The sequence below is a fragment of the Symbiobacterium ostreiconchae genome, from assembly GCF_055396975.1.
The window spans coordinates 962,083-1,192,768 of sequence record NZ_AP042454.1 but is presented as its reverse complement, the minus strand read 5'-3'; the positions used below and the strand labels follow the sequence as shown (position 1 = coordinate 1,192,768).

Below are 230,686 nucleotides of genomic sequence, written 5' to 3'. Positions count from 1 at the left end.
CGGGCGAAGGCCGCGGCGGCCGAGTCGATGCGGGTCTGGTGCGCGACCAGACGGTTGACGTGCGGCCACCCGCCCTCCATCAGCTCTTCCCCCCTCGCCGTGGGGGCCACCAGCGCGAGCCCGCTCGCCTGCAGACCCTCCGCCAGCGCCAGGGTCGCCTCGCTGGTCAGGCTGCCCACCACGCCGATCACGTCCTGGTCATACGCCAGGCTCTGCGCGTGCTCGGCAGCCGTCTCCGGCCGTCCCTGATCGTCGTACCGGGCGAGGGTCACCTGGTAGCCGGCCTGCAGCAGGTCGGCCTCCATGTCCCGCAGCGCCAGCTCCACGCCGCTGGCCAGGTCGTGTCCCCATGCGCCGTGCGCCCCCGAAAGGGGCACCACCGCCGCCAGCACCAGCGGCGTCACGTCGCCTTCCGGCGCTGCGCCGCACCCTGCGGGCAGCGGGCGCTCGGCCCACTGGGCGATCAGCCCGGCGATCTCGCCGGCGACGGGAATGGCGTAACCGAGCCCGTTATCGGACCCGGCCGTCACGATCCCCACCACCTCGCCGGTCCCGGGGTCCAGCAGCGGGCCGCCGCTGGAGCCGTGGGTGACCTCGGCCCCGCTGAAGACCACCAGGTCGGGGTAATAGCGCCCTTCGATGCGCCTGGCCAGACCGGTCTCCACCACCTCTGCCGGCAGCACGGCCCTGGCCGCGGTGCCCTTCGGCGTCCCCCAGGCCCAGACCGGCTCCCCGACCGCCACGCGCCGCTCCGAGAGCGGGAGGACGTCGGGCCATTTGGCCAGGGTCGGCACAGCGATCAGCGCGACGTCGCGGTTGCGGTCCACCCCGACCACACCGCCCTGATGCGTGGCCCCGTTGTCGTCGATGACCGTCACGCACTCCCGGAAGCCGTCGACCACGTGGGCGTTGGTGACGATGTGGCCGCCGGTGTCGATGAGGAAGCCGGTACCCACCCGGCTGCCCTGTGCGCCCCGCACGTGGATGGTCACGGTGGCGCGCAGGACGCGCTCCGGCAGGGCCGCCCGCGGCTCGGCCTGCGGCTCACCCTGCGGCTCGCCCGGCCCGGTCGCGTCCGGCGTCCGGTCCGGGTCGCCGGGCTCACCGGCGACCTCCTGCGGGTTCCAGGGCCAGCGGCCCGCGTGCACGCGGAAGCCGCCCAGCACCCCGGTTCCGAAGAAGGCAACGAGCACCAGCGCGAAGACCCACACCGCCATCCGGCCGGCGGACCGGCCCCGCCGGCGCACCGGCGCGGCCGATGGCGCCGCCTTCAGCGGCGTGCCGCAGCTGTCGCAGTAGTTGGCGGACGGCGAGACGGCCGCTCCGCAGTACGGGCACCTGCTGGCGTGGTTCACCTGTCCTCTCTCCTGTCTGCCGCCTCACGCGGTTCGTCAGTCCCGGCTCAGTCGGTCCCCGCGGCGGCCTGCAGCGGCGACCCGGCCCGCTGCCTGGCCATGTGCCGCTTCAGGAAGATGCCGGTGTAGCTGTCGGGGTTCGCGCACACGTCCTCCGGCGTCCCCTCGGCCACCACCCGGCCGCCCCGGTCGCCTCCCTCCGGCCCGAGGTCGATGATCCAGTCCGCCTGCTTGATCACGTCGAGGTTGTGCTCGATCACCAGGACCGTGTTGCCGGCGTCCACCAGCCGCTGCAGCACATCCAGCAGCCGGTGCACGTCGGCGGTGTGCAGCCCGGTGGTCGGCTCGTCCAGGATGTAGATGGTGCGGCCGGTCGCGCGCCGGGAGAGCTCGGTGGCCAGCTTCACCCGCTGCGCCTCGCCGCCCGATAGCGTGGTGGCCGGCTGGCCCAGCCTGATGTAGCCCAGCCCCACGTCCTGCAGGGTCTGCATCTTGCGGTAGATGCGGGGCAGCGGCCTGAAGAACTCCACGGCCTCGTCGACCGTCATGTTGAGGATGTCGGCGATGGTCTTCCCCTTGTAGTGCACCTCCAGGGTCTCCCGGTTGTACCGGGCGCCCTTGCAGACCTCGCAGGGCACGTAGACGTCGGGCAGGAAGTGCATCTCGATCTTGATGATGCCGTCGCCCTTGCACGCCTCGCAGCGGCCGCCCCGCACGTTGAAGGAGAAGCGGCCCGCCTTGTAGCCCCGCATCTTGGCCTCGGGCGTCTGCGCCATCAGCTCGCGGATCAGGTCAAACACGCCGGTGTAGGTGGCCGGATTGGACCGCGGCGTGCGGCCGATCGGCGACTGGTCGATCTCGATCACCTTGTCCAGGTGCTCAAGCCCCTCGATGGACCGGTGCCGGCCGGGCTTGGTGCGGGCCCGGTTCAGGTCGGCGGCCAGCCGCTTGTACAGGATTTCGTTGACCAGGGTCGACTTTCCGGACCCCGAGACCCCGGTCACCACCGTGAAGGTGCCCAGGGGAATGCGCACGGTGATGTCCTTCAGGTTGTGCTCCGCGGCGCCGTGCACCACCAGCCACTTGCCGTTGGGCGCGCGCCGGCGCTCCGGAATCGGGATCTGCCGCCGGCCCGAAAGGTAGGCGCCGGTGAGCGACTCCGGGGCGTTCAGGATGCGCTCCACCGGGCCGGAGGCGACGATGCGGCCGCCGCCTTCCCCGGCGCCCGGGCCGATGTCGACCACCCAGTCGGCCGCCAGGATCGTGTCCTCGTCGTGCTCGACGACGATCAGCGTGTTGCCCAGGTCGCGCAGGTGCTTCAGGGTGTCGATCAGCCGGGCGTTGTCCCGCTGGTGCAGGCCGATGGAGGGCTCGTCCAGGATGTAGAGCACGCCCACCAGGTGCGAGCCGATCTGTGTGGCCAGCCGGATCCGCTGCGCCTCGCCGCCCGACAGGGTTCCGGCGGCCCGGTTGAGGGTCAGGTAGTCCAGGCCGACGTTGATCAGGAAGCCCAGCCGCGCGTCGATTTCCTTCAGGATCTGGGCGCCGATGGCCCGCTCCTTGTCGGTCAGGTCCAGGTTGCTGAGGAAGTCGCGCAGCTGGGCGACGTCCATGGCCGTCATCTCGGCGATGGACAGCCCGCCCACCTTCACGGCCAGCGACTCCGGCTTCAGCCGCGCGCCGCCGCAGGCCGGGCAGGGCCGGCTGGTCATGTACTGCGCCAGGTGCTCCCGGATGGCCTCGCTGGAGGTCTCGCGGTGCATCCGCTCCAGCTGCCGGATCGCGCCCTCGTACACCACCTCGTACGTCTTGCGCTGGCCGTACATGTTCTCGTACTCGAAGCGGACCTTCTGCTCCTGCCAGCCGTAGAGCAGGATCTCCTGGAAGCGGGGGTCCTGCTGGTTGAGCGGCACGTCCTTGCGGATGCCCAGCTGGCGGCAGAGCGCGTCGATCTGGTGCAGGAACCACTGCTGGCTGGATGTCGCCCACGGGATGAGGGCCCCCTCGTTCAGCGAAAGCGAGGGATCGAGGATGAGGTCCGGGTCGAACTCGGTCTGGAAGCCCAGGCCCGTGCAGACCGGGCAGGCGCCGAACGGCGAGTTGAAGGAGAAGCTGCGGGGCTGCGGCTCGTCGATGGAGACGCCGCAGTCGGGGCAGGCGAAGTTCTGGCTGAACAGCAGCTCCTCGCCGCCCACCACGTCGATGGTGACGAGCCCGCCGGTCAGGGTCGCGGCCGTCTCCAGAGAGTCGGCCAGCCGCCGCCGGATGTCCGGCCGGATCACCAGCCGGTCCACCACCACCTCGATGGTATGCTTGCGGTTCTTGTCGAGCTTCGGCGGGTCGTCGGCCACGTCCATCACCTGGCCGTCCACCCGCATGCGCACGTAGCCCCCGCGGCGGATCTGCTCGAAGACCTTCTGGTGCTCGCCCTTGCGGCCCCGCACCAGCGGCGCCAGGACCTGGATGCGGGTTCCCTCCGGCATCTGCAGCAGGACGTCGACCATCTGATCCACCGTCTGCTGGGCGATGGGCTGCCCGCACTTGGGGCAGTGGGGCCGCCCGATGCGGGCATAGAGCAGCCGCAGGTAGTCGTAGATCTCGGTCACCGTGCCCACGGTGGAGCGCGGGTTGCGCGACGTGGTCTTCTGGTCGATGGAGATGGCCGGCGACAGCCCCTCGATGGCGTCGACGTCGGGCTTGTCCATCTGGCCCAGGAACTGGCGCGCGTAGGCGGACAGCGACTCCACGTACCGCCGCTGCCCTTCCGCGTAGATCGTATCGAAAGCGAGGGACGACTTCCCCGACCCGGAGACGCCGGTGAACACGACCAGCTTGTCCCGGGGAATCTCCACGTCGATGTTCTTCAGGTTGTGCTGCCGCGCACCCCTGATCACGAGCCGGTCTTTGGACACAACGAAACGCCCCCCACCGCAGTCTCAACTCTAGATGTTACCACACCCGGCGCGCGTGTGGCGTCAGGCAAATCATACCGCTTCGAACGCCTGTTTGCAACCTGCCGTTTGTTCGGTTCTGTGTTATAATGGGACGGACCCTGTCCGGCCGCGGATTCGCCGCCCCGGGCACGGCCACACTAACGGAAAAGAGGGGCCGGACGAGACGTGCCCCATGGAGGTATGAACGCCACGGATTCCAATCTGGTTGAAGTCATCGACAGCCGGGGGCGCGTGCTGACCCCCTGCAGGCGGAAGGTAGCCGACCGTGAGGTCAGGCTGGGCCGGGCCAAGTGGATCGGCCGGAGCCGCATCCGGCTCCGTTTCGACCCCTTCGCCTACCGCTACATCCGGCTGAAAGTCCTGGCCCGCGACCGCTACACCTGCTACTGGTGCGGCCAGCCGGGCTTTACGATGGATCACGTCATCCCCTGGTCCAAGGGCGGGCGCACGACCCTGGCCAACTGCATCTGCGCGTGCGAGGCGTGCAACGGGCGGCGGGGCGACATGGACGCGGCGGAGTTCGCCCGCCTGATGGGCCGCCCGACGCCCCATCCGCACCTGATCCTCTCGGGCCGCCACCTGACTGCGGGTGCCCCCGCGCCCGCCGGGGAGCCGGGTCCGGCCGTGAAGCCGCGCGCGCTCGTGCCGCGGCCGGCCGGCAGGGCGCAGCGGTTCGCCCAGCTCGCGCGGCTGCTCGAAACGGCCCCCGTCGGCCGCCGGTCGCTCCGCTGACCGCACCGCCGCCCGGGAGCCCTGCTGACTGCACCGCCAGACCGCTGCTGCAGGGGCGCCGCGCAGGCGCCCCTGCACCGCATACAGGCCGGGCTGAACGCCCGGCCTGCGGTCATCCTCGGAGTTGATGCTCAGCCCCAGCTCTCCGCCCACTGCTGGATGGCGGCCAGGATGGGCTCCATCGCCCGCCCCTTCGCCGTGAGGGAATACACCACCCGAACAGGTACTTCGGGAAAGACCTCCCGGGTGACGAGCCCCTCCGACTCCAGCTCCTTCAGCCGTTCAGAGAGCAGCCGCCCGCTCACGGGGATGGCGGACTCAATCTCCGAGAACCGCTTCGGGCCGCTCATCAGCGTCCACAGGATCAGGCCCGTCCAGCGCTTCCCCAGGATGTGGATGGCATGCTCGAACTTCGGGCAGAGCTGGATATCAGCCACGGCTCATCACCTCCTCGTCCGTAATTATAACAGAAGGAGTTCGCTTGACAACACCAACTAGCCATCGTATACTTGGTTACGAATCGTAACCTATATGATTGGAAAGGGAGAGCTGCCCATGCAGCCTGCGATCTTCGCCGCACACGGCTCGCCGATGCTGGCCCTGGAGGACAACGAGTACACCCGCGCCCTCCGGGCCCTGGGCGAGCGTTACCGCCCCCGCGCCGTCGTGGTGTTCACCGCCCACTGGGAGAGCAGCACCCAGATGGTCAGCGACGTGGCGCGCTACGACACCATCCACGACTTCGGCGGCTTCCCGCCGGAGCTGTACCGCATGCAGTACCCGGCTCCCGGTGACGCCGCGACGGCGGCGCGCGTGGCCGAGCTGCTGCAAGGGGCCGGCGTGCCCTTCACCGTGGACCGGCGGCGGGGTCTCGACCACGGGGCCTGGGTTCCCCTGCGGCGGATCTACCCGGAGGCGGCGGTGCCGGTCGTGCAGATGTCGGTGAACCCGTGGGCGCCGCCGGAGGCGCACTACCACATCGGCCGGGCCCTGGCCCCGCTACGCCGTGAAGGGGTCATGATCCTCGCCAGCGGCGGGACCATCCACAACTTCGCCACGATCCGCTGGGACGATCCGCCGGAGGCCGACGCCTGGGCCGTCGCCTTCGACGACTGGCTGCTGGCGCGCATCACGGCCTGGGACCTGCCGGCGCTCTTCGATTATGAAAAGCAGGCCCCCGGCGCCCGTCTCGCGGTGCCGCCGGGGGGGCATGAACACTTCATCCCGCTCTTCTACGCGCTCGGGGCGGCGGATGACCGGCGCACCGTGCGGGAGCTGCATCGCAGCTACCGCTACGGCAACCTGAGCCACGCCCTCTGGGAGTTCGGGGTCTGATTCCCGCTAGGGCCCCAGCCGGATCCACGGCTTCCCCGGCGCCGGATCGACGGTGAACAGCCGGGGAGCCCGCGGCGTGCCGGCGTGGATGTACGGGATACCCTCCACCCGGGTCACGGCCGGCGCAGCCCCGCCTGCGCTCAGGTAGGCCGTCTGCTTGCCGGACGCTTCCTCGAAGGCCGTGAGCCGCTGCTGCAGGAGCTGCCCCTCGCGGCTGTCCGCGAAGCCCAGCGGGCTCTCCCCGCCCACCACGACCACTTGGCGGACCGCCCGGGCCTCGGCAGTCATGGCCAGCAGGGCATCCAGCTCCTCCCACTGGTGGAAGGCGGTGGACCGCAGGCCGCCCTGCCCCGTGCCCAACAGGATGAACCGCACCCCGCCGGCGTCGACATACCGCGCCGGCGGCTGCATTTCATACACCGGCAGGTCGGCCCGGCCCAGCCCGGCCAGGATCGCCCGCACCGGCGCGCGTAGCCCGGCGCCCACCAGGAAGAGCTTCGGATCGCCCTCCAGGGCCTCTGCGACGGCGGCCTCCGGCCGGTCCTGCGGCAGCGCCGCCAGCACCGCGAAGGACCAGCTCTCCTCGCTGGCCTGCGCGCCCGGTTCCAGGATCACGTCTCGCCCTGCAGGCGCCTCCGCCGGGACCTCCGGCATCGGCAGCGCCATCTTCACCGTCAGGTCTGCGAAGGCGAGCGTCCCGGCGTAGGACTTCGCCGTGTCGGTCTCGACCGGGTAGATCCGGTACAGACTCACCGGGTAGGCGGCTGCCGCGGGCACCGCCGCCTCCGCGTAGCGCCAGTCGGTCCAGTCCACCGCCGGGGCCAGGTCCACCGTGTGGGTGGTGCCCGCCGCATCCCGGAGCACCGCCCGCAGCCAGGCGCCCTGCCCGTCGCCCTTCACCCAGAGGCCGAACCGCACGGGCCGGCCGGGCAGCGCGACCGGCGAGATCGCCTGCAGGTAAGCGGCGCGGTTGGCTTCCGCAGGGCCGAACACATACTGCAGCGCCATCGCGGCGCCGCCGGCGGGGCCCGGGGCGAGCCCCACCGAGCCGGTCACCTGCTCGGGGTGCCTGTCGAACGTCCACAGCTCCGGCTGGCCCAGTACGGCCACGGGCGTGGTCTGCATGCCCGAGACGAAGGGGATGACGGCCTTGTGTCCCTGCACCGAAACGGTGATGAGCCCCGACCCCGTGGCCACCGGGAGGGCGCGCAGGGCGCTGCCCTCGGGCTCCACCCGCACCAGGTCCGCGTCGTACTCCAGCGTGAGGTCGGCGGGGTCGATCAGGGCCCTGTACCCGTCGGCATCGTACCCGGCCACGGTAAAGGTGCGGCCGCCCGCGTCCAGCAGGGCGAGGCCGCCCTCCACCTGCGGCTCGATGCGGGCCAGCGGCCCCAGCACCCGCAGCTCCAGATGGGCCGTGAGGCCCTCCGTCTCCGCGGTGACCGTCACCTTCGTGCCCGGCGCCACGGGCTGGGAGGAGGCGCTCACGGCCGTGTAGCGGCCGTCCGGCGCCATCGTTCCCGGGCCGCGCAGCCCCCACCGGGGCGGCTCCACCGGCGCAGAGCCGTACTGCTCATCGTACGCCTTTACGGAGAACGTGCGGGTGAGACCGGGGAAGACCCGGCCCTCCCCCTCGATCTGCAGATGACGCGCGCGGCCCGACCCCGGCGCCGCGAACAGGCCGATGCCGTTGGGGACCGGCCGCTGGGCCGAGGCGGCGAGGTTGAGCACCGTCAGCGGCTCGCCGGGCCGGCGGGCCACGATGGTGGAGGAGCCGCCGCCGTCCAGTTCCAGCGCCTGGGCGGCACCGAAGGCCTTCATGAACGCGGCCATCTCCGCCAGGGTGGCCCCGGCGCTCCGGGACGAATCGCCCTCGATCACCAGCAGGTACATGCGCCTGCCGTCAGCCGAGAAACCGACGGCCGACCGGGGACGGCGGGTGGCGCGGTCCAGGTTGGGATTGACTTCGCCGTCCACGACCAGCTTGTTCTGCCCGCCCAGGGCCCACTTCACCGCCGGGCTGGGCCGGTACGACACCTCCACCGGATCGCCGGGCTTCAGCGGGTCCAGGAACCGGGCCGCATCGCCGGTGCCGACGAGGATGAAGCCGTCCTCCGGCACGGCATCGCCGTTCACCCGGGTGTTGACCGCCACCACCCGGCCCGCGCGGACCAGGACCTCACGCCCTTCCCGGGCGTCGCCCATGGCCCAGGGCCGGTCCTTGGTCCAGAGCGGCGTGAAGATGCCCAGGCCGCCCTCCGGCACCACCGGCGTGTTCACGACGGTGAGAGGGTGCGTGCCATGGGGGGTCGTCACGGTGCCTTCCAGCGCCACCGTGGCCAGCCGGCCGATGCGGTCCGTCCCCACCAGGACGCCGTTGGGCCATTCGGGCTGCGGCGACTGCAGGTACGCGCCGCCCTTCACGACCGTGCCCAGGGCGATGCCGCTGCCGCCCAGGGCGAAGAAGTCCCCGTTGATCGCAGCCACCGCGCCCTCCCGGGCGGCCATGTCCAGCAGCGGCTCCCGCTCGGTCACGCCCGGGGCGGTGAGCACATCGGAGGTGAGGGTGGGCTCCGCCAGGTCGGCGGTGAGCAGCCAGCCGTTGACCCAGCCGTAGGGGTAGAGCCGCTCGAAGGCGGTCAGCGTCAGGCCCTGCGCGATGGGGGTGACCTCGTGCCGGGCGGTGACGTAGTGCAGGATATCGGACGGTGCGGCGGCAGGGGCCACCTGAGCCGCCAGGGCGGCGGGGGCCGCCGGGGCCGCCAGGGCCGCCGCCAGCACCGGGATCATCATCCAGGCCGTCCGCTTCATGTAGGTGGTTTCCTCCTGGACAGGTATTCTGTAACCTGTAACCTTTGACGGTGCCACCCGTGAAGCGGTTTCCGCAGAAGCTTGCAGAGTCCGGGCCAGGGGGAAACTCCCAGCCATGGCGCGCGCAGGACCAGGGCCGCGTGTGCCCTGGTCCTGTGTGCGTATCGGGCGGTGAGTAGTCAGTCCTCCGCTCCGGACTCCCCGGGCTCCCGGGCCTGTTCGCCGGACCCCTCCTCCGGCTGCCCTGCCGCAGGCGGCTCTGCATCCCCGGTCCCGGGCTCCTGCTGATGCCCCGGCTCCGGGTTCGAGTCCGGGTCCGACTCCTGCTCCGGCCCCTGCACCGGCTCCTGGTCCGGCGCCAGCGCCCGGATCCATTCGGCGATGGCCTCGACCACATACTCGGGCACGTTGGCCGGAACCATGTACTCGGCCAGCGTGCTGATCTCGCCCTCGCCCTCCGTGAACAGGTGGTTCAGCTTCGGGAAGAGCTGGAAGGTGACGTTGGCCCGCGCCGCGAGATCGGCCTGGAAGCTCTCGAACTCGGAGACGGGCACCTGGAAATCCCGGGCCCCCTGCAGGAAGAGCACGGGCTGCTCCTGCTCCTTCAGGAGTTCAGACGCCTTGGGCACCAGGTCGTGCCAGTAGTGGGGGGTGCCCAGCGCGAAGCCCTCGGGCGGATTCTCCGGGTCGAAGGCGGGGTCGCGGAGCATGGCCAGCTGCGGCTTGATGAACTCCAGCTGCAGGAGCGGCAGCTGACCGGTCTGCACCATGATCTCGTTCTGCGCCTCGAGCGCATCGAGGATGCTGTTGGCCGCGGCCATCGCGATGCCGCCCCGGATCAGGCCTTCCTCATCCTGCGCAAAGATGCGGGGCAGAACGAGTCCTCCAAGGGAGTGGCCCAGGACGTAGATCTGGCCGGCATCGATGCGCTCGTCGGCCGCCAGCAGCCGCACGGCCGCGAGGGCGTCCTCCACCGATTCCTGCTGCACCGTGAACTTCGGGTTGGCGCCGAACTTCTGGGAGTGCACGAAGGTGCGCTTGTCGAAGCGCAGGGTGGCGATGCCCCGGGCGGCCAGGCCGTGGGCCAGGTCGCGGAAGGGCTTCACCGCGTACGCCGTCTCATCCCGGTCGCTGGGGCCCGAGCCGTGAACCAGCACCACGGCGGGGAAGGGCCCCTCACCGGCGGGCAGCGTCAGGGTGCCGGGCAGGGCCCACGGAGCCTCGCCCACCACGACCTCCTCCTCCACGAAGGCCGCCGGATCGGCGTAGGCAGGCGCCCCGGCCGTCTCGACCGGCAGGTACGTGTTCAGGTGGAAGTCATCCACCAGCCCCTCCCCGTCGAACCGGATGATCGCCTTGTACGGTGCGACGGCGAAGGGCAGGAGCACATCCACGTTGTGGTGAACCGCCGTGGCGGAGGCGCCCATCACCTGCGGGCGGCCCAGCTCGCCCAGCGGCGCCAGCGAGAGGGCGATCTGCATCCAGGCCTCCATCGGAACGGCCTCCTGCAGGGCCGGGCTCAGCTGCGCATTGACAGCGCCGAAGTCACCGCTCTTCAGGGCGTTCACCAGGCGGAACGCCTTCAGCATGTAGGGGTCGACGACGGCCTCCCCGGCCTCGGGATCCCAGGCGACGGGCATGGCCAGGAGCAGGTCCATGAATGCCTGGGGCACGAAGGTCCGGTCGTTGATGATCACCGCCTCGGCGCCGATGGGAACGGGCTGCCCGTCCACCAGCGCCTCGGCCTCGCCGATCCTCAGCGTCGCGGTCACGCCGTCCTCCGTCACGACGGTGACGGTGCGGGTGTCGTTCTCCCACTCCACGGTGGCCCCCACGGCCTCGGCCAGGAACCGCAGGGGCACCAGCTCGGGCGCCGCGGCCTGCGCGGCCGCGGGGGTGAGGACCATGATCGCCAGCAGGGCGGAGGCCACGAAGCGTCGCAGCCAACGAGTCATGTGCACCGGAACTCCCCCTTCCACGCGGGAATGCATGGGGAGAGTTCGTGCCGCAGGCGGCCAATCCCTGCGTAAGAAGAGACTATCCCTCCCGGGCGATCCGCTTCAGCGCATCCCGCAGCGCCTCGTAGGGCTGCGCCCCGACGATCTTGTACCGGTTGTTGACGATAAAGGTGGGCACGCCGTGGATCCCGTACCGGGCCGCCAGGGCCAGGTGCTCGTCCACGCGCGCCGCATACTGCCCGGCGCGCACCGCGGCCAGGGCCGCTTCCGCGTCGAGCCCGGCCGCCTCCGCCGCCTGTCCCAGCACCGCTTCCTCGTGCAGGTTCCGCCCCTCTACGAAGTAGGCCTGAAACAGCGGCAGTACCAGCGCGTCCAGCCGATCCCGGTCGCGGGCGTACTCCGCGAGTTCATGCGCCCTCCGGGTGTTACAGATGAACGCCGGCGGGTCGATCGGCAGGCCCATCGCCTCGGCCCGGGCCCGCAGCTCCGCCTGCATCAGCTCCAGCCGGCCGGGCGGCATGCGGTCCCCGAAGTAGGCCGCCAGCGACATGCCCTCCGGCGGCGTGGCCGGGTTGAGCTGAAACGGCATCCAGGTGACCTCCAGCTGCAGGTCGGGCTCCTGCTTCAGCTTCTCGACGAGTCCCTCGCCGATGTAGCAGAAGGGTCACACGAAGTCTGAAAAGACGGTGAGCCGAATCATCACGAACAACGCCTCCCCTGGCCGGACCGGGCCTGTTCCCGGCCCGCGGCCGTACCCTTTCGACGCACAAGGGGGGCGCGCCGTGATGGGATTCGCTCGGCGCCGCCTACGGCAGATACTGCCGCACCAGGTCCTCCAGGCAGTCGATGAACAGCGGGTGGTCGTTGGCGGCCGGGAGGTAGTGGAGCTGCTCGCCGCCGGCCTTGGCGAACTCCTCCGCGTACTCGACTTCCAGCTCATGCAGGGTTTCGATGCAGTCGGCGGCAAAGCCCGGCGCCATGATCGCCACGTGCCGGTGGCCCGTGCGGGCCAGCTCCCGCAGCACGTCCTCGGTGGCTGGCTCCAGCCAGGGGTCGTTGCCGAACTTGGACTGGTACCCCAGGACGATCTTCAGGTCGGGGAAGCGGGCTCTGACCGCTTCGGTGGTCAGCTCGCACTGGGCCGGGTAATCATCGCCGGCATCTGCGTAGGCCTGCGGGATACCGTGGTAGGAGAGAACCAGCGCGTCGGGCCTGCCCTTCTCCGCGATGAACGCGCGGATGCGCTCGGTGAGGAACGCCAGGTACTTGGGGTGGGTGGGGAACGCCCGGATGAAGATCTGCTCGGGCAGGTCCCGCCAGCCGTCCAGCGCCTTCTGCACCCTGTTCCAGATCGGGGCCGTGGTGGTCGAGGAGTACTGCGGGAAGAGCGGCAGGACCAGCAGCCGTCGCACGCCCCACCGGTGCAGCTCCTCCAGGGCCGACTTCACCGAAGGCTCGCCATAGGTCATGCCCAGCGCCACGCGGATGCCCTCCGGTTCCAGCCGCGCCTGCAGCGCGGCCTGCTGCAGGCGCGAGTAGTGGAGAAGCGGAGAGCCTTCCGGCAGCCAGATCTCCCGGTAGATCCTGGCCACCTTCGGCGGGCGGGCGCGCAGCACGATCCCGTGCAGGATGGGCAGCCACTGCCACCTGGGCTTGTCGATTACCCACCAGTCGCCCAGGAACTCGGCCAGGTAGGTCCGTACCGCCGCGGGTTCGGGCGCGGCAGGGGTTCCGAGGTTGACAAGCAAGACCGCCGTCTTCTCCATGCGTGCCGTCCTCCAGACGAAACATTTGCGTTTATCTTTAGCCCTGTAAGGTTCGCGTCCCTGCCCATCCCCGCCGCATCGCCGCAGAATACTGTGCGCGGCCGATGAGGGCGGTCCGGCAGGCGGAGGAAGATCGGAGCCGCATCCGACCGGCGGTCTAGGCGGCAGATACCCCCTGCCGGCCGTACCGCCCCTAGTCCACGGGTTCCCCCTGCTGCGCCAGGTGGTTCCAGAACTGCGCCCGCAGCACCTTCTTGTCGAACTTGCCGACGCTCGTCTTCGGCACCTCGGGGATGAAGACCACGTCGTCCGGGATCCACCAGTCGGCGACCCGGCCCCTGAGGTGCTCCTGGATCTCCTGCGCGGTCAGCTCCGCGCCCGGCTTCGGCACCACGCAGGCCAGCGGCCGCTCCTGCCACTTGGGGTGGTAGACCGCCACCACCGCCGCCTCGGCCACCTTGGGGTGCGCCATGATCGCGTTCTCCAGGTCGACCGAGGAAATCCACTCGCCGCCGGACTTGACCAGGTCCTTCATCCGGTCGACGATCTGCATGTAGCCGTCCGGGTCCACGGTAACCACATCGCCCGTGTAGTACCACCCGTCCCGGAACGTCTCGGCCGTCCGGTCGTCCTCGTAGTACGCGGCGGCGATCCAGGGCCCGCGCAGGGCCATTTCGCCCATGGCCCGGCCGTCCCAGGGCACCTCCTTGCCCTCCGCGTCCACGACCTTCATGTCCAGCCCCGGCGCGAGCAGCCCCTGCTTCGCCTTTTTCGCGTACCGCTGGTCCGTCGGCGCGCCTTCGAGCGTCGACTTCAGCCGGCCCACGTGGGTCACCGGCGCCCCCTCGGTCATGCCATACGCGTGCAGGAACGGCACCCCCAGCTTCAGTTCGTACGCCTCGATCAACGCCCGGGGCGGGGCGGCGCCGCCGCAGGCGATCCGGGTGATGGAGGACAGGTCGTACCGCTCCTGCTCCACGGCCTGCAGCACGCCCATCCAGACCGTCGGCACGCCGGCGGCCAGGGTCACCTCCTCGTCCTGGATCAGCCGGCACAGGGTGTGCGGGTCGGGACGCGGGCCGGGCAGCACCTGCTTGGCGCCCATCCAGACGGCGGCGAAGGGCAGGCCCCAGGCGTTGACGTGGAACATCGGTACGACGGGCATGACCACGTCCCTCTCCCCGATCCCGACGGTGTCCGCCATGCAGACCATCATCGAGTGCAGGTAGATCGCCCGGTGGGCATAGCAGACCCCCTTCGGCATGCCGGTGGTGGCCGAGGAGAAGCACATCCCCGCCTCGGCCCACTCGTCGATGTCCTCGGGGAAGCGATAGTCGTCCGGGGCGGCGGCCAGCAGCTCCTCGTAGCTGTGGACCGGCGAGAGCCGGGTTTCCGGCAGGGGGCCGTCGGCCATGATCACGAAGTGCTCCACCGTCTTCAGTTCGGGTCGGACCGCCTCAACCAGCGGCACCAGGTCCGCGTCGATCAGCAGGACGCGGTCGCCGGCGTGGTTGATCACGTAAGCCAGGTGTTCCGGGGGCAGCCGCAGGTTGATGGTGTGCAGCGAGGCCCCCATGCAGGGCACGGCGAAATAGGCCTCCAGGTGTCTGTGGTGGTTCCAGGCGATGGTGCCGACCCGGTCCCCGCGCCTTATGCCCAGGCGGGTCAGGGCGGCCGCGAGCCGGCGCGTGCGGTCGTAGTAGTCGGCGTACGTGTACCGGTAGATGCCCGAACCGGTGCGGGAGACGATCTCCTTGTCCGGGAAGTACCGCCGTGCCCGCTCGAGCATGGTGTGCAGGGTCAGCTGATGCCGCATGGTCATGGGTCTCAACCCCTCCTCATCATCCCGTCGCCGGCCGGCGAGGCGGGAGTGCTTTTCTCAACTATTGGCTGTCGCCGGCAGGTTACCTTCTGTTTTTACACATCATTCTGATTACCGCCTCAGATCCGCCCGGCGGCAGGACGCGGACGATGGGAGCCAGCGGCGGATGCATCACCACCAGGAGGTCGCCGCCGTATCCAGCAGCAGGAAACCGGCGGGCATGACCGAATTGTCTTACCAGTTCACGAGTCTTCGGGAGGAATGCCAACATGTCCGGCGGCCGCGCGCGGGTCATGGTGCTGGGGACCTACCACATGGCCAACCCCAATCAGGACTACGTCATGACCGACTACAGGGACGTGCTGGACGAAGGGTATCAGCGGCAGATCGAGGACGTGGTGGCGCGGCTGCTGCGCTTCCGCCCCACCCAGGTGGCCGTGGAGGTTGAGCCCGGCCGCATCCAACCGTGGCAGGAGCGCTACGAGGCGTACCGGGCCGGCCGGCTGGAGCCGGGGCGGAACGAAATCGAGCAGCTGGGCTTCCGGCTCGCCGCCGGGATGGGGCACGCCTGCATCCACGGCATCGACTGCAGGATCGACCTGGACATCGGGGGGTCATCTCCGCGGCCGGCCGCCTGGGCATGACCGGTCTGCTGTCCGCGTTCGAGCGCATGACCCGGCAGGTGCAGGAGGCGCAGCGAAAGGCGGAAGCCGAAGGCGGCGTCCTGGGACTGCTCCGCTACCTCAACTCGGCCGAGCACGATGCCCTGCACGCCGTCTACATGCTGCTCGCCCCCGTGGGGGCCGGGGAATCGTACGCCGGCGCGAACCTGGTCGCGGACTGGTACCGGCGAAACCTGTTTATCTTCAGTCACATCGCCCGTCTCGCCCGGCAGGAGTCGGACCGGATCCTCGTCCTGATCGGCGCGGGCCACCGGCCCCTGCTCAGACAGTTCATCATGGACGCCCCCGGCCTGCTGTACGTCGATCCCCTCTCCTACCTGCAATAGGGGGCTGCGATCCACCGCCCGCGCGGCGGACCGCAGCCCGCTGGCTGTACACAGCGTTCAGGAAAGCACTTGGGTCTCGCGCTCACGAACCGCTCCGGTGAGCCGCACGGCCCGCCGCCATCAGGCGGAACCGCTGCAGGAGCGCCAGCGCCTGGCCGCCGATCACGGCCCCGGCGGCGCTGCTGGCTGCGAAGCTGGGGATGTAGAAGCCGATACCGCCCGCCGCCGCCTTGGCGTTGCCCAGGAGCAGCACCGCCACCGGATAGGCTGCCACGGCCCCGATCACGCCGGTGCCGATCACCTCGCCCACCATGGCCGCCAGCCGGGAGCCGGTGCGCTGGTACAGGAGACCCGCCAGCACCACGCCGAAGAGCGTCCCCGGAATCGCGAGCAGCGTGCCGCTTCCCAGCATGATGCGGATCAGCGCGATGGCGAGCCCCACGATCCCGCCGTAGACCGGGCCCAGCATGGCGCCCGCCACCACATTGATCGCGTGCTGGGCGGGGAAGAGCCTCGCCCCGAAGAGGGGGATGGCCGAGAAGTACGACGAGATGACGCCCAGCGCCACCAGGATCGCCATACGGGTCAGCAGTTCGACTCGGTTCATGCGGACACCCCCTGCTTTGCGCGTTCCACCTCGTCGAGAAGGGCCCGGGCCGCAGCCCCGGGATCGGGCGCCCCCACGACGGAGGAGATCACCGCCACCCCGACGCCGCCCGCCTCGATCACGGGCGCCGCGCCGCCGATGCCGATGCCGCCGATGCCCACCACCGGGAGGTGGGTCGCCTGGCTCACCCGCCGGACGACGGCCGGGCCGTAGGGCTCCCCGGCGTCTGCCTTGGACGGGGTCGCGTAGACCGGACCGGTGCCGATGTAGTCGGCCCCGGCCTCCTGGGCGATCCGGGCCTCTTCCGGGATCTCGCAGGTAGCCCCGATGACCGCGCCCGGTCCGAGAATCCGCCGGGCGACCGCCACCGGAAGGTCCTCCTGACCCAGGTGCACCCCGTCGGCCCCGACGGCCAGCGCCAGATCGACCCGGTCGTTGATGAGCAGCAGCGCGCCGTGGCGCCGGCAGGCCTCCCGCACCCGTCCCGCTGCCGCCACCTGGACGGGCAGCGGGAGATGCTTCTCCCGGAACTGGATCATGCGGCAGCCCGCCTGCAGGACCGCCTCCACCACCTCCGGCGGCGTGGCGCCGCTGACCAGCACGTACAGGCTGAGCCGTTCGGAGAGGGGCGGCGCGATCCGCCCTGCCGGCAGGGAACCGGCCCGGCCCAGACGGTCCAGATAGGCGAGGGCAAAACTGCCGGGCCCCGGCGCATCCGACGCCGCCTGCTCGCCCGCCCACCCGGCCCAGAGGAGCGACTCCGCCACCACGTCCACGGCCGGGGCGGTATCGCCCTGCGCAGGAGCGGCGCCGTCGCCCTGTGCGGCCGGGGATGCGGCCAGGGAGGCCGCGACCAGCCCGGTCGCCAGGCAGCCGGCCCCGGGGATCTGCGCCATGAGCGGGTGACCGGCGCGGACGGTGAGGGTGCGCCGCCCGTCGGTCACCAGGTCCACCGCTCCCGTGACGGCCACGATGCAGCCGAAGCGCCGGGCCGCCGCCCGGGCCGCCCGCTCCAGCCGCAGGCCGAGCGCCTCCTCCGGCCCGTCGACCCCGCGCACCAGCCCCCGCTCACCCGCCAAGGCCATGATCTCCCCGGCGTTGCCCCGGACGGCGGTCACCTTCACCCGCTCCAGCAGCTCCAGAGCCGCGCGGGTCCGGGTTTCGATCCCCCCTGCGCCCACCGGGTCCAGGACCACGGGAATCCCGCGCCGGGAGGCCACCTCGCCGGCCTCCAGCATCGCCTGCTGCAGCCCGGGGCTCCAGGTGCCCAGGTTGAGCACGAGGGCGTCGGCCGCCGCGGCGACCAGATGGGCCTCCGCCCCGTCCCGGGCCATCACCGGCCGGGCGCCGGCGGCCAGGAGCCCCCTGGCAACCCAGTCCATGGTCACGTAGTTGGTCATCGCGTGGACCAGGGGGCGCCGTTCCCGCACCCGCTGAGGCAGGGCCGTCATCACCGCGCCGCCCCCTCTCCGGACAGGCTGCGCCCTTCCTCCAGCCAGGCCAGGTGGTTGGTGGGTCCGTGCCCGGCGCCGATGCCCGGCGCCTTCCGGATCGCCAGGGTGATGAAGTCTTTCGCCAAGCGGACGGCCTCCGGCAGATCCAGGCCCCGGGCCAGCCCGGCGGCGATGGCGGCGCTGAAGGTGCAGCCCGTCCCGTGGGTGTGCCGGCTCTCCACCCGCTCCGCTTCCAGCCACTGCCGGCTGCCGTCGGCGGCGATGAGCAGGTCGGCAGCCGGCTCGCCGCCCAGGTGGCCGCCTTTCACCACGGCTGCCCGCGCCCCCATCTCGAGGAGGCGGCGACCGGCGGCCTCCATGTCCGCGCGGGAGCGGATGGCCATGCCGGTCAGGGCCTCGGCCTCGGGCAGGTTGGGCGTCACCACCCGCGCCAGGGGCAGCAGCAGCTCCCGCACGGCGGCCTGCGCCTCGGGCAGCAGCAGGGCATGTCCGCTCTTGGCGATCATCACCGGGTCGACGACCAGATTGCGGACGCCGTACCGCTTTACCCGGTCGGCCACCGCAGCGATGATGGCGGCGTCGTACAGCATGCCGGTCTTGGCTGCGTCCGTGCCGATGTCGGAGAGCACGGCGTCCATCTGGGCCGCCACCTGCTCGGGGGTGAGCGGGTAGACGCCCGTGACGCCCAGGGTGTTCTGCGCGGTGACGCAGGTGATCACCGAGGTACCGTAGGTCCTCAGGACGGTGAACGTCTTCAGGTCGGCCTGGATGCCGGCGCCGCCGCCCGAGTCGGAGCCGGCGATGGTCAGGGCGCGGGGTTGGGTCATGAGCGCTCACACCTTTCCATTTCTCACTTGCCACTTTACGCTGCGGCGGACGCGCCGGGCGGACTCGCCCTGGCGAGCCCGAGGCCGGGTCCCGGAACTCGAAAGGCCGCCTCCACGAAGGACGTGGAGGCGGCCGCACAGGCGCTGAACGGCCGGCCGTCCACTTCCCTCCGCTGGCATTACCCAGTTCAGGTGCTAAGGGTCCAGGTCTCGACGGACCTGTTCTCAGCCAAAAGGCTCCCCTAGTGGACCGAGCCCAGTATGTAACTTCGCGGACAGCGTACCACCGCCCGGGCGGCAGTGTCAAGTGATCTGGCCCGGCGGGTGACCCCGCGTCTATCCGCCGAGCGTGTCCAAACCATACGGGGGGTACATCTGTTGGGCAGCAAACCAGTCAGGAACAGCGTGGAGTGTTGGGTCGTCCTGCGCGGGCAGAACGCGGCGGATGCCGTGCTCCTCCTGCACGTGGCGCACAGCCCGGCGATTCCGACGGGATTCTGGCAGCCGATCACGGGTGGAATCGAGCCTGGCGAGACGGCCCGCGAGGCTTGCATCAGAGAGATCTATGAAGAGACGGGCCTGAGGGTACAGGCCGGGGACCTCCACCAGGTTGATGGCCGCTGGGAGTTTGACCTTCCGGAACAGGTCATCCGCAAGGAGCTGTACTGGGTGGAGGCTCCTCACGCCAGCGTTCGCATCGCCCCTGAGGAGCACGACGACTGGCGCTGGGTCCCCCTCTCCGCGGTGGAGCCAGCGCTGTACTGGGAATCCAATCGGCGCACGTGGGCCGCCGTGCGCGACGCTATCCGGCGGCCATGAACCCGAGGGATTCGCCCGGCCCGGGAGCCGTCTGCATGCGTTCGCGTCGGGGACGCGCCGGGAACCGGCCGGGCCTGACCGGCGCAGGCGGCTCACCACCTGTGGCGGCATTCAGGAGACGGCATGACGGGCCTCCGCCGAACGCCCCGGGGCGACGGACGGCTGCGGCGCCGTCAGCAGGCGGAGGTAGACATCTTCCAGGGTGGTGGACTGGACGGTAAACGATATGCCCTCATTCAGCAGCGCATCGACCAGGTGGCGGGTGGATGCAGGCGAGCCGGGGTAGACGACCACCTTGCCGCCGTAGGGCTCAACCGCGCCAAACTCGGCCAGTGACGCTGCCCGGGGGTCCTGCGGATCCATATCCACGTGCACCCGCTCCTGCGCGGGCAGGCGGTCCCGCAGTTGCCCGGGGGTTGCCACAGCGACCAGCTGGCCCTTGGCAAGAACCGCGACGCGATCGGCCAGCGCCTCGGCCTCTGCCATGTCATGGGTGGTGAGCAGAATCGAGCCGCGGCGCTTGGTTGCCAGGACATTCCACGTATGCCGCCGAATGGCGGGGTCCAGCGCCGTGGTCGGCTCATCCAGGATCAGCAGCCGCGGGGATGCTGCCAGGGCCATGGCCAGCAGCACCCGCCGCTGGTAGCCGCCGGACAGGGTGTGGGTCAGCCGGTGCCGCGAGTCCCACAGGTCCAGGTCCCGGAGAGCCTCCTCGGCCTGCTGGCGCGCCGCGGGGGACGGGACGCCGCGGGCAAGCAGGTAGTAGTACACGTGCTCCCAGGGCGTGGCCGATGGGTCTGGCCCCGCCTGCTGCGGAACGACGGCGATTTCCTGCCGCAGCGCGGGCGCAGAACGGTGCGGGTTGTGCCCCAGCACTTGTACGCGCCCCTCGTCGGGCAGCAGCAGCCCCGAGAGGATCCGCACCAGAGTCGTCTTGCCGGCGCCGTTGGGGCCGATCAGAACGAGGATCTCGCCGTCCTGAATCTCCAGCGAGACTTGGCTTAATGCAGTCCGTTCCCCATAGCGCTTCGTGACATGATCCAGTTCTGCCACGGCGTTCACTGCGCAACCCTCCGTCAGACCACAAGCTTACACGAACATGACGTCCACAGGCGTTCGCCGCCGTGGCCCCGGCACGATCCCGGGTTGAAGCCGGTGGCCGCCGAGTGCCCGGGCGAAGGAGAGCGTAAGCGAGACCAACCCGGCTCTGGCGGCGAAGAAATAGACCGCTGAGGTCAGCACAAGAGGCTCAGGCCATCTGAGGTTTCCGGCTCACAAACCATAGCGCCAGGGCTGCCACCAGCCCCAGAACCCCCACGTACACCGCCCCTTGCGCAGGATCGACCGAACTCAGCCCGGCAACCATCCGCATGAGCTGGGCGATGTTCGCGGTGGGGATGATCGTGACCAGCCACCGCAGGCTCGCCGGCAGCAGGTCAGCGGGGTAATACACCGGTGGCAACAGGATCATGAGCAGCCCGGCCATGTTGGCAGCACTGGATACGGTGACGGGGTTCTCCCACATGCTCGCGAGCACAAATCCGAGCAGGCTGCCGATGAACCAGCTGAGCAACATGAGGAGCATAATGACTAGCAACTGGTGCAGCGCCATGCCCCCGATCCAAGCCAGAACGAGGATTAGGGCGAGCAGACCGGGGGCCATGAAAAAGAGTCGGGACACAGCCACGCCCACCAGATAGATCAGCGGTGATACGGGACCGGCCAGCATCATCTCCTGCAGACGGCGAAAACGGTACATCAACACGATCTGCGGCAAGGAGACGACGCCCGCGTTGAAGCCAAACGCAACGGCTGCCCCCAGCAGGGCATGAAGGCCCAGCTTCACACCTTCCAGAAGGGTCATCAGTAAGAAATAGGACAGGGGTATGCTCACGATGGAGACATACACCAGAGGCTGCCGCAGGCTGCCGCGAGTGAGCAAGGCTGCCACAGCCAACATCTGCCGCACGCGTCGGATCAAGTGATGACCTCCCTTTCTGTCACCCATCTCCCTGCGTGGGCGTCCGTCTCTGCGTCGGGGCCGGGCGCAAGGCAAGGGTTGCCAGCGAACCCCCGTGCTCCGCAGACGGTGCGGCCACCCTGTGGGAATGCCGTGCCAGCCGCGATGTTCCCGGGTCAGGGTGCGGCGCAGGGGCCTCCGGCAGGGGATGGTTCAGGCCAGTCTCTTTGTCCCTAGCATACACTCGTTTTCCGAAACTTGCAATATCCCTGTATTATATAAGGATAGTGCGTTATCTTATAAAAATCGCCGCTCCGCAGGGGCCAGGACAAGCGGTAGGTACGTCTGTCCCGGGAGAAAGCACGCTGAGCAAGCCGTTGCGCACGAGGCCGCATTGCTCTCCCGCTTCCTGCCGCCACCTCCTGGGTGGTCCCGTGCGGATGGTCTCCCTTCTGCTCTTGCCATCAGGAACGATGGACCATCTAGGGTTCCGGCCCGGACGATCAAGGTTCGCTGCGTCACGCTGCAGGTGCAGCGCTAACCTGCACATGCGGCCGAAGGGCGGTCCGTCACGGCCAGCCCTTCGGATCCGTGGTCGACTACGTCATCGAACATGCCCCCGACTTGGCGCCGACAACCCAGCCATACAGACAAGGTCAAGCCCCGGCCCCGGGCAAGATGCCCGGAAGCCGGGGTTACAACTACATCATCATGACCGCCGCTTCTTCTCCAGCTCGAAAATGATATCCCGGATCTCCGCCGCCCGCTCGAAGTCCAGATCCTTCGCCGCCTGCATCATCTCCTTGCGCAGCTTCGCCACGACCTTCGGGATCTCGTGCGGCGGCGTGTCCAGCAGGTTGATCGGCGCGGCGTCCGCCACCGGCTTGACCGCCTGGATCACGTCGCGCACCGGCTTCACGATCGTCTTCGGCACGATGCCGTGCTTCCGGTTGTAGGCCTCTTGAATGGCCCGGCGCCGGTTGGTCTCGCTGATCGCCCTCTGCATGGACTGCGTCACCCGGTCCGCGTACATGATCACCTTGCCCTCGGCGTTCCGGGCTGCGCGGCCGATGGTCTGGATCAGGGACCGCTCCGCGCGCAGGAACCCCTCCTTGTCGGCGTCCAGGATCGCCACCAGCGAGACCTCGGGGATGTCCAGCCCCTCCCGCAGCAGGTTGATGCCGACCAGCACGTCGAAGACGCCGAGCCGCAGGTCGCGCACGATCTGCATGCGCTCGATCGTCTCCACGTCCGAGTGCATGTAGCGCACCTTCACGCCGAGCTCCTTCAGGTACTCCGTCAGGTCCTCGGCCATCCGCTTGGTCAGCGTGGTCACCAGCACCCGCTGGTTCTTCTTCACCCGGGCCCGGATCTCCGCGTAGAGGTCGTCGATCTGCCCCTTGATCGGCCGCACCTCCACCTCCGGATCCAGGAGGCCCGTCGGCCGGACGATCTGCTCCACCACCAGGGGCTTCGGCACCCGCTCCAGCTCGTACGGCCCCGGCGTCGCCGACACGTAGATGACCTGGTTGATGCGCTCCTCAAACTCCGCGAACTTCAGCGGCCGGTTGTCCGCCGCCGAAGGCAGGCGGAAGCCGTACTCAATCAAGGTCTCCTTGCGGGACCGGTCGCCGTTGTACATGGCGGCCACCTGCGGGATGGTGACGTGGCTCTCGTCGATCACCAGCAGCCAGTCGTCCGGGAAGAAGTCCAGCAAGGTGTAGGGCGGCTCCCCCGGCTTGCGCCCGGTCAGGTGCCGGCTGTAGTTCTCGATGCCGCTGCAGAAGCCGATCTCCCGGAGCATCTCCAGGTCGTTGCGGGTCCGCTGCTCGAGCCGCTGCGCCTCCAGCAGCTTCCCCTGCGCCCGCAGCTCCTTCAGGCGCGCCTCCAGCTCCTCCTCGATCGACTCCAGGGCCTGCTCCCTTTTCTCGTCCGCCACCACATAGTGGCTGGCCGGGTAGATGGCCACGTGGTTCATCGTGCCGGTGATCTCGCCGGTCAGCGGGTCGAACTCGCTGATGCGCTCGATCTCATCGCCCCACCACTCGCAGCGGATGGCCCGGTCGGTCGCGCCCGCGGGGAAGATCTCCACCACGTCGCCCCGGACCCGGAACTTGTTGCGGACGAAGTTGTGGTCGTTCCGCTCGTACTGGATGTCCACCAGGCGCCGCAGGATGTAGTCCCGGTCCACCTGGTTGCCCACCCGCAGGGAGACGGCCAGGTCCTTGTAGTCCTCCGGCGAGCCCAGGCCGTAGATGCAGGAGACCGAGGCGACGATGATGACGTCCCGCCGCTCAAACAGCGCCATCGTCGCCGAGTGGCGCAGCTTGTCGATCTCGTCGTTGATCAGCGCGTCCTTTTCGATATACGTATCGGTCGAGGGAATGTAGGCTTCCGGCTGGTAATAGTCGTAATAAGATACGAAGTACTCGACCGCGTTCTCCGGGAAGAACTGCTGGAACTCGGAGCAGAGCTGCGCGGCCAGGATCTTGTTGTGCGCCAGGACGAGCGTGGGCTTCTGGACCCGCTCGATGACCTTGGCGATGGTGAACGTCTTGCCGGTGCCGGTGGCGCCCAGCAGGATCTGCTCACGCGCGCCGCGCAGCACGCCCTCCGACAGCCGCTCGATGGCCTGAGGCTGGTCACCCGTGGGTTCGAACGGCGCAACGACCTTGAAGGGCTTCACCCGATCTCCCCCCTCGGCTTGAATCTTCTCCAGTATACTGCACAAACATACGTTTGCCAACCAGAAGGAGCGATGGACATGTCCACCTCGCCGGTGACCTGGCCGCCGGCCCCCAACTGGCGCGCCTGGCGGCACGTCACCAAGCTCGACCCCGACCGGCCGCTGTCTGCGGCGGCGCTGCAGGCGGTTTACGAAAGCGGCACCGACGCGATCGTGCTGGGCGGTTCCACCGGCATGACCCAGCAGGCGGTGCTCGACCTGCTGGGGAGGCTGGCCGACGCCCCCGTGCCTGTCGCCCTGGAAGTCTCCACGCTGGATTCGGCCGTGCCGGGGCCGGCCCTGTTCCTCATCCCCCTGGTGCTGAACGCGCCCGACAGCCGGTGGATGGGCGGCGCCCAGGCCGCCGCCATGGCCCGGCTCCTGCCCGTCGTCGGCGAGTATATCCCTTGGGACCTGCTGCTGCCCGAGGCGTACCTGGTCCTCAACCCCGATTGTACCGCGGCCAGGGTGACCGGGGCGAGGACGGACCTCACGCCCGCGGACGCGGCGGCGTGGGCAGCCTTCGCCGGCCGCGTGCTGCGCCTGCCCGTCCTCTACGTGGAGTACAGCGGGACCTTCGGCGACATGGCCCTGCTGAAGGCAGTCCGGGCGCACGCCGGCGGGGCGCACGTGATCTACGGCGGCGGCATCCGCTCCGCGGCCCAGGCCGGGCAGGCCGCCCGCCACGCCGACACCGTCGTCGTGGGGAACCTGGTCTACGAAACGCCCGAGCGGCTGCGGGAGACCGTCGAAGCCGTACGCCGGGCCGGCCACCCCGGCCGCCCGGCGCCCTGACCGCCCCCGCATATATGCGCCGCATCCCGGCGGCCGCTCCCAAAACAAACACCGCCCGATTCCCGGCCAGCACGCGCGGGGAATCCGGCGGTTGTTTTCGTTCGCAAAGTGACTCAGCGCTTCAGCTTCGGGTCCAGCGCATCGCGGACGCCGTCGCCGACGAAGTTGAACGCCAGCACGGTGATGAAGATCGCCAGGCCCGGCCAGAACATGAGCCACGGGCCCTGCTTCAGGAAGGAGCGCGACACCGACAGGATCTGCCCCCACGACACGGAGGGCGGCGGCGCGCCCAGCCCCAGGAAGGAGAGGCCGGCCTCCGAGAGGATGGCCCCGCCGATGCGCAGGGTGGCGGAGACGATGATCGGCGCGACCGCGTTGGGCAGGATATGGCGGAAGATCAGCCGGGAGTCCGTGGCGCCCATCGCGCGAGAGGCTTCGGTAAAGTCGCGCTGCCTCAGGCTGAGGAACTGACCGCGCACGATGTACGCCAGCCCCGGCCACGACGTGACGCCGATGACGACCATGATGTTATAGACACTCGGCTTCAGCACCGCGACCACCGTGACCAGCAGGAAGAAGACCGGGATCACGTCAATGGCCTCGGCGATGCGCATGAGCACGATGTCGATCCACGTGCCGCCGTAGTAACCCGCGATCGAGCCGACCAGGGTGCCCAGCACCACGGCGACGCCCATGGCCACGAAGCCGACCGAGAGCGAGATGCGGCTGCCCCAGATGATGCGGGAGAGCAGATCCCGCCCGAGGTTGTCCGTACCCAGCGGGTGCCCGGGCGACAGCGGCGGCAGGAAGCGCGCCGCGGGATTGACCGGGGCGTCCAGCGGTTCGCTGGCCAGGAACGGCGCGAAGATGGCGACCGTGTACAGAAGCACCAGAATGATGAGTCCTGCGACAGCCAGCTTGTTGCGGGCGAAGCGGCGGACGAACTGCCGGAACTGGCTTTCCTCGTGAGCCAGGCCCTGAAGCTGTTCCTGGGCTTCAACGTTGACATTCGGTGCAGCCACGGCAGTTCCCCCCTAGTCGTACTTGATGCGCGGGTCGACCCACACGTAGGCGATATCCACGAGCAGGTACCCGATGACCGTCAGCACGGCGCCCAGCAGCATGACTGACATCGACACGTTGTAGTCACGGTTGTTGACGGCCTGCCACGCCACGCGGCCGATGCCCGGCCATGAGAAGACGTTCTCGATGATGACCGAGCCGCCCACCATGCTGCTGAGGAGGCCGCCCGACACGGCCAGGATCGGCAGCACGGCGTTGCGCAGGGCGTGCTTGTAGATGACGACCTTCTCCGACAGGCCCTTGGCCCGTGCGGTGCGCACGTAGTCCTCCCGCAGCACCTCCAGCATGCTGGAGCGCATGTAGCGGGTGAGGCCGGTCAGGCCGCCGAAGACGATGACCGTCAGGGGCAGGAGCATGTACTTGAACCGGTCAGCGAGCACGCTGAGCCAGCCGTACGTTTCAAAGTTGATGCCGGGGGTGGAGATGCCGTTGGTGGGGATGAGACCGTTTGACTTCATCGCCACGCCCCAGATGAGCATGGTCGCGACCCAGAAGCTGGGGGCCGCCTGTCCGGCGAAGGCCGTGGCGGTCACGATCATGTCCGTCTTGGAGTACTGGCGCACGGCGGAGATGACGCCCAGGGGAATCGAGATCGCGTAGATGAAGAACAGCGCGATGACGTTGAGCCGGATCGTGTTGGGCAGGGCTGCGCCCAGCACGTCCTTGACCGGCAGCCGGTAGTAGTACGACTTGCCGAAGTCGCCCTTCAGCATGTTGCCCACCCAGCGAAAGTACTGAATGTGAATGGGGTCGTTCAGTCCCCACTTCTCGCGAAGGGCCTCTACCGCTGCCGGGTCGGACATGGCGTCCGCCTCGGCGGAGAGGATGACGTATTCGGGACCGCCCGGCGCCAGCTGCATGACCCCGAAGGAGATGATCGTTACGATGAAGAGGAGGGGAATCATGTTCAGCACTCGCTTAATCAGGTATCGAGTCAAACCGGTCACCACCTCACGGCTTCAGCTAGGTGGGCAGAAAGGGGGCGCCGTAGGGGCGCCCCCCACTCATGCCGTCGACTGCGTTCAGCTGATTACTCCTCGATGTACCACTGGTACAGGTAGTCGAGGGTCGCACCGCCGCCCGGGAAGTTCACGACGTTCTTCACCCGCGGGGTGTGGAAGTCGGTGTACAGGTTGGAGTACATCAGGATGACGGGTGCGTCGTTGACGATCAGCTGCTGCGCCTGACCGTAGATCTCCTTCCGCTTCTCCGGATCGGACTCCCGGCGGCCCTCTTCGAGCAGGGCGTTGACCTCGGGGTTGTCGTACCGCATCCGGTTGAAGCTGGTCACCAGGCCGGCCGCGTTGGGCTTGGCCAGGCTGCCGTGGAAGATGGCGTACAGGCTGTCGGGATCGAGGCCCAGGTTGAAGGCCTGGAAGGCGATGTCGTACTCGCCGGGCTGCAGGCGGGTCTCGTTCATGGCGTTGAAGTCCATGAGCTGGACGTTCACCTTGATGCCGACCTTCTCCCAATCCTGGCGGGCCATGGTGGCCAGGGCCTCGATCAGGCTGGAGCCGGCGGTGGCGTAGAAGTCGAGCTCAAGCTTCTCGCCGTTCTTCTCCCAGATGCCGTCGGCGCCCTTGGTCCAGCCGGCCTCCTGCAGCAGCTGCTCGGCGCGGGCCGGGTCGTAGTCCAGGGTCTTCAGGTCCTCCTTGTAGGCCCAGGAGACGGGCGGCAGCGGACCGGGCGGCACCACGGCCTCGCCGTCGAGGGCCACGTCCACGATCGCCTGACGGTTCAGGGCGTGGGTCAGGGCCTGGCGGACACGCACGTCATCCAGCGGAGCCCGCTGCGTGTTGAGCAGCATGTAGCCCCAGCCGTTCCGCTCGTACTGGACCGGGATCAGACGGCCCTCGTACTCGGTGAGCAGCCGCTTGACCTCGGAGGGCGGCGGGGTCTCGACGTCGAGCTCGCCGTTCTCCAGGGCAGCCAGGGCGGTCTGGTCGTCCGGGATGACCTTCATGCGGATGGTCTGGATGAAGGGAGCGCCGCCCTCCTCCTCGCTGCGGAACCAGTTGGGATTCCGCTCGAGCAGGGCGTACTGGCCGCGGACGTACTCCTTGAAGATGTACGGGCCGGTGCCGATCGGGTTCCAGGTCACCTCATGGTTCTCCATGTCGCCGATCTCGGTGCCCTCGAACAGCTTGGCCTGGAGGATACCGTAGTTGATGTTGGTGAAAATCGGCGCGAAGGGCTCGGTGAGCTTGAAGTCCACCGTGTACTTGTCGACGGCGACGATGTCCTCAACCGACGCCAGCGAAGCAGCACGCGGGCCGGTGTAGTCCGGGTGCTTGATCGCCTTCATCGTGAAGACGACGTCCTCGGAGGTGAGCTCCTCGCCGTTGTGGAACAGGACGCCCTCACGCAGCTTGACGCGGAAGGTCAGGCCCTCGTCCAGCGTCTCCCACCACTCGGCCAGGTCGCCCTTCGGGGACCAGTCGAGGTCGAAGTCGAACAGGCTCGAGTAGACCAGGCCGTAGATCATGGAACCGTAAGCCGACGACGACAGGATCGGGTTCAGGTTGTCGGGGTCCTGGGACAGGCGGAGATTCAGCTCGCCGCCAACCTTCGGACCGCTGGGGGCCGGGGTCTGAGTGGACGGGGTCTCGGTCTGGGTGCCGCCCTGCTGCTGCTGCTGCTCACCGCCAGAGCTGGACGGCGGGGCGGACTGCTTGGGGCCGCACGCAGCCAGGACCATGCTCAGCGCGAGCAGGACGGCCGCTGCGGCGAGGGACCTGCGGTTCTTTCTCATCGCTTCTCCCTTGACCTCCTCTGTGCGTTGCTATTGATCAGACTACAGCATTGATTCACCGGTTCACCCTAATTTCCTCTTTGAGACCTACTACCATATTTCTTTTTGCAGGGTAATTGTCGCAGACGAAAGTGTTTTTTCGGTCAGTTCGGCGCGCCGAACCGCCCCGGCCGGCTGGCCGGGGCTGTTTGCCCACAATACGCGCAGACGGCGCCGGTCTCCCGGCGCCGGTGCGTTCAGTCTCCTCCGCAGCCGCAGTCCCTGTCCCTCTCTCTCCGGCGGACAGGGAACCGCACGGGCGGGTCGCAGTCATCCACCTCGGGCGGGCAGCCCTGGACCGAGGCGGCCGACGGGCACCTGCGGGCCCGCACCGACCCGAATGCGGGCACCAGCAGCTTGACGTCGGCGGTCACGGTCAGCACGGTGCAGAGCTGAATCGTGCAGCAGACGTTGGGCTCCCCTTCTCCCGCGCCGGGCTGCACCGTGCAGATGCAGGTTCCCTCGACGTCGCAGGTCACGTCGGTGCCTTCCGGTGCGCACAGGACCACCCGTTTCGGGAACGTGACGGTCCGCTCCACCAGGACCGGCTGGGCGCCCATGGTCGGCTGCACCTGAAGCTGCAGCGTCAAGGTGATCTGGATGGAAACGATGGCGCGGCCTTCGTCGCCGTTGGTCACCGGTTGCCGGTCGGCGACCTCCTCGCACTGAATCTGGGTGATGCGACAGCTAAGTATGGACCCGTCAGCACCCAGATCGGGAAGGGTGAAGCACCGCTCCAAGAGGTCTTCCTGCGAACAGAAGTCAAACACCTTCCTGGCATCCACCAGGACGATCTCCCGCGGGGCCGGACAGTGGCCGCCCCGGATCGGCCCCGGTACGACTCTCATCTCCGTCCCGGCCGTCGCATCTGTGTGGCTCGCCATAGGTTCACCCCTGTCTGCAGGGTATGTGCAGACCCGCCCAAAGGTGAAGCGAAAGCCGCCCCGGCTCACGTCCCGGGGCGGCCGTTTTCGTCAGCGCTTCATCTCCCGGATGTGCCGGATGGCGGCCTCCAGCTGCGGGTCACCGGGCTCGCCGGGGAAAATGCGGTCGGGATTGGCCACCGGAATGTCCGGCTCCACGCCCTGGCCGTCGATCGAATGCCCGCCGGCCGTCAGGTATTTGGCCGTCGTCAGCTTGATGCCCGAGCCGTCCTGCAGCCGCCAGAAGGTCTGCACCGAACCCTTGCCAAAGGTCTTCTCGCCGATCAGCACCCCGACGCCTGCATCCTTCACCGCCCCGGCCAGGATCTCCGAGGCGCTCGCGCTGCCGCCGTCGATAAGCACCACCAGCGGCTGGTTCCACTTCTCCGCCTCGCGGGCGGTCAGGGTCCGCTGCTCCTTGCCCCGCTCCACGATGTGGACCACCGGCTCACCGGTGGGCAGGAAGAACGAGGCGATCTCCACGACCTCATCCAGCAGCCCGCCCGGGTTGTGCCGCACGTCGAAGATCAGCCGCGTCATGCCCTGGCGGCGCAGGTCCGCGATGGCTTCCTTCACCTGGTCAGCGGCGCCCTTCTTGCTGAACTCGAACAGCTGGATGTACCCGATGCCCGCCGCCTGGTCGATCATGCGGGAGTCAAGCACCGGCACGGTGATGGTGTCGCGCGTGATCACGAACTCCAGCGGCTCGGGTTCGCCCTCCCGCCGGACCAGCAGCCGCACCTGCGTCCCCTTCGGCCCCTTGATCAGCGCGACGGCCTCGTTCAGGCTCATCCCGGTGATGTCGCGGCCGTCCACCTGGATGATGGCATCGCCCGTGCGCAGCCCCGCCCGGGCGCCCGGACTCCCCTTGATGGGCGAGACCACGGTGAGCAGGCCGGTCTTCTGGGAGATCTCCACGGTCACGCCGATGCCGCTGAAGGTGGGTTCAAAGCCCTGGACGAACGTCCGGTACTCGTCAGGCGTGAAGTACGTCGAGTACCTGTCGCCCAGCGCCTCGACCATGCCCCGGAGCGCGCCGACGTTGAGGGTTTCGGCGTCGACCTCTTCCACGTACTGCCCCTGAATGGCCCGCATGACCTCTTCCAGCCGCTCCACCTGGAGCCCCGACTCCGTGGAGCCGGCCGCGGGAAGCCGGTCCCGCAGCTGCGACATCTGCTGGTGGACGGCCGGCGGCCAGCCCAACGCGCCCATCGCGTAGCTGACCACACCCGTCACCGCGGCCAGGAGCAGCGACAGCCCGAATCCCATGCGGCGCTCGTCCATCTTCAGCGTCATCCTCTCTCTGGCAAACAAGCCTCTCCCCCATGTGTATCAGGGGCTAACCAGGAGTATACTCCGCAGATTCCTTTGTGGTCAAACGACGCGTGCAAAACCCGAGGGGGCCCGGTCCGCTCGTGCGGTCCGGGCCCCCTTCCGCGGCGCGGCCTACCACTTGATGTAATCCAGCGGGTTCTTCTGCACCCCGTTGACGTGGATCTCCAGGTGCACGTGAGGCCCCGTCGACCAGCCCGTCGAACCCGCGAGCGCGATGGGATCGCCCTGGCTCACGGCCTGGCCGGGCGCGACCAGGATCTTGCTGTTGTGCGCGTACCACGAGGTAATGCCGCCGCCGTGGTCGATGATCACCAGGTTGCCGAAGACGTCGTCGTAGCTGGTCTGCAGCACCACCCCGGTCTCGATGGCGTAGACCGTCTGGCCCCAGTTGGCCGCGAAATCGGTGCCGTAGTGCATGCGCTGGGTGCCGAGGATCGGATGCCAGCGCATACCGAAATGGTCGGTGATGATGACCGGCGTCACCGGCGGGATGGGGGCGAAGATGCCGGCCTGCCGGTTCAGCTCCCGCACCAGGGCGGCCACCTGCTCGGCGAGCTGCTGGCTGTACCGCTCCATCTCGTCGAGCTGGGCCGCCAGCGCCTGCCGCCGGTCCTCCAGCGAGCGCGACACCTGCTCCCGCTCCATCCGCTTCGCCAGCACCGTGGCCTGGTACGCCTCGGCCTCCGCCTTCAGCGCGGCGAGCCGGGTCTTGCGCCCTTCCACCTGCCGCTCCTTCTCCTCCAGGGCGAGCTTCTCGGCCCTCACCAGCTCCACCAGCTCGCGGTCCTTCCGCGCGAGCATCGCGAGGATCTCCGCGCGGCTGATGAACTCCCGGAAGCTCGCGGCGCCGAAGAGCACGGAGAGCTTGTCCACCGGGCCGTACTCCCGCATGGCCCGGATCCGGTCGCCCAGGATTTCCCGCTTCTCCGCGTAGCGGGCCCGCGCGTCGGCCACCTCGGCCTGCACCTGCTCCAGCTCGGCCAGGACCTCTTCATATTCTGCGGTGACGATCGCCAGATTGGCGTTGGCCGACACCAGCTCCGCCTCCACCAGCCGCAGCTGCGCCTCCGCCTCCTGAGCCTGGAACGCGACGTCGGCCAGTTCGTTCTGCACTTCCTTCTGCCTCTGCCTGACGGCCTCCAGGTCGCGCTGCGCCTGCTCCAGCTGTGCCCGGATGTCGTTGGCCTGGGCGGAGAAAGGCTGAAGCGGCAGGGCCAGGTTCACGAGCAGTGCCGTCAGGGCGACCAGCGCCCAGCGTAGTCGTCTGTGCATCGCGACGGACACCCCCATTACACCTTCAGGAAGCGGTGCAGCGAGAAGTAGCTGGCCAGGGCCCCCAGCACCGCCCCCAGCCCCAGCAGGGCCAGGGTGAGGTCGGTCAGGATCGCCTCGGCGGGCACCAGGGGCAGGAACGGAATCGACTGCTGGATCGCGGGCGTCAGCCGGATGTAGCCCCAGGCCGTGACGCCGCTGGCGATCGCTGCGCCCACGGCCCCCAGCAGCATGCCTTCCAGCACGAACGGCCGCCGGATGTACCAGTCGGTGGCGCCCACCAGCTTCATGATGGCGATCTCCCGCCGCCGGGCGTAGACCGACAGGCGGATCGTGTTGGAGAGCGTGAGCACGGTGGCGAAGACCAGGAGCAGGACCAGAGCCAGGCCGCCGATGCGCACCGCGCGGGTGAAGGCCAGCAGGTCCGCCACGATCTCCTTGCCGTAGTCGACCTTGGCCACGCCGGGCATGGCCTGGATCTGCTCGGCCACCTCGGCCACCAGCTGTACGTCCGTCACCTTCACGTAGATCTCGTCGGAAAGGGGATTCTCGTCGCCCTCATAGCCGGCCAGCAGGTCTGCCTGTGCCGGATCCGCCTGCTTCATCTGCTCGAGGGCCTCGTGGCGGCTGAGGAAGGTGAGCTGCTCCACGTTGGGCAGGTTCCGGATGCGCTCCAGAAGGGCCTGGATCTCCGCCTCAGTGAGGTCCCGCTGACCGCATTTCACCTCTTCCCGCCGGGCCGTGCAGAGGTAGCCCTTGATCTCCACCTGGCTCTCGGCGGTAGCCGCCGTCTCCTCCAGGTTGACGGCCAGAAGCGCGACGACGGCCAGCACCAGAAGCGTCACCGCGACCGAGAGCATGGAGGCCAGCGACATCAGATTGCCGCGCGCGGTGTTGTGCAGGGCGTCGCGCAGCGCGGTGACCCATCCTCTAAGACTCATGGCCGTAGGTCCCCCTGTTCTCGTCGCGCACCACGCGACCCCGCTCCAGGGCAATGACGCGCTTCTTCATGCTGTCCACGATCTCCGCCGCATGGGTGGCCACCACCACCGTGGCGCCCATCTGGTTGATCTGGTTCAGGAGGTTCATGATCGCCCAGGTGTTCTCGGGGTCCAGGTTGCCGGTGGGCTCGTCGGCGATGACCAGCACCGGGTTCCGCACGATGGCCCGCGCCACGGCGACCCGCTGCTGCTCGCCGCCCGACAGCTCCGCCGCCAGCGCCCGGCTCTTGTGGCGCAGGCCGACCAGCTCGAGGGCAGCCGGCACCCGCCGCACCACCTCCCGCCGGGGCACGTCGGTGCACTCCAGGGCGAAAGCGACGTTCTCGAACACGGTGCGGTCCGGCAGCAGCTTGAAGTCCTGAAAGATGACCCCGAGGCTGCGCCGCAGGTAGGGCACCGCCCGCCGGGGCAGACGGGCCACATCCTTGCCGTCCAGGATCAGCTGGCCCGATGTCGGCAGCTCCTCCCGGTAGAGCAGCTTCAGAAGCGTGGACTTGCCGGCGCCGGACGGACCGACCAAAAAGACAAACTCCCCCCGCTCAACCCGCAGGTTGACGTTGTCGAGGGAAGGGGTTTTCATATGCGGATAGACCTTGGTCACGTTAATAAATTCGATCACGCGGGATCACCCCACCGGTTGTTTCCTAAATACGCTGCTGAGACGGTCGATCCTTCACAATTTCGAAGGTGTAACGTGAAACTTTACCAGGGACTTCGACGAGGATGCAGACCTTCCCTTCCTGGTCGTGATATTCTAGGTCATGCCAAATATGGCTGACCTTCCAGAAGGCGGCAGCACCAACCGACCCACCCGGTCCCCCGGGTGGGTCGACGCATCCACATGCGGTTGTCAGGCGCCGCGGCGGGCGCGGGCCCTGAGCACGGCCAGGGCGAAGCGCATGAGCGGCGGAAGGCTGCGGCGCAGCCTGCGGAGCCGCACGATGCGGTAGAGCCACTCCAGGTTGGCCCGGATCATCCACTGCGGCGCGCGGGGCACGGCGCCGGCCCACACGTCGATGGTGCCGCCCACCCCCATCCCCAGCGGAACGCCCAGCCCGGGCAGGTGGCGGTGCAGCCACCGCTCCTGCTTGGGGGAGCCCAGGGCGACGAAGAGCACGTCCGGGCGCGCGGTCCGGATCTGCGCCGACACCTCGTCCTCCTCCTCGGGCCGGAAGAAACCGTCGCGCCAGCCTGCCACCGTGATGCGGGGGTAGGCGGCCTGCAAGCGGCGGGCGGCCTCCCGCACCACCTCGGGCCGGGTGCCCAGCAGGAAAACCCGGCCACCGCCCCGGCGGTCCAGCGCCTTCAGCAGGTTGGTGGCCAGGTCGGCCCCTCCCACCTTCTCCCGGATCGGGGTGCCCAGCAGCCGCGCCGCGAGCACGATCCCGATGCCGTCCGGCACGACCAGGTCAGCCCCGTTGATGATGGCGGCGAGTTCCGGGTCCCGGCCGGCCCGGTCGGCGATCTCCGCGTTCGGGGTGACCACCAGGTGCGGACCGCCCGCGTCAATGAAGCCGAGGCACCGGTCCACGGCCTCGGCCATCGTCACGTCGTCCACACCAATGCTCAGAATCTGCACGCGCTTCATGTCATCCGCCACCGCTCTGCGCCGCGCCGCCCGATGTGCGGACTACGGCTCCAGGATGGTGATCCGGCCCTTCACCATCAGGACCAGGTCGGTCTCCGCGTAGAACCCCCGCCCGTCGTCCCGCGGCACCACGATCAGGTGGTTGGCCGGAATCCGGGCGCCGCCCCGGATGTCGGCGCCGGCGGTCGCGTCCAGCAGGCCGCCCAGCTCCGACACGACGGCCGTCGCGCGGCCCCCGCGCAGCACCAGCTCCGTGCCGGCCGCGCCGACCACGGTGTGACCCGCCGGAACCTCCTCGACCCGGTACAGCGCGACCATGTCCACGTAGGACTTGCTGACCAGCGGGTCGCCGCCGGAGCCCGGCTCGGCGGTCTGGGCCATCACCTGCCCCACCAGCAGGCCCGTAATCAGCGCGGCCGCCGCCAGCAGCGACGGCATCCTCCATCGGTGCGGCATCTGGAGTTCGCTCCCTTCCTCAACCTTCCGCTGTCGGTTTGACGATCGAAGCCAGGTGCGGGTTCCCGTCGGGCCGCGCCGGTCGGCCCTGGACGGGCAGGCCGGCAGGGCAACCCGGTCACGGCCGGGAAAGCTCGCCGCTTGCCCGCTTCTCCAGGTACCCGTAGATGAACGGATCCAGGTCCCCGTCGATCACCGCCTGGGCGTTGCCCACCTCCACCCCGCTGCGGTGGTCCTTGACCAGGGTGTAGGGCTGGAAGACGTAGCTGCGGATCTGGCTGCCCCAGGCGATCTCCATCTGCGGGCCCCGGATCTGGGCCATCTCCTTGTTCTGCTCTTCCAGCTTCAGCTCCACCAGCTTGGAGCGCAGCATCATCATCGCCACGGCCCGGTTCTGCATCTGCGAGCGCTCCTGCTGACACGACACCACGATCCCCGTGGGAATGTGGGTGATCCGCACGGCGGACTCGGTCTTGTTCACGTGCTGTCCGCCCGCGCCGCTGGCCCGGTACGTGTCAATGCGCAGATCCTCGGGCCGGATCTGGATGTCGTCCACGTCCTCTTCGATCTCGGGCATGACCTCCACCGCGGCGAAGGAGGTGTGCCGCCGGCCCGACGCGTCGAAGGGCGAGATGCGCACCAGGCGGTGCACGCCCATCTCCGGCCGCAGGAAGCCGTAGGCGTACGGCCCCCGCACCGCGATGGTGACCGACTTGATGCCCGCCTCGTCGCCGGCCAGCCGGTCCAGCTCCTCGACCTTGAAGCCGCGGTCCTCGGCCCAGCGCACGTACATGCGCAGCAGCATCTCCGCCCAGTCCTGCGCCTCAGTCCCCCCGGCGCCGGCGTGGATGGTGAGAATGGCGTTGTAGGCGTCGTACTTGCCGTTCAGCAGCACCTGCAGCTCGAACTGCCGGATCTGCTGCTCCAGCGCGTCGGCCTCTTCCCGGGCCTCCGCCAGCATCTCGGCGTCGGCGCCCTCCTCCGCCAGGTCGATCATGACCTCCAGGTCCTCCAGCCGGCGCTGGTACGCTTCCAGCTGCTCGACCGGGGCTTTCAGCTGCGCGACCTGCCGGGTGATGCGCCGGGCCCGGTCCTGGTCGTTCCAGAAGTCCGGCGCGGCGATCTGGTGCTCCAGCGCCGCGATCTCCTCAAGCCGCCTGTCGAAGTCAAAGAGACCTCCCGAGTTCTGCGAGTTTCTCGCGCATGCGCTGCGCGCGGCGGGTCAGCTCGTCGTACATGGCAAACCGCCTCCTCCTTTTTCATCGCGTTCTGCATTGTACACCGGCGCTCCGGCCCAGGCAAATCATTCATGGGTGACCGGTCGACCCCGGGCGGAATACCCTGGTGAGCAGTGAACCGCGCTCGGGAGGGTCAGCCTGTGAAAGTCGGCTTTGTTGGCATGGGCAACATGGGGCGGCTGCTGGTGACCGCCCTCGTGCGGGCGGGCGCGCTGGCTCCGGAGGAGGTGCTGATCTGCTCCCGCACGGCCGCCAAGCGGAACCAGGTCACGACCGCGCTCCCCGGGGTGCAGGCCGCATTCGGGTGCGGCGACCTCGCCCGCCGGGCCGAGGTCATCTTCCTCTGCGTGAAGCCCGGGGAGACCGCCGCCGTGCTGGAGGAGATCGGGCCGTACATAACCGCCGGCCATCTGCTGGTGATCATCAACAACACGCTCACCCTGTCGATGGTGGAGGCCCGGACCCCCGCCCGCGTTGCGAAGGTGATCCCCTCCGTCGTCCACGCGGCCGGCCGGGGCGCATCCCTGGTGGTCTTCGGCGGGCGCTGCACCCACACGGACCGCGCCCTGCTGATGCGGCTCCTCGAAGCCGTCAGCCGGCCTTACGTGATTCCGGAGGAAGCGGCGCGCACCGCCTCGGACCTGACCTCCTGCGGCCCGGCCTTCCTCAGCTTCGTGTTTCAGTCCCTGGCAGAAGCCGCCTGCGCGCAGGCCCCGGCCCTCTCCCGGGAGGCCGCTGCGGCCATGGTGCGGGAGACGGTCGCGGCCACCTGCGCGCTCATGGAGCAGACGGGCTACACCTTCGGGGACGTCATCGAACGGGTCTCCACCCCCGGCGGCGTGACCGCCGCGGGGATCGAGGTCCTGCGCGAGCGGTCCGACGGGCTATGGGCGGCGGTGCTGCGCGCCACCGCCGGGCACGAGGCCGCAAAGCGGGCGCAGCTGGAGCTCTGAGATTCGGCATGCGGGGCCGCTCCTCGACGGGAGCGACCCCCGACTAGTGCTTCCCCTCCGCAGGGGCGGCAGGGATCGTGATCTTGCGCCGCGGCCTCGGCTTCTGCCACTTGAACAGCTTGCTCAGCAGGTGGTAGATGCCGGGCGAATGCTTGGCCAGCAGGGGACCCGCCACGGCCAGAACGAGCACGTACAGGGCCGAGAAGGGCTGCAGGACCGGCATCAGGCCGCCGGCCACGCCGAGGTTCGCCATGACGATGGAGAACTCGCCGCGCGCGACGATCGTCAGGCCGATGTTGGCCGACGCCTTGTGCGACAGCCCGGCCGAACGGCCCGCCAGCATGCCCGCCGTGAAGTTGCCGGTGAGGCTCACCGCCGCCGCGATCAGGGCGGGCACGATGGCGCCGCCGAGCCCCATGGGGTCGATGGAGAGGCCGAAGCTGAAGAAAAACAGCGCCCCGAAGAAGTCGCGGAACGGCAGGATGAGATGCTCCACCCGCTCGCGGTGGTCGCTCTCCGCCAGCGCCAGACCAAATAGCAGCGCCCCGATGGCCTCGGCCACGTGCAGCGACTCGCCGAACCCCGCGATCAGCATCAGCGCGGCGAAGACCACGAGGAGGAAGAGCTCGTCCGGCAGCCGGTCGAGGAAGCGGTTGATCCAGGGCATCGCCAGCCGGCTGAGGACGAGCACTCCCGCCATGAATCCCAGCGCCGTGCCGGCGGAGAGGAGGACACCGCCCGGCGACGCCGCGCCGCTCAGTACGAAGCCCGAGACGATGGAGAGGTAGACGGCCAGGAAGATGTCATCGGCCATGACGATGCCCAGGATCAGCTCGGTCTCGGGGTTGGCCGTGCGCTTCAGGTCCACCAGCACCTTGGCGATGATCGCGCTGGAGGTGACGGTCATGGCGCCCGCGGCCACCAGGACCTCCTTCAGCGGCCAGTCCATCAGAAATCCGAAGCCGAAACCGCAGAGCAGGCTGATGCCCACGTGGATCGTGCCGGCCACCAGGATCTTCTTTCCCGACTTCACCAGGCGGCCGATCGAGAACTCGAGCCCCAGGTAGAAGAGGAGGAAGAGCACGCCCACCCGGCCCATGAACGAGATGATCTCGAGTTCGCCTGCGAAGGTCAGGTCGATCAGCCCGATCCTGGGCGCGTGCTGGCCGAGCAGCATGCCCATCACGATCATCAAAGGAACGCTGGAGATCTGCAGCCGGGCCGCCAGGAGGCCGGCGACCGACATCAGGGCGAGCGCCAGTCCCAGTTCAAATATCGCATGCTCCATCGGCTACCGCCCTTCTCCCACGATCAGCCGCTCCAGGGCCTTCACCTGGCCGCGCTCGCCCACCACCACGATGGTCTGCCCGGCGCGAAGCACCTCGTCGGGTCCCGGGTTGATCTTCTTGGACCGGTCCTGGCCGACGATGGCGATGATGGTCGCGCCGGTCGCCTGGCGAACCCGCAGATCGCCGATGCGCTTCCCCGCGCCGGGCGAGTGGGGGTCCAGCTTGTACCACTTGATCATCAGGTCGTTGATGTCCATGTGCACGTCTTCCAGGATCTTGGGCTGGTACGCCAGGCCGCCTACGATCGCGGCCAGCTGCCGCGCCTCGCCGTCCTCCAGCGTCACCACCGAAACCGGCTCGTCCGGATCCTCCGGGTCGAAGTGGTAGAGGGCGCGCCGACCGTCGTCGTGCACCACCACCACCATCTTGTCGCCGCTGCGGGTCTCAATCAGGAACTTGCGACCGATGCCGGGAAGATCGGTCTCCCGAATGCCGGGCATGGCGGGGCCTCCTCTCGTGATTGTGAACCTGTTCACACATCAGACGTCGACGGCATCCGTTTGCAAGGATACCTGTCCGGGCGCAAGGAGAGAGGCCGCTCCCGTTGCGGGAAGCGGCCGCGGGAACTGCACTACGCGCCCTGCGCCAGCGGCCGGAGCGCCTCCGCCAGTTTCGCCAGCTCCTCCTCCGTGTTGTAGAAGCCGGTGGAGAGCCGCAGGCTGCGCGGGTGCGGCACCGTCCGGACGATGATGCGCTGCTGCGCCAGGGCCCTGAGCACCCGGTCAGGGTCGGCGTTCACCTGGAAGGTGACCAGCCCGGCGGTCTCGGGCGGCGTGACCACGGTCACCCCGGGCACCTCAGCCAGGATCTCCCGGGCCGCGGCGGCCAGGCGGCGGATCCGCCCGAAGGCCCAGTCCGTGCCGGCCTCCTCCGTCAGCCAGCGGCACGCGGCCAGCTGTCCGGCCAGGTTCGCGGGCTGCACCGTGCCCTGCTCCAGCTTCTGCACCCCGCCCTTCGGGAGGAGCCCCCCGTACAGGTCATAGGCCTGCGCGGTGCCGTACCCGGCGAAGGTGATGCGGAGCTGCGCGGCCGCCGCCCGCGTGCCGTACAGGGCGCCGGCCCCCTCGGGGCCGCAGAGCCACTTCTGCCCGGTGACCGCGTAGAAGTCGACCCCCAGTTCCCTGACGTTCACCGGGATGGCGCCGAAGGACTGCGCGCCGTCCACCAGCACGAGCACGCCGTGCCGGTGTGCAACATCGGCGATCTCCCGGATGGGCAGCACGGCCCCGGTGATAAAGGAGACGTGCGAGAGGGAGATCAGCTTGGTGCGCGGGGTGATCAGCCGCTCGATCACCGCCGGCGCCTCCTCGGGCCGGTCCAGTACGTCGGCGATCTTGATCGTGATCCCGTACCGCTCGCGGGCGGCAAACAGCGGGAACAGCGCGCCCGGGTGCTCCAGGTTGGTCGTGATGGCCTCGTCGCCGGGCTGCCAGTTCACGCCGAGCGTGACCAGGTTCATGCCGTCGGTCGTGTTCTGCGTGAGGGCGATCTCCTCCGGCTCACAGCCGAGCATCGCCGCGTGCTTCGCCCGGACCTGGGCCTTCAGCTGGCTGAGCTGTACGTAGTAATCCGATGCAATGCGCCCATCGGCGAACTGGGCCGCGAGCGAATCGACCATCGCCGCGCGCACCGGCTCCGGCAGGGGGCCGGCCGTCCCGGTGTTCAGGTAGACCTGGCTGCTCAGGGCCGGAAGCTGGGATCGGATCTGGGTCAGCTTCTCCATGCACGCACCTCCCGGGCATTTGTGGGCATACACCACGCGGCCCGCCGGCGACACCGCACCTCGGGTCGCGCCGCAGTAACGCCACACCTATTATAAACCCGCCGGCGCGGACAGGGGTTCCAAAATGTAGACCACGCCGCTCCTGTCCAGCCAGGCCCGCCGGAACAGGTCGCGGCGGTAGATCCGGCGCACTTCGCCGTCCGTCGGCGCGGCGGGGTCGTTGACGATCACGTCGCCGTCGGCGGTAAAGCCGCGCACCACCAGGATGTGTCCCGCCGTGCGCGGAATCGGCGCGTTCGGCAGCCACGACCGGTCGTACGCCACCGTCGCGATGACCGGCCGGCCGCGGGCGATCCACCGTTCCAGCTCGGCGAAGCCCCCGAAGCGGTCCACGTACGCCCGGAAGCCCCGCGTGGCGGCGTAGGCGGTGTTGAACGGCCAGTTCCCGTGGCCGTCGTAGACGGCATCGTACACCCCGGGCACCGTCTCGTCGGGAATCGACTCCACGTGGCCGTAGTACGCCATCACCATGGCCAGCGAGACCGGGCTGCACCACACGTTGCCGCCGTCGGGGAAGACCATCTGCGACCGCATGGGCACGTCCAGGTCCACCCCCCAGGCGGGGGTGTGGGGCGGCTCGTCCGCACGCTCGTCCTTCCGCACGGCGGCGAGCCAGAGCCGGTGCAGCGCCGCCCCCTGCAGTTCCACCCGGAACTGGTACGCGTCGGCCGGGCGCGTGAGCAGCAGCGTGTCGGTCTCCAGCCGCCCGAACGGCTCGTGCGCCTGCCCGGCCACCGAGGCCCGGGGGCCGGCCGAGGACCAGCGGCCGAAGCTGAACCAGGGGGACCAGGCGCCGTCCACGCGCGCCCGCAGCGAGACCTCGATCCGCGCGCCCGCACCATTCCAGGAAGCCACCGCCCAGTCGAAGGGCGCGGCCTCCTGCACCGGACCGGTCCAGACGCCGTCGCCCGCCAGCCCTTCCGGCCCCGGGCGGGTGCCCCGGTGCTCCCCGGCAGAAAAGGATTCACAGCCATAGAGCGCCACAGCCGAGCCTCCTCCCTTGAAGCCTCATCGCTTCTGGGTGCGGGGATCCAGGGCGTCGCGCAGACCGTCGCCCAGCAGGTTGAACGCCAGCACGGTGAGCATGATCATCGCGCCCGGCGCCAGCGACATCCAGGGCGCGTGCCGCAGGTATGACCGCCCCTCGTAGATCATGGACCCCCAGGTCGCGGTGGGCGGCTGCACGCCCAGCCCCAGGTAGCTCAGCGACGCCTCGCTCATGATCGCCCCGGGGATGCCCAGCGTGACCGCCACGATGATCGGCCCCAGGGCGTTGGGCAGGATGTGCCGGAGGATCACCCGGGCATCGCCCGCCCCGGCCGCCCGGGCCCCTTCCACGAACTCGCGCTCCTTCAGGGCGAGCACCTGGCCGCGGGTGAGCCGCGCCATCCCGGCCCAGCCCACCACCGACAGGGCGATGAACAGGTTGATCAGCCCGCGGCCCAGGGCGAACATGATGGCGATCGCGAAGAGCAGGTCGGGGAAAGCGAACAGCACGTCCACCGTGCGCATGATGATCCGGTCCACGCGGCCCCCGTAGTAGCCCGCCAGGGCGCCCATCGTCACGCCGATCACCAGGACGATGGCCTCGGCGACGAAGCCCACCAGCAGGGAGACGCGCGCGCCGTAGATCACGCGCGAGAGCACGTCGCGGCCGAGGTGGTCCGCGCCGAGCCAGTACGTGCCCTCCCCCAGCGCGTCGAAGGCCGTGCCGGGTCTGGCCAGCTTCAGGAAGAGATCCTGCTTGTTGGGGTCCGCCGGCGCCAGCACGGGGGCCAGCAAGGCCAGGATGACCAGCAGGATGATGAAAACCAGGCCTGCCATTGCCAGCTTGTGCTGCCGCAGGCGGTGCCACGCCGTCTTGCTCCGGGGTTCGGCGCCGGCGGAAGCAGGTGCCCGGACCTGTACGGATACAGCCATGGCCTCCGCTCCTTTCCTAGGTCATGCGGATGCGGGGATCGACCAGCGAGTAGCTGATGTCGACGATGATGTTCATCACCACGAAGATCACGGCGGTGAGCAGCACGGTGGCCTGAATCACCGGGAAGTCCAGCGCGTTCAGCCCGCGGATGGTCACCAGCCCGAGGCCGGGGATGCCAAACACCGACTCGGTGAGGATGGAGCCGGTGAGCAGCCCGCCGATCTCCAGCCCCACCACCGTGATGACCGGGATCAGCGCGTTCTTCAGCGCGTGCTTGAAGACGACGACCCGCCCGCTGAGCCCTTTGGCCCGGGCGGTGCGGATGTAGTCCTGGCTGACCACGTCCAGCATGGAGGAGCGCGTGTACCGGGCGATCGAGGCCGCGTAGCGCGTGCCCAGCACCAGTGCGGGCAGAACCAGGTGCCTGAGCGTGTCAAACCCCGAGATCGGCAGCCATCCCAGCCGGTAGCCGAACAGCAGCTGGGCCACCATGGCCACCCAGAAGACCGGGGCGGAGATGAACGAGAGCGCCGTCACGGTGGCCATGTAGTCGATGGCTGTCCCGCGGTTCAGCGCCGACAGGATGCCGATGGGCACCCCGATGAGGACGGAGACCAGCACCGCTGACGCCGTGAGCTTCAGGGTAGCGGGCATGGCGCTGCGGATCATGTTCATCACGGGCTGCTGGGTCTGAAACGACTTGCCCAGGTCCCCCCGCAGCGCCTTGAGAAGGAAGTCCGCATACTGCACCGGCAGCGGGCGGTCGAGCCCCATCTCGCGGCGGATGCGCTCGATGGTGGCCGGATCGGCCTTCTTCTCGAACGCGACGGCCACCGGGTCGCCCGGGACGACGTGCATCAGGATGAAGGTGATGAGGCTGACCCCCAGGAGGACGGGAATGCCCGCCCAGAGGCGGCGTACGATGTATGCGAGCAAGTTGATCCTCCCCCATTGCCAATCGGGGTGGGGACCCGGCCAGGCCGAGGCCCCCACCGCCCGATGGCTGCGGATTTACGGAACGTCCTTCCAGACGGTCTTGTAGTCGTACACGAAGACCGGGTTCAGCTGGAAGCCGTGCACGTACGGCTGGCTGACGAAGTAGGACTTCAGGTGCCACAGCGGGATCATGGCGTACTCCTCGTAGAGGAGGCGCCGCTCCAGCTCCTGGTAGTCCCGGCTGCGCCGCGCGACGTCGGTGTCCACCCGCGCCCGCTCCAGGACCGCGTCCACCTCCGGGTCATCCACGCCAACCGACATGGCCGTGGAGCTGGAGGAGTGGAAGAAGGTCCAGAGGAAGTTGTCGGGGTCGGGGTAGTCGGCGAACCAGTTGCCCTGGTTGGCCGGGATCTCGCCCCGGGACCGTGCGGCCGCGTACGTGGCCGAATCGTAGATCTCCACCACGTAGTTGAGGCCGACCTCGCTCAGCATCTGCTGGATGGCCAGGTTCGTGTCGGTGACCTTGTCGCCGTCCCGCTGCCAGGCGGTGATCGTCAGCCCCTCCAGACCGGCCTCCCGGATGATCTGCTTGGCCCGCTCGGGGTCGTAGGGGAACCCGGGGGCGTCGGTGAGCGCACCGACGATGCCCGGGGCGGTCAGGCCTGCGGCCGGAATGCCGGTGCCGTTGTGGATCGTGTCGATGATCTTCTGCCGGTCAATGGCCAGAGACACGGCCTCCCGCAGCCGCTTGTCAGGGTAGAACTTGTGGTTCAGCACCAGGTAGTAGGTGTTCAGGGTCGTGGTCTCCCAGATCTTCCACCGGCCGGACTGGGTGGCGTTCTCCCACTCCACCGTGGGGATGTCGTTGCTGTCGAGGTTGCCCATCTCGAACTCCAGCCAGCGGGTCGACTCGTCCGCGATCACCCGGTACTCGATCGCATCCAGGAACGGATAGCCATCCTCGAAGTAGTCCGGGTTGCGCTCCAGGACGATCAGCTCGTTGGGCCGCCACTCCTTCAGCCGGAAGGGGCCGGTGCCGACGGGCTCCCGGGCGAACGCCTCGCCCTTCTCGCCGGCGTAGTCGGCCGGCAGGATCGAGGCCGGCGCCGTGGCCAGATTGCTCAGGAACGGCCCGAAGGGCTCCTTCAGGGTGATTTCAAAGGTATACGGGCCCGTGATCTTCAGACCCGCCAGCTCGGTCGCCCTGCCCTCCAGCATCTCGTCGGCGCCGGCGATGTCGTGGAACACCCAGGTGTTCTTCGCCATCGTCTCGGGGCTGAGCATGCGCTCGATGGTGTACTTGACGTCCTTTGTCGTGAGCTCGGCGCCGTTGTGGAACTTCACGCCCTCCCGGAGCCGGAACGAGTACGTTCGCCCGTCCGCGGAGACGGTGGGCATCTCGGCCAGCAGCTCAGGCTCCAGCTCCAGGGTGGTGCCCTTGTAGCGCACCAGGGTGTTGAACAGGTTCCGGGCAAGGCGGTACACCTGCAGCGTCGTGTCCAGCTGCGGATCCATCACCGCCGGCTCAGCCCCGATGGCCATCCGGTAGGTGCCGCCGTAGACTTCGCCGTTGGGCCCCCGCCGGGGCGCGCTGTCCGCCGATCCACCCGAACCCGTTCCTGCCTGGCCCGCATCGCTCTGCGGGGGGCTGGTGCCCCCGCTCTGGCCGCCGTCGGTCTGCGACGGCTTCGAGCACGCGGCCAGGGCCAGCATCAGCACGGCCAGGAGCAGCGCGGTCAGACGTGAGGGACGTTTCATCGTGCACACCCTCCCCATGTGATGACCGGGGGCTTTCCCCCCTCTGTGCCACCCCGGTCTGTCGTTTCATGAGATTTCCGCGCCGATCGCTGTATTCCTCTTCCCACTAGCGCGACGATGCAAAATACTTCGATCACAAGCGCGTCGGCGCCGCACGCGAAACCGCCCCGGACGGCGCCGGGGCGGCCTGTGTGGAATGTGGGGCACTACCGTCCCCAGACCAGCGGGATCCAGAAGTAACCGAAAAGCGTGATCGTGGCGATGGCGGACAGGTTGAGGAAGAACCCGGCCCGGATCATCTGCCGGATCGAGACGTGGCCCGTGCTGAACACGATGGCGTTGGGCGGCGTGCCGACCGGCAGCATAAACGCCAGCGCGCAGGCCAGGGCGCCCACCATCATGAGGGCGGTGGGTCCGGTGCCCAGAGCGCTGCCCAGAGTCGCCAGCACCGGCATGAAGATGGCGGCGACCGCGGTGTTGGACGTGATCTCGGTCAGGAAGGTCATCATGGCAGCGACCGCCAGGACGATGAGGATAAGCGGCGCCCCCGCCAGGGCCTCCAGGAAGCTGGACAGCCACACGGCCACGCCCGTCTTCTGGAAGACGTCCGCGATGCAGAAGCCGGCGCCGAAGAGCAGCAGCACACCCCAGGGCAGCTGCTTCAGCGCCGACGCGTCCAGCAGAAACTCGCCCCCGCCCCGGCTGCTGGGAATGAGATAGAGGAGCAGCGCGCCGAAGATCGCCACCATGGCATCGCAGATGCCCGGCACCACGCCCTTGAGCAGGAACGGGTAGGTGATCCACAGCAGCGCGGTGGCGCAGAACACGCCCAGCACCTTCCACTCCTCGTTGCTCATCGGGCCCAGCTGCGCGAGCTGCCGGCGCACCAGCTCCCGGCTGCCCGGGACGTCGTCGAAGCCGGGCGGCATGACCCGCAGCAGGATCCGCCAGGCGACGAGGGTGAACACCAGGAACAGCGGCATGCCCACCAGCATGTAGTCGAAAAAGCTGATCTCGATGCCCAGGGTCGAGGCGGCCACGCCCACCATGATCGCGTTGGGCGGCGACCCGATGATAGAGCCCACACCGCCGATGGAGGCGGCGTAGGCGATGGCCAGCAGGATGAGCGCGGGGAAGTGCTCTTTGGCTGTGTTCACCTTTTCCCCGTTGCTCACGCGCAGTTCGGTGATCTGCTTGATGACCGCGAGGCCGATGGGCAGCATCATCATCGCCGTTGCGCTGTTGGAGATGAAAGCGGAGATCGCGCCGGTGGCCAGCATGAAACCCAGCACGAGGCGCGGCGGGCTGGTGCCCAGCCCGCTGATGACCCCCAGGGCGATGCGTCGGTGCAGGTTCCAGCGCTCAATGCCCACCGCGATGATAAAACCCCCGAGGAACAGGAAGAGGGTCGGATCGGCGTAAGCGTCCACCACGTCCCCTACCGAACCCAGGCCCAGCGCCGGAAACAGGACGATCGGCACCAGGCTCGTGATGGGGATCGGGATGGCCTCGGTCACCCACCAAACCGCGATCCAGGCCGTACCGGCCAGCGCGGCCACGCCGTCGCGGCCCAGCCCTGCAGGACGCAAGAACAGGTAGATGAGCAGACAGAGCGCAGGGCCTAGCACAAACCCGATCTTCTGAGCAAGGTTCAGCGAGGACTGTTTCTCCCGCGGGACCGAAGAGGGCTGTTTCTCTCCCGTATCCGTGGCCTTTGCGTCCTGCGCGAGCACAGTATCTCTCCTTCCCTGTTGGACTGCAGCAGGTCCTGTACAGAGTCTTCCCCGACTTGACGCCGCCGTTTGACAGGAGGGTCAATTAAAAGGATATATGCAATTTCCGAGTTATACCTTAACGCGCTCAGACTTTTCCCGTCAATTCTCCAAACGGACTATAACCCCGTATTCCTAAGTAGGAAATCCGCGGAATATACAGAATACGACCGCCCGCTCATGGCCGGCGCGCGCAAGACCGCCCCGGACAACGCCGGGGCGGTCTCGTCATCGTCTGGTTCACAAACATCGCGCACGCAGCCCCCGCTTTGCGGAACCGGGCTGCCTGGGCGACCGGGTTGCACATCGCCTCGGGCCCGCCGCCGATGCGCACTTTCCACGGCTGTGTCACCGGCCACGCCTCCCGCCACGGTGCTACCTTCAGCATAGCCTCACCGGCGCCCGGGCGGTATCCTCCGTTCACACCTTCACGCGCACCACTTTGGGAGGATGCTACTGGCCCCACACGAGTGGGATCCAGAAGTAGCCGAAGAGGGTGATGGTCGCAATAGAGGCCAGGTTGAGGAAGAAGCCCACCTTGATCATCTGCCGGATGGTCAGGTAGCCGGTGCTGAAGGCGATGGCGTTGGGCGGCGTGCCGACGGGCATCATGAACGCCAGCGTGGCGCCCAGGGCCGCCACCATCATCAGGCCGGTGGGCGCGACGTTCAGCGCGGCGGCCAGGCTCGCCATGATCGGCATGAAGATGGCGGCAATGGCGGTGTTGGACGTGATCTCGGTCAGGAAGACCAGCATGGCGGCCACGGCCAGGACGATGAGGAAGTAGGGCGCTCCCTCCAGGGCCGCCAGGAAACCCGACAGCCACGATGCCACGCCCGTGTTCTGGAAGATCTCCGCGACGGAGAAGCCGGCGCCGAAGAGCAGGAGCACGCCCCAGGGGATCCGCTTCATGGCTGACCCATCCAGCAGGAACTCACCCCTGCCGCGGCTGCTGGGGATGACAAAGAGCAGCATCGCCCCGAAGATCGCCACCATGGCATCGCTGATGCCGGGAACCACGCCCTTCAGCAGGAACGGGTAGATGATCCACAGCAGCGCGGCGGTGCTGAAGACGGCGAGCACCTTCCACTCCTCGTTGGTCATCGGGCCCAGCTCGGCGAGCTGCTGGCGCACGAACTCCCGGCTGCCCGGGACGTCCTTGAACCCGGGCGGCATGACCCGCAGCATGATCCGCCAGGCGACGAACGTGTAGAACACAAAGATCGGGATGCCGACCAGCATGAAGTCGAGGAAGCTGATCTCGATGCCCAGGGCCGACGCGGCCACGCCCACCATGATCGCGTTGGGCGGCGACCCGATGATGCTGCCGACGCCGCCGATGGAGGCCGCGTACGCGATGGCCAGCATGATGAGGGCCGGGAAGTTGCTGTTTTCCTCCACCGCTTCCCCGCTCTTCTGGCGCAGCTCGGTGATCTGGTTGATGACTGCGAGACCGATGGGCAGCATCATCATCGCCGTTGCGCTGTTGGAAATGAACACCGAGATGGCGCCGGTGGCCAGCATGAAACCCAGGACCAGCCGGGGCGGGCTGGTGCCCAACCGGCTGATGACCGCCAGGGCGATGCGCCTGTGCAGCTTCCACCGCTCGATGGCCACCGCGATGATGAACCCGCCGAGGAACAGGAAGATGGTCGGGTCGGCGTAGGGGGCGACGACGTCCCCGACCGACCCCAGCCCCAGCACCGGGAAAAGCACGACCGGCAGCAGGCTGGTGATCGGAATCGGAACGGCTTCGGTCACCCACCACACCGCGATCCAGGCGGTGCCGGCCAGCGCGGCCACTCCCTCCCGCCCGAGGCCGGCGGGGCGGAAGAACAGGTAGATCAGCAGGCACAGCGCCGGGCCGAGGAACAGCCCGATCTTCTGCCCCAGGTTCCAGGGCGGGTGCTTCTCCTCGGCGGGCTTTGCGTTCTGCTCAGGCACCACGATTCGCCTCCCCCACTGCACCTTGCAAGACTCCGTGAAAACGTGTTGCGAAGTTCAGAACACGATTTAGTGGACAGATAAATTGTGAGGATACGGTAAATTTCTGTGGCCATAGTGTACCGCTCGGACGTTATCTCGTCAATACTTTAAAGTACAAAAACCCGGACCCGTCTGCACCAGACAGGTCCGGGAATGCTGCACCGCGCCGGCGTCCGATGGTCACAACGCCATCTTGCCCGGGTTCATGATGTTCTTCGGGTCCAGCGCCCGCTTGATGGCCCGCATCACCTCCAGGGCGGGGCCGTGTTCGGCCTCCATGTACCGCGCCCGGGCGGCTCAGGCCCCCAGAATGCGGCGGACCTCCTCGCCGTCCAGCGTTTCCCGGTCCGACAGTTCGACCACCAGGGCCAGGAGGCGGTCGCGGTGGGCCTCGATGAGGCCCCGGACCTCCCGGTACAGCCGGTCCAGCAGCGCCTGCACCTCCCGCTCGATGGCCGCGGCGGACTCCTGCGAGACGCTCTGCACGCCGGGCCACTCGCTGTCGGGAACGGCCATCAGCCCCACGGACTGGCCCATGCCGTACCGGCTGACCATCTCCCGGGCCAGCAGGGTCGCCCGCTTCAGGTCGTCCTGGGCGCCGGTGGACCGCTCGCCCATCAGCACCTCCTCCGCCGCCAGGCCGCCCAGCAGCATCTTCAGCCGGGCCTCCAGCTCGGAGCGGGTGTAGAGCATCTGCTCCTCCTCCGGCGCCGTGAGCGTGAAGCCGCCCGCGCGGCCCCGGGGGATGACGGTCACCTTCTGTACCGGGTCGGCACCCGGGGTCAGGGTAGCCACCAGGGCGTGGCCCGCCTCGTGAACCGCCACCCGGCGCTTCTCTTCGGGCCGGATCATCCGCCCCTTGCGGGCCGGCCCGCCGGCCACCACCCGGTCGATCGCCTCGTCGATCTCGCTCATGGTGATGTGCCGGCGTCCCCGGCGCACCGCCAGGATCGCGGCCTCGTTCAGCAGATTGGCCAGGTCCGCCCCCGTGAAACCGGGGGTGCGCCGCGCGATGGCGGCCAGGTCCAGCGAGGGATCCAGCTGCTTGCCCTCGGCGTGCACCCGCAGGATCTCCTCCCGCCCCTTCGCATCCGGCGGGCCCACGGGGATCTGCCGGTCGAACCGTCCCGGGCGGAGCAGCGCCCGGTCCAGCACGTCGGGCCGGTTGGTGGCCGCCATGACGATCACGCCCTCGTAGGCCCCGAACCCGTCCATCTCGGTGAGCAGCTGGTTGAGGGTCTGCTCCCGCTCGTCGTGGCCGCCGACGGCCGCGGCGGACCCGCGGTGGCGGCCCACGGCGTCGATCTCGTCGATGAACACGATGCACGGCGCGTTCTTCCGGGCCTGGGCGAAGAGCTCCCGCACCCGGGAGGCGCCCATGCCGACGAACAGCTCGACAAAGCTGGAGCCGCTCAGAGCGAAGAACGGCACCCCAGCCTCTCCCGCCACCGCCCGGGCCAGCAGCGTCTTGCCCGTGCCCGGCGGTCCGTACAGCAGCACGCCGCGCGGGATGCGCGCGCCGATCTGCCGGTACTTGTCCGGGTTGCGGAGGTAGTCGACGATCTCTTCCAGTTCGGCCTTCACCTCGTCCATCCCGGCCACGTCCTCGAACGTCACAGCGGACTCACCCGGGGCCAACGGCTTCACCGTCCCGCGCGCCAGGCCCAGCGCGCCGGCCTGCCGTTTCTGCGCCCAGACGAACAGCCCGACCATCACGCCCAGCCAGAGCAGCGTGGGCACGAGCGCAAGCCACCAGGGCTGCCGGGTGACCTGGTACCGCTGCTCCACCCCCGCCGCCTCCAGCCGGTCGGCCAGGCCGGCCGTGTCGGGCGGCAGCGTCACGGTGAAGGTCTCACCGCTGACGAACTCGCCCTCCAGGATGCGGTCGGCGATCACCACCTCGGCGACCCTGTCGGATTCCAGCGCGTCGAGAAAGGCAGAGTATGACAGCTCCGTCGGCCGGCTGGCCCGCGGAGTGACAAAGGCGAACTGAAGGAGCCAGAGGGCAAACAGCACGAGCAGGATGCGCCTGGTCACTTCCCGTGTTCGGTCACTGCTCACGATTCAGCCCTCCCTTCTGGCATGTACGGTCTATCCTTCTACGATCAGCATAACAAACGATGCTTAGATCCAACTGAGATCCTGAACATTTGAGGACAGTTTTCTGTTGCCTAACATTTGGACGAACGAATTACACGAAGAAGTCCTCTTGGGAGAGCGATTTTCGCGGCGCAAAGGTTCGCGCGGCTGCCGCTCGCAGGCGCCCCGTCCACACGAACATACGCACAGGGCGCCGCCCGCGCTGCGGCGCCCTGTGGCAGATAGTACCTTCATGCGCTTAGAATTGCAGCAAAATCATTTCGTTGACTCCACGGAATCACGCCCACACCTTCACTTTCACAAGCATCCTTTAGCCGAGATGGCATTTTTCGTTCGTCATCGTTGACTACTACGAAGAACTTGCTGCCCTTTCTCACGTCTCGAATGTCAGTCCAGGCAAACAGAATCGATTGAATTTTGTCTTTAGTCGGGTTATTTACAGCCTTGAGCAGGCGCTCTGGCGTCCGTTGCCATGCAGGAAGAGCGTAATCAAACGTGTGCGACAGACCACTTCGACCAGCCATCTGAATCGCGTGAACAAAGCGAATCTCGTGGCTTATAAGGAACTGCTCGATCTCCTCTAAGAACAGACCACGGACTGTGGCTCGACTTGTAAGAAACAAGTCGTTAACTCCCAGCATGGCCTGCAGCAGCGCATGTTTGCGCTGTGCAAATGTCTCTCTTGTGGCTCGGACCGTGAGCTCTCTGTTGTGAAGTTCAACCCCGTACCCGCGCAGTATGGTTTGCAACAGCTCTCGACGCCGGGGGGATCCAATGTCACAACCGCAAGCTTCAAGGTCGTCGAGAATGTAGCCATCATCACTGAGAACTAAGTGACCGTCCTCAGCTCTTACATAGATCTGCAGATGATCGTTGTGACGATCCAAGAACGGGGTAGAAATCTGTATCCAATCTCCGATATTTTGCACGGAAATGCTTTGCTTGAGCCAATCCAGATAAGAAGCCACCAGTTCCTCCGCAACTGTCACGGCATCAACCCTCCTTGAACAGGGGGTATTGGATCGACTCCGCTGGTCAGGCTGGCCAGACGAGATGTCCAAGTCAGGTGGAACCGGGAACGCCCACTTGTCATCGTAGCCTTCTCTGTAAATATGCAAATGGGGGGTAGGAACAATTGTACCGTCGGGATTTGTGTGGGCCGGCCCGTTAACATCAAGTCTGAGCAGAATCTCGTTACTCCAATAGCTCTCCTGAGCTGTCACCTTCATCGCCACCCTACGTCCTCGACGCATGTGCAGGTGAAACTTATTCCGGCGCCGGTGATCCTGTGCTTCCCATGCCTGAGTTCCGCCGGCGGGCGGAACTAGGATTATCTTTGCGGAAACGATCTCTTTGGCCACTCTTGCTAAGTAGTCAGCAGCCGCTTGACTCAGCACTGTCATCAGGCCGGAACGCTCACAAAAAGATCGGAGGCAAGGCCTGCGCCTCACCTCCGACCGCTCCGACTCCTTCAACAGCCCATGGGGCTCACGCGTTCTTCGCCGCCCGCCCGCAGCAGAACTTGTACTTCTTGCCCGAGCCGCAGGGGCAGGGGTCGTTGCGCCCGACCTTCTTGCCTTCCTTCCGGGCCGGCTGCGCCTGGACGGGCCCCTGGCTGCCCGTGGCGATCATGATCCGCGGCCGCTGGGGCTCGCGCGCCACCTCGATGATGAACAGGTTGCGCACCATGTCCCGCTGGATGGAGCGGATCATGTTGTTGAACATCTCCACGGCTTCCATCTTGTACTCGATCAGCGGGTCCCGCTGGCCGTAAGCGCGCAGGCCGACGCCCTCCCGCAGGTCGTCCATGGCGTCCAGGTGGTCCATCCACTTCTCGTCCACGGTGCGGAGGAGGATGAACCGCTCGAGCTGCCGCATCGTCTCGGCGCCCAGCCGCTCCTCCTTCGCCTCGTAGGCGCGGATGGCCGCCTCCTCGATGACCTTGGCCAGCTTCTCACGGCCCTCCTGCTCCCGGCGCACCCCTTCGATGGCCGCCCGCAGGTCCTCCACCTTCACATAGCCCTTGGGCACGCCGGCGTCCTCGGCCAGCGCGACCAGGATGGACGGATCCCACTCCTCAAAGTAGACGTCCTCCGGCACGCCCTCTTCCACGACCATCTTGGCCATGGCGGCGATGGCGTCCATCACGACCTCCCGGGTGTCGTGCCCTTCGAGGATCTGCCGCCGCTGCTTGTAGATGAGCTCGCGCTGCGTGTTCATGACGTCGTCGTACTGCAGCACGTGCTTGCGGATGTCGAAGTTGCGGGCCTCCACCTTCTTCTGCGCGTTCTCGATCGCGCGGGAGACCATCGGGCTGTCGATGGGCACGTCATCCTCGATGCCCAGCTTGTTCATCAGGTTCTGCACCATCTCGCCGCCGAAGAGGCGCATGAGGTCGTCCTCCAGCGCGACGTAGAACCGCGACTCGCCCGGGTCGCCCTGGCGGCCGGCGCGGCCCCGCAGCTGGTTGTCGATGCGCCGGGCCTCGTGCCGCTCGGTGCCGATGACGCAGAGGCCGCCGACCTCGCGCACCTTCTTGGCCTCCTCGGCGCACTTGGCCTCCTCTTCCCGGAGGTACTTCAGGTAGACCTCCCGGGCCGCCTGCACCTCCGGATCTTCGGAGGGGATGATGTCGGTCGCCGCGACGATGAGCTCCGGCGAGTAGCCCTCGGCGCGCATGCGCTGGCGCGCGGCGAAGTCCGGGTTGCCGCCGAGCAGGATGTCGGTGCCGCGGCCGGCCATGTTGGTCGCGATGGTGACCGCGCCGAGGCGGCCCGCCTGGGCCACGATCTCGGCCTCCCGCTCGTGGTGCTTGGCGTTCAGCACCTGGTGCTTGATGCCCCGGCGGGTCAGGATCTGCGAGAGGTACTCCGACTTCTCGATGGAGACCGTGCCGACCAGCACCGGCTGGCCCCGCTTGTGCCGCTCTTCCACGTCGTCGGCCACCGCGTTGAACTTGGCCTTGACGGTCTTGTAGACGACGTCGGGATGATCGATGCGGATGACCGGCTTGTTGGTGGGGATGGCGATGACGTCGAGGCCGTAGATCTTCCGGAACTCTTCCTCCTCCGTCAGGGCCGTGCCGGTCATGCCGGCGAGCTTCTTGTACATGCGGAAGTAGTTCTGGAAGGTGATGGTGGCCAGCGTCTGCGTCTCCTCTTCGATCTTGCAGCCTTCCTTGGCCTCCACCGCCTGGTGCAGCCCGTCCGACCAGCGGCGGCCGAACATGAGGCGGCCGGTGAACTCGTCGACGATGATCACCTGACCGTCCTTCACCACGTAGTCCTTATCGCGGTGGAAGAGCTCCTTCGCCTTGATGGCGTTGTTGAGGTAGTGGACCAGCTGCTGGTTCTCGCCCTCGTAGAGGTGTTCGATGTTCAGCCACTTCTCGACCTTGGCCACGCCCTCCTCGGTGGGGGCGACCCGCTTCTCCTTCTCCTCGACGATGTAGTCCACATCCCGCTGCAGCCGCTCCGCGATCTTCGCGAAGGTGTAGTACAGCTCCGTCGGCTTGCCGGACGGGCCGGAGATGATCAGCGGGGTCCGGGCCTCGTCAATGAGGATCGAGTCGGCCTCGTCGACGATGGCGTAGAAGAACTCGCGGTGCACCATGTCCTGCGGGTGCATGGCCATGTTGTCCCGCAGGTAGTCGAAGCCGAACTCGTTGTTGGTGCCGTAGGTGATGTCACAGGCGTAGGCCTCCCGCCGCTGCGCGGAGGTGAGCCCGTGCACGATCAGCCCCGTGCTCATCCCGAGGAACTTGTAGATGCGGCCGATGTCGTCGCGGCCGACCCGCGCCAGGTAATCGTTCACCGTCACCAGGTGGCAGCCCCGGCCGAGCAGCGCGTTGAGGTAGAGCGGCATGGCCGCCACCAGGGTCTTGCCCTCGCCGGTCTTCATCTCGGCGATGTTGCCCTCGTGCAGGACGATGCCGCCGATCAGCTGCACGTCGAAGGGCCGCCGGCCCGTGGTGCGGATCGACGCCTCGCGCACCACCGCAAACGCCTCGGGCAGGAGCTGCTCCAGCGTCTCGCCGCGGGCGATCCGCTCCTTGAACTCGACCGTCTTGTGGGCGAGCTCGGCATCCGAGAGCTTCTGCATCTGCGGCTCCAGGCTGTTGATCAGAGCCACCGTTTTCTGATGGCGCTTCACAACCCTCGCGCTGTAGTCGCCAAAGATGCGGTTCAGGATCTTCAAAGCCAACGCTTACACCTTCTTCACTAATCTGCCATCGGGCTGGCGCACCGATCATCCGGCATGCCGCAGGTCCAGATCGACAGGCTACCTGTATAGATGCGCCAAAACCCGCGTCAAGTTCGCGCGATCCCGCCGTTTGCTCGCGCTGGCGCGCGCATCCGCGATATTTTAGCACGTCAGGCACGGACAAGCAACGTGATTCCCCTGGCAAGTTCAGAAGAGCGTGACGATATTCAGTAACGCGCAGGTCCCCCGCGCAGCGCGATGGCCCGGTCCGCCAGCACCCACAGCCCGCCGGCCACCACCGAGTGGCCGCCCAGCACCACCGGAACGGGGCAGTCCAGCGCCGCCCGGGTGAACGCCCGCACGAACGGGTCCCGGATCTCCTCGGCCGCGCCCAGGTCCGACTGGAACCGGTCCCACTCGCTCACCCGCCGCCCCCGGTTGGCGAAGAGCACCCGGGTGTCGAAGAAGACCGCGTCGCACGTCTCACCCAGCCGGGCGAAGAACCGCTCCGGCCCCAGATCCTCCAGCAGATCGGCCACCACCGAGCGCACCAGCCCCGCGGCCTCGCGCCCCAGGGCCTTCATGCCGCGCTCCTCCGAGAAGACGCGCAGCCGCACGGGCAGGTTGCGGTTGAAGTGCTCCATGATGGCGGAGCCCACCCGGCCGATCAGGGCCACCTCGGGCAGTTCCCGGGCGAGCACATCCGCGGCGGCCCGCAGCCGCGCGTCGGGCCAGGCTGCCGAACGCAGCGCTTCCCGGACCCGGGGGCCGCCTCCGCCGCTGAGCGCCAGGATCAGGTAGTCGGTGGGCGTGTCCAGGTCGAAGTTGACCGCGGCGCTGTTGGGCAGCAGCACCCGCTCCATGCCCGTCTCCCGGAGCAGCCAGCCCAGGAGGTTGTCGTTCTCCGGCGGCTCCACCCGCTCCAGGTGCGCGGCGGGCCTCCAGGCCACCAGGTCGACCGATTGGACGTTGTTGACCACCACCGTCGGTTCGTCCCGGCGCAGGGCCGTGCAGATCCAGTCGATCTCCTCCCGGCCGATCAGCGGCAGCGCCGCGCCGCTGAGGTAGATCACCGCGTCGGCGCCACTCTGCCGCACCGCCTCCCGGAGGCTGCGCCCGAAGTGGAACGAGGGCCCGCGCGTGTCGAAGATCCGGGCGCCCAGCCCGGCGGCGGCCTCCGCCAGCGCCGGGTGGTTGGTCGCCAGCACCACCGGGTCCAGCCCTGCGGCGCAGAACTTGGCCACCGTGTCGAGGGTCACCGCGTGGCGCAGTCCGGTCAGGGTCTCCTGCAGCGCATTTTCCGACGGGGGTCCGCCTTCGAAGATGATTGCGGCTGTGCGCACCGTCATGCCTCCCACAGAAGACAGCCCCGTCGCCACACCGGCGGCGGGGCTCGAGCACCTTATCGCTTAGTATTCCGGCACCAGGAGGCCGTAATCGCCGTCGTGGCGGCGGTAGAGCACGTTCACCTTGCCGGTGTCGCTGTTGACGAACACGAAGAAGTCGTGCGAAAGCAGATCCATCTGCAGGATCGCCTCATCCACCGTCACAGGCTTCACGGGGAACCGCTTGGTTTTGACCACCTTGGCGTCCAGTTCGGCGTCCAGGTCATGCTCCTCGGCAGAGGCCACCGCAGCCTCAGGAGCAGCCGCCCCCGTGCGCCGGCGGAGCCGGGCGCGGTACCGCTGGACCTGCTTCTCCAGTTTATCTGCCACGAGGTCGATGGAAGCGTACATGTCGCCCGTCGCCTCCTCGCCCCGCAGGATCCACCCGTTCAGCTCTGCGGTGACCTCGATGATGTGCCGACCGCGCTCCACATAGAGGTTGGCCTGGGCCTTGATCGGATGGTCGACAAACTTCTCGATCTTGCCAAGCTTCTTCTCGACGTACTCGCGAAGCGCTTTGGTGATCTCGATGTTCTTACCGCGTACCGCTACCTGCATGGCCCCAACTCCTCCCACTTGGTCGGGCCCTGCCGGGCCTCTCACAGGGTTATGACTCTCTTCCCTTCAGACATGCCGTTTCCCTGCCAGACGCGCGCCTTCTGCTCCTATTATCGGTTACGTTTTCCGGCGTCATCCTCAGGTTCCCGCCCGGGCCGGGACATGCGGCAGTGTCCCCCGTGGGGCCGAGATATGCACAACCTGTGCCTATCCTGGCTGTGGGTATTGGGGATAAGTCTGTTGATAACGCCTGTCACAAGCTTCGCGCGTGGGGATAACCGTGTGGACGCGAGCAGGCATGTCTTCCCACCGCGCCGAACAGTATTAAGGAAACCATCCAGGCACAGACTGGAACTGAGCGACGGAGGGCTCGGAAGTGGACAAGGTCTTTGACTTCCCGGCGGGGATCTACGGCTTCCCCGACCACAAGCGCTTCCTGGTTGTGGATGTTCCCGGCGCAGGCGACCTGTTCAAGCAGCTGGTGGCCGCCGATGATCCCAGCGTCGGTTTCACCCTGGTGTTCCCCTTCGCGCTCTTCCCGACGTACAATCCGGACATCCCGGCGGAGGAGCTGGCCGCCGTGGGTGCAGACAGCCCTGACCAGGTGCTGCTCTACGCCATCGCCAACGTGCCGCAGGACTTCCGGGCCGCCACGGCCAACCTGCGGGCGCCGCTGCTGTTCAACCCGTTCACCCGCAAGGGCCGCCAGGTCATCCTGGCGGATGACCGCTATGGCATCCGCGAGCCCCTGTTCCGGAAAGGGGCAGGCCCAGTCCCGGCAGAGGAGGGGCCCTGATGCTCGTGCTCACCCGACGGCTGGAAGAGTCGATCCTGATCGGTGACGACATCGAAATCAAGATCCTGCAGGTGCGCGGCACCGGCCCCCAGGCCGTGGTGCGGCTGGGCATCGTCGCGCCCAAGTCCGTCACCATCCTGCGCAAGGAGATCTACGACGAGGTGGTGGCCGCCAACCGGCAGGCCGCCCGCGGGACGGCCGGGCTGCCGGCGGAGCTGCTCCAGGCCTTGCAGCCCCCGGGGCCGGACGGGAAGCCGGAGACAGACCCGGAGGATCGTGAACAGACTGACCCTTAGGCAGCCACCCGGGTCCGGTTGCAGACACCCGGTGCCGGTCGCAGATCCCCGCAAGCGCTCCCCATCTCCATCCGGTAACCCCCGGCCGGAGGCCGTCCCGGGCCCGCGCCGGGGGTTACGCCGCGGGAATGGGCTTGTCCGACACCGCGAGCACCGCGAGGTCCACTGCGCGGGCGCCGGTGGCCCACAGCACGTCGGCCGCGGCGGATGCCGTCGCCCCGGTCGTGAGCACGTCATCCACCAGGAGGGCGTGCCGTCCGGCCCACGCCAGCTCCCGCCCCCTGCGCGCCGCGAAGGCGCCGGCCAGGTTCCGCCGTCTGGCTTCCCGGTCCCGGCGGGTCTGGGGCCCGGTGGCCCGCACCCGCACGAGGTCGTCCGCCGCGACGGCCACGCCCAGCTCGTCGGCGAGCCCCCGGGCGATGCACGCGGCCTGGTTGTAGCCCCGCTCGCGCCGGCGCACGGGATGAAGCGGAATGGGCACGATCACGTCCGGCACCTGGTCCACCACCTGCGCCAGGTACCGGCCCAGGGCGACACCCAGGGCCTGCCGGCCGCTGAACTTCACGTGGTGAATCGCCTCCCGCAGCGCCCCCCGGTGCAGCCCCAGCGCCCAGACCCGACCGTACGAGGGCGTGATGACGCACTCGGCGCACAGCCCCCAGCCGCCCCGGATCGGACGGCTGCAGTTGATGCAGAGCCGCAGGTCCAGCGTGAAGGGCATGGCCGCCCAGCAGGCCGCGCAGACCGGCACGGTCTCGGCCACCGACGCCAGCGGAGGCAGCGGCTCCGGAAGGGGCCCGTCACACGTGATGCAGGTCGTCCGCTGCGGCCACAGCAGGGTCACCAGCCCCTCCACGATGGTGCGCAGCAACGGCATCACCCCCGGACGGAATTCGTCACGGGGGTGAGATCATCCTTCTTTTTCCAGTTCGGCATCCAGGTCCACCAGCACAACCTTTGAGGCCTGTGCGGCGGCCACGGCCCGGGCCACGGCCTCCCGGCGCGGCAGGTGGCCCAGTTCGAGCACGAGGGCGTGTCCGTACCGGCGCGCCAGCCGGTTCAGCATGGCGACCGACTCATCCCGGGAGCCGAGATCCACCAGCACCAGCTCGCCGTCCACCTCGCGGGCGATCCGGTCCAGCACGTCCTCGATCCGGTCCGCCTGGTCCCGCACCAGCAACACGTAGGCCACCGGCTCCTCAGCCGGGCGCACCCGGCCCAGCAGCCCGGCCACGTGGCTCACGGCGCTCGCCAGGCCGTACGCCGCCAGGGCCAGCAGGCCCCAGAAGAACGGTCCATCCCGCACGGCCGCCCCCTCCTGCCAGCCAGCATATGACGGCTGGAGAGGGGGCGGTTACCTCCACGAAATCTGTCAGAGCCCGGCCATCGGTTAGATTCCGGCCTTCTCCCGCAGAAGCGCCGCGCGGTCCGTCCGCTCCCACGGCAGGTCCAGGTCGGGCCGGCCGAAGTGGCCGTAGGCGGCCACCTGCCGGTAGATGGGACGGCGCAGGTCCAGGTCGCGGATGATCGCGCCCGGGCGCAGGTCGAACGTCTCGCGCACCAGCTGGGCCAGCCGCTCGTCGGGCAGCTTGCCCGTGCCGAAGGTGGTGACCAGGATCGACACCGGCTGAGCCACGCCGATCGCATAGGCCAGCTGGACCTCGCACTTGGTGGCGAGGCCGGCGGCCACGATGTTCTTGGCCACCCAGCGGGCTGCGTAGGCGCCGGACCGGTCGACCTTCGTCGGATCCTTGCCCGAGAAGGCGCCGCCGCCGTGCCGGGCGTAGCCGCCGTAGGTGTCCACGATGATCTTCCGGCCGGTCAGGCCCGTGTCGCCCTGCGGCCCGCCCACCACGAAGCGGCCGGTCGGGTTGATGAGATAGCGCGTGCGATCGTCGATGAGGTTGCGGTCCACCACGTCGAGGATGACGTAGTCGATGACCTCCTTGCGGATCTGCTCCTGCGTCGTGTCCGGGTCGTGCTGGGTCGAGATGACGATGGTGTCGATCCGCTTCGGGCGGCCGTCCTCGTACTCGATCGTCACCTGCGTCTTGCCGTCGGGCCGCAGGTAGGGCAGCGTCCCGTTCTTCCGTACCTGGGCGAGCCGCCGGGCCAGGCGGTGCGCCAGGCTGATGGGCAGCGGCATGAGCTCGGGGGTCTCGTCGCAGGCGAAGCCGAACATCATGCCCTGGTCGCCGGCGCCGATCTCCAGCTCCTTCTCGGTCACCTGCCCCCGCACCTCGATCGCGACGTCCACGCCCTGGGCGATGTCCGGCGACTGCGGATCGATGGCGGTCATCACGCCGCACGTCGAGCCGTCAAAGCCGTACTTGGCGCGGGTGTACCCGATGTCCCGCACCACGTCGCGCACGAGGTTGGGGATGTCCACGTACGCGTGGGTGGTAATCTCACCGGTCACGATGACCAGACCGGTGGTCAGCAAGGTCTCGCAGGCCACGCGGGCCCTGGGGTCAAGCGCCAGGATGGCGTCCAGCACCGCGTCCGAAATCTGGTCCGCCATCTTGTCCGGGTGCCCTTCGGTGACGGATTCGGACGTGAAGAGGTACCGCCCCTTCTGGTCGAACATCAGCTCGTCTACCTCCTCTGTCGGCTTGCAACCGATCAGGCTACATGCACATCAAAACACCCTCTTCGCACACACGAAGAGGGTGGATGACGTCTCGCTTCCCTCTTATCTCCCGGTAGTGTGCCCGGCTGGATGTGGCACCTGGCCTGCGCGCACAGGCTGGTTGCCGAAGCTTCATAGGGCCAGTTCCCTCCGCTTCTCTTGATAAGAGTATTCAGTTGCGTACAGGTTACCACCGCGGGAGGTGGCTGTCAAGGACGACTGCGGGCCGGCTCGCGAGGGCGCCGCCCCTTCTGGAACACGGCGAATGCGGGCAGGTGTCAGCGCATCACGGCGCGTCCACCAGCGCGAACTTGAGCGTGGCCTCTGCCTTCAGTTCGTCGCCCACGAAGGCTTTCCCCTGCCCGACGCCCAGGCCGCGGCGCATGGCCACCAGCTCCACCTCCAGGCGCAGCTGGTCGCCCGGCCCCACCGGCCGCCGGAAGCGCGCGTCGTCGATGCCGGCGAAGAGCGGCACCTTGCCGGCGTTCTCGGGCATCGACAGCACGGCCACCGCACCCGCCTGCGCCATGGCCTCCAGGATCAGGACCCCGGGGAAGATGGGATTGCCGGGGTAGTGCCCTTGAAAGACAGGCTCGTTGACCGACACGTTCTTCACCGCCACCACCCGCTTGCCGGGCTCAAGCTCCAGCACCCGGTCGATCATGAGCATCGGGTACCGGTGCGGGATGATCTCCATGATCTGCTTGATGTCCAGCGGATACGCCCCCTAATCTGCGGGAATTCTTATGTTGAGTATTCCCCAAACCGCCCCCTTCTCCTCTTGACGCCCGCGGCGTCGGCGAGTACCATAACCCTACGGGGTATGGGATTTACGCCGGAGGTGTTGCAGCATGATCACGGTTACCCCGGAAGCCGCCGCGGAGATCGCCCGGCGCCTGCAGGGCCAGCCGGAGAACGTCGGCTTCCGGATTTACGTACAGGGCTTCGGCTGAGGCGGCCCCAGCCTGGGCCTCGCTCTGGAAGAGCCGAGAGACACCGACGTCACCATTGTCGACGGCGACGTGCGCGTCTACCTGGAGCAGCGGGTCGCCCACTGGTTCCAGGGAGCGGAGTTGGGCTTCGAGCAGGATCCGTGGGGCGGAGGTTTCACGTTCAAGCACCCCGACGTGGGGAGTTGCTAGGATCCGGACGGGGAGTGGCTGCACCGCTCCCCGTTTTCGTATGCCCGTTGCAGCATCCGCCTTTGTGCCTGGTCTGCAGGGTCTTTCGGGCATGGTCGTGTAGACTTTGGCACTGCTTGTGAAATCATTCGCGAGAAGAATGGCCAGCCTCCTCCCCGGGGCCTAACATAGGGGATGTACCGGTCGGTGCAATTCATCGCCAAAAACCTGCAGTTCATCGGCGGAAAACAACATTTCGCCGGAATCTGCCTGAATTGCGGCCGGCCAGACCCGGGAGGAGGCCGATCATGACCGCGTGGAGTGGATTCCGACCCGGCCGCTGGCAGCGGCATATCGATACCCGTGATTTCATCCAGCAGAACTACTGTCCCTACGAGGGCGACGCATCCTTCCTCACCGGCCCGACCGAACGGACCCGGGCCCTGTGGGAGAAGGTCTTCGCCATCTTCAAGGAGGAGCAGGCCAGGCGGGCCCCGCTGAAGGTGGACACCCAGACGCCGGCCGGCATCCTCTCGCACCAGCCGGGATACGTGGACAAGGACCTGGAGCTGATCGTCGGCCTGCAGACCGATGAACCCGGCAAGCGGACCTTCTATCCCGCCGGCGGCTGGCGCATGGTCGAGGCCTCGATGAACGCCTACGGCTACGAGGCCGATCCCCGGTGGAAGACCATCTACACCCAGTACCGCAAGACCCATAACCAGGGCGTGTTCGACGCGTACACCCCCGAGATGCGCGCCGCCCGCTCCAACCACATCATCACCGGCCTGCCCGACGCCTACGGCCGCGGCCGCATCATCGGCGACTACCGCCGGGTGGCGCTTTACGGCATCGACCGGCTGATCGAGGAGAAGGAGCGGGAGAAGGCCGCGACGGAGCCCTGGATCATGGACGAGGCCACCATCCGGCTGCGCGAGGAGCTGACCGAGCAGATCAACGCGCTGAAGGAGCTCAGGGAGCTGGGCCGCTGGTACGGCCTGGACCTCGGCCGCCCGGCCGAAAACGCCCGGGAAGCCATCCAGTGGCTGTACATGGGCTACCTGGGCGCCATCCGTGAGCAGAACGGCGCCGCCATGTCCATCGGCCGCATCTCCACCTTCCTCGATATCTACATCGAGCGCGATCTGGAGCGGGGCCTGATCACGGAGACCGAGGCCCAGGAGCTGGTGGACCAGCTCATCATCAAGCTGCGCCAGGTCGCCTTCCTGCGCACCCCGGAGTACAACGAGTTGTTCAGCGGCGATCCCACCTGGGTCACCGAGGCCATCGGCGGCATGGGGCTGGACGGCCGCACCCTGGTCACCCGGACCTCCTTCCGCTTCCTGCAGACGCTCTACAACCTCGGCCCGGCGCCGGAGCCGAACCTGACGGTCCTCTGGTCCAGCCGGCTGCCCGAGGGCTTCAAGAAGTTCTGCGCGCAGGTCTCCATCGACACGTCGGCGATTCAGTACGAGAACGACGACGTCATGCGGCCGCTGTGGGGCGACGACTACGGCATCGCCTGCTGCGTCTCGGCCATGCGCATCGGCAAGCAGATGCAGTTCTTCGGCGCCCGGGCCAACCTCGCCAAGTGCCTGCTCTACGCCATCAACGGCGGCGTCGACGAGAAGTCGGGCCAGCAGGTGGGCCCCCGGCTGCAGCCGATCACCGGCGACGTGCTCGACTACGACGAGGTGCGCAGCCGCTTCAGCGAGATGATGGACTGGCTCGCCCGGCTGTACATCAACACGCTCAACATCATCCACTACATGCACGACAAGTACAACTACGAGCGGCTGGAGTTTGCCCTGCACGACCGGGACATCTACCGCACCATGGCCTGCGGCATCGCGGGGCTCTCGGTGGTGGCGGACTCCCTCTCGGCCATCAAGTACGCCAAGGTCCGGCCCATCCGCAACGAGCGGGGCATCGCCGTCGACTTCGAGATCGAGGGCGAGTACCCGGCCTACGGCAACAACGACGACCGGGTGGACAGCATCGCCCGCGAGGTCGTCGAGGAGTTCACGACGCTCCTGCGCAAGAACAAGGCGTACCGCGACGCGGACATCACCCTGTCCGTGCTGACCATCACCTCCAACGTGGTCTACGGCAAGCACACCGGCACCACCCCCGACGGCCGGAAGGCCGGCGTGCCCCTGGCTCCGGGCGCCAACCCGATGCACGGGCGCGACAAGAAGGGCGCCATCGCCTCGCTGAGCTCCGTGGCGAAGATCCCCTACGAGGCGGCCAAGGACGGCATCTCCAACACCTTCTCCATCGTGCCGAAGGCCCTGGGCCGGACCCCGGAGGAGCAGCGCCGCAACCTGGTGGCCATCCTGGACGCCTACACCACCCAGGGGGCGCACCATCTGAACGTCAACTGCCTGAACCGCGAGACCCTGCTGGATGCCATGGAGCATCCGGAGCTTTACCCGCAGCTCACCGTCCGGGTCTCGGGCTACGCCGTGAACTTCGTGAAGCTGACGCGTGAGCAGCAGCTCGACGTGATCAGCCGCACGTTCCACCAGAGTCTGTGACGCACACGGCAGGCGGGGTGGGGCGGGTCCACCTCCAGCCAGCGCCGGACCGCGCGCACCGCACCGGCCGCATCCACTCCGTGGAGAGCTGCGGGGCCGTCGACGGTCCGGGGCTCCGGTTCGTGGTCTTCCTGCAGGGGTGCCCGCTCCGCTGCCGCTACTGCCACAACCCCGACACCTGGGATCCCCGGAAGGGCACGGAGGTCACGGTGGGCAGCCTGATTGAGGAGATCCAGTCGTACCTCCCCTACATGCAGTTCTCGGGCGGCGGCGTGACCGTCAGCGGCGGCGAGCCGCTGCTGCAGCCCGACTTCGTGGCCGACCTGTTCGCCGAGTGCCGCCGCCTGGGCATCCACACCGCCCTCGACACCAGCGGCTTCGCGCCCCCCGAGCGGGCCCGGCCGGTGCTGGAGCAGACCGACCTGCTGCTGCTGGACATCAAGCACCCGGACCTCATGCGCCACAAGGCCCTGACCGGCGCCGACGGGCGGCGCCCCCGCACCACCGCCCGTCTCGCCGCCGCCATGGGCATCCCGATGTGGATCCGCCATGTGGTGGTCCCCGGCTGGACCGACTCCCCCGCTGACGTGGAGGCTCTGGCCGATCTGGTCGAAACCCTGCCCACCGTGGAGAAGGTGGAGCTGCTCCCCTACCACCTGCTGGGCAAGCACAAGTGGGCGGCCCTGGGGATGCCGTACGGGCTGGAAGGCGTCGAGCCGCCCTCTGAGGAGACCATGGCGCGGATCCGACAGCAGCTCACCGCCAGGGGCATTCAGGCGGAGTGACCCCAGGGCGGGAATCCAATCCGCAACCGCTGGCAGCCGGCTGGGGACCGGTGAGACCCGGCCTGAGACCGGCGCCTGTGGCCAGCAACCTGCCCCCAGGGACCAGACCCCGGGGCAGTGCAAGACGGCCTGGACCGCGACTGACGCGGTCCAGGCCGTCGTGGTTTGGGCCTTCGGGCTTGTCCCTGCCCCGGGGCAGGTCCTAACGGGCGTAAAGCTCCACGACGAGGCTCTCGTCTGCCTCGACGGGAATCTCCTCCCGGAGCGGCAGCCGCTCCAGCCTGCCGGCCATCGCGGCTTCGTCCAGGGAGAGGTAGGCCGGCACCGGGCGCCGCAGGAGCAGGCTCTCCTGAACCACCGCCATCGAGCGCCCCTTCTCGGTGAGCCCCACGATGTCTCCGGGCTTCACCTGGCAGGAAGGGATGTCGACCCGCCGACCGTTCAGGGTCACGTGCCCGTGGCTCACCAGCTGCCTGGCGGCGGGCATGGTGCGGGCGAAGCCCAGCCGGTAGACGACGGTGTCCAGCCGCTGTTCCAGGAGCTGCAGCAGCACCTCGCCGGTCACGCCGCGGCTGCGCCGGGCCTGCTCGAAGTAGCGCCGGAACTGCCGCTCCATGACGCCGTATGTAAACCGCAGCTTCTGCTTCTCCAGGAGCTGCGCGCCGTACTCGCTCAGCTTCTGCGGCCGTCCGGGGCCGTGCTGGCCGGGCCTGTACGGCCGCTTCCGCGCGGGGCACTTCGCCGCCCCGCACACCGGCCGGCCAACCCGCCGGCAGAGCTTGTGCTTGGGACCGATGTAACGCGCCATCGTTGCCTCTCAGCCCTCCTTTCGAATCGAGTGCTCGGTGTCTGCGCGATTGAGACTGAGAATCGTTCTCAATTATCCTCCTGCACGTGGCTGCTGTCAACCCCGCAGTGGCCTGACCCAGCTCCCGGCGGTGAACGCCAGACGGAGCGCTGTTGTGCCTATAACGCCCCCGCCACCCTCGAACGACACCCCTGGCCGCTGGCACGAATGTGCACTTTCCGCAAGCCCAGGCGCCGAGCGCCCTGCGAGCCACGCACACCAGGAAACGCTTGTCCCACAAGGCGTCGTACAAAGTGCACGTTCGTTCCACTGCACACGCGAGCAGCCCGGGCGGACCTCCTCCGCCCGGGCTGCGCATACGCCGCATCACTCGCCCGTGATCTCCCGGTACCACTTCCGGTAATGATCCTTCGCCCACTTCGCCGGGACCCAGCCCGTGATCATGCCCGAGAGCCCCTCCCGGAACCCCGGCATCAGCGTGGCCAGGTAGATGTGCCCGAGGACGGCGCACCCCAGCACCATCGCCGTGCCCGAGTGGATCAGGATGACCCACTGCATGACCGCAGGCGGGAACGACGTCTTGTAGACCATCATCCAGCCCGTGATCACCATCGTCGGCCAGCCGATGATCTGCAGGATCGAGTTGATCTTCTCACCGGCGTTGAACTTGCCCTGGGGCGGCGACTCCGCCTTCATGCCGAAGAACTCCCGCACGAAGGCCGGGAAGAACCGCAGGTCGTCCCGGTCGAACCGGAACACCTCGCGCAGCCAGCGCAGCGTCGCCCGGCGGGCGCCCGTGAACAGGATCGGGATCGTCAGCACCGTGAAGGGGATCGCCGCCCAGCGGTGCAGCTGGCCGAAGAAGCGCAGCACCTCCGCGCCCGCCAGCCCCGAAGCGCCGCGGACGACCAGCCCCAGACCGGTGAACAGCAGCAGGAGGAACGTCAGCGCGTGGTTCCAGTGCGCCAGGCGGGAAGCCAGGCTGAACCGGTACACCTTGCCCTCGTGAACCCGCGCCTCATCCTGAACCGGAGCCCGAGCCCGAATCCTAGCCGTTGCCATCCTGCGTTCCCTCCTTCCCCCTGCTCTTGAAGGCGTTGACCGCCAGGCTCAGCAGAACCGCCGCCAGCGTGGAGCCCATCATGATCTGACCCACAGGCTGGACGATCGACTGCCAGGCGAAGGTGGCGGCCGAGGGCTTGAAGTCGGCCGGCAGCGCCGCCCGGTCGATGTGCTCCGGCAGCCGGTAGTAGAAGCTGGTGCCCTCGATGTGAATCACGTCCGGCGCAGCGATCTTCTCATGGATCGGGTCGTTGGGATCGTCCAGGTCGCCCACCAGGCGGGCGCCGGTCAGGCAGGTCTGCTCGCAGGCCGGCCGCTCGCCCTCGGCGAGCCGGTCGAAGCAGAACGAGCACTTCCGCACCACGCCGGCCGCCGGGTCGTAGCTGCGGGCCTCGTACGGGCAGGCCGTCATGCAGTACTGGCACCCGATGCAGTTCTCGTAGTCGATCTTCACCGGCCCTTCCGCCGTCTTGTACGTCGCGCCCGTCGGGCAGACCGCGGCGCAGGGCGGATCGTCGCAGTGCAGGCACTGCGTGGTGACGAAGCTGGACTTCACGTCGGGGTAGGTGCCCACCAGCATCCGGTCCACCTTGGTGTACCGGATGCTCCAGTCCAGCCCGTTCAGGGCCTGGCAGGCCACGGTGCAGGCCTCGCACCCGGCGCAGAGGGAGAGATCCACGAAGTAGGCCCAGCGCGTCATGCCTTCTCACCCACCTTCCGCACCGTCACCGTGGCGTCGCCCTGCCCCAGCGCACCGGAGACCGGCGTCACCATGATCGGGTAGAACCAGCCGTCGGCCGCACCCTTGCCGTAGGCGAGCCGCTGCTCCGGGACCATCGTGCCGAAGCCGTGGCACATCCAGACGCAGTCCGGCCGAATGCCCTCGGTCACCCGGGCCCGGATGCGCTGCACCCCGTACTCGTTGGCCACCTCCACCAGGTCGCCGTCCTTGATGCCCCGTGCGGCGGCCGCCGTCGGGTGAATCCACAGGTCGTTCTCCGGCATGCGGGCGTACAGCGCCGGCACGTTCTGGGTGTAGCCGTTGGTGTGCACCGCCATGTGGCCGTGCAGGAGCCGCAGCCGGTCGCCCTCAGGCTGCGTCTTGGGCGGCACCCAGGTCACCACCTCGTGGCCGCCCGAGAGGGCGAACCCCTTGTGGACCAGCTCGGCCTTGCCCGAGGCGGTCGGCAGCTTGCTGTAGTCCGGCGGCGTCGCCGGGACCTTGATGACGCCCTTCTCCTTCAGGTGCTTCACGGTCCAGCCGGTGGGCCCCAGCAGCGCGTTGTTCCACTGCTCCATGGTGAAGTTGAAGTACTGCTCGATGCCCACGACCTTCGCCAGCCCCTGCAGGATCTCCAGGCAGGACCGGGTGTTGTACATCGGCTCCACGACCGGCTGGCGGATGGAGACCGTATCGCCCACCACCGAGATGGCGTCCATCCGCTCCAGGTAGTGGTGCTCGGGCAGGACGTAGTGCGCCAGCATGGCGGTCTCCGACATCTGCGTGTCGATGGCGACCACCAGATCCAGCTTCTTCAGCGCCTCGATCCAGCGGCCCTGGTCGCCCGACGACTTCACCGGGTTGACCCGGAAGAAGATGGCGGCCTTCAGCGGGTAGGGCTTACCGGACTCGATGACCAGCGGGATCGCCTGAATCGAGCCCAGGCTCAGCGGATACTTGGTGCCCATGCCGTCAAACCGCACCGCGGTCGGCTTCGGGTACGGCGTCCAGACCTCTGCACCTGCAGAGGAACCCGTGGCCGCTCAGCCGCCGCCTGCGGCTTCGATCACCGCGCCCTCCGGCGGGTTGTCGATCGTCCCCTGCGCGACCTTGGGCGAGAGCTTCAGCCCGCCCTTGGCGCCCAGGTTGCCCAGCAGGGCGTTCACGATGGCCCCGGCCCGGGCGGCCTCGTAGCCGTTCCAGTACATGCCGTTGCCGCCGTGCCAGCCCGGGTCCACCACGGCCGCCGGGGCGGCCGCCGCCATCTCGCGGGCGATCTGCCGCACCTTCTCGGCCGGGATGTCGGTGTGCTGCTCCTGCCACTCCGGCGTGTACTGCAGGATGCCTTCCTTCAGCTTCTCAAAGCCGTTGCAGTGGGCCTCCACCCACGCCTTGTTGTAGATCCCCTCGGTGATGAGCACGTTGGCGACCGCCAGCAGGAACGCCAGGTCGCCCGCCGACTTGATGGGAATCCACTCGCCCCAGCCCGCCAGCTCCGAATGCCGCGGATCCAGCACCACGATCCGGGCGCCGTTGGCCTTGGCCTTGGCCAGGGCGGCCACCTCCGAGACCTTGATGCCGCCCAGCAGATTCCGGCCCGGGCTCAGGTAGAACTTCACGTTCGCGTAGTCCACCGTCGGCAGGGCGCCGAAGACCGCCGAGTAGCCCACGTTGCGGTTTGCGAAGCAGTTGGCCGCGTGGCCCACGTGGTTGGGCGACCCGAACGCCTCCGTCCACCGCTTGGTGAGCGCCGAGTTCAGGTTGTTGTACTCGGCGAACACCAGGGCCTCCGGCCCGTGCTTCTTCCGGATCTCGTTCAGCTTGGCGCCGATTTCCTCAAAAGCCTGTTCCCACGTGATGGGATAAAGCTTGCCGTCCTCCCCCCGCTTCATGGGCTCCTTCAACCGGTCGGGATCGTACAGGGCCGACGCCCCGGCGTTGCCCCGTGCACACGGCCGACCCAGGTTGGTCGGGTGCTCCGGGTTCCCTTCGATGCGGGTCACCCGGCCGTTCTCCACGATCGCGAACACACCGCAGCGGCTCGTGCACATCTCGCACAGGGTCGGCACCCGCCGGACGTCCTTCCGCGCCGCCTGCGCCGTGCGCTGAGGAAGCCCCACCGCCAGCGCGCCGGCCGCGACGCCGCTCAGTTTCAGGAAGTCCCTGCGGCTGAGCTCCGCCATACCCTCACCTCCATGCTGTGGACAAAGGGGGGCCTGCCTGACGGCAGAGCCCCCCCAGCTCTGGTCGCTACTGGACGATCGGCAGTTCGGCCTTCTCGTAGTTCGGGAAGCCGCCCTTCAGCGACATGGCGTTGTAGCCCGCCATCCGCAGCACCGCGGCCGCCTGGCCGGACTGCTGGCCGGAGTAGCAGTTGACGACGATCAGCTTGTCGGTGGGCAGCTTGTCGAAGTTCATGCCGAGGGCCGCGAACGGGATGTTGACGGAGCCCTCCACATGGCCGGCGGCGAAGTCGGCGTCAGCGCGGATGTCCAGGAGGAAGATGGAGTCGTCGCCGGCATCCAGCTTCTCCTTCACTTCGGTCGCGTCGATCATGTTCCGGTGGCTGGCCATGTTGTTGAAGTAGTCCTGGGCCGCCTCCAGCAGGATCGCCGCCTCATCTACGGGCTCGGCCTCCTCACAGGGCGGGCACTCCGGGGTCTGGGTCGCGGGCGGCTGGTCCGATGCGGCAGGCGTCTGGGTGCTGCCGCCACAGGCCGTCAGCGCGGCCACGGACACGATCAGGGCCAGGAACAGGGCGATGCGACGCTTCAGGTTCGTCATCGTGATGACCTCCTCTGCTCACTTCGGGCTCTGGCTCGACACGGCGGTGTGAAAAAGCACGTCTGCAGCGGCCGCTGTACCGGTTTCGCTCACCCAGGCCCCCCCACTCCCCCGAGCGGAGCAAACTTGTGCTTTCACTCACAACATAGCACGGAAAACCCGGAACGCCTAGAGCTACGGCCATTTGAAGGTTTTATCGCTATAAGCCAGACCTTATACCTGGGTGAAAAGAAGGAGCCGCGCCCCTTCAAAGGGCGGAAAAGCGCGGTCCAGAAATGATGAAGCCGGGGGATACCCCCGGCGGTTTGCCCTCCGTACAATCAAACATAGCTACAAGAAGCGATACATGAAGCGCCGCAGAAGCTGTGCGCCCACCCAGGATCCGACCACCGCGCCGAGCACCCAGTACCACGGGTGCGGCGAGAGGTTGACCATGCCGGTCATCACCGCGCCGATGGTGCAGCCCCAGCCCACCCGGGCGCCGTAGCCCATCAGCACGCCGCCGGCCAGGCGGATGAGCGCGGGCGCCCGCCCGCCGGGGCCGCGCACCCGGAACTCGCGGCCGAACCGGGCGCCGAGGAACCCGCCGATCAGGAGCCCGGCCGCGTAGGACGCCGCCGAGAGATCGGTCAGGAGGAACACCCGGCTCACGCCCCAGCCCGTGCCGGTGAGGGCCATGAAGATCACCAGAAGCGTCGCCATGACCACGGCGCCCAGCTCCGGCGCCCAGGGCGCCCGCAGCCGGCCCAGCCGGGGCACGGCAGGCAGCTCCTCGCCGACGTGGGCCTGTCGCCGCTCCCACACCTGCACCAGGACCAGTGCGAGCAGGAGCAGCCCGACGGCGATCCAGGCGTTGAAGGGATCCTGCACCGTGACCGCCGTCAGCAGCGGCAGCTTCACGTGCAGCCAGGTCCCGGCAAACACCCCGAGCAGGATGTACAGCTGCGAAAGCTGCCCCTCGCCGAGCCGCCAGAAGGCCCCGGCGATGCAGCTGCCCGCCAGCACCATCCCCACGGCGAAGAGCATGCCGCCCACCAGGGCGCCGGCCGGCGTCGGCCCGGTAAAGGTTCCCCCCGCCGTCCCCCGCTGCGCATGGAGGATGGCCCCGCCCGTCACCGTCAGCAGGAAGAGCAGGAGCATCGCCCGGGTCATGCGCAGGGCCCGGAAGAGGAACACATCCCGCATGGCGCTCACGAAACAGAGGCGCGAGCGCTGAAAGACGAAGCCGGACAGCACCCCGGCCAGAAGCAGCCAGCTGAGGATATGCGTCGTCGTCATTCGGCAACCTCCCGCAGGTCCGTAGGAGGGGATACTCGATGACTCAGGAACTGGACATTTTCTGCAAAGTGGCCAAGTACGGCTCCATGTCCCGGGCGGCGGCGGAACTGCACCTCTCCCAGCCGGCGGTGAGCCAGCGGCTGCGCACGCTGGAAGAGCAGTACGGCCTTCAGCTCTTCCGCCGGACCAACCGGGGGGTGGAGCTGACGCCGGCGGGCGAAGTCCTGTCGCGCTACGCCCAGCGCATCCTGCAGCTGGAGCGGTCCCTGCAGGAGGAGATGGCCAGCCTGCGGGCGGCGGAGCCGAAGCAGATCGTCGTCGGCGCCACGTCGGCCATCGGCGGCTACGCCCTGCCCTGCACGGTCTACCTCTTCCAGCAGAAGTACCCCGATGCCCGCATTCAGCTGCAGATCGGCAAGCGCTGCGACGTCATCCAGCGGCTGGAGGACGGCCTGGTGGACATTGCCCTGGTCGAGGGGCCCGACATCACCGCCCCTTCCCAGGACTGGCAGGTGAGCGTGATCAGCGAAGAGGAGCTGGTGCTGATCACGCCGCCCGGCGGACCGTTTGCCGGGAAGGACGCCTACACCGCAGACGACCTCACCCGGCTGCCGCTCATCCTCCGCGAGCCCGGATCGGGCACCCGGATGGCCGTCGAGGAGGGCTGGAAGGCCGCCGGCCGCAGCGCAACCGAGCTCAACATCGCCATGGAACTCACCAGCGTGGACGCGATCAAGACCTCGGTGGCCTCGGGCCACGGCGTCGCCCTGGTCAGCCGCTGGTGCGTGCGGGCCGAGGCCCGCATGGGCCACCTGCGCATCGCCCCGCTGGAGGACATCGCCTTCACCAGCCGCTGGACCCTGATCGTGCCGAAGAACGGCATGAAGGGGGCCATGGAGCGGGCGCTCCTGCGCACCCTGCGCTCCCCCGCCGAGCGCGGCTTCTGCTGAGGCGAACAAGCCGCAGGGGCGCACCGCCAGCCTCCGGCCGCCGTCACAGCCGCTCGATCTGGAACTGCCAGATGCCGTCGGCCACCTCCTCCACCCGGAAGCGGCACGGCAGCTTGCGCAGGTGCTCCCGCAGCAGCCTGACCGTGCAGGAGTGGTCCGACTCCATGATCAGCCAGTCGCCCGGCTTCATGCTGCGCAGCTTCGCCTCGGCCTTGAGCAGGGGCGCCGGGCACATCTCCCCGTAGACGTTCAGCGTGTAAGTGGCCATCGCGCCTACCTCCGCCGGAACTGTTCGGTACGGTGCGCCGAGAATCCTTGCACCGGAAACATCAGGGGTCGCGGTTGCAGGCCGCGACCCCCTTCGTTTTTCCCGTTACGCGCTACATGATCTTGCGGAGGACCACCAGGTGGTTGTCCTGGACCTCGAACTCCTCCAGCACCCGGCCGGTTCCTCTCGCCACGCAGGAAACGGGGTCCTCGGCCAGGTAGGCCGGCACGCCCGTCTCGTGGGCGATCACCTGGTCCAGGCCGTGCAGCATGGCCCCGCCGCCGGTCATCACGATCCCCCGCTCCACGATATCCGCCGAGAGCTCCGGCGGCGTGGCCTCCAGCACCGCCTTGATGGTGTCGCAGAGGGCGGTCACCAACTCGCTCACCGCCTCCCGCACCTCGGCCGAGGTGATCGTCACCGTCTTGGGCAGCCCCGTCATCAGGTCGCGGCCCCGCACCTCCATCGACTCGTTGCGGCTGTCGCAGCCGGCGCTGCCGATGGTGATCTTCACCTCTTCCGCCGTCCGCTCGCCGATCAGCAGATTATATTTCATCTTCAGATGCCGGACGATGGCCTCGTCGAACTTGTCGCCGCCGATGCGGATCGACTCCGACAGCACGACGCCGCCCAGCGAGAGCACGGCCACGTCGGTGGTGCCGCCGCCGATGTCGATCACCATGTGGCCGGCAGGCTGCGTGATGTCCAGCCCGGCCCCCAGCGCCGCGGCCAGCGGCTCCTCCACCAAGGTCACCGTCCGGGCGCCGGCCTCGATCGCCGCCTCCATCACCGCCCGCTTCTCCACCGTCGTCACGTTCGCGGGGATGCAGATGACCATGCGCGGGCGCGCCAACAGGCGGGGCCCCGACACCCGCCTTAGAAACGCTTTCAGCATCGCCTCGGTGACGTCGTAGTCGGCAATGACCCCTTCGCGCAGGGGGCGGATCGCAACGATGTTCCCCGGCGTTCGACCCAGCATGCGGCGGGCTTCCTCACCGATGGCCAGGACCTGCTTGGTATCCCGGTGCATCGCCACCACAGAGGGCTCGCACAGAACGACCCCCTTCCCCTTGACGTAGACCAGCACGGTCGCCGTGCCCAGATCGACGCCTACATCCGTTGCCCATCCAAACACGCTCTGTCTGCCCCCTGTTCAAAGGCTGGAAAGTTCATCATTTCCCCTTTCCAGCTTCGACGCCAGGGGGCAAACTCCTCTGCTCCGCACCTACCGCTCCAGGTACTTTTGCCGGGTCGCCGCACCTCCCCGAATGTGACGTTCGGCCTTGTTCTGATCCAGGACACGCTTGACCTTGGCGGCCAGCTCGGGGTTGATGCGGGGCAGACGTTCTGTCACGTCCTTGTGGACGGTGCTCTTGGAGACGCCGAACACAGAGGCGGTTTCGCGCACGGTGTCCTTGGTTCGGCAGATGTGGTTGCCTATCTCCAGCACACGCTTCCAGATGTGATCTTTCACCGCTGGGCCCCCTTCGCCCTGGATGGTTGGTAGAGTCTATTGGGGCAAAGGGGCAAACATGACGAACCGGGGGCTGGGGAGCGCTGGAAATGCGCGTGCCCAGCCCCCGCCCGGGGCTGCGGGAGGGGGGAGTGCGGTCGCTATTCCTCCAGGTAGGCGAGGGGGTCCACCGGCTCGTCGTCGACCAGCAGGGCGAACAGCAGGTGCGGACCCCACGCACGGCGCAGGGGGGCGGGCAGCCCGATCCGCCCGAGGCGCTCCCCGGCCGCCACCGCCTGGCCCTCGGCCACCGACGCCTCGGCCAGACCCGCGTAGCGGCTCTGCCGGCCGCCGCCGTGGTCCACCACGACGACGAACCCGTCCACCGGGTGCTCCTCCACCACGGTCACCGTGCCGGCGGCTGCGGCCACCACCGGCTGCCCCGGCGTCGCCTCCAGCGCCAGGCTGTCGGACAGCCGGTAGTCGCCCAGGCTGCCGTCCACGGCGCCGAAGGCCATCACCACCCGGGGGCGGCCGGCCAGCGGCCAGGAGAAGACGGGTTCCGCCTCGGTGTCCGGCTGGCTGCCGCTCTGCAGCGCCGGCTCACCGGCAGGCTGCGCCCCGGGACCGCCGCCAGACTGGGGCACAGGCTCTTCCGCGAACTGGCCCCCGGGCCCGCTGCCAGGCTGGTGCACAGGCTCTTCAGCGAACTGACCCCCGGGACCGCTGGCAGACGGGAGCGCACCTTCACCGGCAGGCTGGGCCCCCGGTGCGCCTCCGGGCTGGAGCCCGGGCCCGCCGGCGGACGGAGCTTCCGGCTCACCGGCGGGCGGGGCGCCCGGCGCGTTCGGCGCCAGGGACGCCTGGTACAGCGCCATGCCGCCGATGAGCAGGAGAAGCGCCGCGCTGGCCGCCAGGGCCATGCGCCGTTCAGGGGGCAGGTTGCCCCGCCACAGGGCAGGCAAGCCACGCACAGGTTTCATCACAGATCACCTCGTGACTTAGCCTGCCCAGTTGACGCCCCATTCAGACGACGACCGCCAGATTTTCTTCCTAAATTTCGAATAATCGACTCAGCTCGACGCCCGTATAGTAATGGGTGAGAATCTCCCGGTACGTCCTCCCGGCCCGGGCCATGCCCTGGGCCCCGTACTGGCTCATGCCCACGCCGTGGCCGTCGCCGAAGGTCTCCACCACCACCTCGCCGTCCTGCCAGAAGATCCGGAAGTCCGTGGAGCGCAGCCCCAGCCGCTCCCGCACCTGCCGGCCGGTCAGCGTCACGCCGCCCACGGCCACCGTCTTCACCCGCCCGCCGGCCGTGCGGGCCGTCACCTGCAGCGGCGGCTGGCCCGTCCGGGCGGCGGCCTGGACCGCCAGCAGCGGCTCCTCGCCGCCCAACCCCAGCGCCCGGGCGAAGGCCTCCGGGCTGAAGCGGCGCTCCTCCACCAGGCGGGGGGCGCCGGCGCCCCACGTGTCGTCCACCGGCACCAGGTAGGGCAGGTGGGTGGCGAAGTAGTCGCCGGCGCTCTCGGTCATCCGGCCGGAGACGGCGTGGTAGAGCGCGTCGATCAGCTCCCCCTCGTAGGTAAGCACCTCGCCCTCCGTCTCGGCCTGCGCCTGGCTGAGCCGCCGCCAGTAGTTGGCCGCGACCAGCGGGCCGTACTTCGCCTCCAGCTCCTCCAGGGTGGTGTAGGCCTGGCTGGTGCGGTAGTCCGCGCAGACATCGGCCTCCGGGTTCAGGGGGCACCCCCCTTTCCCGCCGAACTGCGGCATGCGGCGCACGGTGTAGGTCCGGGCGACGACGAACTGCGCCTTCAGCGCCTCCATCTCGAAGTCGGCGGGCATCTCGGCCGCCACGACCCCCTTCAGGTACTCGCCCAGGGGCATGACGACGATCTCGTCCCGGTCGGGGAAGTAGACCTTCACATCCAGCGAGTCGGCGCCGGCAGGTTCGGCCGCAGGGGCCTCCGGCTCCGGCGCCCAGTGGGCCAGCACCGGGACGGGCAGGGGATCTGACCGCTCAGGCAGGCGCACGCCCGCGCCGATTCCCGCCGGAAGCGCCAGAGTCAGTGCCGCCGTCATCAGCACGGCAGCCAGCAGCAGACGCAGCATGACTTGTCCTCCGGGCCCCTGTGAAGGGGTGCTTTCACCCCTATCTCTATGGGGAACCTGTCCCGCGTATTACATAAAGCCGCGGGCCGGAGCCCGCGGGCGGTGGCGCCCGCCCGGTCAGTAGTCGCTGCGCACCGTCGGCCAACCGATCCAGAGCCGGCTGCCGTCCCCGCTGCGGCGCACGGCGGCCTGGATGTTCACCGCGTAGGGACCGGGCGGCAGGAGGGGCGTATATCCTGCTATTGAGGCCGACTGGCCGCCGTTCCAGGGCTCCCGCTGGCGCGCTGCCACCGCGTCCAGGGCCGCCTCCGCCAGGGCGAGCGGATCCCCCGCTGCCGCGCGGCCGGAGAGCTCCACCTGCACCTGCGGCCACATCCCCTCGGCCGCCAGGGCCCGTCTCAGCTCCCGGTACCGCTGGTGCCACTGCCCGGCTGCCTCGCCGTGCAGCCGCCAGGTGATCTCCACGTAAGGCCCGCCCACGCCCTCCAACACGCGGAGCGACCGTTCCTCGCCCGCCGGAGCGGGGCGGTTCCAGCCCAGCCCGTCCGCCAGCCGCGCCGCCGCTGCCAGGCTCTCCACCGGCTCCCGGAGGAATAGCACAGCCTGCTCAAGCCGGTCCCCGGCCGCCTCCCACGCCCGGCCGAGCGTCTGCATCTCGGGAACCGCCGGCCGGGGGGGCTCCCCCGCAGGCCGGTGCGCGGCCAGGAGCACGCTCAGGGGCAGCGCCAGCGCCGCCAGAGCCAGCGATCGGCGCATGGTTGCAACACCTCCTACGCCAGTCTTGCCCCGGCCCGCGGCAAAATAAACAAAGTAAACATGCGTGGCAGGAATCCGAGCGATTCCCCCGAATTATGGACGGAAATCTGCTTATGCGGGCGCAGTATGCCCCTTCCGGATAACTTCCACAACTCCGTCACACCCCAGGGGGTGGTCACCGGTGCACGCCTACGTGACCGTCGGCTCCGCCGCAGTGGCCGGGCTCGCCGCGGCGGTGGCGGTGACGCGCTGGGGCCCCGTCTGGTGGCGGCTGTGGCAGCGGGAGGCAGCCAACCAGGAGGCCCTGGCCGTGGCAAAGGCGCAGTTGGGAGAGGAGGCGAGCCGTCTGTTTCCGTACACGCCGGCCGAACTGCAGCAGAGACTGCAGGAGCAAGGCTACTTCCTGGACGCCTTGAGCACCAAGAAGCTCTGGACCTACCTGCGTCAGGGAAAGCCCGTCGGGCTGAGGGGCGAGCCGGGCATCGGCAAGTCGCAGCTGGCCGAGGCCTTCGCCCGCGCGTTCGGCTACCCCCTGGTGGACATGGAGTGCCACAGCCACCTGGAGGCCGAGGAAATCGGCATCTCCTGGAACGGCTTCAAGCAGATCGTCGACGCCCAGGCCTACCACAACTGCGGCAACGGCGAGCCGCCCAATCTCTACACCCTGGATTACCTGAACCGCACGCCGCTCCTGGAAAGCGTGCTCGCGGAGCAGCCGACCGTGGTGCGGGTGGACGAGGTCGACAAGCTGAACGAGCACACGACCAACTTCTTCCTGCGGTACCTGGACCGGCAGGAGCTGGTGGTGCACAACCTGGACCAGCCCGGCCAGTCGCGGGTGCTGAGGGCCCGGGCGCCGCTCTATATCTTCCTCACCTCCAACGAGTACAAGCGGCTGGATACCGCCTTCATGCGCCGGACCGTCTGGCTGGACCTCCAGTTCCCCTCGGAGGCCACCTTGATGCGCATCATCCAGCGGTCGGTGGGGGTGCCGGCCGACTTCGCGGCCCGCGTCGCCCGCATCGTCGTCCAGCTCCGGCAGCTGAACATGGAGAAGAAGCCCGCCATCGCGGAGGCCATCGAGTGGGCACGGGCCCTGGTCGACGTGGGTGAGGGCCGCATCACCCCCGAGTCGGTGGAGGTGACCATCGGCTTCCTCGCCAAGTACCCGGAGGACGAGGCCATCGTCAAGGAGGCGCTCCGGCAGTGGTACGACGGCTTTGGCCGATCCGCGTGATCTGCGCGGCCGCCCGCCGCATCGGCCGGTTCATCCGCTGGCTGATGCTCCGGGTCGGCCGCGTGCTTCGTCTGCGGCAGCCGCGGCTGCACGCCGCGGTGCAGGTCGCGCGCCTCTTCCTCGCGGGCCGCGACCCCAACAACCTGTACGTCTCGCTCACCGAGGCCGCCGACCACCGTCCGGAGGCGGCGGCCGTTCTGACCGAGGTGGCGGCGGGCGAACGGTCGACCACGCTGCTCTGGGCCGGCCCGGCCGGGCCGGATCTGCCCGCGCAGGACCCGCCCGAGCTGGCCGCGGCCCGCGCGTCGCTGTGGCGCGGGCTGGCCCCTTCCCGCGCGGCAGACGCCCTGCAGGGGGCCGAGGCGGCCAACCGCCGCTTCGCCTACGTCGACCTGCTCAACTCGCCCATCCGGAAGCTGTCTGCCCGGCAGATCCTGGAGCTGGATGAGCTCCTGGAGCGGCTCGCGCGCCGGTGGATGACGCCCGACGAGGCCTTCCGGGAGTGGCCCCGCCGCAACCGGCTCGACGTCCACCGCACCCTCCGGCACAACCTCCCCCGGTACGGCGGCGCGGTGCTCCAGTTCCGGTGGCCCGTCAAGGAGGTGCCGCTCCCCCAGCCGCGCAGGCCCTCCCGCATCCTGGTCATCGGCGACGTCTCCCACTCCATGGCCCATTACGTCAGCGTCCTGCTCTACTTCTTCCACAAGCTGAACTTCCAGTTCGTTGTGGAAAGCTATGTATTCAGCGAGAGCGCCACCTACGCGACGCCCTACCTCAACGGCCCCGGGACGTTCGAGGAGAAGGTGCAGCGGCTCATGCGGGGGGCCCGCTCCTGGAACGCCGGCACCCGCTTCGGCACCGCCCTGGCGGAGATCGCCCGGCACGCCGCGGTCGACGACCAGACCTACGTGTTCATCGCCACCGACGGCAAGGTGACGCTGACGGCCGACGAGCAGGAGAACATCCGGCTGAACATGGCCGCGCTGCGCCGCCGGGCCCGGCAGGTCATCTTCCTCACCCCTTCGGCGGAATTCTCCGGCGCGCTCCACGGCGCCGGACGCAGCCGGCAGCGCCGGCTGGGCACCTTCTACTACGGCCCCCACGAAGTCCCGGTCTGGTCGATGGGCTCGCCCCTGTGGTACGGCACCCTCGCCCGCTACGCAGACAGGCTGTACCTCATCCGCACGCTGCAGGATCTCATTGACATGGTCGAGAACCTCCTTATCAGCAGCGGGGAGGAGGAACGGAGGAACCACCATGGGACGGTTTGAGCGAGTCACCAGCCAGCGCATCTACCAGCAGATCGTGGACCAGATCACCCGCATGGTGCAGGAAGGCACGCTCCGCCCCGGCGACCGGCTGCCGCCCGAGCGGCAGCTGGCGGAGGAGTTCGGGGTCAGCCGCTCGGCCGTGCGTGAGGCGCTGTCGGCCCTGCGGATGCTCGGCCTGGTGGAGGCCCGGGTCGGCGAGGGCACCTTCGTGACCCAGCCGCCGGACGAGCGCTTCATCTCGCCGCTGGCCCTGGTGCTGACCATCGAGCAGAGCGAGGCCGTCGGCCGCGAACTTCTGGAGCTGCGCGCCGCACTGGAGGCCGAGAGCGCCGCGCTGGCCGCCATGCGCCGCGAGGCCGACGACCTGGCGGCGATGGACGAGGCCGTGCAGGCGATGGAGACCGACCTGAAGGAAGGCCGGCTGGGCGCCGAGGCCGACTGGCGCTTTCACGACGCCGTGGCCGGCGCCAGCGGCAACGCGCTGCTGCTTCAGACCATGCGCTCGCTGAGCGATACGATGAAAGAGGCCCTGGGCCTCTACCGGGAACAGCTCCTCCGCATCCCCGACATGGGCCTGACGCTCCTGCAGGACCACCGGGAGGTGCTGGAGGCCATCCGCATCCAGGACCCGGCGGCGGCGCGCGAGCGCATGCGGAAGCACATCATGCGGGTCCACGCCCACCTGTACGGGTAAGTCCGCGCGCGATCCGGGCAGATCCGGCCGCGGCCGCCCACCGGATCAGGAACCACGCGCCGAGTCCCCTGCCCCGCCCGGCTCAGACCGGGCAGGCAGGGGACTCCCTGATCTGCAGGAAAGGACTATTTGTGAGAGCGAGAACGTGCCGGGATAGTGCACTCGCGTCATTTGCACGGTCATTGTGCACAGAGGGGCAGGTGAAAAGGGCGCATCCTGCGAATGATTGGTCGGACCATCAGTCCATCTGACCAATCCCGGGAGTCAGGGCTGGTCACACCACTGTCATACAGGAGGCTCTCGTCCATGTTGTTCCAGCAGACCTACGACCCATTCGGCAACCCATTCCTCTCGACACTGCTTGCCGCGCTCCCCCTGCTCCTGCTCATCTACCTCCTTGCGGTTCACCCCTGGCGGGACAAGGAAGGCCGGCGCCAGCGCGGCATCGGCGCGCCGAAGGCCGCCTTCTTCGCCTCGCTGGTCTCGCTGGCCGCAGCGGTCCTGGTGCTGGGCATGCCCGTCACCGCCGCCGGCGCGTCGTTCGTGTACGGCGCCCTCTCCGGCCTCTTTCCCATCGGCTGGGTGCTGCTGGCGGCGATGTTCCTGTACACCCTCACCGTGGTCACCGGCCAGTTTGACGTGGTGAAGGAGAGCATCGTCGCGATCTCGGGCGACCGCCGCATCCAGGTGCTCATCATCGCCTTCGCCCTGGGCTCCTTCCTGGAAGGCGCCGCGGGCTTCGGCATCCCGGTCGCCATCGCCGGCGCGATGATGGTCGGCCTGGGCTTCAAGCCCCTGCAGGCCGCCGTGCTCAACCTGCTGGCCAACTCCGTGCCCGTGGCCTTCGGCGCCATCGGCACCCCGGTGCTCACCCTGGGCGCCGTGACGAACCTCGATCCCCACCGGCTCGGCTACCTCTCGGCCCTGCAGCTGGCGCCCTTCTGCCTGGTCACCCCGCTGCTGGTCATCGCCGTGATGGTCAAGATGGACGGCAAGCCTTTCCGCAAGGTCCTGGAGGTCTGGCCCGCTCTGCTCGTCTCGGGCGTGGCCTTCACCCTCAGCGAGTACCTGACCGCCGCCTACCTGGGCCCCGGCCTGGTCGGCATCCTGGGCGGACTGGTCACCCTGGTGGCCTTGCTGGCGCTCTGTGCGGTCTGGAAGCCGGCCAGCCCCTATGACGACGCCGAGACCCCGGCGGCGCCCAAGGCTTCCCGCCGCCTTGCCCCGATGGCCGGCGGTGCGGTGGCCGCGACCGGCGCCACGGCCGTGCCGGGCCGGACGCCGGGTGAAGTGGCCCGGGCCTGGCTGCCCTGGGTGCTGCTCACCTTCTTCGTCTTCCTCTGGGGCCAGCCAGGCGTCAAGGCGGCCCTGGAGCGGCCGCTTGCGGGCATCCCCACCGTCCTGAAGTTCCAGGTGCCCTTCCTGCACGAGCTGGTCTACCGCATGCCCCCGGTCGTCCCCGAGGCGACCGCTGAATCCGCCGTCTACACCCTCAACTGGCTGTCCTCGCCGGGCACCTCCATCTTCCTCGCCGCGCTCGTGGCCGGCCTCTGTCTGCGCATGACCCCGGCCCAGTGGAAGGAGACCTTCGTGCGCACCGCCGTGCGCATGAAGGGGCCGCTCACCACCGTCGCCATGGTGCTGGGCTTCAGCTACCTGACCCGCTACACGGGCGCCGACGGCATCCTGGGCCTGGCCTTCACCCGCACCGGCTGGCTCTACCCCTTCTTCGCCCCGCTGCTGGGCTGGATCGGCGTGTTCATCACCGGCTCCGACACCTCGGCCAACGCCATGTTCGGCAGCCTGCAGCAGATCACGGCCCGCGCGCTGAACCTCGACGAGTACCTCATCGTGTCCGCCAACAGCGTGGGCGGCTGCACCGGCAAGCTGCTCAGCGCGCAGTCCATCGTGGTGGCCACCGCCGCTACCTACGAGGACCGGCAGGAGGCCGCCGGGGCCGTCGGCTCCATCCTGCGGGCCGTGTCCGGCTACAGCCTGGCGATGGCGGTCATCAGCGGACTGATCGTGATGGCCCTGGCCTACCTCGTGCCCGGCCTTATCCAATAACGGGAGGTGCCCCCATGAAGGTCTCGCTCTTCATCACCTGCCTCGCCGATCACTTCGCCCCCCAGGTCGGCGAGGCGGTCTACCGCCTGCTCCGCCGCCACGGCGTCGAGGTCGACTTCCCTGCCGGCCAGACCTGCTGCGGCCAGCCGTCCTGGAACACCGGTCACCTGGACGACGCCCGGGACTTCGCCCGGCTGTACATGAAGACCTTCGCGCACAGCGAGTACATCATCCAGCCTTCCGGCTCCTGCGCCGGCCACGTGCGCTACTTCTACCCCGAGATGTTTCCCGAGGGCTCCCGGGAGCGGCAGGAGGCCGTCGCCATCGGCCAGCGCACCTACGAGTTCACCGAGTTCATGGTGCGCGTGCTGGGCGTGAAGGACGTCGGCGCCCGGTTCCCCGGCAAGGCCGTCTTCCACAACAACTGCCACATGCAGCGGGAACTGAAGGTGCAGGAGGAGCCCCTGGAGATGCTGCGCTGCGTGCGCGACCTGGAACTGCTGGAGCTGCCCCGCCCTGACCTCTGCTGCGGCTTCGGCGGCGCCTTCTCCATCAAGCAGCCCGAGATCTCCACCGCCATGGCCGACGACAAGGTGGATGCCATCGCGGCCACCGGCGCGAACCTCATCGTCAGCTCGGACCTGGGCTGCCTCATGCACCAGGGCGGCCGCATCGAGAAGCGGGGCCTGCCCATCCGCACGCTGCACATCGCCGAACTGCTGTGGGAGGGGGTTCAGCAGAATGGCCGCTAAGACACCTTTCCTGGAACGGGTCGAGAAGGCCCTCGCCGACGACCATCTGCGCGGGGCGGTCCGCTATACGGCCGAGAACCTCTACATGAAGCGCAAGGCCGTCATGGCCGACCTGGAGGCCCTGGCGGCCCGGGGCGAGGCGATCGGGAGCTTTGAAGAGCTGCGCGCCCGGGCGCAGGAGATCAAGCACCACACCATCGCCCACCTGGACGGCTACCTGAAGCAGGCCGCGGAGCAGATCCGCAAGAACGGCGGGGTGGTCCACTGGGCGAAGGACGCCGCGGAGGCCAACCAGATCGTGCTGGAGATCTGCCGTAAGCGCGGCGCCCGGAAGCTCATCAAGTCCAAGTCCATGGTCACCGAGGAGATCCACCTGAACCACGCCCTGGAGGCCGAGGGGCTGGAGATCGTGGAGTCGGACCTGGGCGAGTACATCATCCAGCTGGCGAAAGAGACCCCGGCACACATCGTCATTCCAGCCATCCACAAGACCCGGCGGCAGATCGCCGACCTGTTCGGGGCCGTGGCCGGGCGGGAGCTGGCCACCGACACCAAGACGCTCGCAGGGTTCGCCCGCGCCACGCTGCGGCAGAAGTTCATGAACGCCGACGTGGGCGTGACCGGCGCCAACTTCCTGGTGGCCGAGACCGGCACCATCTGCCTGGTCACCAACGAGGGCAACGGCCGGCTCACCACCTCGGTGCCGCCCTGCCAGATCACCCTGGTGGGCATCGAGAAGCTGGTGCCGGGCCTGGAGGACCTGGCCGTGATGCTGGGCCTGCTGCCCCGCAGCGCCACCGGGCAGAAGATCACCACGTACTTCAACATGATCACCGGCCCCCGCCGCCCCGGCGAGCCCGACGGGCCGGAAGAGCTGCACGTCATCTTCCTGGACAACGGCCGCTCGAACATCCTCTGCACCCCGTACCAGGAGGTGCTCTCCTGCATCCGCTGCGGTGCCTGCCTCAACTCCTGCCCCGTCTACCGGCAGCTCGGCGGCCACGCGTACGGGTCCATCTACCCCGGCCCCATCGGCACCGTGCTGACGCCTCTGCTGCAGGGCCTGGACCAGTGGGACGAGCTGCTTCAGGCCTGCAGCCTGTGCGGGGCCTGCGCCGAGAACTGCCCCCTGGGCATTCAGCTGCACAAGCACATCATCCGGCTGCGCGGGGAGGCGGTCGCCCAGGGCCGCGAGCACCCGCTGATGCGCACGGCACTCAAGGCGGTGCACTTCGCCTGGACCCGGCCGGGGGTCTACCGGTTCGTCGCCCGGTCCGCGCGCCTGGGCGTGAAGCCCTTCCTCCGGCGCCGGGCCGACGGCAGCGAGTACCTCGACAACCTACCCTCCATCGCCGCCGGCTGGACGAACAGCCGGACCATGCCCGCCCCGGCCCGCAAGCCCTTCCACCAGCGCTGGGCCGAGCTTCAACGAGAGGAAGGTGCGAAGTAGATGAGCACGGAGCAGGACTTCCTGAGCAGAGTCGCCGCCAGGCTCGGCCGCAGCCCGGAGGCCGCCCCGCCGCCGTTCCGGCCGTCGCGGCCGCTGCCGGAGATCGGCCCCAAGGGGCCGGATGCCCTTGCGGACCGGTTCCAGGCGGAGCTGGAGAAGATCAACGGCGTCGTGCACCGGGTGAGCGACGCCGCCCAGGTGGCCCCGACCATCGTGCAGATCCTGAAGGACGTCCTGGGGGCCGGCCAGACCGGGTCCGCCGCGGAGGGCCTGTCAGTCGCCCGCTGGGAGGACCCCCTACTGAGCGGCTGCGACATCGACCCGGCCCTGGAGGCCGCCGGGTACCGGGTGGTCAGGTTCCGCCAGGGCGACGACGGCCGGTCCTTCGTGGAGCAGGTCGAGAAGGCGCCCGCCGGCATCGTCGCCTGCGACGCGGCCATTGCCGAGACCGGGACGATCGTCCTGCACAGCGGCGCCACCCGCGGCCGCACGGTGAGCCTGCTGCCGCCGCTCCTGATCGCCGTGCTGCGCAAGGAGCAGATCGTCTTCGACAGCGCCCGGGTCTTTCGGCGTCTCGCCGGCAGCGGGGCCATGCCGTCGCAGGTGATCTTCAAGTCGGGCCCCAGCCGCAGCTCGGACATCGAGAACGACCTGACCATCGGCGTCCACGGCCCCGGCGCCCTGCACGTGATTCTGGTGTAGCCATGAAAGAGCCCCGGCCTGCCTCCAGGCCGGGGCTTCATTATGCAGGAGTTACTCCTTTTCCTGATCCAGGACGCCGGCGGCCCGCAGGCGGGCCAGCGCACGGCGGAGCGCCGCCTCGGCCCGGACCCGGTCGATGTTGGCCTTCCGGTCACGGAGCCGGGCCTCGGCCCGCTTCCTGGCTTCGATCGCGCGCATCACATCGATGGACTCCGCCAGTTCAGCCGCGTCGGCCAGGATCGTGACCCGGTTGTCCGAGACCTCCATAAACCCGCCGGTCACGGCCGCCCGCTTGTAGACGCCGTCCTGCTTGTAGCGCAGGACGCCGATCCGCAGGTTGGCGACCATGGGGGCGTGGTTCTTCAGGATGCCCATCGAGCCGTCCACCACCGGGACGACGACGGCGTCGGCGGGGGCGTCCCGCAGCACCGTCCGCTCCGGCGTGATGATGGTCAGCGACATGTCGGCCATGCTAGCTCACCTCGGCCAGCAGCTTCTTGCCCTTCTCCACCGCCTGCTCGATGGTGCCGACCATGTAGAACGCCTGCTCGGGCAGGTCGTCGTGCTTGCCCTCCAGGATCTCCTTGAAGCCCTTGACCGTGTCCTTGGGATCGACGAACACGCCGGGCAGGTTGGTGAACTTCTCCGCCACGAACATCGGCTGCGACAGGAAGCGCTCGATCTTGCGCGCCCGGGCGACGATGAGCTTGTCTTCGTCGGAGAGCTCGTCCATGCCCAGGATGGCGATGATGTCCTGCAGCTCCTTGTACCGCTGCAGCACCTTCTGCACGCCGCGCGCGACCTCGTAGTGCTCCCGGCCCACGATGTTCGGGTCCAGGATGCGGGAGCTGGAGTCGAGCGGGTCGACGGCCGGGAAGATCGCCTTCTCGAACACGGCGCGGGAGAGAACCGTCGTCGCGTCCAGGTGGGCGAAGGTGGTGGCCGGGGCCGGGTCGGTCAGGTCGTCGGCCGGGACGTAGATCGCCTGCACCGACGTGATCGAGCCCTTCTTCGTCGAGGTGATGCGCTCCTGCAGGTAGCCCATCTCGGTGGCCAGCGTCGGCTGGTAACCCACGGCCGAGGGCATGCGGCCCAGCAGGGCGGACACCTCGGAGCCGGCCTGCGTGAAGCGGAAGATGTTGTCGATGAAGAGCAGCACGTCCAGGCCCTGCTCGTCGCGGAAGTACTCGGCCATGGTCAGGCCGGTGAGGGCCACGCGCATACGGGCGCCGGGCGGCTCGTTCATCTGGCCGAAGACCATCGCCACCTTGTCGATGACGCCGGCCTCGATCATCTCGTGGTAGAGGTCGTTGCCCTCACGGGTGCGCTCGCCCACGCCGGCGAAGATGGAGTAGCCGCCGAACTTGTAGGCGATGTTGTGGATGAGTTCCTGGATCATGACCGTCTTGCCCACGCCCGCGCCGCCGAACAGGCCGATCTTGCCGCCGCGGGCGTACGGGCAGAGCAGGTCGATGACCTTGATGCCGGTGGGCAGCATCTCGGTGGCGGGGTCCACATTGGCCACGCCGGGGGGCTCGCGGTGAATCGGCAGCGACACCGGGCTGTTCACCGGCCCCTTGCCGTCAATGGTCTCGCCGAGCACGTTGAAGATCCGGCCCAGGACCGGCTCGCCGACGGGCACCGTGATCGGCGCCTGCGTGTCGATGACGGTCTCGCCCCGGCGCAGGCCGTCGGTGGAGTCCATGGCGACGCAGCGGACCTGGTTGTTGCCCAGGTGCTGCGCGACCTCCAGGGTCAGGTTGATGTCGCCCCGCTCCCCGCCGTTCCGGATGACGAGGGCGTGGTTCAGCTTAGGCAGATGGCCGTCCGGGAACTCGACGTCGACGACGGCGCCCATGATGGCCAGGATCTTGCCGACTGGATTGCTCACTGGGGGTCTCCCTCCTCTACTCAGGAAGCACGCTCAGCCCTGCAGGGCGTTGGCGCCGCCCACGATTTCGGAGATCTCTCGGGTGATGGCCGCCTGCCGGGCCCGGTTGTACGCCAGCGTCAGCTTGGCGATCATCTCTTCCGCATTGTCCGTGGCGTTGCCCATTGCCGTCATGCGGGCGCCCTGCTCCGACGCCTTCGACTCCAGCAGGAGCTGGTAGAAGATCGTCTCGGCGTAACGGGGCACCAGCGTGTCCAGCACCCGCTCGGGGGACGGCTCGTAGATGTACTCCACGAGCCCGTGCGGGGCTTCCGCCTGCGCCGGCTGGATCGGAAGCAGCTGCATCTCCTTGGGCCGCTGCGTCACCGCGTTGACGAACTCGGTGTAGATCACCCGCACCTCGTCGACCTCGCCCGAGAGGTAGAGGTCGACGATCTGGGAGAGGACCGACCGGGCCAGAGCGAAGGTGATCGTGTCGCCCAGGCCGACGAACTCCAGCACGGGCTGGATCCGGCGCTTGACGAAGTAGTCCCGCCCCTTGCGGCCGATGCAGATCAGCTTGGTGGGCCGGCTCTCCGCCTCCAGCGCCTGGTGCGCCTTGCGGATGACGTTGATGTTGAACGACCCGGCCAGGCCGCGGTCGGCGGTGATGACCACGTAGGCCACTGTCGGCGTGCCCTCAGGGCGCCGGTTCAGCAGCGGATGGTTGGCGCCTGCCCCCGCCTGCACCAGGCGGCCCAGGGTCTTGGCGAGCTCCCGGGAGTACGGCCGGGCGTTCTGCACGTTCTCCTGCGCCCGGCGCAGCTTGGCGGCGGCGACCAGCTTCATCGCCTTGGTGATCTGCTGCGTCGACTTGACGGCCTTGATGCGGCGCTGTACAGCCTTCTTGTTCTCAGCCAAGCTTGCTCACCACCCCTTACTGGTTGGCGGCTTGGGCGGCAGCGCGCTGGCCGTAGCCCTTCTTGAAGGCATCCACCGCGGCCCTGACCTCGGGCTCCAGGTCCTTCCACTTCTCCTTCGGGATCCGGGCCAGCAGCTCCGGATGGTTGGCCTTGAAGTAGGTGTGCAGCTCCTGCTCGAACGCCGCCACTTCCTCCACCGGCAGATCGTCCAGGTAGCCGTTGGAGGCGGCGAAGATGGAGAGCACCTGCAGCTCCACCGGCAGCGGATTGTACTGCGGCTGCTTCAGGATCTCCGTCGTGCGCTGGCCGCGGATGATGCGGGCCTGCGTCGCCTTGTCCAGGTCGGAGCCGAACTGGGCGAAGGCCGCCAGCTCGCGGTACTGGGCCAGGTCGAGCTTCAGCGTGCCCGACACCCGCTTCATGGAGTCGATCTGGGCCGCACCGCCCACGCGGGAGACCGAGATACCGACGTTGATGGCGGGGCGGATGCCCGCGTTGAACAGGTCGGTCTCCAGGAAGATCTGGCCGTCCGTGATGGAGATGACGTTGGTCGGGATGTACGCCGACACGTCGCCCGCCTGGGTCTCGATGATCGGCAGGGCCGTCAGGGAGCCGGCGCCGTACTCGTCGCTCATCTTCGCGGCCCGCTCCAGCAGGCGGGAGTGCAGGTAGAACACGTCGCCGGGGTACGCCTCACGGCCAGGCGGACGGCGCATCAGCAGCGACATCTCGCGGTAAGCGACGGCGTGCTTGGAGAGATCATCGTAGATGATGAGGGCGTGCATGCCGTTGTCGCGGAAGTACTCGCCCATGGCGCAGCCCGCGTACGGCGCGAGGAACTGCAGCGGGGCGGGATCGGAGGCCGTCGCCGAGACGACGATGGAGTACTCCATCGCGCCCGTCTCCTCCAGCTTCTTGACCACGCCGGCGATGGTGGAGGCCTTCTGGCCGATGCCGACGTAGATGCAGATGCAGTTCTGCCCCTTCTGGTTGATGATCGTGTCGACGGCGATGGCGGTCTTGCCGGTGCCGCGGTCGCCGATGATCAGCTCGCGCTGGCCGCGGCCGATCGGCGTCATCGAGTCGATGGCCTTCAGGCCGGTCTGCAGCGGCTCGTGCACCGACTTACGCGTGATCACGCCCGGCGCCTTGCGCTCGACGGGCAGGTACATGTCGGTCTCGATGGGGCCCTTGCCGTCCAGCGGCTGTCCCAGCGCGTTGACGACGCGGCCGATCAGGGCCGGGCCCACCGGCACCTCCACGACGCGCCCGGTGCGCTTGACCTCCATGCCTTCCTTGATGTCCTCGTCGGGACCGAGGATCACGACACCGATGTTGTCTTCCTCCAGGTTGAATGCCATTCCCATGACGCCGTTGGGGAACTCCAACAGCTCGGAGGCCATGCAGGACTGCAGGCCGTACACGCGGGCGATGCCGTCACCAACCTGGATGACCCGGCCGACGTTCGAGGTCTCGATCTCGGTGGAGAACCGCTCGATCTCCTGCTTCAGAATCGAGGAGATCTCCTCTGGCCGAATGCTCATCCACGTGTCACCCCTCAATTGACCTTGGATTGCGTGCTGATCAGCCGCTCATGCATGCGGCGCAGGCGGGTGCGGACAGAGCCGTCCATCAGCGTGTCGCCCACCCGCACGGCCAGGCCGCCGATCAACTCAGGGGCGACCTGGGTACTCAGCTTCACACGCTTGCCCAGTTTGGCCGTAAGCCTGGCCTCCAGGTTCCGGGCCGTCTCCTCCGCCAGAGGAACGGCAGAACGGACCTCGACCTCCACGACCCCCAGGGCCTCGTTGGCCAGGTCCTGAAACGCGCGGTAGATGGAGGGCAGGTACGGCTCCCGCCGCTTCTGCACCACCACGTAGAGGAAGTTCAGCATCAGCGGGGAGACCTTGCCCTCCAGGGTGTTCTTCAGCACCTCGCGCTTGCGGGAGGGCGCGATCATCACGTCGTTCATGAACCCCCGCAGGTAGCTGTTCGACTCGTACATATGGACAACGAGCTCGAGCTCGCGCTGGGTCTGCTCCAGAAGCCCTTTCTCCTGGGCCAGTTCGAAGAGGGCTCTGGCGTAGCGCCGGGCGACGGCGTGACTCAGCATCAGTGCTTCGCCACCTCTTCAACGAAGCGGTCAGCCAGCCGGCGGTGCTCTTCGGTGTCGAGGCTCTTCTCGATCACCTTGCCGGCGACGGCCACCGCCAGATTGGCAACCTCAAGCCGCAGCTCGGCGAGCGCCTTCTGCTTCTCCCGCTCGATGGTCTGCGTGGCGTTCTCCAGCAGTTCCGAAGCCCTGGCCCGAGCCTCGGCCTCGATCTGCTCCTTCGCAGCCGTGGCGTTCTTGATCGCCTTGTTGATGATCTCCTGCGCCTCTCGCTGGGCGTTGGCGATCTGCGCCTCGAACTCCTGGCGCAGGCGCTCAGCCTCTGCCCGATCCTCGGCCGCCTTCCTCAGGTTGTTGTTGATCTCATCATCCCGGGCCTGAATGGCGCCGATGAGGGGCTTATAGAGGAACTTGTGCAGTCCCCAAAGGAGGATGGCAAAGTTGATCATCGTCCAGATCAGCTCGCTGGGCTTGGGGAAGATGTCGATCCCCTCGGAGGCCGCGAGCGTGAACAGTGTCAGATCCAAAAGGAGTTCCCCCCCTCTCTAGTAAGGGGCGACCGGAGGTGACTAGCCCCGGGTCGCCCCCCCTCGAGCGCAAACCCCAATTACCCGAGCATGAAGATGATGAGCAGGCCGATGAGCAGGCCGTAGATCGCGATGGCCTCCATCAGAGCGAGCGAAACGATGAGGGCGCCACGGACGTCGTTGGCGGCCTCAGGCTGGCGCCAGATAGCGTCCATCGCAGAGGCGGTCGCCTTGCCCTGCGCCACGGTAGCGCCAATCGCGGCCACCGAGATGCTGAGGGCAGCAGCCAGAGCGATCCAAGCAGTAGTCTCCATCGTACGGATTACCCTCCTTCTCGAACGAGCGAGTCATTGCGCAAAGCTTCGGGCGCAAGCGCCCTCTTGTTCAATCCTCCCAGGGGCGAGGGAACGCCTTCCCTAGAGGGGGAGGAAAGCGATAACTTGATCAGGTCGCCCTAGTGGGCGGGGGCAGGCTGATGCGGGGCCTCCCCTTCTGCGTGCTGGGCGTGGGCCTGGTGGTGCTCCAGCACGGCGCCGATGTAAATGGCCGTCAGGGTCGTGAAGACCACCGCCTGCAGGGCACCGAACACCAGGCTCAGCACCATGATCGGAATCGGCGCGATCATGGGCGCGAGGAAGATGATCACCGCGAGCAGCGTCTCCTCGCCGAAGATGTTGCCGAAGAGACGGAGCGACAGCGAAAACGGGTGCACGACCTCTTCCAGGAGCGACAGCGGGCCCAGGTGCAGGATGTGCTTGATCCAGCCGCCGGTACCCAGTGTGCGGATGGCGATCACCTGCACGGCAACGGCCACCACGAGGCCGAGCCCCAGCGTGGTTCCCCAGCGGCCCGTCGGGGCGAAGAGCCCGTACCCGACCGTAGGCACCACGCCCAGGTAGTTGGAGACCAGAATAAAGAGGAACAGCGTGCAGAGCAGGGGCATGTACTGCCGGGCGTACTGGCGGCTCCCGATGAAGGAGGCGAACCAGCCTTCCAGGAAGTCGATCAGGAGCTCCAGCGAGCCGCGCAGCTTGGTCATCCGGCCGCTCAGCACGGCCCGGTTGATGACCAGCCCCAGGACCAGCAGACCGGCCACGATCAGCCACTGCGTGACGACCATGTTGTTGATCTCGAGCAGCTGGTCCTTCCCAAACAGCGTGCCCTCCAGAAAGGGGAGCGCCCAGGGCTGGTGAATGTGAAACTCCTTTCCGCCGCCTGCTTCAGCCAAGCTGAACAGGAACGAGGTCACTCAAATTTCCCCCCCTTCCGGGCGTAAACGTGGAAAAGAGAGGCTTTGACCGCGAGGGTGATGGAAAGCGCCGCCGCAATCAGGCCGTAGACGCTGCGCGTCGCCAGGTAGAACAGGGCCAGAACGGCGGCGTCGAGTACGTACCGCACAAAAAAAACAACGCCAATGCCGCGCAGAGGCTCGACACCCGCGGCCCGGTTGTTGGCCATCTTCCGGAACAGCAGGAGGTTGCACAGACAGCCCCAGACGCAACCGACCACAACGCCTGCGAGAACCTGGACTGCCACGACCACCCTCCCCCGCACGGGGTCAGGGTTTTCCTTCCGGCGTCTGCTGCCTGTCCCCTTCCTTCCTGGCCGCCTGCAGCGCCCGCTCAATGGCGTTCAGTTGGCGCAGCAGGCTCCTGAAAGCCACCGCAAGCCCCAGCAGGATGCCCGCGATGAGAAACAGGGGCGCGGTATTGAACCGGCCGTCCAGCCACCACCCCAGTCCCCCGAAGAGCCCCAGGGAGGCCAGCAGCATGTAGCCAAAATCGATGGCTGCAAACAGGTAGGGCGAACGCCGGGGGGATCGGCGATGCACTCTGGCGCTACCTCCTCCGCCAGAATCCGCTGAAATCCCTAAAGCCGATTATACTAAGGTGTCTTGTAAAAGACAAGAACAAAACCGGTAGGGTCCGCTTGTTTCAAGTATTCCATGTGGTTAGTCTAGCGATAACGACGGGGCATGACATTGCACTTTCGCCCTACGGCGGGTGTACTGCCCAGGGATCCACCTCCTGAGCTATTTGTAAGGATCCATCACATCATTAGCCACGAGCGGCTCAATTCCTGCATCATCGGGCAGAAATTCGACAAACGCGCGGCGCCGCACCCATGAAAAACGCTCCCGATGCGCCTGCCGCATCCGGAGCGTCTGCGCGTTCGTTCCCGTCCGCCGGAGCCGGCCCCCGGTGGGAAGCCGGGCGGCGCCTGGCCGCCGCGGAACCCCGCCGGGCTAACCCGCACGCCCGCCGCCGGGGACGAACTCGGATGGCTTGTCGGCAGCGAAACCGAAGTACCAGGCCAGGTACTCGGCGATGCGCCGGCTCGCCTGCCCGTCGCCGAAGGGATTCTGGGCCCTGGCCATCCGCTGGTACAGGTCCCGGTCGGTCAGCAGCCGCTCCCCGGCGGCGTAGACCCCTTCATAGGAAGTGCCCGACAGCAGGATGACCCCGGCCTCCAGCGCTTCCGGACGCTCGGTGGTCTCGCGCATCAGCACGTGAGGAACACCCATCGACGGCGTCTCCTCCTGGATTCCCCCCGAGTCCGTCATCGCCATATAGGATTTGGCGGCCAGGTGAATCATATCCGGATACGGCAGGGGATCCAGCAGCAGGATGCGCGGGTGGCCGTCCAGGATCGGCCAGGCCAGTTCCCGTACGGCCGGGTTCAGGTGGACGGCGTAAATCAGCAGCACGTCGGGGAAGCGGTCCACCAGGTCGCGCACGGCCCGGAACATGTTCCGCATCGGCTCGCCGATGTTCTCCCGGCGGTGGGCCGTCATCAGCACCACGCGGTGGCGGGTGAAGTCCACCTGCCGCAGCGCCGGCACGGAGAACGTGTGCGGCCGGCTGAGCACGGTGAGGGCGGCGTCGACGCCGGTCTGCCCCGTGACGAAGATCGTGTCCGGGTCGATGTGCTCCGCGATCAGGTGCTCCCGCGCCCGGGGTGTCGGGGCGAACTGGATGTCAGCGATGATACCCGCCAGCCGCCGGTTGATCTCCTCGGGATAGGGATTGTACTTGTTGAAGGTCCGCAGTCCGGCCTCCACGTGCCCCACGGGGATCTTGTGGTAGAAGGCCGCCAGGGCCCCGGCCGCGGTGGTGCTGGTGTCGCCGTGCACCAGCACCAGGTCCGGCCGCTCCCGGGCCAGCAGCTGGTCCAGGCCGGAGAGGGCGCGCACCATGATGTCGGTCAGCGTCTGCCGGGGCTGCATGATGGCCAGGTCGTGGTCGGCCGCGAGCCCGAAGGCGGCGAAGACCTGGTCCAGCTGCTCCCGGTGCTGCCCGGTGGAGACCACGATCGTCTCGAACCAGTCGGGGTGCCGGCGCAGCGCCTGCACCACCGGCGCCATCTTGATGCCCTCCGGGCGGGACCCGAAAATCGTCATCACCTTGCGGGGCTGTGCCACCTCGTCGCCTCCTCGGCCGTCCCCGGCCCGGGTGCGGACCCTGGGCGGGGTCGTGTCGTGGTATGCATCGTACTCGTATCCGGATATGCCTCGTGTCCAGCCAGGCTTCGTGCCCTGCCAGGCCTCTTGTCCTGCTGCGCCTCGTGCCGTCCTATCCTATGATCCTGTCGAAAAGGGGTAAGAGGTCGCCCTCTTACCCCTTCTCCTATGTTCCCAGACTCAGTGGCCGGGATGCTTCTCCCTCGGCTCCGAGACCGCCAGCAGCCCCAGGCGGCGGGCTGCCGTCAGGATCACCGCCAGGACCACGCCGACGATGACCATCGCCTCGGTGAAACTCACCTCGGTCAGGGCCACCGCGGAGAGCCCCAGCGCCGCCGACACCGCCCACATCACCAACACGGTGTTCCGGTGGGAGAGCCCGAGCCTGAGCAGCCGGTGGTGCAGGTGGTCCTTGTCCGCCTGCCCGATCGACCGCCCGCCGGCCAGCCGCCGCACGATGGCGAACGCCGTGTCGAAGATGGGCACCGCCAGGGCAAGCACCGGCACCAGCACGGAAACCGCCAGGGCGCTCTTCATCACGCCTTCGACCGAGATGGCCGCCAGCGTGAAGCCCAGGAACATCGAGCCGGCGTCGCCCATGAAGATCTTGGCCGGGTTGAAGTTGTACCGCAGAAAGCCGACCGCCGATCCCGCCAGCGCAGCGGAGAGCAGGATGGCCGACGGCACGCCCTGCTGCAGCGAGACCACCAGCAGCGTGAGCGCCGCGATGGTGGAGATGCCGGCGGCCAGGCCGTCGAGGCCGTCGATAAAGTTCATCACGTTGATGAACGACACGATCCAGAGGATCGTCAGCGGCCCCGCCAGCGGCCCGAACGAGACCCACCGCTCGCCCAGCGGGCTGAAGATGTAGCTCACCTGCAGCTGCCAGTAAGGAACGTAGACCATCAGGGCGGCGATGGCGACCTGGCCCAGGAACTTCACCTTCGGCCGCATGGGCACCCGGTCGTCCCGGATCCCCAGCAGCACGAGCAGGCCGCCGCAGACCAGGATGCCCACCACCTGCGGATCGCGCAGGCCGCCCGCCAGGACCATCGCCAGGGCAAAGGCCAGGTACATTGCGAGTCCGCCCAGGAAGGGCTTCGGCTCCGTGTGGACGCTGCGCTTGACCACCGGGGCCACCGTACCCGTGCGCAGGGCGAGCCGGCGTGCCAGCGGCGTGAGGAGCAGCGACGCCACCAGCGCCACCGCGAAGGTGATGCCTGCCTGCTGCAGCATGTTGACTCAACTCCCTACACAGGGTCCGTCGGCATGGACCCACGCAACATAATGCCTGACTCCGGCTTTCGTTATTCTAAGCGCGTAAACCATCCGTGTAAAGCTCAGGAATGGCTGGAAGGAATGAACCGCTCCATGACCACGCCCGCTTCCCGGGCCATTTCGAGACCGATCTGCTCCGTGTACTCGTCCATGTACACGATGCGCTCAATCCCCGCCGCGATCAGCATCTTGGCGCAGTGCACGCACGGGCTGCTGGTGACATAGCAGGTCGCCCCCTTCAGGGTGATGCCGTGCAGCGCCGCCTGGATGATCGCGTTCTGTTCCGCGTGGATCGCCCGCACACAGTGGCCGTCCACGATCAGGCAGCCCGCGTCGGTGCAGTGCGGCAGCCCCGACGGCGACCCGTTGTAGCCGGTGGTCAGAATACGCTTGTCCCTCACTAAGACGGTTCCAACCTTGCGGCGGTTGCACGTCGACCGCTTGGCAACCACCTGCGCGAGTTCCATAAAATACTCGTCCCAACTGGGCCGTGCCACTGCAATCCCTCCGCTTGTTCCTGCCGGCGGGGCCTGCGCCGCCCGGCCCTACTTCGTGCCGAAGAGGCGGTCGCCGGCGTCGCCCAGCCCGGGCACAATATAGGCATGTTCATTCAGACGTTCATCCAGCGCGGCCAGGTAGATATCCACATCCGGGTGCGCCTCCTGGACCGCCTTTACGCCCTCGGGGGCGGCGAGCAGACAGAGCAGCTTGATCCTCTTGCCGCCGTGCCGCTTGATCAGGTCCAGCGAAGCGACGATGGAGCCGCCCGTGGCCAGCATCGGGTCCAGCACCAGGAGCTCCCGCTCGCCCAGGTCCGTCGGCAGCTTGCAGTAGTACTCCACCGGCTTCAGGGTCTCGGGGTCCCGGTAGAGGCCGATGTGGCCGACCCGGGCCGTGGGGTAAAGGTTGAGGATCCCCTGCACCATCCCCAGGCCGGCCCGCAGAATGGGCACCAGGCCGATCTTCTCGCCGGCGAGCCGGCGGCACCGGGCCCGGGCGATGGGCGTTTCCACCTCCACCTCTTCCGTCGGCAGATCCCGGGTCACCTCGTAGGCCATCAGCATGGCGATCTCGTTCACCAGTTCACGGAACTCCTTGGGGCCCGTCTCCTTGTCCCGGATGATGCTGAGCTTGTGCTGAATCAGTGGATGGTCGATGACGACAACCCTGGACATCGCGCTCGTTCCCCCTATTCCATTTCGTAGACCGCACGGGCCCCGCCAATCAGCTTCGGCCGGGTTCGGGCCGCGACCAACCGGGCGTGCCCGATGGCGGCCGTCTTCAGCCTGACCGGAACGGCCACCCGGCGCAGGTGCATGCCGATCAAGGTCAGTCCGATATCCAGGCCCGCATCGGCCCTGATCTCCTCCACCACCACCGCGTCCGGGAGCCGCCGCATGGCCCGGGCCGCGAGGGCGCCTCCTGCCTTCGGCACCGGCACCACGGTCACCCGCTCCCAGCCGTACCGCTCGGCCGCGGCCCGCGGGACAACCAGGGCGCGGTTCAGGTGCTCGCAGCACTGCACGGCCAGGTAGATGCCCGCCGCCTGCGTCACCTCGAACAGCGGCTCCAGGATCGCCTCGGCCACGGCCTCGCTCCCGGCGGTGCCGATGCGCCGGCCCATCACCTCGCTGGTGGAGCCGCCCACCACCAGCACCTGCCCGGGGCTCAGCCCGGCGACGTCCAGCAGCTCCTCCGCCGCAGCGCGGGTCTGCGCCCGCACCGCCATCAAGAACTGTTCGTCCGGCGCCTGCTGTTTCACGTCCGCCATGGCGACGCCTCCTACCGCTGCTCCAGTAAACGGATCTTCTCGACGCGGCGGGCGTGCCGCCCGCCCTCGTGCTCGGCGGTGAAGAAGGTCCGCACGATTTCCTCGGCCACGCCGGGCCCCACCACCCGCGCCCCGAGGCAGAGCACGTTGGCGTCGTTGTGCGCCCGGGCCATCCTGGCCGAGTACACCTCGTTGCACAGGGCCGCACGCACGCCGGCTACCTTGTTGGCCGCGATGGACATGCCCAGGCCGGTGCCGCAGATCAGGACGCCGCGGTCGTACACGCCGGCGGCGACGCCCTCGGCCACCTTCTGCGCATAATCCGGGTAGTCGCAGGAGTTCCGGTCGTGGGTGCCCAGGTCGGTCACCTCGTGGCCCAGCGACTCCAGAAGCGAAATGACCATCCCTTTCAGATCAAAGCCGCCATGATCGCTCGCCACGGCCACTTTCACTGCGCTCCACTTCCTTCCCGGCGAATTCGCTCCACCACCGCCTGCAGCGCCTGCTCCAGCGCCCGGGCGGTCTGTTCGTACACCTCCAGCGACCCGCCGAACGGATCGGACAGGTCGCCCCCGGTCCCGGCGTACTCGCCCAGGGTGAAGATGCGGTCGGCAAACGCCGGATACCGGGCCCGCAGGGCATCGCGGTGGGCGCGCGTCATGCCGAGCACCAGGTCGTACCCCTCCAGGCCCGCCACCGGCCGCGAACGGTGGCCGCTGAGGTCGATGCCCCGCGCCTTCATGGCCGCCACGGCGTTCTCGGCGGCAGGCAGACCGGGAAAGGCGCCCAGGCCGGCCGAATCCACCTGCAGGTCCCACCCCGGGTCGGCCCGGCGCCACAGGTCCCGCAGCAGCGCTGCGGCCATCGGGCTCCGGCACGTGTTCCCGGAGCAGACCAGCAGGACCTTCTGCACCCTCACAGCCGGATCACCCGCCCGCCGGCCGCCCGGCGCAGGCGGTTCATGATCGCCAGTCCCAGCCCCTCCTCCGGCACCCCTTCGGCCAGGATCACGTCCACCTGATGCCGGTCGAAGGCGCGCAGGGTCCCGAACAGGTCGCTGGCGATGCCGGCCAGGTCTGCCCGGGCCCCGTATTCCAGGATCACAGGCGCCATGTAGACGCCGCGGCTCTCCGCGCTGCACAGGATGCCCACCCGCTTCCCCTCCTCGGCGTACTCCATGGCGAGGTCGCGGATCTTCTCCTGCATCTCCAGCACCGGGCCTTCCACCAGGACCAGCGGCGCCCGGGGCGCGTAGTGCCGGTACTTCATGCCCGGGGAACGGGGCCGTTCACAGGGCTCGGCCCCCTCCAGGTTCGGGGCGAGTGCCACCGGGCCGATGGCCGCCTCCAGCTCCTCCCGGGTCAGGCCGCCGGGCCTCAGGATCATCGGCGGGTACGTGGTCACGTCCAGCACCGTGGACTCCACGCCGACGCCGGTCTCCCCGCCGTCCAGGATGACGGGAATGCACCCCGCCAGGTCCTCCAGCACGTGCTCGGCGGCCGTGGGGCTCGGCCGGCCGGACGTGTTGGCGCTGGGCGCGGCGATCGGAACGCCCGCGGCGCGGATCAGGGCCAGGGCCACCGGGTGGTCGGGCATGCGAATGCCCACCGTGTCCAGGCCGCCGGTGACCTCCGGCGGCACGGCCGGCCCCTTGCGCATCACCAGGGTCAGCGGCCCCGGCCAGAAACGCGCCATCAGCCGCTCGGCCGCCTCCGGCACCGACGCCACCAGCCCCTCGAGCTGCGAGCGGTCCGCGATGTGCACGATCAGCGGGTTATCGGACGGGCGGCCCTTGGCCGCGAAGATGCGCCCCACGGCCTCGCCGTCCAGGGCGTTGGCACCCAGGCCGTAGACGGTCTCCGTGGGAAACGCCACCACATCTCCCGCCCGCAGGGTGGCTGCCGCCTGCGCGACGACTTCCGGTTCCGGACTGGTCGGGTCTACCTGCAACACCCGCGTACCCTGCACCAGGCGTTCCACGTCTCACCCTCCCCTTCCTGAGTCCCGCGGCATCCCGTAAGTTTTCGGGGAATCCACCGCCATTTCCTGCCCGCTATCTATACACACCGGCCCGAAGATAGCATGCGGAGTCAACCTGAGGGTTGCTCATGGGAAAGTGTGGGCGCTTCACGGAAAGACGACCGGGCAGCGCGCACACAAAGCAAAGCGCCGCACCACCCTGCAGTGCGACGCTGCCTCTCCCTCAACCCGCCGGCTCTCGCAACCTGCCGACTCTCGCAACCCGCCGGCTCTTGCAACCTGCCGGCTCTCGCAACCTGCCGACTCTCGCAACCCGCCGGCTCTTGCAACCCGCCGACTCTTGCAACCCGCCGGCTCTCGCAACCCGCCGACTCTCGCAACCCGCCGGCTCTTGCAACCCGCCGACTCTCGCAACCCGCCGACTCTTGCAACCCGCCGACTCTCGCAACCCGCCGGCTCTTGCAACCCGCCGACTCTCGCAACCCGCCGGCTCTTGCAACCCGCCGACTCTCGCAACCCGCCGACTCTCGCAACCTGCCGGCTCTCGCAACCCGCCGACTCTCGCAACCCGCCGGCTCTCGCAACCCGCCGGCTCTCGCAGAGCGGCGCTGACCCGACCTTTGCTGACCCGACCTTCCCGACCTTTATGAGGTGACGCTCCCGAACACCGCCCGCTCGACGCCGGCCGTATCCGGGTAGACCGCAACATCCACCAGCCCCGCCTCCCGGAACAGCCCGGCCACGGCCTGCGCCTGACCGATGCCGACTTCCACCCCCAGGAACCCGCCGGGCAGCAGGAAAGCCGGCGCTTCCCGGACGAGACGGCGGAAAAACGCCAGGCCGTCCGCGCCCGCCGAAAGCGCGAGCCGGGGTTCCCAGTCGCGCACCTCCGGCATGAGCCCGGTCAGCTCCGCCTCGCTGATGTACGGGGGATTCGAGAGAATTGCCGCGAACCGGCCGCCCTCCTCCCGGAGCGGCGCCACCAGATCGCCCTGGCGGAACCGCACCCGGTCCGCCACACCGTTCAGCCGGGCGTTCTCCGCCGCGACGGCCAGGGCCTCGCGGCTCACATCCACCGCCAGCACGTGCGCCGCCGGAACCCGGTGCGCGACGGCGACCGCGATCGCCCCGCTGCCGGTGCCGATATCTGCCACCCGCAGGCCGCCTGCCGCTCGCACGCCGCCCGCAGCCCGAGCCCCGCCTTCGATCCGCAGGTCGCCCGCAGCAGGCGCCCCGCCTGCCGCCCACACGCCGCCCGCAGCCCGAGCCCCGCCTGCAGCCCGCACGCCGCCCGCAGCAGGCGCCACGCCTGCCGCCCAAGCAGCCAGCCGGGCCACGGCCTGCTCCACCAGCACCGCCGTGTCCAGGCGGGGGATCAGCACTGCCGGGGTCACGCGGAAGGTCAGCCCCAGGAACTCCTCCGTGCCGAGGATGTACTGCAGGGGCTCCCGCGCCGCACGGCGCGCGGTCAGGGCCGCATACGCCCGGGCCGTCTCCGGCGCCAGCGGCTCTGCCTTCCGGCCGATCAGCGCGCCCGCGGTGCACCCCAGCACGTGCGCCATCAGCCATGCCGCCTCCCGCTCGGCGCCTTCCACGCCGGCGGATGCGAGCTGCGCCCGCGCACGGGCGAGCGCCTCACCGACCGTGATCGGGGCGCCCTGCGCCGGATCGCCCTGCGGGCTGTTGCTACCTCCGCCCGGGGCCACCGTGGATCAGGCCTCCTCCCGGGCCAGCAGGGCCGCCTGCTCATGCTGGGCCAGGGCATCGATGATGTGGTCGATCTCGCCGTCCATGACCGCGGCGATGTTGTGCACCGTCAGGCCGATGCGGTGGTCGGTCACCCGATCCTGGGGGAAGTTGTAGGTACGGATCTTCTCCGACCGCTCGCCCGTGCCCACCTGGGCCCGGCGCAGCTGCTCCTCCTCGCTCTTGGCCTGCTGGGCGTAGTAGTCCGCCACGCGGGCCCGCAGCACCCGCATCGCCTTCTCCCGGTTCTGCATCTGGGACCGCTCGTCCGCGCAGTAGACGACGATGCCGGTGGGCAGGTGCGTCATGCGCACCGCCGACTCGGTCTTGTTCACGTGCTGCCCGCCGGCGCCGCCCGCCCGCTGCACCTCGATCTTCAGGTCCTCGGGCTTGATCTCGATGTCCACCTCTTCCATTTCCGGCATGACCGCCACGGTCACGGTGGAGGTGTGGATGCGCCCCTGCGACTCGGTCACCGGCACCCGCTGGACGCGATGCACGCCGCCCTCGTACTTCAGGCGGGAGTAGGCGCCCTCGGCGTTGATCTGGAAGAGCACCTCCTTGATGCCGCCCGCCTCGTTCTCGCTGATGGACAGCACCTCAGTCTTCCACTTGTGGCGCTCCGCCAGGCGGGTGTACATCCGGAAGAGTTCGGCGGCAAAGAGGGATGCCTCGTCGCCGCCCGCGCCGGCGCGGATCTCCATGATCACGTTCTTGTCGTCGTTGGGGTCGCGGGGCAGAAGCAGGATGCGCAGCTCGTCGGAGAGCTGCTGCAGCTTCTCCTTCAGGTCCTTCAGCTCCTGGTTGAAGAGGGCGCGCTCCTCCGGATCCAGCGGCCCCTCCAGCATCTCCAGCACGTCGGAGAGCTCCTGCTCAGCCTTCTCATACGCCCGGAACTTCTCCACGATCGGCCCCAGCCGGTTGTGCTCCCGGGCGACCTGCTGAAACTCGGACTGGTTGGCGATGACGGACGGATCGCCCAGCTTGAAGGTCAGGTCCTCGTACCGCTGAACGACGCCTTCCAGCTTCTGCTTCATGCGGGCGTCCAAGTTGGCTTCACCTCGCCTGCGAATTCTGGGCATGGAAAAAGGGCGCGGGCGGGCCCGTGCCCCGAGTGACGCGAAGCTAACCCGGCAGGCCGTGGCCCCGGGCGGTTTCAAAGGAGGCGATGGCCACCTCCAGCTGGCTGTCGTCGGGCTCGCGGGTGGTCAGGCCCTGGAGCCACATCCCCGGACGGCTCAGGGCGTTGACCAGCGGGTGTTCGTAGCGGCCCGCGATGCGGATCCACTCATAGGCCACACCCGCCACCAACGGCAGCATGCCCAGCCGGGCGACGACGCGCAGCCAGACGTTATCTACATTAACAATGGAGAAAATAAGGATGGAGATCACCACGACATAGAGCAGGAAGCTCGTGCCGCACCGCTTGTGTTCCCGGGAGTGGCGGCGCACGTTCTCCACCGTCAGCTCATCGCCGGCCTCGTAGGCATTGATCACCTTATGCTCGGCGCCGTGGTACTGGAAAACCCGCTGGATGTCTTTCATCAGCGAGATGGCCACCAGGTAGCCGATGAAGAGCCCGAGCCGGAGGCCGCCCTCCACCACGTGGGTGAGGAACGGCGTCACCGAGAGCGCCTTCACGTAGTTGGTGAGCAGGGTGGGGACGACGACGAACAGGGCGACGGCGAAGACAAAGCCCACGGCGGTCGTGACCGTCATCTCGCCCTTGGTCAGCTGCTCCTCCTCGGGCATGGCCTGGCTCGCCGAGAACATCAGGGCGGTGATGCCCAGCGTGATGGCCTCGACCATGGCGACCATCCCGCGCAGGATCGGGAGGCGCAGCACCGGGTACCGCTGCACGAGCGACCGCACCTCTTCCCTGTGCACGGCGATGTCGCCGTCTGGCCGACGCACCGCGATGGCCATCCACTTCGGACCGCGCATCATGACCCCTTCGATGACGGCCTGTCCCCCAAAGACGCCCCGCTGAACGCTCACCCCGGTCCCTCTCCTCCTTTCACCTGCCGAGCCCGATGAAGAAAGCAGAGCGCGGCGGCTCTGCTTCGCTCAGACTGTCGCGGGCACTACCGGCCATACTTCTTGCGGAACCGGTCAATGCGGGAACCGGCCTCCACCCGCGTCGTGCCGCGGCTGCCCGTGTAGAACGGATGGCAGTTGGCGCAGATCTCCACGCGGATGTTCTGCTTGGTGGAAAGGACCTCGTAAGTAGCCCCGCAGCCGCAGGTAATGGTCGCCTTCTGAGTCTTCGGATGAATACCAGCCTTCATCTGCAAAACTCCCTTTCCATCGCTTCGAACCCGGCGCCGTTACCGGTGCACCCGGTGGAGCAGTTGCAGCTGCTTTCAGGGCGCCGGTCTACGAAGACGGAGTCGTACCAACGCATTATAGCACGCGCGAATTGTCGGTTGCAACGACTTCGGGCAGGAGATTCGCCACCCGTCATCAAACACTTGTGCATCATTTGCAACCTGCGGAGGTGAACCTGTGGTCCGCTTGTTTGGCCTGGCCGGCGCGCTCTTCGTCCTCCTCCTGATCGCGGCGCTGGCCACCGGCAAGGCGCTGCTGCATGCGCTGGCGCTCCTGACGGGGCTGGCCACCGCCGCCGCCCTGGCCTACCTGCAGCGCAGCCGCCCGCAGCAGCGAGGAACTGTCCGCCTGGCCGGACTGCGGGCGCCTGTCGCGGTCCGCCGCGACGAACACGGCGCGCCCCACATCACCACGGAGAACTGGCACGATCTGTTCCGGGCCCAGGGTTTCGTCGCCGCGCAGGAACGGCTGTGGCAGATGGAGGTCGCCCGCCGCACCGCCTCGGGCCGTCTGGCCGAGATCGGCGGCGAGGCGCTGCTGGAGCGGGATCGGTTTATGCGCACCCTCGGCCTGTATGCGCTGGCCGAGCGCGCCCTGGCCGACTGCCCCGACGAGGTGCGGGCCTGCCTGGAAGCCTACGCCGACGGCGTCAACGCCTTCATCAGCGCCGGGCGGCTGCCCCCGGAATTCACCCTGGCTCGCCTGGTGCCGGACCCCTGGCGGGCCGTCGACTCCATGGCCGTGGCCAAGCTGCTCGCCTTTGAACTGGCGCCGCCCCTGGCCGATGCCCTGGTGAAAGCCCGCGTGGTTCAGGCAGCCGGCGCCGACTGGGCCTCGTTCCTCTTCCGTGACACGCACCCTTCCATCGATCCGGGGATCCACGGGCCGTCAGACCACATGGAACCGGAGCACCTGCCAGACCTCGCCGACCTCTGCAGCATTGCTGAGTGGGCGCCGCAGACGGTGTCGGGGGGACTGGCGTGGGCCGCAGCCGGTGGGCGCACCGAGTCCGGATTCCCCGTCGCCGGATGCAGCCTGGAGACGGCTCCCAGAGCCCCGTCGCCGCTCCACCCGCTCACGCTTCACGGTCCGGGCGGCGCGCGGCTGGAAGGCGTCGCCCTGGCCGGGCTGCCCGGCCTTCTGGTGGGACACTCCCGGGATTTTGCGTGGGGGCTGGCCCCATCAGAGAACGGGAGCCCGGAGCTCGTGCCCGAGTCCCCTGACGCGGTCCAGACCCAGGAAACCGCCATCCGGGTGCAGGGGCTGCCTGAGCCAGTCCCCCACATCGTGCGGACGGGCCGGTCGGGCCCTATCCTGGCCATGGATGCGCATGGCGCCCTCGCGCTCCGCTCCCCTGTCCTGCAGCCCGGCCAGGAAGTGGCGGCCCTGCTGGGCATCACGAAGGCCCGGTCCTACGCCGAGTTCCGCAAGGCCCTGGCAGGCTGGACCGCTCCGGGCCTCACGGTGATCTTCGCTGGGCCGGATGGCACAATCGCCCGGCTGGAGACCGGCCCGGAGCTCCAGGAGGAGCTGAACCCGGAAGAGGGCGTGGTGCTGGGCGGCCGGCACGCCTATGGGCGGCAGCGGATCCGCGAAGTGGTCACGTCCCGCAGCGACTGGAGCCTGGAGCGGCTGGCCCGGCTGCCCGCCGACACCGTGAACCTGCAGGCCCGGAACCTGCTCCAGCCCCTGCTGCAGACCCTGCAGGAGGGACTGCGGCAGGGCGCCCGTCCCGACAGCCTGACGGAGCTGGAGAAGCGGGCGCTCCTGATCCTGTCCGACTGGAGCCAGGACGAACCGGCCGGATCCGCAGGCGCCTGCCTGTGGGAGCGGTGGTACTTCGACCTCGTGGAAGCGATCTTCCGGCCCCGGCTGGGCCTCACCCTGTTCAACCAGTTCATCATGACCCGCACGGGACAGGACGCGGCCGAGCAGCTGATCCAGCGGGCCCTGCGCGGCGAGGAGAATCCCTGGCTCCCGCCCGGAGGAGAGTTCGGCCTGCCCCGCCTCGCGCTCGCCGCGTTCCGCCGGTCGGTGGCCTACCTCGCAGCCAGGCAGGGCCGGCACCCGGAGCGCTGGTCGTGGGGCCGTGAGCACCGCATCCGCTTCCGCCCCGGCCTGACCGACGTGCTCCCTGCCATGGGACGCCTCGCCGACGCCGTGCCCGTCCTCGGCAGGCTCACCGACCTGGGTCCGCATCCTCTGGGCGGCGGGCCTGTGACGGTCCACCGCAGCAGCCTGGATCTCACGATGGCAGGCACCGTCACCACCGCCACCACCTACAGCCGGCTGGTGGACCTGTCCCGCCCCAGCGAGGCGATCTCCATCCTGGCGCCGGGAGCGGGCGGGCACCCGCTGGATCCGGCGTTCTCCTCACAGCTCGTTCCGTGGCTGCGGGGCGAACTGCTGCCGAACCGCCCCAGCGACGGGGACGTGCTGCGGCTGGTTCCTGCGGGATAGCGGCGGCCCGACGGCGCGTGCGCTTCGCATGCGCTTTGGGCCGCCTTTCTGTGGCCCGGCGGGTGTGGGCGGGCCCTGCCCCCTCGTGCGGACCATATCCGGTCTGTTCGCCCCTGCTGTTGGCCGGTGGGCACCGGCCCGGTGTCATCCGTCCTGTTCGCCGCTGCTGTTGGTGGGTGGGCACCGGCCTGGTGTCATCCGCTCTTCGCCCGTGCTTTTGGTGGGTAGGCACCAGTCCGTTGCATCCGCTCTGTTCACCCCTGCTGTCGGCCGGTGGACACCGGTCCGGTGGCATCCGCTCTCTTCGCCTGTGCTGTTCGCCTGTATGCACCGGCCCGGTATCATCCGCTCTGTTCGCCCCTGCTGTTGGCGGCGAAGCAGCGGGTTCGCGACATCCGGTCTGTTCGACGTCCACACTGCAGTGGCGGTCGACCGGCACAAAAATCACCCCTGCGGGTGACCCCGCGGGTCTGGACAACGAACCAGCGTTCGGTTATTCTGGAAACAGAATCCAGTCCCGTGAGGTGCTGCCGCCGTGCTGCGCGAGTCCCGTGGCCTGCCCCACGCCGGTGCTGCTCTGGCCCTCGCTTGCCCTTCGGGTGCCATCGATGCCGACAGAGCAGAAGCCCACCATTGTGCGCCTGTGCCCAGTGCCCAACCAACCGCTCCTGATCGGACGACTCCGGCATCTGCGGAGCCTTTCGTCCATCCGCGTATGACCGCTGCCCGGCCTGATCAGACCGATTCGGCGACAGGATCGGCGGCGCAACGGCGCTGCCCTGCTTGCGGGGAGTCCGCCGTGATCAGGCACGGCAGCTTCCGCATGGCTTCCGGCCAGCGGGTGCAGCGGTATCTTTGCAAATCCTGCTGGCGAACCTTCAGCCCCAACACCGGCACCCCGGCCCATCGCATCCACAAGCAAAGGGCCTGGCGCGAGATGATTGAACTGCTTGCCGACAACCTGCCCCTGCGCCAGGTCGCATCCCGCCTGAACATCGCCCTGTCCACCGCTTTCCGCTGGCGCCACCGCGCCCTGGCAGTGCTGAACGCCCAGCCCCGCGGCCAGCTGAGCGGCAGCGTCAGGGTCGAGACCTTCCTGGTAAAATACTCCGAAAAGGGAAGCCGGATCTGCAACGGCCCCGGCAGCTGGGGCTACTGGAACTCTATCCGCAGGGGTCCTGAGCCGGAAGGCCGCCCCCGGCCCCCCACGGCCCGTACGGGCCGAAACCGGTTCCGGCTCCTGATCGACGGGCGGCCACTGAACGTCATGGTGGCCGAGACCGACTGCGGTTATGAACTCTGCATTCTGGGGCAGGGCCGCCGCACTCCGGAAATGGTGGGGACGGGCCTGTCGGAGCTGGTCCGGCCGGGTTCCCGCGTGTTCGCCTTCGGCGGCAGCGAGTACGAAAAAGCCTGCGAGTCCTTGGGGTACGAATACCACAACGGGGTCGCCGCCATCAGCCGGCGACCCGGGACCGCGGCGCCCTCGCAGGGGCATACGGGAGTCGAAGAAGAAGCAGCCGCAGGACCGAACCGGGCTCCCTACCTGCCCACCTGGTGGCTGCGCCGGTTCCGGGGCGTCGCCACGCGGTATCTGGCCCACTACCTTGCCTGGTTCCGCGACATCGTGCGAATCGTGCAGTACCCGGACGGCGACAACATCGCGCCGGTGGACGGCCGCGCGCTGCTGCGCTGTCCCACAGGCTGACCTCCCCGAAACTCGTGACCGAACGGCCGGTGCTCGCTTACCAACGTACACAGTGCGTCCCCTGGCGGAGCTGCGTCGCTGTGGACCCGGCGTGACACCCCTGTGCATGACGCCCTTGGGGGCAGGTGGCTCTGATTTTGGATGACGCCTTCTCGCGTCGGTGGCTCTTGTTCTGGATGACGCCTTTCGGCACAGGTGGCTTTCGTCTGGATAACGCCCCGACACATGTGGAACGAAATTCCTTCGCACCACGCGCTTTCAACCGGATGAGCCCTTTCAGGCGCAGTGGAAGAGCAAGCTTCTCCCCCGCACAGTGCAACACCGACGCCGGCCCCATTGCCAACAGCGGCCGCGAACAGACCAGATAGTCCACACAGGGGAACCCCCCTTGACCAACAGCCACTACGAACAGACCGGATAGTCCACACAGGGGCACCCACCGCCTCCTTGACCAACAGCCGCTGCGAACAGACCGGATAGTCCGCACAGGCACACCCACCATCCCGTCACCAACACCTGTCCACCCTCCGTCCCAATCTGACAGGTATATCGGAATAGAGCGCCGAATAAGACCCCCACTATCGCAACGTGGGGGATGATCCATGTCTGTTGTAGTGCAGCGGCGCACGAGGAGGGTAACCCGCTGGATCGGCTACACCGCCCTGGTGCTGGTGGCTCTGCTGCTGCTGGCGGCCGGAGGCGGATACGCCTTCGCCCGGCGCAGTCTGCCTCAGGTGAGCGGAGAGCTGGTCCTGCCGGGTCTCAGAGCACCGGTCACGGTATACCGGGACAAGTGGGGTGTCCCGCACATCGAAGCCCAGAACGAGCATGACCTTTACATGGCCCAGGGCTACGTCGTGGCCCAGGACCGCCTGTTCCAGATGGATCTGACGAGGCGCGCGGCCGCCGGCCGGCTGTCGGAGGTCATCGGCCCGAGTCAGCTGGAGACGGACAAGTTCTTCCGGGCGCTTAACCTGCGGCGCGCCGCCGAGGCCTCGGTTGCGGCATACCAGCCGTGGGCGAGGGAACTGCTGGAAGCTTACGCCGCCGGGGTAAACGCGTTTATCGCCGAGGCAACAGCCCAGAAGCGTCTGCCGATCGAGTTCACGCTCCTGGGCTACGTCCCGGAACCCTGGTCACCCGTCGATTCTGCCCTCATCGGCAAGATCATGGCTTACGACCTGGGCGGCAACTTCGAGGCTGAGGTGTACCGTCTCCAGCTGCGCAACCAGGTGGGCCCGGAACTGGCCGATCAGCTGATGCCCGTCTACCCCGACGGCGGCATCACCATGATCCGCTACCAGGCGAACCAGTCCGCCCAGGCAACCCCGCCCGCCCAGGTGCCAAACCCCTCGGCGCCCGCGCTGGCCTCTGCAACGGCGCCGGGCCTGACGAACCCGTCGCCGGACCTGGCGAACCCGTCGCCGGACCACGCCGCCACCGAAACCCTCCCCGGCTCGACGCTGGACCTCAGCGAGCTTCTGGCCCTCCTCCGGGAGCCCGATGAGGGCCGTGGTTCCAACAACTGGGTCATCGCCGGCTCGGGGACCCGCAGCGGCCAACCCCTCTTGGCCAACGACCCGCACCTGGGCGCCCGCACCCCGTCGATCTGGTACGAGCAGCACCTGGTGGTCCCGGGGCTGATCAACGCCTACGGCGTCATGTTCCCCGGTGCGCCGGGCATCGTCATCGGCCAGAACGACCGCATCGCCTGGGGGGTCACCAACACCAACCCTGACGTGCAGGATCTGTACATCGAGCGGCGCAACCCCGACAACCCGTACCAGTTCGAGTACATGGGGCGGTGGGAGGACGCACAGGTCCACCGGGAGTTCATCTCCGTGAAGGGGCAGGACCCCGTGCCCTTCGAGGTGGTGGTCACCCGGCACGGCCCGATCATCTCGGACGTCGTCGGCGACCCCGACAACCGCCCGGAAGAGGCCCTGGCCCTCAAGTGGACCGCCCACATGGCCACGCCGGAACTGGAGGCCGTGCTGCTCTTCCCGAAGGCGCAGAACTGGGAAGAGTTCCGCGAGGCCCTGCGCTCCTTCCAGGTGCCGACCCAGAACTTCGTCTTCGCCGATGTGGACGGCACCATCGCCTACCGGACCGGCGGCCTGGTGCCCATCCGCCGGCAGGGCGACGGACTGCTGCCGGTGCCGGGATGGACCGACGAGTACGAGTGGATCGGCTTCATCCCCTTTGACCAGATGCCCGAGGCCGTCAATCCGCCCGAGGGCTACATCGTCACCGCCAACAACAAGGTCATCGACGACGCCTATCCCTACTTCCTGACCTACTCGTGGGCGCAGCCCTACCGGGCCATGCGCATCGTCGAGATGATCGAGGCGAAACTGGGCGACCTCACCGCGGACGACATGCAGGCGATGCAGGTCGACTACATGAACCTGCACGCACGTACCCTCCTGCCCGTGCTGCTGCCCGCGGTGGAGCGGGCCGGGGTCACCGGAACAGCCGCGGCAGCGGTCGACCTGCTGAAGTCCTGGGACCTGGTGGACAGCGCCGACCAGCCCCAGCCGCTGATCTTCCACCTGTGGTGGAACGAGCTGACGCGGATGCTCTACGAGCCGCTGATGGGAGAAGAGCTCTACAAGCGCATGGCGGACAAGGGGAACGTGACCGACATGGCCTTGCTGGAGGCGGCCGCGGGCCGGCCCAACGGCTGGATTGAGGCCGCCGGCGGGCTGGAACGGCTGGCGGCGGACTCGCTGCAGGCCGCGGTCGACAAGGCGGTCGCCATGCAGGGGTCCGATCCCGCCCGCTGGTCCTGGGGCCAGTTCCACCGGCTCCAGCCGCCCCATCCGGTGGGCGCCGCAGCCGCGCCGCTGGGCTGGCTGCTCAACCCGAAGATCTACCCCATCGGCGGCAGCGGCGTCACCGTGGGGGCCATGTCCTACGGCAGCGACGGGCTGGTGCGCACCTTCGCGCCGTGGCGACAGGTGGTCGACCTCGCCGATCCCACCGGGAACAGCCGGTCCATCGTGACCCCGGGCCAGTCGGGCCATTTCCTGAGCCCCCACTACGACGATCAGTCCGACCTGCACAGCCGGGGCGAGCTGATCACCCGGGATTTCAGCAACTACCGCTCTGGCCGGACGCTGCGGCTGCTGCCTGAAGAATAGGCAGCTCCTCAGGTTCGGCGTCGCCGATAGCGAGAAAAAAGGGGGACTTCCTGAGCAGCGTGCAGGAGGTCCCCCTTCGACATGATTCGTCCCTCAGATGGCGCGCCGACCTTCTGGGTCCGCCGATTCAATCAAGTTGCCTACGTCCTTGCGCCTACTTCCTTGGGTGTAATTTTGTACGAAAATTTGTCAACAACCGTCTGTGGGTATTGTGGATAACTTCCTTTCGGCTGGGGAAATTTCAGTGGATATCATGGCTGGGGAGGCAGGTAGTCCAGCGGGTTGACCGGCTGGTCGTCCACGATGATCTCGAAGTGCAGATGCGGCCCGGTGGATCTCCCGGTGCTGCCTACCCGGGCAATCGGCTGTCCCTGCTCCACCCGTTGGCCAGCCGTAACCAGCAGCGCCGAGGCGTGGGCGTAGAGGGTACGGGTGCCGTCGTCGTGACCGATCACCACCGTCAGTCCGTAGCCCTCCACCTCTCCCGCAAGCCAGACGTCCCCTGCCCGGCTGGCCCGGATCACGTCGCCGTGCTCTGCGGCCAGGTCAATGCCATTGTGGTGGCGGCCCCACCGCGGCCCGAAGGGCGAGCTGACCGGCGCCAGGACCGGCCATGCGAAGGCATCGGTCCGCCGGGAACCGCCGCGGGCAGCCACAATCGCCTCCGCCGCCCGGCGCAAGCGGGCAACCCTTTCGGCCGCATCCTGCCCGCCAGGCTTGTCCGCCGCCACAGGCGGGGTCGCCGGCGAAGCGGCCGCCCTCCCGGGCACAGCCGCTGCCGCCGGCGGAGCCACCGCTCCACCCGTCGCATCCGCTGCCGCCGGCGAAGCCACCGCTCCACCCGTCGCATCCGCTGCCGCCGGCGAAGCCACCGCTCCACCCGTCGCATCCGCTGCCGCCGGCGAAGCCACCGCCGCGCCTGGGCCAGCCGCTCCGCCGGGCATGTCCACTCCGGCGAAGTACAAGGCCGCCGGGGACGGGGCGGAGGCAAGGAGCCCGCTGCGCGCGGGCGGAAGCCCCCGTGCGGGTGCGGCGGGCTGGACGGCCTGGCGCCAGCCCAGGTAGCCGGCGCCCAGGATCAGGCAGAGCACCAGCAGCCCCACGACCACCGGAGGCAGCCCGAGGAAACCCGGCACCCAGCGACCTGGACCATAAGCCAAAGCCGGGCGGACCGGACTCCGGCGGCCCGTCGTCCCGAAGGCCGAATCAGCACGATTCCAACCTCCGCGACGCGGCCCCCAGCGGGCCGGCTCCTCCCGGCGAATACGCTGCCCGTGGCGTTCCTGCGGCTGCACCCCCGGTTCACCCCCATCCCCTACGGGACAGGTCTATGCAGGGCGCCGGGGAATCATGTCAGCCGCGGGGTGACCTCTCCGACTACGGCCGGTACCAGGGCGGCTTGCGGTCGAGCTGGTGCGTGGCCTCGATAAACCGCACGGTGCCCGTGGTACCGCGCAGGGCGATGGAGTGGGTGGTGGCCCGGTTCCGGCCCTCGTAGCGCACGCCCCGCAGCAGGTCCCCGTCGGTGATCCCCGTGGCGGAGAAGTACACGTCCTCGCTCTTCACCAGGTCGTCCAGCAGCAGCACCTGGTCCGGGTCGCTGAGGCCCATCTGCTTGCAGCGCTCGTACTCCGCCTCGTTCTGCGGCTTCAGCCGGGCCTGCATGTCGCCGCCCAGGCACTTCAGCGCCGCCGCCGCCAGCACGCCCTCCGGCGCGCCGCCGATGCCCCACAGGATGTCGACGCCGGTCTCGTCGATGGCCGCCGCAATCGCCGGCGCGACGTCGCCGTCCGAAATCAGCTTGATGCGCGCCCCGGCGTCCCGGCACTCCTGAATCAGGGCACTGTGCCGGGGCCGGTCCAGGATCACGACCGTCAGGTCGCTCACATCCTTGCCCTTCGCCTGGGCGACCCACTTCAGGTTCGCGGTCACCGGCGCCGTGATGTCGATGCACCCCCGGGCCTGGGGGCCCACCGCGATCTTCTCCATGTACATGTCCGGCGCGTGCAGCAAGTGCCCCCGGGGCGCCACGGCCACCGCGGCGATGGCCCCGTTGAGCCCCTTGGCCACCAGGTTCGTCCCCTCCACGGGGTCGACCGCCACGTCGACGGGTATACCGCCGGAGCCCAGGTGTTCGCCGATGTACAGCATCGGGGCCTCGTCCATCTCACCCTCGCCGATCACCACCACGCCGTCGATGGGCACCCTGTCGAACCCGGCCCGCATCGCGTCCACCGCCAGCTTGTCAGCCAGCTCCTTGTCGCCGCGGCCCATCCAGCGCGCACTGGCCAGGGCGGCCGCCTCCGTAATCCGCACGAGCTCCAACGCCAGTTCCCGTTCCACCTGCGCAACCTCCTCCACGCGGGCAGCAGCGATTTCCCAAAAGCCCGCTACACCTTACCCTTCGCGGCCTCCCAGTCCTTCAGGAACCGTTCGATCCCGATGTCGGTGAGCGGGTGCTTCAGCATCTGGTGGAAGACCTTCGGGGGAATCGTGGCGATGTGGGCCCCCGCCTTCGCCGCCTCCACCACCTGGCCGGGGGTGCGAATCGAGGCGGCGATGATCTCCGTATCCATCGCGTGCAGGTCGAAGATCTCGGCCGTGTCACGGATGAGCTGGATGCCGTCGGTCGAGATGTCGTCCAGCCGACCCACGAACGGCGAGACGAACGCCGCGCCGGCCCGGGCGCACAGCAGGGCCTGGTTCGGGCTGAAGACGAGCGTCATGTTGCACCGCACGCCCTTCTCGCTCAACCGGGAGCAGGCCTTGAGCCCCTCGGCCGTCATCGGCAGCTTGATCACGATGTTCTTGTGGAGCTCGTAATACTGCTTCGCCTCGGCCACCATGTCGTCGGCCTGCAGGCTCAGCACCTCCGCGCTGACGGGGCCGTCCACGATCTCCAGAATCTCCCGCAGGACCTGCATGAAGTCCCGCCCCTCCTTCGCCACGAGGGAGGGGTTGGTGGTGACACCGCTCAGCACACCCCACGAGGCCACCTCGCGGATGTCGTCGACGTTGGCGGTATCGATGAACAGCTTCACCTGACACGCTCCTCTCTGGATCCCATCGCTACGAGCCCAGATTACCACAGCCGCCGCAGCGCGAAAAGGGCCGGGGTTCCCCCCGGCCCGCTCCCCTCCTCCGTCGATCACTTCTTGTTTCCCCGGCGCCTGGGCGATGCCTCGCCGCCGATCTCCAGGTAGGCGAGCCGCATCAGCGCGTCCAGGTCCTGCTCCGAAGAGGCCGGCACCGACCGCTGCCGCCCGCAGGTGACGCAGTACAGCTCCAGCCGGTCGGGGAACAGGTCCACGCCGATGTCCCGGCTGCCGCACCGGCAGCGCAGCAGGTCATGCGCGCTCAGCTCCTGCACCTGGTTCATGACCTGGTACATGATCGCCGGGTCGTCGAAGAAGCCGTCGAAGGCCTCGTCCTCCATGAACCGTTCCAGGTCGCTGAGCCCCGGGCGCACGTACTCCACCACCGCCTGCTCATCGCCCAGCACACCGAGCTGCAGGTCGGTCTCCGCGCAGCTGATCTGCTTGAGGCCGCCGGCCCAGAACCGCTCCGGCGAGTAGTAGCGGAAGTGGATGCCGTCGCAGAGGTAGCAGGGCACCTGCATCCAGACCTGGCGGGGCCGCACCCCCACGGTGAGCAGGTGATGGCCGCACTCGCACACGACGCGCTGCGAACCGGTGCGGCCGAGGCCGAACCGCGACAGCTCGCTCAGCTCCAGCCGCCCGCACTGCGGGCACCGCAGCGCGACGGTCACGCTGGTCGCGATCAGCACGGCCTCCACCCCCTGTCGGTTCCCGGACTGAACCTCTACGCGGCTAAGGTTAGCTCTTATGACCTTCGTGGTTTATGCCCAATATCCTTCTCGCTTCGTCGGGTGTCGCCACCTCTCGCCCCAATTCGTTGGCCAGCCGTACGATGCGCTCCACCAGCATGGCGTTGGTCGCCTTCACGCCGCGGGTGTAGTAGATGTTGTCCTCCAGCCCCACCCGCACATGGCCGCCCATCAGGATGGCGGCGGTCGCCAGGGGCAGCTCCGCGCGTCCGATGCCCGCCACTGACCACGTGCAGCCCGGAGGCAGCGATTCGGCCATGTGCACCAGGTTCCGGATGCTGGGGGCGATGCCGCCGGGCACGCCCATCACGAAGTCGAAGTGAAGCGGCAGCGAGAGGATCCCCCGCTTCACCAGGGCCAGGGCGTTGTCGATGTGGCCCACGTCGAAGGCCTCGATCTCGGGCACTACGCCGTACTGGCGCATGGTCTGGGCGAAGGTCTCAATGAGGTCCGGCGGGTTGAAGAACACGTCGCTGCCGAAGTTCACGGTGCCGGTGGTCAGGGTGGCCATCTCGGGCCGCAGGGTGACGGGCGCCACCCGCTCCTCGGCGGTCATGCCCACGGCGCCGCCGGTGGAGACCTGCACGATCAGGTCGGTGCGGGCGCGTATGGCCTCGATGATCTCCTTGTAGACCCCGGCGTCCTGCGTGGGGGTGCCGTCGGGCAGCCGGCCGTGCACGTGCACCATGGCGGCCCCGGCGTCCCGGCAGCGGGCCGCGTCTTCCGCCAGCTCCTCCGGGGTGTAGGGGATGTGCGGGTTCTGCTCCCGGGTGACCTCGGCGCCGTTGAGCGCCACGGTGATGATCAGCTTCTCCACGGCGCTACCCCCTTCCGCCGTCGCCCGAACCCCGCTGGAACTGCTTCGGCACCACGCAAGTGCCCGTGGCCTGCACGACGAGGACCGGCTCCTCCAGCACCCGGGCCCGGGAGGGCTGCTCGGGGGTGGGGTCGGCGGCGATCACCTTGTAGGCCTCAAACGCCATCGCCCGGGAGGTGTTCCCCACCCGGGTGATGCGCCCCCGCACCTCCAGGAAGTCGCCGGCGTAGACCGGGGCCTTGAAGGTCACCGAGTCGTAGGCCACAAAGAGCCCCTCGTCGCCGTCGTGCCGGATCAGCAGCTCTGTCGCCACGTCGCCGAACAGGGCCAGCACCCGGGCGCCGTCCACCAGGTTGCCGGCGTAGTGGGCGTCCTTCGCCGACATCCGCACACGCAGGGTCGCTTCCATACCTGAGTTACCCCTCCTCCGCAGAAGATTCCCCGGCGCAGCCGGCGCGCAGCGGGCTCGGCCGTGCGCAGCGGCCTCGGTCCAGCCCAGCGGACTCTGCCCAGCCGGATAGGCCCGGCGCAGTGGCTCGGCCCAGCGCAGCGGCCCAGCGCACCCGCCGCCTCAACGCAGCAGGGCCTCGAGCCGTCTGCGCCACTGCTCCTTCTCCTCCGCCTGCGCGGGGTCCTCCTCCGCCAGGCCGAAGAGGCCCGCGGCGCTCGCCGCGCCGGTAGACGCCGCGACCGGGATCACTGCCCGGAAGGGCTGGTAGCCGGCCACGTCGGCCGACACGTCCAGGTTCAGCACCGGGGCGGTGGGAACGACGGGCACTTTCACCCGGCCCGCCCGGGTGGTGTAGCGCCGTCCGTCCACGGTGAGCGTCGCATCCACGAGCTGCCCGGTCCCGCCGTCGCGCACTTCCAGCACCACCGTGCCGGGCCGGTTCACGGTCAGCTGCGAGACCATCGGCCGGATCTGCAGGGCCGGCTCGCCCACCGAGACCTCGACCGGGTACCAGACCAGCGTCTCGCCGGTGTTGGCGTCGGAGAGGATCACGTAGCCCAGGTAGCGGCCCGGTGAGGTGGGGGCGTAGATCTTCATGGGCACCTCCCATGTCTGCCCGGTGACCCGCCGGCGGGCGGGCTCGTCGACGCTCAGGTTGTACGCCTGGAGGGCAACCCGCCGCCGGTACTGGTACCGGAGGTCGGCCGGGGGCGGCCCGTTGTGCTGCACGTACACCCGGTAGCGCCCGGGGGGCAGGTTGGCGTAGACCAGGCTCTCGCGGCCGGAAGTGGGGTTCTGGGCGGTCCAGTAGCGCCGCCAGCCGGTGGAAACCTCATAGCGGTAGAGGACGATGTCCAGGTCGCTGGTGCTCGGGTATACGTCTTCGATTTCCAGGATCAGAAGCCCTGTTATCCCGGGAAGCGTGAACTCGTCGATCTGGTCGAGCTTGCTCAGCGTCCGCCAGTTCGAGCTGGGATCCACCCGCGAAAGGCCCAGGGCGCTCACCTGCACCTCCGTCGGGGCCCCCTGGTGGGTGACCGGCACGTTCACCGTCACGACCTCCTCGGGCTCCACGGTCAAGCGCAGCGGCAGCTCGGGCGCCATCCGGGGAGCCTCCACGGCCAGGGCGTAAGTGGCCGAGAGATAGCGCCCCTCGCTGTCGGGCAGCGCGGTCACCACCACCTCCCACACGCCGGGCAGCGGCTGGGAGGTGGCAAAGTTGACGGTCAGACCCCGGCCGTTGTGGCCCACCGGGTCCGAGCGGAAGAGCAGCTCGCCGTCGGGGCGGAAGATCTGCACCTGAATCGTGCCGTCCGCCAGCCCGTCCAGCCCGGCCTGTACCCGCGCGGTCACCCGCAGCGCCGGGGTTCCCGGGGCCACCTCCACGAAGTAGCGCTTGTTCCGGGCCACCTCCAACTGCTGCGACGCGTTGAACCGGTTCTGCCGGTCCAGCGGCACCGGCTGCACAAAGGTCACCGGCAGGGAGATGCTGGGCGCCTCCTGGCCTGGGTGAAACAGGTTCACGAAGGCGGTGTAGACCCCCGGCATGCTCGGCGGTACGAAGCGCAGCGGGAGCGTCCGCTCGCCCCGGGCCGGCAGGGTCATCGACTGGAACTCCGGCTGCACCCAGACCGCCGTGCTGCGCACCTCGATGCGGGTGGCCGCGCCGCTCTGGTTGGTCAGCAGGAAGGCCTCGTTGCCGGGCTGGTAGGCCCGGATGTAGAGGCCGCCGCCCCCACCGGGCCCGACCGCCCGCAGGACCGGCACCTCCCGGATTTGCCGCAGCGCCTGGTAGGCCGCCGGCAGCTGCAGCAGCCCCACGCCTTGCTCAAAGTCCTCAACCCCTTCCAGCCGCCGCGCGCTCTGCTGGAACGCCCGGCGCAGGCTGTGAGGATCGCTGGGCAGTCCCTCGCGCCGCGCCAGCTCATCCAGGAGCGCCGCCGCGCCACTCACGTGGGCCGTGGCGACCGACGTGCCCACCGCCGTGGTGTAGCCCGACCGGTGCAGCCAGCGGGGCGATGTCGTGGGGCTGCCGCCGGGCGCGACCAGACTCGGCAGGAAGGCACCGTCCGCCCGGGGTCCCATGCCCGAGCGCCACCAGACGCCCTCGCTGGGCACGACCACGCCGTAATCGCGCCGCCACATCTCGGGCGAGTAGTAGGCGCCGGCGGAGAGCACCGCGGACGGGCTGCCCAGCGTGGCGCCGCTGGAGAGACCCGGGCCGGTGTTGCCCGCGGCCAGGTTGATCAGCACGCCGTAGGCCGAAGCAATCTGGTCCAGGAACGCCGAGGCGCCCGCGTCGTGGGTGGCCGCCAGCGGCAGCCCGCCCAGGCTCACGTTAATCACCTGCGCGCCCTGCTCCGCGGCGTACTGAATCGCCTGGCGGATGGCGAACCAGCTGCCCTCGTCGCGGGAGTTGATCACCTTCAGGGCCATCAGCTCGGCGCCCGGCGCGATGCCGGTCATGCCGGGCCCGGAGGCGGCCGCCACCCCGGCCACCTGGGTGCCGTGGCCCAGGCTGTCGAAGCCGAACGAGACCCAGTTCCCGTCCGGGTCGATATCGGCCAGCACGAAGCTGAGCTGCGCCTCGGCCGCCTGGCCCGTGCGGAAGGGACCGAGCCGCTGGGCGTCGCCGGACACCCGGTAGACCCGGAGCGGCGCCTCATCCCGGAAGGAGCGGTCGTCGTCAGTGTCCACCCAGACCCGGTCGAAGCCCGATCCGCCCAGCGCCACCGCCAGTACACCGAACTTATCCACCGGCGAGCCGTTGCGGTTCAGGTCGCGGTTGATGCGGCCGCTCACCCGCGACTCCTCCCAGTAACCGAAGCGCACCGCCGCGCCGGCCGGCAGGTCGGGCAGTGCGTAGGTGCGGCCATCGGGAGCGGTGTAGGTCTCGCCCGGCGAGACGGCCTGGGTCAGGTTCACCTGGCCCTCGGTGGTGAAGTCTTTCCAGTCGACGATCTTCCGGCCGCCGGACGGCGTGCGCTGCAGGTCGGGGTGGCCGGGGTCGATGCCCGAGTCGATGATGGCGATCTTCACGCCGGCGCCGGTGGCGCCCGTCGACGCCCGCAGCTCCGCCAGCCCGATGGGCCCGAAGTTGGTCTCCAGCAGGGCCGCCACCTGGTCGGCCGTCAGGTTGGCCGCCTGGGGGGCGAGCTCGGTCAGGACGGTGGCAGCGGTGACGGCTGCCTCCGGGACCCACGCCTGGCCGCCCGCGTGTGACGCCTCCCGGGCGAAGGCTGCGGCGCCCGCCGGACCGAGGCGTGCACATTCGCCCAGCGTCCCCGCCAGAAAGGCGAACGCCGCCAGGCCCGCAATCCAGCCCACATGCCGCCGCATGGCCATCACCTCAGCACCTCGACGTAGGCGAGCCGCCCGGCGTCGTCCAGGGCGAAGCGCACCGGGTCGCCCGGCAGCACCCGGCTCATGTCCCCGCGCTCGGCGCCCACGAGCACGACCACGTCCGGGGACACCACCACCTGCTGCTCCCTGAAGTCCACCGCCAGGCGCAGGCCGCCGTCCGCGGCGGGCCCCAGCACCCAGCCGGTGGCCGTGTCCTTCAGAGCGTGAACCAGGCGGATGCCGCCCGTCCGGCTGTCCAGCGCGGCGTAGAGCGGCCCTGCCCCGTCCAGGTCCGCAAACTGCGCCGGCCGCCCGTTCACCAGCAGAAGGGCGCCCGGGTTGACCGCCACGCGGCGCTCTTCGCCGGAGGCAAAGCGAAGGAGCAGGTCGCTCCCCACGACGGCCGCCTCCTCCGCCAGCAGGTCGACGTAGCTGGCCTGCATGAGGACGCCGGCGCCGGCATCGTCCAGGATGATCACCACCTCGTCCGGCGGGCGGATCTCCGTGAACAGGGTGATCTCCTCCCCGCGCATGAACAGCGCGGTCATTCCCATCTGGAACGCGTGCTCCACCCCGGCGCTGTCGCGGACGACACCGCTGCGGGTGTTTGGATCAAATTCGATCAGCGTGCCTGCAATATGGAACAGTTCGCCGCTCCGGGCGAGCAGCCGGTAGACGACGGCGGCGCCCTCGGCGCGCGTCACCTCCCGCTCCGGATGGAACCGGCCGTCGGGCATCCCCAGCATCAGCCCTTCGGCCGTCGCCACGGTCACCGCGCCGCGGGCCCACGCGGGTACAGCCTCGCCGTCCACGTAGGGCGGAAGCTCGCCCCGGCTCGCCGCAGCCTCCTCGGCCAGTGCGGCGGCCCGCACGGCGGTCATGGCCAGCTCCGCCCGGGTGATCGGCGCGTCCGGGGCAAAGCGGCCGTCCGGGTACCCCTGCAGCAGGCCCAGCTCCGCCGCGGCCTCCAGGTAGCCGCGGGACCAGTGCCAGAACGGAATGTCGGTGTAGCGCGACTGGACGCTCCTGAGCAGGGACGCCTCCACGTCATACCCCATCCCGGCGACCAGCATCTTCGCCAGCTGGGCCCGGGTCAGGGGCTCGTCGGGCCGGAAGCGGCCGTCCCCGCCGCCTGCGACGATCCCCCGGGCCTCGAGCGCGGTGATGATGCCCGCCGCCCAGTGGCCCCAGAGATCCGACAGGTAGGCGTAGGCGCCGGGTGACCAGGCCCACAGGCTGAGCAGGACAGCCAGAATGGCAACTGCAACCGCTCTTTTCTTCATAGAACGCTCCCGAACAGGTCGCTGTAAGGGGTCTGCTTCGCTACTGCGCCGCAGCCTTCCTCCAGCCGAACGCTCGCGGAATGCTGGAAGCGGTCGTGCAGTAGCCCCCATAGGCTTGGACTCATTTAGGACTGGAAATGGTTTCACTGAAAAAGCAAAAAAAGACCGCGCAGTGGGTGCGCGGTCTTCTCGTCTGTCGACTTGTTACTTGGCCTTCAGGAGTTCCACGGCCTTCTCCAGCTGCACGTCCCGTTCCGCCTCCCGGGCCAGAGCCGCAGCCACCTGTTCATTCAGTACGGTGACGAAATCCGCGTCGACGACGAAGCTCATGGGCAGCCCGTGGTCACGCCGGAACAGACGGATCACCCGCTGCGTCTCGGGGCCCAGCACGCCGTCCGGCTTCACGGAATAGCCCAGGTAGGCCAGCCGGTTCTGCACGTCCAGCACGTCCAGGCCTACCTTGCCCGGGGTCAGCACCCGCTCCAGCACCAGGGGCTCCGCCAGGGCGGGATCGGGCTCGGCGGGTTCCACGACGTGGTCAGGCGTCAGGCCGACGCCGTCGACCTTCCGCCCCTTCGCCGTCCGGTACTCCGAAATGGTCACCTTCATGCCGTCTCCACCCAGCAGGAACAGGATCTGCTGCACGGTGCCCTTGCCGAAGGTCCGGGTGCCGACCAGCTCACCGGCTCCGTAGTCCTGAATCGCCCCGGCCAGGATCTCGGAAGCGGAAGCAGTGCCGCCGTCCACCAGCACGACGGTGGGCAGCCCGATCAGCCGGCCGCTGCTGGTGTGAACCGTCTCGCCATCCCGGCCCACCTCGATCATGACTGGCTCGCCCTGCGGCACCCAGGCGCTGGCGATCGCGATGGCGCCGGCAACGTAACCGCCCGGGTTCTGCCTGAGATCCAGCACCAGCTTGGTCGCTCCCTGCTGCTTCAGGTCGTCGACCGCCGCGTAGAACTCGCGAACGGCGGCATCGCTGTACCCCATCAGGGCCAGGTAGCCGATGCCGTCCTCCAGCAGTTCGTACTCCACCTCAGGGATCTGGATGAGCTCCCGTACGATCGTCACTTCGAAGGTGCGGTTCTCGGAAGGCCGCTCGATCCGCAGGGTCACCTCCGTGCCGGGCTCGCCGCGGATCACGGAACCGGCGAATTCCACGGTGGCGCCAACCAGCGGGACGCCGTTGGCCTCCAGGATCCGGTCGCCGGTCTTCAGCCCCGCCCGGAATGCGGGGGTCCCCTTGATGGGCGCTGCCACGATCACGTAGTTCCCGTCCTGCTCCAGGTAGACGCCGATGCCGGTGACTGTGCCTTCTAGGCTGTTGAGGAAGTAGTCGAACTCATCGGGAGTGAAGTAGTTCGTGTACGGATCGCCCAGGGCTTCCAGGCCGCCCCGGATGGCCCCCTGAACGAACGCGTCCAGGTCAGCCCCGTGGAGGTGGTAGGCTTCCACCAGCTCAAAGACGGAACGGATGCGCGCGAACCAGTAGTCGCGGTCGTCAGCCGCGCTGGCCACCCCGGCGGTGAGCCCCACCAGGAGCGTCAGGGTCACCAGAACCCCCAGGAGCCGTCGCTTCCAACTATTCACTGTTCTTCCTCCCGCTTTGGTTCCGAATGGATCAGCGCGCGGCGGCGGCCAGGTTCTCCGCCTGCGCGTAGGCCTGGTCGGGCGGCAGGCCCCGCACCAGGATCAGGTTCAGGAACAGGGCCACCTGATCAGGCGACCACGCCCGCTCCGCGCAGATGAGCGCGCCGCCCACGACCGGCACGCTGATGGCGGCCTTCTCCACGCCCGTGGCCGCCTCCGTCACGGTCAGGAACCCGTCCCGCTGAGCAAACTCCAGCTCGCTGCCGGCGTACCGCCTGGCCACCGTGTACAGCTTCTCGGCCTCCGCCCGCTTCAGCCGGGCGGCCTCCTGCCCGAAGGGAACGGCCCGGACGATGCCCTCCTTCAGGCGCTTGTCCTCCCACACGCGGTAGTACCTCACGCCCTGCCGCATCCAGGTGTAGAAGCAGTACGTAGCCGGATCCAGGCCGAGTTCGCGCAGCCGCTGCCGGGCCTCCTCCAGCGACTGAACGGTAAAGAGTTGTTCGGCCTCGGGGTACCCCTTTACCTCCTGGGAATCCAATTTCCGCAGCGAACGGCGCATAAGGACTCACAACTCCTTTGGGGTGGCGATACCCGTTTGAATGTATGTCAGTACCATTATGTGTAGAAATCAGGCAGAAGTAAACCATACCGGTTGAAAATACAGCACATCCACTACCGTTTCGGAACGAACGGGATGAGCAAGCCCGTCGAAAGTGATGGAGAAGTCGCTGGTTGGCAGGGGAATCCCCATGTATTTCCGAACAAAAGGTCGTAGGGCAGGAAAGGAGGTCCTTCTTCCAAATGCGGCGACTATTGCGTACGCTGAGTGCGCTGTTGCTGGCAGCCGTGCTGTCGACCGTCGTGGTGCCACCTCCGGCGGCGCGGGCGGCCGGGCCCACGCTCACCGAGGCGGAGGCCATCGCCATCCTGCAGGAGTACAACATCGTGCGCGGGGACGAGCGCGGCAACCTGAACCTCGATTCGTTCATCACCCGGGAAGAGGCCGCTGCCATCTTCGTCCGGGCCAAGGGCGCGGAGCCGTATGCGGAACTGCTCGCGGACGTCGTACCCTTCCCGGACGCGCGCGGGCGGTGGAGTGCCGGCGTCGTCGCGATGGCCGAACGCATGGGCCTCATGCGGGGCTACCCGGACGGCAGTTTCCGGCCCACCGCGCAGATCACCTACGCCGAGGTGCTGACGGTGCTCCTGCGCATGGTGGAGCAGGAGCCGGAAGGGCCCTGGAACGCGGCCGCGATCGTCGAAAAGGCGGAGCGGCTGGGGCTGGTTTCCCCGGGGCTCCCCCCCAACAACCCGGCCATCCGACGGCGGGCGTTCTGGGCCCTGGCCGAGGCCATCACGGCCGTGCCGGTGAACAGAGACCGGAATCTGCTGAGCCAGATTGACCGCACGCCGCCGTCCCTATCCCTCGACCGGGTCGCTTCGCCCACCAGCGAGGAGAACCTGGTCGTCGGCGGTACCGCCTCCGGCGCCCGCCGGGTGTTCGTCGACGGCGCCGAGGCCAGCTTCGACCGGTCGACCGGCCGGTTTGAACTGCGGGTCCCGCTGGAGGTCGGCGTCAACGAGATCCTCGTGGTCGCGGTGGACGCGGCAGGCAATGAGCGATCGGAGAAGCTGATCGTCGAACGGCGCAGCCCGGCCTCCCGCGTGACCATCACCGGCCCGAGCGAGGTGGTGGCCGGCCAGGCCGTGCGGCTCACCGTGACCGCCACCGACCGCAACGGCAATCCCGTGCCGCTGGAGGATGCCGAAGCCGAGGTGACGGGCGTTGAGGGCTCCTTCGATGTGCGCACCTCCACGCTGCTGGTGGGCAGCAAGACCGGCTCCGGCACCCTGACCGTGCGGGCCGGCTCAGCCTACGGCACCTATCGCTTCACCGTGGTGGCCCCGTCGGCCAAAGCGGCCCGGCTGGAGATTTTGGAGATCAACCGGTCGATCCCGATCGCGCTGGATACCGAGTACACCGTCACCGTCCGGGTGCTCGACGCCTCCGGCCGGGTGGTGACCGATGACTACGGGCGCACGGTCACGCTGGTCAGTTCCGGCCCGGCGAAGGTCACCATTACCCCGGAGCGGGCGGAAACGAACCGCGGCGTGGTGACCTTCACCCTGACGGGCAAGAGCACCGGGCTCACCACGCTCACCGCCGCCAGCCCGGGGCTGGAGACCGCCACCCGCTCGCTGGAGGTGCTCACCGACCTGCGGGTGATGCTGGTGCCCTCCAAGCAGTCGCTGGCGCCCGACGGCACGTCGTACGTCACCATCCGGGCCGAGCTGCAGGACGCCACCGGCCGGCGCATCAACAACAACACCGGGCGCGACATGGTGATCGGGCTGACGGCGACGGGCACGGATGCGAAGCTGGAGAACCCCTACCTCGTAATCGCGGCGGGCCGCAGGGATTCGGGCTCGGCCACCGCGAAGCTGACGGCCGGCCTCATGCCGGGCACCGTCTCCATCAGCGGCACCTTCCAGAGCACGCACAACTACGCCATCCAGAACCTGCAGTTCCCGGTGACCTCCGCCCTGGCGGGCACGCGCTTCGAGCTGGTGGCCCAGCCGAGCGTGGTGGCCCCGGAGGGGGAGACCACGATCCGCATCCGGGTGCTGGACGGCACCGGGCGCGTGGTCACCACGGGCTCCTACGCCTTCCAGCTGAAGGTCAGCTCCAGCAACGCCGAGTCCACCTACCGGGGGCTGCCCATGGGCGTGAGCCTCACCTTCGCCAGCAACAACCCCAACGAGCGGTACTACCCGGTCGATGACGGCGTCGCGCCCACCGACCCGCTGAACGACCCGTACTCGGTGGTCGGGCGCACCTACCGGGGCGAGGCGCAGGTGCGGCTGCGCTACGCCCGCGGCGGGGTGATCACGGTGTCCGTCGTGCCGGTCGGGACCACGGCCGAGGCCTACCACCCGGAGATCGGCTTCGGCCCGGCGTCCTCCTCCATCGGCATGTGGTCGGTGCCCCTGGAGGTCACGTTCCGCGGTGAGCCGGCCGCCCTGGTGCTGACCGCCGACTCGGCGATCGGCAACAACCTGAAGGGCGCCGCCGTTGCGGCCAAAGGGCAGGTCACGCTGACGGCCAAGGTGGTGGACAGCTACGGCACCGTGATCCCGGGCTACCAGAATGTGGTCCGGCTGGAGCGGGTCGGCGGTGACCAGGTCACCACCATCGTCGGCGTACACGAGCGCTCCACCACCAACGGCCAGGTCTCCTTCACCCTGCAGGCGGGCGAGACGGCCGGAGCGGACCGGTACAGGGTCTCCATCGCGGGCACCACCCTGTACAGCGAGGAGATCACGGTCGCCGTGCGGAAGGCCCCGGCCGACACCCCGGTGGTGGTGGCCGTCCGGGGCGTCTCGGAGTCGAGCCCGGCGCAGACTGCCGGCTTCGTCGGGCCGGATGCCACGCACCTCGCGATTCAGCTGGAGCCGCAGGCGAGCCCGACCGGGGAGAAACCGTACTGGGTGCAGGTGCGGGTCTACCGCGACAACGAGTCGCAGCCGCTATACACCCAGGTGATCGACCTGAGCGACGCCACGCCGGTGGTGAAGGTCCCCCGCAGCCTGCTCAGGACGGGACGGGCCCGGTACCGGGTGGTCATCCACAACGGCTTCGGTGACACGGCGTACTCCTCGACCCTGGACCCGGTGAGCGAGGCGCTGGTGGCCACCTACAGTGACAATTACCGCCTGAACAGCGCCAACTACGACGCGGCCACCGGCAGGCTCTACCTCTACACCTCCGGCCTGTATGCCGACGGCGTCATCGACAAGTCGAAGTTTACCTTGGAGAAGGACGGGCAGAGGCTCTGGCTGGGTGATGACAAGGTGACCGTTTCCGGATACTCGCCGGTGGTGCTGACGCTGGGCGATCTGGCGGAGACGCTGAACCCGGACGTCTGGCACGGTGCCGTCTACGTGCGGGCCGAGACGGGCTGGTACGCCGACAAGGGCGGCACCACGGTGGCCAGGGCCTTCACGGCGGTGCCGGTGAGGCCGATGTCGGTGATCACCGGCGGCGCCCTGGACCTGCCCAGCAAGCGGCTCTACCTGGAGGGCGTGGGCCTGACCCAGGGGTCGATTCAGTGGGGCCTGGTGAAGATACGCACCAGCGACACCGACTTCGTGGCGCTGCGGCCCGGGTACGAGCAGGTGACCTACCTCAGCGACACGCAGGCGATCCTCACGCTGTCCGACGCGACCTACAGGGCCGTCATGCAGCTGCCGGGGACAGACCACTACCTGACGGCCGACGTGGGCTGGATCCTGGCCAGCGGCAACTCGTCGATCCGGGGCGGTGCGATCACCGGCCAGCATCATCCGGTGCTGCTGCGGCTCCTGGTGACCAACGCCCGGTATGAGGATGGCAAGCTCACCCTGGAGAGCGCCGGCGGCTTCAAGGGACTGCTGCTCGACCCGTCCAAACTGGTCTTCCTGAGCAGCCCGGGCGGAACGCAGGTGCGGCCGACGCAGACACCGCAGGTGGAGGCAACGCAGGACGGGTTCATCACGATCGAGCTGGATCCGGCGGACCAACGGGCGCTCGAGGCGGCCTTCGCGGGCGGGAACGTGTACATGAACACCGAGGACGGCTGGCTGACCAACGCCCAGGGGTGGCAGGTGCAGAAGCTCCCGGACCACAGCGTGCTGTTCTTCGTGCCGGGCCACTAGGCAACGGCGGGGAAGCCTGATGGGCTTCCCCGCCCTTGTTATAGTTCGGCTTCCTGTAAAGGTTTCACAGCCCGATGTGTGGAATATATCCCGGAAGACCAATCAGCGCCTGGAGTGGAAGGGGTGAGCGAAGGGGAAGGGTCTAAATCCCTCAATTAGGGAACTGAGCCAATCTCCGTCTCGTCTAAAATACGGTAGGATTTTGCCCCACAGCGGTAAGGAGGAAAGTGGCATGCGGAAAGCGATACCCCGCGGACTCTTGACTTGGATCGCACTGCTCCAGGTCTTTCTGTTAACATTCGGCTATGTTGCTCCGGCGGCTGCGGCTACAACGAACACCGACTCGGACCTGTTAAGGGTTCTCACGGAGTATGGGGTCGTACGCGGCGACGAGAAGCGTAATCTCAACCTCGAAAAGCCCATCACCCGGGCCGAGATGATTACCATCATGGTCCGGGCCGTCGGTGCGGAAGACGACGTCAAGTACTTCACCGGACTCAACAAGTTCGTAGATGTCCGCCCGACCGACTGGTTTTCGGGTTACATCAACTATGGGGCCGTACGGGAACTGGTCAAGGGAGACGGTACGGGCTACGTCCGGCCCAACGATCAGATCACCTGGGCCGAGGCGCTGACGCTCCTTCTGCGGGTCGTAGACAGGGAGCCGGTCGGCGGTGAATGGCCGTCCAACGTCGTGGTTGTTGCCGCAGAGCTTGGCTTGGTCCCTTCGGGCGTGTCGATGCTGAACATCCGTCAGCCGGCCATTCGGGGCGACATCTTCGAGTCGCTGGCCAAGGCCATCACGACCCTGAAGACCCCCACCGGTGAGACCTACATTCAGAAGTATATCGACAACACGCCTCCCAGCCTTACCGTCAACAATATCGCCTCCCCTGTCAACCAGGAGCGGATTACCGTCAGCGGTACCGTGTCCCAGGATGCTGCCCGGGTTCTGGTTAACGGGAACGCAGCCAGCATTTCTGGCACCCGGTGGAGCGCGACCGTTTCCCTCAACCCCGGCACGAACACCCTTGAGGTCGTCGCCGAGGATCTGGCCGGGAACCGGGCCACCCAGTCGGTGAGCGTTGAGAGAACGTACCCAGTCGCTCGCATCGAGATCACTGGCCCCAATAAGGTCGTGCCCAACTCCACCAACACATACACTGTCAAGGCGTACAACCAGTCCGGGGCTGAGGTTGCACTGACGGGCGCCACCGCCTCGGTTCAGGGCAACATCGGGGTGTTCGACCTCAACACCGGTAAGTTCGTGGCGTCTTCCACCCCAGGCAAGGGACAGATCGTCATCAGCCTGGGCAACATCACGAAATCCATCGATGTTGAGGTTGCTGGCCCCGACGCCTCTGCCCGTTCGCTGCGCATCCGGCCAGTAAACAACGGCCAGCCCGTCTCCTACACTCAGGAGATGACCGTCGAGGTTGAGGTGCTGAACGCGACGGGCCAGGTGGCAACCAACGACTACGGTCGCTCTGTGACTCTCGCAGTGAGCGGGGTCTCTGGCCTCACGGTCACGCCCACCACGGCGCAGACGGTCGCTGGCGTGGCCACCTTCAAGGTCCGTACGTCCAACCCGGGCACGATCAACCTCACCGCCACCAGCAGCGGCCTTACCGCTGCGACGGGCATCGCCACGTTCAGCACGCAGATCCGAGTGGTGCTGACGGCTTCACCTTCGAGCCTCCAGGTTGGCACGAGCAACCTGACCTCGCGTATCACCGCTACCCTGCAGAACGAGGCCGGCCAGGCTATTGCAAACGACACGGGTAACGACATCCGGATCACGCTTTCCAGCTCAGGTACCACCGGTGTGCTTACAGACCCGTATATCACCATCTACCGCGGGCTGAGCAACTCCACCGCCAGCGGAGACGATGCCTTCTTTACCGCCGGCTCTGACGCGGGTACCGCGACGATTACCGGCACCATCACCACCGGCCAGAACATCACGGTCGCCGGTACTACGATCTCAGTGACCGCCCCGAACGTAGGGACCGCGGCCAAGTGGGATATTGTGTACCCGCCCGGCAACCCCGAACCCGGCCCCACTCCCGTCTACTTCTCCATCCGGATGGCAGATGCCAACGGTGCGACGGTGCCTGTCAACTTCGCCTTCCAGCTTGAGGTCACTACAAGCAACAACGAGCCCAAGACCAACGGTATCCCACAGGGTGTGCAACTGTTCCTCTCCGGCACGAATCCTGTAAACCCGGTGTCGGACGGCATCGCCGAGGGCGCGTACAACGACGGTGATGACGTGATTGTTCGGACCGTTGGCGGCATGGCCACTTTCACCCTGAGGTATGACAAGGTTGGCCAGGTCAACATCAAGGTTATCGGCATGCCGGCAACGAACTACGCCTACGGTTCCGATGGCTCGATCGGCCCGGCGGTCGCCGCGACCCACATTCCCGCCCAGACCTTCACGATCAACTTCACCACCCAGCCCACCGGGGTCATGCTCAGGGCCGACTCCGCCCTGGGCAACGACAAGGACGTCGCGGCGGTCCGGAGCGGTTCCGGACAGACCGTGAAGCTCCGTGCGTACTTCACCAACGGCAGCCTGTGGGTGCCGGGTACCTCCGGCTACGTGACACTCGAGAAGGTGAGCGGCACTTCCACCTATCCCGTCAGCAGCACCACGAACGTCCAGGTGATCAACGGAAAGGCTGAGTTCACCGTCGCCTCCACCGGCCAGCCTGGTACAGACGTGTACAGGATCATCGACGCCAAGCTGCCCACCGGGTCCCCGCTAGCCAATCCGACTTCCGCCAATTTGAGCGTGGTCGTACAGGATCAGGGCCCCGGCTCCCTGACCGTCCTCTCGGCGCACGGCGTGAAGAACGGTGTACCGTCCGGCGGTTGGTACAACGTGGCGCCCGATGACACGCACCTGCAGATGGAGATTGCGCCGAGCAACCCCAGCGGCTACGCCGTGGTTAGCGTCTACCAGCCGGGTTACGGCCAGCCGTTCTTCACCAGCGAGCCGATCAACTTGAGCGCCGGTACGGTACGGATCCTGATCCCGAAGGCCAACCTGCCTGCCGGAAAGATGCAGTACCAAGTCACGCTGAAGAATGCAGTGGGCGAGACCAACCCGCGGGTGACGACTCCGGACCAGATCACGAACGCCGGTTACACCTCCAACATCGACATCACCTCCGTCCGCTATGACCGTGTTGACCGCCGCCTCTACATCTACGGTTCCGGCTTCGGTTACTGGGGCTCCCAGACACCGGATACCGTCAACACCCACCTCATGAGCATTCAGGATGCCAGCATGATGCGAGCTGGCACGCCAGGTGCGATTGTCAACCTCGGTCCCGCTTCGGTGGTCGGGATGTCCGGCAACGTGATCACGCTCGACGTGACGGCACTGCAGACGGCACTGGGCGCACTTGGCGGGGCGGACGTCACCCTGTCGGCCAGTGACGGCTGGTACGTGCGCTACAATGGCGAGATCGCCCGTGCCGACACCGGTGCGCCGGTCACGCCGATGGCAAAGATCGACTACGTCGTCTACGACCGGGCGAACCGACGGCTGATCCTTACAGGTTCGGGCTTCAGCACGGGCAACCTTAACCCCGCCCACCTCAAGCTGCAGGGCAGCGGTACTGACCTCCCGCTCAACGGGGCGCAGTCCACGCGCATCAGCGACATTGAATGGAGCCTGAGCGTCGCGAACCTGCCCAACGTCATCAACGCTCTCGACGCGGACCTCGGTTACGTACTCGTTACAGCCGACGGCTGGTTCTACGACGCATCAGCAACGAACATGCGCCAGAACAGCGTCCTCCCCATCCCGATTTACGAGCGGGTGATGGTATCTGGGGTGTCCTACGACGCCACCAGCAAGATCCTCACCATTACCGGGTCAGGCTTCTCCAACGGCACCGTGGACGTGACCAAGTTGAAGTTGGTCAACACCGCGCCTGAACCTGATGTGGTGGGTACACTGTCGGGAGATTGGCTCACGGGTTCAGGCCAGTACACCGACACGAAGATCATGATTGAGCTCAAGGGAAGCGTCTACCCAGGGGCCGCCGACTACAAGGGCAGCAGCCTCTACATTGTCGGCGACGCTGGCTGGCTGGTGCGAACTGAGAATGGTAAGTCTCGGATCAGTGCACCGATCCCGCTCTACGTGCTGCTTCTGCCGCCGCAAAACTAGCCTTCGGGCATCCAGGTAGGCAGGTCAAGGCCATACCGCAGGGCTACCGCGAGTGATCGCGGTAGCCCTCAGGTTGCAGACAAAGGCGCCTCTTGTGGCCGCTCAGCGGCTCACAGGAGGCGCTTCTTGGTATGTACTTCCAGAAATTCGCCTGGATTTGCCTCAGTTGGGTGCTGGGGAAGTGGGAAACGGAGGGTCTTTCCCGGTATCCTTAGGCGCTCAAGGCATACGAAGATCGCCGGCTCTCTAAGAGGGCCAGCTTCTTCAAGTTCTGCGCCAGGGCCGACACCAGGCACTGGTGCTGCACACGTTTTCGGCCTCTGTATCGCGCATACCGCAGACCGTGCAACTCTTTAGCATCGGCAAAACTGCGCTCTACCGTTTCCCGCCGACGCTGTGCGAGGCGCTGCCCTTCATCCGTCTTCACAAACTCCCGCGCCTCTTCCCGCAGGTGCTCGTAGAGGTGGCGATGGATCACTTTCTGCTTCGTGGTGGAGCGAGTACACTGGCCAAGGAGTGGACACGACGCACAAACCGAAGCATGGGATCGGTAGACTCGGTAGCCGTCACGGTTGGTGGTGACGTACGTCAGCCACTGCTTGGCCGGGCAGCGGTAGGCATCCCGTGAAGCGTCATACTTGAAGCGCCACTTGCCCATCAGTTCCTTGGGCGAAGGGTGACGGCGATGCGCTACCGCAGCCTGAATCCCTCGCTTGGACAGCAGGTGCAGAACCTCCAAGGTGTTGTACCCGGCATCGACTCCAACCTTCTCGACCTTCAGCCCGTGCCGGTCAACACGGGAAAGGCACGTGGGGTAAACCTGGGCGTCGGTCATCGCCGCCGACGTGACGAGCACGTCGAGGATGAAGCCGTGGCGACCATCGACGGTGCGGTGCTGCAGGTAGTGAAACCCGTCAGGCTTCCCCTCACGGCGAAGCATCGCCGCTTCCGGGTCCGTCAGGCTGACCGTCATCTCGTCAACCGACAGATCCGGCTGCGGGTCTTCTTTGCGTTCGGGCAAGGGCTTCAGCCCGTGGGCCTCGCGGTCAGCGTTCACTGCGGCCAGTAAGCCATCCTCCGTATCATCATTTGCCGCACACTCTTCCCGTTCGGCCCGACGAGCCGCCAGGTGCCGTTCCCGGGCTCTGGCGATGTCCTCCAGGGTAACGCCTTTCGTACCTTCTTTGGCAATCCGACGCTTGTTGGCGTTTGCCTTCAGGTGGCTGGAATCGGTGAAGATCATGCGACCATCGATGTATCCGGCATCAATGGCCTGCTTGACGACATGGTCGAACAGTTCCTCAAACAGGCCGGAGTCCTTCCACCGACGGCTGTAGTTCTTACCTGGCGTGGTGAAGTGCGGGACCGGATCGGTAAGCCCCAACCCCAAGAACCAGCGGTAGGCGACGTTGACCCGGATCTCCTCGACCAAACGCCGATCCGATCGGATGCCGAAGAGGTATGCGATGAGCTCCATCTTCACCAGCACTACTGGATCGATGGCCGGTCGCCCCCGGTCGCTGTAGAACCTGGCCGTGCGTTCCCGGATGAAGTCAGTATCAAGTATCGCTTGGATCTTCCGGAGCAAATGATCTTGGGGCACCAAGTCTTCGATCAGCACGAGCTCATACTTGCGCTGAGCATGTCCATGTTCCCGAAGCACCGCATTCACCACCGCCAGATACTGCTTATGTTGCCATTGTACAACAAAATCCGGGCACCCGCGAGGGGTTACCCGGATTTTGTCTTCAACCTGACCAAAGCCCCCTCTCGAAAGAGGGGGCTTTGGTGTCTCACTCCTTAGCTTGCGCTAGGGAATGTCGAAGTACACCTGGTGCGTACCAGTCGGGTCAGTGCTGCTGAACGTGACCGAGAGGTTGTCGACGTTGGTGAACACGTAGAACGTGACACCCGAAGCGCCGTACGGGATATACAGCGTGTCGACCTTCGGACCGTTAGCCTCGGCCTTGATCTCGAAGTACTGACCCTGGCTGGCGTCGATACCGGCGCTCGGGTACGTGATGCTGACCGCGATCCGCCGCGGGCTGCCGTTGGCGTCCGTAGCGGTGTTGATCACCGGGTTGCCGTACTGGTCAACCAGGTTCAGCACAAACGGACCAGAGACCGCACCCTTGGTGATCGTCAGGGTGTCGTTGCCGGCCACCTTGGTGGTGTCAGCAACCTTCACACCTGCCGCCGTGCCGGCCTGGACGCCGATGCTGGCGGAGATCTTCAGATCGCTGACGCCGGTGCTGTCAGTGACGGTGTAGGAGACGCTCGGCGCCTTCACGAACTGGATGCCAGTCGCCTCGTACTCGCCGGGCGACCCGGCAACCGGAGTCAGCGTGATCGTCTTCTCGCTGGAGTTGGGAGCAGCGCCATCAAGAATCGTGCCCTTCGGGAAGGTGACCGTGATGGTCTGCCCGTCCAGCTTGGCACCGCGGCTGTCGTACGCCGTGACGAGGATACGGACCTGCTGGGCCTGAGTCACGTAGTACTTGTCGACCCAGTTCCCGCCTTCCTGAACCTGCGTCCGGACGCTCAGGTTGGCAACCACGGAGTTGTCGATGGTGATCGCCACGCTCGGGGTAACGTTGTCAGTGGCGCCGTTGCCGGTGTGGCGCAGGTGGATGGAGCTGTTGGTCAGGTCAATCGTCACGTTGTACGGATTGCCCGGACGGACGTAGCCCAGCGTCGTCACCGTGACGGTGGCGGTGCCGGTCTCATCCGTAGTGACATCCGCACGGTGAGACCCGTTGACCCAGGTATCGGTGCCGTTCGCCAGGAAGACGATGGTCTCGCCGGAGTCAGTAGCCTTGTTGCCAGCCTTGTCGTACAACTGAGCCGTCAGCTGGATGGACTCGGTGCCCTGAGCAACCTTGACAGCGCTGCGGGTAAAGGCGACCGAGTGCGCCGGACCGGGCACGAAGGTGGCCGAAGCCGTGCTGGTGGTCAGGTTGCCGGACTTGGCGGTGACCTGCAGATCGCCGACGAAGTTCTTGGACCGAATCTTCAGGGTCGCCTTGCCCTCGCTGTCGGTCGCCACGACGGGATCCTGGGTGAGCTGCGTCCAGGTGTTCGTGCCAGACTCGTACTCCAGGTACTTGGCGCTCAGGTCAACATCGAGGTCGAAGGTGATGTTGACGCCGCTCTTGGCCACGGGGACGCCGTTCACGTCACGCAGCTGGGCGGTGAAGGTGACCGCAGTCGGCTTCTCGTCATCGCCAGTGGCCGTGGTGGGATCATTCGCCCGGTAGGTCTCAGCGGAGCTGGACCGAACGATGTCAACCTTCGCCTCAGCAGATGCGTAGGCCGCTGTGCTCTCGGCAGTGGCAGACTCCATGCCGGCGAAGCTAGCGGTCAGGGTGATCGGGCCCGTCGTGGTCAGGTCGACCGGGTAGAAGGGCACGGACACGCCGTTGCCGTCCTGGTTGCCCACATAGTAGAAGGTCTTGGTGGTGACCTTGCTGCTGCTCTCGAAGGAGGCGGCACCCGTCAGGGTAACGGTGATGCCGTAGCCGCCAGTCAGCATGGCCTTGCCATCCTGGTCGAGCACGGTCAGGGTCGCCGAAGCGCCGGTGTTGTTGATCGTGCCGTCAGGCTTGTTCACGGCCAGGTACTTCGGAGCGGTGAGCTTCAGCGAGGTAGCCACCTGCGGCAGCACCCGAATGGAAGCGGTGCCGCTCTGGGCTTCAACGCCGTCCTGGTTTGCAGTACCCGTCAGCGTGACCACAGCACCCTGCATGGCCAGCGGAGCCTTCACTTCGAAGGTCGCGACGCCATCGGAGTCGCTCTTCTTGGTGATGGTCAGGCCAGGGCCAGCGAGGTTGAAGATGTTGTCCTTGGCGCTCTTGATGACGGCACCGTTAGCGTCAACGACCTTGACCGTGACCTTGGCCACGGAGGAGCCGTTCGCAACGATCGTCTCGGGCGCCTCAACGACCACCTTGGCGGCGGCGCTGAAGTTGCTGTAGATGTGGACGACAGCCGTCTTCTCGACGTCGCCGACCTTCGCGGTCACCGTGTAGGCACCAGGCTTGGAAGCCAGGAACTTACCGGTGGCGCTGTCCAGCATCGCGTCGGGGCTGTCCTGGCTGAAGGTGGCGCCCTCGATCACGTTGCCGAACTTGTCCTGAGCGGTCAGGGTGACCATCTCGCCAGGAGCAGCCGACTCCTTGTCGGGGACGACCTTGTCGAACTCGCCAGGCACAACCTTGATCTCAGCAGTGCCGCTCAGGTCCCCGATGGTCACGGTGATCGTGCCTGTGCCAGCCTTGTCGGAAGCGGTGAAGATGCCGGTCTCCTTGTCGTAGGAGCCGATCTCGCCGCCAATGGTGACCTTGACGTCCTCAGCGTTGTACTCAACCTCAGCGCCGTTGGCGTCGACCAGCTTGAACACCAGCTCGGCCTCGGAGCCGGCCTGAATGGTGCCGTCGCCCAGCTCAACCACGACCGCAGCGGCCTCGCCCGCAACCCGGGTGACCTTGTAGGAGGCCTCAGCGACGTTGCCGGCAGCGTCAACGGCGGTGAAGACGAACTCGTTCTCGCCGAGCTCGAAGGTGACCTCGACGGAGAAGTTGCCCTCCTCGTCGACCGTGATGGCCTCAGAACCGAGGTACAGAGCCTCGGCACCCTTCACGTTACCCGTGATGGTGTCGCCAGCCTTGGTGGTGGTGGGCTCGGCCGGCTGATCAACCACGAGCACGGGGGCCTCGTCGTCAACGTAGACCTGGTACAGGGTCTTGCCGTCCACGGTGGCGGTGCGGAAGACGGCGTCAACGATCGCGAACGCCAGGCCGCGGGAAGCGGGAGCGTTCAGGTCGGACAGATACGCCTCGGCGTCAGCCTCGGTGATCAGGCCGTTGTCGATGGCGATCCGCAGGGTGTCCTGAGCCCAGGTGGCTCCGGTGCCGGGCTGGACACCCAGGACCTTCATGATGAAGGCCAGCGTCTCGATGGCGCTGATCTGCTTCTCGGGCTGGAAGCTGCCATCCTCGTAGCCGACCGCGATGCCGTTCTTCTCGGACAGGTTCTTGATCATGGCGACGTAGCCGGAGTACCAGGCGTTGGCAGCCACATCGGAGAACGACGAGGTGCCCTTCAGGTACCCGGCGGTCTCCTCGTGCCCAAACGCCCGCACGATGACGGTGGCGAGCTGGGCACGAGTCACGGGAGCGTCGAGGGCCGGAACAGGAATGCCGTTCTCATCGGGCACGCCTGCGACCAGCTTGTAGCCCTCGAGCCGGGAGTAGGCGTCCTGCACCGAACCGGTGGTATCGGCCAGGGCGAAGCCTACGGACCCGAGGACGAGGCTCGACGCCACGAGCACGGACGTGAGCTTCTTCATCAAGCCCATTCTTTGGTAGCCTCCTTTGTAGTCTTTAGGTCCTAAAGCTACCTTCCTCACGAGCGGTGACATGAGGAAGCTTTGTAAACTTGGTCATGTGTACCCTTATACGGCTTCGGGGTCCGGCAGCGGAATATGTCTGCCATCGGCTAAACTATTTTCGTTCCCCGCGGCGCAAATCCTTCTCGCGCGCCGCTTAGGAGAGTTTGGGCAGCTCACTGCCACTGGATGGACCTCTTGCCAGCCCGGGTTACACAGGTTTACAGACGACGCAATCGGCGGGAATGTTCCCGACATCTCCCTCCGTTTTGCGGTCGCACTCAGATAGACGCTGGACAGGCCGATTTGTTCCCCAAAATCGCGCGAAAGCGCGCTGTCAATCCCTGGCGCGCGCGAAAGCGCCGCCCCGCGCGGGCGGCGCCTCCGCTTCCGTCCCTTATGCCGTGACCGTGCCGGGCTGTCCCTGGCCCTTCGGGGCCTTCTCCCCCAGCACCCGCTTGACCAGCTCGTGCTCCCGGTTCAGCTTGCAGGCCGTGGTCGGGAACAGCTCATCCTTGGGGTTGGGCACCTTGTACGTGTCGATGATGCCCTCCGAAATCGCCTGGTTCACCAGCTCGTACGTCTTCCGGTCCACGATGTCCGACCCGGCCAGGATCCGCAGGAAGTACTTCAGCCCCACGAAGGGCTTGCCGCACTCCGCGGCGTCCAGCTTGCGGATCATCATCTCCATGTCGTACATCGCCGGCGGCAGCATGCCCAGCAGCGACTCGATGGTGGTGAACTGGTTGACGAAGGACATCACGTCCTTGCTCATCGTCTTTTCCACCGCCACCACGTGCACCTGCTTGCCCCGGGCCCGCAGCTTGCGGATCACCTGGATCATGTCACGGTCGCCGCAGACCAGCACGAACGTGTCGATGTCGGACCGTGTGTACATCATCTCCAGGGCATCCAGGCTCATCTCGATGTCCGCGGCGTTCTTGCGCGTGCCGTCCTCGTAGTTTTTCGAGAACACGTGCCGGGGCTCCACACTGCGCCGCTGCAGGTCGCTCATCAGCCCCCGGAACTCCTCGTGGTCGAAGTCCGCGTAGGCGTGCATCAGGCAGACCTGCCCGCTGCCGCGCTCCCCCATCTCCCGCAGGCTGGTGATCAAGCGGTCCAGGTCGGGTGCCACGCCGTACTGCTGCTTCATGCTCCAGTAGATGTTCTCGTAATCCATAAAGATGACCGATCTCAACTGGGTCCCTCCTCATTACTCACCCTAGATCCTAGCTTTGGCCGCCGGCGCCCCTTCCATACCTCGGGTTACTGGCCAGCATACGAAAACCGGGCGGTCGGTGCCACAACGGCACGTCCGCCCGGTCTGTTGCGGATTCGCGAGAGTCAAGTGATCAGCAGGACCTGCCTGACCCTGTCGGCCGCCTCCCGCGGCACGAAGAGGAAGCTGCGGCTCACCGGCTGGGTGGCGATGCCCCGGAGCACCTGCGAGACCTCGGTCACCTCCCGGAGCGCCGGCGGGTCGGTCCACGAAAGGAGGATCTGGATGGGCGTGGGGCCCGCCTCCTGGGTCACGTAGTACTGGTAGGTGGCGCTGGCCGCCCGGTCGATCTGATAGTAATAGTCGGGATCGAACCCGGCCCCGCGGAGGGCCCGCCGCACCGCCTCCTCCTGCTCCGGGTCCAGAGGCCCGTCCAGCCGGATGCCGGCGAACAGCCGCCGGTTCAGGAAGCGGCCGCTGAGGTCCGCCAGCACCGGGTCGGGGGCCGCCGCCCAGCGCTTGATCGCGTAGAGCACATCCGTCTCGTCCAGGGCCACGTACTGCGCCAGGGTGAGGTCCTGCCCCGCCAGCACCGGCTCCAGGGCCGGCGGCAGGAAGCCCAGCGCTCCCTGCTCGCCCGCCCGCACCAGGGCGACCGCCCGGCGCAGGGCCAGCTCCAGCAGCACCTCGCTGGACCGGGTCGCCTTGTGGAAGTACACGTTCCAGTACATGAAGTAGCGGGCCAGCAGGAACTCCTCGGCCGAGGTGATGCCCTTGTCGGTGAGGGCGAGGTGGCCGTCCACCACCGTGAGGGTCTGGATCAGCCGCTCCAGGTCGAACTGGCCGTAGGTCACGCCGCACATGCGGCTGTCCCGCAGCAGGTAGTCCATGCGGTCCACGTCCAGCTGGCTGGCGATCAGCTCCTTCAGGAAGGGCCGCCCCTCCCAGGCGCCGCGGATGAAGGAGGCGATGCGCGCCGGCCACGCAGCATCCCGGTCGGCCAGAATGTGGGCGATGCTCGACTCAGGGCTGGCGATGATGCGGGCCACCCAGGCCTCGTGGTGCATGCCGGTCACCTTCTCAAAGAGGTGCGAGAAGGGGCCGTGGCCGATGTCGTGCAGCAGCGCCGCCGCGCACGCCATCGCCCGCTCGTCCGGATCGATCTCCACCCGGTGCTCCGCCAGGTGGGCCAGCACGCGGTTCATCAGGTGGTAGACGCCCAGGGAGTGCGCGAACCGGGTGTGCTCCGCCCCGGGGTAGGAGATGAAGGAGGTGCCCAGCTGCCGGATGCGCCGGAGCCGCTGGAACTCGGGGCTCTGGATGAGGCCGAAGATGGTCTCGTCCTTCACCGCGATGTTGCCGTGGATGGGATCGCGGAAGATGTACTCCTTCACGGGCGTCCACCCCCTGACCGTCTCGGTCGCTGCGTGATTCTACATTTGAATATACCCGTTGTATGGCCTGCGCCACAACTCAGAACCCGCGGCAGACAAAGCAAGGCCCGTGCAGCACAGCCGCACGGGCCCACCAAGTATTGCTTTTACTTCTTCCCCGCCCGATACTCCAGCGCCGCCCGGATGAAGTCCCGGAACAGCGGGTGCGGCCGGTTGGGGCGGCTCTTGAACTCGGGGTGGAACTGCACCCCGACGAACCAGGGGTGGCCCTCCATCTCCATGACCTCCACCAGGTTCCCCCCGGGCCAGACGCCGGTGGCCTTCAGGCCGACGGACTCCAGCCGCTCCAGGTAGGCGTTGTTCACCTCGAAGCGGTGCCGGTGCCGCTCGTGGACCACGTCCGTGCCGTAGGCGGCGTGGGCCAGGGAACCCGGCTTCAGCTTGCAGGGGAAGGCGCCCAGCCGCATGGTGCCGCCCAGGTCGGTCACCTGCTTCTGCTGCGCCATCATGTCGATGACCGGCTCCTTGCAGTCCGTCACGAACTCGGTGGAGTTGGCCTTCGAGAGCCCCAGCAGGTGCCGGGCGGCCTCGATGACCGCCGACTGCATGCCCATGCAGATGCCGAAGAACGGCACCCCCTTCTCCCGGGCGTAGCGGACGGCGTTGATCTTCCCCTCCACCCCCCGGTAGCCGAAGCCGCCGGGCACCAGGATGCCGTCGGCCTTGCCCAGGCAGGCCTCCAGCGTCTCCTCCGTCACGCCGTTCTCCAGCCGCTCCGAGTCGATCCAGTGGATGCGCACCCGGGCGTTGTTGTGGATGCCCGCGTGGTTCAGCGACTCCACCACCGAGAGGTAGGCGTCCTCGAGGGCCACGTACTTGCCCACCAGGGCGATCTCCACCTCGCGCTCGGGGTGCTTGGCCCGCTGCACCAGGGCCTCCCACTCGGCCAGGTCGGGGGTGCGGGGGTCCAGCCCCAGCCGCCGGCAGACGATCTCCGCCAGCCCCTCCTTCTCCATGGCCAGCGGCACCTCGTAGAGCGACCCGAGGTCCTGGTTGGGGATGACGGCCTCGGGCGGGACGTCGCAGAAGAGGGCGATCTTCTCCCGCAGGTCCTTCGGGATCTCCCGGTCGGACCGGCAGACGATGACGTCCGGCTGGATGCCGATGGAGCGCAGCTCCCGCACCGAGTGCTGGGTCGGCTTGGTCTTCAGCTCGCCCGACGCGTCGATGTACGGCACCAGCGTGACGTGGATGAAGAGCGTGTCATCTCTGCGGGGCACCTCGTTCTTGAACTGCCGGATGGCCTCCAGGAAGGGCTGCCCCTCGATGTCGCCCACCGTGCCGCCGATCTCCACCAGGATGACGTCGGCGTCGCTGTCCTCCGCCACCCGGCGGATGTGGGACTTGATCTCGTTGGTGATGTGCGGGATCACCTGCACGGTGCCGCCCAGGTAATCGCCCCGGCGCTCCTTGGCGATCACCGAGGAGTAGATCTTGCCGGTGGTGACGTTGTTGCCCTTGCCCAGGTTCACGTCCATGAACCGCTCGTAGTGCCCGACGTCCAGGTCGCACTCACCGCCGTCCTCGGTGACGAAGACCTCGCCGTGCTGAATCGGGCTCATCGTGCCTGGGTCCACGTTCAGGTAGGGATCAAATTTAAGGGCGGTGACCCTATAGCCCCGGCTCTTGATGAGCCGGCCAAGGGACGCCGCCGTAATGCCCTTGCCGAGACCTGAAACCACGCCTCCGGTTATGAAAATGAACTTGGCCATGATCCGTGCCCCTCCCTGGAAGCTCGGCCGATGCTGCTGCTATGAACAAATACTGGTCTATTCTAGCCAGCCGCGCGAGGCCTGTCAAGCGAAAAGGGGATACGCCGTATCCCCTCTGTATCGCCAGACGCTAGAGGTCCTCCTCGTCCTCGTCGTCGATCGCCGCGCCGACGTCATCGGCCTCCAGCTCGTCGTCGATATCCACCTCGTCCAGGGAGTACTCGTCGTCAAGCTCCTCACCGAGGTCCAGTTCCTCTTCCTCTTCTTCCCCGATGTCGTCCAGTTCATCCTCCAGCCGGAGGGGAGACCGGGTGACCCGGCCGGCCGTGCCGTCGGCCTTGATGTGGACGACCCGGCTCGTCTTGGGCTGCCACTCCCTGAGCCCCCACTCGCCGCCCCCCTGGTGAATGAAGCGGGAATCGAGGTTGATCTCGGTGTGCATCTGCGCGATCAGGCGGCCCGGGTTCTCCTGGCTGATCGCCTTCACCTGCATCACTTCGCTGATCAGCTGCTTGAAGTGCATCGGCTTGCCGTGCTTCTTCAAAATGGTGAAGGCCAGATCCGTTACCGACATATCAGGTTTCAGTTCCATAGGCGATCCCATCCCATCTCCACTCCCTGTCTGTCCATCCACCTCGATGGGCAGCTTCAGGTCCGCAGGTCAAACCCGTCAGCCGCCGGAAAGCCGATGAGAGATTCGACTGCGGCGCGCGGATTCCTGCTGCCCTGCGCATGTACGAGCCGAAATTTACCCCCCGCGCGCCGATCCGTCAAGACCCTGCCAACCTATGCCGCGCGCCGGCCCCGCGACACACCCCCGGCGAAGAGGCCCCGAACCCGCGCATGGCGCACGGTCGGGGCCTCCAAGTTCCTGTGCCGCTGCCGCGTTCACCGGGCCTGGCGCTCCAGCAGCGTCTGCACGATGAACGCCGCCACCTGGCTGGGGAGGGTGCCGGGGCCGAAGCCGGCGTCATACCCCAGCTCCACCGCCAGCTCGTGGGTGATGCGGGGCCCGCCGGCGATGAGGATCACCTTCTCCCGCATGCCCTCGGCCTCCAGCAGGTCCACCAGCCCGGTCATGTTGCTCAGGTGCACGTTCTTCTGGGTCACCACCTGGCTCACCAGGACGGCGTCCGCCTCCACCTCCTGGGCCTTGGCCACCAGGACCTCGTTGGGCACCTGGCTGCCCAGGTTCCAGACCCGGAACCCCTGGTACCGCTCCAGGCCGTAGTCGCCCCGGTAGCCCTTCATGTTCAGGATGGCGTCGAGCCCCACCGTGTGGGCGTCGGTGCCCGTGCAGGCCCCCACCACCCGCACCGGCCGGCCGATCCGCTCGGCCACCAGCCGGTCGATCTCCTCCATCGACCACGACGGCGCCGTGACCTCGGGCACGTGGATCGCGTCCAGGTCGACCCCCTGGGTCGCCTTCGCGTACACGACGAAGAAGGTGTAGCCCCCGCCCAGGTCCCGCATGGCCACCACCTGGGGGTTCTCCAGGTTCATCTTCAGGCAGAGCTGCCGGGCGGCCTCCCGGGCCGCGGCGCCGACGGGCACCGGCAGGGTGAAGGAAAGCTGCACGGCGCCGTCTCCGGTGGTGTCGCCGTAAGGCAGGACCACGCGGCTCACGCCTCACCGCCCCCTTTCAGGCAGAGCTCGTAGAAGGGGTTCAGGTACCCCTCGCCCTTCTCCAGGACGCCGTCCAGCCCCTTGCCGCCGTCCCGCGGCCGGCGGATGCCGGCGAAAACCCCGTCGGCGATCGCCTCGAACAGGCCGCGCTCGGCGATGCGCTCCAGCAGGGCCACCGTCCGCTCCAGCACCTCGGCGGCCCGCCGCTCGATGCGCCCGCCGGGCGCCAGCCGGAACTCCTCCCTGAAGTGCCGGGCGTTGTTGAAGATGTAGCGGGCGTTCTCGATGGCCAGGAACCGGTCGTGCAGGTAAGGGGTGTGGATCGCCTCGGTGAGGATGCCCACCAGGTGGATCTGCTGCCCCGTGGCCACGCTGGTCAGGTTGAACAGGGCGTTCATCACGTGGCCCATGAAGATGTCGCCGGTCATGTGGCGGGTGGGCGGCATGTACTTCAGCGGGGCATTGGGGAAGCAGACCCGGCTCAGCAGCGCGTCGGCCATCTCGTACAGCAGGCCGTCCTCCAGGCTCGGGTCCATCTCGAAGGCGTGGCCCAGCCCGATCTGGCTGTCGGGCATGCCCGAGCGGTGGGCGAACTGTTCATTGATGAACTGCGACGCCAGCACCGTGTGCGCCGCCTCGTAGGCGTCGGCCGTGGTCAGGTAGTTGTCCTCGCCCGTGTTGATGATGATGCCGGCCTCGGCCTGGATCATCCGGGCGAAGTGCTGGTCGATGAGCGTCCGCTGCGGGTTGATGTCCCGGAACAAAATGCCGTACATCGAGTCCGAGAGCATCATGTCCAGCCGTTCCAGGGCCCCCAGCGCGGCGATCTCGGGCATGCAGAGGCCGCTGGCGTAGTTGGTGAGCCGCACGTAGCGGCCCAGCTCCTCGCTCACCTCGTCCAGGGCCCGGCGCATGATGCGGAAGTTCTCCTGGGTGGCGTAGGTGCCGGCGAAGCCCTCAGTGGTCGCGCCCTCGGGCACGTAGTCCAGCAGCGACTGGGCGGTGGAGCGGATGACGGCGATGACGTCGGCCCCCTGCCGGGCCGCGTTCTGGGCCTGCACCACGTCCTCGTAGATGTTCCCCGTCGCTACGATCAGGTAGAGCCAGGGGCCGGGCCGCTCGCCGTACCGGGCGATGAGGCCCTCGCGGGTCCGCCGGTTCTGCCGGATGCGGTCCAGCGCCGCCCGGGAGAGCCGTTCGGCCTCGTCCCGGATCTCCGCCTCCGGCAGGAGCGGCAGCTGCATCAGGTTCAGCTCGCCCGACGCCACCGCCTCGGCCACCTGCTGGGGCGTCCGGCCGGTCTGCCGGCACGCGTTGGCCATCCAGAAGGCCGCGCCGCGCCCCAGGCCCCCGCCGTCCTGCAGGGACTCCACCACCAGGTTCGCCAGGGGCACCTCATCCGGCCCCTTCCCCTCCACGCCGAAGAGGCGCACCACCGCCCGCTCGATGGCCGTCGTGGTGTGCCGCTCGATGAAGGGCTGCACCTGGTCCACGATGCGGCCCGCGAGCTCCCGGGCCCGCGCCACCCGCGCCGGGTCGATGTTCAGCGTCAGCGACAAGGTGTTCTCCCTCCGGTTTCGTCTTCAAGTTGCGTCAGCCAAGTAGTGCGCGATGCCCGCCACCAGGTCGACCACCGGCCGCCCGGCCGCCTCCGCCACCCGGGCGCAGAAGGCCGCGGCGTCGTAGCCCGGCCCCACCGGGGAGTAGGCGTTGGTGGTCACCGCGGCGATCTCCACCCGCTTCTCCACCCACACCTGCCCGCCCTGCCGCCGCCACCGGCGCCAGGTGTGCCGGTCCGCCAGCACGTGGGTCGGGTCGGGCACCAGGATGGGGACGCGCGCCAGCCGCCGGGCCAGAAGGGCCTTCAGCAGCCCGTCGGTCAGGGCGCCGGTGAGGCAGAGGGCGGTCCCGGGCGGCGCGCCCGCCACCGCCTCGGCCACCCGTTCCGGGTCGGCCAGGCCGCTCCGCACCGGCACTGGCGCGGGCGGGCCATCCGGGGGCAGCAGGCAGACCGGCGGCCGCTCCCGCGGCGCCGCCGGGGCCTCGGGCAGGTCGAAGAGCTCCAGCAGGTACCGCACCTGGGACACGGTCGCTTCCATGGACGCGGAGTAGGCCGCCCCGGCCGCGAGCACCGCCCGCCCCGTCACCGCGGGCGCGGCCGCCGCGCGGCGGTCGAAGGAGCCGTCCACCAGGCAGAGCGCCGCCCCCGCGGCCTCCAGCTCGTCCAGCAGGGCTGCGATCCGGGCCGCCGAGCCGGGGCCCACCAGCAGCACCTGGCCGGCCCGCTCGACCCGGCCGATCACCACCGGGCCCAGCGGGGTGGTGACGCCGGTCTCCCGCAGCACGGCCACCCGGGCCCGGCTCTCCGGGTCGTCACCGGCCGCTGCGCGCCCGCCGTCCGGGCCGCCGGCGGCCGCGGTGGCCACCAGCGCCCCCTCGGGCGCCCAGATGCGCGGCTTCGGCAGCTCCGTCACCGCGTCCACCGCCTCGCCGTCCCGCCCCGTGGAGAGCAGCCCCAGGGGGATCCCCAGGGCTGCCGCGGCGCGAATTAGCCGGTTCAGCGTCACCGTCTTGCCGGCGTTCTTCGAGAGGCCCACCAGGCTGACGCGCCCCCGGTCCCGGCCGCCGAGCACGGCCCTGAGCAGCCGGACGGCCAGGTCGTCAGTCATCGCCGGCCTCCTGCCCCAGGCGGATTACGCCCTCGGGCAGGGCCATCTCGCCCGACCGGGGCCGCACTGCCCAAAGTTCGGCAGCCGGGCCGATCTTGATGTCGCTGTGGTCGGTGCCGCAGATCGTGCACTTGCCGTCCTCGATGTGATCCTCCGGCGTGCCCTCGTGGTAGATGCTGATCTTCCCCTCGAAGTTCCGCAGGATCACCCGCCCGTCGGACTGGGAGATCAGGTACTGGGGCATCACCGGGATCTTGCCGCCGCCGCCCGGGGCGTCCACCACGAAAGTGGGCACCGCGTAACCCGAGGTGTGGCCGCGCAGGGCCTCGATGATGGCCAGCCCCTTGGAGACGGAGGTGCGGAAGTGGCTCAGCCCCTCGGAGAGGTCGCAGTTGTAGATATAGTAGGGCCGGCAGCGCACCTTCACCAGCTCGTGCACCAGCCGCTTCATGACGACCGCGCAGTCGTTGATGCCCTTCAGCAGCACCGACTGGTTCCCCGTGGGGATGCCGGCGTCGGCCAGCCGCTCCATCGCCTCACGGGCCTTCGGATGCTGCACCTCAAAGGGATGGTTGAAGTGGGTGTTCAGCCAGATGGGGTGGTACTTCCGGAGCATGTTCACCAGCTCCGGGGTGATGCGCTGCGGCAGCACCACCGGCATGCGGGTGCCGATGCGGATGATCTCCACGTGCGGGATCGCCCGCAGGTTCTTGATGACGTACTCCAGCCGCCGGTCGGGCACCGCCAGGGGGTCGCCGCCCGATATCAGGACGTCGCGGATCTCCGGATGCGCCCGGATGTAGGCGATCGCCTGATCGAGCATCGCGGTGGACATGGCCTCCTGGTCGCCGACGATCCGCCGGCGGGTGCAGTGGCGGCAGTAGAGCGAGCACTCGTGGGTGATGAGGAAGAGCACCCGGTCAGGGTACCGGTGGGTGAGCCCCGGCACCGGGGAGTCGACGTCCTCGTGCAGGGGGTCGCCCATCTCGTAGTCGGCCCAGGCCAGCTCGGCGTACTTGGGCACCGCCTGCAGCCGCATGGGGCACCGGGGGTCGTCCGGATCGATGAGGGTGGCGTAATGCGGCGTGATCCCCAGCCGGAAGAGGTGCTGGGAGTCCCGGATCGCGGCCTCCTCCTCCTCCGTGAGGTTCACCACCTGCTTCAGCTGTTCCAGGTTGGTGATGCGGTGGCTCACCTGCCAGCGCCAGTCGTTCCACTGCTCCTCGGTCGCATCTGCCCAGAGCGGGATCTCCCGCCAGTCGCGCGGTTTGGTCAGCATGCGCAGTCCCTCCCATTCTCGGTCGCTCTCGGTCGCTGCCGCCGGCCCGCGGCCCCCCACCGCGGGCGGCGTGGTTCTCCGCTCGGGCGTGCCCGTTCACGCGAGCCCCGTTCAGGCGTACACTTCCTCGAACAGCGCCCGCAGCTCGGGGCTTTCCCGGAGCAGATCCAGCGTGAGCTCGGCGTGCCCGGGGTAGTAGCCGTTGCCGATGAGCATCTCCACCTGGCTGCCCACCCCTTCGGCCCCCAGGGCCGCGGCGGTGAACGAGGTGGCCATGCTGAAGAAGTAGATCATGCCCGTGGGCTTGGTGGCCAGGATCGCCCCCAGTTCGGCGCCGGGCAGGTTGACCAGCGAGAGCGTGAGGTCGACTTTCTCCCCTACGGCCCGCATCACGCCCAGGGCGTCGCGGGCGTCGCCCTGGATGTACCGGTGCGCAGCGCCCAGCCGCCGGGCCCGGGCCAGGCTCTCCTCGCTGTAGTCGAAGCAGATCACCTCGGCGGCGCCTGCCCGCCGGGCGGCGTAGGAGCAGAGCAGGCCGCTCTTGCCGCCCCCGCCCAGGATCAGCACCCGGGAGCCGGGCTTCACCAGACGGGCGGTCTGGGCCGGCGCGCCGCACACGTCCAGGGCGGCGAGCGCCAGATTGTCGGGGATGTCGTCGGGCAGCTTCGCGTAGATGCCGGTCTCGAAGAGGATCGCGGTGCCGGTCACCTCCACCTGGTCCGCCCCGGGCAGGACCCGGTGGATGGCCTCGATCCTGAGCGGCGTGAGGCTCAGGCTCACCAGGGTGGCGATCCGGTCGCCGGGCCGGACGTCGGCCGTGATGGCCGGGCCCACCTCCCGCACGGTGCCGATGAGCATCCCGCCCGACCCGGTGACGGGGTTGTGCATCTTGCCCCGCTCGTCGACAATGCGCCGGATGATGGCGGCGATGCGGCCGGGGTCGCCCCCCGCCTCCTCGCTGATCTGCCGGAACGAGGCCGAGTCGATGTTGAGCCGCTCCACGTCGATCAGGATCTCGTTGTCGTAAATGGCCGGGTCGTTGTTCACCCGCCAGGCCGGCTGGGGCAGGATCCCGGCGGGCTCCAGCACCCGGTGCGTGCCGTACGGACAGCCCATGGCCATAGCTGACATCACTCCCTGTTTGTCGCGAATTGCAAGAAGCGTGCCACCGCCGCGGCGTGCGGAAAAAGCGATCCCTCTGCCGGTTTTTCGGCAGAGGGATCGCTGGCTGTCAGGATGTGCCGAAACTTGGGCGGCCGCCGCACCTGGGTCAGTCGGCCATACTCACCTGCGGGACCTCGCGCCGCACCACCTTGCCCGGCCATCCGGGCATCATGGCGCAGCGATCAATCCGGCCGCCTAAGGCCCAGCACCTTGATGCGGTACTGCAGCGTCTGCCGCGGCAGCCCGAGGATGCGGGCCGCCCGGCTCACGTTCCATCCCGTCTCTTCCAGGGCCCGCTGCACCGCCGCCCGCTCCAGGTGGGCCAGGCTCCGGCGCAGTTCGGCCGCTTCCTCCCGGGCCGCCTCCGCAGCCCGAGTCCCCCCGGCCAGTCCGGCTACCTCGGTTGCCCACGGCGTCCCGGACAGCCCCTCCCACTCCGCTGCCCACGGCGCCGCGGCCCGCCCGGCCAGCTCCGCCGCCGCCCGCTGCAGCGGCGCGGGCAGGTCGCTGAGCCGGATCTCCGGCCCGGTGGCCATCTGCAGGGCCGCCTCGATGGCATGCTCCAGCTCCCGCACGTTGCCGGGCCAGCTGTGCCGCTGGAAGAACGCCTCCACCTCCTGGCTGAGCGGGCGCGGCGGCAGCCCCAGCCGCTCGCTGTGCTTGGCCAGGAAGTGGCGGGTCAGCAGCGGGATGTCGGAGGCCCGCCGGCGCAGCGGCGGGATCTCCAGGGCGACGACGGTGATGCGGTAGTAGAGGTCCCGCCGGAGCCGCCCGCTGGCGAGGGCCGCGGCCGGCTCCTCGTTGGTGGAGGCGATGACCCGCACGTCCACCTGCCGCTCGGTCGCCTCGCCCAGCCGGCGGAGGCGACCGTCCTGCAGCACCCGCAGCAGCTTGGCCTGCAGCTCGGGCTGCATGGAGTTGATCTCGTCGAGGTAGAGCGTGCCGCCGTCGGCCAGCTCGAAGAGCCCGGGCCGGTCCTGGGCGCCGGTGAAGGAGCCCTTGGCAGTGCCGAACAGGAGCGACTCCAGCAGCCCCTCGGGCAGGGCCGCGCAGTTCTGCGCCACCAGCGGCCGGTCCCGCCGGGAGCTGGCCGCGTGGATCGCGTGCACCAGCAGCTCCTTCCCCGTGCCCGTCTCGCCGTAGACCAGGACCGGCGAGTCGGTGGCGGCCGCGCGCAGGGCCTGCTCCTTCAGCCGCAGCATGGCGGGGTGTTCGCCGATCAGGTCGTCGATGGTGTACCGGGCGCCGCCCACCGGGGCCTCCCTGCGGGACCGGGGGCGCAGCAGCGCCGCCTGCAGGCCCGCCACCCGCTCAGACAGCTCCCGCACCTGCGTGACGTCCTTGGAGACCTCGATGGCCCCCACCAGCCGGCCCTCGTGGAAAATGGGCAGCGTGGAGTTGACGGTCGTCACCCGCTGCCCCTTGTAATTGGTAAAGGTCTGTTCGTGGGCGGGGATCGGCTCCCCGGTGGCCAGCACCTTCAGCAGGGTGGATGTGGCCGGCGTGAGCGACGGAAAGACCTCCAGCAGGTGCCGGCCGATGACCTCTTCGGGGGAGAGGCCGTCGTTCTTCCCCGCCTGCTGGTTGTAGAGCACCGTCACCCCGCGCTCGTCCACCACGTGAATGCCCTCGTCGATCACCGACATGAGGGCCTTCAGCAGCCTTGTCTGATCGATCAAGCCACTCCCTCCCGCTGTCGGTTCCCCGGCCTAGGGATCCGCGGCCTCCCCCGGCTTCGCCGGCTTCCGCAGCGCGGCGAGCCGTTCCCGGATGGCCGGGATCATCTGCTCCGCGGCCTCTCGCCCGCGCGCGACGATCTCGCCCACGTGATCCAGCTCGATGGGGTTGAACTCCGCGAGCTCGGGGCGGATGAGGATGTCGGCCGCGGCCGCCGCCTCACGGATCAGGGGCCGCTGGACCAGGGCCAGGCTGCTCATCATGATATGTAAGAGGTTGCGCGGCCTCTGGGCGGCCACCGGCTCCTGGGAGAGCTCCACCCCGATGACCAGGTCGGCCCCCATGCTCCGCACCGCCTGGGCCGGAATCGGCTGGGTCAGCCCGCCGTCCACCAGGGTATGCTCGCCCAGGCGCACCGGCAGGAAGATGCCGGGGTAGGCACAGCTTGCCCGCACGGCGGTGGTGACGCGCCCTTCCCGGATGAGCACCGGCTGCCCGTCCAGCAGGTCGGTGGCCAGCGCGCCGAAGGGCACGCGCAGGTCCTGGAAATCCAGGTCGCCCATCCGCTCCACGAGGAAGCGCTCCAGCCCGCTGGTGTCCAGCAGGCCGTCCCGCCGGAGGCGCAGGCGGACCAGCGAGCGCCAGTTCATCTCGGCCGCCAGCCGCTCCAGCGCCCACGGGTCGCCCGTGGCGGCGTACAGCGCCCCGACGAGGCTGCCGGCGGAGGTGCCCGCCACCAGGTCGATGGGGATCTTGTGCGCCACCAGGGCCTGCAGCACCCCGATGTGCGCCATGCCCCGGGCGAAACCGCCCCCCAGCGCGAGGCCCACCTTCGGTTCCGATGCCATCGCATCATCACCTCTTTTCGTCGGCAAACCGCCGAACTCCTACGGTTCGGCGGCGCGCAGGGTCACCTTCCAGACTATGCGGACGGCAGGAGGCGCAGCCCCCTGCCGTATGCTGTGCAGCCCTTAATTGGTGAAGGTCGCCGTGAGCGGCGGGAAGGTGCCCCCGGACTGGCGCGGCAGCTCCGGCAGGGTCAGGCGGATGGTCTCGCCGGCCGGCACCGGCTCGCAGTACAGCGCAAAGCGAATCCCGCCCCGGCGCTGATCGGCCGTGAGGGACGGGCAGCTGACCGGACCGGCCTCGGTGGCCACCTCGGGCACCAGCGCCGTCTCGTCCTCGGGCAGCACCAGCCCCTCCCCCTGCACCGTGTAGTCAATCCGGGTCGCGGATTCGCCGGTCGCCACCGAGGTGATGGTCAGGCTGAGGCCGCCCCCGGACTCGGTCACCTGCAGTTTCACCGAGCGGCTGGGCCGGAACAGGGCGGCGGTCAGGCGCTGCTGGGGATCCAGGTGGATCTCGAGGTCCGGCTCGATGAGCTGGGAGGACAGGGCAAGACCGATCACGGCGGCCGCGGCAGCCACCGATGCCGTCGCCACGAACGCACGGCGCCACGGGGGGCGGCCGGCGCGCCTCACGCTGAGCTCGATGCGCGCGGCAACCTCGGGCGGGCAGACCCCCTGGTTCACCCACTCCTTCAGCCCCTGCGACAGCTTCTCGCCGATGTCGTTCATCGCGTTGGCCTCCTCTGCGCAGGCCTCGCACTGCGTCAGATGTGCCTCGATGGCGGCGCGCCGCTGCGGTGAGAGCGTACCGTGGAAGTAATCGATAAGCTCCGACTGGATTTGCTCACACTGCATCGACTCCGCGCCCCTCCTTTCGTTCCTCGAGAGCGTTCAGGCGGCTCCTGAGCTGTTTCATGGCGGCGTGCAGCCGCGACTTCACTGTGCCCAGGGGAATGTCCAGGGCCGCGGCGATCTCGTCCAGCTGCATGTCGTTCAGGAAGCGCAGCACGACCACGGCCCGGTAGCGCTCGTCCAGGCTGCGCACCGCATCCCATACATCCCCTTCCAGCGGCAGGTCCACCTCGGTGATGGGATGCGAGGTCAGATCCTCCGGCCGCTCCACGGGGATCACCCGCATGCGCTTGCGCAGGATCTGTGTACAGGTATTGACGAGAATGCGCCGCATCCAGGACGGAAACGCCGCGTCGCCGCCCCGGAGCTGCCCGAAAGCGCGGTAGGCGCGGATGGTCGCTTCCTGCAGGGCGTCGGCGGCGTCGGCCTCGTTGCCGAGAATGGCCCAGGCGGTTCGGTAGAGCCTTCCCTGCTCGGGACGGTACAGTGCAAAGAAGCGCTCCTCCAAGGTCACAGTGGTATCCCTCCTTCTCGGCGCCCCCTTCCGCCGAACGCCTCTCGCTGTCAAGAGCGCGTCACAGGGGAAAAAAGTTCGGCAGGCATAGCACAATAAGCAGCGAATCAGGTCACTGAGGTGATAGGTGATGAAGGAAGCGCTGGTACGCTGGGCAGGCAAGATGGCCTTCGAGGCCCGGACGGGTTCCGGTCACACGGTGCTGATGGACGCGCGGCGCGAGGTCGGCGGGGAGGACCGGGGGCCCCGGCCCACCGAGCTCCTGCTGGCCGCCCTGGGGGGCTGCACCGGGATCGATGTCGTCTCGATCCTGCAGAAGATGCGGGTGGACTTCGACCGGGTGGAGGTCGCCGTGGAGGCGGATGAGCGGGAGGAACACCCCCGCTACTTCGAACGCTTCCGCATGGTGTACCGGGTCTTCGGCAAGGATGTGCCCGCGGACAAGGTGAAGCGGGCGGTGGAACTCTCGGAGACGCGCTACTGCTCGGTGGCCGGCCTGTTCCGCCACGGTGCGGAGATCACATACCGGATTGAGATCAACGGCGAGCCCGTGGAGTAACGCACATACCGCAGCAGAAAGGAGCCCGGCCGGCGGTGTCGGGCTCCGTTCATTGTAGCATATTCACTGTTCAGGGGATGGATCAATGTCACTGTACCGCTTCCTCCGGGTCGACCTCCAGCAGCCCGATGGAGACGGCGTAGCGCACCAGCTCGGGGAACGTACTGACCTCCAGCTTGCGCATGATGCTCGCCCGGTGCTTGTCCACCGTCTTCGGGCTGATGTAGAGCGCCCGGGCGATCGCCTTGTTGGTGTACCCGTCCACCAGCAGCCGGAAGACCTCCTGCTCCCGCGGGGTGAGCTTCTCGTAGCGGCTGGTGGCCATGCGCGCCTTCCGCCCCTGCAGGTACTCCGCCACGATGTGGGTGGAGCTGTCGGGGCTGAGGTAGATCCTGCCCTGGTGCGCCCACCGCACCGCCCGCAGGACCTCGTCGCTGGGCGCGCTCTTGGAGACGTACCCCAGCGCGCCGGCCTCCAGCGCCCGGAAGATGAAGGACTCCTTGTTGTACATCGAGAGGAAAACGATGCGGCCCGTACAGCCCTCCCGCCGGAGGGCCTCCGCCACCTGCAGGCCGTTCATGTCGGGCATGGAGATGTCGAGCACCATCACGTCAAACGGCACGGTGCGGGCCAGCGTGACGGCCTCCTGACCGGACGCCGCCTCACCGATGACCTCGATGTCGGCCTGTGAACTCAGGATCTTCATGAGCCCGGTTCGGACCAGCGCGTGATCGTCGACCACCAGTACCCGGATCTTCGCCATGGCTTCCCTCCTCAACAGGCACTTCCACCCGTACGGTGGTGCCACGCCCGGGACCGGATGTCAGCTTGAAGCGGCCGTTCAGCTGCTCGACCCGCCGCTCCATGCTCTTGATGCCCAGTCCCTCGAAGGCGGTGTTGCGGTTGAACCCCTGTCCGTTGTCCCTGACCGTGAGGATGACCGTGGGATGGGTGTAGACCAGCTGGACCTGCACCTCGGTGGCCCGGGCATGCTTGACGACGTTGTTGAGCGCCTCCTGGAAAATGCGGAAAAGCTGGGTCTCCACCGCTTCCGGCAGCCGGCGGTGGCTGAATCCATGGCTTGAGAAATCGATCTTCAGGTTGTAAAGGTCCGCGAAATGATCCACCATCCAGGCGATGGTCTCCGCGAGGCCCAGCGGCCGCAGCATCGAGGGCGTGAGGTCGAAGGCGATGGACCTGACCTCGTGGCTCATCCGCTCCACGTAGCTGATGATGTCGCGCAGCCGGCCGCAGGCCGGGTCCTTCATCCCCCTGGCCGAGATCTCGCCGTTCAGCTCCTCCAGCATGAGCTTCACGGCCACGATGGATTGCCCCAGGCCGTCGTGCAGGTCCTGGGCCAGCCGGGCCTTCTCGCGCTCCTGGATGAGCATGATCTGGTTGTGCAGGAACTCCCGTTCCTGCTCCGATTCGACCTGCGCGGTGATGTCGGTGTACAGTTCGGACCGGCCGCCGGTGTAGGGGCCGGTGGTGATGGGCTTGGAGCGGTGCTCCAGCCACCGGGCCCGGCGGTTGCGCCCGGCCAGCACCCGGCAGCGGAACTGCTCCGTGTAGGTGTTGTTTTCGTATGAGGCCAGGATCCGCCGGGCGAACTCGTCGCCTTCGTGGATGATGTGGCGGATGTGGTCCTGGACCAGGGCGGGCTTGTACCTGCCGATCAGCCGGCTCCGGCTGATGCCGAAGTACCGCTCCATGGTCTCGTTGACGAAAGCAACGCGCAACGACCGGTCGAGGATGAAGATCCCGACCGGCAGCACTTCCAGTATCTCAAACTCCGACCTGTAGGCAGAGGCGGGCACGCGCACCCCCTCCTTCCGCGGGCCCGGCCGTGGCGGCGCCCGCCGCGCCGGGCCCTGCCGGCATGCCAGCCGCACCGGGCCCCGCATGCGTGCACACCTGCCATCCCCGCCCCTCGCGGGCGTGTGCATCCGCCATGCCGGGCCCTGCGGCGCTGCAACTGCCTCCATCGTAGCATGCCGGGCGAAGAACTTGACGGCACTCAAGCACTAGTCCGGAACTAGCTTCTTGTGCTACCACCAGAAGCTCGGGTACCGGCGCGGGAACTTGTCGATCCGTGCCCAGAAGTTGTTGTACAGCAGGGCGACGATGACCAGGACCAGGGCGCCCACCAGGACCGGGCTGATCGCCCAGATGGGGTCGGCGATCCCGTTGATCACCGGGATCAGGGCGGTGGCGCCTGCCGGCGGGTGGACGGTCTTCGTGAGGACCATGAGGGTGATCGCGAGGCCTGAGGCCAGGCCAATCGCCCAGAAGGCCGACGCGCCCGTCAGCATGTAGACGACGATGCCGCTGAGCGCAGCCACCATGTGCCCGCCGAGGATGTTGCGGGGCTGGGAGAACGGCGCACCCGGAGCGGCAAAGGCCAGGACGGCTGAGGCGCCGAACGGCACGATGAACATGCCGATCGCCTGGACCTCGAAGTGGAGATAGGTCAGCAACGAGATCACGATAAAGCCACCGATGCCCGAAACGAGCGCCTCGCCCAGGCCGGGGTAGGGGGTGCTGGAGACCAGCTGCTGCCCCCGCATCAGGGCCAGATACTTCCTCATCGCACTCCCACCTTTCTGCGGGGCGGCACCCCACACCCCGTGCGGGGCATGGGGTGCCGCCTGGCCCCGATCAGCTTAGAACTTCTTGTACCGCAGCCACTTGCCGTTGAGGACGATCTGGGCGCGGTCCTCGCCCTCGTCACCCTTGACCTTGTCGACGTCGATCGAGAAGTCGATGGCGCTCATGATGCCGTCGCCGAAGATCTCGTGACAGACGTCCTTCAGCACCGGGCCGTACAGCAGAATGACCTCGTAGAACCGGTAGACGAACGGGTCGGTGGGCGGCCAGGGCTGCACCGGCTTGCGGTGGGGGGCCTCGGTGAGGGCCTTCTTCGTGGCGGCGTCGAGCCCCAGGATCCGGGCGAGGGTGTTGGCCTCCTCCTCGGTGGCCTGGCCGTAGCCGTAGCACAGCATCGCGGCGTAGACCGGGTTGCGGCCGATCGCGGCGCCGACCTCGGCCCAGGTGAGGCCCTTGGCGTTCTTCTGGTTCACGACGATCTCGTGCAGGTTCTCCATCGTGCGCATCCTGACATCCTCCTCTTGGCATATTCCGCTGTGTCCTGCGGTCAGCCCCATTATCACGCGGGAGCCGTCCGGGCCACTATGCGGAAAACCCCTACCTTTCCGTGCATTTCTTCCTCCATGTCTCCGGCTTCACGAGCGCAGGCAGCCGTTCCCGGCTCCCCCCGACCGGGGCCGCGCCTTACCCCGGCGCCCCCTCCTCACGAGGTCTGTTCCGTGAGCCGGACCGGGAGGCGGTCCCAGCGCGCGAGCACCCGGTGGACCTGCGGCTGCACCCCGGACCAGATGACCTCGCACCCCCGCGCGGCGGCCCGCGCGTACGCCCGCTCCAGGGCCTGGGCCCCCGTGGCGTCCAGGCTGGTGACGCCCCGCAGGTCAATGACCAGCGTGGAGCCGTCCGGCACCGAGTCCACCGCGTCCAGGAACGGGCGGGCGGCGCCGAAGTAGAGCGGCCCGGTCAGCCGGATGGCCGTAACCTTCCCCAGGCGCTGCACCGTAAGCGGGGCCTCGGTCACCGTGGCAGCGAACCGGATCATCGAGAGCAGAACACCCACCGCCACGCCGGTCACCAGGTCGAAGGCGACGGTGACCGCGGCAGTGGTCAGCATGATGGCCGCATCGCCCAGGGGAACCCGGCGGACGTCCGCCAGACTCCGCCGGTCCACCATGTTGATGGCGGTGCCCATCAGGATCCCCGCCAGCGTGGCCGTAGGGATCACCGCCGCCAGGTCGCCCAGGGCCACAGCCACCAGCAGGATCAGGAGGCCGTGGATGACCCCGGTCATCCGGGTGCGCGCGCCGGCCTGCAGGCCGGCGGCCGAGCGGACGATCGCGCCGGTGCCCACGATCCCGCCGAACAGCGTGGCCACCAGGTTGCCCAGGCCCTGCCCGAACAGCTCGCGGTCGGGATCGTGCCGGGTGCCCGCCATCTCGTCCACCACCACCGCCGACAGCAGCGACTCCACGGCGCCCAGCAGCGCGATGGTGAGGGCGGGCTTCAGCAGGGCGGCGACGTTGGTCAGTTCCGCGAAAAAGCCGAGCTGCAGGCTCGGCCAGCCTGCGGGAATCGCCCCGATGGTGGACAGCCTGTCCGGCCAGAACAGCCGCACCGCCACCGTGGAGAGCACCAGCGCGACCAGCGAGCCCGGCACCTTCCGGGTGATGCGCGGCCAGATCAGCATGATGGCCACCACGGCCGCCGCCAGCGCCGCCTCAGCCGGCACGATGGCGCCGGAAGGCCCCCGCAGCGTGTTGATCTGCTGGAGGAAGATCAGGAGCGCGATGCCGTTGGTGAAGCCGGACAGCACGGGCTGGGAGATCAGGTGGACGTACCGGCCCACCTTCAGGAAGCTGAGCAGGAGCAGAAACACGCTGCCCAGGAACATCGCCATGTACAGTCCGGAAAGACCGAACTGCTGGAAGATCGGGACCAGCACCACCGTCATCCCCGCCGTGGGCCCGCTCACCTGCACGGGTGATCCGCCGAAGAGCGCGGCGAGAATGCCCACGAACACCGCGCCGTACAGACCGGCCATCGGACCGGCTCTCGACAGCACGCCAAAGGCCAGCGCGAGGGGCAGGGCCACCACAGCCGCCGTCACGCCACCGAAGAGATCGCCCCGCCAGTTTTCCGCGGCCTGGCGGAGAAAGCTGGCGACATTCCCATTCTTCATAGGCAAGTACCCCTTCCCGAGTGTTTCTCGAAGCCCATTCTGCGTGCCCGGCCTGAGCAACGGCTACGGGGCGACTTCCCCATTCTGGGGAGAAAAACGGCTCCCATGGCGCGACGAAGGGGCCTGCCCAGCGTTGGGCAGGCCCCTGTTCTCGTTCACGGTGGGGGGTATCCCCTCTCCACTACATCCGCTCGGGTGCCGAGACCCCCAGGATCCCCAGGGCATTGGCCAGCACCGTCCGGGTGCAGTCCACCAGCAGCAGCCGGGCCCGGCTGAGGGGCAGGTCGTCGGTCACGACCCGGCAGCGGGTGTAGAACTGGTGGAAGAGTGTGGCCAGCTCGTTGAGGTAGCGGGTGATGCGGTGCACCTCGCGGGCGTCGGCCGCGCCGATGATCTCCTCGGGGAACTCGGCCAGCTTGCGCATGAGCTCCACCTCGGACTCGTCGGCCAGCAGGGCCGTGTCGACCTCGGCCGCAGCCGGCACCTCAAGCCCCTGCTCCCTCGCCTGGCGCAGGATGGAGCAGATGCGGGCGTGGGCGTACTGAATGTAGAACACCGGGTTGTCGCTGGACTTCAGGTTGGCCAGGTCCAGGTCGAAGTCCATGTGGGTGTCGAGGCTGCGCATCAGGAAGAAGTACCGGGCGGCGTCCACCGAGACCTGCTCCAGCAGGTCCTCCAGGGTGACGTAGTTGCCCCTGCGCTTCGACATCCGGAACTCCTGGCCGTCCTTGAACAGCCGGACCATCTGCGAGAACAGGATCTCCAGCGAGTCCCGGGGGTGGCCCAGGCACTCCACCATCGCCTTCATGCGGCCGAGGTAGCCGTGGTGGTCCTGGCCGAGGATGTCGATGAGGGTGGTGTAGCCCCGGTCGTACTTGTCCTTGTGGTAGCAGGCATCGGCGGCGAAATACGTGTACTCGCCGTCGGACTTGACCAGCACCCGGTCCTTGTCGTCGCCGTAGGCGGTGGTGCGCATCCAGATGGCGCCGTCCTTCTCGTAGGCCTCGCCCCGCTCCATCAGCCACTGCACCAGCTTCGCCGGGGCGCCCGCCTCGCGCAGCGACCGCTCGCTGAACCAGCGGTCGAACTCGACGCCGTAGCTGCGCAGCACCTTCTCGTGGCCGCTGCGGAAGTACTCCGGGGCCCAGCGCTCCAGGAAGGCCAGCCGCTCCTCCTCCGGCTTCTCCAGGAAGTCGGGGTACTGCTCGAGCAGGGCCCGGGCACAGTCGATCACGTCCTCGCCGGGGTAGTAGCCCTCGGGGATCTCGACGGCCGCGCCCCGCAGCTCCTGCGCCCGCAGGTCGACGGTGCGGGCCAGGATCTTCACCTGGTTGCCGGCGTCGTTCACGTAGAACTCGGTGTGGCACTCGTAGCCGGCCCAGTTGAGCAGCCGGGCCAGGGCCGATCCGAAGGCGCCGGCCCGGGCCTGCACCAGCACCATCGGCCCGGTGGGGTTGGCGCTCACGTACTCCAGCAGGATCCGCTGCTTCTGCCCGTGGTCGCTCTTGCCGAAGTCGGCCCCTTCGGCCTGAATCGCGGGCAGCACCTGGTGCACCCAACCGTGCCGCAGCCGCAGGTTGATGAACCCCGGGCCGGCGATCTCGGCCGAGGCAATCCACGTGCCGTCGGTCTGCAGGTGGTCGACGATCGCCTGGGCGATGACCCGCGGGGCCTTCTTCTCCTGCCGGGCCATGACCATGGCGAGGTTGGTGGCAAAATCGCCGTGCGCCCTGTCCTTGGGGATCTCCAGCATGATCTCAGGGGCCGGACCGACCAGGGCGCCCCCGGCCACGGCCCGGCCGACCGCATCCGCCAGGGCCTGGCGGATCTCGCTCTTGATCTGCTCTACAATACGCATGCCCGTCCGCCCTCCTATGTGTTGAACGAAGAAGTGCGCGATGGCCCTGATCCTGGCGCGGCCGTCGCCTCAGAGGACGCGCCTGCGCTATCCGAAGGCCAGAATCGCCTCGCGAATCAGCTTGGCCGCGAGCACCGGCGTCCGGTCGGTCTGGTCCAGTCCGGGCGCCACCTCCACCACGTCCAGCCCCACCACGTGGAGGCCGCGCATGGCGAGCACCGCGTCGATCATCTCCCGGCTGGTGATGCCGCCCGGCTCGGGCGTGCCGGTGCCCGGCGCGAAGGCCGGATCCATGACGTCGATGTCGATGGTGACGTAAACCGGCCGGCCTTCCAGCGTGGGCAGGACTCGTCGCAGCGGCTCCAGCACCTCGTGGGGGAACAGGTGGCACTGGCTCATGCCGAACTCGAACTCCTCCCGGGTGCCGCTGCGGATGCCGAACTGGTACAGGTTGCGTGCCGGAAGGAAGTCGAGGCAGCGCCGCATGACCGTCGCGTGGCTGAGCGGGTTGCCCAGGTAATCCTCCCGCAGGTCGGCGTGGGCGTCGAACTGCAGCAGCACCAGGTCGTTGCCGTACTTCTCGTAGGCGGCCTTCACCACCGGCAGCGTGACCAGGTGCTCGCCACCCATCATCAGGGACAGCTTGTCGTCGGCGAAGAGCCGGCGGGCCACCTCCTCGGCCCGGCGCAGCGTCTCCTGCACGTCGCCGAAGACCACGGCCACGTCGCCCAGGTCGAAGAAGTTCTTCTCCGTGAGGCTCAGGCGGGAGTGGTAGCTGAACTCCTCGATGCCGTAGGAAGCCTCGCGGATGCGGCCGGGTCCGAACCGGGTGCCGGGCCGGTAGGACGTGGTGAAGTCCTGGCCGATGCCCCAGAGCACCGCGCGGGCCGATGCGTAGTCCTCCGATGCCGCCATGAAGTCAGCCAGCCGCTCGATGTGCGGAAAGGGGGGCAAGCTGCGCCCGCTCACGGCTGCGCCTCCTCCTCGTCAACCTCCGCGAGCAGCTGCGCCACGAAGACCGGCAGCTGGAACGCGGCGTGGTGGACCCCGGGGGTGTAATACCTCAGGTCGCCAACGTCGGCGATGCGCTTCTCCGGCTCCGCCAGCAGCGGGTCGTACCGCTTCGAGCCCAGTGTGAACGTCCAGAGCCCCGTCGGGTACGTGGGCACGGCGCAGGTGTAGAGCCGGGTGATCGGGAAGGACTGGCGGATGCCCCGGTAGGCCCGCTGGATGACCTGCGCGTTCACCCACGGCGACTCGGTCTGGGCGACCAGGATGCCGTCGCCGGTCAGGCACCGGTAGACACTGGCGTAGAAGTTGGCCGTGAACAGCCCCTCGCCGGGGCCGATGGGCTCGGACGAGTCGATGATGACCACGTCGTACTCCGCCTCGTGTTCCTGCACCCACTGAATGCCGTCGGCGATGTGCACGTGGACCTTCGGGTTTCCGGAGAGCGCGACCGCGATCTGCGGGAAGTACTTCTTGCAGCACTCCACCACGCGCTCGTCGATCTCGACCAGGTCGACGTGCTCAACGCCGGGGTGGCGCACCACCTCGCGCGCCATGCCGCCGTCGCCGCCGCCGATGATGAGCACCCGCTTCGGATCGGGATGGGTGAACATGGGGACGTGCGCCCCCATCTCGTGATAGACGAACTCGTCACGGTCACACGTCTGGAAGAAGCCATCCAGGGCCATGAGCCGACCCCACTGCGGCGTCTCCACGACGATCAGTTCCTGATAAGGGGTCTTCTCGTGGTGCAGGACCCTGGTGGCGCGGACGGAGAGCCGCATATCCTCCGTCTGGTTTTCAGTCAGGAACAGTTCCACGGCACTCGGGCTCCTTTCCAGCGCAGACAACGAGGTAAAGTACCGTCAAATTATAGCACAAGCCCCTGGGCGCGGCAAAAGGGATTCGCCCCGTGTCCACACGCAACAGGACCCAGCCGCATGGCTGGGTCCTGAAGCTGGCGGAGAGGGTGGGATTCGAACCCACGGTAGGCACTTGACCTACAACGGTTTTCGAGACCGCCGCCTTAAACCGCTCGGCCACCTCTCCGTAAGGGGCCGGGATACATGTTGCCCACCGGCAACGGGCAGTGCACGATGACCGGCAGGCGGGTGATTGGAGCTGGTGGCCGGACTCGAACCGGCGACCTGCTGATTACGAATCAGCTGCTCTACCGGCTGAGCTACACCAGCGAGCATGGGGTATGGAAGTGGTGCGAGGGCCGGGATTCGAACCCGGGACCTCTCGGTTATCAGCCGAGTGCTCTGGCCGACTGAGCTACCCTCGCATGTGGTGCAGATGGGGAGACTCGAACTCCCACCGGGAGTGGTTACCCGACACGGTCCTGAGCCGTGCGCGTCTGCCAATTCCGCCACATCTGCAGTTCTGGCGGAGGCGACGGGATTCGAACCCGCGATCTCGGCCGTGACAGGGCCGCATGTTAGGCCTCTACACCACGCCTCCGCATTAGGGGGAAACAAAATGCACCGGCGCCTCAGGCGGCAGGGACGTGCCGGCCTGCAGGCGCCTGCTCGACGCCTGTGCGCCTCCGGAAGTGGCGTGGCGCCACTTCCGGAGACACCTTGGTGCGCGGTAGAGGGATCGAACCTCTGACCTCATGAACGTCAATCATGCGCTCTCCCAACTGAGCTAACCGCGCATCCTGCTCCGACGGCCGCTGAGGACCGCCGTCTGGTGAACACTGGAGCGGGTTACGAGACTCGAACTCGCGACCTCCACCTTGGCAAGGTGGCGCTCTACCAACTGAGCTAAACCCGCAGAACCTGGTGGGGAGAGGTGGATTCGAACCACCGAAGCGTTACGCAACTGATTTACAGTCAGCCCCCTTTGACCACTTGGGTATCTCCCCGCCAGTGGTGGCCCAGGCCAGAATCGAACTGGCGACACCGCGATTTTCAGTCGCGTGCTCTACCAACTGAGCTACCGGGCCATATGCGCTGTGAGCAGTGGGCTGTGCGCCGTCGGCAGTTCTCCATGGGATGGGTGTGCCGGGCGGCGCGTACACAGGTCGCCCGGCACCCCGGAACGCTGGTAGCGGTGGCTGGATTCGAACCAGCGACACTGCGGGTATGAACCGCATGCTCTAACCAGCTGAGCTACACCGCCATCTGGAGCGGGTTACGAGACTCGAACTCGCGACCTCCACCTTGGCAAGGTGGCGCTCTACCAACTGAGCTAAACCCGCAGGCTGGCTCCGGCAGTAGGATTCGAACCTACAACCCTCCGGTTAACAGCCGGATGCTCTACCGTTGAGCTATGCCGGAATCAGGAACAATCGTGCCTGGCTGGGGCCAGGATGGTTGGCCCGCGGCCCCGGCACCGCAATGACCGGGGCCGCCGCCAGGAAAAAGGTTTGGGCAGCGACCTATTCTCCCCCTTGCGGAGTACCTTCGGCCCTGGAGGGCTTAACTTCCGTGTTCGGTATGGGAACGGGTGATCCCCTCCGGTATCGCCACCCAAAACTCCTGAGGTCCTACCCTCAAAACTGCACAGTGATCTGCACACGCTCCGGCTTCAGCGAAATCAAGCCCTCGGCCGATTAGTACCGGTCCGCTCCACGGCTTGCGCCGCTTCCACTCCCGGCCTATCTACCTGGTCATCTTCCAGGGGCCTTACTCCCTTAACGGGATGGGAGATCTCATCTTCGGGCCGGCTTCGCGCTTAGATGCTTTCAGCGCTTATCCGTTCCGGCCTTGGCTACCCAGCTGTACCCCTGGCGGGATAACTGGTACACCAGCGGGCCGTCCACCCCGGTCCTCTCGTACTAGGGGCAGTTCCCGTCAAATCTCCTCCGCCTGCGATGGATAGGGACCGAACTGTCTCACGACGTTCTGAACCCAGCTCGCGTACCGCTTTAATCGGCGAACAGCCGAACCCTTCGGACCGACTTCAGCCCGAGGATGCGATGAGCCGACATCGAGGTGCCAAACCTCCCCGTCGATGTGGACTCTTGGGGGAGATCAGCCTGTTATCCCCGGGGTAGCTTTTATCCGTTGAGCGACGGCCCTTCCACTCGGAACCGCCGGATCACTAAGCCCGTCTTTCGACCCTGCTCGACCTGTCTGTCTCGCAGTCAAGCCCGCTTCTGCCTTTACACTCCCCGGATGATTTCCAACCATCCTGAGCGGACCTTTGGGCGCCTCCGTTACCTTTTGGGAGGCGACCGCCCCAGTCAAACTGCCCACCTGGCACGGTCCACGACCCCGTTCCAGGGGCCCGTGTTAGAACTTCGATGCTGCGAGGGTGGTATCCCAACGGCGCCTCCACCGAATCTGGCGACCCGGCTTCGCAGGCTCCCACCTATCCTGTACACGCACCACCAAAATCCAATGCCAGGCTACAGTAAAGCTCCACGGGGTCTTTCTGTCCAATCGCAGGTAACCTGCATCTTCACAGGTATTGCAATTTCACCGGGTCCCTCGCTGAGACAGTGCCCAAGTCGTTACGCCATTCGTGCGGGTCGGAACTTACCCGACAAGGAATTTCGCTACCTTAGGACCGTTATAGTTACGGCCGCCGTTTACTGGGGCTTCGGTTCAAAGCTTCGGCCTTGCGGCCTGACCTCTCCCCTTAACCTTCCAGCACCGGGCAGGCGTCAGCCAGTATACGTCGCCTTCCGGCTTAGCACTGACCTGTGTTTGTGGTAAACAGTCGCTTGGGCCTCTCCTCTGCAACCCTCCCCCGCTCTGCGGCGTCTCTCCGCTCACGGTCCGAGGGCCATCCTTCTCCCGAAGTTACGGATGCATTTTGCCGAGTTCCTTAGCGAGGGTTCTCCCGCGCACCTGAGGATTCTCTCCCCGCCTACCTGTGTCGGTTTGCGGTACGGGCACCCCGGGTCTCCCTAGCGGCTTTTCTCGGCAGTGTGGCGTCAGGGGCTTCCCTACTTCAGTTCGGTCGGCATCGCGTCTCACGTTTAGCCCGGCGGACTTCCCTACCGGGCCACGCTACCCGCTTACCCCGGCTCAACCAGCGGCCGGGTCCCCCTAGCCTCCTGCGTCCCCGCATCGGTCAAGCGACCCGTAGGTGGTACAGGAATGTCGACCTGTTTCCCATCGCCTACGCCATTCGGCCTCGGCTTAGGTCCCGACTGACCCTGAGCGGACGAGCCTTGCTCAGGAATCCTTAGGCTTTCGGTGGACAGGATTCTCACCTGTCTTTTCGCTACTCATACCGGCATTCTCACTTCCATGCGCTCCAGCCGTCCTTCCGGTCGACCTTCGACGCACATGGAACGCTCCCCTACCGCGTGAGCAGTGAGATGTGAGTAGTGAGTAGTGGGTCACTGTGGACGGGCCGGAAACTCCGGACCGCACTCACTGCTCACCACTCACCTCTCACCGCTCACACCCGCAGCTTCGGTGTCCTGCTTAGCCCCGAGTATTTATGGCGCAGCGTCATTCGACCAGTGAGCTATTACGCACTCTTTCAATGATGGCTGCTTCTAAGCCAACATCCTGGTTGTCTCTACAACGCCACATCCTTGCCCACTTAGCAGGAACTTCGGGACCTTAGCTGGCGGTCTGGGCTGTTTCCCTCTTGACGACGGACCTTAGCGCTCGCCGTCTGACTGCCGGCCATACTTGCTGGCATTCGGAGTTTGACTGAGTTCGGTAACCGGTAGGGCCCCTAGCCCAATCAGTGCTCTACCTCCAGCAAGCTCACATGCCGACGCTAGCCCTAAAGCTATTTCGGGGAGAACCAGCTATCTCCCGGTTCGTTTGGCTTTTCACCCCTATCCACAGCTCATCCGATAGCTTTTCAACGCTAACCGGTTCGGGCCTCCACGGGGTCTTACCCCCGCTTCACCCTGGCCATGGATAGATCACCGGGTTTCGGGTCTACAGCCACTGACTACGCCCTCTTCAGACTCGCTTTCGCTTCGGCTCCGGGCCTGAGGCCCTTAACCACGCCAGTGACCGTAACTCGCCGGTTCATTCTTCAATAGGCACGCACTCACCCACGTACGGGGCTCGTACTGCTTGTAGGCACACGGTTTCAGGGTCTCTTTCACTCCGCTCCCGCGGTGCTTTTCACCTTTCCCTCACGGTACTGGTTCACTATCGGTCGCCAGGCGTATTTAGCCTTGGAGGGTGGTCCCCCCGGATTCCCACGGGATTCCTCGTGTCCCGTGGTACTTGGGATCCGCCCAGCGGCGCCTCGCCTTTCGCCTACAGGGCTCTTACCTTCTGTGGCGGGCCTTTCCAGACCTCTTCGGCTAGACTCGGCAGCATCGCTTTACGGGCGTCCCGCAACCCCAGCAGCGATGGCTCGCTGCTGGTTTAGGCTCCTCCCCGTTCGCTCGCCGCTACTGAGGGAATCTCGGTTGATTTCTTTTCCTCGCCCTACTGAGATGTTTCAGTTCGGGCGGTGCCCCCCCACAGCCTATGGATTCAGCTGTGGGTGACTGGCCATTACGCCAGCCGGGTTGCCCCATTCGGAGATCCCCGGATCTACGCCTGCTTGCGGCTCCCCGAGGCTTATCGCAGCTTTCCACGTCCTTCATCGGCACCTGGCGCCCAGGCATCCACCGTGTGCCCTTCCCAGCTTGATTTCGCTGAGATGCACGCTTCCCGCGTTGCCTTTGCGTGTGTTCACTGTGCAGTTTTCAAGGTACGACGCTGCTGCAGGGAACCCAAGGTTCCCGAAGCAGCCCGTGGTCCCGTGCGGGAGCGAAGCTCCCGCAGGCACTCACTGAGGGGCTCGAAGATCCTGAGTCAGCAAGCGTGCGGCCCGGAACAGCTCTCACTGCTCACAGCCCACTGCTCACCGCTCATCTCGAACCCTCAAAACTAAACAGTGCAGATTCGGTCCGCCCAGCGGCCGTCAGTTTCCCTCAGCCCGTTTTGATGGGCCGAGGATCGACCTCGGAGTCTCCCCTTCTCAGGGGCGGTGCTCCTTAGAAAGGAGGTGATCCAGCCGCACCTTCCGATACGGCTACCTTGTTACGACTTCACCCCAGTCACCGGCCCCACCTTCGGCGGCTGCCTCCCTTGCGGGTTAGCTCACCGACTTCGGGTGTTGCCAGCTCCCATGGTGTGACGGGCGGTGTGTACAAGGCCCGGGAACGTATTCACCGCGGCGTGCTGATCCGCGATTACTAGCAACTCCGACTTCACGCAGGCGAGTTGCAGCCTGCGATCCGAACTGGGACCGCCTTTCGCGATTGCCTCCCCCTCGCGGGTTCGGGGCGCTCTGTGGCGGCCATTGTAGCACGTGTGTAGCCCAGGACATAAGGGGCATGATGATTTGACGTCATCCCCACCTTCCTCCGGTTTGTCACCGGCAGTCTCGCATGAGTGCCCACCATAACGTGCTGGCAACATGCGACAGGGGTTGCGCTCGTTGCGGGACTTAACCCAACATCTCACGACACGAGCTGACGACAACCATGCACCACCTGTCTCACCGTTCCTCTCCGAAGAGAGGCACCCCCGCATCTCTGCAGGGTTCGGTGGATGTCAAGCCCTGGTAAGGTTCTACGCGTTGCTTCGAATTAAACCACATGCTCCGCTGCTTGTGCGGGCCCCCGTCAATTCCTTTGAGTTTCAACCTTGCGGCCGTACTCCCCAGGCGGAGTGCTTAGTGCGTTAGCTCCTGCACGAGGGGGGTCGATACCCCTCACACATAGCACTCATCGTTTACGGCTAGGACTACCAGGGTATCTAATCCTGTTTGCTCCCCTAGCTTTCGCGCCTCAGCGTCAGTGACTCCCCAGGCAGCCGCCTTCGCCACTGGTGTTCCTCCCGATCTCTACGCATTTCACTGCTACACCGGGAATTCCACTGCCCTCTAGAGCACTCAAGCCCGCCAGTTTCAGAGGCACCCCCGGGGTTGAGCCCCGGTCTTTCACCCCTGACTTAACAGGCCGCCTACACGCCCTTTACGCCCAGTAATTCCGGACAACGCTCGCCCCCTACGTATTACCGCGGCTGCTGGCACGTAGTTTGCCGGGGCTTCCTCGCCTGCTACCGTCAAACCCCGCCCATTTCCTGACGGGGCCCTTCTTCGCAGGCAACAGAGCTTTACAACCCGAAGGCCTTCTTCGCTCACGCGGCGTTGCTGCATCAGCCTTTCGGCCATTGTGCAAAATTCCCGACTGCTGCCTCCCGTAGGAGTCTGGGCCGTGTCTCAGTCCCAGTGTGGCCGGTCGCCCTCTCAGGCCGGCTACCCATCGTCGCCTTGGTGGGCCGTTACCCCGCCAACCAGCTAATGGGCCGCGGACCCCTCCTCTGCCAGCGCCACTGACTCCAGCGCCTTTTCTCCCAGCCCCATGCGGGACCGTGAGCTTATCCGGTATTAGCAGGCCTTTCGGCCTGTTATCCCAGAGCAGAGGGCAGGTTATCCACGTGTTACTCACCCGTCCGCCGCTGGGCTTCAGGGCCGAAGCCCCGAAGCCCCGCTCGACTTGCATGTCTTAGGCACGCCGCCAGCGTTCGTCCTGAGCCAGGATCAAACTCTCCGTGGAAAGCTTGACTTTGGCTCCTTTGGAATACCGGCTCGCTCGGCTTCCCTCTTCTGCACTGTCTAGTTTTCAAGGTTCGAGATGCACCGCGCCACCGAATATCGGTGGCTGGCAGGGATATATTTTAGCAGACTCGCCGTGCGGCTGTCAACGTGTGAACACCTGGCAAGAATGCCATTTTGTCCACGCCGCAACCGACAGCGACGACTACTTTACCACACCCGGACGTCCTGCGCAAGTATGCAAATGCTGTTTCCCGAACCATACGCTTGCACCCTACTGCGCCCTCAGGATCTTTCGCCCGGGCGGGCATACGTATTTTAGCACGGCCCTCTCGCGCGAGACAAGCGCGCGGAACAGCCGGGTCTGTCAAGTGAAAGTGGGTACGTCGCACTTCCAAAAGTGTTCTGTATGATTTTGGTTCATGAATTGGCGCCGAATGCGTCTGTTGCCTCTTCTACTTGGTGAAGCCGGCGGCCGCCCTCAGCATCCGAGAGTATCCGCCGCTGGCGTTCCGACCGGCATACAAGATCGGCATGCGCCCGTGGCGGACTCCCTCAATGCCCCGCCCCACGGTCTCCACGACCCGGTGCCGCACCTTTTCCCGAACTGCAGCCAGTGATTCGAGTCCCAGCTGGCGTTCCACCATCTCTACGGCCCCACGCAAAGTGCCGTGAAAGTAGGCGGCCAGCACGTGCATCATCGCCTTCAAGCCCCTCTCGGACCAGCTCCGGCCGACCTTCCGCAGCCGTGCTGAGTACCGCTCCACCGCCCCTTCCGCTGCACCCAGGCCGCGTAACCCTTCCACGCTGACGCCCCGCTCTTGAAGTCGGACGCGGTAGTCCCGTATCGACTCCGGCATCGTCCTGAGGTCGGCCACCAGCCTGCGGATCTCTCCACGACGCTTCGAGTCGGTCTCAGCAGCACGCGCTTCCTCCAGTACCGCCAGCAATCCTCCGGCGTCGTTTGTCTCCAGCGCAGCGTTCGCTCGTTCCAGGAGCCGGGGCTGGTGGCGCAGCACGTGGTTTAGCTCCTGCTTCAGGTGAAACCGGTCGATCTGGTACAGCGCCTTCGGAAACCACGTCACGCCCTCCCGAATCCACCGGGCCCGGTCCCCGTTGATGATCACCCACGTGTCGCTGAGATCGTACTCCCTCTCCAGAAACTCGCTCAACTGCTCCCAGCTGTCCCGTCCGCTGTCGGGAATGAAATCGCGGCGGTTTACCAGCCTGTACTCCGTACCAGCCGGGGTTCGCTCTACCCAACCCTCATGAATCACGAACAGCCGTGCGTATTCCGGACGGATTCGACCGGAATGAGTGGTCGAATCCGTCCGGAATACGCATACACCAGGGGCAGGTTCCTCTGCCGCCGCGCCCGCTGGTTCTCGCTCCCCGGATTCGTCAGCATCGACCAGTACGGCGGGCTGGTGACGACATAGTCGAACTGCAGGCCGGCCAGCTCCGGAATCCCGTCCAGCCTCGTCGCATCCCCCTGAACGATCAGCCCCACGGGGTGGGCGCCCGACGGCGAGGGCTGCGCCCTCTCCCGCGCCACCCGCTCCCGGGCGATCCCGGTGTAGTGGGGCGTCAGCTCCACCCCGTACCCGTGGCGCCCCGTCCGGATCGCGGCCACGACGGTGCGGCCCGTGCCCACCATCGGGTCGAAGACCCTGTCGCCGGGTTCGGTGAACAGATCCAGAAACTCCGCCACCAAGGTTTCCGGGTACTTGGCCGGATGCAGGATCTCATTCGGCCGGCGGGGAGGCGGCTTGGGCGTCGTCCAGGCCGGGATCGGCCGCCCCGCTCGGGCGAGCCGGACCCCGCGCGGCGTGAGCGGGTCAGCCGGCCGGCCGTCGTCATCGGCCTGCAGGAACAGGCAGTAGTAGATCCGGCCTTCCCCCTCGACCAGCCCGACCTTCTCATCCCGCAGCCGCAGGTGGCGGCGGGATGCCACCGCTACCGACCAGGGCAGGGGAAACCCGGCCCCGCCCGGTCCGGGGGCGCCCACGACGAGTCCGCAGTAGCGCCTGGGTGCCAGCAGCCGCCGCAGCGCCCGTGAAACGACGTCCGCATAACCGGTGAGGTACGTCGTCAGGCTCTCCTCGTCCACGATCAGCCGGCGGAGGTCAATGAAGATGAAGTCATACGTCAGCCCGGCCTGCTCAGCCTCGAGCAGAAGCCTGGCCACACCGTCGAAGCTGTCACAGCGGTTGTGGGCGTCGACCAGGCGCGGGGCCGGAATCCGGCCCGGGTCGATGTCCGCGAAGCCGATGATGAGGCACCGGGACGGCTCCCCATCGGGCCAGACGGCTTTCGTGAAGAAGCAGATGCACTCCTCCACGAGCGCCTGGGACGAGCGATGTCGGAAGAAGCTCTTCTGGAACTTCATCCAGTCCTTATAGGAAAGGTCGTTCATCCGGTTCGGTGGGCCGGGCCGCTTGGGAGCCGGCCGCTCCTCACCGCCGAAACCGAACCTCAGTTGCTCCATACTCGGCTCCTTTCCCGGAGGCCCGACGGTTCCGGAAACCTGGCCACGCGGAGGCCCTTTCACTAAACATTTCGACAACTAAGCGGCGAATCCTTTGGTTGGAATGTGGAGGGTGGGATGGCCAGCAAACCCGAAATGTTTGTTGTAGTAGTCCTCGGCAGTGTATCCACCGGAATCCAGCCTGGGAGGTCTGTGCAGATGACGAACTCGCCCACCGAAAAGAGGGCCCTGGAGTGGAACAACCGGGGCCGCCGACTCATGCAGCAGGGTCACTTCGAGAAGGCCATCCCCTACTTCAAGAAGGCCTGGCAACAGGCGGGGCTCCTCGCCGCCCTCAACAACTGGGCCACGGCGCTGTACAGCCGCCCGTCTCCATCCTCGGGCGGCTGCGCATGCTGGGCATCCTGCACGTGGGCCGGATGCAGGTCGACGGGCGGAACCACAAGGTGGCCGTGGTGCCGGTGGAGCTGCGGCCGCTGCTGACGCCGTAAGACCGAAGTGTGCAGACATGGTCGGCATGGCTCCGGCGGGGGACCGGCGGGTGATCCGACCGGAGTTCACCGGGCAGGCCATCGTCTTCGACAGCGAGGAGGAGTGCCACCACGTGCTGAGACGCGGGCTGATCCAGCCCGGCCGCGTCGTGGTGGTGCGCTGGCGCTGAGGAGCGTCCCCGGCACCGTGCTGGTCACCGATCCTGGTCGCTGGGGCGCGCAGCTCGTGCCTATGAAGGCGGTCGATGGGGGGAACTGGGAGGCGGTTCTGCGCGGCGCCGCACTGCACATTCTGCGCGGATGCCGCCCCTAGACCCTGCCGACTCTGCGTGGAGGGTCGCACGGCCTCAGTCCGTGATGGCGCCGCCTTCCGCGCCGCCTCTCTGGCCCCCCTGCGAACTGTGCACCTCCACCCGTCGAATGAGGCGGTTGTTTTCCGGGCGGGTGTCATCCGGGTAGTCGATCTCGGCGATGATGTCCCACGTGCCCGCGCTCAGGCCAGGGATCGTGCCGGGCTTCAGGGTGCAGCACGGCAACCGGTCGATGGTCACCGCCTGCCAGCCGCCTGCCGGCGGTGACCCGCCCGCAGCAGGCCGCGCCCAGAGCCGGAGCGGGACCCGGATCTCGGTGCGGCCCAGGTTGTTCTGGTAGCCCAGGTAGATGCCCACTTCGAACGGCCGGCCTGCCTCTACGATCTCGGGAACCGCCAGTTCCACCACCGATGGGTCATCCACGATTGCTTGCGCCGGCTGCTGACTGGTGTAGGGCACCATCAGCACGTTATTGGCCAGGCCGCCCTCCGGCCCGGGCTCGCCCTCCCGCTCGACCACCTCCGCCACCGCCCCTGCGCAGCTCTTTTCAGCCGTCAGCCCCATCTTCTCCGCGATGGCCCGCGCGACAACCAGCCTGGGGTTGGCCGTGTGCGGCGCGCTGAGCGCGTAGACGGAGGGCAGGTCGATGACGCCCACGATCTGGCCCTCGGCGGGATCGCTCCCGGTCAGGGTGACCGTCACCGGCACGGGGTAGGGCTGCTGCGGGGCCAGGTCTCCGGGCAGAGGCGTCGCCCCGAGGGGGCGGATGGGCTGGCCGCTCTGGTCCGTGAGGTACCACTGGACGGACAGCGGGCCCGGGCAGAGCGCTGCGAGCGTCCGCTCGGTCATCTCCAGCTGAAGCCGGGGCTGCATGGCGGCCGGCTTGCCCGGCTGAAGCTTCATGGGCTCCGGCGCATCCAGCCACAGCAGGTCGTAGGTCTCCCCAGCCCGGTAGGCCACCAGCCGGCCGGAGGTTCCGCCGGCGTCTTCGTAGTTGACGCCCACGAGCATGAGGCCGTTCGCGAAGGCGGGATCCACGCCCACGCCGGAAACCTGGGAGAAATTGTAGGGGCCCGTGTTGGGCTGCTCGTTGTTCTTGAGCAGGAACAGCCGGTCCGTGGGCGCTTTCCCTTCCGGAGGGATGACCGTCGGCCGGCCGTCGCCGCCGGCCGGGTTGCCGGTGTCCAGCGCGTAGCTGTAGATGTAGCCGTTCACGTCGCCGAAAATGAGCGCCGCTCGGCTGACCAGGACCAGCGGTGCGGTGTTGAGGGAGGCCTTGCGACCGTTCAGCCGGTCCGCGGGGCCGAACTTGCGGTACCACTTCAGTTCGCCGCCGGGACCGAGCGCCACGACGGCGCCGTCGGCGCCGGTGGGTCCGTCGCGCAGCCCCACACCGGTGTCGGTGTAGTTGCGGAGGGTGACGTAGAGGTGCGTTTCGGGGCCGTTGGGGGTCTGGCGGATCTCGATGGCGGGCTCGGTGTTGGTGAAGGCGTTCCTGGCGCCGATGAGGGTGGGCAGGGAGATGGAGTAGCTGGACCAGCCTTCGGGTTCGCTACCCCGCTCCAGATGGGCACCCCACAATCGGCCGCCTGTATCTAACCAGTACGCGTTGGTACCGTCGGAAGTAAAGTTACCGGCAAAGCCAGAAGATCCGTCTACCGTCCAGACACGGTACGGGCGATAATTGTTTTCCCGGTCGAGGGCCAGACGCAACGCCCGCCCACCCTCGAAGCCGTCCGTGCCGAGGACGAAGCTTGGGTTTTCCCCATGCGGCACTGCTAACACCGCAGATGGCGTGATGAAGCCGCCGAACCCTTCTTCAACCGCCTTGCTCGTCGCTGCTTGATATGCCTGTCGGTGAACTGACCCGTTAAGCTGATCCAACCCCTGTACGATCCAGACTTTCCCGTGGTTACGGGGGCAGAGGGGCCGTCCTTTCGGCCGGTTCTCCTCTCCGGGGTAGTTTGGGCGATCAGCCACCACCACAATATCCCTCCCCCGGTCGTGGATGACCAACGGGGATCCCACGATGGGGCAGCCCAGTTCCAGTTCGGCTGGCCGAGCCCATCCTTCTGTTGTGTGATACGCCCAGAGCCAACCGTAGCCAGTACCAAAGTAGAGAACGCCAGTCTCCGGGCTGTAACTAGGGCTGGACTGGGGGGCGATAGATGGGCCGGCGGGTGCCCTGTTAAATGGGATTGGAAGTTTGGAAACCGGCTCCTGGATCGGAGAAGCATGCGCGTAAGGTGGGTGGACCTCGTCCAGTTTCAACTTCCAGAGGTAGTCACCTGCCAGGTGGTATATGACCCCGTCGACCAACACTGGTTGCGTGGCGCTCTCGCCCAACGGCTGCGTCTCCCAATACGGCGTTAACTCGATCAAACCATACGGATTGATTTCGGTTGACATGCGTTGCGGTGAACCGCCCTTGGTAATCCAATCGCCCGCTGTCGCCCTGGAACCGGTGGCTACAACGAGCACACAGCCAAGCACAGCCGCTACCCACCGCGGCCACCTCATACGCCATTCACCCCTTAGTACCGAACCGCTCGAGTCTCCAGGTACCAGCTCGGGTACTCGAAAAGGGGAAAGAATGGCGTGAAAATGTGAACCTGATAGGTACCTGACATGCTGCCGTCATCACGCCGGAAAATAGGTTCAGCTCCGACCCAGTAGACCTTCGCTCCCATCTGTTCAGCGATGAAACGGACAGGCACCATCGTCCGATCGTTCCGAATTACGGGTGGTGCATCCAGGGGTATTTCCATTCCATCCACGATTGCCGCCGGATGATCAACGGTCAGCACAATAGTCCGTTCTGGGGTGCTGATAGTCTGCTTTTCAAGAAGGAAGCGATGACCATTAGGAAGGTACGCCTCGGGATCGAATAGGTCGGGATAGTCGTACCCAGGGGCCGGGACAGCTTTCACCACCTCGCGCGTGACAGCGGGGAAATAGATTGTCACTTGCCGTTTCGCTTGGTCCCACGAAACTTCGGCCCCCATCATCTCGCTAATGAACCTGATTGGTACGCGCACTCTGTTGACAGTGGTGTCCAGGTAAGCAGGCGTGTCAAACCGCTTCGAGGCATCGCCCTGGTTGAAGTAGACGAAGACGTGGTCTGGACTGCCGTTGCTGGCCCTACCGTCATCTCGCCCCAGTCCCGGATGCGACTTGTCCATCCAGTACTCGTATTCGATGCCCCTTTCTTCAGCCAGTTTTTCTTCCTCACTGAGCTCGCGCGTCTCAGTTATCGACTGGATGGGCTCATACCGACACGGTTTCAGGTAGAGTCGCGACCAGCCAAAGGATCGACCAAACACCCTTGTGATCAGCTGTGTATCCGGGACCGGATAAGCAAACACGTACAACGTGGTTCCACAACCCATCTTGTCTTCCCGCCAGAACCAAGGATACTCGTTCGTCCACGCAGGCAGCGGATCCCACACCCACCAGTCGTACCTGTCATACATGTCCGGGTGCTCCCTGAGGATCCGCTCCACCTCAGCCCGCATCTGTTCAGACATCCCCTCCGGAGGCGGCGGTGGCGTCCACCCTTCCGGCCAGCCCGGACCGGGCTCGTAGTTTTCAGCCGGATACTCCGCAACCTCCGGCTTCATCTCCTCCGCGGCCCCCGTCCTCACAGGCGTGTGGAGCAGCAGGGCCGCGAGTACCAAGCAGGCCAACTGCCTGGCGCGGCGTGCGTATCCCCTCTGCATGTCCCTTGACTCTCCCCCACAAACTGGTTCTCACATAACCAATACGGATTCCCCTCCGCACAGGTTCTCACACAGCCCCACACGCTCAGCGATGATTGCCAAAAGCGCGACAACCAGGTATACTATACCCCGTATTGTACTTTCGGAGGGAGTGATGCGTGTGCGGAGTTGGACCTGGTGGCAGGGGGGCATCGCGCTCGGTCTCCTCTCCACCCTGGCGATGGTACTCCTCAAGCCGATGGGCGTCTCGACCGTGTTCCCGTCCAGCCTGGCCATCGCCCTGAAGCCCCTGTTCCCCGGCTTTGTCGAGGCCAACGCGTACTTCCAGACGATCCCCCTGTCGATCGGCTGAGAGCACATGCTGGTGCTCGGCATCCCGCTCGGGGGATTCCTCGCATACCAGCTCTCCGGCGAAAAGCCGGCGGCCAACACGGGCTCCGGCCTGTCGGCGACCAGCCCGCTGACGGCCTTCCTGGGCGGCTTCCTGGTGCTCTTCGGCGCCCGGATGGCCGGCGGCTGCACCACCGGCCACGTGCTGAGCGGCATGGCACAGCTCTCGATCGCAGGCTTCCTGTTCGCTGCCGCCGTCTTCGCGGGCGGCATCCCGACGGCCCTGCTGCTCAAGCGGAGGTGGAGCTAGATGGAACTGCTCCTGGGTCTCCTCATCGGGACGGCCTTCGGCTTCATCCTGCGCCGCTCCCGGGTCGCGTCCCACGCCTGCATCCGGGGGGCGCTGGCCCTCACCGACTTTCACATGCTGAAGCTCCTTCTGACGGCGGTGGGCGTCACGCTGATCCTGGTCTTCCCCCTGAGCACCCTCGGCATCGTCAACTTCTCCGTCAAGACGACCTACGTGGTCGGCATCGTCGTCGGCGGGCTGCTCTTCGGGGTTGGGATGGCAGTGGCCGGCTTCTGCCCCGGCACGATGCTCGCGGCGCTGCCCGGCGGCGACAGGCGCTTCTGGTGGGCCGTGGCCGGCGGGTTGGCCGGATCCTTCGCCTACGCGCTCCTCTACGAGCCGCTGCAGCCGCTCCTGATCGCTCCGCTCAACTTCGGGAAGCTCACGCTCCCCGAGTTGCTCGGCCTCAATCCCGTCGTAACCGGAGTCGGCGTCGGCCTCCTGCTGCTGGCGGGCGTGGTCCTGCTCGACCGGCTGACCAGGCCGAAGCAGGCGGAGATCCCGGACCTCGCCAAGCTGGGCCACGACTAGCGCCACAGGGAGGCCCCCAAGCCAGTTATGAGGGGGTCCCCCAGGCCATTTCCCGTGCGTGGGCCAGTTCCCGTGTGTGGCCACGAGATCAGCGCAACACTGCACGAAAAAAGGGCGCTCACGGATGGGCGCGCGGGGGCCCGCAGACGCCACCCCAAGACGGGGAACGGCGCCTGCCGCATGTATTGCGTCATGATATGACACCCCGGATCACCCTCCCTTACCCGGGAGTTGATCCGGGGTGTTCACTGTTCCATCAAGTCCTGCGCCAGCACCTCCACCAGCCGCTCCTGGTACGCCGTCACGCCGCCGGTGGCCACGGCCCTGGCCGTAGGAGCCAGCGGCCCCGTCACCGACAGCAGGGCAGCCCGGTCCCCCTCCGAGAGCGGCTGTCCACCCGGGCCCAGGGCCGCGGCCCGATAGTCCTCCGGTCCGAACCGCCACAGGCGGAACAGCCCGCCGTACCGAGCGGCCAGTCCCACAGCGATGGTGATGCCGTTCCGGTCGAAATCCCCGCCATACCAGATCTCCGTCCCCTCCGCCGCCAGGAGATCCAGCAGGCGAAAGCCGGCGGCGCTCAAGAAACCGCCCGTACAGATGAGGGTGGCCCGCCGCTCCGGCGGCGCACCCGCCAGCCGCCTGAGCAGCCACTCAAAGACCGGCGGGTTCTCCACCACATACGCCCGTCCCCGGTGGGCCCTGGCGGCCGACCAGCGCCGCAGCTCTCCCAGCGTCACGGCCCAGGCGCCGGTGCACGCGGTCATCGCCGCCACCATGGGATGAGATGCCCCCGGCGCAGGCGCCCAGCGCGCCCCGGCCAGGTGGGCCACCAGGACGGTGGATGACACCTGGTCGGCGCCAAGCCCCGCCTGATCCAGGAGGAACGCCCGGGCCTCGTGAGGCCGCAGCTCCTCCGGGGGAGGACCGAACCGCTCCCGCAGGGCATGCTCCAGCAGCGCGCCGGCCGGCTCCTTCTCGTCGAAGGCGTGAGGATCGCCGGTGAGACTGGCGGCGAACACCGCCAGCAGCTCGTGCTCACCGCGGTCGACCGGCAGGCGGGCGAGCGCCGTGCCCACCGCCGCCACCGCCCGTGCAGCCTGCTCGGCATCGGTCCGGTATACCCGCCGGACCCACCGCGCGCTGGGGCTCTCGCCGGCAACCACCCGCTCAAACCACGCCCGCACCCCGTCCACCGGCGGCAGCGCGTCGCCCACCTGTTTCAGCCAGGAGGCCCACCGGGAGGCCGCGGCCTCCCTTTCCTGCCGCCGGGTCACGATGGGACCGTACCCTGCCTCCAGCACGTCCAGGAGGCCTGTCCGGAACCGGCTCCGGGTGAGGGCTGCGTCCAGGTCCTGCAGGGGCACCAGCACCTGCCCGTCCCTGACGGACACCCGCCCCAGGAGGTTGGCCAGCTCGTCCAGTTGGGCCGCGCCCAGTGTCAGCCGTACCCGTCCCCGCAGGCCGTCCGCCTCGTAAACCTTCTGCCGGGCCGCGGCCAGGACCGGCTCCAGTCCCGCCTCTCGCATGGCGGCAAAGGCCTCTCGCGCGCTCACGGCTCAGCCCCCTCTCCAGGCTCCGGCCCCAGGTCGGCCAGGGGTTCCCGCGCCACGCTTCCGTTCCAGAGGATGGGAAACGCGGTGTGCAGGGTGCCCTCCAGGCTCATGCGGTAGGTCATGGCCGCCGACAGGGACTCGCTGTAGGGCAGCTCGTCCGGCGCGGTGATGATCCAGCAGAAGCCCAGCTGGGAGAGGAAGTCCAGATAGTTCTTCTGGTTGTTGGCATCGAAGCCGGCAAAGGCTTCGTCCAGAGCCACCAGCCGGGGCAGGTCGGTCCGGGGCGACGCGTCGTACCGCGCCGCCACGCCTGCCAGCACCGGGACGGCGAGCGCCCAGGCCTTGGCCGACGTGGAGCGCTGGCCGAAGCCCCGGGTCCGGATGGGCACCGGGGCGCTCGCGCCGGGCATGCGGCTGAGGAGCTGGTACTCATACCAGTTCCGGTAGTCCAGGGCCCGGGCCACCGCCTCCTGGTAGCCGATCTCCTCTCCGCCGGCCCTGGCGGCCTCCCGCACCCGCTCTACCTCCTCCTTGATCGTGTTCAGCAGGACCTCGCGCTTCTGGTCGTCCAGCCAGCGGCTGCCCTGCTCCATCTGCTCCAGTTCGTGGGCGATGCGGGCGCCCGGCATCTGGTCGGACGGCAGCAGGCTGAGCCGCAGGCTGAGCTGCTCGCCGTTGCTGAGCTGCAGGCCCTTCAGCTTCTCGTTGGTCCGCCGGGTGAACTCCCGGGCTGCCCGGATGAGCCGCCGCAGCTCGTCGAGGATCCCCTGGTAGATGATGTCCTCGTACAGCTTCCGCTGCTCCTCTTCCATCAGCTCCGCGTACTCCCGGGCGCGGGCCTCCAGCCGCTCCCGGAGCTGGGTGGCCGTCATGGGCACCCGCTCGTGCCGGAACGAGAGGCTGGTGCGCTCAGGGTTCCAGGTGGGAACGTAGTCCCGGAGCAGATCCCGGCAGGCATGGACGACCTCGTTCAACTCCCCCTGCCGCAGGCTCTTCACCTGCTCCAGGTCTTCCGTCTCCACCAGCCGGGCGAGGCGGTGCATGGTGCTGACCACGCCTTCCTGGTCCAGCGCCTCCAGGTAGGGCGTGAGCAGGGGGTGCAGCCCAAGCCGCCTGCGCACCTGCTCCAGCCGAAGGCCCAGCTCGCGCCGGAAAGCCTCCTCCTGCGGCTCCAGCTCGGCGATGCGTCCCTGGGCGGATTCCCGCTGCGCCTCCAGGCGGCCCCGTTGTTCGCTGGCCTGCTTCGCCTCGGCCTGCAGCGCCCTCAGCCGCTCGAGCGCCCGCTCCAGCCGCTGTTGGCGGGCCCGGAGGTCGGGGTCGGCCAGCCGCTGCTCCAGCGCTTTCACCGCGGCCGCCGCGGCGGCCTGCTCCTGCCGGATGCGTTCCATGTCCCGCTCCAGGGCGGCCAGGCTCTGCTGGTCCCGCTGCAGCTGCTCCGTCTGGGACCGGTAGTCGGCCGCGCAGCGCACAAGCGCCTCAGCATGCGCCGTGAGCCGGCCGATCCTGGCTCCCAGGGCGGCGAAGTCCTGCCTGCGCTGCATCAGGCCCTCGTAGTCCAGCCCCGCCGCCTGGGGCAGATCGGCAGCCACCTGGTGAAAGGCCACCGTTCGGCGACGCACCTCGGCCTCCGCCTGGGCCACCTTCGGCTGTTCGTCCTCCACGGCCTGCCTGGCTTGCTGCGCCTCCTCCGCCCGCCGCAGGACGTCATCCAGCGCGCCGAACAGCGCCTGCCAGGGGAGGCGGTACAGCGCCTCCAGTTCCGCGTCCACGACCTTGACGGCGTCGGCGGCCTCCCGCCGCCGCGCCTCGACCGCGGCCAGTGCGGCCTGTGCCTCCTGCAGCGCCGCGTCAACCTCCCGCAGCCGGCGCTCCCGGCGGCGGATGCGGTTCTCCTCGCCCAGGTAGCCGGCTTCCTCCTGGACCCAGGGGCCCACCTGCCCCTCTGCCACGCCGTTGCGCCACCGGCCGTCCGCGGAGACCCAGCGGTCGCCGGTCCCCTCGCCCCAGCCGATGGAGGCCAGTGCAGCCAGCACCGTCGCCGGCGCACCCGGCTCGGGCTCCAGCACCTCCAGCAGGGACGGGCCCGCCACGGGCCGGGGCAGGATCACGGCATCCGCCACCCGGGCATCGGGTGGCCGGGCCTGGCCGGCGCGAGTCTCGCCCGCGCCGGATTCAGCCCCGGGCAGGACCAGCAGGTCGAGCCAGCCGGCCTCCAGAATCGCCGTCTCCACCCGGGCCTGCACGTCCTGCGGCACGCCCGGGCGGAACCGCGCCCAGCGGAAGAGGGGCCGCAGGTCCGGCGCGCCCTGCCGTGCCCGGGCCCGCACCTCCGACCGGGGCGGATCGCCGGCGTCGGCCTCCACTTCCGCGCGCCGCTCGGCCAACCGGTCCACCCGCAGTTGCGCCGCACGCAGTTCGTCCTCCAGGGATGCGACCCGGGCCTCCAGTTGCCGCTTCCTGTACGCCGCCAGGTCGCGGATCGGTTCCACCAGTTCATGCACACCGCCGGCCGGCGGCGCCTCCAGGGCCTGCACCCGTGCGGTCAGGCGCGCGACGTCCGTATCGCTGGGCGCCAGCACGCGGCTCTCCTGCTGCCAGGCGGCGATCTGCAGGATGAGCGACTCGCGCTCCGCCTCTGCACGGTCTTTTGCCGCCTCGAGGGCGTCGGCGGCCAGACCGGCTCGCCGGCGCAGATCGGCGATGCGCTCCTGCGCGACGGCGAAGGCCAGCTCGGCCTCATCCAGGGCCCTGCGGGCCCTGGCCGCATCCGCGAAGCCCCGCTGCAGGTCCTCGGCTTCCACCACGAGCCTCGAGTCGGGCCAGGCGCCTTCGACCACGGCGGGCGGATCGTCCACCGCCAGCACCACGATGGCCTTCCGGGCTTCCCGCAGTTCGCCGGCCGCCTCGTGCCAGCCGAGAGTCTCGGCTTCCCGGGCCAGATTCTCCACCTCAGCGGCCATGGCCCGCCGCCGGTCGTCGAACTCGGCGGCCGTCTGCCGCCGTCGGGCCTCGGCCTCCTCCAGGTGCTCACGTTGTTCCCTGAGGCGCCCTTCCAGCTCCGCCGCGCGGCCGGCCGCCTGGAAGGCTCTTTCCTTCGCGTCCCGCAGCCGGTCCTGCAGGTCGGCTCCTTCGCCCTGCCAGAGCTCCTCCACCTCGGCCTCCAGGGCCGCCTGCTCCCGCGCCCGGTTCTGCCCCTGCTCCTCCAGCGCGGCCAGGCCTTCCTCGGCGGCCGCGAGGCTCGCCCGCGCCTCCTTCAGCCTGCCGACGACGCCGCCCAGGGAGCCCTGTACGCTCTGGTACTGCACAGCCGCCTCCTGGACCAGCACCTCCGCGAGGGCGTACAGGGCCGCGTCCACCCGGCCGACCGCCTCCGCCTTCTCGATGACGTCCGCCAGGTTGCGCCGGTACTCTTCGATGTTGTTGACCACCTCCCCGACCCGGCTCAGCCGGTCCGGGGAGATGCCCGGGAGCGAGCGGCGCAAGAGGTCGCAGACCTTATCCGGCCCCGCCTGCTCGCCCAGTTTGGGCCGCCGGGCCTGCAGCAGCATGGCGATGAGCGCGTCGAAGTCATCCCCCTCGAAGCCGAAGAGGTAGTCATTGACCAGCCGCTGGTACTCGGCCTTCTCGGTGACGACGATCCCGCCGTCGCCCACCAGCCGCGCGAACTCCCGCCTACCCAGGCATGTGCCGTCGGCCCCGCGCACGTCAAAATCGCGACCCAGCCGCTGCCCCTTCACGAGCAGGAAGCCCCACCAGTCTGTGATCCTGCGGGGGCTGGACCGGGAGGCGGAGACGCCCATCCCGATCGTCAGGAAGCGCTGATCCACCGTGTGGTAGAACTCCAGGGCGATGTAGCCTGTGCGCGCCTCGTAGCGGAACACGTCGGGGTTGCCCGCCTCCGCACCGTCGGCGCCCAGCAGGTAGTAATGCAGGAACCGGTCGCGGCTCTGGGCCGGATCGAGCCGCGCCGGCTCGGTCCGGCCGTCCAGCAGCACGGGGATGGCGAGCGCCAGCAGCGAGGACTTGCCCCCGGCGTTCTGCCCCGTCAGGGCGAGCCGGCCGTGGGCGAACCCGAACTCCTGGTCCCGCCAGTGCCACCAGTCCCGCAGGATGAGCCGCTCGGGCCGCCAGCCCTGCGGCCCGCCGGGAATGGCGCGCCGCTCCTCCTCCAAGTCCAGTTCAAGACGCTGCCAGAGTGCCATGGCTACCTCCTGTGCTCAGAACAGCCTGATCTGCTGGGCCTGAGGCTGCTCCGGTTCCGGCGCCCTGCGGGCGCCTGTCTCCCGGGTCACATACCGCCCCCGGATTCCGGCGGCCGCCGGCAGCAGCCAGCAGCGGCCGAAGCGGTCGGGGCCCCGGAGCAGCCCCATCCGCCGCATCTCGGAGAGCACCACCGTCACCAGCTCCGCGATGGACAGGGCGCCCAATGCCGCGCCCCAGGACGGCCGGTGCTGGCTCCGCAGCTCGGTGAGCAGATCCTGCAGTTCGCCGGCGGAGATGGCCACCGCCCCGTCGGCGTCTGCCGACCAGCGACCTGCCGCCACGCCTTCCTGGCAGCGGCCCAGGAGCAAGAGGATGGGATGGAAGAGGTAGCGGGTGTGCCGCTCCTCCGCCTCCTCGCCGGGGTCCGGGTAGAGGTCGAGCAGCACCGCGCCGGCGTGGCGGGCGGTGGTGGTGCGCCAGATGCGGGCGAAGCTCGAAGTGAGCTCCACCTGCCAGCCCAGGGAGGCTTCCAGGTCCCGGTAGACGGCCTCGTAGTTCGCCTCGAGCGCGGCAAAGGCCTCCGGATCGTCGGCTTTCCAGAAGACGGGCCCCAGGAGCAGGGCACGCCAGGCCCGGGTCAGCGGGGGCGCCTCCTCCCCGGTGGGCGGGGCGGTTCGCCGCCCGTGGTCAGCCGTGACTGCCACGGCCAGGCTCTCGTAGCTGAAGTTGGCCAGGAGGCGGGGAGCCATCTCGGTGAACTCGTACATCACTTCCGGGGGTTCGCCCAGGTAGTCCTGGCCGGCCACCCAGCGGTCGGCATCGCCATCCCGCAGGAGCAGGCCGCCCAGGTCGATGAGAAACTGAAGCGCCTGCACCAGGGCTTCCCGGTGCGACCGCTCAGCGAGGGTGAAGCGGCCTTCAGACACGGTGGCGATCCGCTGGGCCAGTTCCGAGATCACGAACCAGTCGCGTGCGGTGGTCACCAGGGTCTCGGCAAACCAGAGGACCCAGCAGAGGCAGGCATAGGACAGCGGGGAACGGAGCCGGGGCAGGCCCCGGTGGAAGAGCACCTGGGAGGGCATCCGCTCGAGCCGGTACACCCCCCGTCCGGACAGGATCCGCCACCGGGGACGCTCGTGGAACCAGGCCTTCAGGTAGCCCTCGTGCAGCGCGACCCGCCGGTAGGCCTCGGGCTCGTCGGCCTGGCTGATCAGGTAGCGGTCCATCAGGTCCTGCAGGGCAAGCTGCCGCTGTTCGGCGGCGCCGGTGGTGGCCATCAGCGCGGACCCCCTTTGTGCAGCCGCAGGATGACGTGCGGAAGGGTGGCCGTGCCGTCGGCGGCGGACAGCCGGCCCAGCGGGGCGTCGGCCTTCACCTCGGCGGTCACGCTCCAGTTCCGGTAGCCCACGCCGACCGGCCCCTGCTGGGACAGGGCCTTGTAGAGCAGGCGGAGCAGCAGCTGCCGCTGGCGAGGCTCGCGGACGGTCAGGTCGCCCAGGTCCAGCTCGCTTTCGTCGCCGAAGAGCTCGGCCAGCTCCTGGGCGGCCCGGTCCCGCTCGGCCTTGGCGGACAGCATCTTCTGCAGGGCCTCGCTGGTGCGGTCCGCAGTCGCCTCGGGCTGCTGGCGCGGGCGCTGCCCGCGCCGCACGGCGTAAAGCGGCACGGTCACCGGCTCGGCCTCCCACGGGTCCTCGTCCGCCGGCGGCGGCGCCTCGCCCCGCCAGTGCAGGGGAAGGGTGGCGGCGAAGACCACCTGGGCCAGGCTCTCGGCCTGCTCCAGCGATGTGCATTCGCTGAAGCGCCGGGCGAGGTCCAGGAGCGTCTGCTCCCGTACAGAGCCGCCCAGATGCTGTTCGGACAGACGGCGCGCGTGCCGGGTGATCTCCGACACCCACGCCTGGGCCCGCTCCAGCAGCACGTCCACGTCGCCCTGGTCGCCGAAATAGCCGATCAGGGCGTCGATCTCCCGCAGGAACCGCTCCTTCTGCCGGTCGAAGTCGGGGCGGGAACCGTCGGCCCGCACCTGCTGCGCCTCGACCACTGCCGCCGTGGTCGCCAGCAGTTCCTTGCTCCTCGCCAGCACGCGGAGCCGCATCCGCAGCTGCTCCCGCCGGTCGAACAGGCGCCTGGCATAGTCCTGCAGGTACGGGATGAGGAGGTCCCGGTAGGCGCGGAACGCCTCGTAGTCGAGCACCTCCCTGGGCCGGTGGCGGGGCAGGTCCTCCAGGTACTCCCGAATTCGCCGGGAGAAGGCGCCGAACGACTCGTAGACGCCTGCCCAGAGCCGGTGCGCCTCAGGCGCCGCACCATCGCGGTGGAGGCCATCCTGCTCGATGAAGTCCGCGAGCTCCCGCACCCGCTGCACCAGCAGATCCAGCGCAGCGGGATCCAGGGAGGCCGCACCCTCCTCCTGCTCCAGCTCCGCCCGCAGGGCCTCCAGCCGCAGGGCGATCCGGCTGGCCTGGTAGACGCGCGGCTTCTGCCGCAGCTCCATCAGGTTGGCCGGCTTGCTCTGTTCGGGGATGAGGGTGACCAGCCCCCACTTCTCCATCTGGTCCAGGTGCTGGCGGCAAGTCGCATCATCGTAAGGAAGGTACTGCTGTACGAAGGCGACCAGGTCGTCGGTGCGCACGTAGGTGATGTGGCTGAGGCTCCGCTCGTAGAAACAGCGCATCAGCAGCCGGTAGTACTTGCCGTCGGGATGGCCGATGAGGTAGTTGGCCTCGGGCATCTCGGCGGTGACGGCGCGAGGCGGCATGAGGTCACCTCTTCATGGTTCTGGTGTTATCGATCGAGTTTCCCCGTCGCGTCCTCCGGATCCTGCTGGCAGGTGCCGTGACCGAGACGATCCGCACGATGGCCGGGCGGGGCGTGCGCATCAGCAGTGGGTCACCTCAGGCCCCGCACGCGACCGATCCGGCGCGCCACGGCCCGGGGGGCAGGCCACCCTGCCTCCCGGGCCGCTCCTGCGGTATGGGCTTGTCGTGGGTCCCTTCACCGCGTGACCGCCGGGCTGCGGGGCTCTTCAGCCGACGGTCGCGGGGCTCTCGAGCTCCACGGTGACGCACAGTTCGCCCCAACTGCCCTCCCAGTTCCGGGTGAAGGGCAGCTTGGCGATGATCCGGCGCATCGCCCGGTTCTCGGCCAGCATGTACGCCTGCAGGCGGGTGTACCCCAGCTCGCGGGCGACCTCGACCAGCTCGTGGCCCAGGGCCGTGCCGATGCCCTCGCCCTGGCAGTCGTCGCGCACCAGGAGGGCGATTTCGGCGCAGTCCTCGTCCATGCGGCCCAGCTCGCCGATGCCGATGACCTCGCCCTCGCTCAGGGCGAGCAGAACCGCCCGGTCCGCAGGGTCGCTGTTGCAGAGACGTGCCGCCTCGGCCTCGCCGGAGATCCGCACGGCTGAGCAGTAGCGCAGGCGGAGCGCCCGAGGCGACAGGCGATCGTACAGGGCGGCGACGCGGGGCGCATCCTCAGGCGTGCATGGCCGGATCGTGACCAGACGCCCCGTCCGGGATACAGTGATCGTCGACTTGTGCTGCAGAACGGCTGGCATAAGCAGCCCCCACCTTCCGAATACGACTGCGACTATTGTTACTGTTTTCACTTATAGTCTATCCCGGCAGGCCTCGGGCATATAATGACACTTCCGGCTCTATCGCACCCCCGATTGGACGGAATCCAACGCATGCGAACGCGCCCGGGCCCCCGCGTGGACCCGGGCGCGAGCGCCAGCGCGCGAAACGGAGTCGGGTTCAGCCCTCACTCGACGTGGATGTCCAGCTCCTTGATCAAACGGCTGTACATCTCGTAGTATTCCCTGATCATGGCCCCGAACTCCTCGGGATTCTTGTAGTTCACCGGCTGGTAGACGTCGGCCATGGCTTGCTGGAACTCCGGATCAGAGGTAATCTTCGCGAACAGGTCCTCGTAGTAGGCCAGGATCTCCTCGGGCAGCCCGGCTGGGGCGGCGATGCCCTTCAGCGAGCCGGCGTTGACGTAGTCGATGCCCAGCTCCTTCAGGGTCGGCACGTCAGCCAGCATGGACTCCCGTTCGGGGCTGGCGACGGCCAGGATCCGCAACCGGCCGCCCTTCACATGCGGCATCAACTCAGACGGGTGGCCGGGACCGAAATCGACCTGGTTGCCGACCATGGCGGTGGTAGCCGGACCGCCGCCGGCGAACGGCACGCCGGTGATCTCGACCCCGGCCGCCTTGGCCACGGCGCGCACGGTAATGTCCATCAGGTGGAGGTCTGCTGGCTGGCGGTCTGCTCGGCGGGGGTCCCGTGTGTGGCGCTCTGTTCCGGGCTGGCCGGGGACGTGGCGTCGGTGCTCGTGCCCGAACTGCCACAGCCAGCCATGAAGACGATGCCGGCGACGAGAACGACACCCAACACCTTGTGGAAATGCCTCATACCAAGGATCCTCCTCCTCATCCGAATTCCGAGTTGTCTATCAGGCCTGTGCGGTCCGTCTGTGGGAGCGGAGCCCCTTGGCCAACTGGCCAATCACCAGGGCGGCGAAAATCCCCAGCAACGTCACAGATATCGGCCGGGTGAAGAAGATGGCGGCGCTGTCAGGGTCAGCTCGGGGTCCACGATGGCAACCGCGGGCATCATGTACGGGGAGACGATCCCCTCCTTCACCTGCGTCCGGGTGTTGGTGAAGATGGCGTTGGGCGTGGCCTCGGCGCCGGTGCCGGCCGTGGTGGGCATGGCGATCACGGGCAGCCCCGGCCGGGGCACCCGGTCGACGCCGAAGTAGTCGTAGGCCGTGCCGCCGTTGGCGGCCAGGACGGCTGTGGCCTTGGCCACGTCGATCGCGCTGCCGCCGCCCACGGCCACCACAAGGTCGGCCTGGTGGGCCTTCACCTGCTCCACGACCGGGTCCAGCGACTCCGCGCTGGGCTCGGCCATCACGTCGGCGTAGACGGCGCACCGCACGCCGGCGCCCTCCAGCATCCGCTGGAGCCGCTCCGGGGTGCCGGTCGCCAGGAGACCGCGGTCGCTGACCAACAGGGCCCGGGTGGCACCGAGCCGGCGGGCCTCGTCGGGAAGCTGAGCGGCCGCCCCCGGTGCGGCCCAGATCACCGGCGGCGTCCGGAAGGGATACATCACACCGATCATCGGAATGGCCCTCCTCACATCTGCTGCCCGACGCCCGACAGGCGTCCGGCGAGCTCGATGGCCGCGATCATGCTGCCCTCGTCGGCAATGCCCTTGCCCGCGATGTCGAAGGCGGTGCCGTGGTCGACGGAGGTGCGGATGATCGGCAGGCCGGCGGTCACATTCACGCCTTCGGCGACCCCGGCGAGCTTGATGGGGATGTGCCCCTGGTCATGGTACATGGCGATGACGGCGTCGAACTCGCCGGCCATCGCCCGGGCGAAGACCGTGTCAGGCGGCCACTGCCCGTGGCCTCGTACCCCTCCTCCCGGGCGGCCTGGATGCCCGGAACGATCTCCCGGATCTCCTCGTCCCCGAACAGTCCGTTCTCGCCGGCGTGCGGGTTCAAGCCGGCCACGGCGATGCGCGGGTGCTGAAAGCCCATGCGCCGCAGAGTGCGGTGCGCGACGCCGATTACCCGCCTGACCCGGTCGGCGGTGACCAGGTCGATCGCCTGCCGCAGCGAGACGTGCACCGTGACGAAATCGAGTAGGAGGGGGCGGCTAACCCCCGTCCTCTCACACCACCGGACATGCGGGTCCGCATCCGGCGGTTCGCCAGGATTGACGAGTCGCTTCATAGCATTCGGTCAGGCTTATCAGCCCCTGGGCACGCCAGTAGACGTTGCCCAGGGCGCTGTTTAGTGGGCCACCTGCCATTCGCCACGGGCCTTTGCGGCTGTTGGCGAGTTGGTAGACTGCCCATTCGGGTAAACCGAGGGCGCGCAACTCCCGAAAGCGCGTGCGTACACGCTTCCACTGCTTCCATACGCATGCTCGCAGCCGACGCTTCAGCCATCCTTCGAGTCTTTCAAAGGCTGACCTGGCATCGGAGAGCGCGTAGTACCCAACCCAGCCCCGCAAGTAAGCGTTCAGGCGTCGGATTCGGTCCTCCATGCTCTGGCTGCGGTTGCGGTCCGTCAGCGTGCGAAGCTTGTCCTTCACGCGCTTCAGGCTCTTCGGTGCCAGCCGGATGCGCACTCCCCGGTGCTTGTAGAAGCTAAACCCGAGGAACTGCCGCTTCCACGGCCGGTCTACTGCGCTCTTCTCCTCGTTGACCTTCAGCCGTAACCGCTCCTGCAGGAAGTGGCGCACGTTCCTGTAGACCCGTTCTCCCGCCCGTTTGCTGCGGACGTAGATGTTGCAGTCATCGGCGTACCGGACGAAGTGGTGCCCGCGGCGCCTTCGCCCCGCACCCGCCCCATCTACTGCACCGCCCTTTGGCAGCCTCGGGTTTTGCTGTGGTTCGCCAGCTCACCCAGGCGGCACAGCCTCGTATGAGGTTCGTGTTCCTCGGGTCGTGGCTTTGCCTCCGGCTTCCTCCAGATTCCGCCTCGCGACGGACACCCTTGCCTTTGGCTAGCGGGCTCGTGCTGCCTCGCCCGCAGCGGACTCTCACCGCCAAGTCAGCGCCCATGCCGGGCGCACAAAGCGGCGGGCGGAGGCTGCCCTCCGCCCGCCGGCATCCTAGCAGTACGGCGCCATGCGCCGGAGCACCCGCTCCCGGCCGATCAGGTAAATCGTCTCGAAGAGGCCCGGGCTCGCGGTGCGGCCGGTGATGGCGACCCGGATCGGCTGGAAGCTCTCCTTCGGCTTGAGCCCCATTTCCTCCTGGATGCCGCGGACCAGCCGCTCGATGGCCTCCACGTTCCACTCCACCGTGCGCAGCCCCTCGGCTACCCGCTGGAAGAACGGCTTCACCGCGTCGGTGAGGAACTTCTGCTCCGCCTTCGCGTCCATCTCGATCTCTTCCTTGAGGAAGATGTCCACGTGCTCGGGCACCTCGGCCAGCGTCTCCACCCGCTCGTGGACCTGGGCCATGACCTCCTTGAACCAGTCCCAGCGGGCCCGGGCCTGGTCCTCGGTGCAGAGGCCGGCCTGCACGACGAACGGCAGCGCCAGCTCCGCAAACTCCTCCAGGCTCTTCCTGCGGATGTAGACGCCGTTCATCCAGTTCAGCTTGTTCCGGTCAAACACCGAGGAGGCCTTCGTGACCCGGCTGAGGTCGAAGTCGCGGATCAGCTCCTCCTTCGAGAGGAACTCCCGGCCCGCCTCGGCGCCAGGCGGCGTCCAGCCCAGCAGGCTCATGAAGTTGAGCATCGCCTCCGGCAGGTAGCCCTGCTCCCGGTAGTCGCGGATGGCCGCCTCGCCCTTGCGCTTCGACAGCTTGCCCCGCTCGGGGTTGGTCATATGGCCCAGGTGGCCGATCTCAGGCACCGGGAAGCCCAGCGCCCGGTAGATGAGGATCTGCACCGGCGTGTTGGGGATGTGGCCCTCACCCCGCAGGATGTGGGTGATCTTCATCGTGACGTCGTCCACGACCACCGCGAAGTTGTACAGCGGGATGCCGTTGGCGCGCATGATGATGAAGTCGCCGATGGAGTCGGTGGGGAACTCAATGGGCCCACGCACCAGGTCGTTGTACCGGATCACCTCGCCCCGGGGCACCCGGAAGCGGAGCACGGGCTTGCGCCCCTCCGCCTCAAAGGCCGCCTGCTGCTCGGGCGTGAGGTCACGGCAGCGCCCCTTGTACTGGTAGGGACGGCCCGCGGCCTGCGCTTCCCGCCGGTCGGCGTCCTCCTCCTCCTTCGTACAGTAGCACTTGTAGACGTGCCCGCTCTCCAGCAGCTGCTGGGCGTACTGCCGGTAGAGCTCGAGCCGCTCCGTCTGGCGGTAGGGTCCGTACGGACCGCCGATGTCGGGGCCCTCGTCCCAGTCGATGCCCAGCCACCTAAGGTCCTCGAAGATCACCTGCTCCCACTCGGGCTTCGACCGCTCCAGGTCGGTGTCCTCGAACCGCAGGATGAACTTCCCGCCGTGCCTCCGCGCAAACAGCCAGTTGAACAGCGCGGTGTGCACGTTGCCCACGTGAATGGGGCCGGTGGGACTCGGTGCGATGCGTACACGAACGGTCATGGTGTGCTGTCCCCTCTCTCCCAATAATGAAAAGCCCCGTCCGCTTAGGGACGGGGCGCTGCCCGCGGTACCACCCTAGTTAGGCCTCAGCCTCACTCGGTTCCCGATAACGGCGGGTTGCCGTTCCGCCTACTGGACTGCATCCGGTTCCGGCACCTCTGCAGCGTTCAGCGCGAAAGCTCCGGGGCCTCTTCGGCGGACGTGGGCGCCGGTTTCCACCATCCCCGGCTCGCTTGGGCTCCACGTACCCGCGTACTCTTCCCCTTCATGGCCGTGCCATATCTCGGCAGTATTCTACCGCGCCGTGCCGCCGAAATCAAGGTTGGCTAGATTTCCCGCCGCCCTTCCAGCGCCTTGGCCAGCGTGACCTCATCTGCGTACTCCAGGTCGCCGCCCATGGGCAGCCCGCGCGCGATGCGCGTGACCTTCACCCCCAGCGGCTTGATGTACCGGGCGATGTACATCGCCGTGGTCTCCCCCTCGGTGTTGGGGTTGGTGCAGAGGATGACCTCCTGCACCTGCCCGTCGCCCAGGCGGGCGACCAGCTCCTTCACCCGGATGTCGTCGATGCCGATGCCCTCCATCGGGTTCAGGGCCCCGTGGAGCACGTGGTACAGGCCGTGGTACTCCCGGGTCTTCTCCATGGCCACCACGTCCCGGGGCTCCTGCACGACGCAGATGGTGGTCCGGTCGCGGCGCTCGTCGGCGCAGATCTGGCAGGGGTCCTGATCGGTCAGATTGCAGCAGACCGAGCAGTACTTCACCTTGGCGCGGGCCTCCACCAAGGTGCGGGCGATGCCCTCGACCACGCCGGGCTCCATGTGCAGGAGGTGAAAGGCCAGCCGCTGAGCGGTCTTCGGGCCGATGCCCGGCAGCTTCGTCAGCTCCTCGATCAGGCGTGCGATGGGCTCAGCGTAGTACATGGTGCGCTAGAACAGGCCCGGGAAGCTGGGCAGGCCGCCCGGCAGGACCTTCTTCATCTCGGCCTCGGCCAGTTCCTCGGCCTTCTTCATCCCATCGCTGATCGCCGCCACGATCAGATCCTGGAGCATCTCGATGTCGTCGGGGTCCACGACCTCGGGCGCCAGCTTCACCTCCGTCACCCGCCGGTCGCCCGTCACGGTCACCCGCACGCTGCCGCCGCCCGCGGTGCCCTCCACCGTCATCTTCGCGATCTCTTCCTGCGCCTTGGCCACGTTCTTCTGCATCTTCTGGACCTGGCGCATGATCTGCTGCATGTTACCGCCACCCGGAAACATCAGGAGCCCTCCTCATTCTCTTCGTGTATCAAGTCTGGGGGAAAGATGCTGCGCAGCCGTTCCATGAGCGGGGAGTCATCCCCGGCGGCCGCTTCCGGCTCCGCCTCCCGGGCGGGCTGCGCGTCGGCGCCGGATGCCGGCGGGGCGAGGTCCGCCAGCCTGGTCTGCGCCTCCTCCGGCGACAGGATCTCCACCTGCAAGCTGCCCAGCCCCGCCTTCTCCAGGGCCTTCTCGATGATCCGCTTGTCCTCGGGCCGCCGGAGCAGTTGGGCGAAGACCTGGGAGTTGGCGACCAGGTAGAGCCGCTGGCCGCGCAGGCCGCCGATGCGCGCCGTGGTGGAGATGAGGCTGTGGGTGCTCGGCCGCTTCTTGCGGATCAGCTCCAGCACCTGGTCCCAGGCCTCCACCACCCGGTCCACCCCCGCTCCGACGGGCGCCGGGCCAGAGTCCGGCGTCGGTCCCCGGCCGGACGGCTCGGCCGCCTGCGGGCCGGAGCCGGCCGACGGTTCACCCCGCGGCGGCCCTGCGCCGGGCACCGCCGGCACGGCTGCGCCGGACGGTGCCGGCCCGCCTGAGCCGGCCGCGGCCGGCGGCACGGATCCGCTCCGGGCGGTCGGCGGGGCGGCCTGCGGCGACGCCTGGCCAGGCGATGCAGGACCCTGCCGCCGCCGCCCGGCGGGCGCCGCCGCCCGGGCGCCGGCGTCCTCGGCCTCCTCGTCGACCGAACCCGTGAACAGCCCGGTCAGCCGGATGAACGCCACCTCCACCAGCAGCCGCGGCGACGGCGACAGGCGCAGCTCCGTCTCCGCCTGCCCCAGCAGCCGGATGGCGCGGATGAGCTGCCGCTCCGCAAACGGCTCTGCCCGGGCCCGCATCTGCTCCAGGGCCTCCGGCGGCAGGCCGAGGACGGCTGCGCCTGCTTCCAGCTTCACCAGGAGCAGGTCCCGCAGGTGTGCGAGGTAGTCCCGAACCAGCTGGCGCAGGTCCTTGCCCGCACGCACCATCTCGTCGAGCCAGAGGAGCGCAGCGCCGACGTCGCCCTGCAGCAGGTGGCCGTCCAGGGCCAGGAACTGGTCCAGCGGGGCCGACCCCAGCACGGCCAGGGTCATGTCGAGGGTGATCTCGCCCTCGGCGGCATAGGCCATCACCTGGTCCAGCAGCGAGAGGGCGTCCCGCATGCCGCCGTCGGCCTGCCGGGCGATGGCCGCCAGGGCTTCGGGGCTGGCCTTCAGCCCCTTGGCTTCGCAGACCTGCCGCAGCCGTCCGACGATCTCGTCGACGGAGAGCCGGCGGTAGTCGAAGGACTGGCAGCGGGAGAGGATGGTGATGGGCAGCTTCTGCTTTTCGGTGGTCGCCAGCACGAAGAGCACATGCGCCGGCGGCTCCTCCAGCGTCTTCAGCAGCGCATTGAAGGCCGGCTCGGTCAGCATGTGCACCTCGTCGATGATGTAGACCTTGTACTTCAGCTCCACCGGGGCGAAGTTGACCTTGTCCCGCAGATCGCGGATCTCGTCGATGCCCCGGTTGGAGGCGGCGTCGATCTCGATCAGGTCCAGCGCCTCACCCGAGGTGATGCGCCGGCAGGCCTCGCACTCGTTGCAGGGCTCGCCGTCCTGGGGATTCAGGCAGTTGACCGCCTTGGCCAGGATGCGGGCGACGGTGGTCTTGCCCGTGCCGCGCGGCCCGGAGAGCAGGTAGGCATGGTGCAGCCGGCCCTGCACGAGGGCGTTGCGCAGGGTGCGCGTGATATGCTCCTGCCCGACGACGTCGCTGAAACGCTGCGGCCGGTACTCCCGGTACAGTGCAAGATGAGCCAAGGTGATCGCTCCCGCCGGAATCGGACTGGCCTTACCCAATTCTACCCGGCGCCCCCGATTCCCTTTCGCCGCCTACCTTCCCGGGGCGGCCGGGTCCAGCCAGGCGTGCCTGAGGTCAAAGCGCGCACCCAGGGGACGGAACGCCAGCCCCTGCAGCTCCGGGCGCACCGCCCAGTGGCGCACCGGGTGGTAGACCGGCACCACCGGCGCCTCCGCCAGCAGCAGCCGCTCCGCCTCCTCCAGCGCCGCTTCCCGCGCCGGTCCCGCGGCCGCACCTGCCGCGGCGAGCAAGGCATCGTACTCCCCGCCGACCCAGCGCGCGGCGTTTCCCGGATGGGCCGTGGTCCACGGGGCCAGCAGCACCAGCGGATCGTCGTGTTCCGCCACCCAGCCCTGCAGCACCAGGTCGAACTGGCCCAGGCGCACCCGCTCCAGCCGCAGGGCAAACGGCACGGTGTGCAGTTCGACCGCCAGCCCGTCCAGCCGCGCCTCCAGCGACCGCTTGACGGCCCGGGCCAGGGGCGCGGCCTCCTCGGCGTGCAGCAGGCTGAGGGTGATCTGGTCGAGCCCCAGCCGCGCCCGGGCATCCGCCCAGAGCCGGCGGGCCTCCTGGAGGGCGTCCCCCGCCCTCGCGCCGGAGAGCAGTTCGCCCACCAGCGAGCCCTCCGACCAGAGCCCGTCCACCAGCGTGCCCGGGGGCGGGGCCCCCGCCCCGGGCGGCCAGCCGCCGGCCAGCGACGGCGGCACCAGGGTGCGGGCGGGCAGACCGGCCTCCCCCACCGCCTCCGCGGTCACCCGCTCCACATCCAGCGCGAGGGCGATCGCCCGCCGCAGGTCGCTGTCGGCCAGGCGCGGCTGGCCGGTGTTGAACACGAGGCCCATCGTGGCCGGCTGGGCCATCGCCTGCGCGCCGGGCGTCTCCGCCGCCAGGTCGGCCGGCAGGAGCACCAGGTGCAGGTGCCCGAGATGAAACAGGCGCAGGGCCTCCTGCGGGTCCGGCTCCACGTGGTAGACGACGGCGTCCAGCCGGACGGCCTGCCGGTTCCAGTAGTGCGGGTTGGGCTCCAGCCGCAGCGTGACGGGGGCGGAACCGGCAGCCCCCGTCGGCGCGGGCCTGCCATCCGCAGGCCCCGCAAGAGCCGGACCCGCATGCACCAGGACGAACGGCCCGTTGGTGACCGCCCCGAAGGGCAGGTCAGCGCGGCGGGGTGCGAGGGCCGGGTGGGCCGTGTAGAGCGGCCACGCGGGGTTGGGCGCCCGCAAGGTCACCTGCAGGCGGCGGTCGTCCAGCGCCTTCACCTGCACCGCCTCCCGCAGCGCCGCGGCCTGCTCGCGGAAGTCCGGCGCGGCAGGATCCAGGCCGGCGTACGCCTCGGCGCCGGCGACCTCGTACAGCAAGTGGGCGTTGACCGCCCCCGCCTCCGGGTCCAGAAGGTGCAGCCAGCCCCGGACGAAGTCGCCGGCCGTCACGGGCTTTCCGTCGCTCCACCGGGCCTCCGGCCGCAGGTAGAAGGTGAACTGGCGCCCGTCCGCCGACTCCCACCGCTCCGCGGCGCCCCCGGCCGCGTCGGGCGCGCCATCGGGCGCGACCAGCCCCTCCATGAGGTTGCCGACCACGTCGAGGAGGGCGGCCTCGGCCGTCTGCGCAGGATCCAGCGTCGCCGGGTCCACCGGGAGATGCAGCCGCACCTCGGCCGGGGGATCCGGCGCGGCTGGGGGCGACGGGGCAGGGCCGGGTTCGGGCTGAGCTGCCGCCACGCAGCCGGCGAGCAGCAGGGCAGCGGCCAGCAGCGGGAGGACCTGACCCGGGCGCAGGCGCACCGGCCGGCCCCCGGCCGTCCGGCTGAGCGGGCGCCGCCGGGACCGGTGCCGTCGAAACATAGAACCTCCCCCCAATCGCGCGATTGAGGGGAGATTCGCCGTTTCCATAAACTAGTCCTGCTTCCTTTTCTATCCATTTTCAGGGGAGGGACGCCGCCGCTCGCGGAAGAACTGCCGGATCACCGCGCTGCATTCCTCTGCCAGCACGCCGTCGCGGACCTCCACCCGGTGGTTCAGGCCCGGATTCTGCAGGATCTCCAGAATCGAACGGTCGGCCCAGGCCTTGGGGTCGCGGGCGCCGAACACCACCCGGTCGATCCGGCTCTGCAGGAGCGCGCCGGCGCACATGGGGCAGGGCTCGATGGTGACGTAGAGGGTACAGCCGGCGAGCCGCCAGCCGCCCAGACGGCGGCCGGCTTCGCGGATGGCCAGGACCTCCGCGTGGGCCGTGGCGTCATGCGTGGTCTCGCGCAGGTTGTGGGCGCGGACGAGGATCTCGCCGTCGCGCACAACCACGGCGCCGATGGGCACCTCGCCCAGCCGGGCCGCCTTCTCGGCCTCGGCCAGCGCCGCGCGCATGAAGTCTTCGTCACGCATGGCGTCCGCCCTCCTCCCGTGCGGCGAAAGAGCAGGCCACGGTGCGGTGGCCTGCTCTGGCTCGCCGTAATTCTGGCGGAGAGGGTGGGATTCGAACCCACGGTGGCTGTTTAGGCCACGCTCGTTTTCAAGACGAGAGCCTTAAACCACTCGGCCACCTCTCCGGATGATGTCAGGATAATAGTTTACACAACGGGCGGCGGCCTTGCAAGCGCGTGCCAGATGACGGCAGCGGCCCCGCGCGGGCGTGCGCACGGGGCCGCTTGTTCGCTCGCTGCCGCCTCGCTGCGCCGCCGCTGCAGGCCGTACGCGCAGCATGCCCGGCCGCTCTCTCGGCTATCGCTCGATCCGGTCGCAGCGGGTGTACGGCCGCAGCACTTCCGGCACGGTGACCGAGCCGTCTTCGTTCTGGTAGTTCTCCAGCACCGCGGCCAGGGTGCGGCCGACGGCGAGGCCCGAGCCGTTCAGGGTGTGCACGAACTCCGGCTTGCCGCCGCCCGGCCGGTACCGGATGTTCGCCCGCCGCGCCTGGAAATCGCTCATGTTGGAGCAGGACGAGATCTCCACATACCGCTCGTAGCTGGGCATCCAGACCTCGATGTCAAACTTTTTGTACTGGCCGAAGCCCATGTCGCCGGTGCACATCAGCACGCGCCGGTACGGCAGGTTCAGTTTCTCCAGCATGCCCTCGGCGTTTTCCACGATCTCCATCAGCGCCTGGTCGCTCTCCTCCGGCCGGGTGAACTGCACCATCTCGACTTTCTCGAAGTAGTGCTGCCGGATGAGCCCGCGGGTGTCGCGCCCGGCCGCGCCGGCCTCGCTGCGGAAGCAGCCGCTGTAGCCCACGTACTTCAAGGGCAGCAGGGCCTCGTCCAGGATCTCGTCCCGGTGCATGTTGACCAGCGGCACCTCGGCGGTGGAGGACAGGTGGTAGTCGGTGCCGGCCAGGCTGAAGACGTCCTCGCGGAACTTGGGGAACTGGCCGCTGCCGTAGTAGCTGGCGGTGTTGATGATGACGGGCGGCAGCACCTCGCGGTAGCCCCGCTCAGTCAGGTAGTCGATAAAGAAGCTGACCAGCGCCCGGTGCAGCCGGGCCACGCCGCCCTTGATGAAGGCGAAGCGGCTGCCGGTCACCTTAGCGGCCCGCTCGAAGTCCAGGCCGTCCATGGCGACGCCCAGATCCCAGTGGGCCCGGACCGGGAAGCCGAACGTGCGGGGCTCGCCCCAGCGCTTGACCTCCACGTTGCCGCTTTCGTCCTCGCCCACCGGCACGTCGGGCGCGGGGATATTGGGCAGCTGGTAGAGCAGCTCCTGCAGCTCCGCCTCCACCTGCCGCTCCCGGTCGTCCAGCTCCTTGATGCGGTCGGCGATCTGCCCCATCTCCGCAATGATGGCACTGGCGTCCTGCCCCTGCTTCTTCATCGCGCCGACCTGCTTCGACACCTGGTTGCGGCGTGCTTTCAGCTGCTCGACCTCGGTCAGGATCTGGCGCCGCTCCACATCCAGGGCCAGGATGCGGTCGAGGTCAACGGAAACACCCTTGTTGATCAGCGCCTGACGAACCACGTCGGGATGGGTGCGAACGAACCTCAAATCCAACATGGGTGATACCCTCCTCATCCAGAGTCCGGGGAAGGCGTCTCCGCCTAGCCTCTCCAGCCGCCGGAAAGTTTATCCAGTCCCGCTGGGCCAGGAGTCAGGGTTCGGCGCGGCAGGGGGCAATCCCTCCCGGCGGCCGTCTCAGGCCTGGCGGCCCAGCGGAAGGGTGACCGCCTGGACGGTGGCCACCGCCATCGCCTCCCGCAGTTCCGCCACCAGGTCGGGGGGCGCGGGTTCATCGATCTGCAGCAGCATCAGGGCCTCGCCCCGCGGCTGGTGACGCCCCAGGTGCAGCCCGGCGATGTTGATGTCGCGGGCGGCCAGGGCCATGCCGAACCGGCCGACCATGCCCGGTTGGTCCCGGTGCAGGCTGACCAGCATGTGCCGGGTGGGCGCCATGTCGATGTGCAGGCCGTCGACGGCGACGAAGCGCATGCCGCCGTCCCGGCGGAGCATGCCCGTCACCTCATGGACGCCCTGGGGCCCCTCGGACCGGACCGTGATGAGGCTCGCGGAGGGCGACAGGGTTCCGGCCGCGGCGGCCAGCCGGTCGCCGCCTCCGTTCTCCCCCAGCGGGGCGTGGGCGAGCGACCTGGCCTCGTGGACCCGCAGCCCCCGCCGGCGGGCCAGGGCGGGCGAGTTGATGTAGTTGACGTGGTCCCCGAGCTGGGTGGCCAGGAAGCCCTTCAGCACCGTGTTGGTGAGCAGCGCCGTGGGGTGCTTGGCCAGCTCGCCGCTGTAGGTGACGGTGACCGCCTCGGCCTGCCCGGGGAAGGCCTGCGCCAGGAAGGAGCCCAGCGTCTCGGCCAGCGGCAGGTGGTCGGTGACGATCTGCGCCGCGTCTCGCGGCACCTGCGGCAGGTTGACCGCCTCGGGCACCAGCTCGCCCCGGAGCACGCGCAGCACGTACTGGGCGATATACCGGCCGTTGGCGTCCTGCGCCTCGGCGGTCGAGGCGGAGAGGTGCGGGGTGACCACGACGTTGGGCAGCGAGAACAGCGGGCTGTCGGTGCAGGGCTCCGCGGCGAAGACGTCCAGGGCGGCGCCGGCCAGCCGGCCCTCCTTCAGGGCGGTGTACAGCGCCTCCTCGTCCACCATCCCGCCGCGGGCGCAGTTGACGATGCGCGCGGTGGGCTTCATGAGCGCCAGTTCGGCCGCGCCGATGAGGCGCGCCGACTCCGGGGTCTTGGCCGCGTGGATGGTGAGGAAGTCCACCTCGGGCAGCAGCTCCCGGATAGTCGGGACCATGGTCACGCCCAGGTGCTCGGCCCGGCTGGACGGCACGTAGGGGTCGTAAGCCAGCACCCGCATGCCGAAGGCCTTCGCCCGCACGGCCACCTCGGATCCGATGCGGCCCAGGCCGATGATGCCCAGCGTCTTGCCGTGCAGCTCGGTGCCGACGTAGGTCTTCCGGTCCCACCGGCCCTCCCGGGCAAGGGCGTGGTGCGCCTGGGGGATGTTGCGGGCCACGGCGATGAGGAGGCCGAAGGCGTGCTCCGCCGTGGAATACGTGTTGGCGCCGGGCACGTTGACCACCACGACGCCACGCTCGGTGGCCGCGTTGACGTCGATGTTGTCCACCCCGACGCCGGCCCGGCCGACGACCTTCAGCCGGGTGCCCCGCGCCAGCACCTCTGCGGTCACCTTCGTCTCCGACCGGGTGATGAGGGCGTCGTACGCCGGGATGATCTCCAGCAGCTCCTCCGGCGTCACCTTCCGGACATCCACCTCGTGCTCGGCCTGCAGGAGGCGGATGCCCGTCTCCGAAATCGCTTCCGTCACCAGGATCTTCATCGGATATCGCCTCCCCTCATCCAGACCTCCTGCGCCGCCGCGACGGCCCGGCCGATCTGGACGTCGCAGCCGCACGCGGCCAGGGCCATCTCGGTAGCCGCCAGGGCCTGCAGCACGTCGCCGGGCACCACGTAGCCCAGGTGGCCGATCCGGAAGATCTTGTCCGCCAGGTCCCCCTGCCCGCCGGCCAGCTGCACGCCGAACTGCTCCCGGGCCACCTTGCGCAGCCGCTTGGGATCCACGGGGGAGACCACGGCCGTGACCGAGTTGGAGGCCGTGGCCTCGTCCCGGGCCAGAAGCGTGAGGCCCATCGCCTTCACGCCGGCCCGGCACATCGCGCCCATCAGCCGGTGGCGGGCCCAGGCGCCCTCCAGGGTCTCGGCCTCCAGGAGCGCCAGCGCCGCCTGCAGGGCGTACAGCAGGGAGATCGCCGGGGTATACGGGGTCTGCAACTTCAGCAGGCTGTTGTGGGCGGCCTTCAGGTCCCAGTAGAACTTGGGCATGGCGCTCTTCTCCGCCGCCGCCCGGGCCCGCTCGGAGAAGGCGACGATCGAGAGGCCGGGCGGACACATGAGCGCCTTCTGTGCGCCGGTCAGCACCACGTCGAGGCCCCATTCGTCCATCTCCAGCGGCAGGGCGCCGAGGCCGGAGACCGAGTCGACCATGAGGAGCGCCCCGTGCTCCCGCACGGCCCGGGCGATCGCATGGACGTCGTTGGTCACGCCCGTGGAGGTCTCGTTGTGCTGAATCAGCACCGCTTTGATCCGCTTCTCCCGGTCCCCGGCCAGCTTCTCGGCGATGCGCGCCGGGTCCGCGGCCTCACCGGGCTCAAAGCGGAGCCGCTCCACCGCAAAGCCCAGCTGGGTGGCCACCTTGTACCAGCGCTCGCCGAAATCGCCGATGGAGACGCTCAGCACGGCATCCCCCGGGTTCAGCGTGTTGACCAGGGCGGCCTCCCAGCCGCCGGAGCCCGCGCCGGGGAAGATGTAGACCGGCTGCTCGGTGCGGAAGACCTTCTTCAGCTTCGTCGACACCTCTTCGAAGAGGGCGCTGAAGGCCTCGCCCCGGTGGTTGATCATCGGCTGGGTCATGGCCGCCGCCACCTGCGGCGGAATCGGCGTGGGACCGGGAATCATCAGCAGGGACTTCTCCGTCAGCATGATCAACTGCCTCCCCTTTGGCATCTCAGAAATCCAAAGGCCCCGCCCCCGGCAGACCGGCCGCGAGACGCGCTGCCGGTTCTGCCAGGGACGGGGCCGTACTCCCCGCGGTGCCACCCTGCTTGGCTGCCGCTCGGCCGCGCCAGGGCCCGGACACCGGAAACAGAAGACTCCCGCCCCTGTGTGTCAGGGACGGGAGCAGAACTCCCGCGGTGCCACCCGGACTTGGCGCCGGCGCTGCCGGCAACCCCCTCGTCTCGGCGCTAACGGGCCGAACCCGACCGGGTCATCCCCGGACCCTCGGGGGGCGGAACGGATCCCACGGCCACCGGCTTGCACCGACCGCCGGCTCTCTGCAGACCGCACCGGAACCTGATTCCCCCGTCATGGGGCTGGTTTGGGGTGGAGTATAGCACCTGATTTCACAAGATGCAACCGTCTCTGAAAAAGATCCTACTTTCGGAGGAGCCGGTCCCGGGCTAATCTTCGTCCCGGGTGACCACCTGGGCAACGGCCGAGACCCGGTCGTTGGTGTCCAGGTTCATGAGCTGCACACCCTGGGTGTTGCGCCCGCTCCTGCGCACCTCCTCGACGGGGATGCGGATCAGGACGCCCTGCTCGGAGACGAGCATGAGGTCATTGCCCTCGGTGACCACCTTGACGCCCACCAGCCGGCCGTGCCGCCCGGGCACCAGCTGGATGGTGATGACGCCCTTGGCGCCGCGCCGGTACGTGGGGTACTCGGTGAGCGGCGTCCGCTTGCCGACGCCGGTCTCGCTCACCACCAGCAGGTCGGCGCCTGGCAGCACGGTGTCCATGCCGACCACGTGCTCGTCCGGGCCGAGGGCGATGCCCTTCACGCCCCGGGTATCGCGGCCCATCGGGCGCACGTCGTCCTCGTGGAAGCGCAGCGCGTTGCCGGCGCTGGAGACCAGGATGATCTCGTCGTTGCCCCGGGTGAGGCGGGCGCCCACCAGCGTGTCCCCCTCCTCCAGCTTGATGGCGATGATGCCGGTGGAGCGGACGTTCTGGAACTCCTCGACGGAGGTCTTCTTCACCCAGCCGCTGCGGGTGGCGAAGAAGATGTACCCGACCTCCTGGTCCCCCTCCTTGACGGGGATGACGGTGTTGACCTTCTCGCCCGGCAGGAGCGGGATGAGGTTGACGATAGCCGTGCCGCGGGCCTGCCGCGAGGCCTCGGGGATCTCGTGGCACTTGATGCGGTAGACGCGGCCCTGGTCGGTGAAGAACATCATGTAGTGGTGCGTGGTCGTGGTGAAGATGTGTTCGATGAAGTCCTCTTCCTTGGTGCCCGCACCCTGCACGCCGCGCCCGCCCCGCCGCTGCTGGCGGTAGGTGTTCACCGGCACCCGCTTGATGTAGCCGGTGTGCGAGATGGTGACCACCACGTCCTCGTCGGCGATCAGGTCCTCGATGTCGATGTCGCCGTCGTCGGCGGTGATGCGGGTGCGGCGCGGGTCGGCGTACTTCTTCTTGATCTCGGTGAGCTCCTGCTTGATGATGTCGTACTGCATCTTCTCGGACCCCAGCACCGCGCGGTAGTAGGCGATGCGGTCCTGCAGCTCGTCGTACTCCTCCTGGAGCTTCTCCCGCTCCAGGGCGGTCAGGCGGCGGAGCTGCATGTCGAGGATGTGCTGCGCCTGCACCTCGGTGAAGCCGAAGTTGGCCATCAGGCGGCTGCGCGCCTCGTCCGTGGTGGGCGAGGAGCGGATGGTGCTGATCACCTCGTCGATGATGTCCAGCGCCTTCAGCAGGCCCTCCAGGATGTGGGCCCGGGCCAGGGCCTTGTCGAGGTCGAACTGGGTGCGCCGCACGATGACCTCGAGCTGGTGCTGCACGTAGTAGTGCAGCATCTGCTTCAGGTTCAGCAGCCGCGGCCGGTTCTCCACCAGGGCCAGCATGATGATGCCGAAGCTCTGCTGCAGGGCCGTGAACTTGTACAGCTGGTTCAGGATCACGTGCGGGTTGGCATCCCGCCGCAGTTCGATCGCGATGCGCAGGCCGGTGCGATCGGACTCGTCCCGCAGGTCCGTGATGCCTTCGATCTTCCGGTCCCGGTGCAGCTCGGCGATGCGCTCGATGAGCCGGGCCTTGTTGACCCCGTAGGGCAGCTCCGTCACCACGATGCGGTTCCGGCCGTTCTGCAGCGTCTCAATCTGCGCCCGGGCCCGCAGGGTGATGGAGCCCTTCCCGGTGTGGTACGCCTTGCGGATGCCGTCCCGGCCGAGAATCAGCGCCCCGGTGGGGAAGTCCGGCCCCTTGATGATGGTGTTCAGCTCATCGATGCTGACGTCGGGCTGGTCGATGAGCCGGATGATGCCGTCGATGACCTCGCCCAGGTTGTGCGGCGGGATGTTGGTGGCCATGCCGACCGCGATGCCCGTCGACCCGTTGACCAGAAGGTTCGGGAAGCGAGACGGCAGCACCGTCGGCTCCTTCTCGCTGTTGTCGTAGTTGTCCTCGAAGTCGACGGTGTTCTTCTCGATGTCGGACAGCATCTCGTGGGCCAGCTTCGACAGGCGCGCCTCGGTGTAGCGCATTGCCGCGGGCGGGTCGCCGTCGATGGAGCCGAAGTTGCCCTGGCCGTCCACCAGCGGGTAGCGCAGCACGAAGTCCTGCGCCATCCGCACCATCGTATCGTACACGGCCGAGTCGCCGTGGGGATGGTACTTGCTGAGCACGTCGCCGACGGTCTTGGCCGACTTGCGGTACGGCTTGTCCGCGGTGTTGCCGCTTTCGTACATGGCGTACAGGATTCGCCGCTGCACCGGCTTCAGACCGTCGCGCACGTCGGGCAGGGCGCGGCCGACGATCACCGACATGGAGTACGTGAGGTACGACGTCTCCATCTCGTGCCTGATCTCTTTGGTCAGAATCCGCTGTGCGAAGTCTCCGGCCACAAGCTTGTCCTCCTAAACGGGGAGTTCCAGCGCCTAACCGATGGTGTCGAGGTTCTGGACGAGGTGGGCGTTCCGCTGGATGAACTCCCGGCGGGGCTCAACCTTCTCTCCCATGAGGGTTTCAAACAGGGTGTTGGCCTCGGCGGCGTCCTCCATCGTCACCCTGTACAGGATCCGCTTCGAGGGGTCCATGGTGGTCTCCCACAGCTGCTCCGGGTTCATCTCGCCGAGACCCTTGTACCGCTGGGGCTTGTCCGTGGTGCCCCCGATGCGGGCGATGAGCTGGTCCTTCTCCTGCTCGGAGTACGCGTAGTAGACCTGCTTGCCCTTGCGGATCATGTAAAGCGGCGGGTTGGCGATGTACAGGTACCCGGCCTCGATCAGCGGCCGCATGAAGCGGAAGAAGAACGTGAGCAGCAGGGTGCGGATGTGGCTGCCGTCCACGTCCGCGTCGGTCATGATGATGACCTTATGGTACCGGCACTTGGAGAGGTCGAAGTCGTCGCCGATGCCGGCGCCCACTGCGGTGATGAGCGTGCGGATCTCCTCGTTGGCCAGGATCTTGTCCAGCCGGGCCTTTTCGACGTTGAGGATCTTGCCCCTGAGCGGCAGGACCGCCTGGATGCGCCGGTCGCGGCCCATCTTGGCGGAACCCCCTGCGGAGTCGCCCTCCACCAGGAAGAGCTCCGATTCGGAAGGATCGCGCGAGGAGCAGTCGGTCAGCTTGCCGGGCAGCGCGGTGATCTCCAGGGCGCTCTTGCGGCGCACCAGGTCCCGGGCCTTGCGGGCGGCCTCGCGGGCGCGCGCCGCGCTGATCGCCTTCTCCACGATGCGCTTGGCGACCGAAGGGTTCTCCTCCAGGAACTCCGCGAGCCCCTCGCTCACCGCCGCGGCGACGAAAGCCTCCATCTCGGAGGAGCCCAGCTTGGTCTTGGTCTGGCCCTCGAACTGGGGATCCTGCATCTTCACCGAGAGGATGGCCGTCATGCCCTCGCGGATGTCCTCGCCCGACAGGTTGTCCTCATTGTCCTTCAGCAGCTTCTGCTTCCGGGCGTAGTTGTTGATCACGCGCGTCAGGGCGGTCTTCAGCCCCGTCTCGTGGGTGCCGCCCTCCACCGTGCGGATGTTGTTGGCGAAGCTGAGGATGTTCTCGCTGTAGGCGTCAGTGTACTGGATCGCCAGCTCCATCTCCTGGGTGTCAGAGGCCTTGAAGATATAGATCGGCTTGGCGTGCAGCGGCTCCCGGGACCGGTTCAGGTACTGCACGAAGGTCTGAAGGCCTTCGTTGTACTTGAACCGGTATTCCGCGTTGGCCTTTTCGTCGATGAACTGAATGAAGAGTCCCTGGTTGAGGAAGGCGGTGTCCCTGAGGCGCGTGACGATGGCTTCCGGGTCGAACTCGACCGTTTCGAAGATCTCCGGGTCCGGCCAGAAGCGCACGAAGGTGCCGTGCTCCTTGGTGTCGCCGACGCGGCGCAGCGGGTAGAGCGCCTTGCCGCCGCGCTGGAACTCCACCTCATACACGCCGCCGTTCTGCTTCACCTGGATGTACAGCTTCTTCGAGAGCGCGTTGACCACAGCCGCGCCCACGCCGTGCAGGCCGCCGGACACCTTGTAGGCGCCGGTGCCGAACTTGCCGCCGGCGTGCAGCATGGTGTAGACGGTCTCCACGGTGGAGATGCCCGTCGTGGGGTGTATGTCCACGGGGATGCCGCGGCCGTTGTCCTGCACCGACACGGAACCGTCGCTGTGCAGGGTGACGACGATCTTGTCACAGAACCCCGCCAGCCGCTCGTCGACCGCGTTATCGATGATCTCCCAGATCAGGTGGTGCAGGCCCCGCTGCGAGGTGCCGCCGATGTACATGCCCGGACGGCGCCGCACCGCTTCCAGGCCCTCCAGCACCTGAATCTGCTCCCCGGTGTACTGCTCCGTCCCGTGGGTGTTCAGGTGGTGCATTGCGGGCTGGGTACCGTTCCTTTCATCCGCCACAGAGGTTCCTCCCTCATCAGCGCTTTCCATAACAGAACAATGCTAACACATCGCAAGAGTCATCACAAGTGACTGACTCCTGCCGCGCCCGGGCCGCTACCCCAGCAGCGCCGCCGACTCGCTGCGCCGCTTCAGGGTCAGGGCGGAGATGGGCGACAGAATGCCGCCGGCTTCCGTGAGCACCAGGCTCCGGGGTTCGCCGCCCTCCACCTGGCGCAGGCGGTTCTCCCTCTTCAGTCTCTCCAGCAGATCCTGCGTCGCGCTCCCCCGGCTGGCGGTGCGCAGGTTCAGGATGGCGATCACCTGCCGCATCGCCACGACCACGTCAGCTCCCACGTGGAGGTACATCAGCCCAACCCCCTGTCATCGAGGACTACGGTTCCGGCCCGGACACGAAACAGGCGGTGGCTCTCCGGCCACTCGCGCACCATCAGGTCTTCCAGGTCGGTGCAGGTGATGAAGCTCTGGACGCCTTCCCGCACCGCGGACAGGAGGTAGTGGCGGCGGTTGGGGTCAAGCTCCGAGGCGACGTCGTCCAGCAGCAGCAGCGGCGGCTCGCCGATCTCCTCCGTCATGAACTCCAGCTCCGCCAGCTTCAGCGCCAGAACGGCGGTGCGCTGCTGCCCCTGGGAGGCGTAAAGGCGTGCGTCCCGCCCGGCGATCCAGAAGCCGACGTCGTCCCGGTGCGGACCCACCAGGGTCACCTGGCGCCGGCGCTCCTCCTGGCGCATCCGTGCCAGCTCCTGCTCCAGCCGCCGGCGCACGCTCTCCAGGTCCGCCGCCCCGTCCTCGCCGACCCCCTGGCTCTGATAGGCCAGGCGCAGGTCCTCCCGGCCCTCGGCCAGCATCTCGTGGTACCGGGCGGCAATCGGCGAGAGGCGGCTGACCGCCTCGGCTCTGCGGGCCACCAGCCGGGCCCCGGTCTCCACGAGCTGCTCGTCGTAGACCGACAGAAGCCCCTCGTCGACCACCGGCTGCTTCAGCAGCGTGTTGCGCTGCGCGACCAGGCGGTTGTAGGCCATGAGGTGATGCAGGTAGGTCTGCGAGATTTGCGACAGCTCCACATCCAGGAACCGGCGGCGGCCGGAGGGCGGGCCCTTGAGCAGCTGCAGGTCGTCGGGCGAGAAGAGCACGGCCGCCAGGCTGCCGACCAGGCGGGCGATCTTCCGCTCGGCGATGCCGTTGATCCTGAGCTGCTTGCGCGTCTGGTGGCCGCAGCGCAGCTCCAGATCGATGGAGCCGGTCTTGCGGACCACCTCGGCGCGCGCCAGGAGCTCCTCCTTCCCCTCCTGGATCATGTCCTGATCGCGGGAGGTGCGGTGGCTCCGGCCGGTGGCCAGGAAGTGGATCGCCTCCAGCAGATTGGTCTTCCCCTGCGCGTTGTCGCCGTACAGGACGTTGAGCCCGGGCGAGAAGTGAATGGTGAGGCTGTCGTAGTTGCGGAACGAACCCAGCTGCAGCGTGGCCAGATGCACCCTTATTCCCCCTCGCGGCGGAGCAGCCAGAGGCCGCCGCCTTCCAGGCGCACGCGGTCGCCCGGACGCAGCTTGCGGCCGCGCCGCCGTTCGGGCTCGCCGTTGACCGATACCAGGCCGGCGGCAATGAGGGCCTTGGCCTGGCCGCCGGTTTCGGCCACGCCGGTCCACTTCAGGAAGGCATCCAGGGTGATGTAATCGGTGTGGATCGTCACAATCTGTTCCGTCATCGCGAGATTCCTTCGTGCGTGGGTACAGTCATCAGAGCGTGATCAGCGGCAGCACGACGTAGAGGAACTGGCTGCTGTCCGCCGGCATGAGCCGGGCCGGGTTGCGGCTGCCCGAGCACTGGAAGCGGAACTGCTTCTCCTCCAGCACCTTCAGGAAGTCCAGCAGATAGCGCGCGTTGAACCCGATGTCCAGCGGGTCGCCGCTCATGCTGGTCACCGCCAGCTCCTCGTAGACGTGGCCCACCTCGGGCGTATTGGAGGTGATGGTGACCTTGTCGGCCTGGAAGCTGATCTTGACGGCGCCGTCCTTCGTAATCAGGGTGGCGCGCTCCAGGGCCTCCATGAACTCCTCGCGGGGCAGCACGGCCTCGGTCGGGTAGTTCTGGGGCACCAGCCGCATGACATCCGGATACTGTCCTTCCAGGAGCCGGGAGATCACCCGCATGTTCCCCAGGTCGAAGAAGATCTGGTTTGCGGTGACGGCCACGCTCACCTGGCTCTCCTCATCGCCGGTGAGCAGGCGGGTCACCTCATTCAGGGACCGGCTGGGGATGATGACGGAGAAGCTGTGGCCGAGGTCGTTGGCGGCAGCCGATTCGGCGTGGGCGATGCGGACGCCGTCGGTGGCGGTGCCGGTCAGGGTGCTGTCCCGGAGACGGAACAGCACGCCGGTGAGCCAGGGCTTGGACTCGTCGTGGCCGGCCGCAAAGGTGGTCTGCCGGAGCAGGTCCCGCAATAGACTCTGACTGACGGTGAACGCCGAGGCCCCGTCGACGTCCGGGAGGGCAGGGAACTGCTCGGCCGAGAAGCCGTGGATCATGTACTGGGAGCGGCCCCACCGCAGGGTGGCCACGTGGTTGTGGAAGTCCACGGAGAGCTCGATGTTTCCATAAGGAATGCGGCGGATGAGGTCCGCAAAGTAGCGGGCCGGCAGGACGATCTCGCCCTCGGCGATGACCTCACAGGGCGTGACGGCCTCAATGGCCAGCTCCATGTCGGTGGCGCGGATGGTCAGGTTCCCGTTGCGGGCGGAGAGATAGACGCCGGACAGCACGGGAATGGTGTTCTTGGTCGAGACGGCCCTGGCTACGGTGGCGAGCGTCGTGTTCAGGCTCTCCTGGCTGATCAGGATCTTCACTCGAAGCCCTCCCTCATGCGGCACCTTTCGGGTAAACGGCGCACAGCTAACCTGTTAGTAACAATGGTCATTGTAGCAATGATCATTGTAGACGCTGTGGATATGTGGAAAAGACCGTGGATAACTACAGTGGCGGGAATCGCGGGGCGCGATAACTTGTGGGTATCCCCGCGCGGCGCGTCCACACCTGACACATTTGCTGGGGGCGCGCCGCTATTCGGCGCGGATGCGCGCGATCAGCTGCTCGATGGTGTGCGCGAAGGCGGCGTCGCTCTGGATGTCCTTCGCGATTTTCTCACAGGCGTGCATCACCGTGGTGTGGTCACGCCCCCCGAACTCCTCGCCGATCTTGGGCAGCGAGCTGTCGGTCAGCTCCCGGGCCAGGTACATCGCGATCTGGCGCGGGTACGCGACGGCGCGGGAGCGGTTGCGCACCTCGAAGTCCTGCATGCGGATGTTATAGTGTTCGGCCACGACCCGCTTGATGGTCTCGATGGTGATCTGCTTCGGGCGGTGGGGCGGCAGGATGTCCTTCAGCGCCTGCACGGCCAGGTCGTAGGTGAGCGGGCACTTGAGCATGTTGGCGTAGGCGACCACGCGGGTCAGCGCGCCTTCGAGCTCCCGGATGTTGGTCTCGATGTTGGTCGCGATGTAGTTGGTCACCTCGTCCGGCACGTACAGCTCTTCATTCTGGGCCTTCTTCCGCAGGATCGCCGTGCGGGTCTCCAGGTCGGGGGGCTGGATGTCGCAGATCAGGCCCCACTCAAACCGGGAGCGGAGGCGGTCCTCCAGCGTGGGGATCTCCTTGGGCGGCCGGTCGGAGGAGATGACGATCTGCTTGTTGGCCTCGCGGATGGCGTTGAAAGTATGGTAGAACTCCTCCTGGGTGGCCTCCTTGCCCGCCAGGAACTGGATGTCGTCGATGAGCAGCACGTCGACCTTGCGGTAGCGGTTCTGAAACGCGGTGGTCGAGCCTTTTTGAATCGCCATGATGAATTCGTTGGTGAACGTCTCGGTGGAGACGTACGCGACCCTGGCGGTGGGGTTGTGCGCCAGGACGTAGTGACCGATGGCATGCATGAGGTGGGTCTTGCCCAGGCCGACGCCGCCGTAGATGAAAAGCGGGTTGTACGTGCGCGCGGGCGCCTCGGCCACGGCCAGGGCAGCCGCATGGGCGAACCGGTTGCTGTTGCCGACGACGAAGGTCTCAAACGTGTACTTGGGATTGATATAGCCGAACAGGCGCGCGTTCTGTTCGGCCGCGGGGGCGCTGGTGCCGGCCGGCAGATCGACCACGCCGGGGCCTTCCACGGGGTCTGAGGCCGACTCCTCGATCACATTGGGGTTCGCGACAAACTTCAGCTGCATGTTGCGTTTGGTGAGATCGCGCAGAGCCTGGCGCAGCAGGGGCGCGTAGCGCGACTCCATGCGGTGCTTGGCAAACTCCCCTTGCACGCCGACGATGATGGTGTCTTCCACCACTGCGACCGGGCGCGTGCTCCGCACCCAGTTTTCAACAGCAGTCTTGGAGGTATGACGCTCCAGTCGGTCGATGCACTGCTGCCATACTTCAGACAACTCCGTCTTCATACTGCAGTGGCCCCCTCAGTACGGAAGATGATTCCAGCACGACCACGGCGTATCAACATCTTATACACAGCCTTGTCCACAACTTGTGCATAAAAAGATGTTAGCCTGTTCCAACCCCCGCGCGCGCGGGGGTGGACGGGCTTGCCTTCATCATACCAGAGCGCGGGAAAGTTATCAACAAACTCTGGCGGGGGTATCCCCACTTGTTTGATTCTCTGGGGAAAGGGTACGCTGACATTGGGATAAGCTCCTGCACGCGCGTGGATATCCTGTGAGTCCCCATCCACAGGCGCGGCTTTCTGGGGATGAGCTGTGTGTGGAAACTGGGGAAGAAACCCCGGTCGCGGGACGGCGCCTGCCCCGGCACGATCTGGCTTGACGGGCAGTACCTGTCTTCGGTATAATCCGCGTGTGTCTTTTTGCGGTGCCGTTTAGGGGGTGTTCCTGTTGAAGCGCACGTTCCAGCCGCACAACCGCTCGCGCAAGCGGACACACGGCTTCCTGAGCCGCATGAGCACTCGGGGCGGCCGCAGGGTCCTGAAGGCCCGGCGCCTGAAGGGTCGGAAGCGCCTTACCGTATAAGCCGCGACGGCCTCCCGTCGTGGCTCTTTTTCCATAAAAGGAGAGGATGGAGAGGGAAGCGCCGGCCACAAGGCGAATCCTCTCCCGATGCGATGAAGAAGGCTTATCGGCTGAAGTCACGGCTGGCTTTCCAGTCGGTTTACGCCCAGGGTCGGTCGGTTGCGAACCGGGCTGCGGTCGTCCACGTGCTGAAGCAGGCGGGGGCGCCCACCCGGGTTGGTTTCGCGGCCGGACGGAAGCTCGGCAAGGCCGTGGTGCGGAACCGGGTGAAGCGGCGGCTGCGTGAGGCCGTGCGCCTGCTTTGGCCGCGGGTTCGGCAGGGATACTACATTGTGGTCATCGCGCGCCAGGCCGCGCTGGACATGCCGTTTCCCGAACTCCGGCAGAAAGTGGAGGAACTCTTTGAACGAGCGGGTCTCTTGCAGCGGGAAGGATAGACGGCCATGACGCGGTTGTTGATGGCACTGGTGCGGGCCTACCAGCGGTACCTTTCCCCGCTGAAGGGCGGCCCGACGTGCCGGTTTTACCCTTCCTGTTCCCAATATGCGTATGAAGCGCTCGGCAAGTACGGCGCCCTGAAGGGGTCGTGGCTCGCCGTGCGCCGCGTGCTCCGGTGCCATCCCTTCCATCCGGGAGGGTACGATCCCGTTCCCTAGTTGACCACATCCCGATCTCTCTTGGGGGGTTTCCGTATATTGATCACCTCGTTCTTGGTTCCTGAGTGGCTGGTCCAGCCCATGACCAAACTGCTGGAAGTGTTCTTGAAGTTCACGGGCAATTACGGCCTGGCCATCATCTTGCTGACCCTGGTCGTGCGGATTGTCATCCTGCCGCTGACGGTCTACCAGATGCGGGCGATGAAGCGGATGCAGGAAGTGCAGCCGCTCATGAAGGAGATCCAGGAGAAGTACAAGGACAATCCTGAGAAGATGAACCAGGAGCTGATGGCCCTTTACTCGCGCGAGAAGGTGAACCCGTTCTCGGGCTGCCTGCCGCTGCTCGTGCAGCTGCCCATTCTCTACGCGCTGTTCGCCGTCTTCAACGCCTTCGATCCGACGAAGTTCAACTATACTTATCAGTTCCTGTGGGCCGACCTGAGCCAGCGGGACATTCCGCTCGCCATTCTCACCGTCGTGTCCATGATCCTGCAGCAGTACCTGACGACCGGTATGACGCCGACCGACCCCAACCAGCGGGCCATGATGTGGATCATGCCGATCCTGTTCGGCTGGATTGCCTTCACCATGCCGACGTCGGCCATCGTGCTGTACTGGGTGGTCAGCACCTTCTTCGGACTGATCCAGCAGGCAATCTATCCGGGGTTTCCCCGGCTTAAGGGCAGCCTCGGCTCGAAAGGGGAAGCGTGACCGAGATGAAGAGCGTGGAGCGGAGCGGCCGCACGGTAGACGAGGCGGTGGCACTGGCGCTGGAGGAGCTGGGCGTACCGTCGGACCGGGTGACCGTTGAGGTCCTGGACGAGGGGAAGGGGGGCTTCCTCGGCATCGGGGCGCGGCCTGCGACCGTTCGCGTGACGGTGAAGGAGACCCGGGCCGAGCGGGTGGAGGCCTTCCTGGGCGATGTGTGCGAGGCGATGGGCGTCGGCGTGCGCATGGAGATCCGCGAGGATGAGGAGTATATCCATGTCGACATCACGGGCCAGGAGGCCGGCATCCTGATCGGTCATCACGGGCAGACGCTCGACGCGCTTCAGTACCTGACTAACCTCGTCGCCGCGAAGACCGGCGGCCAGGGGCCGCGGGTCATCCTGGATGTGGAGGGCTATCGGAAACGCCGGACGGAAACCCTGACCAACCTGGCCAGGCGGCTGGCGGAGCGGGTGGCGCGCACGGGCGAGCGGGCGGTGCTGGAACCGATGAGCGCGCAGGAGCGCAGGGTGATCCACCTGGCCCTGCAGAATCACCCGGGCGTGACCACGACGAGCGAGGGACAGGACCCGTTCCGCAGGGTGGTCATATATAAGAAGGACTAGATGGGTTGCCGGTGGCCAGGTAGCGTCGCTACCCGGCCACTTTGCTTGAAAGGAGGGCCTGGCTTGCGGGAGGAGACCATCGCTGCCATCGCCACCGGCGCCGGCGAGGGCGGCATCGGCATCGTGCGGATGAGCGGGCCCGGTGCGCTGGAGGTGGCCGACCGGATCTTCCGGCCGCGGCGCGGGCGGCCGCTGGGGCAGCGGCGTTCACACACGGTGACGTACGGCTGGGTGGTCGCGCCGGGCGGCGAGCGGGTCGACGAGGCCCTGGCGCTGGTCATGCGGGGCCCGCGCTCCTATACCGGCGAGGACGTGGTGGAACTGCAGTGCCACGGCGGCCAGCTTGCAGTCCGCCGGGTGCTGGAGGAGGCGCTCCGGGCCGGGGCGCGCCTGGCCGAGCCGGGCGAGTTTACCCGCCGGGCGTTCCTGAACGGGCGGATGGACCTGTCGCAGGCCGAGGCGGTCGTCGACCTGATCCGGGCGAAGACCGACCGGGCGATGGCCGCGGCGGTGGCCCACCTGGGCGGCAGCCTGCGGGAGGCCATTGGGCGGCTGCGGGGCCGGCTCCTGGAGATGATGGCCCACCTGGAGGCGGACATCGACTTCCCCGAGCTGGAGCTGGAGGTGCAGACCCGGGAGGAGGTGGCGGCCGGCTGCGCCCAGTGCCTCGCCGAGGTGGAGCGGCTGCTGGGCGGCGCGCACACGGGGCGCATCCTCCGGGAGGGGCTGCGGGCGGTGCTGGCCGGGCGGCCCAACGTGGGCAAGTCCAGCCTGCTCAACCGGCTGGTGCGGGAGAATCGCGCCATCGTCACGGCCATCCCCGGGACGACCCGGGACGTCATCGCCGAGTGGATCGAGCTGGGCGGCGTGCCGGTGCAGCTGCTGGACACAGCGGGTCTCAGGCCGACGGAGGACCCGGTGGAGCGAATCGGCGTCGCCCGGACCCGGGAAGCCCTCGCGCAGGCGCACCTGGTGCTGGTGGTGATCGACGCCGCCGAGGGCCTGGGGCCTGAGGACCGCGAGTGGATCGCCGAGCTGCCGGCGGGCACCGCCCGCATCGGGGTGGCCAACAAGATCGACCTGAACCCGGGGTTCAGCCTGGCGGAGCTGCAGGAGGCCCTGGACGGCGCGCCGGTGGTGGCGGTCTCGGCCGAGGCCGGCATGGGGCTCGAAGCACTGGAGGCGGAGATCGCGCGGCTGGCCGGGGCCTTCGACGCCAGCGAGGAGCTGCTGGTGAACGCCCGCCAGGCGGAGGCGATCCGGCGCGCGGCCGACCACCTGCGCGATGCGCAGCAGACCCTGGAAAGCGGGCTGGGGGTGGAGCTGGTGGCCATCGATATCCGGGCCGCCTGGATGGCCCTGGGCGAGGTCACCGGGGAGACGGCCGGCGAGGCGCTGCTGGACGAGATCTTCAGCCGGTTCTGCATCGGGAAGTGAGCGGCATGGGCTTGACGAAGGCGTACGACGTGATCGTGGTGGGCGCTGGGCATGCGGGCATTGAGGCCGCGCTGGCGGCCGCGCGCCTGGGCATGCGCACGGCCTGCTTTACCACCAATCTGGACAACGTGGGGGCCATGAACTGCAACCCGTCCATCGGCGGTCCGGCCAAGGGCCACCTGGTGCGGGAGATCGATGCCCTGGGCGGGCAGATGGCGCTGACCGCGGATGCCACCTTCCTGCAGATGCGGCTGCTGAACAGCGGGAAGGGGCCTGCGGTCCAGGCCCTGCGGGCGCAGATCGACAAGCGGGCCTATGCCTGGGCCATGCGGCTGGTGATGGAGCAGACGCCCAACCTGGACCTGAAGCAGGGCATGGTCCAGGAGATCGTCGTGGAGGACGGGCGGGTGCAGGGGATCATCACCGCCACCGGGCTGTTCTTTGCCGCGAAGGCGGTGGTGCTGAGCACGGGCACCTACCTGCATGGCAAGACCATCGTCGGCGAGGTGCAGCGCTCTTCGGGCCCGGGCGGCCTGGCACCGGCGGTGGGGCTCACCGAGAGCCTGAAGCGGCTAGGTTTCGAGGTCGGTCGCTTCAAGACGGGCACGCCGCCCCGGGTGGACGGGCGGACGGTGGACTTCAGCCGCATGGTGCGGCAGGACGGCGACCCGGAGCCGCATCGGTTCAGCTTCATGTCGCCCCGGGATGCGCGGGAGCAGCTGCCCTGCTGGCAGACGTACACGACCCCGGAGAGCCACGAGCTGATCCGGCGGAACCTCCACCGGGCGCCCATGTTCACCGGCGTCATCCAGGGGCGCGGACCCCGGTACTGCCCGTCGGTGGAGGACAAGGTGGTGCGGTTCGCGGACAAGGAGAGCCATCAGGTCTTCCTGGAGCCCGAGTCCCGGGAGTCCCGCGAGATGTACGTGCTGGGCCTCTCCACCAGCCTGCCGGAGGAAGTGCAGATCGAGCTGATCCGCACGGTGCCGGGGATGGAGGAGGCCGAGCTGATGCGGGCCGGGTACGCGATTGAGTACGACTACATCATCAGCACGCAGCTGAAGCCCAGCCTGGAGACGAAGCGGGTGCGGGGCCTCTTCTGCGGCGGCCAGATCAACGGCACGTCGGGCTACGAGGAGGCGGCGGCCCAGGGGCTGATCGCCGGCATCAACGCCGCCTGCTACGTGGAGGGGCGCCCGCCGCTGGTGCTCGACCGGTCAGAGGGGTACATCGGCGTGCTGATCGACGACCTGGTGACCAAGGGCTCGCCCGAGCCGTACCGGATGCTCACCTCCCGGGCCGAGTTCCGCATGATGCTGAGGCAGGACAACGCCCACCTGCGCCTGACCGAGAAGGGGCGGCAGTACGGGCTTGTGGACGATGCCCGGTGGGAGGTCTTCGTCGCGCTGCGGGACGCCATCGCGGCCGAGCGGGAGCGGCTGGCCCAGACGGTGGTGGGGCCCGCCCCGGAGGTACAGCGGGTGCTGGAGCGACTGGGGTCTGCGCCGCTCAGGGGCGGCGTGACGCTGGAGCAGCTGCTGAGGCGCCCCGAGGTCCGGTACGAGCACCTGGTGGAGATGGGTCTGGGCCGGCCGGATCTGGACGAGGCTATCCGGCGGGAAGTGGAGACCCAGGTGAAGTACGCCGGGTACATCGCGAAGGAGCAGCAGCAGGTGGAGCGGATGCGCAAGATGGAGGCCCGGCGCATTCCGCCTTCGCTGGACTACAGCGGGCTGACGGGGCTCTCCATGGAGGCGAGGGAGAAGCTGTCGCGGATCCGGCCCGAGACGCTGGGCCAGGCCAGCCGGATCTCCGGCGTTTCCCCGGCGGACGTGGCGGTGCTGATGGTGCACCTGGACCGGCTGGCGCGGGCGCGCCAGGGCGCAGAGGAGGCGTAGCGCAAAGATGGAGGCAGCAGCGTACCGGGGCTTGCTGGAAGAGGGACTGGCGGCGCTGGGGCTGGCCGCAGACCCGCGCGGCGTGGAGGCGGTGCTCCGTCATCTGAAGCTGGTGCGGGTCTGGAATGAACGCATGAACCTGACGGCCATCACGGACCCGCAGGAGATGGTGATCAAGCACGCGCTGGATGCGGCGTCCGGCATGGCTGCGCTGGGCCTGGAGCCGGGACAGCGGGTGCTGGACGTGGGTACGGGCGCCGGCTTCCCCGGCGTGGTGTGGAAGTGCCTGCAGCCCGGCATCGACCTCACGCTGCTGGAGAGCCTGCAGAAGCGCTGTCGCTTCCTGGAGGAGGTCGGGGAGGCGGTGGTGCGGCCCCTTTCCGGCGGCGCGGGATACCAGGTGGTCTGGGGCCGGGCGGAAGACTTTGGCCGGAAGCCTGAGCACCGGGAGCAGTACGACGTGGTCACCGCCCGGGCCGTGGCGGAGATGCGGGTGCTGGTGGAGTACTGCCTGCCGTTTGTCCGGGTGGGAGGCCGGTTTCTCGCGATGAAGGGCCCGTCGGTCGGGGAGGAGATTCTGGCGGCGGAGAAGGCGGTCGCCGTCCTGGGGGGACGGGTGGAGGAGGTGCGCCAGCTCGAGCTGCCCGGCGGGGGCGGCCGGCGATCCCTGGTGCTGATCCGGAAGGAGAGGCCGACCCCGAAGGGGTATCCGCGCAAGGCCGGCGTGCCGGCGAAGAACCCGCTCTGAAAAACGGCGCTGTGCGGGCGTGAGGGGGCGTTACGCGGAAATCCGGTCCGGGGCATGTGCCGGTATGCCGAGACCTGGGAAAACGGCGCAGCAGGGCTGTGAGCGTGCCCGGGCGAGCGAACAGATGTTTGCAGGCGCCTGCGTGGGCAGGCGCCGCTTGCTTAGTGCGCCCGGCATGGGCGCTGAATTGGCGGTGAAAGTCCGCTGCGGGCGAGGCAGCATCAGCCCGCTAGCCAAAGGCAAGGGTGTCCGTCGCGAGGCGGAATCTGGAGGAAGCCGGAGGCAAAGCCACGACCCGAGGAACACGAACCTCATACGAGGCTGTGCCGCCTGGGTGAGCTGGCGAACCACAGCAAAACCCGAGGCTGCCAAAGGGCGGTGCAGTAGATGGGGCGGGTGCGGGGCGAAGGTCAGCGTCCTTACCCGGGGAGGTCTGCCGGGAACGCCAGCAACGCTGGTAACCCGGGTCGGGAGGCCCGGCTGAACCGGCAGAAGTCAGCAAAGCAGTCCTGTAATGATGTAGGACGGCGTTGAGAAAAGTAAAGGCCTCCTGATACGGTAGGGTGTGAAAGGTAATCACCACTCGTAACAGGAGGTCACGGAACGCAATGCAATTGAAGCAGCGAGCCAGGAAATTGGCCCTGGTCCGAGGTGAACCCACGGTGGTGGTCGGTATCGACATCGCCAAGCGGAAGCACTGGGCCTGGGTGGTCGACGGACGGACCGAGGTGCCCGTGGGCAGTCCCTTCCATTTCCAGAATAGCAGGGAAGGGTTCGACCGTCTACTGGGAAAGATCGCACGAGCGAAGGAGAAGGCTGGCGCTACCCGCGTGGTGGTGGGGATGGAACCGACCGGGCACTACTGGAAGCCGCTGGCGTGGTATCTCCAGCAGGTGGGCTTCACGGTGGTCATCGTCAACCCGGCCCATGTCAAGGCGAGCAAGGAACTGGACGATAACTCGCCCACGAAGAACGACCGTAAAGACGCCTGGCTCAACGCCCAGTTGGTCCTGCAAGGCCGGTTCTCCGTGCCGTATCTGCCAGACGGGGTCTATGCAGAACTGCGGATCCTAACCCAGGCCCGGCAGCAACACCGGCGGAAGCTGAACGCCGCCCTGAACCAGCTGCAGGCGCTCCTGGACGAGTACTTCCCGGAGTACACGGAGGTGTTTGCCGACCCGCTCGGTCAGGCGTCGCTGTATGTGCTGCAGTACCGGCCGTTTCCACAGGACGTGCTGGCGGTGCCGGTGACTCAGCTGGCGGCGGAACTCCGGGCTGCCAGCAACCGGCGGGTCGGGCTCCGGCGGGCCCAGGACCTGCAGGAAGCGGCTCGGCGGTCTATAGGGGTGCCGTACGGGCTGGACGCCGCCCGGCTTCAGCTGCGGCAGATCCTCCAAGAAGTGATCTTTTGGAAGGAACGGTTGGCGGAGACGGAGGCGGCAATGGCCGAGGCGTTGGAGAAGACGGGCCTCGCCCAGTACCTGCTGAGCGTGCCTGGGGTCGGTGTGGTGACCGCTGCTGCCTTCCTAGGCGAGGTAGGCGACCTGCGCCGGTATGCGGACTGGCGGCAACTTCGCAAGCTGGCGGGCTACAACCTGACAGAGAACACGTCGGGGCAGCGGGACCGCAGCCGGACGCCCATCAGCAAGCGCGGCCGGCCTGGACTGCGCCACGTGCTGTACCAGATGGCGATGACGGCGGCCGCCAAGAACCGGGAGTTTCGAGCGCTGTACAAGCACTTCAGGACTCGCCAGCAGAACCCGCTCAAGGGCAAGCAGGCCCTGGTGGCGCTGGCGTGCAAGCTGTTGCGGGTGCTGTTCACCCTGGTCAGGAAGCAGTGTAGCTATGATCCGGCCAGGGCCTTGGGGGCCTGGCGGGCGGAGCAGTTAGGTCTCGCCGCCTGAGAGGGCGGTGTGCCGATAGATGTGCCGCTTTGGGTGGGGGAAGCCGACTATGGCTGGAAGGGCATGACCCTGCAGCAAAGTACTAGCGCCCCACCCGCCCCCATTTAGGCAGGACGAAGGACTTTGAGGGCAAGGACCCCGGGAGACATGATAGGGTGGCCGGGGGCGGAGTACGTGGGACCCGTCCAGGCGGCAGCATACAGGGCATGTCTGAAGAGTCGCACGGGGCTCTTCTCTGCCACCCCGCGTTTGTCTCGCACCAGAAGTCAGAGTCTTTCGTCCAATGGGTGTGTCTGAGCCAAGTGGCAGGACGCGAAATGGTGCGAACCAGCGAGATTGAGAGAGTTTGAGTGCATAACATCGAGATAGGCCATAGTACCTGCAGGGGACGCCCCGACCGGGAAGGGCCGAACGTCAGGAGAGGGGTGAGCCCGTTGCGTTCGAGCAGCCCGCGACAAACGCAGAAAACCCCGCACGGGGCCCGCTCGCCGGAGGTAGCGGTGAAGCCGCAAGGGACGGCGAGAGGGCGGAGTGGGCAGCCGGCACAAGGCGGAGCGTCACCCCGCGGGGAGCAAGGCAAGCTGATGGAGCAGGTGGTGGCCAGGGAGAACATGCTGGCCGCCCTGAAACGGGTAGAGCAGAACGGAGGCGCCCCAGGTGTGGACGGTGTCCCCACCGAACGGCTGCGGGACCAGATCCGCGCGGAGTGGACTGTGGTAGCATGCGTAAAGCTTTCTACGCGGCTGGATCCGCATACTACCTCCTCGGGATCATCCTCCTAGTAGTACTACGTTAGCGGCTTCCAGTCGCTCTGAACTTCGCCGGGTTCTACCGGATGCCTTCCTACTTCCAGGGGCCATTATCGTGCTCCACATCAGTGATGGTAGCATCCCTTTTTGTGGACATCCGAGCAGTGGCCGAATAATCTGATATTCCGTGGAACCGAAGCCGGGCTAGTTTCGTCAATATTTAGTGATAAACATCCTCGGAGGTGGTCAGGTGAATCGGTTTCTCAAAATGGTGTCTGGCGTCGGTGCTCTGATTCTCGTCGCCTCGCTGGCTAGTTCTCCTTTGAGCGCAGCTGGATCAGACCAAGAAGCAATCTTGACACCCGACAACACATCTCAGTCTCTGACACAAGACACGGACCACGATGTCATGCGGATCATATCAACGAAGTCGTCATCCTTCGCAGGCCTTTACCGTGACCGAGATACCGGTAAGCTGGTAATCAACTTGATTGACGTCAGTCAAAAAGACGTCGCACTACAAGCGGCCGCGAACGTCTTAGATGCGGATCGGATCTCCAAGGAAGGTGTGGAGGTCCGCCAAGTGAAGTACAGCATGGCCCAACTGAAAACATGGAAGGATGCTGTCAGCCAGGTTATGTTCGATACGGAAGGCGTCGTAGCGGTCGGGGTGGATCAGGTTCGGAACCGCGTGTTTGTCGGTGTTAATGACGACAAGTCGAAATCTGTGATTAGATCCAAACTCACAGAGTTGAATCTCCCTGAGGACGCTTTCTCTATTGCATTAATGCAGTTCAAAGACGCGGTCGGCCTCCAGGACAATGTACGTCGTTAGAGTCCAAAGTAGTGGTGTAAATTCCCCGGACCTTCCGGTGGGAGGGGCTGCTTGACATAAGTGGCCACCTTTGGGTTCCATGCGAAGTAGGAGCAATACATCGCAAAGGGGGAACCCGCAGGTGACCAACTTTAGGATCGCATTGGAGGAGCTTCTGCGCAAGTCCGGTGTGGACGACGTGGATTTCCTTCGGGAAGGAGTTCGGGTGCTGGCTCAGGGTCTCATGGAACTGGAAGTATCGCAGCAGATTGGCGCTGAGCGGTACGAACGGTCGTTTGAGCGCAGCAACTACCGCAACGGCTATCGGGAACGTCAGTGGGATACGCGGGTCGGGACGATCGATCTGCAGATCCCCAAACTCCGGAAGGGGTCCTACATGCCAAGCTGGCTCGAACCTCGCCGACGGGCCGAGAAGGCCTTGGTGGCTGTGGTTCAGGAGGCTTACATTCAGGGGGTCAGCACCCGGAAGGTAGATGAGTTGGTGCAGGCCCTGGGGATGACCGGCGTGAGCAAGAGCCAGGTCTCCCGGCTTTGCGCCGAGTTGGACGAGGTGGTTGAGGCCTTTCGCAACCGACCGTTGGAAGGGCGCTACCCTTACGTTTGGCTGGATGCCAAGTACGAGAAGGTTCGGGAGAACGGCAGGGTCTCCAGCATGGCCCTGGTAATCGCCATGGGTGTACGAGAGGATGGCGAACGGGAGATTCTGGGGCTAGACGTGGGTCCCAGCGAAGATGGGGCCTTCTGGACCGCGTTTTTGCGGCAGCTGGTCGCTCGGGGCCTCAAGGGCGTGCTTCTGGTGATCAGTGATAACCACGTCGGTCTGCGTGAAGCGATCCGAACCGTGTTCAGTGGCGCCAGCTGGCAGCGCTGCCGGGTTCACTTCATGCGGAATCTGCTCGGCTATGTGCCCAAGAACCTGCAGTCCATGGTGTCGGCTGCTGTGAGGACCATCTTCGCACAGCCGGACCAGCAGGCAGCGAGGTCTCAGCTAGCCGTTGTGGTCGAGAACCTGCGGAAACAGTTCCCCCGGGCGGCCCAACTGCTGGAAGATGCCGAGGAGGACATTCTGGCTTACATGGCCTTCCCGACTGAGCACTGGCGGCGACTGCACTCCACGAACCCCCTGGAACGGCTCAACAGAGAGATCGGCCGGCGGACGGAGATCGTGGGCATCTTCCCCAACAGAGAAGCTCTGATCCGCCTGGCCGGAGCCGTCATGATCGAGCAGCAGGAAGAGTGGATGACCGCCCCACGAAGATACTTCAGCCAGGCGTCCATGGCGAAGCTGTACGCCCATGACCCGAGCCTCGGCCGTCCTGAACTTTTGCCGCTGAGTGCCGACTAGAGCAACTACAATGCTGGAACCCGATTTACACCACTTGACGGGACTTGATCATGTACGTCCCCTGATAGAGGGCATCGGTATTGCCACCAAGAACTCCGGCGACTGCACTATGGCTTTCGTCGCTGATAGGCAGGGTGTCAGGGGGTTCGTGACGGCATCACACTGCACGGACACGGCCGCCACCTACGACAGCGGTAAGTTCTATCAACCTTACACCATCTCCACATCCACTGAAGTCGGCACAGAGGAAAACGTAGATGGCCATTGACACGAGGTCCACGAATCGAACGAAGACGGTTTTCGCGCCCGTCACGCCGCCGGCGAGATCCCATTCCACCACCTGGCTGGCGGGGCTGGGGAGGATGTTGATAGCCGCAACAGGTGTGCGCCCCTCGTTGAGGGTGATGTAGCCCTCTCTCACTGCCTGGGCTGTCGGCTCTGCTTCCTCGCCTACCCGGAATCCGTGAACTAACATGTTAATGAAGAAATAGAAATGGCGTCATCACGCGACGAACCGGCCTCTGCGGAGGCCGGTCTATTTTGGTGCGCCCGGCATGGGCGCTGACTTGGCGGTGAAAGTCCGCTGCGGGCGAGGCAGCATCAGCCCGCTAGCCAAAGGCAAGGGTGTCCGTCGTGAGGCGGAATCTGGAGGCGTGCCCCGGCCGCTGCCGTCACGGGTGCCCGTTCAGCGTGCTGGGCGGACAGTCGGGTTCGGTCCGGGGCCGGGATCCGGTGGGGGGGCAGGAACGGGTAGTATGATGACGAATCAATTACGAGTTGAAGGGCACTGTGCTCCAGCGGCCGTACCGGTGCCGTCACGGAAGGAGTGTCAGCCTTGAGTCGGGTCATCGCTATCGCCAATCAGAAGGGCGGCGTCGGAAAGACGACGACGGCCGTGAACCTGAGCGCCTGCCTGGCGGACCTGGGAAAGCGGGTGCTGCTGGTCGACATCGACCCCCAGGGTAACGCCACGTCGGGCCTGGGCATCGACCGCAGGCGGCTGAAGGCGTCGGTGTACGACGTGCTGCTGGAGGACCTTCCGCTGTTGGAAGCCGTGGTCGACACCCGGGTGAGGCGGCTGCAGGTGCTGCCTGCGACCATTGACCTGGCCGGTGCGGAGGTGGAGCTGGTGCCGCGCATCGCCCGGGAGAGCCGGCTGAAGCAGGCGCTGGATCCGGTGCGGGACCAGTTTGACTTTGTGCTGATCGACTGTCCGCCTTCGCTCGGCCTGCTGACGATCAACGCGCTGACGGCGGCCGATTCGATTCTGATCCCGATTCAGTGCGAGTACTACGCGCTGGAAGGGCTCACACAGCTGATGGATACATTCCGGCTGGTCAGGGAGGCCCTCAACCCGGGTCTGGAGGTGGAGGGCGTGGCCCTGACGATGTTTGATGGGCGGACCAACCTGAGCATCCAGGTGGTAGAGGAAGTGAAGCGGTACTTCAAGGGCCAGGTCTATCGCTCGATCATCACGCGTAATGTGCGGTTGAGCGAGGCGCCCAGCCACGGTCTGCCGATCACGCTGTACGATCCCCGTTCGAAGGGTGCAGAGGCGTACATGGAACTGGCCAAAGAGGTGATCGAGCGTGTCGAAGAAAGGGCTGGGTAAGGGCCTGGGTGCGCTGATTCCGGGCATCGACCCCACGGAGCGGGAGCGGCAGGGAGTCGTGGAGCTGGAGATCGGGCAGATCAAGCCCAATCCGGATCAGCCGCGCAAGGAGTTCGACGAGGTCCGGCTGGAGGAGCTCGCGCTCTCCATTAAGGAGCACGGGATCGTGCAGCCGGTTATTGTGCGCAAGGTGGGAGACGGGTACGAGCTCGTCGCCGGCGAGCGGCGGTGGCGCGCGGCGCAGCTGGCTGGCCTCACGAAGGTCCCGGCCCTGGTGCGGGAGTTCACTGAGGCCGAGCGGATGGAGATCGCGCTGATCGAGAATCTGCAGCGGGAGGACCTGAACCCCCTGGAGGAGGCCGAGGCCTACCGCGCGCTGATGGACGCTTTTGGGCTGACGCAGGAGGCCCTCGCGAAGCGGCTGGGCCGGAGCCGGTCTCAGGTGGCCAACACGCTGCGGCTGCTGCAGTTGCCGGATCGGGTGCAGGAGGAGATCCGGGCGGGTCGGCTGTCCATGGGCCACGCGAAGGTGCTGGGCGGCGTGGAGGATCCGGCGGAGCTGGTCGCGCTGGCGGAGAAGGTCGTGTCCGAGGGGCTGTCGGTGCGGGAGCTGGAGGAACTGCTACGGCCCCGGGAGAAGCGGGAGAGGCCTCGGGCGAAGGTCAGGGCGAAGCTGCCGCCCGACCTGGCGGCGGTGGAGCGGCGGCTGCGGGAGCAGCTGGGTACGCCCGTGAAGCTGCACTGGTCCGGTGATCGGGGACGGGTGGAGATCACCTTCTTTGGCGAGGAGGGGCTGAACCGGCTGCTGGAGGCGCTGGGGATGAGCCAGCCGGGCCAGACCCCGCGGCCGCCGAGGGAACCGTTCCGGGTGTAACGTGTTCCACGTGGAACAGTGACTGGCTTAGGCTACGGCTGCGCTGTTCCACGTGGAGCTTTTTTCCGCTCTCCGTCAATTGTTGTGGAGGCAGTGAACGCCGCCACGTCACCATCTTGGAAACTGGAAACTAGGCAGCCAGCAGGATCTTCCGGCGGAAGTTCTCGAAGGAGCGGAATCCGTAGGCCTGCCGCTTGATCACCTTGATCTTGTTGTTCAAGCCTTCGGTGATACTGTTGGAGATTCGGTAGCGATGGTAGTTGGCGAGCTCTCTCTGCCAACGGAGAAAGGTTGTGGCCAAGTGCTTCAGTTCAGGCACCCCGGAGGCCAGTAACCAGGAGATGAGTTGGGCCAGGCGGGGCAGCAGTCGCCGCGGTCGGTCATTGTAGGGCAGGTCATCCACCCACTGCTGGCGGCGCTGATGCACACGGTTTGTCCAGGAGGAGCACTTAGGGCACCTGGCCCCTGTCGCAACGCCTTCAACCACTACGACCAAGGTGCCATCAGAGACAGTAGCCACTTGAAGAACACGCAGGTCTGGCAACTCGAGCCACGAACTGGTATGCTGGACTTGCATCCGATAGGCCTCCGCGTTTCAGATTGACTTGCCGGTCGCTCTGAACTTCGCCGAGTCCTACCGGATGCCTCCTTATTTCCAGCGCTGGCGGTAGTGCTCCACAACAATTACGGTAGCATCTTTTTTTGCGCTATGGGGGATCAGGAGCGCTGTGCATGAGCTTGGAGGTGTTGTCTCCGATCCGTCTATTGTTTGCGGACTGTGTTGAGCGCCTGCGGGTTGGTCGTTCGTGTGACTGTGCTGGCCGGGCATGTGGAGTCTGGAGAGCAACCGGGGAGGGTCCTTGCAAAGGGTAAGGTTGTGTTCCACGTGGAACACTGCATCACCCGGTACGATCGTGGGAGTGGGAAGCTCAGAGGAGCCTGTTGTTCCACGTGGTACAGTAGGGTGGTCTGGGCCTCGGGTGAGATGACGTGCCGCCCGCTATCTTTTTTCCGCGAGCGCGCGTTCCGTTGGTAGGGCCCCTGCTGCGGGGCCTCCTTGTCTACTTGTACGCCCCGGCGAGCGGACGATAGGGTGTTCCACGTGGAAGATCGAGGGGGCAACCCCTGGAGTTGATGTTCCACGTGGAACACAGGGGAGGGCGCGCACGCTGAACGAGCATCAATCGTCTGAAAGGGTAGGGCCGCACCTGACCCGGACGGACCATCCGAGGGTGGGCCGGCTCGTTGCGCTGTTCCACGTGGAACGTCTCATGCAATCTGCGTGCTGTGCTGGACGCAGCGCATCTGGACTGAACGCCCGCACCGGGCGTGGTTATATATAGGCCAACCGCTCTCGCTATGCCGGGCGCCGACGTGCGATTCTACCCGCTCACAGGTGTTCCACGTGGAACACTTGGCAAGCATGCTCATGAGAACTCTGGCAGATTGCTCAGTGTGCGACAATGCCGGGATCTCATTCAGGGGGAGGGGGCCAGTCACCCAGAGGAGCTGCCAAACCATGATGGGGTCGACGAGCCTTATACGGCTGCGGTGCTGTGGTGTTCCACGTGGAACAGAATGACGACTATCCCATGAAACACCCATGGCGCTCTGGTCAGTCGCCTGACCATGGATGCTTGGCGACTCGCATAGGTATGAAAGGCGTCAGAAGATATCTGCTCCTGATGGCTGGACGGGTGAGCGTCTTCCATGTGGTACACTTACGCGTCTCGTGGAGCGGCTTCGGTGGCTGGCAGGTCTGGGGGCGCTGCCACCGGTGCCGCGGTGCCGATGTTCCAAGTGGAACACTTGGCAGGCAGCCCCGGATATTCGCGGAGGAATCGGCACCCGGTTGCCGCGAACGAGAACGGTGTTCCACGTGGAACAGTGGATTTGGCCAGGTGCTGAGGGATTGCTGTTACCGTCACCAGTGACTTGTGGTCCTGGTGTTCGCTCCTGCAGAACCTACTGTAACGTGTTCCACGTGGAACACTGCACGTCGGTTCTCCCGCGAGAGAACTCGTCGTGTGGGTGCAGCCAAAGTAGTTGTGTTCCACGTGGAACAACACGACTGCGACACAGGCCATTGCAGAGTGCGGCGCTGCTCAGGTCGCCTCCCGCGGCTTGTGGACAGTGGCGATCCACGTGGAACAGCAAGCAATCTGAGAGCCCGGGAACGCACCTGGATGACGGCTGGGTAACTCCTTCGAGCGGGATTCGCAATGGGCCGCCCGACCTGAACCGTCGACCCCTCAGCCAACCCTGCAGCCGCGGCGCAGACGTTGCTGTTTCACCGGCGCGGCCTTCGCTCGCAGTTGCTAGAGGGTTCGTGAAGAGGTGTGTGCGCAGGGAACAGGAAAGGGAGGAAGTGAACTCGCGCACCTGGCACCGACTTCGACAAGGCTGTGACGAGGCGCGATGTTCCACGTGGAACACTCCAGTGAATGATCCTTGGCAAGCAAGGGGTGGGTGGCAGACAGGTGCACTGCTCGCTACCCTTGACGACGACCCGGGGCGCGGCCTCAGCAACGGCTGCGTGGCTGATGCGGCGCGGGCAAATCCAGTCGAACCAGGTGACGAGGAGCCGGAACAACCGGCTCATCCTTCGACCGATAAGCTCTGTTCCACGTGGAACACTGACTGTCCAGTCCTGGCCGGATACCGATGGTCCGCTTGCCTCCACTGGACCCCGGGCGATGTTCCACGTGGAACAGCGACAGAAGCGCGTAGCGCCAGAGGGCGGGGAACGGCTCCATCGCCCGCCATGAGAGCCCTTGTTCCCCGTGCAGCTGGACGGACGCAGGCGAAGCCTCCTCAGACCCAACCCCTGCCAATCCGAGCCGATGACAACAACACTCCCGCCGGTCTGGCGACGAAACACCGCCCTTCCCTGGAGAAGCCGGGCCGTGCGCCACCTCCAGGCAGACAGCGTGCATACCTGTGTGTTGCAGCAGCCAGCCTGCGCGTACCCCGGGGGTCCCGGGTCTGACCCTCTCCGCCACAACGGCGGCGTGCCGGACCCCGGCGGACATCACCGATGTTCCACGTGGAACAGCACCTGCCCTGAGACCTTAGCGTAGAAGAGCCAGCGTACATCCCCTTACGTCCGTTCCCATATCTATCCAGAAGAGCACTCCCCGTGGAAAACCTTCTGGTCCTGACAGCCTCCGTCCAGTCCCATACGAATCACGAGCGGGTTGACAGAGGAACTGAGCCCGATAGAGCGTAATCCTAAATCTATTGTCGGTGTGAGTTCCAGTGTTCCACGTGGAACACCGGGGCCGACGATACTCCAGATGATTTGATTCCGTATACGAGCGCACCCGGGGGCGCGGCGGCCCCCGGTTTGACAGGAACTCGGCAGACAGACAGGGAGGCCGTCCCGGTGGCAGAATTCTTCCAGCAAGATCCATTGTTCTACGCCCTTACCGCCATCGCATTCTGCATTCTGGCGATCCTCATCATGCTGATCGTCCTGATCCGCCAGACAGTCCTGCTGCGGCGATACAGGAGCCTGCTCAGGGGCAACAGCGGGGCCAACCTCGAAGAGTTGCTCATCCAGCAGCAGGAAGCCACAGCAGAGCTGCGGGCCGGACAGGAAGCGATGCGCCGGCGCCTGTCCGAGCTGGAGAACGCCTCCCGCAACTACGTGCAGCGCATCGGCATCGTCAGGTTCAACGCCTTCCCTGAGGTGGGCGCGGACCTGAGCTTCTCCTGCGCCTTCCTGGACGGGAACGACAACGGCGTGGTGGTCACCTCTCTCTATGGCCGGAGTGAATGCCGCACCTACGCCAAGCCCATCCGGAACGGCACATCCACCTATGTCCTCACCGCTGAAGAACAACAAGCGCTCCGCCAGGCCCGCGGTATGGGTAACGAAAAAGTGTAACAACAATAGTGGGCTGCAGGAAGGAAACAGGCAGCGTTGGGTTGAATCCCCACAATGCCTGTTTCGCCGTTTCCAGCCGCAGGCCAGAGCCAGAAGGAAGCCCGAAGGGAGCGAGACCCGGTGCCGCGTCCGGCCAGACGAGTGCAGCTGATCGTCGTGCCAGCCACGCATAGACGCAGTTATAGTCTCTACTTCTATCCGGGTTTGCTGGCCGTCGGTTTCGGGCTGGTGGTTCTGGTCGTCGCGGCGCTTGCGTTTGGCGTCCGGCACTTCCACCAGGAGACCCTGCGGCTCCGGGCCGAGCTGGCGGAGATGGAGGCACTGAGGCAGCAGGCGCGGCTGCAGCAGGAAGAGCTGGAACGGATGCGGGCGACGGCCGACCAGGTTGAACTGGAGCTGAAAGAGATCCGGCAGTTGGAGCAGGATCTCGAGACCATGACGGAGGGGGAGGATGTCCTTCCCTCCCGTTCGGCTTTCTCCAGAAGGACCCCATCCGGCGAGCCCGGGCGCGGCGGGCCTGAAATCAGCCAGACCCACTCGGGCCCCGGACTGACGCTGGCGAGCATCCTGCCGCAGGATGTCCGTCCCTATGTGCTGGGCCAGCGCGACACTCTGGCCATGGACCTGAAGCTGGGGCGCCTGACCACCCCGATGAGCACCAGCCTGCAGTCCTCCCGGACGCTCCGGGCCAAGTTGGCGGGACAGCTGTCGCTCCTGAGGGACTCGGTCCGGTCCCTTGCGGACGGGCGGGACCAGCTGGCGGCCAAGCTCGAGTACCTCGCCCACAAGCCATCCGGGTGGCCGGTGCAGGGCGCCGAAATTACCGACGGGTTCGGGCCCCGCTGGAGCCCCTTTGGCCGGGGATGGCAGTTCCACGACGGCGTTGACCTGGCTCAGGACTATTGGACACCTGTCTACGCGACCGGCGCCGGGACCGTCGTCTACGCCGACTGGCTGGACGGCGGGTACGGCAAGTGTGTGATCATCGACCACGGCTACGGTTATCGCACGCTGTACGCCCACCTGCAGGACTGGAACGTGTCCGAAGGGGAACAGGTGTCGCGGGGCGATCTGATCGGCTGGGTCGGGAGCACCGGCCTCAGCACCGGCCCGCACCTGCACTACGAAGTGCTGCTCAACGGCGTGGCCGTTGATCCCGAGCCCTACCTAGAATCTAGACCGGGGGAATGACCGTGTTCGGCAGTCGCAAGAGACCAGACACCCTGCCCCATGGCAAGGTCGAAACGCTGATCGGCGAGGGCACGCAGATCAAGGGTTCGATCCAGTCTACGGGCGTCGTTCGGGTAGATGGCTTCCTGGAAGGCACCATCGAACACGACGGTGAGCTGATCGTCGGGCCGAAGGGCCGTATACAGGCCACCATCAAGGCCAGGAGCCTGGCGACGGCCGGCGACATTCAAGGGGACGTGGAAGTCTCCGACAAGCTCGAACTCCTGCCCGGCGCGCACCTGAAGGGAGATGTGCGCTGCGGTCACCTGGTCATCCACGAAGGGGCGCGCTTTCACGGCCGGAGCCTGATGTCGGTGGCCGATTCGGAACCTACGCAGCCCTCCCGGTCCCAGGGAGACTGAGCATCGACACCATCGCCCGCCCTGTGCAAACAGGACGGGCGATCACGTCACTTGCCCCGCCTGGCGCAGCGCCCGCCTTGCGAGCAGCGCACGGAGGCCCTCCTCCAGGCCGGCGGCGGCCACCTGGGCCATCCGCATGACCAGGCTCAGCCGGGTGTTCTGGAGGACAAAGTACTCCATGAACCCGCCGACGTTCACCACGCCGGTCAGGTAAACGTCGCCCGCAGGCGGCAGCGACTTGCTCACGCCCGCTCCCGGGCGCAGGCTGCCCGTCCCGACCGTGAGATAGCCCACCGACTCGGCCCGGCCCAGGCAGGCGTCGACGGCCAGCACCAGGGGGCGCCGGAAGCTGCGCGCCACCCAGGCCAGCGTGTCGGTCAGGTTCCCGGCGTGCACGGGCTTGTCCAGCGTGCCCAGCACCGTCACGCCCTCAGGCAGGGCACCGTGCAGCCGGCTCCCCACCAGCGGCCCGAGCGCGTCGCCGATCGACCGGTCGGTTCCGATGCACAGGGCGACCAGCCCGTCGCACTGGTGAATCAGTCCGGCTGCACACCGCTGCAGCGCCGCGGCGATCACCGCGGGGGCGGCCGCGTCGTCCATATGGATGCGCGTTTCTCCCTGGGGGGAGGCTGTGCGCGGAGCGGGCAGGTTGCCACCATCACCCATGGCCTTCCCTCCGACTCCGGTCCCCGGGGACCGTGGTACAGGGAAGTATACTGCAATCCCTGGCAGCCTATGTGCGGCCAGAGGCCACAGGAGGCGCTTATGGAACACGAGGAGCGCTCACCGCTGTTGAAGGAGGCAGATGCCCTCTACGCCAGGGGCCGGCTGGAGGAGGCGCTGGAGCTCTACCGCCAGGCCCTGGCCGAGGACGAGACCCTCGCGTGGGCCCACAGCCGCACCGGGGCCATCCTGGCCCAGCTGGGCGACCTGGATGCGGCAGAGGCCCACCTGCTGCGCGCGATCGAGCTCGATCCCCAGCTTCCCCAGGCACACAGCAACCTCGGGAACATCCACTACTCCCGGGGCGCGTACGAGGCGGCCCTGGAGAAGTACCAGAAGGCCGTGGCGCTGGACCCGAACAACCCCACCTTCTACGAAAACCTGCATGCCGCCTACAAGCGGCTCGGGCGGCTGGATAAGGCCGTGGAGTCCATCAAGCATGCACAGCGCCTGAAGCGCACGCAGGTGCGGCAGGAAGCCGGCCAGGAGATGGCTGCCCTGCGCGGCAGCGTGAAGCGACGGCTGGGCTGCCTGCCGGTCGGGATCCTCCTCGCGCTCACCGCCCTTGGGCTGGCCTGCCTCCTGTAGGGCCGCAGGGGGACGCCTCGTTGCAAAGGTAGGGAGATCATGGACCTGAACGCCCTGACCGCCCTCGACTGGGCGATTGTCGGACTGCTGCTGCTGGCCGTGGTGACGGGGTGGGTGCGCGGCATCGTGCGCGTGCTCCTGGGCTTCCTCTCCTTCCTGATCGCGGTCATGATCGCGGGCAGGCTGACCGGACCGGTGGTGGGCTGGATGGATAGAATGTGGAATGTCACCGCGCGGCTGGCCGAGGGGATCGCCGACCGCACGGCCCGTTCCGGTGAAACGCTCTCCGCGTCGCTGGATCGGGTGGCCATCCCGGCGCCCTACAAGGACTCCTTGTTGGAGGACGTCGTCCGGGCCTCTGCCGAAGCCGGCGATCTGCCGGCGGTGGAGCTGGCGGCCCGGCAGATCGCGGAGGGAGCGGCCACGGCCATCTGCTTCATCCTGCTCGTGATTGTGCTGACCGCCGCGCTGCGCTGGGCAGGCAATCTTTTCGCCGACCTGGTGCAGAGCCTGCCCATCGTCGGCCTCACGGACCGGGCGCTGGGCGCCGCGGCCCTGGGCGCAGCAGCGGTTCTTGCGCTCAACCTGCTCGTGATCTGGGTGATTCCCACCCTGTCCCTGTTCGGGATGCAGGGCCTCGGGGAGCTGGTCAGCCGGTCGGTCACGCCGCCCTATTTGATCCAGGCTTTCGAGTGGATGCGCCGGCTGGTCGTGGGAGGAGGGATGCGGCTTTGGAACGGGTAAGGTACGAGATCGGCGATCACGTGCGGCTCAAGAAGCCGCACCCCTGCGGCTCGTACTGGTGGGAAATCTACCGGACGGGCATCGATTTCGGGCTGAAGTGCCTTGGCTGCGGGCACCGCGTGATGATTCCCCGGCCGAAGTTCGAGAAGAGCGTGCGGGAGCGCGTGCCCAAGGACCAGGTGCAGGCAGAGGGACAGGCGGAGTAACGCGCGGTCAGATGCTTGCACGGCCTGTCCGCGCGTGTTATATTGAGTTGGATGTG

General features: G+C 67.7%; 190 protein-coding genes, 13 tRNA genes, 3 rRNA genes, 5 pseudogenes and 2 riboswitches (1 of these 213 cut by a window edge). Of the genes and pseudogenes, 50 read left to right on the top strand and 161 right to left on the bottom strand.

Annotated elements, in window-relative coordinates:
- On the bottom strand, window positions 1-1,355 hold the 5' portion of the coding sequence (locus tag ACZ5UM_RS05860) for an ABC transporter substrate-binding protein (RefSeq protein ID WP_464847444.1). The gene continues 649 nt to the left of window position 1, outside the view; the window shows 1,355 of its 2,004 coding nt (coding positions 1-1,355); its start codon is at window positions 1,353-1,355; the stop codon falls past the left edge of the window.
- Window positions 1,356-1,402: 47 nt separating this feature from the next.
- Complete coding sequence (gene uvrA / locus ACZ5UM_RS05855) at window positions 1,403-4,267, bottom strand: excinuclease ABC subunit UvrA (protein ID WP_464847443.1); 2,865 nt, start codon at window positions 4,265-4,267, stop codon at window positions 1,403-1,405.
- Window positions 4,268-4,489: 222 nt separating this feature from the next.
- Between uvrA and ACZ5UM_RS05850 the strand changes: the two genes are divergently transcribed.
- Entirely contained in the window at window positions 4,490-5,041 is a 552-nt protein-coding gene (locus ACZ5UM_RS05850) for an HNH endonuclease (RefSeq protein ID WP_464847442.1), read from the top strand.
- Between the two features lie 131 nt (window positions 5,042-5,172).
- Here the strand turns inward: ACZ5UM_RS05850 and ACZ5UM_RS05845 are convergent, their stop codons facing one another.
- Complete coding sequence (locus ACZ5UM_RS05845; RefSeq protein ID WP_464847441.1) at window positions 5,173-5,478, bottom strand: winged helix-turn-helix transcriptional regulator; 306 nt, start codon at window positions 5,476-5,478, stop codon at window positions 5,173-5,175.
- 118 nt (window positions 5,479-5,596) lie between these two features.
- Here ACZ5UM_RS05845 and ACZ5UM_RS05840 point away from each other — a divergent pair, with 118 nt between their 5' ends.
- Complete coding sequence (locus ACZ5UM_RS05840; protein ID WP_464847440.1) at window positions 5,597-6,376, top strand: DODA-type extradiol aromatic ring-opening family dioxygenase; 780 nt, start codon at window positions 5,597-5,599, stop codon at window positions 6,374-6,376.
- Between the two features lie 6 nt (window positions 6,377-6,382).
- On the opposite strand, the gene ACZ5UM_RS05835 is transcribed toward ACZ5UM_RS05840, so the two are convergent.
- The 5 genes from ACZ5UM_RS05835 to ACZ5UM_RS05815 all read right to left on the bottom strand — a co-directional run bounded on the left by ACZ5UM_RS05835 (window position 6,383) and on the right by ACZ5UM_RS05815 (window position 14,727).
- Window positions 6,383-9,187, bottom strand: coding sequence for a phosphodiester glycosidase family protein (locus tag ACZ5UM_RS05835; RefSeq protein ID WP_464847439.1), 2,805 nt, complete (start codon window positions 9,185-9,187; stop codon window positions 6,383-6,385).
- Window positions 9,188-9,366: 179 nt separating this feature from the next.
- Window positions 9,367-11,142, bottom strand: a complete 1,776-nt coding sequence (locus ACZ5UM_RS05830; RefSeq protein ID WP_464847438.1) for an alpha/beta hydrolase family protein — start codon at window positions 11,140-11,142, stop codon at window positions 9,367-9,369.
- A gap of 82 nt (window positions 11,143-11,224) precedes the next feature.
- Entirely contained in the window at window positions 11,225-11,797 is a 573-nt protein-coding gene (locus ACZ5UM_RS05825; RefSeq protein WP_464848296.1) for a DsbA family oxidoreductase, read from the bottom strand.
- A 154-nt stretch (window positions 11,798-11,951) separates the two neighbouring features.
- Entirely contained in the window at window positions 11,952-12,911 is a 960-nt protein-coding gene (gene hemH / locus ACZ5UM_RS05820; RefSeq protein WP_464847436.1) for a ferrochelatase, read from the bottom strand.
- Between the two features lie 193 nt (window positions 12,912-13,104).
- Window positions 13,105-14,727 (bottom strand): long-chain fatty acid--CoA ligase, encoded by a 1,623-nt coding sequence (locus ACZ5UM_RS05815; protein WP_464848294.1) that lies wholly within the window; start codon window positions 14,725-14,727, stop codon window positions 13,105-13,107.
- A gap of 275 nt (window positions 14,728-15,002) precedes the next feature.
- Between ACZ5UM_RS05815 and ACZ5UM_RS05810 the strand changes: the two genes are divergently transcribed.
- Window positions 15,003-15,377 (top strand): DUF5694 domain-containing protein, encoded by a 375-nt coding sequence (locus ACZ5UM_RS05810; protein WP_464847432.1) that lies wholly within the window; start codon window positions 15,003-15,005, stop codon window positions 15,375-15,377.
- Window positions 15,374-15,742 carry a DUF5694 domain-containing protein gene (locus ACZ5UM_RS05805; protein WP_464847430.1) on the top strand — a complete coding sequence of 123 codons (369 nt, stop codon included), beginning with the start codon at window positions 15,374-15,376 and terminating at the stop codon, window positions 15,740-15,742. The genes ACZ5UM_RS05810 and ACZ5UM_RS05805 overlap by 4 nt, the downstream gene beginning before the upstream one ends.
- Window positions 15,743-15,824: 82 nt before the next feature.
- Here ACZ5UM_RS05805 and thiW read toward each other — a convergent pair whose 3' ends face one another.
- The 3 genes from thiW to thiD are packed head-to-tail and all read right to left on the bottom strand — an operon-like array spanning window position 15,825 to window position 18,630.
- A complete protein-coding gene (thiW, locus tag ACZ5UM_RS05800) occupies window positions 15,825-16,349 on the bottom strand; it encodes an energy coupling factor transporter S component ThiW (protein ID WP_464847428.1) in 525 nt (174 codons plus the stop codon).
- Window positions 16,346-17,800 carry a hydroxyethylthiazole kinase gene (thiM, locus tag ACZ5UM_RS05795; protein WP_464847427.1) on the bottom strand — a complete coding sequence of 485 codons (1,455 nt, stop codon included), beginning with the start codon at window positions 17,798-17,800 and terminating at the stop codon, window positions 16,346-16,348. Before thiM ends, thiW begins: the two co-directional genes overlap by 4 nt.
- Window positions 17,800-18,630, bottom strand: coding sequence for a bifunctional hydroxymethylpyrimidine kinase/phosphomethylpyrimidine kinase (gene thiD, locus ACZ5UM_RS05790; RefSeq protein ID WP_464847426.1), 831 nt, complete (start codon window positions 18,628-18,630; stop codon window positions 17,800-17,802). The genes thiM and thiD overlap by 1 nt, the downstream gene beginning before the upstream one ends.
- Before the next feature lie 148 nt (window positions 18,631-18,778).
- Window positions 18,779-18,884, bottom strand: a riboswitch (TPP riboswitch).
- A 124-nt stretch (window positions 18,885-19,008) separates the two neighbouring features.
- On the opposite strand from thiD, the gene ACZ5UM_RS05785 reads away from it, so the two are divergent.
- Window positions 19,009-19,449, top strand: a complete 441-nt coding sequence (locus ACZ5UM_RS05785; RefSeq protein ID WP_464847423.1) for an NUDIX hydrolase — start codon at window positions 19,009-19,011, stop codon at window positions 19,447-19,449.
- Window positions 19,450-19,560: 111 nt separating this feature from the next.
- On the opposite strand, the gene ACZ5UM_RS05780 is transcribed toward ACZ5UM_RS05785, so the two are convergent.
- From ACZ5UM_RS05780 to uvrB, 3 genes are all read right to left on the bottom strand, one after another.
- Complete coding sequence (locus ACZ5UM_RS05780) at window positions 19,561-20,511, bottom strand: ABC transporter ATP-binding protein (RefSeq protein ID WP_464847422.1); 951 nt, start codon at window positions 20,509-20,511, stop codon at window positions 19,561-19,563.
- Window positions 20,512-20,698: 187 nt separating this feature from the next.
- Window positions 20,699-21,430 (bottom strand): ABC transporter permease, encoded by a 732-nt coding sequence (locus tag ACZ5UM_RS05775; protein WP_464847421.1) that lies wholly within the window; start codon window positions 21,428-21,430, stop codon window positions 20,699-20,701.
- A gap of 688 nt (window positions 21,431-22,118) precedes the next feature.
- On the bottom strand, window positions 22,119-24,095 hold the full coding sequence (gene uvrB / locus ACZ5UM_RS05770) for an excinuclease ABC subunit UvrB (RefSeq protein ID WP_464847420.1): 1,977 nt from the start codon (window positions 24,093-24,095) through the stop codon (window positions 22,119-22,121).
- A 78-nt stretch (window positions 24,096-24,173) separates the two neighbouring features.
- On the opposite strand from uvrB, the gene ACZ5UM_RS05765 reads away from it, so the two are divergent.
- Window positions 24,174-24,929, top strand: a complete 756-nt coding sequence (locus ACZ5UM_RS05765) for a geranylgeranylglyceryl/heptaprenylglyceryl phosphate synthase (RefSeq protein ID WP_464847419.1) — start codon at window positions 24,174-24,176, stop codon at window positions 24,927-24,929.
- Between the two features lie 113 nt (window positions 24,930-25,042).
- Here the strand turns inward: ACZ5UM_RS05765 and ACZ5UM_RS05760 are convergent, their stop codons facing one another.
- The 11 genes from ACZ5UM_RS05760 to prfB all read right to left on the bottom strand — a co-directional run bounded on the left by ACZ5UM_RS05760 (window position 25,043) and on the right by prfB (window position 36,616).
- Window positions 25,043-25,951, bottom strand: a complete 909-nt coding sequence (locus tag ACZ5UM_RS05760) for an ABC transporter permease (RefSeq protein WP_464847418.1) — start codon at window positions 25,949-25,951, stop codon at window positions 25,043-25,045.
- Between the two features lie 12 nt (window positions 25,952-25,963).
- Window positions 25,964-26,959, bottom strand: a complete 996-nt coding sequence (locus ACZ5UM_RS05755) for an ABC transporter permease (protein WP_464847417.1) — start codon at window positions 26,957-26,959, stop codon at window positions 25,964-25,966.
- An 83-nt stretch (window positions 26,960-27,042) separates the two neighbouring features.
- On the bottom strand, window positions 27,043-28,764 hold the full coding sequence (locus ACZ5UM_RS05750; protein ID WP_464847416.1) for an ABC transporter substrate-binding protein: 1,722 nt from the start codon (window positions 28,762-28,764) through the stop codon (window positions 27,043-27,045).
- 236 nt (window positions 28,765-29,000) lie between these two features.
- On the bottom strand, window positions 29,001-29,687 hold the full coding sequence (locus ACZ5UM_RS05745; RefSeq protein WP_464847413.1) for a hypothetical protein: 687 nt from the start codon (window positions 29,685-29,687) through the stop codon (window positions 29,001-29,003).
- A gap of 90 nt (window positions 29,688-29,777) precedes the next feature.
- A complete protein-coding gene (locus ACZ5UM_RS05740; protein WP_464847412.1) occupies window positions 29,778-31,010 on the bottom strand; it encodes a S41 family peptidase in 1,233 nt (410 codons plus the stop codon).
- 162 nt (window positions 31,011-31,172) lie between these two features.
- Window positions 31,173-32,333 carry a murein hydrolase activator EnvC family protein gene (locus ACZ5UM_RS05735; protein WP_464847411.1) on the bottom strand — a complete coding sequence of 387 codons (1,161 nt, stop codon included), beginning with the start codon at window positions 32,331-32,333 and terminating at the stop codon, window positions 31,173-31,175.
- Between the two features lie 17 nt (window positions 32,334-32,350).
- Entirely contained in the window at window positions 32,351-33,274 is a 924-nt protein-coding gene (ftsX, locus tag ACZ5UM_RS05730; RefSeq protein ID WP_464847407.1) for a permease-like cell division protein FtsX, read from the bottom strand.
- Window positions 33,264-33,953, bottom strand: coding sequence for a cell division ATP-binding protein FtsE (ftsE, locus tag ACZ5UM_RS05725; protein WP_464847403.1), 690 nt, complete (start codon window positions 33,951-33,953; stop codon window positions 33,264-33,266). Before ftsE ends, ftsX begins: the two co-directional genes overlap by 11 nt.
- 231 nt (window positions 33,954-34,184) lie before the next feature.
- Window positions 34,185-34,922, bottom strand: a complete 738-nt coding sequence (locus tag ACZ5UM_RS05720; protein ID WP_464847401.1) for a WecB/TagA/CpsF family glycosyltransferase — start codon at window positions 34,920-34,922, stop codon at window positions 34,185-34,187.
- 42 nt (window positions 34,923-34,964) lie between these two features.
- Window positions 34,965-35,378, bottom strand: a complete 414-nt coding sequence (locus ACZ5UM_RS05715; protein WP_464847398.1) for a hypothetical protein — start codon at window positions 35,376-35,378, stop codon at window positions 34,965-34,967.
- Window positions 35,379-35,496: 118 nt separating this feature from the next.
- A protein-coding gene (gene prfB / locus ACZ5UM_RS05710; protein ID WP_464847397.1) for a peptide chain release factor 2 occupies window positions 35,497-36,616 on the bottom strand; the annotation gives its coding sequence in 2 pieces (ribosomal slippage) (window positions 35,497-36,546 and window positions 36,548-36,616; 1,119 coding nt in all).
- A 140-nt stretch (window positions 36,617-36,756) separates the two neighbouring features.
- Between prfB and ACZ5UM_RS05705 the strand changes: the two genes are divergently transcribed.
- On the top strand, window positions 36,757-37,569 hold the full coding sequence (locus ACZ5UM_RS05705; protein ID WP_464847394.1) for a pyrroline-5-carboxylate reductase dimerization domain-containing protein: 813 nt from the start codon (window positions 36,757-36,759) through the stop codon (window positions 37,567-37,569).
- Between the two features lie 43 nt (window positions 37,570-37,612).
- Here the strand turns inward: ACZ5UM_RS05705 and ACZ5UM_RS05700 are convergent, their stop codons facing one another.
- The 16 genes and pseudogenes from ACZ5UM_RS05700 to hpf form a co-directional block, all read right to left on the bottom strand.
- The gene (locus ACZ5UM_RS05700; RefSeq protein ID WP_464847390.1) at window positions 37,613-38,857 is read right to left on the bottom strand and encodes a cation:proton antiporter; all 1,245 of its coding nucleotides are present in this window, start codon (window positions 38,855-38,857) and stop codon (window positions 37,613-37,615) included.
- Between the two features lie 3 nt (window positions 38,858-38,860).
- The gene (locus ACZ5UM_RS05695) at window positions 38,861-39,358 is read right to left on the bottom strand and encodes a cation:proton antiporter regulatory subunit (RefSeq protein WP_464847389.1); all 498 of its coding nucleotides are present in this window, start codon (window positions 39,356-39,358) and stop codon (window positions 38,861-38,863) included.
- A 131-nt stretch (window positions 39,359-39,489) separates the two neighbouring features.
- Window positions 39,490-40,641 (bottom strand): aminotransferase class V-fold PLP-dependent enzyme, encoded by a 1,152-nt coding sequence (locus ACZ5UM_RS05690; protein WP_464847387.1) that lies wholly within the window; start codon window positions 40,639-40,641, stop codon window positions 39,490-39,492.
- A 90-nt stretch (window positions 40,642-40,731) separates the two neighbouring features.
- Complete coding sequence (locus ACZ5UM_RS05685) at window positions 40,732-41,685, bottom strand: peptidase C39 family protein (protein WP_464847385.1); 954 nt, start codon at window positions 41,683-41,685, stop codon at window positions 40,732-40,734.
- 24 nt (window positions 41,686-41,709) lie between these two features.
- Entirely contained in the window at window positions 41,710-42,621 is a 912-nt protein-coding gene (locus ACZ5UM_RS05680; protein WP_464847383.1) for an ABC transporter permease, read from the bottom strand.
- A gap of 16 nt (window positions 42,622-42,637) precedes the next feature.
- On the bottom strand, window positions 42,638-43,558 hold the full coding sequence (locus ACZ5UM_RS05675) for an ABC transporter permease (RefSeq protein ID WP_464847382.1): 921 nt from the start codon (window positions 43,556-43,558) through the stop codon (window positions 42,638-42,640).
- 75 nt (window positions 43,559-43,633) lie between these two features.
- The gene (locus tag ACZ5UM_RS05670) at window positions 43,634-45,316 is read right to left on the bottom strand and encodes an ABC transporter substrate-binding protein (RefSeq protein ID WP_464847381.1); all 1,683 of its coding nucleotides are present in this window, start codon (window positions 45,314-45,316) and stop codon (window positions 43,634-43,636) included.
- A gap of 206 nt (window positions 45,317-45,522) precedes the next feature.
- Window positions 45,523-46,944 (bottom strand): SLC13 family permease, encoded by a 1,422-nt coding sequence (locus ACZ5UM_RS05665; RefSeq protein ID WP_464847379.1) that lies wholly within the window; start codon window positions 46,942-46,944, stop codon window positions 45,523-45,525.
- A gap of 597 nt (window positions 46,945-47,541) precedes the next feature.
- The gene (locus ACZ5UM_RS05660; RefSeq protein WP_464847378.1) at window positions 47,542-49,032 is read right to left on the bottom strand and encodes an SLC13 family permease; all 1,491 of its coding nucleotides are present in this window, start codon (window positions 49,030-49,032) and stop codon (window positions 47,542-47,544) included.
- A 222-nt stretch (window positions 49,033-49,254) separates the two neighbouring features.
- Entirely contained in the window at window positions 49,255-49,353 is a 99-nt protein-coding gene (locus ACZ5UM_RS05655; RefSeq protein WP_464847376.1) for an FAD-linked oxidase C-terminal domain-containing protein, read from the bottom strand.
- Window positions 49,354-49,371: 18 nt separating this feature from the next.
- Window positions 49,372-51,135 carry an ATP-dependent zinc metalloprotease FtsH gene (gene ftsH / locus ACZ5UM_RS05650; RefSeq protein ID WP_464847374.1) on the bottom strand — a complete coding sequence of 588 codons (1,764 nt, stop codon included), beginning with the start codon at window positions 51,133-51,135 and terminating at the stop codon, window positions 49,372-49,374.
- 269 nt (window positions 51,136-51,404) lie between these two features.
- Window positions 51,405-52,163, bottom strand: coding sequence for a DUF1828 domain-containing protein (locus tag ACZ5UM_RS05645; RefSeq protein ID WP_464848293.1), 759 nt, complete (start codon window positions 52,161-52,163; stop codon window positions 51,405-51,407).
- Between the two features lie 84 nt (window positions 52,164-52,247).
- Window positions 52,248-52,577, bottom strand: a pseudogene (locus tag ACZ5UM_RS05640) (DUF6978 family protein); the annotation flags it as partial.
- Between the two features lie 85 nt (window positions 52,578-52,662).
- Entirely contained in the window at window positions 52,663-55,377 is a 2,715-nt protein-coding gene (gene secA, locus ACZ5UM_RS05635) for a preprotein translocase subunit SecA (protein ID WP_464847372.1), read from the bottom strand.
- Window positions 55,378-55,604: 227 nt separating this feature from the next.
- Window positions 55,605-56,720, bottom strand: a complete 1,116-nt coding sequence (locus tag ACZ5UM_RS05630) for an NTP transferase domain-containing protein (RefSeq protein WP_464847370.1) — start codon at window positions 56,718-56,720, stop codon at window positions 55,605-55,607.
- Between the two features lie 66 nt (window positions 56,721-56,786).
- Window positions 56,787-57,320, bottom strand: coding sequence for a ribosome hibernation-promoting factor, HPF/YfiA family (gene hpf / locus ACZ5UM_RS05625; protein WP_464847367.1), 534 nt, complete (start codon window positions 57,318-57,320; stop codon window positions 56,787-56,789).
- A gap of 376 nt (window positions 57,321-57,696) precedes the next feature.
- On the opposite strand from hpf, the gene fliW reads away from it, so the two are divergent.
- On the top strand, window positions 57,697-58,116 hold the full coding sequence (gene fliW, locus ACZ5UM_RS05620) for a flagellar assembly protein FliW (protein ID WP_464847365.1): 420 nt from the start codon (window positions 57,697-57,699) through the stop codon (window positions 58,114-58,116).
- Window positions 58,116-58,412 carry a carbon storage regulator CsrA gene (gene csrA / locus ACZ5UM_RS05615; protein ID WP_464847364.1) on the top strand — a complete coding sequence of 99 codons (297 nt, stop codon included), beginning with the start codon at window positions 58,116-58,118 and terminating at the stop codon, window positions 58,410-58,412. The genes fliW and csrA overlap by 1 nt, the downstream gene beginning before the upstream one ends.
- Before the next feature lie 115 nt (window positions 58,413-58,527).
- Here the strand turns inward: csrA and ACZ5UM_RS05610 are convergent, their stop codons facing one another.
- The 4 genes from ACZ5UM_RS05610 to fabZ all read right to left on the bottom strand — a co-directional run bounded on the left by ACZ5UM_RS05610 (window position 58,528) and on the right by fabZ (window position 61,756).
- Complete coding sequence (locus ACZ5UM_RS05610; protein WP_464847360.1) at window positions 58,528-59,283, bottom strand: phosphoribosyltransferase family protein; 756 nt, start codon at window positions 59,281-59,283, stop codon at window positions 58,528-58,530.
- A 39-nt stretch (window positions 59,284-59,322) separates the two neighbouring features.
- A complete protein-coding gene (locus ACZ5UM_RS05605) occupies window positions 59,323-59,718 on the bottom strand; it encodes a hypothetical protein (protein WP_464847357.1) in 396 nt (131 codons plus the stop codon).
- An 84-nt stretch (window positions 59,719-59,802) separates the two neighbouring features.
- Window positions 59,803-60,999, bottom strand: a complete 1,197-nt coding sequence (gene metK, locus ACZ5UM_RS05600) for a methionine adenosyltransferase (RefSeq protein ID WP_464847355.1) — start codon at window positions 60,997-60,999, stop codon at window positions 59,803-59,805.
- A 102-nt stretch (window positions 61,000-61,101) separates the two neighbouring features.
- Window positions 61,102-61,210: riboswitch (SAM riboswitch) on the bottom strand.
- Window positions 61,211-61,327: 117 nt separating this feature from the next.
- Window positions 61,328-61,756 carry a 3-hydroxyacyl-ACP dehydratase FabZ gene (gene fabZ / locus ACZ5UM_RS05595; RefSeq protein WP_464848291.1) on the bottom strand — a complete coding sequence of 143 codons (429 nt, stop codon included), beginning with the start codon at window positions 61,754-61,756 and terminating at the stop codon, window positions 61,328-61,330.
- A gap of 714 nt (window positions 61,757-62,470) precedes the next feature.
- On the opposite strand from fabZ, the gene pflB reads away from it, so the two are divergent.
- On the top strand, window positions 62,471-64,699 hold the full coding sequence (gene pflB / locus ACZ5UM_RS05590; RefSeq protein WP_464847353.1) for a formate C-acetyltransferase: 2,229 nt from the start codon (window positions 62,471-62,473) through the stop codon (window positions 64,697-64,699).
- Window positions 64,696-65,484: a pyruvate formate-lyase-activating protein gene (pflA, locus tag ACZ5UM_RS05585; RefSeq protein WP_464847351.1), complete on the top strand. Its 789-nt coding sequence runs from the start codon at window positions 64,696-64,698 to the stop codon at window positions 65,482-65,484. The genes pflB and pflA overlap by 4 nt, the downstream gene beginning before the upstream one ends.
- A 202-nt stretch (window positions 65,485-65,686) precedes the next feature.
- Here the strand turns inward: pflA and rpsD are convergent, their stop codons facing one another.
- From rpsD to ACZ5UM_RS05550, 7 genes are all read right to left on the bottom strand, one after another.
- Window positions 65,687-66,292 carry a 30S ribosomal protein S4 gene (rpsD, locus tag ACZ5UM_RS05580; RefSeq protein ID WP_464847349.1) on the bottom strand — a complete coding sequence of 202 codons (606 nt, stop codon included), beginning with the start codon at window positions 66,290-66,292 and terminating at the stop codon, window positions 65,687-65,689.
- Window positions 66,293-66,658: 366 nt separating this feature from the next.
- A complete protein-coding gene (locus ACZ5UM_RS05575) occupies window positions 66,659-67,354 on the bottom strand; it encodes a formate dehydrogenase subunit gamma (RefSeq protein WP_464847348.1) in 696 nt (231 codons plus the stop codon).
- Entirely contained in the window at window positions 67,341-68,054 is a 714-nt protein-coding gene (locus tag ACZ5UM_RS05570) for a 4Fe-4S dicluster domain-containing protein (RefSeq protein ID WP_464847347.1), read from the bottom strand. The genes ACZ5UM_RS05575 and ACZ5UM_RS05570 overlap by 14 nt, the downstream gene beginning before the upstream one ends.
- Complete coding sequence (locus ACZ5UM_RS05565) at window positions 68,051-69,058, bottom strand: molybdopterin-containing oxidoreductase family protein (RefSeq protein ID WP_464847346.1); 1,008 nt, start codon at window positions 69,056-69,058, stop codon at window positions 68,051-68,053. The genes ACZ5UM_RS05570 and ACZ5UM_RS05565 overlap by 4 nt, the downstream gene beginning before the upstream one ends.
- A 60-nt stretch (window positions 69,059-69,118) precedes the next feature.
- Complete coding sequence (locus ACZ5UM_RS05560) at window positions 69,119-70,258, bottom strand: molybdopterin-dependent oxidoreductase (protein WP_464847343.1); 1,140 nt, start codon at window positions 70,256-70,258, stop codon at window positions 69,119-69,121.
- 67 nt (window positions 70,259-70,325) lie between these two features.
- Window positions 70,326-70,859 (bottom strand): rhodanese-like domain-containing protein, encoded by a 534-nt coding sequence (locus ACZ5UM_RS05555; protein ID WP_464847340.1) that lies wholly within the window; start codon window positions 70,857-70,859, stop codon window positions 70,326-70,328.
- A 330-nt stretch (window positions 70,860-71,189) separates the two neighbouring features.
- Window positions 71,190-72,137, bottom strand: a complete 948-nt coding sequence (locus tag ACZ5UM_RS05550) for a YeeE/YedE family protein (RefSeq protein WP_464847338.1) — start codon at window positions 72,135-72,137, stop codon at window positions 71,190-71,192.
- Window positions 72,138-72,175: 38 nt separating this feature from the next.
- On the opposite strand from ACZ5UM_RS05550, the gene ACZ5UM_RS05545 reads away from it, so the two are divergent.
- Window positions 72,176-73,087: a LysR family transcriptional regulator gene (locus tag ACZ5UM_RS05545; RefSeq protein ID WP_464847337.1), complete on the top strand. Its 912-nt coding sequence runs from the start codon at window positions 72,176-72,178 to the stop codon at window positions 73,085-73,087.
- Between the two features lie 43 nt (window positions 73,088-73,130).
- On the opposite strand, the gene ACZ5UM_RS05540 is transcribed toward ACZ5UM_RS05545, so the two are convergent.
- The 6 genes from ACZ5UM_RS05540 to ACZ5UM_RS05515 form a co-directional block, all read right to left on the bottom strand.
- Window positions 73,131-73,355, bottom strand: a complete 225-nt coding sequence (locus ACZ5UM_RS05540) for a sulfurtransferase TusA family protein (RefSeq protein ID WP_464847336.1) — start codon at window positions 73,353-73,355, stop codon at window positions 73,131-73,133.
- Window positions 73,356-73,467: 112 nt separating this feature from the next.
- Complete coding sequence (mreB, locus tag ACZ5UM_RS05535; protein ID WP_464847335.1) at window positions 73,468-74,490, bottom strand: rod shape-determining protein MreB; 1,023 nt, start codon at window positions 74,488-74,490, stop codon at window positions 73,468-73,470.
- Window positions 74,491-74,580: 90 nt separating this feature from the next.
- Window positions 74,581-74,829, bottom strand: coding sequence for a sporulation transcriptional regulator SpoIIID (spoIIID, locus tag ACZ5UM_RS05530; RefSeq protein WP_011194238.1), 249 nt, complete (start codon window positions 74,827-74,829; stop codon window positions 74,581-74,583).
- Window positions 74,830-74,969: 140 nt separating this feature from the next.
- Window positions 74,970-75,791: a peptidoglycan DD-metalloendopeptidase family protein gene (locus tag ACZ5UM_RS05525; protein WP_464847330.1), complete on the bottom strand. Its 822-nt coding sequence runs from the start codon at window positions 75,789-75,791 to the stop codon at window positions 74,970-74,972.
- Between the two features lie 70 nt (window positions 75,792-75,861).
- Window positions 75,862-76,920, bottom strand: coding sequence for a stage II sporulation protein D (gene spoIID / locus ACZ5UM_RS05520; RefSeq protein WP_464847328.1), 1,059 nt, complete (start codon window positions 76,918-76,920; stop codon window positions 75,862-75,864).
- A 117-nt stretch (window positions 76,921-77,037) separates the two neighbouring features.
- The gene (locus ACZ5UM_RS05515) at window positions 77,038-77,676 is read right to left on the bottom strand and encodes a hypothetical protein (RefSeq protein ID WP_464847327.1); all 639 of its coding nucleotides are present in this window, start codon (window positions 77,674-77,676) and stop codon (window positions 77,038-77,040) included.
- 181 nt (window positions 77,677-77,857) lie between these two features.
- Between ACZ5UM_RS05515 and ACZ5UM_RS05510 the strand changes: the two genes are divergently transcribed.
- From ACZ5UM_RS05510 to ACZ5UM_RS05480, 7 genes are all read left to right on the top strand, one after another.
- Window positions 77,858-78,913: an AAA family ATPase gene (locus ACZ5UM_RS05510; protein ID WP_464847326.1), complete on the top strand. Its 1,056-nt coding sequence runs from the start codon at window positions 77,858-77,860 to the stop codon at window positions 78,911-78,913.
- Window positions 78,883-80,184: a VWA domain-containing protein gene (locus ACZ5UM_RS05505; protein ID WP_464847325.1), complete on the top strand. Its 1,302-nt coding sequence runs from the start codon at window positions 78,883-78,885 to the stop codon at window positions 80,182-80,184. The genes ACZ5UM_RS05510 and ACZ5UM_RS05505 overlap by 31 nt, the downstream gene beginning before the upstream one ends.
- The gene (locus tag ACZ5UM_RS05500) at window positions 80,171-80,878 is read left to right on the top strand and encodes a FadR/GntR family transcriptional regulator (protein ID WP_464847324.1); all 708 of its coding nucleotides are present in this window, start codon (window positions 80,171-80,173) and stop codon (window positions 80,876-80,878) included. Before ACZ5UM_RS05505 ends, ACZ5UM_RS05500 begins: the two co-directional genes overlap by 14 nt.
- Window positions 80,879-81,184: 306 nt before the next feature.
- Window positions 81,185-82,945 (top strand): L-lactate permease, encoded by a 1,761-nt coding sequence (locus tag ACZ5UM_RS05495; protein ID WP_464847323.1) that lies wholly within the window; start codon window positions 81,185-81,187, stop codon window positions 82,943-82,945.
- 14 nt (window positions 82,946-82,959) lie between these two features.
- Window positions 82,960-83,697 (top strand): (Fe-S)-binding protein, encoded by a 738-nt coding sequence (locus ACZ5UM_RS05490; RefSeq protein ID WP_464847322.1) that lies wholly within the window; start codon window positions 82,960-82,962, stop codon window positions 83,695-83,697.
- Window positions 83,687-85,147, top strand: coding sequence for a LutB/LldF family L-lactate oxidation iron-sulfur protein (locus ACZ5UM_RS05485; RefSeq protein WP_464847321.1), 1,461 nt, complete (start codon window positions 83,687-83,689; stop codon window positions 85,145-85,147). The genes ACZ5UM_RS05490 and ACZ5UM_RS05485 overlap by 11 nt, the downstream gene beginning before the upstream one ends.
- Window positions 85,148-85,849 carry a LutC/YkgG family protein gene (locus ACZ5UM_RS05480; RefSeq protein WP_464847320.1) on the top strand — a complete coding sequence of 234 codons (702 nt, stop codon included), beginning with the start codon at window positions 85,148-85,150 and terminating at the stop codon, window positions 85,847-85,849.
- A 51-nt stretch (window positions 85,850-85,900) separates the two neighbouring features.
- Here ACZ5UM_RS05480 and ACZ5UM_RS05475 read toward each other — a convergent pair whose 3' ends face one another.
- The 22 genes from ACZ5UM_RS05475 to rpmE all read right to left on the bottom strand — a co-directional run bounded on the left by ACZ5UM_RS05475 (window position 85,901) and on the right by rpmE (window position 103,805).
- Entirely contained in the window at window positions 85,901-86,320 is a 420-nt protein-coding gene (locus ACZ5UM_RS05475; protein ID WP_464847319.1) for a F0F1 ATP synthase subunit epsilon, read from the bottom strand.
- 1 nt (window position 86,321) lies between these two features.
- Entirely contained in the window at window positions 86,322-87,740 is a 1,419-nt protein-coding gene (gene atpD / locus ACZ5UM_RS05470; RefSeq protein WP_464847318.1) for a F0F1 ATP synthase subunit beta, read from the bottom strand.
- A gap of 33 nt (window positions 87,741-87,773) precedes the next feature.
- The gene (gene atpG / locus ACZ5UM_RS05465) at window positions 87,774-88,640 is read right to left on the bottom strand and encodes an ATP synthase F1 subunit gamma (protein WP_464847317.1); all 867 of its coding nucleotides are present in this window, start codon (window positions 88,638-88,640) and stop codon (window positions 87,774-87,776) included.
- Window positions 88,641-88,656: 16 nt separating this feature from the next.
- A complete protein-coding gene (gene atpA, locus ACZ5UM_RS05460) occupies window positions 88,657-90,186 on the bottom strand; it encodes a F0F1 ATP synthase subunit alpha (RefSeq protein WP_464847316.1) in 1,530 nt (509 codons plus the stop codon).
- Window positions 90,187-90,200: 14 nt separating this feature from the next.
- Window positions 90,201-90,755, bottom strand: coding sequence for a F0F1 ATP synthase subunit delta (locus tag ACZ5UM_RS05455; RefSeq protein ID WP_464847315.1), 555 nt, complete (start codon window positions 90,753-90,755; stop codon window positions 90,201-90,203).
- Window positions 90,755-91,282: a F0F1 ATP synthase subunit B gene (gene atpF / locus ACZ5UM_RS05450; protein WP_464847314.1), complete on the bottom strand. Its 528-nt coding sequence runs from the start codon at window positions 91,280-91,282 to the stop codon at window positions 90,755-90,757. The genes ACZ5UM_RS05455 and atpF overlap by 1 nt, the downstream gene beginning before the upstream one ends.
- 80 nt (window positions 91,283-91,362) lie before the next feature.
- A complete protein-coding gene (gene atpE / locus ACZ5UM_RS05445) occupies window positions 91,363-91,596 on the bottom strand; it encodes an ATP synthase F0 subunit C (protein WP_464847313.1) in 234 nt (77 codons plus the stop codon).
- A 140-nt stretch (window positions 91,597-91,736) separates the two neighbouring features.
- Complete coding sequence (locus tag ACZ5UM_RS05440; protein WP_464847312.1) at window positions 91,737-92,531, bottom strand: F0F1 ATP synthase subunit A; 795 nt, start codon at window positions 92,529-92,531, stop codon at window positions 91,737-91,739.
- Entirely contained in the window at window positions 92,528-92,818 is a 291-nt protein-coding gene (locus ACZ5UM_RS05435) for a hypothetical protein (protein ID WP_464847311.1), read from the bottom strand. Before ACZ5UM_RS05435 ends, ACZ5UM_RS05440 begins: the two co-directional genes overlap by 4 nt.
- A gap of 22 nt (window positions 92,819-92,840) precedes the next feature.
- Window positions 92,841-93,113: an AtpZ/AtpI family protein gene (locus ACZ5UM_RS05430; RefSeq protein ID WP_464847310.1), complete on the bottom strand. Its 273-nt coding sequence runs from the start codon at window positions 93,111-93,113 to the stop codon at window positions 92,841-92,843.
- A gap of 414 nt (window positions 93,114-93,527) precedes the next feature.
- Window positions 93,528-94,703: a non-hydrolyzing UDP-N-acetylglucosamine 2-epimerase gene (gene wecB / locus ACZ5UM_RS05425; RefSeq protein WP_464847309.1), complete on the bottom strand. Its 1,176-nt coding sequence runs from the start codon at window positions 94,701-94,703 to the stop codon at window positions 93,528-93,530.
- 219 nt (window positions 94,704-94,922) lie between these two features.
- On the bottom strand, window positions 94,923-95,978 hold the full coding sequence (locus tag ACZ5UM_RS05420; RefSeq protein ID WP_464847308.1) for an MraY family glycosyltransferase: 1,056 nt from the start codon (window positions 95,976-95,978) through the stop codon (window positions 94,923-94,925).
- A 104-nt stretch (window positions 95,979-96,082) separates the two neighbouring features.
- Window positions 96,083-96,517 carry a deoxycytidylate deaminase gene (locus ACZ5UM_RS05415; RefSeq protein ID WP_464847307.1) on the bottom strand — a complete coding sequence of 145 codons (435 nt, stop codon included), beginning with the start codon at window positions 96,515-96,517 and terminating at the stop codon, window positions 96,083-96,085.
- Window positions 96,518-96,565: 48 nt separating this feature from the next.
- Window positions 96,566-97,195: a uracil phosphoribosyltransferase gene (gene upp, locus ACZ5UM_RS05410; protein ID WP_464847306.1), complete on the bottom strand. Its 630-nt coding sequence runs from the start codon at window positions 97,193-97,195 to the stop codon at window positions 96,566-96,568.
- 14 nt (window positions 97,196-97,209) lie between these two features.
- Complete coding sequence (locus tag ACZ5UM_RS05405) at window positions 97,210-97,791, bottom strand: TIGR01440 family protein (RefSeq protein WP_464847305.1); 582 nt, start codon at window positions 97,789-97,791, stop codon at window positions 97,210-97,212.
- 11 nt (window positions 97,792-97,802) lie between these two features.
- Window positions 97,803-98,243 (bottom strand): ribose 5-phosphate isomerase B, encoded by a 441-nt coding sequence (gene rpiB / locus ACZ5UM_RS05400; protein WP_464847304.1) that lies wholly within the window; start codon window positions 98,241-98,243, stop codon window positions 97,803-97,805.
- Window positions 98,240-98,710, bottom strand: a complete 471-nt coding sequence (locus ACZ5UM_RS05395; RefSeq protein WP_464847303.1) for a low molecular weight protein arginine phosphatase — start codon at window positions 98,708-98,710, stop codon at window positions 98,240-98,242. Before ACZ5UM_RS05395 ends, rpiB begins: the two co-directional genes overlap by 4 nt.
- Window positions 98,707-99,771, bottom strand: a complete 1,065-nt coding sequence (locus ACZ5UM_RS05390) for an L-threonylcarbamoyladenylate synthase (RefSeq protein ID WP_464847302.1) — start codon at window positions 99,769-99,771, stop codon at window positions 98,707-98,709. Before ACZ5UM_RS05390 ends, ACZ5UM_RS05395 begins: the two co-directional genes overlap by 4 nt.
- Window positions 99,772-100,415: 644 nt before the next feature.
- Window positions 100,416-101,477: a N5-glutamine methyltransferase family protein gene (locus ACZ5UM_RS05385; protein ID WP_464847301.1), complete on the bottom strand. Its 1,062-nt coding sequence runs from the start codon at window positions 101,475-101,477 to the stop codon at window positions 100,416-100,418.
- 6 nt (window positions 101,478-101,483) lie between these two features.
- Entirely contained in the window at window positions 101,484-102,554 is a 1,071-nt protein-coding gene (gene prfA / locus ACZ5UM_RS05380) for a peptide chain release factor 1 (RefSeq protein ID WP_464848290.1), read from the bottom strand.
- Between the two features lie 88 nt (window positions 102,555-102,642).
- Entirely contained in the window at window positions 102,643-103,515 is an 873-nt protein-coding gene (locus ACZ5UM_RS05375; protein WP_464847300.1) for a DUF1385 domain-containing protein, read from the bottom strand.
- Between the two features lie 86 nt (window positions 103,516-103,601).
- Window positions 103,602-103,805 (bottom strand): 50S ribosomal protein L31, encoded by a 204-nt coding sequence (gene rpmE / locus ACZ5UM_RS05370; RefSeq protein ID WP_464847299.1) that lies wholly within the window; start codon window positions 103,803-103,805, stop codon window positions 103,602-103,604.
- A gap of 217 nt (window positions 103,806-104,022) precedes the next feature.
- Between rpmE and ACZ5UM_RS05365 the strand changes: the two genes are divergently transcribed.
- The 4 genes and pseudogenes from ACZ5UM_RS05365 to ACZ5UM_RS05350 all read left to right on the top strand — a co-directional run bounded on the left by ACZ5UM_RS05365 (window position 104,023) and on the right by ACZ5UM_RS05350 (window position 111,156).
- The gene (locus ACZ5UM_RS05365) at window positions 104,023-106,305 is read left to right on the top strand and encodes a penicillin acylase family protein (protein ID WP_464847298.1); all 2,283 of its coding nucleotides are present in this window, start codon (window positions 104,023-104,025) and stop codon (window positions 106,303-106,305) included.
- A 715-nt stretch (window positions 106,306-107,020) separates the two neighbouring features.
- Window positions 107,021-107,176, top strand: a pseudogene (locus ACZ5UM_RS05360) (hypothetical protein); the annotation flags it as partial.
- Window positions 107,177-107,242: 66 nt separating this feature from the next.
- Entirely contained in the window at window positions 107,243-108,013 is a 771-nt protein-coding gene (locus ACZ5UM_RS05355) for a hypothetical protein (RefSeq protein WP_464848417.1), read from the top strand.
- Between the two features lie 602 nt (window positions 108,014-108,615).
- On the top strand, window positions 108,616-111,156 hold the full coding sequence (locus ACZ5UM_RS05350; protein WP_464847297.1) for a penicillin acylase family protein: 2,541 nt from the start codon (window positions 108,616-108,618) through the stop codon (window positions 111,154-111,156).
- A 251-nt stretch (window positions 111,157-111,407) separates the two neighbouring features.
- Here ACZ5UM_RS05350 and ACZ5UM_RS05345 read toward each other — a convergent pair whose 3' ends face one another.
- From ACZ5UM_RS05345 to ACZ5UM_RS05300, 10 genes are all read right to left on the bottom strand, one after another.
- The gene (locus tag ACZ5UM_RS05345) at window positions 111,408-112,292 is read right to left on the bottom strand and encodes a M23 family metallopeptidase (protein ID WP_464847296.1); all 885 of its coding nucleotides are present in this window, start codon (window positions 112,290-112,292) and stop codon (window positions 111,408-111,410) included.
- A 241-nt stretch (window positions 112,293-112,533) separates the two neighbouring features.
- A complete protein-coding gene (gene glpX / locus ACZ5UM_RS05340) occupies window positions 112,534-113,499 on the bottom strand; it encodes a class II fructose-bisphosphatase (RefSeq protein ID WP_464847295.1) in 966 nt (321 codons plus the stop codon).
- 47 nt (window positions 113,500-113,546) lie between these two features.
- Window positions 113,547-114,197 (bottom strand): fructose-6-phosphate aldolase, encoded by a 651-nt coding sequence (gene fsa / locus ACZ5UM_RS05335; RefSeq protein WP_464847294.1) that lies wholly within the window; start codon window positions 114,195-114,197, stop codon window positions 113,547-113,549.
- A 107-nt stretch (window positions 114,198-114,304) separates the two neighbouring features.
- Window positions 114,305-114,943, bottom strand: a complete 639-nt coding sequence (locus ACZ5UM_RS05330) for a hypothetical protein (protein WP_464847293.1) — start codon at window positions 114,941-114,943, stop codon at window positions 114,305-114,307.
- A 49-nt stretch (window positions 114,944-114,992) separates the two neighbouring features.
- On the bottom strand, window positions 114,993-115,820 hold the full coding sequence (gene kce / locus ACZ5UM_RS05325; protein WP_464847292.1) for a 3-keto-5-aminohexanoate cleavage enzyme: 828 nt from the start codon (window positions 115,818-115,820) through the stop codon (window positions 114,993-114,995).
- 4 nt (window positions 115,821-115,824) lie between these two features.
- Complete coding sequence (gene kal / locus ACZ5UM_RS05320) at window positions 115,825-116,229, bottom strand: 3-aminobutyryl-CoA ammonia lyase (protein WP_464847291.1); 405 nt, start codon at window positions 116,227-116,229, stop codon at window positions 115,825-115,827.
- Between the two features lie 162 nt (window positions 116,230-116,391).
- On the bottom strand, window positions 116,392-119,616 hold the full coding sequence (locus ACZ5UM_RS05315) for a S8 family serine peptidase (protein ID WP_464847290.1): 3,225 nt from the start codon (window positions 119,614-119,616) through the stop codon (window positions 116,392-116,394).
- Window positions 119,616-120,896, bottom strand: coding sequence for an S-layer homology domain-containing protein (locus ACZ5UM_RS05310; protein ID WP_464847289.1), 1,281 nt, complete (start codon window positions 120,894-120,896; stop codon window positions 119,616-119,618). Before ACZ5UM_RS05310 ends, ACZ5UM_RS05315 begins: the two co-directional genes overlap by 1 nt.
- 204 nt (window positions 120,897-121,100) lie before the next feature.
- Entirely contained in the window at window positions 121,101-122,486 is a 1,386-nt protein-coding gene (locus ACZ5UM_RS05305; RefSeq protein ID WP_464847288.1) for a S41 family peptidase, read from the bottom strand.
- Between the two features lie 31 nt (window positions 122,487-122,517).
- Window positions 122,518-123,048, bottom strand: a complete 531-nt coding sequence (locus ACZ5UM_RS05300; protein WP_464847287.1) for a hypothetical protein — start codon at window positions 123,046-123,048, stop codon at window positions 122,518-122,520.
- A 242-nt stretch (window positions 123,049-123,290) separates the two neighbouring features.
- Between ACZ5UM_RS05300 and ACZ5UM_RS05295 the strand changes: the two genes are divergently transcribed.
- Together ACZ5UM_RS05295 and ACZ5UM_RS05290 are read left to right on the top strand one after the other, a co-directional pair.
- Entirely contained in the window at window positions 123,291-127,184 is a 3,894-nt protein-coding gene (locus ACZ5UM_RS05295) for an S-layer homology domain-containing protein (protein ID WP_464847286.1), read from the top strand.
- Window positions 127,185-127,416: 232 nt separating this feature from the next.
- Window positions 127,417-131,370: an S-layer homology domain-containing protein gene (locus ACZ5UM_RS05290; RefSeq protein WP_464847285.1), complete on the top strand. Its 3,954-nt coding sequence runs from the start codon at window positions 127,417-127,419 to the stop codon at window positions 131,368-131,370.
- Window positions 131,371-131,581: 211 nt separating this feature from the next.
- Here the strand turns inward: ACZ5UM_RS05290 and ACZ5UM_RS05285 are convergent, their stop codons facing one another.
- The 15 genes from ACZ5UM_RS05285 to ACZ5UM_RS05215 form a co-directional block, all read right to left on the bottom strand.
- Window positions 131,582-133,045, bottom strand: a complete 1,464-nt coding sequence (locus tag ACZ5UM_RS05285; RefSeq protein ID WP_464847284.1) for an IS1182-like element ISSyth2 family transposase — start codon at window positions 133,043-133,045, stop codon at window positions 131,582-131,584.
- 135 nt (window positions 133,046-133,180) lie between these two features.
- Entirely contained in the window at window positions 133,181-136,726 is a 3,546-nt protein-coding gene (locus ACZ5UM_RS05280; RefSeq protein WP_464847283.1) for an S-layer homology domain-containing protein, read from the bottom strand.
- Between the two features lie 427 nt (window positions 136,727-137,153).
- Window positions 137,154-137,954, bottom strand: coding sequence for an NYN domain-containing protein (locus ACZ5UM_RS05275; protein WP_464847282.1), 801 nt, complete (start codon window positions 137,952-137,954; stop codon window positions 137,154-137,156).
- Between the two features lie 146 nt (window positions 137,955-138,100).
- Window positions 138,101-139,369, bottom strand: coding sequence for an HD domain-containing protein (locus ACZ5UM_RS05270; RefSeq protein ID WP_464847281.1), 1,269 nt, complete (start codon window positions 139,367-139,369; stop codon window positions 138,101-138,103).
- 146 nt (window positions 139,370-139,515) lie between these two features.
- Complete coding sequence (locus ACZ5UM_RS05265; RefSeq protein WP_464847280.1) at window positions 139,516-141,141, bottom strand: CTP synthase; 1,626 nt, start codon at window positions 141,139-141,141, stop codon at window positions 139,516-139,518.
- 130 nt (window positions 141,142-141,271) lie between these two features.
- Entirely contained in the window at window positions 141,272-141,733 is a 462-nt protein-coding gene (rpoE, locus tag ACZ5UM_RS05260) for a DNA-directed RNA polymerase subunit delta (RefSeq protein ID WP_464847279.1), read from the bottom strand.
- A 296-nt stretch (window positions 141,734-142,029) separates the two neighbouring features.
- Window positions 142,030-142,767, bottom strand: coding sequence for a lysine 5,6-aminomutase subunit beta (gene kamE, locus ACZ5UM_RS05255; RefSeq protein WP_464847278.1), 738 nt, complete (start codon window positions 142,765-142,767; stop codon window positions 142,030-142,032).
- Window positions 142,764-144,326: a lysine 5,6-aminomutase subunit alpha gene (gene kamD, locus ACZ5UM_RS05250; RefSeq protein ID WP_464847277.1), complete on the bottom strand. Its 1,563-nt coding sequence runs from the start codon at window positions 144,324-144,326 to the stop codon at window positions 142,764-142,766. Before kamD ends, kamE begins: the two co-directional genes overlap by 4 nt.
- Before the next feature lie 24 nt (window positions 144,327-144,350).
- The gene (gene kamB, locus ACZ5UM_RS05245; protein ID WP_464847276.1) at window positions 144,351-145,436 is read right to left on the bottom strand and encodes a lysine 5,6-aminomutase reactivase subunit KamB; all 1,086 of its coding nucleotides are present in this window, start codon (window positions 145,434-145,436) and stop codon (window positions 144,351-144,353) included.
- Window positions 145,429-146,715 (bottom strand): lysine 2,3-aminomutase, encoded by a 1,287-nt coding sequence (gene kamA / locus ACZ5UM_RS05240; protein WP_464847275.1) that lies wholly within the window; start codon window positions 146,713-146,715, stop codon window positions 145,429-145,431. Before kamA ends, kamB begins: the two co-directional genes overlap by 8 nt.
- A gap of 111 nt (window positions 146,716-146,826) precedes the next feature.
- Window positions 146,827-147,837, bottom strand: coding sequence for an L-erythro-3,5-diaminohexanoate dehydrogenase (kdd, locus tag ACZ5UM_RS05235; protein WP_464847274.1), 1,011 nt, complete (start codon window positions 147,835-147,837; stop codon window positions 146,827-146,829).
- A 224-nt stretch (window positions 147,838-148,061) separates the two neighbouring features.
- Entirely contained in the window at window positions 148,062-149,558 is a 1,497-nt protein-coding gene (locus ACZ5UM_RS05230) for a sigma-54 interaction domain-containing protein (protein ID WP_464847273.1), read from the bottom strand.
- Between the two features lie 30 nt (window positions 149,559-149,588).
- Complete coding sequence (locus ACZ5UM_RS05225; RefSeq protein WP_464847272.1) at window positions 149,589-150,404, bottom strand: patatin-like phospholipase family protein; 816 nt, start codon at window positions 150,402-150,404, stop codon at window positions 149,589-149,591.
- Window positions 150,405-150,527: 123 nt separating this feature from the next.
- Entirely contained in the window at window positions 150,528-151,259 is a 732-nt protein-coding gene (locus ACZ5UM_RS05220) for an anti-sigma factor family protein (RefSeq protein WP_464847271.1), read from the bottom strand.
- On the bottom strand, window positions 151,249-151,770 hold the full coding sequence (locus tag ACZ5UM_RS05215; RefSeq protein WP_464847270.1) for a sigma-70 family RNA polymerase sigma factor: 522 nt from the start codon (window positions 151,768-151,770) through the stop codon (window positions 151,249-151,251). Before ACZ5UM_RS05215 ends, ACZ5UM_RS05220 begins: the two co-directional genes overlap by 11 nt.
- 130 nt (window positions 151,771-151,900) lie before the next feature.
- On the opposite strand from ACZ5UM_RS05215, the gene ACZ5UM_RS05210 reads away from it, so the two are divergent.
- A complete protein-coding gene (locus ACZ5UM_RS05210) occupies window positions 151,901-152,329 on the top strand; it encodes an OsmC family protein (protein ID WP_464847269.1) in 429 nt (142 codons plus the stop codon).
- 88 nt (window positions 152,330-152,417) lie between these two features.
- Here the strand turns inward: ACZ5UM_RS05210 and ACZ5UM_RS05205 are convergent, their stop codons facing one another.
- The 25 genes and pseudogenes from ACZ5UM_RS05205 to ACZ5UM_RS05085 all read right to left on the bottom strand — a co-directional run bounded on the left by ACZ5UM_RS05205 (window position 152,418) and on the right by ACZ5UM_RS05085 (window position 169,852).
- Entirely contained in the window at window positions 152,418-153,092 is a 675-nt protein-coding gene (locus ACZ5UM_RS05205) for a response regulator (protein WP_464847268.1), read from the bottom strand.
- Window positions 152,992-154,146, bottom strand: coding sequence for an ATP-binding protein (locus tag ACZ5UM_RS05200; protein WP_464847267.1), 1,155 nt, complete (start codon window positions 154,144-154,146; stop codon window positions 152,992-152,994). Before ACZ5UM_RS05200 ends, ACZ5UM_RS05205 begins: the two co-directional genes overlap by 101 nt.
- A gap of 231 nt (window positions 154,147-154,377) precedes the next feature.
- Window positions 154,378-154,917 carry an HPP family protein gene (locus ACZ5UM_RS05195; RefSeq protein ID WP_464847266.1) on the bottom strand — a complete coding sequence of 180 codons (540 nt, stop codon included), beginning with the start codon at window positions 154,915-154,917 and terminating at the stop codon, window positions 154,378-154,380.
- Window positions 154,918-154,992: 75 nt separating this feature from the next.
- Window positions 154,993-155,442 carry a cyanase gene (gene cynS / locus ACZ5UM_RS05190; RefSeq protein WP_464847265.1) on the bottom strand — a complete coding sequence of 150 codons (450 nt, stop codon included), beginning with the start codon at window positions 155,440-155,442 and terminating at the stop codon, window positions 154,993-154,995.
- A 197-nt stretch (window positions 155,443-155,639) separates the two neighbouring features.
- Entirely contained in the window at window positions 155,640-157,112 is a 1,473-nt protein-coding gene (locus ACZ5UM_RS05185) for a SulP family inorganic anion transporter (protein ID WP_464847264.1), read from the bottom strand.
- 181 nt (window positions 157,113-157,293) lie between these two features.
- A complete protein-coding gene (gene argS / locus ACZ5UM_RS05180) occupies window positions 157,294-158,970 on the bottom strand; it encodes an arginine--tRNA ligase (protein ID WP_464847263.1) in 1,677 nt (558 codons plus the stop codon).
- Between the two features lie 87 nt (window positions 158,971-159,057).
- Entirely contained in the window at window positions 159,058-159,939 is an 882-nt protein-coding gene (gene speB / locus ACZ5UM_RS05175; protein ID WP_464847262.1) for an agmatinase, read from the bottom strand.
- On the bottom strand, window positions 159,936-160,799 hold the full coding sequence (speE, locus tag ACZ5UM_RS05170) for a polyamine aminopropyltransferase (protein ID WP_464847261.1): 864 nt from the start codon (window positions 160,797-160,799) through the stop codon (window positions 159,936-159,938). Before speE ends, speB begins: the two co-directional genes overlap by 4 nt.
- A gap of 138 nt (window positions 160,800-160,937) precedes the next feature.
- Window positions 160,938-161,028: transfer RNA gene (locus ACZ5UM_RS05165), tRNA-Ser, on the bottom strand.
- A gap of 67 nt (window positions 161,029-161,095) precedes the next feature.
- Window positions 161,096-161,171: transfer RNA gene (locus tag ACZ5UM_RS05160), tRNA-Thr, on the bottom strand.
- A gap of 18 nt (window positions 161,172-161,189) precedes the next feature.
- Window positions 161,190-161,266: transfer RNA gene (locus tag ACZ5UM_RS05155), tRNA-Ile, on the bottom strand.
- A 3-nt stretch (window positions 161,267-161,269) separates the two neighbouring features.
- Window positions 161,270-161,360, bottom strand: a tRNA-Leu gene (locus ACZ5UM_RS05150).
- A gap of 5 nt (window positions 161,361-161,365) precedes the next feature.
- A tRNA-Asp gene (locus ACZ5UM_RS05145) sits at window positions 161,366-161,442 on the bottom strand.
- Between the two features lie 120 nt (window positions 161,443-161,562).
- Window positions 161,563-161,638: transfer RNA gene (locus ACZ5UM_RS05140), tRNA-Val, on the bottom strand.
- Window positions 161,639-161,681: 43 nt separating this feature from the next.
- Window positions 161,682-161,757: transfer RNA gene (locus ACZ5UM_RS05135), tRNA-Gly, on the bottom strand.
- Window positions 161,758-161,763: 6 nt separating this feature from the next.
- Window positions 161,764-161,848 (bottom strand) — tRNA-Tyr (locus ACZ5UM_RS05130).
- Between the two features lie 5 nt (window positions 161,849-161,853).
- Window positions 161,854-161,929 (bottom strand) — tRNA-Phe (locus tag ACZ5UM_RS05125).
- A 99-nt stretch (window positions 161,930-162,028) separates the two neighbouring features.
- Window positions 162,029-162,105: transfer RNA gene (locus ACZ5UM_RS05120), tRNA-Met, on the bottom strand.
- A gap of 3 nt (window positions 162,106-162,108) precedes the next feature.
- A tRNA-Gly gene (locus ACZ5UM_RS05115) sits at window positions 162,109-162,184 on the bottom strand.
- A 4-nt stretch (window positions 162,185-162,188) separates the two neighbouring features.
- A tRNA-Asn gene (locus ACZ5UM_RS05110) sits at window positions 162,189-162,263 on the bottom strand.
- A gap of 88 nt (window positions 162,264-162,351) precedes the next feature.
- Window positions 162,352-162,459, bottom strand: a 5S ribosomal RNA gene (rrf, locus tag ACZ5UM_RS05105).
- A gap of 59 nt (window positions 162,460-162,518) precedes the next feature.
- Window positions 162,519-165,550, bottom strand: a 23S ribosomal RNA gene (locus ACZ5UM_RS05100).
- Window positions 165,551-165,899: 349 nt separating this feature from the next.
- Window positions 165,900-167,464: ribosomal RNA gene (locus tag ACZ5UM_RS05095) — 16S ribosomal RNA — on the bottom strand.
- Together the 16S, 23S and 5S rRNA genes with 12 tRNA genes alongside form the textbook arrangement of a ribosomal RNA operon.
- Window positions 167,465-167,918: 454 nt before the next feature.
- Window positions 167,919-168,752: pseudogene (locus ACZ5UM_RS05090) on the bottom strand (ISLre2-like element ISSyth4 family transposase); the annotation flags it as partial.
- Window positions 168,737-169,852 carry a DNA methyltransferase gene (locus ACZ5UM_RS05085; RefSeq protein WP_464848287.1) on the bottom strand — a complete coding sequence of 372 codons (1,116 nt, stop codon included), beginning with the start codon at window positions 169,850-169,852 and terminating at the stop codon, window positions 168,737-168,739. The pseudogene ACZ5UM_RS05090 and the gene ACZ5UM_RS05085, both read right to left, overlap by 16 nt.
- A 216-nt stretch (window positions 169,853-170,068) precedes the next feature.
- Between ACZ5UM_RS05085 and ACZ5UM_RS05080 the strand changes: the two are divergent.
- Window positions 170,069-170,245 (top strand): annotated as a pseudogene (locus ACZ5UM_RS05080) (tetratricopeptide repeat protein); the annotation flags it as partial.
- Between the two features lie 214 nt (window positions 170,246-170,459).
- Window positions 170,460-170,612 (top strand): dihydroxy-acid dehydratase, encoded by a 153-nt coding sequence (locus tag ACZ5UM_RS05075; protein WP_273379364.1) that lies wholly within the window; start codon window positions 170,460-170,462, stop codon window positions 170,610-170,612.
- A gap of 177 nt (window positions 170,613-170,789) precedes the next feature.
- Here ACZ5UM_RS05075 and ACZ5UM_RS05070 read toward each other — a convergent pair whose 3' ends face one another.
- Window positions 170,790-173,273: a hypothetical protein gene (locus ACZ5UM_RS05070; RefSeq protein WP_464847260.1), complete on the bottom strand. Its 2,484-nt coding sequence runs from the start codon at window positions 173,271-173,273 to the stop codon at window positions 170,790-170,792.
- Between the two features lie 14 nt (window positions 173,274-173,287).
- The gene (locus ACZ5UM_RS05065) at window positions 173,288-174,472 is read right to left on the bottom strand and encodes a copper amine oxidase N-terminal domain-containing protein (protein ID WP_464847259.1); all 1,185 of its coding nucleotides are present in this window, start codon (window positions 174,470-174,472) and stop codon (window positions 173,288-173,290) included.
- Between the two features lie 160 nt (window positions 174,473-174,632).
- Between ACZ5UM_RS05065 and ACZ5UM_RS05060 the strand changes: the two genes are divergently transcribed.
- Genes ACZ5UM_RS05060 through ACZ5UM_RS05050 form a run of 3 tightly spaced genes read left to right on the top strand, consistent with a single transcriptional unit; the run spans window position 174,633 to window position 175,682 of the window.
- A complete protein-coding gene (locus ACZ5UM_RS05060) occupies window positions 174,633-174,824 on the top strand; it encodes a hypothetical protein (RefSeq protein ID WP_375221861.1) in 192 nt (63 codons plus the stop codon).
- 12 nt (window positions 174,825-174,836) lie between these two features.
- The gene (locus tag ACZ5UM_RS05055; protein WP_464847258.1) at window positions 174,837-175,112 is read left to right on the top strand and encodes a YeeE/YedE thiosulfate transporter family protein; all 276 of its coding nucleotides are present in this window, start codon (window positions 174,837-174,839) and stop codon (window positions 175,110-175,112) included.
- Entirely contained in the window at window positions 175,113-175,682 is a 570-nt protein-coding gene (locus ACZ5UM_RS05050) for a YeeE/YedE thiosulfate transporter family protein (protein WP_464847257.1), read from the top strand.
- Between the two features lie 245 nt (window positions 175,683-175,927).
- Here ACZ5UM_RS05050 and ACZ5UM_RS05045 read toward each other — a convergent pair whose 3' ends face one another.
- The 27 genes and pseudogenes from ACZ5UM_RS05045 to dnaA form a co-directional block, all read right to left on the bottom strand.
- Window positions 175,928-177,235, bottom strand: a complete 1,308-nt coding sequence (locus tag ACZ5UM_RS05045) for a TIGR02679 family protein (RefSeq protein WP_464847256.1) — start codon at window positions 177,233-177,235, stop codon at window positions 175,928-175,930.
- Entirely contained in the window at window positions 177,232-181,437 is a 4,206-nt protein-coding gene (locus ACZ5UM_RS05040; protein ID WP_464847255.1) for a TIGR02680 family protein, read from the bottom strand. Before ACZ5UM_RS05040 ends, ACZ5UM_RS05045 begins: the two co-directional genes overlap by 4 nt.
- Before the next feature lie 15 nt (window positions 181,438-181,452).
- Window positions 181,453-182,715 carry a TIGR02678 family protein gene (locus ACZ5UM_RS05035; protein ID WP_464847254.1) on the bottom strand — a complete coding sequence of 421 codons (1,263 nt, stop codon included), beginning with the start codon at window positions 182,713-182,715 and terminating at the stop codon, window positions 181,453-181,455.
- Entirely contained in the window at window positions 182,715-184,196 is a 1,482-nt protein-coding gene (locus ACZ5UM_RS05030; protein WP_273380297.1) for a TIGR02677 family protein, read from the bottom strand. The genes ACZ5UM_RS05035 and ACZ5UM_RS05030 overlap by 1 nt, the downstream gene beginning before the upstream one ends.
- A 267-nt stretch (window positions 184,197-184,463) precedes the next feature.
- Window positions 184,464-184,994 (bottom strand): N-acetyltransferase family protein, encoded by a 531-nt coding sequence (locus tag ACZ5UM_RS05025; RefSeq protein WP_464847253.1) that lies wholly within the window; start codon window positions 184,992-184,994, stop codon window positions 184,464-184,466.
- Window positions 184,995-185,200: 206 nt separating this feature from the next.
- Complete coding sequence (locus ACZ5UM_RS05020) at window positions 185,201-185,683, bottom strand: tripartite tricarboxylate transporter substrate binding protein (RefSeq protein ID WP_464847252.1); 483 nt, start codon at window positions 185,681-185,683, stop codon at window positions 185,201-185,203.
- A complete protein-coding gene (locus ACZ5UM_RS05015) occupies window positions 185,683-185,856 on the bottom strand; it encodes a hypothetical protein (RefSeq protein ID WP_464847251.1) in 174 nt (57 codons plus the stop codon). Before ACZ5UM_RS05015 ends, ACZ5UM_RS05020 begins: the two co-directional genes overlap by 1 nt.
- Before the next feature lie 123 nt (window positions 185,857-185,979).
- A complete protein-coding gene (locus tag ACZ5UM_RS05010) occupies window positions 185,980-186,567 on the bottom strand; it encodes an iron-containing alcohol dehydrogenase family protein (RefSeq protein ID WP_464847250.1) in 588 nt (195 codons plus the stop codon).
- 14 nt (window positions 186,568-186,581) lie between these two features.
- A pseudogene (locus ACZ5UM_RS05005) lies at window positions 186,582-187,186 on the bottom strand (PdxA family dehydrogenase).
- On the bottom strand, window positions 187,125-187,745 hold the full coding sequence (locus ACZ5UM_RS05000) for a group II intron maturase-specific domain-containing protein (protein ID WP_464848284.1): 621 nt from the start codon (window positions 187,743-187,745) through the stop codon (window positions 187,125-187,127). Before ACZ5UM_RS05000 ends, ACZ5UM_RS05005 begins: the two are co-directional and overlap by 62 nt.
- 327 nt (window positions 187,746-188,072) lie before the next feature.
- Window positions 188,073-189,521: a glutamate--tRNA ligase gene (gene gltX, locus ACZ5UM_RS04995; RefSeq protein ID WP_464847249.1), complete on the bottom strand. Its 1,449-nt coding sequence runs from the start codon at window positions 189,519-189,521 to the stop codon at window positions 188,073-188,075.
- A 326-nt stretch (window positions 189,522-189,847) separates the two neighbouring features.
- Window positions 189,848-190,444, bottom strand: coding sequence for a recombination mediator RecR (recR, locus tag ACZ5UM_RS04990; RefSeq protein ID WP_464847248.1), 597 nt, complete (start codon window positions 190,442-190,444; stop codon window positions 189,848-189,850).
- A gap of 6 nt (window positions 190,445-190,450) precedes the next feature.
- Window positions 190,451-190,759: a YbaB/EbfC family nucleoid-associated protein gene (locus ACZ5UM_RS04985; RefSeq protein ID WP_464847247.1), complete on the bottom strand. Its 309-nt coding sequence runs from the start codon at window positions 190,757-190,759 to the stop codon at window positions 190,451-190,453.
- 20 nt (window positions 190,760-190,779) lie between these two features.
- Window positions 190,780-192,597 carry a DNA polymerase III subunit gamma/tau gene (dnaX, locus tag ACZ5UM_RS04980; RefSeq protein WP_464847246.1) on the bottom strand — a complete coding sequence of 606 codons (1,818 nt, stop codon included), beginning with the start codon at window positions 192,595-192,597 and terminating at the stop codon, window positions 190,780-190,782.
- 72 nt (window positions 192,598-192,669) lie between these two features.
- Window positions 192,670-194,478 (bottom strand): peptide ABC transporter substrate-binding protein, encoded by a 1,809-nt coding sequence (locus tag ACZ5UM_RS04975; protein ID WP_464847245.1) that lies wholly within the window; start codon window positions 194,476-194,478, stop codon window positions 192,670-192,672.
- A 69-nt stretch (window positions 194,479-194,547) separates the two neighbouring features.
- Window positions 194,548-195,015: a tRNA adenosine(34) deaminase TadA gene (gene tadA, locus ACZ5UM_RS04970; RefSeq protein ID WP_464847244.1), complete on the bottom strand. Its 468-nt coding sequence runs from the start codon at window positions 195,013-195,015 to the stop codon at window positions 194,548-194,550.
- A 73-nt stretch (window positions 195,016-195,088) separates the two neighbouring features.
- Window positions 195,089-195,179, bottom strand: a tRNA-Ser gene (locus ACZ5UM_RS04965).
- Window positions 195,180-195,351: 172 nt separating this feature from the next.
- Window positions 195,352-196,617, bottom strand: a complete 1,266-nt coding sequence (gene serS / locus ACZ5UM_RS04960) for a serine--tRNA ligase (protein WP_464847243.1) — start codon at window positions 196,615-196,617, stop codon at window positions 195,352-195,354.
- Window positions 196,618-196,755: 138 nt separating this feature from the next.
- Entirely contained in the window at window positions 196,756-198,408 is a 1,653-nt protein-coding gene (gene serA, locus ACZ5UM_RS04955; RefSeq protein ID WP_464847242.1) for a phosphoglycerate dehydrogenase, read from the bottom strand.
- Window positions 198,405-199,568 (bottom strand): pyridoxal-phosphate-dependent aminotransferase family protein, encoded by a 1,164-nt coding sequence (locus tag ACZ5UM_RS04950; RefSeq protein ID WP_464847241.1) that lies wholly within the window; start codon window positions 199,566-199,568, stop codon window positions 198,405-198,407. Before ACZ5UM_RS04950 ends, serA begins: the two co-directional genes overlap by 4 nt.
- A gap of 479 nt (window positions 199,569-200,047) precedes the next feature.
- Window positions 200,048-202,489, bottom strand: a complete 2,442-nt coding sequence (gyrA, locus tag ACZ5UM_RS04945; RefSeq protein WP_464847240.1) for a DNA gyrase subunit A — start codon at window positions 202,487-202,489, stop codon at window positions 200,048-200,050.
- Window positions 202,490-202,522: 33 nt separating this feature from the next.
- Window positions 202,523-204,448, bottom strand: a complete 1,926-nt coding sequence (gene gyrB, locus ACZ5UM_RS04940; protein ID WP_464848282.1) for a DNA topoisomerase (ATP-hydrolyzing) subunit B — start codon at window positions 204,446-204,448, stop codon at window positions 202,523-202,525.
- A gap of 129 nt (window positions 204,449-204,577) precedes the next feature.
- Window positions 204,578-204,829 (bottom strand): extracellular matrix regulator RemB, encoded by a 252-nt coding sequence (remB, locus tag ACZ5UM_RS04935; protein WP_464847239.1) that lies wholly within the window; start codon window positions 204,827-204,829, stop codon window positions 204,578-204,580.
- On the bottom strand, window positions 204,829-205,956 hold the full coding sequence (recF, locus tag ACZ5UM_RS04930) for a DNA replication/repair protein RecF (protein WP_464847238.1): 1,128 nt from the start codon (window positions 205,954-205,956) through the stop codon (window positions 204,829-204,831). The genes remB and recF overlap by 1 nt, the downstream gene beginning before the upstream one ends.
- A 2-nt stretch (window positions 205,957-205,958) precedes the next feature.
- The gene (yaaA, locus tag ACZ5UM_RS04925; protein WP_464847237.1) at window positions 205,959-206,186 is read right to left on the bottom strand and encodes a S4 domain-containing protein YaaA; all 228 of its coding nucleotides are present in this window, start codon (window positions 206,184-206,186) and stop codon (window positions 205,959-205,961) included.
- A 31-nt stretch (window positions 206,187-206,217) separates the two neighbouring features.
- Window positions 206,218-207,324: a DNA polymerase III subunit beta gene (gene dnaN / locus ACZ5UM_RS04920; RefSeq protein WP_464847236.1), complete on the bottom strand. Its 1,107-nt coding sequence runs from the start codon at window positions 207,322-207,324 to the stop codon at window positions 206,218-206,220.
- Between the two features lie 213 nt (window positions 207,325-207,537).
- Window positions 207,538-208,914: a chromosomal replication initiator protein DnaA gene (gene dnaA / locus ACZ5UM_RS04915; protein ID WP_464847235.1), complete on the bottom strand. Its 1,377-nt coding sequence runs from the start codon at window positions 208,912-208,914 to the stop codon at window positions 207,538-207,540.
- A 447-nt stretch (window positions 208,915-209,361) separates the two neighbouring features.
- Between dnaA and rpmH the strand changes: the two genes are divergently transcribed.
- The 13 genes from rpmH (at window position 209,362) to ACZ5UM_RS04850 (ending at window position 222,888) form a co-directional block, all read left to right on the top strand.
- A complete protein-coding gene (rpmH, locus tag ACZ5UM_RS04910; RefSeq protein WP_043714428.1) occupies window positions 209,362-209,496 on the top strand; it encodes a 50S ribosomal protein L34 in 135 nt (44 codons plus the stop codon).
- Between the two features lie 92 nt (window positions 209,497-209,588).
- A complete protein-coding gene (gene rnpA, locus ACZ5UM_RS04905; protein ID WP_464847234.1) occupies window positions 209,589-209,933 on the top strand; it encodes a ribonuclease P protein component in 345 nt (114 codons plus the stop codon).
- A 6-nt stretch (window positions 209,934-209,939) separates the two neighbouring features.
- A complete protein-coding gene (yidD, locus tag ACZ5UM_RS04900) occupies window positions 209,940-210,152 on the top strand; it encodes a membrane protein insertion efficiency factor YidD (protein WP_464847233.1) in 213 nt (70 codons plus the stop codon).
- 81 nt (window positions 210,153-210,233) lie between these two features.
- On the top strand, window positions 210,234-210,863 hold the full coding sequence (locus ACZ5UM_RS04895; RefSeq protein ID WP_464847232.1) for a YidC/Oxa1 family membrane protein insertase: 630 nt from the start codon (window positions 210,234-210,236) through the stop codon (window positions 210,861-210,863).
- A 5-nt stretch (window positions 210,864-210,868) separates the two neighbouring features.
- On the top strand, window positions 210,869-211,486 hold the full coding sequence (jag, locus tag ACZ5UM_RS04890) for an RNA-binding cell elongation regulator Jag/EloR (RefSeq protein WP_464847231.1): 618 nt from the start codon (window positions 210,869-210,871) through the stop codon (window positions 211,484-211,486).
- Between the two features lie 63 nt (window positions 211,487-211,549).
- Window positions 211,550-212,923, top strand: coding sequence for a tRNA uridine-5-carboxymethylaminomethyl(34) synthesis GTPase MnmE (gene mnmE, locus ACZ5UM_RS04885; RefSeq protein WP_464847230.1), 1,374 nt, complete (start codon window positions 211,550-211,552; stop codon window positions 212,921-212,923).
- A 5-nt stretch (window positions 212,924-212,928) separates the two neighbouring features.
- Window positions 212,929-214,821, top strand: a complete 1,893-nt coding sequence (gene mnmG / locus ACZ5UM_RS04880; protein ID WP_464847229.1) for a tRNA uridine-5-carboxymethylaminomethyl(34) synthesis enzyme MnmG — start codon at window positions 212,929-212,931, stop codon at window positions 214,819-214,821.
- A 7-nt stretch (window positions 214,822-214,828) separates the two neighbouring features.
- Window positions 214,829-215,569 carry a 16S rRNA (guanine(527)-N(7))-methyltransferase RsmG gene (gene rsmG / locus ACZ5UM_RS04875; RefSeq protein ID WP_464847228.1) on the top strand — a complete coding sequence of 247 codons (741 nt, stop codon included), beginning with the start codon at window positions 214,829-214,831 and terminating at the stop codon, window positions 215,567-215,569.
- A gap of 608 nt (window positions 215,570-216,177) precedes the next feature.
- The gene (locus ACZ5UM_RS04870; protein WP_464847227.1) at window positions 216,178-217,473 is read left to right on the top strand and encodes an IS110 family RNA-guided transposase; all 1,296 of its coding nucleotides are present in this window, start codon (window positions 216,178-216,180) and stop codon (window positions 217,471-217,473) included.
- Window positions 217,474-218,472: 999 nt separating this feature from the next.
- Window positions 218,473-219,057, top strand: coding sequence for a hypothetical protein (locus tag ACZ5UM_RS04865; RefSeq protein ID WP_464847226.1), 585 nt, complete (start codon window positions 218,473-218,475; stop codon window positions 219,055-219,057).
- A gap of 121 nt (window positions 219,058-219,178) precedes the next feature.
- Window positions 219,179-220,402 carry an IS256 family transposase gene (locus ACZ5UM_RS04860; protein WP_464847225.1) on the top strand — a complete coding sequence of 408 codons (1,224 nt, stop codon included), beginning with the start codon at window positions 219,179-219,181 and terminating at the stop codon, window positions 220,400-220,402.
- A gap of 835 nt (window positions 220,403-221,237) precedes the next feature.
- Entirely contained in the window at window positions 221,238-222,014 is a 777-nt protein-coding gene (locus ACZ5UM_RS04855) for a ParA family protein (RefSeq protein WP_464847224.1), read from the top strand.
- Window positions 221,992-222,888, top strand: a complete 897-nt coding sequence (locus ACZ5UM_RS04850; protein WP_464847223.1) for a ParB/RepB/Spo0J family partition protein — start codon at window positions 221,992-221,994, stop codon at window positions 222,886-222,888. The genes ACZ5UM_RS04855 and ACZ5UM_RS04850 overlap by 23 nt, the downstream gene beginning before the upstream one ends.
- Window positions 222,889-223,018: 130 nt before the next feature.
- On the opposite strand, the gene ACZ5UM_RS04845 is transcribed toward ACZ5UM_RS04850, so the two are convergent.
- Window positions 223,019-223,465 carry an ISL3 family transposase gene (locus ACZ5UM_RS04845; RefSeq protein WP_464847222.1) on the bottom strand — a complete coding sequence of 149 codons (447 nt, stop codon included), beginning with the start codon at window positions 223,463-223,465 and terminating at the stop codon, window positions 223,019-223,021.
- Between the two features lie 2,808 nt (window positions 223,466-226,273).
- Here ACZ5UM_RS04845 and ACZ5UM_RS04840 point away from each other — a divergent pair.
- The 3 genes from ACZ5UM_RS04840 (at window position 226,274) to ACZ5UM_RS04830 (ending at window position 228,369) form a co-directional block, all read left to right on the top strand.
- Window positions 226,274-226,777 (top strand): DUF4446 family protein, encoded by a 504-nt coding sequence (locus tag ACZ5UM_RS04840; RefSeq protein ID WP_464847221.1) that lies wholly within the window; start codon window positions 226,274-226,276, stop codon window positions 226,775-226,777.
- A gap of 228 nt (window positions 226,778-227,005) precedes the next feature.
- Window positions 227,006-227,968, top strand: a complete 963-nt coding sequence (locus ACZ5UM_RS04835; protein WP_464847220.1) for a peptidoglycan DD-metalloendopeptidase family protein — start codon at window positions 227,006-227,008, stop codon at window positions 227,966-227,968.
- A gap of 2 nt (window positions 227,969-227,970) precedes the next feature.
- Entirely contained in the window at window positions 227,971-228,369 is a 399-nt protein-coding gene (locus ACZ5UM_RS04830) for a bactofilin family protein (RefSeq protein ID WP_464847219.1), read from the top strand.
- Window positions 228,370-228,411: 42 nt separating this feature from the next.
- Here ACZ5UM_RS04830 and yyaC read toward each other — a convergent pair whose 3' ends face one another.
- A complete protein-coding gene (yyaC, locus tag ACZ5UM_RS04825) occupies window positions 228,412-229,035 on the bottom strand; it encodes a spore protease YyaC (protein WP_464847218.1) in 624 nt (207 codons plus the stop codon).
- Between the two features lie 99 nt (window positions 229,036-229,134).
- On the opposite strand from yyaC, the gene ACZ5UM_RS04820 reads away from it, so the two are divergent.
- The 3 genes from ACZ5UM_RS04820 to ACZ5UM_RS04810 are packed head-to-tail and all read left to right on the top strand — an operon-like array spanning window position 229,135 to window position 230,630.
- Window positions 229,135-229,680: a tetratricopeptide repeat protein gene (locus ACZ5UM_RS04820; protein ID WP_464847217.1), complete on the top strand. Its 546-nt coding sequence runs from the start codon at window positions 229,135-229,137 to the stop codon at window positions 229,678-229,680.
- 39 nt (window positions 229,681-229,719) lie between these two features.
- The gene (locus ACZ5UM_RS04815) at window positions 229,720-230,424 is read left to right on the top strand and encodes a CvpA family protein (RefSeq protein WP_464847216.1); all 705 of its coding nucleotides are present in this window, start codon (window positions 229,720-229,722) and stop codon (window positions 230,422-230,424) included.
- Window positions 230,412-230,630, top strand: coding sequence for a DUF951 domain-containing protein (locus ACZ5UM_RS04810; protein ID WP_464847215.1), 219 nt, complete (start codon window positions 230,412-230,414; stop codon window positions 230,628-230,630). The genes ACZ5UM_RS04815 and ACZ5UM_RS04810 overlap by 13 nt, the downstream gene beginning before the upstream one ends.
- Window positions 230,631-230,686 lie beyond the last annotated feature (56 nt).

Coding starts and splice junctions, on each gene's coding strand:
- ACZ5UM_RS05480 (WP_464847320.1), top strand. CDS start 85,148: ATGAGCACGGAGCAGGACTTCCTGAGCAGAGTCGCCGCCAGGCTCGGC.
- ACZ5UM_RS05225 (WP_464847272.1), bottom strand. CDS start 150,404: ATGGCATCGGAACCGAAGGTGGGCCTCGCGCTGGGGGGCGGTTTCGCC.
- ACZ5UM_RS05700 (WP_464847390.1), bottom strand. CDS start 38,857: ATGGAGCATGCGATATTTGAACTGGGACTGGCGCTCGCCCTGATGTCG.
- ACZ5UM_RS05735 (WP_464847411.1), bottom strand. CDS start 32,333: ATGCACAGACGACTACGCTGGGCGCTGGTCGCCCTGACGGCACTGCTC.
- thiM (WP_464847427.1), bottom strand. CDS start 17,800: ATGACGGCCCTGCCTCAGCGGGTGCGGGAACGGCGCCCCCTGGTCCAC.
- ACZ5UM_RS05300 (WP_464847287.1), bottom strand. CDS start 123,048: ATGCGCCGTTCGCTGCGGAAATTGGATTCCCAGGAGGTAAAGGGGTAC.
- ACZ5UM_RS05475 (WP_464847319.1), bottom strand. CDS start 86,320: ATGGCCGACATGTCGCTGACCATCATCACGCCGGAGCGGACGGTGCTG.
- recR (WP_464847248.1), bottom strand. CDS start 190,444: ATGTACTACGCTGAGCCCATCGCACGCCTGATCGAGGAGCTGACGAAG.
- pflB (WP_464847353.1), top strand. CDS start 62,471: ATGACCGCGTGGAGTGGATTCCGACCCGGCCGCTGGCAGCGGCATATC.
- ACZ5UM_RS04820 (WP_464847217.1), top strand. CDS start 229,135: ATGGAACACGAGGAGCGCTCACCGCTGTTGAAGGAGGCAGATGCCCTC.
- rpsD (WP_464847349.1), bottom strand. CDS start 66,292: ATGGCGCGTTACATCGGTCCCAAGCACAAGCTCTGCCGGCGGGTTGGC.
- ACZ5UM_RS05555 (WP_464847340.1), bottom strand. CDS start 70,859: ATGACGAACCTGAAGCGTCGCATCGCCCTGTTCCTGGCCCTGATCGTG.
- ACZ5UM_RS05740 (WP_464847412.1), bottom strand. CDS start 31,010: ATGGACGAGCGCCGCATGGGATTCGGGCTGTCGCTGCTCCTGGCCGCG.
- ACZ5UM_RS05485 (WP_464847321.1), top strand. CDS start 83,687: ATGGCCGCTAAGACACCTTTCCTGGAACGGGTCGAGAAGGCCCTCGCC.
- ACZ5UM_RS05540 (WP_464847336.1), bottom strand. CDS start 73,355: ATGGCCACTTACACGCTGAACGTCTACGGGGAGATGTGCCCGGCGCCC.
- ACZ5UM_RS05185 (WP_464847264.1), bottom strand. CDS start 157,112: ATGAAGAATGGGAATGTCGCCAGCTTTCTCCGCCAGGCCGCGGAAAAC.
- ACZ5UM_RS05745 (WP_464847413.1), bottom strand. CDS start 29,687: ATGGCGAGCCACACAGATGCGACGGCCGGGACGGAGATGAGAGTCGTA.
- ACZ5UM_RS05210 (WP_464847269.1), top strand. CDS start 151,901: ATGAAGGAAGCGCTGGTACGCTGGGCAGGCAAGATGGCCTTCGAGGCC.
- ACZ5UM_RS04975 (WP_464847245.1), bottom strand. CDS start 194,478: ATGTTTCGACGGCACCGGTCCCGGCGGCGCCCGCTCAGCCGGACGGCC.
- mnmG (WP_464847229.1), top strand. CDS start 212,929: ATGGGCTTGACGAAGGCGTACGACGTGATCGTGGTGGGCGCTGGGCAT.
- ACZ5UM_RS05405 (WP_464847305.1), bottom strand. CDS start 97,791: ATGGCGGACGTGAAACAGCAGGCGCCGGACGAACAGTTCTTGATGGCG.
- yidD (WP_464847233.1), top strand. CDS start 209,940: ATGACGCGGTTGTTGATGGCACTGGTGCGGGCCTACCAGCGGTACCTT.
- ACZ5UM_RS04870 (WP_464847227.1), top strand. CDS start 216,178: ATGCAATTGAAGCAGCGAGCCAGGAAATTGGCCCTGGTCCGAGGTGAA.
- ACZ5UM_RS05355 (WP_464848417.1), top strand. CDS start 107,243: ATGATTGAACTGCTTGCCGACAACCTGCCCCTGCGCCAGGTCGCATCC.
- ACZ5UM_RS05455 (WP_464847315.1), bottom strand. CDS start 90,755: ATGCTGAGTCACGCCGTCGCCCGGCGCTACGCCAGAGCCCTCTTCGAA.
- metK (WP_464847355.1), bottom strand. CDS start 60,999: ATGTTCGACCAGAAGGGGCGGTACCTCTTCACGTCCGAATCCGTCACC.
- ACZ5UM_RS05040 (WP_464847255.1), bottom strand. CDS start 181,437: ATGGCACTCTGGCAGCGTCTTGAACTGGACTTGGAGGAGGAGCGGCGC.
- ACZ5UM_RS05750 (WP_464847416.1), bottom strand. CDS start 28,764: ATGAGAAAGAACCGCAGGTCCCTCGCCGCAGCGGCCGTCCTGCTCGCG.
- dnaA (WP_464847235.1), bottom strand. CDS start 208,914: ATGAAGACGGAGTTGTCTGAAGTATGGCAGCAGTGCATCGACCGACTG.
- kamB (WP_464847276.1), bottom strand. CDS start 145,436: ATGACTGACGACCTGGCCGTCCGGCTGCTCAGGGCCGTGCTCGGCGGC.
- yaaA (WP_464847237.1), bottom strand. CDS start 206,186: ATGACGGAACAGATTGTGACGATCCACACCGATTACATCACCCTGGAT.
- tadA (WP_464847244.1), bottom strand. CDS start 195,015: ATGCGTGACGAAGACTTCATGCGCGCGGCGCTGGCCGAGGCCGAGAAG.
- ACZ5UM_RS05515 (WP_464847327.1), bottom strand. CDS start 77,676: ATGCGCCGATCGCTGGCTCTGGCGGCGCTGGCGCTGCCCCTGAGCGTG.
- ACZ5UM_RS04985 (WP_464847247.1), bottom strand. CDS start 190,759: ATGCAGCAGATCATGCGCCAGGTCCAGAAGATGCAGAAGAACGTGGCC.
- thiW (WP_464847428.1), bottom strand. CDS start 16,349: ATGAACCGAGTCGAACTGCTGACCCGTATGGCGATCCTGGTGGCGCTG.
- ACZ5UM_RS05195 (WP_464847266.1), bottom strand. CDS start 154,917: ATGAGGAAGTATCTGGCCCTGATGCGGGGGCAGCAGCTGGTCTCCAGC.
- ACZ5UM_RS05310 (WP_464847289.1), bottom strand. CDS start 120,896: ATGAAGAAAAGAGCGGTTGCAGTTGCCATTCTGGCTGTCCTGCTCAGC.
- ACZ5UM_RS05680 (WP_464847383.1), bottom strand. CDS start 42,621: ATGGCTGTATCCGTACAGGTCCGGGCACCTGCTTCCGCCGGCGCCGAA.
- ACZ5UM_RS05020 (WP_464847252.1), bottom strand. CDS start 185,683: ATGGACATTACCGTGCGCGCCGTGGCCAAGGCGGCCGGGGTCGAGATC.
- ACZ5UM_RS05835 (WP_464847439.1), bottom strand. CDS start 9,187: ATGAAGCGGACGGCCTGGATGATGATCCCGGTGCTGGCGGCGGCCCTG.
- ACZ5UM_RS05815 (WP_464848294.1), bottom strand. CDS start 14,727: ATGCGGCATCAGCTGACCCTGCACACCATGCTCGAGCGGGCACGGCGG.
- ACZ5UM_RS05720 (WP_464847401.1), bottom strand. CDS start 34,922: ATGAAGCGCGTGCAGATTCTGAGCATTGGTGTGGACGACGTGACGATG.
- hemH (WP_464847436.1), bottom strand. CDS start 12,911: ATGGAGAAGACGGCGGTCTTGCTTGTCAACCTCGGAACCCCTGCCGCG.
- ACZ5UM_RS05850 (WP_464847442.1), top strand. CDS start 4,490: ATGAACGCCACGGATTCCAATCTGGTTGAAGTCATCGACAGCCGGGGG.
- ACZ5UM_RS04950 (WP_464847241.1), bottom strand. CDS start 199,568: ATGCTGACGGAGAAGTCCCTGCTGATGATTCCCGGTCCCACGCCGATT.
- ACZ5UM_RS05500 (WP_464847324.1), top strand. CDS start 80,171: ATGGGACGGTTTGAGCGAGTCACCAGCCAGCGCATCTACCAGCAGATC.
- thiD (WP_464847426.1), bottom strand. CDS start 18,630: ATGACCCAACCCCGCGCCCTGACCATCGCCGGCTCCGACTCGGGCGGC.
- kdd (WP_464847274.1), bottom strand. CDS start 147,837: ATGGCCATGGGCTGTCCGTACGGCACGCACCGGGTGCTGGAGCCCGCC.
- ACZ5UM_RS05840 (WP_464847440.1), top strand. CDS start 5,597: ATGCAGCCTGCGATCTTCGCCGCACACGGCTCGCCGATGCTGGCCCTG.
- ACZ5UM_RS05490 (WP_464847322.1), top strand. CDS start 82,960: ATGAAGGTCTCGCTCTTCATCACCTGCCTCGCCGATCACTTCGCCCCC.
- rpmE (WP_464847299.1), bottom strand. CDS start 103,805: ATGAAGGCTGGTATTCATCCGAAGACTCAGAAGGCGACCATTACCTGC.
- ACZ5UM_RS04845 (WP_464847222.1), bottom strand. CDS start 223,465: ATGCAAGTCCAGCATACCAGTTCGTGGCTCGAGTTGCCAGACCTGCGT.
- ACZ5UM_RS05065 (WP_464847259.1), bottom strand. CDS start 174,472: ATGCAGAGGGGATACGCACGCCGCGCCAGGCAGTTGGCCTGCTTGGTA.
- cynS (WP_464847265.1), bottom strand. CDS start 155,442: ATGCGCACGATGGAGAACCTGCACGAGATCGTCGTGAACCAGAAGAAC.
- yyaC (WP_464847218.1), bottom strand. CDS start 229,035: ATGGGTGATGGTGGCAACCTGCCCGCTCCGCGCACAGCCTCCCCCCAG.
- spoIID (WP_464847328.1), bottom strand. CDS start 76,920: ATGCTGCGTCTGCTGCTGGCTGCCGTGCTGATGACGGCGGCACTGACT.
- kal (WP_464847291.1), bottom strand. CDS start 116,229: ATGGAAGCGACCCTGCGTGTGCGGATGTCGGCGAAGGACGCCCACTAC.
- ACZ5UM_RS05670 (WP_464847381.1), bottom strand. CDS start 45,316: ATGAAACGTCCCTCACGTCTGACCGCGCTGCTCCTGGCCGTGCTGATG.
- ACZ5UM_RS05035 (WP_464847254.1), bottom strand. CDS start 182,715: ATGGCCACCACCGGCGCCGCCGAACAGCGGCAGCTTGCCCTGCAGGAC.
- ACZ5UM_RS05560 (WP_464847343.1), bottom strand. CDS start 70,258: ATGGCGGAGCTCAGCCGCAGGGACTTCCTGAAACTGAGCGGCGTCGCG.
- ACZ5UM_RS05350 (WP_464847297.1), top strand. CDS start 108,616: ATGTCTGTTGTAGTGCAGCGGCGCACGAGGAGGGTAACCCGCTGGATC.
- ACZ5UM_RS05290 (WP_464847285.1), top strand. CDS start 127,417: ATGCGGAAAGCGATACCCCGCGGACTCTTGACTTGGATCGCACTGCTC.
- ACZ5UM_RS05280 (WP_464847283.1), bottom strand. CDS start 136,726: ATGGGCTTGATGAAGAAGCTCACGTCCGTGCTCGTGGCGTCGAGCCTC.
- ACZ5UM_RS05050 (WP_464847257.1), top strand. CDS start 175,113: ATGGAACTGCTCCTGGGTCTCCTCATCGGGACGGCCTTCGGCTTCATC.
- serA (WP_464847242.1), bottom strand. CDS start 198,408: ATGAAGATCCTGGTGACGGAAGCGATTTCGGAGACGGGCATCCGCCTC.
- rnpA (WP_464847234.1), top strand. CDS start 209,589: ATGAAGAAGGCTTATCGGCTGAAGTCACGGCTGGCTTTCCAGTCGGTT.
- rpoE (WP_464847279.1), bottom strand. CDS start 141,733: ATGGAACTGAAACCTGATATGTCGGTAACGGATCTGGCCTTCACCATT.
- ACZ5UM_RS05220 (WP_464847271.1), bottom strand. CDS start 151,259: ATGCAGTGTGAGCAAATCCAGTCGGAGCTTATCGATTACTTCCACGGT.
- jag (WP_464847231.1), top strand. CDS start 210,869: ATGAAGAGCGTGGAGCGGAGCGGCCGCACGGTAGACGAGGCGGTGGCA.
- ACZ5UM_RS05010 (WP_464847250.1), bottom strand. CDS start 186,567: ATGATCGGTGTGATGTATCCCTTCCGGACGCCGCCGGTGATCTGGGCC.
- ACZ5UM_RS05655 (WP_464847376.1), bottom strand. CDS start 49,353: ATGGAGGCCGAACACGGCCCCGCCCTGGAGGTGATGCGGGCCATCAAG.
- ACZ5UM_RS05070 (WP_464847260.1), bottom strand. CDS start 173,273: ATGAGGTGGCCGCGGTGGGTAGCGGCTGTGCTTGGCTGTGTGCTCGTT.
- rsmG (WP_464847228.1), top strand. CDS start 214,829: ATGGAGGCAGCAGCGTACCGGGGCTTGCTGGAAGAGGGACTGGCGGCG.
- kamA (WP_464847275.1), bottom strand. CDS start 146,715: ATGCTGACCAAACCGCGCGACTGGCGGGAGATCCCGCTCTGGGCAGAT.
- ftsX (WP_464847407.1), bottom strand. CDS start 33,274: ATGAGTCTTAGAGGATGGGTCACCGCGCTGCGCGACGCCCTGCACAAC.
- hpf (WP_464847367.1), bottom strand. CDS start 57,320: ATGCAGGTAGCGGTACGCGGTAAGAACATCGAGATCACCAAAGCGCTT.
- ACZ5UM_RS05015 (WP_464847251.1), bottom strand. CDS start 185,856: ATGAGGCATTTCCACAAGGTGTTGGGTGTCGTTCTCGTCGCCGGCATC.
- ACZ5UM_RS05525 (WP_464847330.1), bottom strand. CDS start 75,791: ATGAAACCTGTGCGTGGCTTGCCTGCCCTGTGGCGGGGCAACCTGCCC.
- ACZ5UM_RS05265 (WP_464847280.1), bottom strand. CDS start 141,141: ATGGCCAAGTTCATTTTCATAACCGGAGGCGTGGTTTCAGGTCTCGGC.
- ACZ5UM_RS05075 (WP_273379364.1), top strand. CDS start 170,460: ATGGTCGGCATGGCTCCGGCGGGGGACCGGCGGGTGATCCGACCGGAG.
- gltX (WP_464847249.1), bottom strand. CDS start 189,521: ATGACCGTTCGTGTACGCATCGCACCGAGTCCCACCGGCCCCATTCAC.
- ACZ5UM_RS05810 (WP_464847432.1), top strand. CDS start 15,003: ATGTCCGGCGGCCGCGCGCGGGTCATGGTGCTGGGGACCTACCACATG.
- ACZ5UM_RS05085 (WP_464848287.1), bottom strand. CDS start 169,852: ATGAAGTTCCAGAAGAGCTTCTTCCGACATCGCTCGTCCCAGGCGCTC.
- argS (WP_464847263.1), bottom strand. CDS start 158,970: ATGCGTATTGTAGAGCAGATCAAGAGCGAGATCCGCCAGGCCCTGGCG.
- ACZ5UM_RS05545 (WP_464847337.1), top strand. CDS start 72,176: ATGACTCAGGAACTGGACATTTTCTGCAAAGTGGCCAAGTACGGCTCC.
- ACZ5UM_RS04895 (WP_464847232.1), top strand. CDS start 210,234: ATGACCAAACTGCTGGAAGTGTTCTTGAAGTTCACGGGCAATTACGGC.
- ACZ5UM_RS05830 (WP_464847438.1), bottom strand. CDS start 11,142: ATGACTCGTTGGCTGCGACGCTTCGTGGCCTCCGCCCTGCTGGCGATC.
- ACZ5UM_RS05315 (WP_464847290.1), bottom strand. CDS start 119,616: ATGGCCATGCGGCGGCATGTGGGCTGGATTGCGGGCCTGGCGGCGTTC.
- gyrB (WP_464848282.1), bottom strand. CDS start 204,448: ATGCACCACCTGAACACCCACGGGACGGAGCAGTACACCGGGGAGCAG.
- ACZ5UM_RS05570 (WP_464847347.1), bottom strand. CDS start 68,054: ATGACGCGCTGGGCCTACTTCGTGGATCTCTCCCTCTGCGCCGGGTGC.
- ACZ5UM_RS05025 (WP_464847253.1), bottom strand. CDS start 184,994: ATGCCAGCCGTTCTGCAGCACAAGTCGACGATCACTGTATCCCGGACG.
- ACZ5UM_RS05695 (WP_464847389.1), bottom strand. CDS start 39,358: ATGCCCGGCATTCGGGAGACCGATCTTCCCGGCATCGGTCGCAAGTTC.
- ACZ5UM_RS05805 (WP_464847430.1), top strand. CDS start 15,374: ATGACCGGTCTGCTGTCCGCGTTCGAGCGCATGACCCGGCAGGTGCAG.
- atpA (WP_464847316.1), bottom strand. CDS start 90,186: ATGAGCATTCGGCCAGAGGAGATCTCCTCGATTCTGAAGCAGGAGATC.
- atpE (WP_464847313.1), bottom strand. CDS start 91,596: ATGGAGACTACTGCTTGGATCGCTCTGGCTGCTGCCCTCAGCATCTCG.
- ACZ5UM_RS05295 (WP_464847286.1), top strand. CDS start 123,291: ATGCGGCGACTATTGCGTACGCTGAGTGCGCTGTTGCTGGCAGCCGTG.
- ACZ5UM_RS05765 (WP_464847419.1), top strand. CDS start 24,174: ATGTCCACCTCGCCGGTGACCTGGCCGCCGGCCCCCAACTGGCGCGCC.
- csrA (WP_464847364.1), top strand. CDS start 58,116: ATGCTCGTGCTCACCCGACGGCTGGAAGAGTCGATCCTGATCGGTGAC.
- remB (WP_464847239.1), bottom strand. CDS start 204,829: ATGTACCTCCACGTGGGAGCTGACGTGGTCGTGGCGATGCGGCAGGTG.
- ACZ5UM_RS05550 (WP_464847338.1), bottom strand. CDS start 72,137: ATGACGACGACGCATATCCTCAGCTGGCTGCTTCTGGCCGGGGTGCTG.
- ACZ5UM_RS04815 (WP_464847216.1), top strand. CDS start 229,720: ATGGACCTGAACGCCCTGACCGCCCTCGACTGGGCGATTGTCGGACTG.
- ACZ5UM_RS05205 (WP_464847268.1), bottom strand. CDS start 153,092: ATGGCGAAGATCCGGGTACTGGTGGTCGACGATCACGCGCTGGTCCGA.
- ACZ5UM_RS05715 (WP_464847398.1), bottom strand. CDS start 35,378: ATGCCGCACCGATGGAGGATGCCGTCGCTGCTGGCGGCGGCCGCGCTG.
- serS (WP_464847243.1), bottom strand. CDS start 196,617: ATGTTGGATTTGAGGTTCGTTCGCACCCATCCCGACGTGGTTCGTCAG.
- upp (WP_464847306.1), bottom strand. CDS start 97,195: ATGTCCAGGGTTGTCGTCATCGACCATCCACTGATTCAGCACAAGCTC.
- prfA (WP_464848290.1), bottom strand. CDS start 102,554: ATGAAGCAGAAGCTGGAAGGCGTCGTTCAGCGGTACGAGGACCTGACC.
- ACZ5UM_RS05495 (WP_464847323.1), top strand. CDS start 81,185: ATGTTGTTCCAGCAGACCTACGACCCATTCGGCAACCCATTCCTCTCG.
- ACZ5UM_RS05030 (WP_273380297.1), bottom strand. CDS start 184,196: ATGCCGCCTCGCGCCGTCACCGCCGAGATGCCCGAGGCCAACTACCTC.
- ACZ5UM_RS05420 (WP_464847308.1), bottom strand. CDS start 95,978: ATGCTGCAGCAGGCAGGCATCACCTTCGCGGTGGCGCTGGTGGCGTCG.
- ACZ5UM_RS05690 (WP_464847387.1), bottom strand. CDS start 40,641: ATGGAGAAGCTGACCCAGATCCGATCCCAGCTTCCGGCCCTGAGCAGC.
- ACZ5UM_RS05575 (WP_464847348.1), bottom strand. CDS start 67,354: ATGGCAACGGCTAGGATTCGGGCTCGGGCTCCGGTTCAGGATGAGGCG.